The sequence below is a fragment of the Halostella pelagica genome, assembly GCF_004762015.1.
Classification (GTDB): domain Archaea; phylum Halobacteriota; class Halobacteria; order Halobacteriales; family Natronoarchaeaceae; genus Halostella; species Halostella pelagica.
Genome location: NZ_SJES01000004.1, coordinates 106,929 through 332,876 on the forward strand (window position 1 = coordinate 106,929; position 225,948 = coordinate 332,876).

At 62.9% G+C, this 225,948-nt stretch carries 219 protein-coding genes, 3 tRNA genes and 1 pseudogene (2 of these 223 running past the window's edge); 128 read left to right on the forward strand and 95 right to left on the reverse strand.

The window, feature by feature from the left end:
* From EYW42_RS11310 to EYW42_RS11335, 6 genes are all read right to left on the reverse strand, one after another.
* A protein-coding gene (locus EYW42_RS11310; protein ID WP_135535403.1) for a hypothetical protein crosses the window boundary here: on the reverse strand, window positions 1-120 show its beginning. 786 nt of this gene lie to the left of the window's left edge; 120 of the gene's 906 nt are visible here — the first part of the coding sequence; its start codon is at window positions 118-120; its stop codon lies off the left edge, out of view.
* A gap of 218 nt (window positions 121-338) precedes the next feature.
* On the reverse strand, window positions 339-734 hold the full coding sequence (locus tag EYW42_RS11315) for a hypothetical protein (RefSeq protein ID WP_135535404.1): 396 nt from the start codon (window positions 732-734) through the stop codon (window positions 339-341).
* 41 nt (window positions 735-775) lie between these two features.
* Window positions 776-1,504: a DUF7552 domain-containing protein gene (locus EYW42_RS11320; RefSeq protein ID WP_135535405.1), complete on the reverse strand. Its 729-nt coding sequence runs from the start codon at window positions 1,502-1,504 to the stop codon at window positions 776-778.
* Window positions 1,505-1,567: 63 nt separating this feature from the next.
* Window positions 1,568-4,033, reverse strand: a complete 2,466-nt coding sequence (locus tag EYW42_RS11325; RefSeq protein ID WP_135535406.1) for a DUF1664 domain-containing protein — start codon at window positions 4,031-4,033, stop codon at window positions 1,568-1,570.
* Between the two features lie 196 nt (window positions 4,034-4,229).
* Window positions 4,230-5,063: an MBL fold metallo-hydrolase gene (locus EYW42_RS11330; protein WP_135535407.1), complete on the reverse strand. Its 834-nt coding sequence runs from the start codon at window positions 5,061-5,063 to the stop codon at window positions 4,230-4,232.
* 91 nt (window positions 5,064-5,154) lie between these two features.
* A complete protein-coding gene (locus EYW42_RS11335) occupies window positions 5,155-5,748 on the reverse strand; it encodes a sulfite oxidase-like oxidoreductase (RefSeq protein WP_135535408.1) in 594 nt (197 codons plus the stop codon).
* 258 nt (window positions 5,749-6,006) lie between these two features.
* Between EYW42_RS11335 and EYW42_RS11340 the strand changes: the two genes are divergently transcribed.
* The 3 genes from EYW42_RS11340 to EYW42_RS11350 all read left to right on the forward strand — a co-directional run bounded on the left by EYW42_RS11340 (window position 6,007) and on the right by EYW42_RS11350 (window position 7,177).
* Complete coding sequence (locus EYW42_RS11340; protein WP_135535409.1) at window positions 6,007-6,309, forward strand: hypothetical protein; 303 nt, start codon at window positions 6,007-6,009, stop codon at window positions 6,307-6,309.
* Between the two features lie 188 nt (window positions 6,310-6,497).
* Window positions 6,498-6,713, forward strand: a complete 216-nt coding sequence (locus EYW42_RS11345; protein ID WP_135535410.1) for a ribbon-helix-helix domain-containing protein — start codon at window positions 6,498-6,500, stop codon at window positions 6,711-6,713.
* A 164-nt stretch (window positions 6,714-6,877) separates the two neighbouring features.
* Window positions 6,878-7,177, forward strand: a complete 300-nt coding sequence (locus EYW42_RS11350; protein WP_135535411.1) for a hypothetical protein — start codon at window positions 6,878-6,880, stop codon at window positions 7,175-7,177.
* A gap of 19 nt (window positions 7,178-7,196) precedes the next feature.
* Here the strand turns inward: EYW42_RS11350 and EYW42_RS19845 are convergent, their stop codons facing one another.
* Window positions 7,197-7,364 (reverse strand): DUF7550 family protein, encoded by a 168-nt coding sequence (locus tag EYW42_RS19845; protein WP_168192949.1) that lies wholly within the window; start codon window positions 7,362-7,364, stop codon window positions 7,197-7,199.
* Between the two features lie 145 nt (window positions 7,365-7,509).
* On the opposite strand from EYW42_RS19845, the gene hisF reads away from it, so the two are divergent.
* Both hisF and EYW42_RS11360 read left to right on the forward strand, forming a co-directional pair.
* Entirely contained in the window at window positions 7,510-8,322 is an 813-nt protein-coding gene (gene hisF, locus EYW42_RS11355) for an imidazole glycerol phosphate synthase subunit HisF (RefSeq protein ID WP_135535412.1), read from the forward strand.
* An 84-nt stretch (window positions 8,323-8,406) separates the two neighbouring features.
* Window positions 8,407-9,240: a hypothetical protein gene (locus EYW42_RS11360; RefSeq protein ID WP_135535413.1), complete on the forward strand. Its 834-nt coding sequence runs from the start codon at window positions 8,407-8,409 to the stop codon at window positions 9,238-9,240.
* Between the two features lie 15 nt (window positions 9,241-9,255).
* Here the strand turns inward: EYW42_RS11360 and EYW42_RS11365 are convergent, their stop codons facing one another.
* Window positions 9,256-9,540 carry a DNA-directed RNA polymerase subunit L gene (locus EYW42_RS11365; RefSeq protein ID WP_135535414.1) on the reverse strand — a complete coding sequence of 95 codons (285 nt, stop codon included), beginning with the start codon at window positions 9,538-9,540 and terminating at the stop codon, window positions 9,256-9,258.
* 114 nt (window positions 9,541-9,654) lie between these two features.
* Here EYW42_RS11365 and EYW42_RS11370 point away from each other — a divergent pair, with 114 nt between their 5' ends.
* On the forward strand, window positions 9,655-11,283 hold the full coding sequence (locus tag EYW42_RS11370) for a rhomboid family intramembrane serine protease (protein WP_135535415.1): 1,629 nt from the start codon (window positions 9,655-9,657) through the stop codon (window positions 11,281-11,283).
* Here the strand turns inward: EYW42_RS11370 and EYW42_RS11375 are convergent.
* Window positions 11,280-11,900, reverse strand: coding sequence for an METTL5 family protein (locus tag EYW42_RS11375; RefSeq protein WP_135535416.1), 621 nt, complete (start codon window positions 11,898-11,900; stop codon window positions 11,280-11,282). The two genes, EYW42_RS11370 and EYW42_RS11375, sit on opposite strands and share 4 nt — an antisense overlap.
* Window positions 11,901-12,299 carry a hypothetical protein gene (locus tag EYW42_RS11380; RefSeq protein WP_135535417.1) on the reverse strand — a complete coding sequence of 133 codons (399 nt, stop codon included), beginning with the start codon at window positions 12,297-12,299 and terminating at the stop codon, window positions 11,901-11,903.
* Between the two features lie 171 nt (window positions 12,300-12,470).
* Between EYW42_RS11380 and EYW42_RS11385 the strand changes: the two genes are divergently transcribed.
* Complete coding sequence (locus tag EYW42_RS11385) at window positions 12,471-12,647, forward strand: zf-TFIIB domain-containing protein (protein ID WP_135535418.1); 177 nt, start codon at window positions 12,471-12,473, stop codon at window positions 12,645-12,647.
* Window positions 12,648-12,683: 36 nt separating this feature from the next.
* Here the strand turns inward: EYW42_RS11385 and EYW42_RS11390 are convergent, their stop codons facing one another.
* Complete coding sequence (locus EYW42_RS11390) at window positions 12,684-13,712, reverse strand: hypothetical protein (RefSeq protein ID WP_135535419.1); 1,029 nt, start codon at window positions 13,710-13,712, stop codon at window positions 12,684-12,686.
* 84 nt (window positions 13,713-13,796) lie between these two features.
* Window positions 13,797-14,696, reverse strand: a complete 900-nt coding sequence (locus EYW42_RS11395) for a DUF7139 domain-containing protein (protein ID WP_135535420.1) — start codon at window positions 14,694-14,696, stop codon at window positions 13,797-13,799.
* Window positions 14,697-15,134: 438 nt separating this feature from the next.
* Between EYW42_RS11395 and EYW42_RS11400 the strand changes: the two genes are divergently transcribed.
* Window positions 15,135-15,476 carry a hypothetical protein gene (locus EYW42_RS11400; protein WP_135535421.1) on the forward strand — a complete coding sequence of 114 codons (342 nt, stop codon included), beginning with the start codon at window positions 15,135-15,137 and terminating at the stop codon, window positions 15,474-15,476.
* Window positions 15,477-15,507: 31 nt separating this feature from the next.
* Here EYW42_RS11400 and dph2 read toward each other — a convergent pair whose 3' ends face one another.
* The 3 genes from dph2 to EYW42_RS11415 all read right to left on the reverse strand — a co-directional run bounded on the left by dph2 (window position 15,508) and on the right by EYW42_RS11415 (window position 18,364).
* Window positions 15,508-16,545 (reverse strand): diphthamide biosynthesis enzyme Dph2, encoded by a 1,038-nt coding sequence (gene dph2, locus EYW42_RS11405; protein ID WP_135535422.1) that lies wholly within the window; start codon window positions 16,543-16,545, stop codon window positions 15,508-15,510.
* A gap of 45 nt (window positions 16,546-16,590) precedes the next feature.
* The gene (locus EYW42_RS11410) at window positions 16,591-17,190 is read right to left on the reverse strand and encodes a hypothetical protein (protein WP_135535423.1); all 600 of its coding nucleotides are present in this window, start codon (window positions 17,188-17,190) and stop codon (window positions 16,591-16,593) included.
* A gap of 190 nt (window positions 17,191-17,380) precedes the next feature.
* Window positions 17,381-18,364, reverse strand: a complete 984-nt coding sequence (locus EYW42_RS11415) for a DMT family transporter (protein ID WP_237561313.1) — start codon at window positions 18,362-18,364, stop codon at window positions 17,381-17,383.
* A 297-nt stretch (window positions 18,365-18,661) separates the two neighbouring features.
* Between EYW42_RS11415 and EYW42_RS11420 the strand changes: the two genes are divergently transcribed.
* The 3 genes from EYW42_RS11420 (at window position 18,662) to menD (ending at window position 22,274) form a co-directional block, all read left to right on the forward strand.
* The gene (locus EYW42_RS11420) at window positions 18,662-19,054 is read left to right on the forward strand and encodes a YlbF family regulator (RefSeq protein ID WP_135535424.1); all 393 of its coding nucleotides are present in this window, start codon (window positions 18,662-18,664) and stop codon (window positions 19,052-19,054) included.
* Between the two features lie 75 nt (window positions 19,055-19,129).
* Window positions 19,130-20,524, forward strand: coding sequence for an isochorismate synthase (locus tag EYW42_RS11425; protein ID WP_135535425.1), 1,395 nt, complete (start codon window positions 19,130-19,132; stop codon window positions 20,522-20,524).
* A 1-nt stretch (window position 20,525) separates the two neighbouring features.
* Window positions 20,526-22,274 carry a 2-succinyl-5-enolpyruvyl-6-hydroxy-3-cyclohexene-1-carboxylic-acid synthase gene (gene menD / locus EYW42_RS11430; protein ID WP_135535426.1) on the forward strand — a complete coding sequence of 583 codons (1,749 nt, stop codon included), beginning with the start codon at window positions 20,526-20,528 and terminating at the stop codon, window positions 22,272-22,274.
* Window positions 22,275-22,372: 98 nt separating this feature from the next.
* Here menD and EYW42_RS11435 read toward each other — a convergent pair whose 3' ends face one another.
* Window positions 22,373-23,242, reverse strand: coding sequence for a J domain-containing protein (locus tag EYW42_RS11435; protein WP_135535427.1), 870 nt, complete (start codon window positions 23,240-23,242; stop codon window positions 22,373-22,375).
* A 100-nt stretch (window positions 23,243-23,342) separates the two neighbouring features.
* Here EYW42_RS11435 and EYW42_RS11440 point away from each other — a divergent pair, with 100 nt between their 5' ends.
* The 7 genes from EYW42_RS11440 to EYW42_RS11470 all read left to right on the forward strand — a co-directional run bounded on the left by EYW42_RS11440 (window position 23,343) and on the right by EYW42_RS11470 (window position 29,924).
* Window positions 23,343-24,230 (forward strand): 1,4-dihydroxy-2-naphthoyl-CoA synthase, encoded by an 888-nt coding sequence (locus EYW42_RS11440; RefSeq protein WP_135535428.1) that lies wholly within the window; start codon window positions 23,343-23,345, stop codon window positions 24,228-24,230.
* Window positions 24,231-24,535: 305 nt separating this feature from the next.
* Window positions 24,536-25,483, forward strand: a complete 948-nt coding sequence (locus EYW42_RS11445) for a 1,4-dihydroxy-2-naphthoate polyprenyltransferase (protein ID WP_135535429.1) — start codon at window positions 24,536-24,538, stop codon at window positions 25,481-25,483.
* Complete coding sequence (gene menC / locus EYW42_RS11450) at window positions 25,483-26,514, forward strand: o-succinylbenzoate synthase (protein WP_135535430.1); 1,032 nt, start codon at window positions 25,483-25,485, stop codon at window positions 26,512-26,514. The genes EYW42_RS11445 and menC overlap by 1 nt, the downstream gene beginning before the upstream one ends.
* A complete protein-coding gene (gene menE, locus EYW42_RS11455; protein ID WP_135535431.1) occupies window positions 26,502-28,076 on the forward strand; it encodes an o-succinylbenzoate--CoA ligase in 1,575 nt (524 codons plus the stop codon). The genes menC and menE overlap by 13 nt, the downstream gene beginning before the upstream one ends.
* A 39-nt stretch (window positions 28,077-28,115) precedes the next feature.
* Window positions 28,116-28,718, forward strand: a complete 603-nt coding sequence (locus EYW42_RS11460) for a DJ-1/PfpI family protein (protein WP_135535432.1) — start codon at window positions 28,116-28,118, stop codon at window positions 28,716-28,718.
* Between the two features lie 41 nt (window positions 28,719-28,759).
* Window positions 28,760-29,506: an NRDE family protein gene (locus EYW42_RS11465; RefSeq protein ID WP_135535433.1), complete on the forward strand. Its 747-nt coding sequence runs from the start codon at window positions 28,760-28,762 to the stop codon at window positions 29,504-29,506.
* Between the two features lie 67 nt (window positions 29,507-29,573).
* A complete protein-coding gene (locus tag EYW42_RS11470; RefSeq protein WP_135535434.1) occupies window positions 29,574-29,924 on the forward strand; it encodes a helix-turn-helix transcriptional regulator in 351 nt (116 codons plus the stop codon).
* A 191-nt stretch (window positions 29,925-30,115) separates the two neighbouring features.
* Here the strand turns inward: EYW42_RS11470 and EYW42_RS11475 are convergent, their stop codons facing one another.
* Complete coding sequence (locus EYW42_RS11475; RefSeq protein WP_237561314.1) at window positions 30,116-30,808, reverse strand: hypothetical protein; 693 nt, start codon at window positions 30,806-30,808, stop codon at window positions 30,116-30,118.
* A 159-nt stretch (window positions 30,809-30,967) separates the two neighbouring features.
* Here EYW42_RS11475 and EYW42_RS11480 point away from each other — a divergent pair, with 159 nt between their 5' ends.
* The 3 genes from EYW42_RS11480 to EYW42_RS11485 all read left to right on the forward strand — a co-directional run bounded on the left by EYW42_RS11480 (window position 30,968) and on the right by EYW42_RS11485 (window position 31,899).
* Window positions 30,968-31,378 (forward strand): helix-turn-helix domain-containing protein, encoded by a 411-nt coding sequence (locus EYW42_RS11480; protein ID WP_135535435.1) that lies wholly within the window; start codon window positions 30,968-30,970, stop codon window positions 31,376-31,378.
* Between the two features lie 88 nt (window positions 31,379-31,466).
* Entirely contained in the window at window positions 31,467-31,622 is a 156-nt protein-coding gene (locus tag EYW42_RS19850; protein WP_168192948.1) for a hypothetical protein, read from the forward strand.
* A gap of 97 nt (window positions 31,623-31,719) precedes the next feature.
* Window positions 31,720-31,899 carry a hypothetical protein gene (locus EYW42_RS11485; RefSeq protein ID WP_135535436.1) on the forward strand — a complete coding sequence of 60 codons (180 nt, stop codon included), beginning with the start codon at window positions 31,720-31,722 and terminating at the stop codon, window positions 31,897-31,899.
* Between the two features lie 18 nt (window positions 31,900-31,917).
* Here the strand turns inward: EYW42_RS11485 and EYW42_RS11490 are convergent, their stop codons facing one another.
* The 3 genes from EYW42_RS11490 to gatC form a co-directional block, all read right to left on the reverse strand.
* Entirely contained in the window at window positions 31,918-33,756 is a 1,839-nt protein-coding gene (locus EYW42_RS11490; protein WP_135535437.1) for a formate/nitrite transporter family protein, read from the reverse strand.
* 98 nt (window positions 33,757-33,854) lie between these two features.
* Window positions 33,855-35,126 (reverse strand): Asp-tRNA(Asn)/Glu-tRNA(Gln) amidotransferase subunit GatA, encoded by a 1,272-nt coding sequence (gene gatA, locus EYW42_RS11495; protein ID WP_135535438.1) that lies wholly within the window; start codon window positions 35,124-35,126, stop codon window positions 33,855-33,857.
* A complete protein-coding gene (gene gatC, locus EYW42_RS11500; RefSeq protein ID WP_135535439.1) occupies window positions 35,123-35,401 on the reverse strand; it encodes an Asp-tRNA(Asn)/Glu-tRNA(Gln) amidotransferase subunit GatC in 279 nt (92 codons plus the stop codon). Before gatC ends, gatA begins: the two co-directional genes overlap by 4 nt.
* Window positions 35,402-35,539: 138 nt before the next feature.
* Here gatC and EYW42_RS11505 point away from each other — a divergent pair, with 138 nt between their 5' ends.
* Window positions 35,540-36,013, forward strand: a complete 474-nt coding sequence (locus EYW42_RS11505; RefSeq protein WP_135535440.1) for an NUDIX hydrolase — start codon at window positions 35,540-35,542, stop codon at window positions 36,011-36,013.
* A gap of 12 nt (window positions 36,014-36,025) precedes the next feature.
* Here the strand turns inward: EYW42_RS11505 and EYW42_RS11510 are convergent, their stop codons facing one another.
* From EYW42_RS11510 to EYW42_RS11520, 3 genes are all read right to left on the reverse strand, one after another.
* Window positions 36,026-37,465, reverse strand: coding sequence for a hypothetical protein (locus tag EYW42_RS11510; protein ID WP_135535441.1), 1,440 nt, complete (start codon window positions 37,463-37,465; stop codon window positions 36,026-36,028).
* A 95-nt stretch (window positions 37,466-37,560) separates the two neighbouring features.
* Window positions 37,561-38,646, reverse strand: coding sequence for an asparagine synthase C-terminal domain-containing protein (locus tag EYW42_RS11515; protein ID WP_135535442.1), 1,086 nt, complete (start codon window positions 38,644-38,646; stop codon window positions 37,561-37,563).
* A complete protein-coding gene (locus EYW42_RS11520; protein ID WP_135535443.1) occupies window positions 38,643-39,329 on the reverse strand; it encodes a PHP domain-containing protein in 687 nt (228 codons plus the stop codon). The genes EYW42_RS11515 and EYW42_RS11520 overlap by 4 nt, the downstream gene beginning before the upstream one ends.
* A 130-nt stretch (window positions 39,330-39,459) precedes the next feature.
* Between EYW42_RS11520 and purL the strand changes: the two genes are divergently transcribed.
* On the forward strand, window positions 39,460-41,655 hold the full coding sequence (gene purL, locus EYW42_RS11525; RefSeq protein ID WP_135535444.1) for a phosphoribosylformylglycinamidine synthase subunit PurL: 2,196 nt from the start codon (window positions 39,460-39,462) through the stop codon (window positions 41,653-41,655).
* Between the two features lie 483 nt (window positions 41,656-42,138).
* Window positions 42,139-42,720 carry a response regulator transcription factor gene (locus EYW42_RS11530; RefSeq protein ID WP_135535445.1) on the forward strand — a complete coding sequence of 194 codons (582 nt, stop codon included), beginning with the start codon at window positions 42,139-42,141 and terminating at the stop codon, window positions 42,718-42,720.
* Between the two features lie 23 nt (window positions 42,721-42,743).
* On the opposite strand, the gene EYW42_RS11535 is transcribed toward EYW42_RS11530, so the two are convergent.
* The 3 genes from EYW42_RS11535 to EYW42_RS11545 all read right to left on the reverse strand — a co-directional run bounded on the left by EYW42_RS11535 (window position 42,744) and on the right by EYW42_RS11545 (window position 46,610).
* Window positions 42,744-44,621, reverse strand: a complete 1,878-nt coding sequence (locus tag EYW42_RS11535; protein WP_135535446.1) for a PAS domain-containing protein — start codon at window positions 44,619-44,621, stop codon at window positions 42,744-42,746.
* A gap of 126 nt (window positions 44,622-44,747) precedes the next feature.
* Window positions 44,748-45,329, reverse strand: coding sequence for a hypothetical protein (locus tag EYW42_RS11540; protein ID WP_135535447.1), 582 nt, complete (start codon window positions 45,327-45,329; stop codon window positions 44,748-44,750).
* Between the two features lie 3 nt (window positions 45,330-45,332).
* A complete protein-coding gene (locus EYW42_RS11545) occupies window positions 45,333-46,610 on the reverse strand; it encodes an NRAMP family divalent metal transporter (RefSeq protein ID WP_237561323.1) in 1,278 nt (425 codons plus the stop codon).
* Between the two features lie 144 nt (window positions 46,611-46,754).
* On the opposite strand from EYW42_RS11545, the gene EYW42_RS11550 reads away from it, so the two are divergent.
* Window positions 46,755-47,540 (forward strand): phytanoyl-CoA dioxygenase family protein, encoded by a 786-nt coding sequence (locus tag EYW42_RS11550; protein WP_135535449.1) that lies wholly within the window; start codon window positions 46,755-46,757, stop codon window positions 47,538-47,540.
* An 82-nt stretch (window positions 47,541-47,622) separates the two neighbouring features.
* On the opposite strand, the gene EYW42_RS11555 is transcribed toward EYW42_RS11550, so the two are convergent.
* The 4 genes from EYW42_RS11555 to EYW42_RS11570 form a co-directional block, all read right to left on the reverse strand.
* The gene (locus EYW42_RS11555; RefSeq protein WP_135535450.1) at window positions 47,623-47,826 is read right to left on the reverse strand and encodes a YMGG-like glycine zipper-containing protein; all 204 of its coding nucleotides are present in this window, start codon (window positions 47,824-47,826) and stop codon (window positions 47,623-47,625) included.
* Window positions 47,827-48,012: 186 nt separating this feature from the next.
* Window positions 48,013-48,723: a DUF2270 domain-containing protein gene (locus EYW42_RS11560; protein WP_135535451.1), complete on the reverse strand. Its 711-nt coding sequence runs from the start codon at window positions 48,721-48,723 to the stop codon at window positions 48,013-48,015.
* 274 nt (window positions 48,724-48,997) lie between these two features.
* Window positions 48,998-50,134 carry a pyridoxal phosphate-dependent aminotransferase gene (locus EYW42_RS11565; RefSeq protein ID WP_135535452.1) on the reverse strand — a complete coding sequence of 379 codons (1,137 nt, stop codon included), beginning with the start codon at window positions 50,132-50,134 and terminating at the stop codon, window positions 48,998-49,000.
* Complete coding sequence (locus EYW42_RS11570) at window positions 50,131-50,619, reverse strand: Lrp/AsnC family transcriptional regulator (protein ID WP_135535453.1); 489 nt, start codon at window positions 50,617-50,619, stop codon at window positions 50,131-50,133. The genes EYW42_RS11565 and EYW42_RS11570 overlap by 4 nt, the downstream gene beginning before the upstream one ends.
* A gap of 133 nt (window positions 50,620-50,752) precedes the next feature.
* Here EYW42_RS11570 and EYW42_RS11575 point away from each other — a divergent pair, with 133 nt between their 5' ends.
* The 3 genes from EYW42_RS11575 to EYW42_RS11585 all read left to right on the forward strand — a co-directional run bounded on the left by EYW42_RS11575 (window position 50,753) and on the right by EYW42_RS11585 (window position 53,045).
* A complete protein-coding gene (locus EYW42_RS11575; RefSeq protein ID WP_135535454.1) occupies window positions 50,753-51,169 on the forward strand; it encodes an EamA family transporter in 417 nt (138 codons plus the stop codon).
* 175 nt (window positions 51,170-51,344) lie between these two features.
* Window positions 51,345-52,346, forward strand: a complete 1,002-nt coding sequence (locus EYW42_RS11580; RefSeq protein WP_135535455.1) for a hypothetical protein — start codon at window positions 51,345-51,347, stop codon at window positions 52,344-52,346.
* 135 nt (window positions 52,347-52,481) lie between these two features.
* A complete protein-coding gene (locus tag EYW42_RS11585; protein ID WP_135535456.1) occupies window positions 52,482-53,045 on the forward strand; it encodes a thioredoxin family protein in 564 nt (187 codons plus the stop codon).
* Window positions 53,046-53,162: 117 nt separating this feature from the next.
* On the opposite strand, the gene EYW42_RS11590 is transcribed toward EYW42_RS11585, so the two are convergent.
* From EYW42_RS11590 to EYW42_RS11605, 4 genes are all read right to left on the reverse strand, one after another.
* Window positions 53,163-54,254, reverse strand: a complete 1,092-nt coding sequence (locus EYW42_RS11590) for an NADH:flavin oxidoreductase/NADH oxidase (protein WP_135535457.1) — start codon at window positions 54,252-54,254, stop codon at window positions 53,163-53,165.
* A gap of 131 nt (window positions 54,255-54,385) precedes the next feature.
* Window positions 54,386-55,765 (reverse strand): bifunctional metallophosphatase/5'-nucleotidase, encoded by a 1,380-nt coding sequence (locus EYW42_RS11595; protein WP_135535458.1) that lies wholly within the window; start codon window positions 55,763-55,765, stop codon window positions 54,386-54,388.
* A gap of 72 nt (window positions 55,766-55,837) precedes the next feature.
* The gene (locus EYW42_RS11600; protein WP_135535459.1) at window positions 55,838-57,400 is read right to left on the reverse strand and encodes a uracil-xanthine permease family protein; all 1,563 of its coding nucleotides are present in this window, start codon (window positions 57,398-57,400) and stop codon (window positions 55,838-55,840) included.
* 86 nt (window positions 57,401-57,486) lie between these two features.
* Complete coding sequence (locus EYW42_RS11605) at window positions 57,487-58,074, reverse strand: DJ-1/PfpI family protein (RefSeq protein ID WP_135535460.1); 588 nt, start codon at window positions 58,072-58,074, stop codon at window positions 57,487-57,489.
* A gap of 681 nt (window positions 58,075-58,755) precedes the next feature.
* Between EYW42_RS11605 and EYW42_RS11610 the strand changes: the two genes are divergently transcribed.
* The 8 genes from EYW42_RS11610 (at window position 58,756) to EYW42_RS11645 (ending at window position 68,562) form a co-directional block, all read left to right on the forward strand.
* Complete coding sequence (locus EYW42_RS11610) at window positions 58,756-59,256, forward strand: hypothetical protein (protein WP_135535461.1); 501 nt, start codon at window positions 58,756-58,758, stop codon at window positions 59,254-59,256.
* Entirely contained in the window at window positions 59,243-60,958 is a 1,716-nt protein-coding gene (locus EYW42_RS11615; protein WP_135535462.1) for an AAA family ATPase, read from the forward strand. The genes EYW42_RS11610 and EYW42_RS11615 overlap by 14 nt, the downstream gene beginning before the upstream one ends.
* The gene (locus tag EYW42_RS11620; protein ID WP_135535463.1) at window positions 60,955-61,419 is read left to right on the forward strand and encodes a hypothetical protein; all 465 of its coding nucleotides are present in this window, start codon (window positions 60,955-60,957) and stop codon (window positions 61,417-61,419) included. The genes EYW42_RS11615 and EYW42_RS11620 overlap by 4 nt, the downstream gene beginning before the upstream one ends.
* Window positions 61,420-61,499: 80 nt before the next feature.
* Window positions 61,500-62,615 carry an SMODS domain-containing nucleotidyltransferase gene (locus EYW42_RS11625; protein WP_135535464.1) on the forward strand — a complete coding sequence of 372 codons (1,116 nt, stop codon included), beginning with the start codon at window positions 61,500-61,502 and terminating at the stop codon, window positions 62,613-62,615.
* Window positions 62,615-64,930, forward strand: a complete 2,316-nt coding sequence (locus EYW42_RS11630; RefSeq protein ID WP_135535465.1) for a ThiF family adenylyltransferase — start codon at window positions 62,615-62,617, stop codon at window positions 64,928-64,930. Before EYW42_RS11625 ends, EYW42_RS11630 begins: the two co-directional genes overlap by 1 nt.
* Window positions 64,930-66,129, forward strand: a complete 1,200-nt coding sequence (locus EYW42_RS11635) for an SAVED domain-containing protein (protein ID WP_135535466.1) — start codon at window positions 64,930-64,932, stop codon at window positions 66,127-66,129. The genes EYW42_RS11630 and EYW42_RS11635 overlap by 1 nt, the downstream gene beginning before the upstream one ends.
* Before the next feature lie 217 nt (window positions 66,130-66,346).
* The gene (locus tag EYW42_RS11640) at window positions 66,347-67,351 is read left to right on the forward strand and encodes a Cdc6/Cdc18 family protein (RefSeq protein WP_135535467.1); all 1,005 of its coding nucleotides are present in this window, start codon (window positions 66,347-66,349) and stop codon (window positions 67,349-67,351) included.
* Between the two features lie 86 nt (window positions 67,352-67,437).
* Window positions 67,438-68,562, forward strand: coding sequence for a CRISPR-associated protein Cas4 (locus EYW42_RS11645; protein ID WP_135535622.1), 1,125 nt, complete (start codon window positions 67,438-67,440; stop codon window positions 68,560-68,562).
* A 24-nt stretch (window positions 68,563-68,586) separates the two neighbouring features.
* Here EYW42_RS11645 and EYW42_RS11650 read toward each other — a convergent pair whose 3' ends face one another.
* Complete coding sequence (locus EYW42_RS11650; protein ID WP_135535468.1) at window positions 68,587-69,195, reverse strand: hypothetical protein; 609 nt, start codon at window positions 69,193-69,195, stop codon at window positions 68,587-68,589.
* A 322-nt stretch (window positions 69,196-69,517) separates the two neighbouring features.
* On the opposite strand from EYW42_RS11650, the gene EYW42_RS20120 reads away from it, so the two are divergent.
* Window positions 69,518-70,702 carry a hypothetical protein gene (locus EYW42_RS20120; RefSeq protein ID WP_237561315.1) on the forward strand — a complete coding sequence of 395 codons (1,185 nt, stop codon included), beginning with the start codon at window positions 69,518-69,520 and terminating at the stop codon, window positions 70,700-70,702.
* Complete coding sequence (locus EYW42_RS20125) at window positions 70,687-71,316, forward strand: transposase (protein WP_237561316.1); 630 nt, start codon at window positions 70,687-70,689, stop codon at window positions 71,314-71,316. The genes EYW42_RS20120 and EYW42_RS20125 overlap by 16 nt, the downstream gene beginning before the upstream one ends.
* Before the next feature lie 358 nt (window positions 71,317-71,674).
* Here EYW42_RS20125 and EYW42_RS11660 read toward each other — a convergent pair whose 3' ends face one another.
* Together EYW42_RS11660 and msrA are read right to left on the reverse strand one after the other, a co-directional pair.
* Window positions 71,675-72,295: a peptide-methionine (S)-S-oxide reductase MsrA gene (locus tag EYW42_RS11660; protein ID WP_135535469.1), complete on the reverse strand. Its 621-nt coding sequence runs from the start codon at window positions 72,293-72,295 to the stop codon at window positions 71,675-71,677.
* Window positions 72,296-72,299: 4 nt separating this feature from the next.
* Complete coding sequence (gene msrA, locus EYW42_RS11665) at window positions 72,300-72,842, reverse strand: peptide-methionine (S)-S-oxide reductase MsrA (RefSeq protein WP_135535470.1); 543 nt, start codon at window positions 72,840-72,842, stop codon at window positions 72,300-72,302.
* Between the two features lie 135 nt (window positions 72,843-72,977).
* Here msrA and EYW42_RS11670 point away from each other — a divergent pair, with 135 nt between their 5' ends.
* Together EYW42_RS11670 and EYW42_RS11675 are read left to right on the forward strand one after the other, a co-directional pair.
* Entirely contained in the window at window positions 72,978-73,931 is a 954-nt protein-coding gene (locus EYW42_RS11670) for a mechanosensitive ion channel family protein (RefSeq protein WP_135535471.1), read from the forward strand.
* A 109-nt stretch (window positions 73,932-74,040) separates the two neighbouring features.
* Complete coding sequence (locus EYW42_RS11675; protein ID WP_135535472.1) at window positions 74,041-74,706, forward strand: O-methyltransferase; 666 nt, start codon at window positions 74,041-74,043, stop codon at window positions 74,704-74,706.
* Between the two features lie 157 nt (window positions 74,707-74,863).
* Here the strand turns inward: EYW42_RS11675 and EYW42_RS11680 are convergent, their stop codons facing one another.
* The 3 genes from EYW42_RS11680 to EYW42_RS11690 form a co-directional block, all read right to left on the reverse strand.
* A complete protein-coding gene (locus EYW42_RS11680; RefSeq protein WP_135535473.1) occupies window positions 74,864-77,131 on the reverse strand; it encodes a methyl-accepting chemotaxis protein in 2,268 nt (755 codons plus the stop codon).
* 179 nt (window positions 77,132-77,310) lie between these two features.
* Complete coding sequence (locus tag EYW42_RS11685) at window positions 77,311-78,402, reverse strand: aminopeptidase (protein ID WP_135535474.1); 1,092 nt, start codon at window positions 78,400-78,402, stop codon at window positions 77,311-77,313.
* 356 nt (window positions 78,403-78,758) lie between these two features.
* Complete coding sequence (locus EYW42_RS11690) at window positions 78,759-78,950, reverse strand: DUF5786 family protein (RefSeq protein WP_135535475.1); 192 nt, start codon at window positions 78,948-78,950, stop codon at window positions 78,759-78,761.
* Between the two features lie 180 nt (window positions 78,951-79,130).
* On the opposite strand from EYW42_RS11690, the gene EYW42_RS11695 reads away from it, so the two are divergent.
* Window positions 79,131-80,324 carry an acyl-CoA dehydrogenase family protein gene (locus tag EYW42_RS11695; RefSeq protein WP_135535476.1) on the forward strand — a complete coding sequence of 398 codons (1,194 nt, stop codon included), beginning with the start codon at window positions 79,131-79,133 and terminating at the stop codon, window positions 80,322-80,324.
* 159 nt (window positions 80,325-80,483) lie between these two features.
* Window positions 80,484-82,511: a PAS domain S-box protein gene (locus EYW42_RS11700; RefSeq protein ID WP_135535477.1), complete on the forward strand. Its 2,028-nt coding sequence runs from the start codon at window positions 80,484-80,486 to the stop codon at window positions 82,509-82,511.
* Between the two features lie 56 nt (window positions 82,512-82,567).
* Here EYW42_RS11700 and EYW42_RS11705 read toward each other — a convergent pair whose 3' ends face one another.
* From EYW42_RS11705 to EYW42_RS11730, 6 genes and pseudogenes are all read right to left on the reverse strand, one after another.
* Complete coding sequence (locus EYW42_RS11705; protein ID WP_135535478.1) at window positions 82,568-83,140, reverse strand: HalX domain-containing protein; 573 nt, start codon at window positions 83,138-83,140, stop codon at window positions 82,568-82,570.
* Window positions 83,141-83,370: 230 nt separating this feature from the next.
* Window positions 83,371-83,886: a hypothetical protein gene (locus EYW42_RS11710; RefSeq protein WP_135535479.1), complete on the reverse strand. Its 516-nt coding sequence runs from the start codon at window positions 83,884-83,886 to the stop codon at window positions 83,371-83,373.
* 57 nt (window positions 83,887-83,943) lie between these two features.
* On the reverse strand, window positions 83,944-84,678 hold the full coding sequence (locus EYW42_RS11715) for a DICT sensory domain-containing protein (protein WP_135535480.1): 735 nt from the start codon (window positions 84,676-84,678) through the stop codon (window positions 83,944-83,946).
* Between the two features lie 100 nt (window positions 84,679-84,778).
* Entirely contained in the window at window positions 84,779-85,495 is a 717-nt protein-coding gene (locus tag EYW42_RS11720) for a hypothetical protein (protein WP_135535623.1), read from the reverse strand.
* Window positions 85,496-85,589: 94 nt separating this feature from the next.
* Window positions 85,590-86,024 (reverse strand): annotated as a pseudogene (locus EYW42_RS20130) (EamA family transporter); the annotation flags it as partial.
* Window positions 86,025-86,177: 153 nt separating this feature from the next.
* Window positions 86,178-88,145 (reverse strand): 3-hydroxyacyl-CoA dehydrogenase/enoyl-CoA hydratase family protein, encoded by a 1,968-nt coding sequence (locus tag EYW42_RS11730; RefSeq protein WP_135535481.1) that lies wholly within the window; start codon window positions 88,143-88,145, stop codon window positions 86,178-86,180.
* Window positions 88,146-88,260: 115 nt separating this feature from the next.
* Here EYW42_RS11730 and EYW42_RS11735 point away from each other — a divergent pair, with 115 nt between their 5' ends.
* Window positions 88,261-89,415, forward strand: coding sequence for an acyl-CoA dehydrogenase family protein (locus EYW42_RS11735; RefSeq protein WP_135535482.1), 1,155 nt, complete (start codon window positions 88,261-88,263; stop codon window positions 89,413-89,415).
* 265 nt (window positions 89,416-89,680) lie between these two features.
* Window positions 89,681-90,283, forward strand: a complete 603-nt coding sequence (locus EYW42_RS11740) for a DNA-3-methyladenine glycosylase family protein (protein WP_135535483.1) — start codon at window positions 89,681-89,683, stop codon at window positions 90,281-90,283.
* A gap of 51 nt (window positions 90,284-90,334) precedes the next feature.
* Here EYW42_RS11740 and EYW42_RS11745 read toward each other — a convergent pair whose 3' ends face one another.
* The 4 genes from EYW42_RS11745 to EYW42_RS11760 form a co-directional block, all read right to left on the reverse strand.
* Window positions 90,335-90,898, reverse strand: coding sequence for a DUF7344 domain-containing protein (locus tag EYW42_RS11745; protein ID WP_135535484.1), 564 nt, complete (start codon window positions 90,896-90,898; stop codon window positions 90,335-90,337).
* 246 nt (window positions 90,899-91,144) lie between these two features.
* Entirely contained in the window at window positions 91,145-93,769 is a 2,625-nt protein-coding gene (locus EYW42_RS11750; protein ID WP_135535485.1) for a hypothetical protein, read from the reverse strand.
* Between the two features lie 257 nt (window positions 93,770-94,026).
* A complete protein-coding gene (locus EYW42_RS11755; protein ID WP_161972944.1) occupies window positions 94,027-97,569 on the reverse strand; it encodes an FG-GAP repeat protein in 3,543 nt (1,180 codons plus the stop codon).
* Window positions 97,570-97,977: 408 nt separating this feature from the next.
* Window positions 97,978-99,303 (reverse strand): RimK family alpha-L-glutamate ligase, encoded by a 1,326-nt coding sequence (locus EYW42_RS11760; RefSeq protein WP_135535487.1) that lies wholly within the window; start codon window positions 99,301-99,303, stop codon window positions 97,978-97,980.
* Window positions 99,304-99,455: 152 nt separating this feature from the next.
* On the opposite strand from EYW42_RS11760, the gene EYW42_RS11765 reads away from it, so the two are divergent.
* The 7 genes from EYW42_RS11765 (at window position 99,456) to EYW42_RS11795 (ending at window position 104,679) form a co-directional block, all read left to right on the forward strand.
* Complete coding sequence (locus EYW42_RS11765) at window positions 99,456-100,469, forward strand: succinylglutamate desuccinylase/aspartoacylase family protein (RefSeq protein WP_135535488.1); 1,014 nt, start codon at window positions 99,456-99,458, stop codon at window positions 100,467-100,469.
* A 113-nt stretch (window positions 100,470-100,582) separates the two neighbouring features.
* On the forward strand, window positions 100,583-100,978 hold the full coding sequence (gene sdhC, locus EYW42_RS11770; RefSeq protein ID WP_135535489.1) for a succinate dehydrogenase, cytochrome b556 subunit: 396 nt from the start codon (window positions 100,583-100,585) through the stop codon (window positions 100,976-100,978).
* Window positions 100,978-101,340, forward strand: coding sequence for a succinate dehydrogenase hydrophobic membrane anchor subunit (locus EYW42_RS11775; protein ID WP_135535490.1), 363 nt, complete (start codon window positions 100,978-100,980; stop codon window positions 101,338-101,340). Before sdhC ends, EYW42_RS11775 begins: the two co-directional genes overlap by 1 nt.
* A 1-nt stretch (window position 101,341) precedes the next feature.
* On the forward strand, window positions 101,342-102,217 hold the full coding sequence (locus EYW42_RS11780) for a succinate dehydrogenase/fumarate reductase iron-sulfur subunit (RefSeq protein ID WP_135535491.1): 876 nt from the start codon (window positions 101,342-101,344) through the stop codon (window positions 102,215-102,217).
* A gap of 37 nt (window positions 102,218-102,254) precedes the next feature.
* Window positions 102,255-104,090 carry an FAD-binding protein gene (locus tag EYW42_RS11785; RefSeq protein ID WP_135535492.1) on the forward strand — a complete coding sequence of 612 codons (1,836 nt, stop codon included), beginning with the start codon at window positions 102,255-102,257 and terminating at the stop codon, window positions 104,088-104,090.
* Between the two features lie 50 nt (window positions 104,091-104,140).
* Window positions 104,141-104,239: transfer RNA gene (locus tag EYW42_RS11790), tRNA-OTHER, on the forward strand.
* 293 nt (window positions 104,240-104,532) lie between these two features.
* Window positions 104,533-104,679, forward strand: a complete 147-nt coding sequence (locus tag EYW42_RS11795; protein WP_237561317.1) for a MarR family transcriptional regulator — start codon at window positions 104,533-104,535, stop codon at window positions 104,677-104,679.
* Window positions 104,680-105,232: 553 nt separating this feature from the next.
* Here EYW42_RS11795 and EYW42_RS11800 read toward each other — a convergent pair.
* From EYW42_RS11800 to EYW42_RS11810, 3 genes are read right to left on the reverse strand one after another with little or no spacing between them, the layout of a single operon-like run.
* Window positions 105,233-105,685, reverse strand: a complete 453-nt coding sequence (locus tag EYW42_RS11800) for an MFS transporter (RefSeq protein ID WP_259371291.1) — start codon at window positions 105,683-105,685, stop codon at window positions 105,233-105,235.
* 49 nt (window positions 105,686-105,734) lie between these two features.
* Window positions 105,735-106,571 (reverse strand): HD domain-containing protein, encoded by an 837-nt coding sequence (locus EYW42_RS11805; RefSeq protein ID WP_135535494.1) that lies wholly within the window; start codon window positions 106,569-106,571, stop codon window positions 105,735-105,737.
* A gap of 58 nt (window positions 106,572-106,629) precedes the next feature.
* Window positions 106,630-107,106, reverse strand: a complete 477-nt coding sequence (locus EYW42_RS11810) for a redoxin domain-containing protein (RefSeq protein ID WP_135535495.1) — start codon at window positions 107,104-107,106, stop codon at window positions 106,630-106,632.
* 120 nt (window positions 107,107-107,226) lie between these two features.
* Between EYW42_RS11810 and EYW42_RS11815 the strand changes: the two genes are divergently transcribed.
* The 9 genes from EYW42_RS11815 (at window position 107,227) to EYW42_RS11855 (ending at window position 117,211) form a co-directional block, all read left to right on the forward strand.
* Complete coding sequence (locus EYW42_RS11815) at window positions 107,227-107,550, forward strand: twin-arginine translocase TatA/TatE family subunit (protein WP_135535496.1); 324 nt, start codon at window positions 107,227-107,229, stop codon at window positions 107,548-107,550.
* Window positions 107,551-107,569: 19 nt separating this feature from the next.
* A tRNA-Arg gene (locus EYW42_RS11820) sits at window positions 107,570-107,643 on the forward strand.
* Between the two features lie 496 nt (window positions 107,644-108,139).
* Window positions 108,140-111,844, forward strand: a complete 3,705-nt coding sequence (locus tag EYW42_RS20550; RefSeq protein WP_135535497.1) for an ATPase, T2SS/T4P/T4SS family — start codon at window positions 108,140-108,142, stop codon at window positions 111,842-111,844.
* Entirely contained in the window at window positions 111,841-113,883 is a 2,043-nt protein-coding gene (locus EYW42_RS11830; RefSeq protein ID WP_135535498.1) for a type II secretion system F family protein, read from the forward strand. Before EYW42_RS20550 ends, EYW42_RS11830 begins: the two co-directional genes overlap by 4 nt.
* Window positions 113,880-114,353 carry a DUF7287 family protein gene (locus EYW42_RS11835; protein ID WP_135535499.1) on the forward strand — a complete coding sequence of 158 codons (474 nt, stop codon included), beginning with the start codon at window positions 113,880-113,882 and terminating at the stop codon, window positions 114,351-114,353. The genes EYW42_RS11830 and EYW42_RS11835 overlap by 4 nt, the downstream gene beginning before the upstream one ends.
* A gap of 2 nt (window positions 114,354-114,355) precedes the next feature.
* Entirely contained in the window at window positions 114,356-114,970 is a 615-nt protein-coding gene (locus EYW42_RS11840) for a DUF7288 family protein (RefSeq protein WP_135535500.1), read from the forward strand.
* Entirely contained in the window at window positions 114,964-115,944 is a 981-nt protein-coding gene (locus EYW42_RS11845; RefSeq protein WP_449271872.1) for a DUF7261 family protein, read from the forward strand. Before EYW42_RS11840 ends, EYW42_RS11845 begins: the two co-directional genes overlap by 7 nt.
* Window positions 115,941-116,459 (forward strand): DUF7266 family protein, encoded by a 519-nt coding sequence (locus tag EYW42_RS11850; RefSeq protein ID WP_135535502.1) that lies wholly within the window; start codon window positions 115,941-115,943, stop codon window positions 116,457-116,459. Before EYW42_RS11845 ends, EYW42_RS11850 begins: the two co-directional genes overlap by 4 nt.
* Window positions 116,456-117,211 carry a DUF7289 family protein gene (locus tag EYW42_RS11855; RefSeq protein WP_135535503.1) on the forward strand — a complete coding sequence of 252 codons (756 nt, stop codon included), beginning with the start codon at window positions 116,456-116,458 and terminating at the stop codon, window positions 117,209-117,211. The genes EYW42_RS11850 and EYW42_RS11855 overlap by 4 nt, the downstream gene beginning before the upstream one ends.
* Window positions 117,212-117,345: 134 nt before the next feature.
* Here EYW42_RS11855 and EYW42_RS11860 read toward each other — a convergent pair whose 3' ends face one another.
* The 4 genes from EYW42_RS11860 to EYW42_RS11875 are packed head-to-tail and all read right to left on the reverse strand — an operon-like array spanning window position 117,346 to window position 119,905.
* The gene (locus EYW42_RS11860; RefSeq protein ID WP_135535504.1) at window positions 117,346-117,990 is read right to left on the reverse strand and encodes a 30S ribosomal protein S3ae; all 645 of its coding nucleotides are present in this window, start codon (window positions 117,988-117,990) and stop codon (window positions 117,346-117,348) included.
* Window positions 117,987-118,268, reverse strand: a complete 282-nt coding sequence (locus tag EYW42_RS11865) for a KEOPS complex subunit Pcc1 (RefSeq protein WP_135535505.1) — start codon at window positions 118,266-118,268, stop codon at window positions 117,987-117,989. The genes EYW42_RS11860 and EYW42_RS11865 overlap by 4 nt, the downstream gene beginning before the upstream one ends.
* Window positions 118,265-119,440, reverse strand: coding sequence for an exonuclease RecJ (locus EYW42_RS11870; RefSeq protein ID WP_135535506.1), 1,176 nt, complete (start codon window positions 119,438-119,440; stop codon window positions 118,265-118,267). The genes EYW42_RS11865 and EYW42_RS11870 overlap by 4 nt, the downstream gene beginning before the upstream one ends.
* A complete protein-coding gene (locus EYW42_RS11875; RefSeq protein ID WP_135535507.1) occupies window positions 119,441-119,905 on the reverse strand; it encodes a 30S ribosomal protein S15 in 465 nt (154 codons plus the stop codon).
* A gap of 264 nt (window positions 119,906-120,169) precedes the next feature.
* On the opposite strand from EYW42_RS11875, the gene EYW42_RS11880 reads away from it, so the two are divergent.
* Window positions 120,170-120,241, forward strand: a tRNA-Ala gene (locus tag EYW42_RS11880).
* A 264-nt stretch (window positions 120,242-120,505) separates the two neighbouring features.
* Here EYW42_RS11880 and EYW42_RS11885 read toward each other — a convergent pair.
* Both EYW42_RS11885 and EYW42_RS11890 read right to left on the reverse strand, forming a co-directional pair.
* Window positions 120,506-121,051 carry a hypothetical protein gene (locus EYW42_RS11885; RefSeq protein ID WP_135535508.1) on the reverse strand — a complete coding sequence of 182 codons (546 nt, stop codon included), beginning with the start codon at window positions 121,049-121,051 and terminating at the stop codon, window positions 120,506-120,508.
* A complete protein-coding gene (locus EYW42_RS11890; RefSeq protein WP_135535509.1) occupies window positions 121,048-121,236 on the reverse strand; it encodes a hypothetical protein in 189 nt (62 codons plus the stop codon). The genes EYW42_RS11885 and EYW42_RS11890 overlap by 4 nt, the downstream gene beginning before the upstream one ends.
* A 653-nt stretch (window positions 121,237-121,889) precedes the next feature.
* Here EYW42_RS11890 and EYW42_RS11895 point away from each other — a divergent pair.
* The gene (locus EYW42_RS11895) at window positions 121,890-122,123 is read left to right on the forward strand and encodes a DUF7385 family protein (RefSeq protein ID WP_135535510.1); all 234 of its coding nucleotides are present in this window, start codon (window positions 121,890-121,892) and stop codon (window positions 122,121-122,123) included.
* A 211-nt stretch (window positions 122,124-122,334) separates the two neighbouring features.
* Here the strand turns inward: EYW42_RS11895 and EYW42_RS11900 are convergent, their stop codons facing one another.
* The 4 genes from EYW42_RS11900 to EYW42_RS11915 all read right to left on the reverse strand — a co-directional run bounded on the left by EYW42_RS11900 (window position 122,335) and on the right by EYW42_RS11915 (window position 125,689).
* A complete protein-coding gene (locus EYW42_RS11900; protein WP_135535511.1) occupies window positions 122,335-122,565 on the reverse strand; it encodes a SelT/SelW/SelH family protein in 231 nt (76 codons plus the stop codon).
* A gap of 80 nt (window positions 122,566-122,645) precedes the next feature.
* On the reverse strand, window positions 122,646-123,437 hold the full coding sequence (surE, locus tag EYW42_RS11905; protein WP_135535512.1) for a 5'/3'-nucleotidase SurE: 792 nt from the start codon (window positions 123,435-123,437) through the stop codon (window positions 122,646-122,648).
* A gap of 93 nt (window positions 123,438-123,530) precedes the next feature.
* A complete protein-coding gene (locus EYW42_RS11910; RefSeq protein ID WP_135535513.1) occupies window positions 123,531-124,937 on the reverse strand; it encodes a small ribosomal subunit Rsm22 family protein in 1,407 nt (468 codons plus the stop codon).
* Entirely contained in the window at window positions 124,934-125,689 is a 756-nt protein-coding gene (locus EYW42_RS11915; RefSeq protein ID WP_135535514.1) for a prephenate dehydrogenase/arogenate dehydrogenase family protein, read from the reverse strand. Before EYW42_RS11915 ends, EYW42_RS11910 begins: the two co-directional genes overlap by 4 nt.
* Window positions 125,690-125,786: 97 nt before the next feature.
* Here EYW42_RS11915 and EYW42_RS11920 point away from each other — a divergent pair, with 97 nt between their 5' ends.
* Window positions 125,787-126,587 carry a DUF7537 family lipoprotein gene (locus EYW42_RS11920; protein WP_135535515.1) on the forward strand — a complete coding sequence of 267 codons (801 nt, stop codon included), beginning with the start codon at window positions 125,787-125,789 and terminating at the stop codon, window positions 126,585-126,587.
* A gap of 25 nt (window positions 126,588-126,612) precedes the next feature.
* Here the strand turns inward: EYW42_RS11920 and EYW42_RS11925 are convergent, their stop codons facing one another.
* Window positions 126,613-127,788: a M24 family metallopeptidase gene (locus EYW42_RS11925; RefSeq protein ID WP_135535516.1), complete on the reverse strand. Its 1,176-nt coding sequence runs from the start codon at window positions 127,786-127,788 to the stop codon at window positions 126,613-126,615.
* 145 nt (window positions 127,789-127,933) lie between these two features.
* Between EYW42_RS11925 and aroA the strand changes: the two genes are divergently transcribed.
* The 3 genes from aroA to aroC all read left to right on the forward strand — a co-directional run bounded on the left by aroA (window position 127,934) and on the right by aroC (window position 131,786).
* Window positions 127,934-129,223, forward strand: a complete 1,290-nt coding sequence (gene aroA / locus EYW42_RS11930; RefSeq protein ID WP_135535517.1) for a 3-phosphoshikimate 1-carboxyvinyltransferase — start codon at window positions 127,934-127,936, stop codon at window positions 129,221-129,223.
* A 74-nt stretch (window positions 129,224-129,297) separates the two neighbouring features.
* Window positions 129,298-130,545 (forward strand): alkaline phosphatase family protein, encoded by a 1,248-nt coding sequence (locus EYW42_RS11935; protein ID WP_135535518.1) that lies wholly within the window; start codon window positions 129,298-129,300, stop codon window positions 130,543-130,545.
* An 86-nt stretch (window positions 130,546-130,631) separates the two neighbouring features.
* Window positions 130,632-131,786 carry a chorismate synthase gene (gene aroC, locus EYW42_RS11940; RefSeq protein WP_135535519.1) on the forward strand — a complete coding sequence of 385 codons (1,155 nt, stop codon included), beginning with the start codon at window positions 130,632-130,634 and terminating at the stop codon, window positions 131,784-131,786.
* A gap of 3 nt (window positions 131,787-131,789) precedes the next feature.
* Here the strand turns inward: aroC and EYW42_RS11945 are convergent, their stop codons facing one another.
* Entirely contained in the window at window positions 131,790-132,674 is an 885-nt protein-coding gene (locus EYW42_RS11945) for a hypothetical protein (protein WP_135535520.1), read from the reverse strand.
* A 59-nt stretch (window positions 132,675-132,733) separates the two neighbouring features.
* Window positions 132,734-136,147: a PKD domain-containing protein gene (locus tag EYW42_RS11950; RefSeq protein ID WP_135535521.1), complete on the reverse strand. Its 3,414-nt coding sequence runs from the start codon at window positions 136,145-136,147 to the stop codon at window positions 132,734-132,736.
* Window positions 136,148-136,331: 184 nt separating this feature from the next.
* Between EYW42_RS11950 and EYW42_RS11955 the strand changes: the two genes are divergently transcribed.
* The 7 genes from EYW42_RS11955 to EYW42_RS11985 all read left to right on the forward strand — a co-directional run bounded on the left by EYW42_RS11955 (window position 136,332) and on the right by EYW42_RS11985 (window position 142,877).
* Window positions 136,332-138,227: a 2-oxoacid:acceptor oxidoreductase subunit alpha gene (locus EYW42_RS11955; protein WP_135535522.1), complete on the forward strand. Its 1,896-nt coding sequence runs from the start codon at window positions 136,332-136,334 to the stop codon at window positions 138,225-138,227.
* Between the two features lie 2 nt (window positions 138,228-138,229).
* Entirely contained in the window at window positions 138,230-139,165 is a 936-nt protein-coding gene (locus EYW42_RS11960) for a thiamine pyrophosphate-dependent enzyme (protein ID WP_135535523.1), read from the forward strand.
* Window positions 139,166-139,326: 161 nt separating this feature from the next.
* Complete coding sequence (lrpA1, locus tag EYW42_RS11965) at window positions 139,327-139,755, forward strand: HTH-type transcriptional regulator LrpA1 (RefSeq protein ID WP_135535524.1); 429 nt, start codon at window positions 139,327-139,329, stop codon at window positions 139,753-139,755.
* Window positions 139,756-139,901: 146 nt separating this feature from the next.
* Window positions 139,902-140,384, forward strand: a complete 483-nt coding sequence (locus tag EYW42_RS11970) for an SRPBCC family protein (RefSeq protein WP_135535525.1) — start codon at window positions 139,902-139,904, stop codon at window positions 140,382-140,384.
* 3 nt (window positions 140,385-140,387) lie between these two features.
* Window positions 140,388-141,227, forward strand: coding sequence for a hypothetical protein (locus tag EYW42_RS11975; RefSeq protein WP_135535526.1), 840 nt, complete (start codon window positions 140,388-140,390; stop codon window positions 141,225-141,227).
* A 47-nt stretch (window positions 141,228-141,274) separates the two neighbouring features.
* On the forward strand, window positions 141,275-141,820 hold the full coding sequence (locus tag EYW42_RS11980) for an NAD(P)/FAD-dependent oxidoreductase (RefSeq protein ID WP_135535527.1): 546 nt from the start codon (window positions 141,275-141,277) through the stop codon (window positions 141,818-141,820).
* 157 nt (window positions 141,821-141,977) lie between these two features.
* Window positions 141,978-142,877, forward strand: coding sequence for a DMT family transporter (locus EYW42_RS11985; protein ID WP_135535528.1), 900 nt, complete (start codon window positions 141,978-141,980; stop codon window positions 142,875-142,877).
* A gap of 15 nt (window positions 142,878-142,892) precedes the next feature.
* Here EYW42_RS11985 and queC read toward each other — a convergent pair whose 3' ends face one another.
* The 5 genes from queC to EYW42_RS12010 all read right to left on the reverse strand — a co-directional run bounded on the left by queC (window position 142,893) and on the right by EYW42_RS12010 (window position 145,772).
* Window positions 142,893-143,633 (reverse strand): 7-cyano-7-deazaguanine synthase QueC, encoded by a 741-nt coding sequence (gene queC, locus EYW42_RS11990; RefSeq protein ID WP_135535529.1) that lies wholly within the window; start codon window positions 143,631-143,633, stop codon window positions 142,893-142,895.
* A gap of 25 nt (window positions 143,634-143,658) precedes the next feature.
* A complete protein-coding gene (locus EYW42_RS11995; protein WP_135535530.1) occupies window positions 143,659-144,423 on the reverse strand; it encodes a 7-carboxy-7-deazaguanine synthase QueE in 765 nt (254 codons plus the stop codon).
* 1 nt (window position 144,424) lies between these two features.
* Window positions 144,425-144,880 (reverse strand): 6-pyruvoyl trahydropterin synthase family protein, encoded by a 456-nt coding sequence (locus EYW42_RS12000; protein WP_135535531.1) that lies wholly within the window; start codon window positions 144,878-144,880, stop codon window positions 144,425-144,427.
* A gap of 34 nt (window positions 144,881-144,914) precedes the next feature.
* Window positions 144,915-145,274: a winged helix-turn-helix domain-containing protein gene (locus EYW42_RS12005; protein WP_135535532.1), complete on the reverse strand. Its 360-nt coding sequence runs from the start codon at window positions 145,272-145,274 to the stop codon at window positions 144,915-144,917.
* 66 nt (window positions 145,275-145,340) lie between these two features.
* Window positions 145,341-145,772: a chemotaxis protein CheW gene (locus tag EYW42_RS12010; RefSeq protein ID WP_135535533.1), complete on the reverse strand. Its 432-nt coding sequence runs from the start codon at window positions 145,770-145,772 to the stop codon at window positions 145,341-145,343.
* A gap of 117 nt (window positions 145,773-145,889) precedes the next feature.
* Between EYW42_RS12010 and EYW42_RS12015 the strand changes: the two genes are divergently transcribed.
* The 8 genes from EYW42_RS12015 (at window position 145,890) to EYW42_RS12050 (ending at window position 154,696) form a co-directional block, all read left to right on the forward strand.
* Entirely contained in the window at window positions 145,890-146,462 is a 573-nt protein-coding gene (locus tag EYW42_RS12015) for a chemotaxis protein CheW (protein ID WP_135535534.1), read from the forward strand.
* 143 nt (window positions 146,463-146,605) lie between these two features.
* On the forward strand, window positions 146,606-146,968 hold the full coding sequence (gene cheY, locus EYW42_RS12020) for a chemotaxis protein CheY (RefSeq protein ID WP_121816088.1): 363 nt from the start codon (window positions 146,606-146,608) through the stop codon (window positions 146,966-146,968).
* Complete coding sequence (gene cheB, locus EYW42_RS12025; RefSeq protein WP_135535535.1) at window positions 146,965-148,263, forward strand: chemotaxis-specific protein-glutamate methyltransferase CheB; 1,299 nt, start codon at window positions 146,965-146,967, stop codon at window positions 148,261-148,263. The genes cheY and cheB overlap by 4 nt, the downstream gene beginning before the upstream one ends.
* A complete protein-coding gene (locus EYW42_RS12030; protein ID WP_135535536.1) occupies window positions 148,256-151,471 on the forward strand; it encodes an Hpt domain-containing protein in 3,216 nt (1,071 codons plus the stop codon). The genes cheB and EYW42_RS12030 overlap by 8 nt, the downstream gene beginning before the upstream one ends.
* A gap of 22 nt (window positions 151,472-151,493) precedes the next feature.
* A complete protein-coding gene (locus EYW42_RS12035) occupies window positions 151,494-152,096 on the forward strand; it encodes a chemotaxis protein CheC (RefSeq protein ID WP_135535537.1) in 603 nt (200 codons plus the stop codon).
* 34 nt (window positions 152,097-152,130) lie between these two features.
* Window positions 152,131-153,378, forward strand: a complete 1,248-nt coding sequence (locus tag EYW42_RS12040; RefSeq protein WP_135535538.1) for a chemotaxis protein CheC — start codon at window positions 152,131-152,133, stop codon at window positions 153,376-153,378.
* Window positions 153,375-153,896: a chemotaxis protein CheD gene (locus tag EYW42_RS12045; protein WP_135535539.1), complete on the forward strand. Its 522-nt coding sequence runs from the start codon at window positions 153,375-153,377 to the stop codon at window positions 153,894-153,896. Before EYW42_RS12040 ends, EYW42_RS12045 begins: the two co-directional genes overlap by 4 nt.
* Complete coding sequence (locus EYW42_RS12050; RefSeq protein ID WP_135535540.1) at window positions 153,893-154,696, forward strand: CheR family methyltransferase; 804 nt, start codon at window positions 153,893-153,895, stop codon at window positions 154,694-154,696. The genes EYW42_RS12045 and EYW42_RS12050 overlap by 4 nt, the downstream gene beginning before the upstream one ends.
* On the opposite strand, the gene EYW42_RS12055 is transcribed toward EYW42_RS12050, so the two are convergent.
* Complete coding sequence (locus EYW42_RS12055) at window positions 154,693-157,815, reverse strand: methyl-accepting chemotaxis protein (protein ID WP_202613885.1); 3,123 nt, start codon at window positions 157,813-157,815, stop codon at window positions 154,693-154,695. The genes EYW42_RS12050 and EYW42_RS12055 overlap by 4 nt on opposite strands.
* A 221-nt stretch (window positions 157,816-158,036) precedes the next feature.
* Between EYW42_RS12055 and EYW42_RS12060 the strand changes: the two genes are divergently transcribed.
* From EYW42_RS12060 to EYW42_RS12075, 5 genes are all read left to right on the forward strand, one after another.
* Window positions 158,037-158,411 carry a DUF7344 domain-containing protein gene (locus EYW42_RS12060; RefSeq protein ID WP_135535541.1) on the forward strand — a complete coding sequence of 125 codons (375 nt, stop codon included), beginning with the start codon at window positions 158,037-158,039 and terminating at the stop codon, window positions 158,409-158,411.
* Between the two features lie 105 nt (window positions 158,412-158,516).
* Entirely contained in the window at window positions 158,517-158,642 is a 126-nt protein-coding gene (locus EYW42_RS20345) for a zinc ribbon domain-containing protein (RefSeq protein WP_259371292.1), read from the forward strand.
* A gap of 11 nt (window positions 158,643-158,653) precedes the next feature.
* Complete coding sequence (locus EYW42_RS12065; RefSeq protein ID WP_135535542.1) at window positions 158,654-159,826, forward strand: hypothetical protein; 1,173 nt, start codon at window positions 158,654-158,656, stop codon at window positions 159,824-159,826.
* A 300-nt stretch (window positions 159,827-160,126) separates the two neighbouring features.
* Window positions 160,127-161,119 carry a glutathione S-transferase family protein gene (locus EYW42_RS12070; RefSeq protein WP_135535543.1) on the forward strand — a complete coding sequence of 331 codons (993 nt, stop codon included), beginning with the start codon at window positions 160,127-160,129 and terminating at the stop codon, window positions 161,117-161,119.
* Window positions 161,120-161,214: 95 nt separating this feature from the next.
* Entirely contained in the window at window positions 161,215-164,097 is a 2,883-nt protein-coding gene (locus EYW42_RS12075; protein ID WP_135535544.1) for a vWA domain-containing protein, read from the forward strand.
* An 85-nt stretch (window positions 164,098-164,182) separates the two neighbouring features.
* On the opposite strand, the gene EYW42_RS12080 is transcribed toward EYW42_RS12075, so the two are convergent.
* A complete protein-coding gene (locus tag EYW42_RS12080) occupies window positions 164,183-164,614 on the reverse strand; it encodes a plastocyanin/azurin family copper-binding protein (RefSeq protein ID WP_135535545.1) in 432 nt (143 codons plus the stop codon).
* A 112-nt stretch (window positions 164,615-164,726) separates the two neighbouring features.
* Between EYW42_RS12080 and EYW42_RS12085 the strand changes: the two genes are divergently transcribed.
* From EYW42_RS12085 to EYW42_RS12095, 3 genes are all read left to right on the forward strand, one after another.
* Complete coding sequence (locus tag EYW42_RS12085) at window positions 164,727-165,440, forward strand: protein sorting system archaetidylserine synthase (RefSeq protein ID WP_135535546.1); 714 nt, start codon at window positions 164,727-164,729, stop codon at window positions 165,438-165,440.
* An 89-nt stretch (window positions 165,441-165,529) separates the two neighbouring features.
* Window positions 165,530-166,828, forward strand: a complete 1,299-nt coding sequence (locus EYW42_RS12090; protein ID WP_135535547.1) for a HEAT repeat domain-containing protein — start codon at window positions 165,530-165,532, stop codon at window positions 166,826-166,828.
* A gap of 51 nt (window positions 166,829-166,879) precedes the next feature.
* A complete protein-coding gene (locus tag EYW42_RS12095; protein WP_237561318.1) occupies window positions 166,880-168,565 on the forward strand; it encodes a phospholipase D-like domain-containing protein in 1,686 nt (561 codons plus the stop codon).
* A gap of 111 nt (window positions 168,566-168,676) precedes the next feature.
* Here EYW42_RS12095 and EYW42_RS12100 read toward each other — a convergent pair whose 3' ends face one another.
* Window positions 168,677-170,569: a DHH family phosphoesterase gene (locus EYW42_RS12100; RefSeq protein ID WP_135535548.1), complete on the reverse strand. Its 1,893-nt coding sequence runs from the start codon at window positions 170,567-170,569 to the stop codon at window positions 168,677-168,679.
* Between the two features lie 111 nt (window positions 170,570-170,680).
* On the opposite strand from EYW42_RS12100, the gene EYW42_RS12105 reads away from it, so the two are divergent.
* The 5 genes from EYW42_RS12105 to EYW42_RS12125 all read left to right on the forward strand — a co-directional run bounded on the left by EYW42_RS12105 (window position 170,681) and on the right by EYW42_RS12125 (window position 174,848).
* Complete coding sequence (locus tag EYW42_RS12105; protein WP_135535549.1) at window positions 170,681-171,199, forward strand: Mov34/MPN/PAD-1 family protein; 519 nt, start codon at window positions 170,681-170,683, stop codon at window positions 171,197-171,199.
* A 2-nt stretch (window positions 171,200-171,201) separates the two neighbouring features.
* Window positions 171,202-171,630, forward strand: a complete 429-nt coding sequence (locus EYW42_RS12110) for an adenylyltransferase/cytidyltransferase family protein (protein ID WP_135535550.1) — start codon at window positions 171,202-171,204, stop codon at window positions 171,628-171,630.
* Between the two features lie 90 nt (window positions 171,631-171,720).
* On the forward strand, window positions 171,721-172,452 hold the full coding sequence (locus tag EYW42_RS12115) for a hypothetical protein (RefSeq protein ID WP_135535551.1): 732 nt from the start codon (window positions 171,721-171,723) through the stop codon (window positions 172,450-172,452).
* 57 nt (window positions 172,453-172,509) lie between these two features.
* Window positions 172,510-173,214: a 5-formyltetrahydrofolate cyclo-ligase gene (locus EYW42_RS12120; protein ID WP_135535552.1), complete on the forward strand. Its 705-nt coding sequence runs from the start codon at window positions 172,510-172,512 to the stop codon at window positions 173,212-173,214.
* Between the two features lie 47 nt (window positions 173,215-173,261).
* Entirely contained in the window at window positions 173,262-174,848 is a 1,587-nt protein-coding gene (locus tag EYW42_RS12125) for a PQQ-dependent sugar dehydrogenase (RefSeq protein ID WP_135535553.1), read from the forward strand.
* A 6-nt stretch (window positions 174,849-174,854) separates the two neighbouring features.
* On the opposite strand, the gene EYW42_RS12130 is transcribed toward EYW42_RS12125, so the two are convergent.
* Window positions 174,855-176,006 carry a pyridoxal phosphate-dependent aminotransferase gene (locus EYW42_RS12130; RefSeq protein ID WP_135535554.1) on the reverse strand — a complete coding sequence of 384 codons (1,152 nt, stop codon included), beginning with the start codon at window positions 176,004-176,006 and terminating at the stop codon, window positions 174,855-174,857.
* Window positions 176,003-176,410 (reverse strand): 6,7-dimethyl-8-ribityllumazine synthase, encoded by a 408-nt coding sequence (gene ribH, locus EYW42_RS12135; protein ID WP_135535555.1) that lies wholly within the window; start codon window positions 176,408-176,410, stop codon window positions 176,003-176,005. The genes EYW42_RS12130 and ribH overlap by 4 nt, the downstream gene beginning before the upstream one ends.
* Window positions 176,411-176,638: 228 nt before the next feature.
* Here ribH and EYW42_RS12140 point away from each other — a divergent pair, with 228 nt between their 5' ends.
* The 3 genes from EYW42_RS12140 to purE all read left to right on the forward strand — a co-directional run bounded on the left by EYW42_RS12140 (window position 176,639) and on the right by purE (window position 180,522).
* Window positions 176,639-178,561, forward strand: a complete 1,923-nt coding sequence (locus tag EYW42_RS12140) for a flippase activity-associated protein Agl23 (RefSeq protein WP_135535556.1) — start codon at window positions 176,639-176,641, stop codon at window positions 178,559-178,561.
* Between the two features lie 65 nt (window positions 178,562-178,626).
* On the forward strand, window positions 178,627-179,850 hold the full coding sequence (locus EYW42_RS12145; protein ID WP_135535557.1) for a 5-(carboxyamino)imidazole ribonucleotide synthase: 1,224 nt from the start codon (window positions 178,627-178,629) through the stop codon (window positions 179,848-179,850).
* Window positions 179,851-179,880: 30 nt separating this feature from the next.
* On the forward strand, window positions 179,881-180,522 hold the full coding sequence (purE, locus tag EYW42_RS12150) for a 5-(carboxyamino)imidazole ribonucleotide mutase (RefSeq protein WP_135535558.1): 642 nt from the start codon (window positions 179,881-179,883) through the stop codon (window positions 180,520-180,522).
* Here purE and EYW42_RS12155 read toward each other — a convergent pair.
* Window positions 180,519-181,049, reverse strand: coding sequence for an SRPBCC family protein (locus tag EYW42_RS12155; protein ID WP_135535559.1), 531 nt, complete (start codon window positions 181,047-181,049; stop codon window positions 180,519-180,521). The genes purE and EYW42_RS12155 overlap by 4 nt on opposite strands.
* A gap of 195 nt (window positions 181,050-181,244) precedes the next feature.
* On the opposite strand from EYW42_RS12155, the gene EYW42_RS12160 reads away from it, so the two are divergent.
* The 13 genes from EYW42_RS12160 to EYW42_RS12220 all read left to right on the forward strand — a co-directional run bounded on the left by EYW42_RS12160 (window position 181,245) and on the right by EYW42_RS12220 (window position 194,293).
* Window positions 181,245-181,658 (forward strand): NADH-quinone oxidoreductase subunit A, encoded by a 414-nt coding sequence (locus EYW42_RS12160; protein ID WP_135535560.1) that lies wholly within the window; start codon window positions 181,245-181,247, stop codon window positions 181,656-181,658.
* Window positions 181,645-182,352: an NADH-quinone oxidoreductase subunit B gene (locus tag EYW42_RS12165; protein ID WP_135535561.1), complete on the forward strand. Its 708-nt coding sequence runs from the start codon at window positions 181,645-181,647 to the stop codon at window positions 182,350-182,352. The genes EYW42_RS12160 and EYW42_RS12165 overlap by 14 nt, the downstream gene beginning before the upstream one ends.
* Window positions 182,349-184,013 (forward strand): NADH-quinone oxidoreductase subunit D, encoded by a 1,665-nt coding sequence (locus EYW42_RS12170; RefSeq protein ID WP_135535562.1) that lies wholly within the window; start codon window positions 182,349-182,351, stop codon window positions 184,011-184,013. The genes EYW42_RS12165 and EYW42_RS12170 overlap by 4 nt, the downstream gene beginning before the upstream one ends.
* Window positions 184,013-185,080: a complex I subunit 1/NuoH family protein gene (locus tag EYW42_RS12175; protein WP_135535563.1), complete on the forward strand. Its 1,068-nt coding sequence runs from the start codon at window positions 184,013-184,015 to the stop codon at window positions 185,078-185,080. The genes EYW42_RS12170 and EYW42_RS12175 overlap by 1 nt, the downstream gene beginning before the upstream one ends.
* Window positions 185,077-185,538, forward strand: a complete 462-nt coding sequence (locus EYW42_RS12180; RefSeq protein WP_135535564.1) for a NuoI/complex I 23 kDa subunit family protein — start codon at window positions 185,077-185,079, stop codon at window positions 185,536-185,538. Before EYW42_RS12175 ends, EYW42_RS12180 begins: the two co-directional genes overlap by 4 nt.
* A gap of 256 nt (window positions 185,539-185,794) precedes the next feature.
* Window positions 185,795-186,064: an NADH-quinone oxidoreductase subunit J gene (locus tag EYW42_RS12185; protein WP_135535565.1), complete on the forward strand. Its 270-nt coding sequence runs from the start codon at window positions 185,795-185,797 to the stop codon at window positions 186,062-186,064.
* Window positions 186,061-186,432, forward strand: coding sequence for a hypothetical protein (locus tag EYW42_RS12190; protein ID WP_135535566.1), 372 nt, complete (start codon window positions 186,061-186,063; stop codon window positions 186,430-186,432). The genes EYW42_RS12185 and EYW42_RS12190 overlap by 4 nt, the downstream gene beginning before the upstream one ends.
* The gene (nuoK, locus tag EYW42_RS12195) at window positions 186,432-186,737 is read left to right on the forward strand and encodes an NADH-quinone oxidoreductase subunit NuoK (protein ID WP_135535567.1); all 306 of its coding nucleotides are present in this window, start codon (window positions 186,432-186,434) and stop codon (window positions 186,735-186,737) included. Before EYW42_RS12190 ends, nuoK begins: the two co-directional genes overlap by 1 nt.
* Window positions 186,738-186,741: 4 nt before the next feature.
* Entirely contained in the window at window positions 186,742-188,760 is a 2,019-nt protein-coding gene (gene nuoL, locus EYW42_RS12200) for an NADH-quinone oxidoreductase subunit L (protein WP_135535568.1), read from the forward strand.
* A complete protein-coding gene (locus EYW42_RS12205; protein ID WP_135535569.1) occupies window positions 188,757-190,295 on the forward strand; it encodes a complex I subunit 4 family protein in 1,539 nt (512 codons plus the stop codon). The genes nuoL and EYW42_RS12205 overlap by 4 nt, the downstream gene beginning before the upstream one ends.
* Window positions 190,295-191,833, forward strand: coding sequence for an NADH-quinone oxidoreductase subunit N (locus EYW42_RS12210; protein WP_135535570.1), 1,539 nt, complete (start codon window positions 190,295-190,297; stop codon window positions 191,831-191,833). Before EYW42_RS12205 ends, EYW42_RS12210 begins: the two co-directional genes overlap by 1 nt.
* 58 nt (window positions 191,834-191,891) lie before the next feature.
* A complete protein-coding gene (locus EYW42_RS12215) occupies window positions 191,892-193,397 on the forward strand; it encodes a DHH family phosphoesterase (RefSeq protein ID WP_135535571.1) in 1,506 nt (501 codons plus the stop codon).
* A 68-nt stretch (window positions 193,398-193,465) separates the two neighbouring features.
* Window positions 193,466-194,293 (forward strand): CBS domain-containing protein, encoded by an 828-nt coding sequence (locus EYW42_RS12220; RefSeq protein WP_135535572.1) that lies wholly within the window; start codon window positions 193,466-193,468, stop codon window positions 194,291-194,293.
* Here EYW42_RS12220 and EYW42_RS12225 read toward each other — a convergent pair.
* Window positions 194,248-194,556: a DUF7347 domain-containing protein gene (locus tag EYW42_RS12225; protein WP_135535573.1), complete on the reverse strand. Its 309-nt coding sequence runs from the start codon at window positions 194,554-194,556 to the stop codon at window positions 194,248-194,250. The two genes, EYW42_RS12220 and EYW42_RS12225, sit on opposite strands and share 46 nt — an antisense overlap.
* A gap of 150 nt (window positions 194,557-194,706) precedes the next feature.
* On the opposite strand from EYW42_RS12225, the gene EYW42_RS12230 reads away from it, so the two are divergent.
* The 4 genes from EYW42_RS12230 (at window position 194,707) to acs (ending at window position 200,493) form a co-directional block, all read left to right on the forward strand.
* Entirely contained in the window at window positions 194,707-195,729 is a 1,023-nt protein-coding gene (locus EYW42_RS12230) for an ABC transporter ATP-binding protein (RefSeq protein WP_135535626.1), read from the forward strand.
* On the forward strand, window positions 195,726-196,550 hold the full coding sequence (locus EYW42_RS12235) for an ABC transporter permease (RefSeq protein WP_135535574.1): 825 nt from the start codon (window positions 195,726-195,728) through the stop codon (window positions 196,548-196,550). The genes EYW42_RS12230 and EYW42_RS12235 overlap by 4 nt, the downstream gene beginning before the upstream one ends.
* A gap of 155 nt (window positions 196,551-196,705) precedes the next feature.
* Window positions 196,706-198,406 carry a methylmalonyl-CoA mutase family protein gene (locus EYW42_RS12240; RefSeq protein WP_135535575.1) on the forward strand — a complete coding sequence of 567 codons (1,701 nt, stop codon included), beginning with the start codon at window positions 196,706-196,708 and terminating at the stop codon, window positions 198,404-198,406.
* 95 nt (window positions 198,407-198,501) lie between these two features.
* Window positions 198,502-200,493 (forward strand): acetate--CoA ligase, encoded by a 1,992-nt coding sequence (gene acs, locus EYW42_RS12245; protein ID WP_135535576.1) that lies wholly within the window; start codon window positions 198,502-198,504, stop codon window positions 200,491-200,493.
* 61 nt (window positions 200,494-200,554) lie between these two features.
* On the opposite strand, the gene EYW42_RS12250 is transcribed toward acs, so the two are convergent.
* The 5 genes from EYW42_RS12250 to EYW42_RS12270 all read right to left on the reverse strand — a co-directional run bounded on the left by EYW42_RS12250 (window position 200,555) and on the right by EYW42_RS12270 (window position 204,091).
* Window positions 200,555-200,827 (reverse strand): DUF7520 family protein, encoded by a 273-nt coding sequence (locus tag EYW42_RS12250; protein WP_135535577.1) that lies wholly within the window; start codon window positions 200,825-200,827, stop codon window positions 200,555-200,557.
* Window positions 200,828-201,001: 174 nt separating this feature from the next.
* Window positions 201,002-201,199 carry a hypothetical protein gene (locus EYW42_RS12255; RefSeq protein ID WP_135535578.1) on the reverse strand — a complete coding sequence of 66 codons (198 nt, stop codon included), beginning with the start codon at window positions 201,197-201,199 and terminating at the stop codon, window positions 201,002-201,004.
* A gap of 149 nt (window positions 201,200-201,348) precedes the next feature.
* Entirely contained in the window at window positions 201,349-203,151 is a 1,803-nt protein-coding gene (locus tag EYW42_RS12260; RefSeq protein WP_135535579.1) for a cbb3-type cytochrome c oxidase subunit I, read from the reverse strand.
* Between the two features lie 193 nt (window positions 203,152-203,344).
* Window positions 203,345-203,599, reverse strand: coding sequence for a DUF6684 family protein (locus tag EYW42_RS12265; RefSeq protein ID WP_135535580.1), 255 nt, complete (start codon window positions 203,597-203,599; stop codon window positions 203,345-203,347).
* Between the two features lie 75 nt (window positions 203,600-203,674).
* Window positions 203,675-204,091: a DUF7541 family protein gene (locus EYW42_RS12270; RefSeq protein ID WP_135535581.1), complete on the reverse strand. Its 417-nt coding sequence runs from the start codon at window positions 204,089-204,091 to the stop codon at window positions 203,675-203,677.
* 97 nt (window positions 204,092-204,188) lie between these two features.
* On the opposite strand from EYW42_RS12270, the gene EYW42_RS12275 reads away from it, so the two are divergent.
* On the forward strand, window positions 204,189-205,355 hold the full coding sequence (locus tag EYW42_RS12275; RefSeq protein ID WP_135535582.1) for a thiolase C-terminal domain-containing protein: 1,167 nt from the start codon (window positions 204,189-204,191) through the stop codon (window positions 205,353-205,355).
* A gap of 55 nt (window positions 205,356-205,410) precedes the next feature.
* Window positions 205,411-205,821 carry a Zn-ribbon domain-containing OB-fold protein gene (locus tag EYW42_RS12280; protein ID WP_135535583.1) on the forward strand — a complete coding sequence of 137 codons (411 nt, stop codon included), beginning with the start codon at window positions 205,411-205,413 and terminating at the stop codon, window positions 205,819-205,821.
* 39 nt (window positions 205,822-205,860) lie between these two features.
* On the opposite strand, the gene EYW42_RS12285 is transcribed toward EYW42_RS12280, so the two are convergent.
* Genes EYW42_RS12285 through EYW42_RS12295 form a run of 3 tightly spaced genes read right to left on the reverse strand, consistent with a single transcriptional unit; the run spans window position 205,861 to window position 208,344 of the window.
* Window positions 205,861-206,799 (reverse strand): alpha/beta fold hydrolase, encoded by a 939-nt coding sequence (locus EYW42_RS12285; RefSeq protein ID WP_135535584.1) that lies wholly within the window; start codon window positions 206,797-206,799, stop codon window positions 205,861-205,863.
* A 40-nt stretch (window positions 206,800-206,839) separates the two neighbouring features.
* Window positions 206,840-207,931, reverse strand: coding sequence for a methylmalonyl Co-A mutase-associated GTPase MeaB (gene meaB / locus EYW42_RS12290; RefSeq protein WP_135535585.1), 1,092 nt, complete (start codon window positions 207,929-207,931; stop codon window positions 206,840-206,842).
* Entirely contained in the window at window positions 207,928-208,344 is a 417-nt protein-coding gene (locus tag EYW42_RS12295) for a cobalamin B12-binding domain-containing protein (RefSeq protein WP_135535586.1), read from the reverse strand. The genes meaB and EYW42_RS12295 overlap by 4 nt, the downstream gene beginning before the upstream one ends.
* 341 nt (window positions 208,345-208,685) lie before the next feature.
* Here EYW42_RS12295 and EYW42_RS12300 point away from each other — a divergent pair, with 341 nt between their 5' ends.
* The gene (locus EYW42_RS12300; RefSeq protein WP_135535587.1) at window positions 208,686-208,994 is read left to right on the forward strand and encodes a DUF7344 domain-containing protein; all 309 of its coding nucleotides are present in this window, start codon (window positions 208,686-208,688) and stop codon (window positions 208,992-208,994) included.
* On the opposite strand, the gene EYW42_RS12305 is transcribed toward EYW42_RS12300, so the two are convergent.
* The 6 genes from EYW42_RS12305 to EYW42_RS12330 form a co-directional block, all read right to left on the reverse strand.
* On the reverse strand, window positions 208,982-209,728 hold the full coding sequence (locus EYW42_RS12305) for an ABC transporter permease (protein WP_135535588.1): 747 nt from the start codon (window positions 209,726-209,728) through the stop codon (window positions 208,982-208,984). The two genes, EYW42_RS12300 and EYW42_RS12305, sit on opposite strands and share 13 nt — an antisense overlap.
* Complete coding sequence (locus tag EYW42_RS12310) at window positions 209,728-210,687, reverse strand: ABC transporter ATP-binding protein (RefSeq protein ID WP_135535589.1); 960 nt, start codon at window positions 210,685-210,687, stop codon at window positions 209,728-209,730. Before EYW42_RS12310 ends, EYW42_RS12305 begins: the two co-directional genes overlap by 1 nt.
* 67 nt (window positions 210,688-210,754) lie before the next feature.
* Window positions 210,755-210,991: a hypothetical protein gene (locus tag EYW42_RS19865; protein WP_135535590.1), complete on the reverse strand. Its 237-nt coding sequence runs from the start codon at window positions 210,989-210,991 to the stop codon at window positions 210,755-210,757.
* Window positions 210,992-211,156: 165 nt separating this feature from the next.
* Window positions 211,157-211,570: a hypothetical protein gene (locus tag EYW42_RS12320; protein ID WP_135535591.1), complete on the reverse strand. Its 414-nt coding sequence runs from the start codon at window positions 211,568-211,570 to the stop codon at window positions 211,157-211,159.
* A gap of 4 nt (window positions 211,571-211,574) precedes the next feature.
* The gene (locus EYW42_RS12325; protein WP_135535592.1) at window positions 211,575-212,252 is read right to left on the reverse strand and encodes a DUF7546 family protein; all 678 of its coding nucleotides are present in this window, start codon (window positions 212,250-212,252) and stop codon (window positions 211,575-211,577) included.
* Entirely contained in the window at window positions 212,249-213,706 is a 1,458-nt protein-coding gene (locus EYW42_RS12330; protein ID WP_259371293.1) for a heme o synthase, read from the reverse strand. The genes EYW42_RS12325 and EYW42_RS12330 overlap by 4 nt, the downstream gene beginning before the upstream one ends.
* 140 nt (window positions 213,707-213,846) lie before the next feature.
* Here EYW42_RS12330 and coxB point away from each other — a divergent pair, with 140 nt between their 5' ends.
* The 4 genes from coxB to EYW42_RS12350 all read left to right on the forward strand — a co-directional run bounded on the left by coxB (window position 213,847) and on the right by EYW42_RS12350 (window position 217,260).
* Window positions 213,847-214,593, forward strand: a complete 747-nt coding sequence (coxB, locus tag EYW42_RS12335) for a cytochrome c oxidase subunit II (RefSeq protein WP_135535594.1) — start codon at window positions 213,847-213,849, stop codon at window positions 214,591-214,593.
* Window positions 214,594-214,701: 108 nt separating this feature from the next.
* On the forward strand, window positions 214,702-215,550 hold the full coding sequence (locus EYW42_RS12340) for a cytochrome c oxidase subunit 3 (protein ID WP_135535595.1): 849 nt from the start codon (window positions 214,702-214,704) through the stop codon (window positions 215,548-215,550).
* A 16-nt stretch (window positions 215,551-215,566) separates the two neighbouring features.
* The gene (locus EYW42_RS12345; RefSeq protein ID WP_237561319.1) at window positions 215,567-216,949 is read left to right on the forward strand and encodes a hypothetical protein; all 1,383 of its coding nucleotides are present in this window, start codon (window positions 215,567-215,569) and stop codon (window positions 216,947-216,949) included.
* Window positions 216,946-217,260, forward strand: a complete 315-nt coding sequence (locus tag EYW42_RS12350) for a DUF7410 domain-containing protein (RefSeq protein ID WP_237561320.1) — start codon at window positions 216,946-216,948, stop codon at window positions 217,258-217,260. The genes EYW42_RS12345 and EYW42_RS12350 overlap by 4 nt, the downstream gene beginning before the upstream one ends.
* Window positions 217,261-217,444: 184 nt before the next feature.
* Here EYW42_RS12350 and EYW42_RS12355 read toward each other — a convergent pair whose 3' ends face one another.
* Complete coding sequence (locus EYW42_RS12355; RefSeq protein ID WP_135535596.1) at window positions 217,445-217,717, reverse strand: DUF7111 family protein; 273 nt, start codon at window positions 217,715-217,717, stop codon at window positions 217,445-217,447.
* 89 nt (window positions 217,718-217,806) lie between these two features.
* On the opposite strand from EYW42_RS12355, the gene EYW42_RS12360 reads away from it, so the two are divergent.
* Window positions 217,807-218,538, forward strand: a complete 732-nt coding sequence (locus EYW42_RS12360) for a DICT sensory domain-containing protein (RefSeq protein ID WP_135535597.1) — start codon at window positions 217,807-217,809, stop codon at window positions 218,536-218,538.
* Between the two features lie 44 nt (window positions 218,539-218,582).
* The gene (locus EYW42_RS12365) at window positions 218,583-218,855 is read left to right on the forward strand and encodes a PadR family transcriptional regulator (RefSeq protein ID WP_135535598.1); all 273 of its coding nucleotides are present in this window, start codon (window positions 218,583-218,585) and stop codon (window positions 218,853-218,855) included.
* Between the two features lie 57 nt (window positions 218,856-218,912).
* On the opposite strand, the gene EYW42_RS12370 is transcribed toward EYW42_RS12365, so the two are convergent.
* On the reverse strand, window positions 218,913-220,103 hold the full coding sequence (locus EYW42_RS12370; RefSeq protein WP_135535599.1) for an acyl-CoA dehydrogenase: 1,191 nt from the start codon (window positions 220,101-220,103) through the stop codon (window positions 218,913-218,915).
* 104 nt (window positions 220,104-220,207) lie between these two features.
* Between EYW42_RS12370 and EYW42_RS12375 the strand changes: the two genes are divergently transcribed.
* Window positions 220,208-221,263, forward strand: coding sequence for a phytoene/squalene synthase family protein (locus tag EYW42_RS12375; protein ID WP_135535600.1), 1,056 nt, complete (start codon window positions 220,208-220,210; stop codon window positions 221,261-221,263).
* Between the two features lie 19 nt (window positions 221,264-221,282).
* On the opposite strand, the gene EYW42_RS12380 is transcribed toward EYW42_RS12375, so the two are convergent.
* Entirely contained in the window at window positions 221,283-222,146 is an 864-nt protein-coding gene (locus tag EYW42_RS12380; RefSeq protein WP_135535601.1) for a 3-hydroxyacyl-CoA dehydrogenase family protein, read from the reverse strand.
* 353 nt (window positions 222,147-222,499) lie between these two features.
* Here EYW42_RS12380 and EYW42_RS12385 point away from each other — a divergent pair, with 353 nt between their 5' ends.
* From EYW42_RS12385 to EYW42_RS12400, 4 genes are all read left to right on the forward strand, one after another.
* Window positions 222,500-223,144, forward strand: a complete 645-nt coding sequence (locus EYW42_RS12385; RefSeq protein ID WP_135535602.1) for a DUF7409 domain-containing protein — start codon at window positions 222,500-222,502, stop codon at window positions 223,142-223,144.
* A gap of 145 nt (window positions 223,145-223,289) precedes the next feature.
* Entirely contained in the window at window positions 223,290-224,075 is a 786-nt protein-coding gene (locus tag EYW42_RS12390) for a class I fructose-bisphosphate aldolase (protein ID WP_135535603.1), read from the forward strand.
* Entirely contained in the window at window positions 224,072-224,929 is an 858-nt protein-coding gene (locus tag EYW42_RS12395; RefSeq protein WP_135535604.1) for a class 1 fructose-bisphosphatase, read from the forward strand. The genes EYW42_RS12390 and EYW42_RS12395 overlap by 4 nt, the downstream gene beginning before the upstream one ends.
* A gap of 136 nt (window positions 224,930-225,065) precedes the next feature.
* Window positions 225,066-225,948: the 5' portion of a Vms1/Ankzf1 family peptidyl-tRNA hydrolase gene (locus EYW42_RS12400; protein ID WP_135535605.1), read on the forward strand. It continues 188 nt past the right edge of the window; only the first 883 of its 1,071 coding nucleotides appear in the window; the start codon lies at window positions 225,066-225,068; the stop codon falls past the right edge of the window.

The following is a 225,948-nucleotide window of genomic DNA, read 5'->3' on the forward strand; positions in this document are numbered from 1 at the left end:
TAGCGTCGAGGCGATGGAATCGGCGAGTTCGGTGTCTCCGGTTCCGGCGGCGATTCGGTCGAGAACGGCCTCCAGCGGTCGTCCCTTTCGGGGGACGGCGACCCGTAACGTCTCAGTCATTGTCCGGTATCACGCTCCGTGTCTGTAAACCGGTTGCGCTTCACTCAACCGGCTAGTCACGCCGTGTCGGCGTCCACGTCGACGCTAACCATCCCCGTCGGCGGTTCGTCAGCCCCTGCAGTCACGGCAAGTCGCCACCCACCTTCAGTCATCGTTTGGGGATGGTCGTCCACGCTCGAAAGATCTTTTGGAAGGTCGCCGAACGCCACGGCGTCCCGTTATCGGTCGGCGCGGACGTAGTCGAGCCAACAGTTAGAGGAGGAAAGCGAGATCCCGCCGCCGTCGTAGACCGCGACGTAGATGGCCGGGTCCCAACAGAACTCGTTGGAGACGTCCCGCTCCAGACGAGTGCTCTCGTTTTCGATAGCGAGGTGATAATCACCGTTGCTCAACACGCCCGCCTCGGTCACGTCTTCGTTCGGCGGAAGGGTGAACTCTTCTGTATACTGCTCTGTACCGCCGTCTTTCCGTCGGATCGAAATGGAGATGGAGCGAGCAGATCCCGTGTTGTTCCGTATATGAATGTCCGTGGATTTAGTCGACGCTACGTACAGCCCGGTCGTGGCAAAGACGGTAGTCGGAACACCTATTTTTAGTAAATCTCTCCGGTTCATTGTACGCGTGTGAGCCTTGGGAAAGGGTTAAGAGTTACCCCTTATACGATATCGACGGTGAGATTAGAACTCAAGGGGAGTTCCACGCTGTCTCTGACGTAGATCGTTCTGCCCGGATCACAGGCCGTTCCCGATTCGTCGTAGTTCCAGTTGTACTGTGATTCCGCCCGTACTTCTTTCGTATCTTCGCTCGTGGACGGTTCCATATCGAACCACACGCCGCGATTGTCTTCCTGGCCGGTCGGGAACTGATTGAGATTCATTATCCACTCCGAGTACATGTGGTCGTTGTTCAGATCGTACGTGTTTCGGTCCAGATTAACCGACATGGACGGACCCATCGAAACCGAACCGAACGCGTATCCGATTCCGACGGAGAACGAATAATTATCGTCTTCACCCCGTGTGTCTGGCCGTTCGGACGTTATCTTTAATCCCGAATCCCGGCCCGACTTGTACCCTGAACCGGGAGCGACGTCGTGACAGAACGCGATGAGGTCGTCCGCTTCCGACCCCTCCGTGCCGACCCACTCGTCCTCGCAGACGATGAGGTCGCGGTAGGGGAGCGACGGGTCGTACCGCCGTAACGCGGTCCGGTATTCGGATGCGATACGGGCCGCCTCGGCCGCAGTGTTCCGGTTGTCGAACCGGGCGTCGGCGACGGGTACCGGCCGCTCTCCCGTCCGCGCACAGACGATGTAGAACGGACCGCCGTCTGAGCGAAGGGCGTCAATGTGATCCCGGATCTCGTAGAGAGTGTCCCCGACCATACGCACCGCTTTGAATTCAAATCGTGATGACAGAAAACAAAAGGCTGTCGATCCTAACTCCGCTCAGCCCGAAAACATCTCGCCGAGTTGGTCGCGCCAGGTCTGTATCTCGTCGACGGACTCCCTGACTTCCGCCAGTTCGTCTTCGAGCGAGCGCAGGTCGTCGTCCAGGGCAGCAACGTCGTCGTCGATGGCGGACACGTCGTCGTCGAGTTGATTTACTTCGCCCTCGACGACCTGCACGTTGTCCGCGACGCCGTTGACTGCCGTCTCGACCGCATCGACCTGTTCGCCGGTTTCGTCGACGCGCGTATCGACGGACTCGATGTCGTCGGCCAGTTCGGTTCTGGTCTCCTCGACCGTCTGCTCGACGTCACCGACGGAGTCGCCGACCGCATCGATTTCTTCCGTCAGGTCGGCTCGAACCGACTCGACCTGCGACTCGACGTCGTCCCGGACGCTGTGTAGACGTTCGTCCACGTCGCTGACGGTGTCGTCAACCGCGTCGATCCTGTCGGTCACATCTCCGATAGTCGCGTCGAGGTCGTCGATCTCGTCCGCGTTGGCGTCGGCGTGTCCGGCGATGTCGTCGAGCTCCGCGTGCATGGATTCGAGCTCGTCTTGGAAGCTGTTGATAATCTCCTGTCCAGAGCCTTCCTCGGCGATGAACTCCTCCAGCGCGTCCGTGTAGGCCGCGAGGTCGTCGACCTGCTTCCGAAGGTGGTCGATGCGCGCCGCCTCCGCGCCGGACAGTTGAACCTCGAGTTCCTCGCGGAGGACCTCCTTGTCCGCTTCGTCGACCCGCCCCTCGCGGAGCTCTGTCGCCAGCGCCGCTGCGACGCCGCCTTCGACGGCCGCTGTTCCCGTCGACGCTGCGCTCTCCGAGGTGGTAGAATCACCCGTCGCCGTCTCGGAGTCGGCGTCTTCGGCCGCGGCTGCCGGTTCCTCTGTGGCGTCGTCGGCTGTGAGCGCGTCAGTCTCGTCGCCGATGTCGGGACTCTCGGCGGTCTCGTTGCCGGTGTCGGCCTCGTCAGTTATTTCCTCGTCGTCGGACGCATCTTCGTCCTCGACCGTCTCCGTGTCGACACCGTCGTCCGTCACCTCGTCGTCGGACGCATCTTCGTCCTCGACCGTCTCCGTGTCGACACCGTCGTCCGTCACCTCTTCGTCGGCGATGGGTTCCTCGTCGTCGGCGAGTACGTCGTCGGTGTCCTCGGCTTCGGCGACGTCGCTCTCGTCCGCGGCATCGGCGTCTTCGACGGGTTCCGCGTCGTCCGCATCAGCTTCTACCGCGGGCTCCGCCCCGCCGGCCTCCGCGGTGGCGCTCTCATCCTCGTCTGTCGTCTCTGCCTCGGCTCCGTCTGCACTGACAGCATCGGCGTCAGATCCGTCGGCCTCCGCGACGGATTCAGCAGTTTCGGTAACAGGGTCGTCGGTTTCGACAGCAGGTTCGTCTGTCTCGGCGGCGGACGAATCAATCTCGGCGTCGGGTTCGTCTTCGTCGATAGCGTCGATCTCCGCATCGCCGTCCGCGTCATCTACGGACGCTTCTTCCGTCTCAACGCCGGTGTTGGCGTCCGCGTCTGTCTCCGCCGGGGTCGATTCAAGGGTTAGCTCGATTTCCTCCTCGGAGCCCTCGTCCGTGTCGGCTTCCGCTTCGTCCGCGTCGGCTTCGACACCGTCGCGGTCGTCAGGTTCCGGATCGGCCGCGTCAGGTTCGGATTCGATCGACCCTGTTTCAGCGTCAGTGTCATCCGCGCCACCGAGATCCAGTTCGATCTCGGGTGCGTTGTCCGACTCCGTCTCGGGACTTTCGTTCTCGTCGGGGATGGACGTCTCGTCCCCGAAGCCGAGGTCGATATCGGGTTCGTCCTCGGTGTCGTCGGACGACCCGTCCGTATCTTCGCTCACGTCGGGATCGGTGTCGACGCTTCCGAGGTCAAGATCCAGTCCGCCGGACTCATCGTCCGCGTCGACGCCGGGATCGTCGGAATCGTCGGAGTCCGCGGTCGACTCGTCCTCGTCATCGTCGTCGCTCAGTCCGGGGACGCCCTCGCTCTCGCCCGCGATCATGTTCTTGACCGCCTGATTGCTCGTCTCGTCCGTGATCTCGTCTATCTCGGAGCCGTCGTTGCCCGTCGAGCTATCGTTTGCTTCGCCTGCGGGAACCACGTCTGAGAGGGTCGGTTCGGTCAGAAACGGGGTCGCCTCGTCCGCGCTGTCGATTCGGATCCCGTAGACCGTCGTGATCTCCTCGTCGGGTTCGAGCGTTCGCTCGAACTCGACGCGTTGGTCCTGATACGCCGTCCAGTTCTCGTCCTCGTACTCCGGATGAAACCCCACCTTGTCCATCGGAAACTCCTCGGGGATGTCTTCGGAGAGACAGATACTCACGGGTGTCTCTCGCTCCGATGTGATCGCAAACCGAATCGCGGGGACCGGAAACTCGTCCGCTTCGAACGCTTTCCGCACGGTAACGCCGTCGGCGGTGATCGATATTTCTTCGTCCGGGTCGACCTGGCTACTCATATCGCTCCTTACCGGTAGCACAACCATAAAAGGAACGGGCGCTCCGTGTCTTGCGTTTTCCACCGAAACCAGGCACGAATCCGTGAATACCTGTGTACCGACACTACTGCCCCAACGGTGTACGTACGTGCAGCGATACCTCGCCTTCCGGGAAAAAGGGAAAATCTCCGTGCGTGCCGTCTTATGAACGTCCTTATCAGAGGTCGACGCGGTCGCCGATCTCGACTATCTCCAGTTCGCGGGGGTACTCGAAACTCCGCGAGTGATCGTGTAACACTTTCGGGTCCGCGGTCAACCCCTTCCACATGTCCCAGTGACTGGGAAGGAACCGGTCGAACTGGAGGGCGGCGGCGGCCTCTATCGCCTGGTTCTCGTCGTTGTACCACTTCGTTCGGCTCGGCTCGCCCGTCTCCTTGTCCGGGATATTTCCGACGGATCCGAACGCGAGGATCCCGAGGTCGATGTCGTACTCGTCGCCGATCCTGGCGAACTCGTCGGTCGGTTTCGTGTCGCCGCCGTGGAACACGGTGCCGCTGTCGTGTTCGAACACGTAGCTGACCGGGTGTGTCGCGTCCGGATCGTTTGCGACCTCGACGTGGACGGTGAACTCGCCAACCGCGAAACTGTCACCTTCGGCGACCTCGTTGAACTGGTCGTCCGAGACCCCGTAGGTTTCCGGCCACTCCTCGTCCTCGAGCGCGACATCGAGGCTGTCGTCCGGTCCGTGGAGCGTCGCGCCCGTGTTTTCCAGAATCGGTGCCTGGCTGGGACCGTGAACGTGGTCCGTGTGTTCGTGCGTCACCAACAGAGCGTCCGCCTCGTCTACGTCCTCGGGGTCGAACGGGACCGGTACCATCCGCACCGTCCGCGGCGGGTCGCCGGTGCCGACGTAGGGGTCGACGTAGATGGTCGTCCCGTCCGCCCCTTTCAGAACGAACCCGTTACAGCCGAGATACCAGACGGCGACGCTCTCCGGATCCGCATCTTCCACCGCGCGCGGAAGCCAATCTCCCCAGTCGCTCTCTGTCATGAGTTCCCGTCCGATCAGAACCCGCGTAAGTGTTACGAACCCGTCCGTCTAGACCGCCGCGACGAGGATGTGAGCGCTGCTGCCGGGAGTATTAGCTGTACCGTTCCTCGTTCCACGGGTCTGCCGTCCGGGAGTAGCCGCGTTTCTCCCAGTACCCTCGCTCCGGTTCCGTGAGGAACTCGATGCCGGTCACCCACTTCGAGCCCTTGTAGGCGTATTTCTGGGGCGTGACGACGCGGAGCGGTCCCCCGTGGTCCGGCGGCAGGTCGTCGCCGTTGTACCCCCAGGCCAACAGCACTTCGTCGGTCATGCAGTCTTCCAGCGGTAGGTCGGTCGTGTAGTCGTCCATTCCGTAGAACATGACGTGGACGGCGTCCTCCCGGACGCCGGCACGGTCGGCCAGTTCGGGAAACGGAACGCCGGTGAACTCGCAGTCGAACTTGCTCCACCCGGTGACACAGTGGAAGTCCTGGCGTTGCGTTTCGCCCGGCAGATCCCGGAACTCGTCCCAGGTGAAGGAGAGTTCGTCCTCGACAGCGCCGGTAACCGTGAGTTCCCACGATTCGGGATCGAACTCCGGCGTGCCGCTCTTCGAGAGGACGGGAAACGCCTCCGTCTTTCGTTGCCCCGGCGGGAGTCGGTCCTCACCGAACTCCTCGTACAGGTCCGTAACGTCTCTCACCATGTTGCACAGCAATAGTGCGACAGTCGTATGACTGTCGACTCGCGGAGTCGGGTCGCCGGTCGCTCCGTCAGCGGGCCTGTCGCTGTGTTCGGGCGTCGGCTCGTCGGGAGCGATACTGGTAACGGGTGGTTACGCGTTTCTCGTCCCGTTCTTCCACGCGTAACGGTAGCGAACGGTCATCTCGCGATCCATAACGATGCAATAAACCTCGACATGTGCTGAATAACAAAGTGCTGACTGGGCCAAGCAGCAAAAGCAATGCTACAACAGGAAACGAAACAACAGGAGCGAATGGAAGATGTCGCAGAAGGTACGCAAAAGACGGGCATGAGTCCCCTCTCCTGGGCCGCGGTAGGCTCCATCGCGTTGTCGTGGTACTACTACTTCGGGAAGGGGAACAAGGAGATGGGACTGTTCGTCGGCCTGTGGCCGCCTACGTTCCTCGCGCTCGGCAGTTACTTCAAGATAAACGAGATCCACGACGACGTCAAGGCGCTCAGCAATCCTGGTAGCACTCTCCGCGATACGGTCCAGGAGATGATGCAGAACCGGAACCGGTAGACCGCCGAGAGGTCGGGTCGCACGTCACCTCACAGCCCGTATTTTTGAAACCAAGACATTAATTCCTCCACTGCGAACTTCGGTTTCCCATACCCGAACTAAATAGCCCATATATGGGAATAATTTTATCGTTCAGGCGCAACTCCCCGTCAGAGTTATATACCCCTCCGACGAAGACACAATACCCGATGCCGAAAGTAGAGATCACTATCCCTGAACACCTCGAAATGCAGATCGCCCAGATGGTCGAACAGGGCGAGTTTGTCAATCGTGAGGAAGCAGTGGAGGAGTTGCTGTCGACTGGGCTGAAAGCCTACAAGACAAGCGGACCGATGGACGACGACGAGGACCATGGACTCGAAGACGACGGCATGATGGGCCACGAAGACGAGTACGTCTTCTAGCTCCTTTCCTCTCTCCGTTCTTCTGGACCGGCGCGACGGTCGCCAGTAGCGCGGCAGTCGCGGACGACTGTTAGCTACGCGTCTATCAAAACCGCCCGCCGTTACTCGAGACGACTGTCAGCTTTTACAGCCTCAAGAACTAGTCACACGCGTGGCGATCGACAGTGAGACGTTCGAAACCGAAGAGCGAATACTCCATCGAACGCAAGATCCTGAACCACCTCCGGGAGAACCCACGGAAGGCGTACAACGTCCGAGAGATCACCGTCGAAGTGATGGATGTCGGTCTGCCGGAGCAAACCGTCGACCGGCCGACGGACGTACAGACGTTCATCTCGGGGTTCGTCGATCTGGCTCCCGTCAGTGTGATCCTCGACAGACTCGTCGACGACGGTCGTCTGGAGCGATGGCTCATCGACGTAGGTCAGGCGTACCGGAGCTACTACCGTACTAACACACGTTGAGGTCGAAAGCCAAACCCTGTTAGAGCGCGAGCGGGATCGCGAACGCTACCGCGAGTCCGACGGCAAGCACGGCGAAACCGATACCGACTTGCTGCATCGAGTAGGGGCTCTGCGGAGCCGTCTCGCGTCCCGGTTCGACGTCTGGTGCGTCCGTGTCCTGGTGGCCGTGTTCGTCTTCGCCGGTCATGGACGAACGTTTCGTCGGCCTGAACTTAAAAAGCCCGGAGCGCCGGAGCGACGCCCTGGTCCTGTCCGCGTGAGTCGCACGAACTCACTGGCACTGTGTGTGTCGAAACGGTCAAACGCCCCGCGCGCGAACGTTCCCGTAGTAGATGTTAACGAAGCGGATCATCCCCTGCATCGACGTGGACCTGGACGAGGACGGGAACGCGGCGGTGTACACGGGGGTCAACTTCGAGAACCTGCAGTACACCGGCGACCCCGTCGAGATGGCAAAGTTGTACAACGAGGCGGGGGCTGACGAGTTCGTCTTCCTCGACATCACCGCGTCCGCCGACGGGCGCGAAACGATGCTCGGCGTCGTCGAGGACGTCGCGGACGAGGTGTTCATCCCACTGACTGTCGGCGGCGGCATCCGAACGCGCGAAGACATCAAGGAGACGCTGCGCGCAGGGGCGGACAAGGTGTCGATAAACACCGGCGCGCTGGAGCGGCCCGAACTGATAACCGAAGGGGCGGAGGCGTTCGGAAGCCAGTGCATCGTCATCAGCGTCGACTCCAAGCGCCGCTTCGACGAGCAGGGCGAACACTACGCGCAGGTCGACGGCGAGTCCTGCTGGTTCGAATGCACAGTCAAAGGCGGCCGCGAGGGTACCGGCGTGGACGTGGTCGAGTGGGCGAAGGAAGCGGAGAACCGAGGCGCTGGCGAACTGTTCGTCAACTCTATCGACGCCGACGGTACCGAGGAGGGGTACGACATCCCGCTGACGAAAGGAGTCTGCGACGCCGTTTCGACGCCTGTCATCGCCTCCTCCGGATGCGGCGGTCCCGAGGACGCCTACGAAGTGTTCTCGGAAGCCGGCGCCGACGCCGCGCTGGCCGCCTCTATCTTCCACTTCGACGAATACTCGATACGCGAGGTAAAGGAGTACCTCGACGAGCAGGACGTCCCGGTGCGTCTCTGACGGGGACGCCCCACTGGAAGCCGTCCAGTCGTCTGCTATCAGTGTCGGTGGGTTTTAATTTCTCTGGACGAAGACACATACCGAATGGAGTGGCGATGCGAGTGGTGCGGGAAACCTCACGAGGAGAACGACCCGCCGTGCGACGAGTGCGGTCACGGGAAGTTCGAGGAGGCCGTGGTCCAGGTCGATACGGGATCGGTCGACACCGGCACCACCTACGTCTGGGTCTGCGAGGAGTGCGGACGGAACCATCCAAAGAACTCGCCGCCGTGCAGTCGGTGCGGGCACATGCACCTGGAGAAGCGGGAACAGGCGTTCGACGACTCCGAACTCGAGTCCGCGAGCTACTTCGACATCGGCAAGGAGTACATCGCCGCGAGCGTCGCGCTGGTCGCCATCGTCGCACTGGTCGCAACCGGGATCATCCCCATCCCGGGGCTAGGCGGGGACGACCTCGACGACGTACCGGGCGAGGCGGAGATGGCGGACGGACACAACCTGAGTGACGCCGAATCGGCGATCGCCGTCCGCATCAACGAGCGTCGTGCCGAGGAAGGCGTCCCGGATCTACGCGACGATAGCGACCTCGACGCCGTCGCCGAGCGGTACAACAAACTCCTGGTCGAAGCGCGGTACGGCGACGGGGAGAGGGAGTCGCTGCAAGACAGCTACGACGAGGTGGGGTACGAGTGCGCTCGCACGCCCGCGAAAGAAGTCGGCGTAGTTCCGTCCCGAGACGACGAGCGACCGCTGGCGGCCTACGACAACGAGAGCGAGTTCGCGACAGTGGTCGTCTGGGAGTTCACGAGCGGAAACAGCCGCAATGAAGAGTTTTTCGCCGCGGACCGCGATGCGGTCGGCGTCGACGTTCACGTCGCCCCCGACGGGAGCGTCTTCGTGACGATGACGGCCTGTTGACCTCTTTACAAGCGCTTAGACAGCGGCCTCGAACGCGTCGCTGAACCCGTCGGTCTTCTCGGTGACGCGTTCGGTCGCGGCTTCCAGCGCGTCGAGTGGCTGGGTACTGGACTCCGTCTTGACGGTGAGGATCGGCTCGGTCTGTCCGCCTGACTGCTCGGGGTTCACGTCGTAGGTCGCCGCGGAGACGCCGTCGGTCTCAAGCAGCGCGCCCTTGAGAACGTTCATGAACGTGTGGTCCTCGCCACCGATTTCGATGGAGAGTTCGTCCTCTGTGTTGTCGATGACGCGTAGTTCCATGAACACATGTACCGCCGAGCGCCGTTTGTAGTTTACGAACCCGCGACGGTTCGGCGCTGAGCGTATCGAGCGGGAGCATGAAGGAATATATCGGAGGGGGCCCTGCAACCGGGTATGTCGCTCCCGTATGCGGTCGGCGTCGTCGGTGCGCTGCTGGTGTCGCTGGGGGTCGCCTGGTACACGGACTCGTTCAGCGGAGAGTTCAGACACCAGTTGCGAACCCGACTCCTGCTCGGAGTCCCGTGGGGGACGCTCGTCGTTAGCGCAGTCGTCGTCGGCGTCTATCTCTTCGTACAGGGCGGTCTCGTCCACTGGAACGATCCGGTGACGCTCCCGTACAGGGCGTGGTCGTATCTCTATCCGGTCGGGATGCTGACCGCCGCGTTCTCCCACGGCGGCCCGGGGCACCTGATCGGCAACCTCACGGGAACGCTCGTCCTCGCGCCGATCGTCGAGTACGCCTGGGGGCATTTCCCGGACCGGCGGGAGGGCCAGCCGTTCACCTCCTTGCGGACGAACCCGTACGTCCGCGCGTTCGGTATCTTCCCCGCGGTCGTTCTCGGTATCGGCCTGCTGACGAGTCTGTTCGCGCTCGGCCCGATCATCGGCTTCTCGGGCGTCGTCTTCGCGTTCGCCGGGTTTGCGCTGGTCCATTACCCCTTCACGACGCTAATCGCGGCGCTCGGCGTACAGTCGGTGTTCAGCCGGACGTACAGAGCGGTTCTCGACCCGGTCGTCACGGCGGGGATTTCCGGTAGCGGGCCGTCCCCGCCATGGTGGGCTGAGATCGCGATCCAGGGCCACGCGCTCGGGTTTCTCCTGGGCATCCTCGTCGGGATCGCAGTGGCTCGGGGACGGGACCGCGGGCCGAACGCACTTCGCGTCTGGATAGCGGTCATCGCGTTCGCCGTGGTTCAGGGGATGTGGGCCGTCTACTGGTTCCGGGGTAACGGGGAGTTCGTCCTCTATCAGGGGGTCGGCCTCGCTCTCGTCGCCGCGTTAGCTATGCTCGTGACCGTCGCCGTCACGGCCTCTGAACGGCCGCTCACCGGGAGCATCTCGCGGCGGAAGGCCGCGACGGTGGTGTTGATCGTCGCGCTGTCGGCCATCGCCGGACCCGCGATTCCGACGAACTCCCTGACCGTCGCGGACGACGGTTCCCCACCGGTCGAGAACGCCGTCACCGTCGAGGGGTATACCGTCACCTACGCCGAGAACGTCCGCAACCGAATGATTCCGGCCGTCGACGTATCGCTGTTCGGCGAGGACACCGCCGTCCGGACGAGCGGGGTGATCGTCGTCAACCGGGACAGGTCCATCTGGACACAGGCCGTGTCGAAGAACCGACTCGCGTACAGCGGGTCAGCCACGGTCCGGGTCGGAGGAGTCGGATGGGAGTCGACCGTCGAGGTCGACCGTAACGGGTGGTCGGTCGACGGCGGCGGAGCGGCGTATCAGGTCTGGTTGCGGCCCGAAGACGGCGAGTCGCGGCACGTGTTCAACTCCTCGGCGTCGACAGCCGACCCCCAGATCCGCGGCAAAAACGTCACCGTCGTTCCCCGACCTAGCGGTGAGTTCGCTCTCCGTATCACGTCCGACGGCGAGACGGTGGCGGAACGACCGCTCCCGGAATCGGGCGAGTCGATGACGGTCGACGACCTGCGTATCGTCCGGACCGGGGAGACGCTGTACGCGGTAGCGGACGGGACCCGCGTCCGCATCGCGGAGAGAGAGAACGGTTAGGCCCAGTCGATCCGGAACAGTTCGGCGTCTATCGACGCCCGGTCCCGGTCGTGGAAGTCGAACTGGCGGTCGATGTCCAGTTCAGCCCGGAATGCGTCCGTCACCTCGCCGCCGTTGTCCGCGGCGAACGACTCGACGAACTCCTTGCTTCCCTCGTTGTGCAGCGAGTAAGACACCGCGGCGATGTCGGCCGCTGTTTCGAGGAACGCCCGGTCGGCGTGTTCGTTCCCGCGCTGAGCGCCGAACGGCGGGTTCATCACGACCGTCGCATCGTCTACGGCGAGTGGCGGCCGCGTGGCGTCGCCCTGGGCCCACTCGATGTCGGCCGAGGCGGCGACGCGGCGCTCGTTGGTGCGGGCCGTACGGAGCGGGCCCCAATCGAGGTCGACCCCGACGACGCGTTCGGGACTCCGGAGTGCGGCCCCGAGCGCGAGCATACCGGTCCCCGTTCCGAGATCGACGACGGTCCGACCGTCGATATCGCCGCGCAGGTCGGCGACGTGGACCAGGTATGCGGCGAGTCCCGGGGGCGTAGGGTACTGTTCGAGGCTCGCATCGGGGTCGTCGAACCCTGCGACGACGCCGAGCTGTCGCGCCAGGGCGCTCCGCGTGCTCATCTATTCGAGTGTTATCGGCGCGTCCAGTTCCACGGTGACGCCGTCCCGGCGTGCGCGTTCGGCACAGGCTTTCAGGGCTGGACGGACCTTCTGGTCGTTGGCCACCTCATCCACTGAGATAGTGACTCGGGCAGCGCCGAGGAACGATGCGGCGCGAACGTACCCACGGATCCGGTCTATCTCTTCCTGGGTAGCGAGCGAGCAGTCAGCGTCGAAACACCCCGTAACAGTCAGCTCGGCCGGCTGAAACCCCTCTTCCGCGAACTCGTGTTTCAGGTCGCGGAGGTATTCGGGAGCGGTCGAATCGAGCGCATCCGCGTTCAGGTGGACGGGCGTTACATCGGTCTGCTGACAGCGATCGATAGCGCGTTCGATATCTGGGCTCGGCGTGGTACTCATACTATCTCACCATTTCCTTTGCTCATACAAAAACCTTATTGAATGTCTGGCAGTAATTATAATTGCCAGTACGGTCACAACAGCACCACACAGTGGAAGTTCTAAATTATAGCGTGTGAAACCTAACAAAAAACAAGGGGTTATTAGTGACCCACCATCACATATGTCGATATGAACTGTCCACGGTGTGAGACAACGCTCGAGACGTACACGCTCGGGGACCGGGACGCGGACGTATGCGAGCGGTGCGGATACGTCGGCGTCTCCGTCGAACACGAGAGCGAACGGGTGGAGATGGAGTCCTGGTCGGAAGCTATCCGGCGATTCCACGACCAGAACGCCGAGTGACGGCCGCTGGTCCGCGCGAAAAGAATTACTGAGCCGTTACTCGTCAGCGGCTGACGCTTCTGCTTCCGCCTCGCCGGCGTCGGGGTTCTCCTCGTCGGAGCGGGCGGCGACCAGGCCACCGCGGGCGACGCTGTACAGCGGTTCGGTGGCGTGGCTCACGCCGCTGATCGAGAAGGGGATGTTCGCGTCTTCGAGGTGGCTGCGGAACAGTTCCTCGAAGCCGTCCGGGCTGGACGTTCCACCGGTGACGACGACGGGAACGTCGAGCCCTTCCTCGACGTCCTCCTCGTCGACTTCCTTGACGATGTTTTCGATGACGTAGTCGAGGAGGTTCTCGTAGTAGATGGAGAGCGCTCCCTCGACGCCGCCGACGTCCGTCGTGAAGTCGAGTTCGAAGCCGTCCTCCTTGATGGAGGTGACCTTGTCGACGGGCGTGCCCGTCGCCTGGGCGGCCTGTTCGTCGACCCAGTCGCCACCGCGTGCGACGGAGAACTTCATCACCGGAACGGCGTAGTACGCGAGACAGACGTTGGTCATCCCCGCACCGAAGGAGATACCGAGGCCGGTGAAGTTGTTATCAGCGAGTTCGGAGTAGATGACGGACATCCCCTCGTTGATCGGTTCGGCGTCGTATCCCATGTCGTCGAGGAAGGACTCGATCGTCTTCTGGTGATACAGCGTCGAGAGGTCGGAGTCCATCGGGTCGGCGGGGGTCGAGAAGTACAGTTTCTCGTTGGGGCGGTCCGGTTCGCCGACGACCTGCTCGATGATGAGTTTCATCATCGGGATCGCGGACTGCTCGTCGCTCGAGAGGATCCCGTGTTTCATCGGGCGACGTGTCTCCCGATTGAAAATATTTGCAAAGTTAAGTGCGTCGTCGCCTACGACGTACACTTTATCGTCTTTTCTAATGTGGAGGACTTCGCTTCGAGAGAGCATCTGCTCCGCCATATCGGAGTAATCGATCTCTACGAAGGAGTTACGCTGTTGCACGAACACCGTGTCGTTCCCATCCTGCTGTGCCGACAAGATGTTCATCGTGCCGACGTCTAGGCCTTTGGCCATGCGTGACACAAGTCCACCCACTGATAATAAAACTATGTGAAAAGTATTCAGAATTATTACTAATGCAATAATTACGGACTAGTTTCAGCGAACGCCGAGCTTACTGCGAAGCCAACTGAGGAAGCCGTCCCCCGATGGACTGCGGGCGTCGTCGCTCGCCTCCTCCTTGCGTTTCTGCTCGCGGAGTTCCGTGAGTTTCGCAGTCTGGTCGTCGACGGTCGATTCCGAGGTCGCGGTCTTTTTCTCGCCGCCTTTCATCTGTTTCAGGCCCTGAACCTGCGAATCAACGCCCGACGAGCGCGTCGATTCAGCCTCGACGTCGAATCCGGACGCGTCGATATCCGTATCGCTGTTGAACGATATCTTCCGCCCCTCCTGCTTCTCGACGCCGCCCCACGAGAGGTCGACGTCCTCCATCGCCTGTTCTATGTCCTGTTCGATCTCCTCGTCGGAGTAGCTCTCGTCCGGGTCGTCCGCTTCGACGGGGTCGATGTCGGAGGGGTTCGGCCGCACCTGCGCCAGTTGGTGGGCGACAAGCGCTGCGCCGGTCGCGCCGACGACGACGGTCAGGCCCGTCGCGTAGACAGTGACGACCTGCATCGTCAGGTCCGCGCCGTACCCGTTCCAGTCGTCGGGGTACGCGACGTTGAACCAGATGACTGCGGCGAGGTTGATCACTCCGCCCGCTGCAGCGGCGTAGCGCGCCTTCTTCTCCACCGGCAACAGGGTGACGATGCCGATCATCGCCATCGGTAACGAAAGCATTCCCAGGGTGTACGCCGGGCCGATACGGGCGAAGTATGAGGCGGTCCGCGGTTCTGCGAGGCTCCCCCAGAAGAAGAGCGCGAGCGCGAGTACGCCCATCGTGATCCCCGCGAAGAACAGTCCAAACCCGAGATACACGTCGATACGTGCGTCTGGTTCTCCGAAGTACTGCTCGTACCACTCGAAGAGTCGGTTTTCGTATTCGTCACTTTCGGTCATTAACGAGGCCTTACTGAGGCCACTACTATGATTCTTTGCCCCGATACCCCTCGTCCCCTTGCGGGTCCCGCTGCGCCCGTTCTCTGTCCGCAGAGAGTGTGGGTTCCGCCGGTTTTCTTCGCCTGCAGTGGCACGACAGCAAATGGTACCGAAACCGCGAACTGTCTGATGCTCGGAACGTATTTGCGTTCGCGTTCGAATCTCCGCGTAACCGGACCTCGCCGAGTACATCCGAGAGTACCTCGACGCATCCGAGAACGTTCGTCGTGGCGACCCTCTCGAATTCGACACTGACGAGTTTCCGGACAGCGACGGAAACTACCGCTACGGCTTCGACAACTCGTACTGCCTGGTGTTCGAGAACAATGTGTGAGCGGACGGCGAAGGCGCTCCGGGACGGTCCAGACATTGAAATAGAACTCCGCGGTAGGATCCAGCGTGGCCGAGTTCGAAGAGATCTGGCCCGACCTCGTGAACCACGCGAGAACGGCCGAGTTCGTGCGCCCCTTCGACCGCGGAAAGCGGCGCGAACTCGACTACGATGCCGAACGGGAGGCCGTCGTCTTCGAGAACGGCCGGACCGACCTGATCTTCCGGAAGAACTGGCGGCGCGCGTGGGAGGAACTCCGGCGGAACGGGGTGCTGTCGGTAGCGAAGTTCAGCGGGGCCGCGGGTACCGCCCGCGCAGAACTCGCGCTACCGTTTCTCGCGGACGCTCTCGACCTGCCGGCCGACCGCGACAGCCGGCGGATACAGCTATCCGAGAGATACGAAAGATAGAGAAAAGCGACGCGGAACTACGAGTCGTCGCTCACCAGGTGCCGTGGAACGTGTCGAACGATAGCTCGTCAAGCGGTTTGTTGCCGACCGCTATCTCGTACTCGCCGGGCGTCAGCATCGGCTTGTGGAACTGCGGACCGTCGTCGGTCGTGATACGCGGGCATCCCGTGTTGACGAAGGCGTCCATGTCGAAGTTGCGCAGTCTGTCGGGCGTCACCTCGTCCATCGTGATGAGGTAGGCGTTCTCGTTGTCGTCGAGGATGTCCTGAGCCTGCTCCCAGCGGCCCTGTCCGATCTTCGTGCAGTAGATGACGCCCCACTTTTCGGCGTCCATCGCGCGGTGGACCGCGCCGTAGCGCTGTTTCATGAACTTCTCCGTGTCCGCGACGGTGACGACGTTGTTGACCGGGTCACCGATGACGACTTTCTTGTCGGGATGCTCCATCGCCAGGCCGAGGGGGTGGAATTTGCCACCGCCGACGTAGAGGATCTGGTCGGCGTCGACCTGCGCAGAGGCGTAGTTACAGCCGAGAACCTGGCCCTCGTGGGTGAGACGGTCGTCGCCGCGCCGGGTGTGGACCTCGTAGCCGCGTTCCTCCAGCCACTCCTTCATGTCCTCGAACTGGTTCATGTGCTGGGCCGTGGTGACGAGGCCGACCTCGTCCTCGGGTAGTTCTTCGAGCGCGTCCTCCATGATTGGGAACACGTCGACGTTAGAGAACAGCGGAACGTAGATCACCTTGTCCGTGTTCTTCATCGGGCTGTGGCCGAAGTGGACGAACACGTCGGTCCGTTTCATCAGGAAGGTGTCGAGGTCGCAGGCTCCGTAGCAGGGCTGGCCCGACAGCATGACGGTGACGTCGTCGCCGACGAGTTCGCGGATGTCGTCTGCGACCCGCGGACCGCGGCGCTTCAGTCCCTCGGGGAACTGAAGCCCGACTTTCTTCGCGCCTTTCTCTTCGACTTGCTCGACGATGCGGTCGAGTTCGTAGTCCCACTCCCGGTCGTGTTTGAGCGACATCCCGGTGTTTCGGAGGTCTCCCTCGGAAAACTCAGACTCCTGGCTCATTGAACCGTCTTAGCCACCGAGGCCGTTTAACGGCGACGCTTCGTGTTATGCCGAACTGCCCCCGCCGTTACCGGTTCGCTCGGCCTCGAAACCCTCGAACTCCGTGCGGCGGAAGGCGGCCCGGTAATCCGCCGCATCGAACTCGGCCAGGTGTTCGGTCGCGGCGTTCTGGGCGACCGTCCAGGCGGCTCTGGCGGGTTCGACCGCGCCGGCGGTGCCGGGAACGGACGACGAGACGATCTCGTTCACGGCGGCCCGCGTCGCCGCGACTTCTGGAAGCGCTTCGAGCGCGTCGGCGTACGCCAGGCGACGGTCGAACCGTTCGAGCGTCTTCAGCACCCGAGCGGGAGAGAGCGGTTCTACGAGGACAGCATCGACGGGCAAAGAGTGTGCTGTGGGCGACGACGGTGGGTCGCGGACGACCGCCGCGATCCGACAGTCGTCGTCGACGGATGAGGTGAGAGCGTCGAGCGATGTCGACGGCGGGCGATGGTCGACGATAGCGGCGTCCGGGTCGGCGTCGCGCGGGACCGCCGCGGGGCCAGTCGTCGTCGACACTCGATACTCGTCTCGCAACCACTCCCGGACCCGTTCGACGAGCGGATGGGGACCTGCAAGAAAGACGGAGTCCACTTCGCGGGGCATGACGTATCCTCGGCGTCCTTCGCCTATGAACCCGAGTGATCGTTTAAACGGTTCAAACGCTACATTCGGCGAAAAATACGCACAGAGACAGCGGAAAACACCCGAAGTACGACGAACGATCAGCGCACGGCGGACGAGCAGGACTCGATTGACGATTAACGCACGTCGTCTGCGATTAGGGGTGCGGGAACTACTCCGCGTCTTTCAGGTAGGCGTTTCCGTCGACGACCACGGTTCCGGTCCCGCCGGAGGAACGGTGAGGCGTCGAGTCGGACTTGGAGACGATGCGGCGGATAGACCCGCGTTTCATGACCGCGAACCCGCAGACGATCACGCCGAACCCGGCGATTGTCGCCGCATTGATCGTCTCTCCGAGGGCGAACCAGCCGACGACGGCGGCGATGGCGGGCGTCACGTAGTTGACGAGGCTCGTCTCGTTAGGGCCGAGTCGCTCCAGCAGGTCGAAGTAGATCATCAGTCCGCCCGCGCCGGCGACGACTGCGAGATACAACAGCCCGGCGACGACCGTCGGCGTCCACGTGGCATCGGCGAAGGACTCGCCCGACAGCGCGCTGATCCCGTGTAGTATTCCCGCGCCGATACCCATCATCCAGGCCTGCGTCGGAACGGCGGGCAGTGCGACGGTGAACCGACGGGTCAGCACGGACCCGAGCGCGAAACTGACGGCCGCGAGGAACAGGATCCCGACGCCGACGAGCTGTCCGTTCAGCGTGGACGGGGACGGCTGAGCGACGATGGCGACGCCCAGCAGGCCCAGCAGTACACCGACGAACCCGGTTCGCGACAGTTTCTCGCCGGGCAGTAACAGGTACGCGAAAAGCGGCGTCACGACCGGCGTCAGGCTCAACACGATGGCGGCGATCGCGCTCGTCACGTACTGCTGTCCGATGAACAGCAGAGCGAAGTGCAGTCCGATGACTAAGGTCCCGCCGACGCTGACGAGTTTCCACTCGCTGGCCGTTCGCGGTATCCATCGGTCGGCACTGTAGGCCGCGTAGGCGAGCACGACGAGCGCGGCGATGTCGTACCGCATCGCCGCGAAAAGCACCGGCGGCAGCGATGCCAGACCGACTTCGATCGCAACGAACGACGAGCCCCAGACGACGGCGAGGGCGATAAACGCCCCAACATTTCTGAATTCGTATATATTCATTGTACATCCCTCCAGCAGTAGATGCCGAGGATATCACTACTTATTGCCCCTGAAACATCAATATTCTCGAAGCATCGTTACCATACCACACAGTAACACAGTGGTGTTTTCCTCACTGGAACGGAATATTTCTCGTGATCGTCCGTGGGGTTCCGAAGATGCTCCGGCAGATACCGTCAGTCCCGAGAGATAGCGGCCGTCAATCGGGAGGTTCTCTCGGGAGGTTCTCCATTGTCGCGCCCGCAGGAAACGACTGACACCGGCAAACCTAACACTGTCCGAACCTGATCTCGCGGTATGAGCATCGAGATAGACGCGGGTGAAGACGAGGTTGACGTCGAAGAACTCGGCCGCGAACTCGGTGAAACCATCGCCGAGATGCCCGAGTACCGGGCGTTCGAGGAAGCCAAGAAAGCGGTCGAGCGATCCGACGAGGCGCAGGCGAAAATAGAGGAGTTCGAGCAGATCCGGCAGGACTTCATGCTCGCTCGCCAGACCGGCGACGCGACTCAGGAGGACCTCCGGGAGGTCCAGGAGGCCCAGCAGGAACTCCACAGTGTCCCGGTCATGTCCGAGTATCTGGACACGCAGAACGAACTCGACGCCCGTCTCGAAGCGGTCAACGAGGCCATCTCGGAACCGCTTTCGGTCGATTTCGGCGAAGAGGCCGGCGGTTGCTGTCAGGACTAGCGAACGGCATTCGCTTGGTGAGGAGTCTCCCACGAAAAGACAGGCTGAAGGGATCAGGATTCACAGGTTCACGGTATGGAGATCCTGCGCAGTGGGGCGTGGGCGGACGCGCCCGGCGAGCCGTCGCTTCTGACGCGGAGTCGAGAGATCCCCGACGTCTCGTTTCGGGCGATACTCGACGCGTTCGACGGCCCCCGAGCAGTGTGGACCGCCCCGGATGAGCCGGCGGTCGTGGGTTGTGGGGCCGTGGCGGCGATCACAGTCGACGGCGGCGAGGAGAACCGGTTCGACGCGGTCCGCGACGGCGCGGACGACCTGTTCGCCGCGTTCGACACTGGGGCCCCGACTTCGGCGGCCCGTCCCCGCCTGTTCGGCGGGTTCGCGTTCCACGACGATCACGACCCGGCACCGCCGTGGGAGGGCTTTCCCTCCGGTTACTTCTTTCTCCCGCGCGTACAGGTCGCACGGACCGACGAGAACGTCCAGTTGACGGTCAACGCGGTCGCTCCCGAGGGCACGGACGCAGTTGAAGACGACATCGACGCCGTCGCTGAGACGATACGGGAACTACCGGCGCAGGGGCCGGTCAGGGACCCGCCGGGCGTCACGGACCGGCGGGCGACGACATCACGGGGTGCGTGGCGCGACCAGATCGGCTCGGCCCTGGAGCGTATCGGACGCGGCGGCCTGACGAAGGTCGTCCTCGCGCAGGCCCTCGAAGTCACTCTGGCGGACGAACTGTCCGTGCCGGACGCTCTCGCACGCCTGCGGTCGACGTATCCGGACTGCTATCGGTTCATGATCGACTGTACGGGACGCGACGACGCGACCGACGAAACGCGGTCTGACACCGTCGGCCGGTCCGGCCCTACGCTCTTCGGTGCGACGCCCGAACGGCTCGTCTCGCTCAGCGGGCGACAGATCCGGACGGAGGGCCTCGCCGGGTCGACCGGCCGCGGCGATACGCCCGAGGAAGACGAGTGGCTCGCTCAGGAACTCCTAGAGAGCGAGAAGGACATCCACGAACACGACCTCGTCGTCGACGCCGTCAGAGACCAGTTAGCGCCCTTCGCCGACTCGGTTCGGACCGGCCAGCGAACCGTTCGAAAGCTCGACACCGTCCAGCACCTCCAGACGCCGATAGCTGCCGAACTGACCGACGTCGAGCACGTCCTCGGTCTCGTCGAAGCGTTGCATCCGACGCCCGCAGTCGGCGGGTTGCCGCCGGACCTCGCCTGGCGGACGATCCGCGAGACGGAGACGTTCGACAGGGGGTGGTACGCCGCGCCAGTCGGCTGGTTCGACGCCGCGGGGAACGGCACCTTCGCCGTCGCCATCCGCTCCGCCGTCGCCGACGGGACGAACGCCACGCTGTTTGCCGGCGCGGGCATCGTGGCGGACAGCGACCCGGACCGCGAGTGGGACGAGGTACAGCTGAAATACAGACCGATGCTCGACACCCTTGAATAAGATGGACACCGCGGAACACAACGAGGCCTGGGCGGACACAATGGTCGGCGAACTCGCCGCAGGCGGCGTGAACGCGGCGTGTATCGCTCCCGGTAGTCGGTCGACGCCGCTGACGATGGCGTTCGCACGGAACGAAGACGTTCGGGTGTACTCGCACCTGGACGAGCGCTCCGCCGCGTTCTTCGCGCTGGGGCGGGCGAAGCGAACCGGAACCGTGACCCCGCTGGTCTGTACGTCGGGGACGGCCGCGGCGAACTTCCATCCCGCCGTCATTGAGGCGAGCCAGGCGCGGATTCCGCTGGTGTTGCTCACCGCCGACCGACCGCCGGAACTGCGCGAGAGCGGCGCGAACCAGACTATCGACCAGGAGAAGCTGTACGGTGACGCGGTTCGGTGGTATCAGGACCTCCCCGAACCGCGCGCCGAGGGGCGGACGCTTCGCTCTGTCCGGACCACCGCTGCGCGGGCGCTCGCGGCGGCGACCGGCACGCCGTCCGGACCGGTCCACCTCAACGTCCCCTTCAGCAAACGTCTGGAACCCCCCGAGGGAACCGACCACGTCGAGCGGCGGACGAGCGCGCCGGAACACCCGCACGTCCGGACGACGGCGGGAACGCCCGCTCTCGACGACGACGGCCTTCGAAATATCGCCCGCACCGTCGAGCGCGCCGACCGCGGACTCGTGGTCGCGGGCCCGGCAGACGACGCGACGCCCGATCCGACTGTCGTCGCCGAGTTCGCTGACGAGTTCGGTTTCCCGGTCCTCGCCGACCCGCTGTCGGGAGTTCGGTACGGACCGCACGTCGCCGACGCGCCCGTCGTCGGCGGATACGACGGCTTCGTCGACGAGCGAGTGACCGGGTCGTGGCCGGACCCCGACCTCGTGGTCCGGTTCGGCGCGTCGCCGACGTCGAAGCCGCTCCGGAAGTATCTCGCCCGCGCCGACTGCCCCCAGTTCCTGATCGACCCAGCCGGCGAGTGGCGCGAGGCGGAGTTCACCGCGACGGATCTGATCGTCGCCGACCCGGAACCGACGCTCTCCCGTCTCGTCGACGCCGCGGCCGCCGGCCACTCGGCCGGCGGCTCCGAGTGGCGCGAGCGCTTCGCCGACGCCGAGCGACGGTACTGGGACCGTATCGCCGACGAACGCGGCGAACAGCCGTTCGAAGGCGACGTGCTGGCGACGGTCGTCGAAGACGCGCCCGACCCAGCCACCGTGTTCGTCTCGAACAGCATGCCAGTTCGGGATCTGGACCGCTTCGGCCGCCCGCGAACGGCCGACCTCACCGTGCTCGCGAACCGCGGGGCGAGCGGTATCGACGGGATCACGAGCACCGCACTCGGCGCAGGCAGTGCCGCTGACGACCCCCTCGTCCTCGTCACAGGCGACATCGCGTACTACCACGACATGAACGGTCTGCTCGCGGTCGGGCGCTGTGGGGTCGACGCCACTATCGTCGTGATCGACAACGACGGCGGCGGTATCTTCCACAAACTCCCGGTCGAGGAGTTCGACCCGCCCTTTACCGAGCAGTTCAAGACGCCTCACGGCCTCGACTTCGAGCCCTCGGCCGACCTCTACGGCCTCGAGTTCTCGCGCGTCAGCGACCGGGACGCCTTCCGAGACGCGTACAACGCCTCCCTCGACAGCGACGGGACACAGGTGATCGCCGTGGAGTTCGACGCCGAGGAGAGCCACCGGAACCGCGACGCGCTCCGCGACGCCGTCGTCGAGAGCCTGTCACGCTGACGGTCGCGTACTGATACTGTCGGACGGACCGTCGTGAGAGATTCGACACCGCTGTGTGGCGTGATTCTCCATGGGCTTTCGTCCGACGGTAAGACACCTCATCGCCGGAGCACCGTCGCCACCGCGAGCGAGTATCCGAACGGGATCCAGCACACGCCGAGCGCGAACAGCCCCGCGAGCGACAGAAAGTCGATAGGTAGCACCAGCAGGGCAAGCGGTGCGAGTACGCTCCAGACGCCGAACACGGTGGTTCCTATCGGCGGAACGGTGACCAGATATCCCGTGACGATAAGCGTACAGATGCCGACGACGAGTTTCACGATCAGCGGGAAGACGGGCGTCACCGACGAGAACACGAGAACGGGGTAGAGAAAGATCATCACGACGAGAAAGAGCACGCGCTCCTGCGTCAGCGGGACGCTGACGCGGTCCTCCGTGACAACGTTGTCGTCCCAGTCGTGGACGGCGTAGCCCTCGGACTCGCCACCGGTCCGCTCGCGGTAGAACTCCTGACGACGTTGGGACTGTGACCGTGTTTCGCCTCGTTCGGCCGTGCGTTCGTCCGCAGAACCCCCGTTCCGCGACGACTCGCCCCACTCGGAACCACGGCCCCACTCGTCGTCCTCGTTGGCCGTCGTTCGTCCCCGCGACCGGCCGTCCGTGTCGGTTCGGTCGGCAGAGTCAGATCGGCTACTCGTCGTCCACGGTGACTGCTCTGCGCCCGCCGCGTTCTGACCCTGAACGCGTCGGATGTACGCCTCGTGGCCGAGTCGGTCGTACTGCTCCCGTTCGCTCTCGTCGCCGAGCACTTCCTCCGCGCGAACGACCCGTTTGAACCGGTCCCCGGCGTCGGGATCGTCGCTCACGTCCGGGTGGGTCGCTTTCACCTGCTCCCGATACGCTGACTGGATCTCCTCGGGGGAAGCGTCGGGGGAAACACCGAGTACGTCGTAATACGTCTCTGCCATACGGGAACTTGGTAGACCGGTGTATCAGGTGAACTGACAAAAACCTCTCGACGGACGGACGGGAACCTATTTCTCTCTCCCGTCCGGAGTTCGAACACCGATGGTCTCGGAACTGTTCGACGAGGAGCGCTGGGAGCGAGTTGACGCCTTCGATTTCGAGGATATCACCTATCACCGGGCCGTCGACGCGGATGCCGTCCGCATCGCGTTCGACCGGCCCGAGGTTCGCAACGCCTTCCGTCCCGGAACGGTGGACGAACTGTACGACGCGCTGAAACATGCGAAACGCCAGACTGACGTGGGATGTGTCCTGCTGACCGGAAACGGCCCCTCGCCGAAGGACGGCGGGTGGGCGTTCTGTTCCGGCGGCGACCAGTCGATCCGCGGGGAGGACGGCTACCAGTACGAGGGTGACGAGAAGCGAGCGTCCGACACCGGACGCCTCCACATCCTCGAAGTCCAGCGGCTCATCCGTTTCATGCCGAAACCCGTCGTCGCCGTGGTCCCGGGGTGGGCGGTCGGCGGCGGCCACAGCCTCCACGTCATTTGCGACATGACGCTGGCGAGCGAGGACCACGCCGTCTTCAAACAGACCGACCCTGACGTGGCGAGTTTCGACGCCGGCTTCGGCTCGGCCTATCTCGCCAAGCAGGTCGGCCAGAAGAAGGCCCGAGAGGTGTTCTTCCTCGGGAAGAACTACGACGCCGAGGAAGCGGCCGAGATGGGGATGGTCAACGAGGCCGTCCCGCACGAGGACCTAGAAGCCACCGCGTTGGAGTGGGCCGAGACGATGGCGAGCAAGAGCCCCACCGCGATGCGCATGCTGAAGTTCGGATTCAACGCCACGGACGACGGCATGGTCGGCCAGCAGGTGTTCGCCGGCGAGGCCACTCGCCTCGGCTACATGACCGACGAAGCGAAGGAGGGCCGGGACGCCTTCAACGAGGGGCGGGACCCGGACTTCGACGACTACCCGTGGCACTACTAGGACGACCGTTTTCGCGGTCGGTACGCCGCTGGCGCACCACTCTCTGCGAACGGGGTGAAGGCCCGTTCGCACGGCCCGGCCGATAAACCGTTCACTACGTCCGCGGACGCAGTTTTCGGGAACACAGTAGTCGCTGGAACGGTTCACATGCTGATCGCATCGGTGTCGTGCGATCAGGAGTACCAATGACTTTCAGTGACTACTGTAGCGGCTTCGCCGCCGTTTGCTCGTTCCGTTCCACCGCAGCGATCCGATTCTCTCCGCCAACCGCAGTCCATATGGCGTCGCTGTCCTAAGGCCAGGCAATGACAGGAGTCGCCAACGCGGCCGACGTCTCCCGGACGAAGGCGTGGCTGATGGCCGCTCGGCCGCAGACGTTACCCGCGGCGGCGGCACCGGTGCTGGTCGGGACCGGGCTGGCCGTCCGAGAGGGGCTGTTTGCGCCGCTCCCCGCGCTGATGGCGTTCGTCGGCGCGGCGCTGATTCAGGTCGGGACGAACTTCGCGAACGACTACTACGACGCCGTAAAAGGTGCCGACACGGACGACCGCGAGGGGTTCACCCGCGTCACCCAGTCGGGGATCATCGCACCGGAGGAGGTAAAGCGGGCGACGGCTATCACCTTCTCTCTCGCGATCCTGACGGGGACGTATCTCGTCTACGTCGGCGGCCTCCCGATACTCGTGATCGGGCTGCTTTCCGTCGCGAGCGGCGTCGCGTACACCGGTGGCCCGTACCCGCTCGGCTACTACGGCCTCGGCGACCTCTTCGTGTTCCTCTTTTTCGGTATCGTCGCCGTGACCGGGACGTTCTACGTGCAGGCGGCGCAGGTGCTCGCCGATCCGCTCACCGTCGGAGTTCCGGCGGGAACGGTTTCCCTCACGGCGTTTCTCGCGAGCCTCCCAGTTGCGGGGGTTTCGACGAACATTCTCGTGGTGAACAACGTCAGAGACAGGGAAACGGACGCCGAAGCGGGCAAGACGACGCTGGCCGTCCTGCTCGGCTACCGCTGGAGTCGCGTCGAGTTCATCGCGTTGCTCGCGCTCGCCTACGCCGTCCCGGTGTGGTTCTGGCTGAACGATTTCGGGCCGACCGTCTTGCTGCCGCTACTGACGCTCCCCTACGCGGCCGTGGTCGCCCGGACGGTCTGCACCGAGCGCTCCGGCGAGGCGCTCAACCCGGCGCTGGAGCGGACCGGCAAGTTGCTCGCGGCGCATTCGGCGCTGTTCGCGCTCGGAATGGTGGTCACCTGATGCGTCTGGAACGCCGGGAGTTCACAGTACCGCTCACGCGACCGCTACGGACGGCACGCGGGGATATCACCGCCCGGGAAGGAGTCATCGTTCGACTCACAGACGGCAGGCGAACCGGCATCGGCGAGGCGACGCCGTTGCCGGGCTGGACCGAGTCCCTCGCGGAGTGCCACGAGGCGCTCGACCGAACGGAGCAAGCGCTTGCGGAGGGGCCTGGTGCCGCGTTGGCCGTCGCTGACAGTCCCGCCGCGAGACACGCGTTCTCGCTCGCGCTCGCGGATCTGCGCGCGTCCCGGGCGGGGATACCGCTCTACCGCTATCTCGGCGGCGACGCGCCGGTTATGCAGGTGCCGGTCAACGCGACGGTCGGGGACGCGCCCCCGGAGGAGACCGCCCGCCGAGCGGGCGACGCCGTCACCAACGGCTTCGAATGCGTGAAGGTCAAGGTCGGCGCTCGCCCGGTCGACGTGGACGCCGCCCGCATTCAGGCGGTCCGCGACGCGGTGGGTCCAGGCGCCGAACTCCGGGCCGACGCGAACGGTGCCTGGACGCGCGATGCGGCCGAACGGGCGTTCGCACAGTTCGAACACGCGGGCGTCTCGTTCGTCGAGCAACCGCTGCCGGCGGACGACCTGGCGGGCCACGCGGCGCTTCGTGGAGGGTCGGTCGGCGTCGCGGTCGACGAGACGCTCGCCGCCCACAGCGTCGAATCCGTTCTCGACGCCGGGGCGGCGGACGTCCTGATCCTCAAACCGATGGCACTCGGCGGGGTCGACCGCGCCCGCGATGCCGTCCTCAGCGCCCGGAGCGCGGGACTCACGCCGGTCGTCACGACGACGATAGACGCCGTCGTCGCTCGCACCGCGGCAGTCCATCTCGCGGCGTCGCTGCCGGCGGCACCGCCGTGCGGCCTCGCGACCGCAGACTGGATCGAGGCGGACCTCACTGCGGACCCAGCCCCCGTCAGCGACGGCGTGGCACACGTCCCGCAACTGCCCGGAAACGGAACAACGGGGGCATGGGCACTGTGACCTGGACCCTCCGTGACCCGGTCTCTCTCCAGACCGCCGGCGCGTCAGACGCCACCCGACGCGGCGAATCGTTCGAGCCCGCGCTCGCTCTGGCTCACGAGGGCGAACCGGCTGTCATCGTTCACGGGACCGGACAGACGTGGACGTACGCCGAACTGGATTCGGCGGTCGACGAAACCGCCGGCCGCCTCGCAGCGCTCGGCGTTCGCGAGGGCGACCACGTCGGCGTCCTCATGCACACGCGGATGGCGTTCGTCCGCCTCGTCCACGCGACGGCCAGGCTCGGCGCGACGCTCGTTCCGCTGAACGCGCGCCTGACGGCCGCGGAACTCGACTCGCAGGTCGACCGCGCGGACCTGATGCTGCTTGTCTGCGAAAGCGACACGGAGACGACGGCAGTCGACGCCGCCGGCGACGTGCCGGTCGCCTCCGTTGACCCGCCGGCTACTGGCCGGAGCGAGGCTGAGGTCGGCGCATTCGCCGACGCCGACCCCGTGGCGGTCACTCCCATCGAGCGCGCCCTCGACGACCGACAGTACGTCCTCTACACCTCGGGGACGACGGGACAACCGAAAGCCGTCTCCCTGACTGTCGGCAACATGCTGGCGAACGCGACGGCCTCAGCCTTCCGCCTCGGCGTCCTTCCACACGACCGTTGGTTCGACCCCCTACCGATGTACCACATGGGCGGTCTGGCCCCCGTCGTGCGCTCGGCGCTGTACGGAACTACGGTCGTCATCCAGCGCGAGTTCGACGCCCGCGAGACGGCGGACGCCCTGAACGAGCGGGACGCAACGGGCATCTCGCTCGTTCCGACGATGCTCCGGCGAATGCTGGACGCCCGCGAAACCCTGTCCGACTCGCTCCGGTTCGTTCTGCTCGGCGGCGCGCCCACGCCCGACGCGCTCATCGAGCGCTGCGGCGAGGCCGGTGTCCCGGTCTGTCCGACGTACGGGCTGACCGAAACCGCGTCCCAGCTAGCGACCGCTCGGCCCGACGAAGCGCTCGACCACCTCGGGACGGTCGGCCGCCCGCTCTCGATGACGGACGTGACCGTCGTCGGAGCGGACGGGGAGTCGCTACCGCCGCACGAATCGGGCGAACTCGTCGTTAGCGGGCCGACGGTGACGCCGGGATACTACGACGACCCGGACGAAACCGCCGACGCGTTCGGGGAGCACGGCCTCCACACCGGCGACATCGGCTACGTCGACGAGGCGGGTCGGCTGCAAGTTCTCAACCGCCGCGAGGACCGGATCGTCACTGGTGGCGAGAACGTCGACCCCAGCGAAGTGGCGAACGTGATCCGCGACCACCCCGACGTCCGCGACGTGGCCGTCGTCGGTCTCGACGACCCCGAGTGGGGCGAACGCGTCGCAGCGCTGGTCGCCCGAGAGCCCGCCGCGGACGGCCTATCACCGGACACCATCCGCGAACACTGCGCGGGGCGTCTGACCGGGTACAAACACCCGTGGACGGTTGGGTTCGCCGATGAACTACCGCGGACGGCGTCGGGAACCGTCGACCGCGAGGCCGTCCGCGAGCGCCTCCGGGACCGCTGACCCCGCTGTCGTTTTACGCGTCGCGGTCGTTGTACGAGCATGATCGACGTCTCGATCCTGCTGTTCGATGGCTTCGACGAACTCGACGCCGTCGCGCCGTACGAGGTGTTCACGACGGCTGACAAGATGGGCGGCCAGTTCGACGTCTCCTACGGTACCGGCGAAGTCGTCGACACGGTTACGGCGAGGCACGGCACACAGATAATCACCGACGGCGTCGTCGACGACCCGGACCTCCTCCTCGTCCCCGGTGGCGGCTGGAACTCGGACGGCGGCGTCAGGCGGGAGTTCGAGGACGGTGTCCTCCCGGACGTCATCGAGAGCCAGTATCGGGACGGGACGACGGTCGCCTCCGTCTGTACCGGCGCGCTGTTGCTCGCCAAAGCAGGCGTACTCGACGACTGTCCGGCGACGACTCATCACACGGCGACCGACGACCTGCGGGAGTTCACAACGCTACAGGAAGCCCGCGTTGTCGACACCGGCGACGTGATAACCGCCGGGGGGATCACGGCAGGGATCGACCTCTCGCTGTGGCTCGTCGAACGGTTCGCCGACCACGACCTCTCGGCGAACGTCGCTCTCGAACTCGAACACGACCGCAGCGACGACATCGTCGAGATCGACGTCAACCCCAGATAACCGAACGACGATTTAAGCGGCCTCAGCGCCTACGGTCTATCGTGTGTACGCTCACCCTCGCCTGGCGGGTCTTCGCGGACGCGCCGGTCGTCGTGGCCGCGAACCGCGACGAACTGGTCGGTCGTCCCTCGGAACCGCCGGCGGTCGTCGAATCGGACCCCCGGGTCGTCGCGCCGCGCGACGCCGAGGCCGGTGGGACGTGGATCGGCTACAACGAACACGGCCTGCTAGTCGCCGTCACGAACCGCTGGACCGACGCCGACCTCGCCGGGGACCGCTCCCGCGGATTGCTCGTCCGCGACGCTCTCAGACACGACTCCGCCGAGGACGCCGCCCGCTTCGTCGAGCGCGAGGTAGAGGACAACGAGTTCGACGGGTTCAATCTCGTCCTCGCCGACGATGCCGCGGCGTTGCTGTACGAGTGGGACGGCCATCTGGGGTTCTCGCGCCTCGAACCGGGCGTCCACGTCGTCGTCAACGTCGGTGCCGACGACGCCTTCGACGTTCCGGAGATTCGTCCCGACGCGGCTCGCGAGCAAGCCGCCAACGCCCGCGGTGTGCGGGCCGCGCTGACTCCGAAACCGGGCGAGACGGCGGAGGCGTGGCTTGACCGCGCCGCGGACGTACTGTCAGACCACGAGTACGGCGTCTGCGTTCATGGAGACAGGTTCGGGACCCGTTCCTCGTCGCTGATCCTCCTCGGCGAGGCGGGTGCCCGCTACTGGTTTGCTAACGGGCCGCCCTGCGAGACAAACTACGGCGAGGTCGACCTCGAAGCGCATCTTTAAACAGGTTGGCACACGTTGTGGTGATCACAATGCTAGCCGCGACCGTCAACGTCCGGAGGTGGTCCGCGTGAGCGTCTCCGCGAGGGAAGAGGACCTGACCGAGGAGGAACGCGCAGCGCTCGAACTCGTCCGCGAGACGGGCGGCATCCACCAGAGCGAGTTCTGGAAGGAACTCGATGTCTCATCCCGGAAGGGGAGTCGCATCGCCGATTCCCTCGAAGAGCAGGGCCTCGTCGACCGAGAGGAGACCGTCTACGACGGGCACAACACCTACCTCATCTCGCCCACGGCGCGCGACCTGGAGTTCTCGCTGCTGATGGCCGGCGACATGCTCTCTCCGTTCATCGGCGAGGAGGAGGTCGACGCCAACAGCGACGCCTTTTCGCAGTGGATCATGAACCTCGCGTACGAGGAGTAACAACGACTACCGTTTTTCGCCTCGGGTGCGCTCGCTCTGCTCACGCACCGCTCGGCCAACACATGTCGATCAAAACAGGCCGTTCGTTCGCTCCGTTCACTCGCGGATCTCCCGCTCGACGACGGCCTGCCCTTCCCCGGGTCGCGCGGCGCTCGCCGCCCCGCCTCGCGCCGCGCTCTCGGCCACGACGGTTATTCTATCTCCGCCACGCACTTCGCTAGGTCGTCCGTCGTCGTCCAGCGGTGAAGCCGTCCGGACTCATCCAGCATCTCGAATATCGGCGTCTGCATGCCACTGTACGGGCGTTCCGGGTCGGCGTCAGTGTCGAGATCGGTGGCGTCCAGACCGTCGTACTCGCGCTTGCAGACGTGCGTTTTCTCGAAGTACTCCTCGTCCGCGACGAACAGTCCCTGTTCGACGAGGAAGCCGCCGCCGTCGTGTTCCGCGACGCCGACGATGGTGTCGGCGTAGTCGGCGAGGATCCGGAACTTGAGGTAGGTGTTCGTCCACTCGCGCCGGACGTCGACCATGAGGAAGGCGTACGTGTCGCGCCGGCGGTTCAGTCGGTCCTTGACGAACTGGAGGCGTCGGATCTCAGGGTCGCCGTAGCTCCCGAGGACGAAGTAGGAACTGTCGTGGGTGAATATCGGCGTCAGTTCAGCGACGGCGTGTTTGAGCTGCTCGTACTCCTCTGGGGTGAGCGAGCGGTCGTGGCGGTGGTCCTCGGCGTCGGCGATGACCTGAGCCGGCGCGGGCGATTCGTCGGCGGAGTCGCCGGCGGACGACTGGTCGTCATCCGCCGATGATTCGGCTGGGTCAGGCGAACCGTGACCGTCGCGACCGCTGTCGTCGGGGGGACCGTTCGGCGGCTGGTCGTCTCGCATACGTCGGCGCGTCGAAGACCTGATAGATAAGCGCACGCCACACAGTGAAAGTGGAATGAAGCGGTAGCTACACCGGTTCCCACTACGGTAACCAGTTTGGTTACAACCAAACCGTATTTCACCACAATGGTTAAGGCCAATACGGAACAATACGTAGGTATGAGCCAACCCGACGCGGCTACCGGCGGGGTCGACCGGGAGCGCGAGCGCTTGCGCGTCGTCACGCAGGAGACCAGGTTCGCGCTCCTGCAGGACGTGCTGGGCCATCCCGAGCAACTGCCCACGCTGAAGGAACTCGATTACGTCAACCCGAGCAAGAGCGACTCCACCATCCGGGAGCATCTCGACGCACTCGTCGAAGTCGGCGTCGTCGAACGGGTCGAACTTCCGTCCGAGCGACGCAGTCGGGACCTCCCGCACGTCTTCTACGGAATCGCGGAGGACGGCCGGCAGTTCCTCAACCGCCACGGACTGCTCCGCGCGGAGGACTCTCTCAGAGAGGCGTACGACGCCGTGGAGAAGACCGACCAGATAGCGACGTACGAGTCCGCGCCGCGCCCCGATCGGTGAGCGGCGGGACGCAGTCTCACCGCGCGGTGCGCGCCGACCGCGTTCCAGCAGGGGTTTCGACTAAGGAAACCGACGGCGTATTGGGCGTATGGGGTACAACACGACGCTCGGCTGGTCCCTGCTCTCCTCGGGTATCGTCACGCTGATACTGAAGATCCTTCCCGGTGATTCGATGTGGTGGGGTTTCCTGTTGCTGGCACTGGGAATAGCGGTGCTGTATCTCAGAGACGACAGGCGATTGTAGCGTCCGGACGCTGAAACACCGGCTCATGCTTGCGGTTTTCCACACGATGGTAGCGGTAGCACGCGGCCCTTATACCGCTCAAGCCCCTCATTTCCGTATGGACAACAGGATCGACGAACACGGCAGTAGCGAAGAGGCAGGTGACAACGGCTCGCCACCGAAGACGCCCTTTGCCGCGATGACGGAGAAGGCCGTGGCGGCCGCGGTGACTTTCGCCGCGACCGGAGCCGTGGTAATCGCGGTGCGGAAGATTCGCCGGCGACGCCGCAGCGCCTGATTCTCTCCCGAACGCTCGTTACCGCCGACCGAACAGTCGCTCGACGATGCTCCGGTCGGTCGGTCGCTCGACGAGCATCACCGAGCAGTCGACTTCTTCGAGAACGTCGAAATGTAACGACCCGCGAACGAGACGGGAGAGCAGGCCGCGCTCCGTCGCGCCGATCAGCATCAGCGTGTGGTCCTCGGCTTCGCGGGCGATCGCCTCCTCGACGTTTCCGGAATCGTCGACCGTGAGGACGGCGTCGCTGAGACCGTGGTCCGCGGCCCAGTCCGCGAGGAACTTCTCGCCGGCCTCGCGCTCGTCGGGGCCGTTGACGGCGTGCATGAGCGTGATCGCGGACCCGTCGGCCGACCGGAGCGTCCGTGCGACATCGGCACTCAGGTCGGAGTTGGGGTCGTCCACCGTCGGAACGAGGATCCGAGACGTGTCGACGTCGGTGTCTCTGATGACGAGGAAATCACAGGGGAGGCGGTTCGTGAGTTCACTTAGCGGCCGCTCCGCGCGGGCGGCGTCCCACAGCCTGTCGTCGCCCCACCCCATCACGACGAGGTCGGCGCGGTCGCGCTCGGCGATGTGGAACACCTCCTCGAACGAGCGGTGCGAGACGACGGTCGAAGTCACGCAGTCGACGCCGTGGTCGCCGACCTGATCGTGGACACGTTCCATCAGAGCCTCGGACTCGGCGACTATCCGTTCGCTCTGTTGGCCGCTGAACCGAGACGTCCGCTGCGGTTTCTGGACGACGTGGACGGCGTGGACGACGGCGTCTTCCTTGTCTCCGGCGAGTTTGCAGGCGAGGTCTACAACGCCGGCTTCCGTCCGCGGGTTCGATATCGGCACCACGACGCGGTACGGCCCGTCGTCGGCCGGGGTCTCCTCGACGGTGTCGACCAGCGGGACGTACGACTTCCCGGCGAGGCCGCCGAACAGCCACTCGTTGACCGAGAGCTGCCGGTCCGCGCCGTGGAAGCGGGCGGAATCGATGCGCTCCTCGGTCGTCTGGAAGTAGTTGACGGCGGTCACGAGGACGACGCCGCCGAGCGTGTTACCGAGCAACACCGGCAGGACGAACTCCGTCAGGCCGACGAGAAGGGCCAGATCGCCGAGAAACACCAGATACGCCATCTCGGTGAACGAAACGACCGAGTGAAAGAGTCCGCCGAGCGGGATCGACAGGAAGGCGATGTACACCACGACGAGGCGCGAGATGGTGTCACGGGCGGCGTACTCCACCCAGACGACGCCGGCGACGATCAGGCCTGCGAAGGCGGCCTTCGAGAAGAGGGGCCACCATCCCGTCGCGATCCCTTTCTCGGCTATGTCCGCCGCCGCGGTCGCCGCCTCCGGCGAGAGCACGCCGCCGAAGGCGAGGGCGGCCGCGCCGAACGCGCCGCCGGTGAAGTTCCCGGCCAGCACGACGCCCCAGTTTCGCAACAGCGCCGGGATGCTCGCCAGCCGTTCGAGCGTCAGCGCCACCGGCGGCAGAGTCTGTTCGGTGTACAGCTGATAGCCGCCGATGATGATGTAGACGAACCCCAGCGGGTACAGCAAGGCGCTGAGGATGGGATGGCCGCCCGTCGAGGCCGTCAGCGAGACGAGAAGCAGGAAGGTGACGGTGATCGCGAACCCAGCGGCCAGACCGCTGAAGAACAGTTCGCGGTTGCCTGAAGTTATCTCCTCGTCCGCGGCGGCGACGATACGCTGAAACACCTCGTCGGACGAGAAGCGGTCCCGAACGACCCGTCCGGCGGCCGGAGCGCCGCTTCGCGACCGTTCGACGGCTTCCCGGACGCTCTCTTCGGGATCGGGGAGGTCCTCGTCGTGGAGACTCTCGTCGGGGTCAGACCCTGCCATTGGGAGAGAAACCCCGTAGAGGAACTAAACGTTTGGTTACCCCTGCCGGTCTCGGGGAAAGAGACGCACCGTCTCGGGGAAACGTGCACCGAAACCCGCTAGGCCAGGGCGCTTCCCGCTCGAATGATAGTCTCCTCGTCGAACGCCGACCCGACGAACTGGACGCCGACGGGGAGGCCGTCAGTCTCGCCCGCGGGGACGGAGATCGCGGGCAGGTCAGCGAGGTTGACCGGGACGGTGTTGGCGTCGGCGAGATACATCTGGAGCGGGTCGTCGAGGCTCTCACCGCGCTCGAACGGCGGCACAGGCATCGTCGGGCTCGCGAGCACGTCCGCCTCGGCGAGCGCCTCGTCGAAGTCCTGTTTCACCCAGGCGCGGGCGTCCTGCGCCTTCTTGTAGTACTTGTCGTGGTAGCCCGCGGAGAGCGCGTACGTGCCGAGCAGGACCCGGCGCTTGACTTCCTCGCCGAAGCCCTCCTTGCGGGTCTGTGCGAACTCCTCGTTCCAGTTGCCCTCGGCGTCGGCCCGGTGGCCGTAGCGGACGCCGTCGAACCGCGCGAGGTTCGAAGAGGCCTCGGACGTGGCGATGACGTAGTACGCCTCCACGGCGTGTTCGACGGACGGGAGTTCGACTTCGTGATACGTCGCGCCGCGGTCCTCCAGGTCGTCCATGGCGGACCAGAACGCCTCGACGACGCCCTCGTCGGCTCCGTCGACCAGGTTCGTCGGGACGCCGATGTCGAGGCCGTCGACGTCGCCGTCGGCCGCAGCGGCGTAGTCGCTGTCGGTTCCCTCGTCGCGGGTCGTCGCGTCCTGCGGGTCCTCTCCCGCGATGACGTCTAACAGCTCGGCGGCACCCTCGACGGTCGGCGCGAGCGGGCCGATCTGTTCGAGGCTGTTGGCGTAGGCGACGAGCCCGTACCGCGAGACGAGGCCGTAGGTCGGTTTGATGCCAACGACGCCGCAGAACGCGGCGGGGTTACGAACCGAGCCGCCGGTGTCGGAGCCGAGCGCGAGGTCCGCCTCACCGGCGGCGACGGCCGCCGCACTTCCACCGGAGGACCCGCCGGGGACGCGGCCCTCGGCGGCGGGGTTCTCGACCGGGCCGAAGGCGGACGTTTCGGTCGTCGAGCCCATGCCGAACTCGTCCATGTTTGCCTTGCCGACGATGGTCGCGCCGGCGTCTTTCAGCCGTTCGACGACGGTGGCGTCGTACGGCGGGACGTAGTCCGCGAGCATCTCCGAGCCGCAGGTCGTACGCACGCCCTCCGTCGAGATGTTGTCCTTGACCGCGACGGTCTTGTCGGCGAGCGGCCCGTCGCCGTCGCCCTCGATCGTTTCCTCGGAGATGAAGATCCCGTGATCGCTCATGAGACGTTCGGCCCCTTGAAGTAGCCGTCTTCGGTCTCTTCGGCGTTGGCGAGCGCCTCCTCCTGGCTCAGGCTCTCGCGGACCTCGTCGGGTCGCATGACGTTGACGAGGTCGGCGTCGCGTTCGACTTCGGGCACCTCGTCTAGCGTCTCGAAGTAGTCGAGGATGTCCGCGAACTGCTCCGTGAAGCGGTCGACGTCGTCGTCATCTACGTCCACCCGCGCCAGGTCCGCGACGTGGCGGACCTCGTCCGGGTCGACGGGCGTGTCGCTCATGCTCTCAGCCACTGCCTTCCGCGGAGTAAGCGTTTCGATACGCCCGGACCCGCGTGGGCGTCGCGTCTGTCCGTTCCGGTCGACTCCTCGTCGCCACAGAGCGACGGCTACAAGCCGTCCGCGCGGTTCGGCCACCGTATGGAGACGACTCGACATTTCACCGCGACCGTGTACGTCGTCGACGACGGCGCGACGTTGCTCCACGAACACGAGCGCCTCGGCAAGTGGCTCCCGCCGGGCGGCCACGTCGATAGGGACGAGGTGCCCCACGTTTCCGCGAAGCGAGAGGTCCGCGAGGAGACCGGGCTAGACGTGTCTCTCGTGGCCGACACCGACGACGTCGAGTCGGCGTCGGTCACGTCGCTCCCGAGGCCGCAGCATTTCATTCTCGCCGACGTCAACGTCCACGACGGCGAAGTCGGTCACCAGCACATCGACCACGTCTACTACGCCGAGGCCGACTCGCGGGATCTGTCACCGGCACCCGGTGAAGCGCCCGCCGACGCCTGGCGGTGGTTCACGGCCGCGGAGTTGGCGGAGAACGACGAAGGGATCGAGGCGGACGTGGTAGACGTGGGCCAGCGAGCGATCGAGACCGTCGACAGTCGGTAAGTGACGAGGGGGTCAGAAATAGCCGAGCAGAGTTCCCACGAGCACGATGACCCACAGTGCGATACCGCCGATGAGCATCTCGTTCCACCGGGATCGAGCCATCTCGACGCCCTGCCGGGCCGCCCCGCCGGCGATGAGGCCGAGCGCGAGGATGACGACGATCCGCTGGAGGACGACGTCGATCGGGAGCGTCGCGATTCCTAGGTACCCGTAGTCGAGCCAGATCCCGACTGAGAGCGACGCCGAGGCGAGCACCGCCGCATCGAACTGCCGGTCGATGCCGCTCGCGACCAGATACGTCGCGACCGGGATGCCGACGGCCATCACGGGGTACAGAAGCGCCATGATAGCGTACATCGAGAGTTCCGGCGCGTTGTATTCGAGATAGATGCCCCCGAACCGGACGCCGAGGAGGAGTGTGATGACGATCAGCGGCAGGAGCAGGTGCTGAACGGTCATCCGCTCGCGGATCTCACGTAACCGCTGAATTTCGGCCTCCTGCAGCGGCGACCGAGCGGCCCGTCCTATCCCCGCTCTGCCGAGGACAAACGGGAGCAGGAAGGCGAGTTCGATCACCGTTGCCCACCCGTCGGAGTCCGAGGGACCGCCGTTGTCGAGGTAGATCCGGTAGATACCGTCGTCCTCGACGAACGGTTGCCCCATGAACTCCTGCTCGACGTAGGACTGGGCCTGTTCGGAACTGTCGACCCGGTGGCGGAGCGTGAACCAGTCGAAGTGCTCCTTGTGGGCCTGCATGAACACCCACTCTTCGCTCTCGTTGGGGCTCTCGTACATCCGGATGTGAACGCGCGTGCCGAAGTAGTCGCCGTAGTCGAGTTGCATCGTTTCCGTTACCCAACTGCCGCTCTCGTTCGGACCGGGGTCGACGTACGCCCATCTCGTCGCGCCGGTCGTCCGCGCCCACGCAGTCGTGGGGTCGATCCGGTCGATGAACGATTCGTTCTCGGACCCGTTCTCCGCCCCGGCGTCGTCCGCCGAGTCGTTGGGAACGCCATCGGACCGGTTCCGCTCCGACTCGTTGACGAAGTTCCTGTTGATGTCTGACCTGTTTGCCGCGACGGACTCGTTGATCACGGTCCCGTTCTCCAGGGTTTCGTTTTCGCCGTCGAACAGCGTCTGTCCGCCGATGTCCTGCTCGTCTGGCGCAGTCTCGTTCCAGCGTGACGGCGTGTCCTCCTGCATCAACTGGGTGACCCGAGAGGCGTTCCCGTGGACGATGATGTTGACGGGGCTCCGCTGAGTGAACCGCGGATTCGCGTTGAGGTACGGATAGAACCCGCTTTCGCTGTCGTTCGGGTGGACGAGTTTCGGTTCGAGGTCGTGCTGGGGAGCCACATCCTCGGTCGTAAACGGCGCGAACAGCGACAGACCGCCGGTCGCAACCAGCGCTATGAGAACGAGGATAGCGGCGATCACGAGTGAACGACGCATCGGTACGGCCTAGCACGCCTGGAGATATAAACAGCAGATCCGTTTCGCGCTGGTACTCGTGGAACGAAGGCGGATCTCTCGCCGTACGAAGGCGGTTACCGGACCCGCGAAGCGACGTACTGTGAGACGTGGTCGTCCATCCGGCGCTTGAACCCGGCTTGCCGCGCGAGGCGGTCGAGTTCGCGGGCGACCAGGCTCCCGTACTGCACCGCCTTCTTCTCGCGGAAGGCGACGCTGTCGGGGACGAACTCGCGAGCGGCGAGGCGGAAGGCGCGCTTTCGCTCGCCGCGGTCGTCGACGAGCATGTCGCCGCCGAGTCCCAGGGCGATAGCCACCACGCGGTCGTCGAGTAGCGGCGCGATGGGCTCGACTCCCGCGCCGCGTAACGCCAGTACGTCCCGCTCTAGTTGGTCGGGGAGCGACCCGAGAACTTCACGGCGGGCGGCCCGAACTGTGTCGGCGTCGACGCGGGGGTCGTCCGGAGCGCGGGCGACTTTCGCGTACCCGCCGAACAGTTCGTCGGCCCCCTGTCCGACGGCCAGTCGCTCGTAGCCGTCCGCGGCCGCGCGCTCGGCGACGAGATACAGCGGGAGCGCGATCTGCACGTCCATCGCGTTCGTCCGCCCCGTCGCTCGGGCCACCTCGGGAACCGCGCGTTCGACGTCAGCGAGCGACAGTTCGACCACGCGGAGGTCGACGTCCATCGCTCGCGCCGCCTCCGGGGCCGCGGCGATGTCGTGGCTCTCGGGGAAACCGGTGACGTACAGCGGTCCGTCGATCTCGCTGGCGACGACGGCGCTGTCGACGCCGCCCGAGAACGCGACGGCGACGTTCGTCCCGTCGACCGCGGCCAGGCTCGAACCGATCGCGTCCCGCAGGTTCCGAACGGCGACGCGTTCATCGTCGACCGGGTCCGGGTCGGGGAGCGACCAGACGCGCCGGGCAGGGACAGCAGCGTCGTCCGCAGGCCGGCTATGTCCCGCCGGGAAGGTAGTCGGGTCGTCAAGTTCGTTTGGGGCCGCCGCCCACTCGTCGCCGTCGACGAACAGCGGGTAACGCCCGAGGACGTCCCGGACGAGCGTCCCGTCGACGGTGCCGGCGAACCCACGGGTTCCCGGAAGCGGATCTGTCTCGTCGATCGCACGCCGTATCGTCTCCGGGGATGCACCCTGGAGAATCATCGAAACAGCGAGAACAGACCGCTTTTCACCCGGCGCTTCGCCCCGCCGGCCGCCTGGCGGAAGCTAATGTGCCAGGGCGTGCGCTTTCCCTCGACGGTTGTCCGCCCCTCGCGGACGGCGTCGAGGATGGCGTCGAGGCTCCGCTCCTCAGCGCCGATTCGAGTGACCGCTTGTCCGACCATCTCGCTGATGTGGGCGTCGCTTCCGGCGGTCATCGGGAGCCCGCGCCCCTTGGCGAACCGCTCCGCCTGTCGGTTGGCGCGGCCGGTCAGCAGGCGCGAATTGTACACCTCGATCGCGTCCGCCCGGGCGAGCGCATCCTTCGAAACCTTCGCCAGCACGCCGTGGCGGGACTCCTGAAACGGGTGCGGGACGACGGCGATGCCGCCGAGGTCCCGGATTCGGTTTAGCGTCTCGTCGTACGTCAGCCCCGCCGGGACTCGCTCCTCAACGCCGAGGGCGAGTACATGCCCTGCGGCGCTGGAGACTTCCATACCGGGGATACCGACTAACCCGTACTCCTCGGCCTTCTCGGCGGCCGCCAGGCTCGCGTCTATCTCGTCGTGGTCCGTCACGGCGAGCGCGTCGAGACCCACTGCCTCCGCCTGCTGGAGGAGGAGTTCGACTGGGTCACGACCATCGTACGACAGCGACGAGTGGCAGTGGAGTTCGGCCGACAGCACAAGTCGCTATTCGTAGGAGGGTGGCAAAAACGCCCCGGTCTTCCCCCGAGTGCCAGTTCGACAGGTGTTTTTTATCCACGAACGTGCACATGGAAAGCCTCTTATTCGGCCTGTTTGAACAGGAGAGTGAATGAGTCTCGCCGATTCGGACCGCGAACTCGTCGTCGAGGAACTCGGACGCGACCCCACGCCGGCGGAGGAAGCGCTGTTCGAGAACCTCTGGAGCGAACACTGCGCGTACCGTTCGTCCCGTCCCCTGCTGTCGGCGTTCGACAGCGAGGGCGATCAGGTCGTAATCGGCCCCGGGGACGACGCCGCGGTCGTCTCGCTGGACGAAGACACGTACATCACGATGGGCATCGAGAGCCACAACCACCCGTCCTACGTCGACCCGTACGACGGCGCGGCGACGGGCGTGGGCGGCATCGTCCGCGACACGCTGTCGATGGGCGCGTACCCCATCGCGCTGGCCGACTCGCTGTACTTCGGCGGGTTGGTCGAACCGCGTTCGACTGCCAGTCCGACGGAGTCCGACGATATCGACCGCGAACATTCCCGATACCTGTTCGACGGCGTCGTCGAGGGGATCAGTGACTACGGGAACTCCATCGGCGTTCCGACCGTGGCGGGCAGCGTTGCCTTCCACGACGATTACGAGGGCAACCCGCTGGTCAATGTCGCCTGCGTCGGCCTGGTCGACGCAGAGCGCATGGTGACCGCGGAGGCCCAGGAACCGGGCAACAAACTCGTTCTCGTCGGAAACGGCACCGGCCGCGACGGCCTCGGCGGGGCCTCCTTCGCGAGCGAGGACCTCTCGGAGGACGCCGAGACGGAGGACCGCCCCGCGGTGCAGGTCGGCGACCCGTACACTGAGAAGTTGCTCATCGAGGCCAACGAGCAACTGATCGACGAGGGGCTGATCGAGTCCGCGCGGGACCTGGGCGCGGCCGGCCTCGGCGGTGCGTCCAGCGAACTCGTCGCCAAAGGCGGTCTCGGAGCCGAGATAGAACTCGAACGCGTCCACCAGCGCGAACCGAACATGAACGCTCTGGAGATACTGCTCGCCGAGTCCCAAGAGCGGATGTGCTACGAAGTCGCTCCGGAGAACGTCGACCGCGTCAGCGAGATAGCCGAGCGCTACGACCTCGGCTGTTCGGTCATCGGCGAGGTGACCGAGGGGAACTACACGTGTACGTTCGAGGGGAGCGAGACGGAGGGGCGCGAAACCGTCGTCGATGCCCCGGCGGAGTTCCTCGGCGACGGCGCACCGATGAACGACCTGCCGCACGAAGCGCCGAGCCAACCGAAACGCGACCTCCCGGACACCGACGCGGGCACGGCGTTTGACGCAGTCGTCGGAAGTCCGAACACGGCCTCCAAACGGTGGGTGTACCGCCAGTACGACCACGAGGTGGGAGTTAGAACGAGCGTGCCGCCGGGCGACGACGCCGCCGTGCTCGCGATCCGAGAAGCGGAGCAGGGGCTCGCTCTCTCCTCCGGCGCGGATCCGAACTGGACCGACGCCGCGCCGTACGACGGCGCTCGCGCCGTCGCACTGGAGAACGCGACAAACCTCGCTGCGAAAGGCGCGACGCCGCTGGCCGCAGTCGACTGCCTGAACGGTGGGAACCCCGAGAAACCCGACGTGTACGGCGGCTTCAAGGGTATCGTCGACGGTCTCGCGGACATGTGCTCGGCGCTCGACGTGCCCGTCGTCGGCGGGAACGTCTCACTGTACAACGACTCGTCAAGCGGACCCATCCCGCCGACGCCGACTCTGGCGATGACCGGGACGAAAGACGGGTACGACGCGCCGCCGCAGTCCGTCGAATCCGAGGGCGCGCTCTTGGTCGTTGGCGACCCGGCGCTCGCAGGCGAGGACGTGCCACTCGGCGGTTCCGAATATCTCGCGACATTCGGCGGGACGGACGAGTTCCCCGAACTACCGGAAACCCCCGGTGAGTTCGTCGAGACGCTGGCCGCGGTGGCCGACGACGACCGGACGCTCGCCGTCCACGACGTGAGCCACGGCGGCCTGGCCGTCGCACTGGCCGAGATGGTCGGAGAGAACGGTCTCGACGCCACGCTCCCCGACGCCGCCGACCCCGTTACCGCGCTGTTCCACGAGCGTCCGGGCCGCGTCGTCGTCCAGTCGACCGCCCCCGAGCGCGTCCGCGAGGCGTTCGACGGCGTCGCTTCCGTTCATCGGATCGGCGAAGGCCGGGACGACGACACGCTGTCGCTGACGGTCGACGACGTGACCCTGACGTACGACGCGGACGACATCGCCTCTTTGCGGTCTGTCATCGCCGAACAGATGGACTGATACTGTCGGCTGTAACTTCGTAAAGATAATCGGACCCTCGGGGTCCGATATTCTTCAAGGGATTACAGCCGACAGTACGACCTGTGGACCCGTTGTCGACGGCGTCCGGTTTTCTACCTGTCAACGGCATCCAGTTCGGACTCGACCGGCACCGGTTCTCGGTCCCCTGTCGAGTCGTCTCCGCGTCCCGCCGACACGGAAAGTGATAAGGTGGTATCAGGAGTATCCCTGACAGAATGGCCGAAGACGGTCGTGACGACGGACAACACTGGGGCCACGGAACCGCCTGGGGCAGCGGCCGTCGCCGACCGTCTCTTCGTCGCGGTGAACGACCGGCGGTGGCTCTCGTGACGAGCCCTCCCGACGAGAGAACAATACAGTTGCGAGCAGAGCCGTGTGATTTCCTCCGGGGGAGCCACCATATTCAAATAGCTCCGTCGACAGCGTTACCACGATGTGTCGTCTCACGGCAGGGGGCCCGGCGTGACTGGGTCTGAGGAGCCGGTCGTTCTCGTCGTCGAGGACGAGCCCGACCTAGCGAACCTCTACACGTCGTGGCTCCGTGACAACTGTACCGTCCGAACCGCGTACAACGGGAGCCAGGCGCTCGATGCCACGGACGAAGACGTAAACGCCGTTCTCCTCGACAGGCGGATGCCAGGTATCTCCGGCGACAGAGTGTTGACCGCCATCCGCGAGCGCGACCTCGACTGCCGCGTCGCGATGGTGACGGCCGTCGAACCCGACTTCGATATCGTCGAGATGGGGTTCGACGACTACGTCGTCAAGCCGGTCTCTCGGGACGACTTGCTCGAAACCGTAGACCAACTGTTACTGCGGTCGACCTACGACGAACAGATCCAGGAGTTCTTCGCGCTGGCGTCGAAGAAAGCCATCCTCGACTCGGAGAAGAGCGAGGCGGAGACCCGAGCGAGCGAGGAGTACGCCCGGTTAGAGGACAGGCTGGCGGTCCTTCGCGAGCAGATCGACGATACGATCGCCGAACTCTCCAGCCACGACGCGTACGAGCGGATCTGTAACGACATTTCCCACTCGCGACCGTAACCCGGGCCGACAGCCGATTTCGATCAGGCAGCGTCTGTTTCGAGTGTCGTGATATCCGATATCTCGAATCGGGGGGTACCGTCGTCCGTTCGAGCGACCGCGAACTTCCACCCGTGAGCGTGGGCGAACTCGCGCGCTATCGCGGGACCGACCGGATCCGCGTCAGGGTCGGTCAACGCGGAGGCGTCGTCGGGCGCTGTGGCGTCGACCCGCTCGACGTAGAAACCGCTCGGATACCCGCCGTCAGCGACCGACCGAGCCTCTGCTTCCGCCAACAGGCCGATCCGTCCCTCGGCTTTCGTCCCGTCTTCGGACCATCGGAACAGCGTCTCGAACAGTCGGACCAGACGGTCGCGGTCTGCCCGGAGCGATGCGTCCTCCGCGATGGTAAGCGACAGGTCGTCGACCGCGATACTGTCGTCTTCGACGACGTTCTCCCCGGCGGCCGCGGCCGCGTCAGACACGTCGACGAACGAGCGCGATCCGAGCGATGCATTCCCCGTCGAGAGTTCGGCAGCGTCGTCCACGAGGCGTTCGGCGACGGCGAGGTCGGACCGCAGTTGGTCTCGCACGCCGTCTGGGAGGTCCGCGTCCTCGAGCGTCGCCATCGCGTCCTCGATCCGGGTGTCGGCGCGATTTCCGAGAACGGTTTCGAGGACGGTCAACCGGTCCGTCTGCTGGCTGATCGCGGACTCCCGCTGGGAGAGCAGCCGTTCGTGTTCCGCCCGGTCGAGTTCGAGTTCAGTCGAGGCGGCCAGTATCTCGGCCAGTTCCCGGTCGCGTTCGTCGAAGGCGTCGACGGTCCGTGCGCCAGTCATCAGTATGCCGTGCGAACCGATCGGAACGATGAGTTCGCTCCGGATCGGGGTGTCCGGGTTGTACTTCCCGTCGACCTCTTTCAGGTCGGAGTACAGGGCCGAGTCGCCGCTGTGGAACACGTCCCAGATCAGGCCCTCGTTCTGCCTGAAGCGGGGGAGACCGTCGATCAGGTCGTGAGCGCCGGCCGTCGCCGCGACGGGGTCGAGGAAGTCGCGCTCCTCGTCGAGCAACCAGACGCCACTTATCGGGAGGCCGAGCAGTTCCGAAGCGGTGTGGACCGTTACGGCGCAGATCTCCTCCGGCGTCTCGGCCTTGTACAGGTGCCGCGTCACGTCGTGGAGCGACGTGACGACGCGTTCGTACTCGTGGCGCTCGGACACGTCTCGGATGACGCCCGTGACGCTGTCCGTGTTGGCTCCCGGGATGGGAACCATCCGGATCTCGCCGACCCGGGTTGCCCCGTCAGCCATCTCGAAGGTCACTTCGAGTCGCCGTTCGCGGGATTCACCGGAGTGAAGCGATTCGAGGGCGTCGTCGACGGCCTCGGCGCTGTCTTCGTCGATGGTCGCGATCCGGGGAAGCGACGACACGTTCTTGCCGACGAGTCGCTCTCGGGGGACGCCGAACGTCGCCTCGATGGCGCGGTTGACGTAGGTGATCTCGTTTTCGTCGTCGACCGTAATGACGCCGTCGTGGACGGCCTCGACGATGGCCGCGTGCTGATTGGCCTCGGACTCCTGGCGCTTTCGCTCCGTGATGTCGCGAAGGTACACCGACAGGCCGTCGTCAGACGGGTACGCGCGGACCTCGAACCACGTCTCCAGTGGGTTGTAGAACGTCTCGAACGCGACGGGGACCTGCTCGTCCATGGCGTGGTGGAACTGCGTGGGAAACGGCGTGTGTGCCGTTTCCGGAAACATGTCCCAGATGACCCGGCCGAGAAGCCCCTCGCCGTCGCGGTCGAGCATCCGCTCTGCCTGCTCGTTGACGTAGACGAACCGCCAGGTGGCGTTGAGCGCGAAAAACGCGTCCGTGATGCGGTCTAATATCCCGTGTTCGTCTACGGCGTCGCTGTCTGTCATCTCGAACCCTCCGATCCGAGCCGCGCCGGCCCGGCCGGCGCGGAGTCGCCCGTCATCAGTACAGTGAGCCTAGACGGCGATGACACTTACCTTTCGTGGCCGCCCGGCGGAGAAGCCACGGGACCGTCACGGCTCGCTCGACGGAGAGGTGTCCGACTCGTCCAGCCGGTACTCCCGGTCGGCCCACTGCCGAAACGCCGCGAGCGACGCCCGCTCCTGTCGGGAAACGGCGTCCGTCGCGCCCAGTTCGTCGCTGTCGAAGGCGTTGAGAACGGCTGTCGCGCCGTCGCAGTAGTCGGCGAGCAGTTGCGTGTCGCCGTCCGCGTGCTGGAACGGTATCGTGGCGTCGTTTACGAACACAGCGGTCGGGGCGGGCGGGGCCGCAGCCACGAGCTGTCGCGCACGGCGGGCGTTGTCGGCGGCGAGACGAAGCGACCCGTCCTCGTCAGTGGCGTCCGTCCGCGGGGCGTGCGCCGCCAGAACGCCGTACCACACCTCGTCTGGAACGTCGGTGAACTGCGTGAGGCGGCCGCCCAGAACCGTCCCGTCGCGTTCGACGACGGGAGCGAAATCGAACACGACGACGCCGTCGGGGCCGTTCGCGTCGAGCCACCGCTCTAGCGCTTGCACGGTCAGGCGCGTCTTCCCGACGTTCGAGGGTCCGGTGACGAGCGTCGTCCCCAAGAGGGGAACGGGGTGGCCGGTCACGGGTCAGGCCGCCCCTCGGGCGGTCACTGTCTCACGGACGAATCGACCGAGAAGCACCAGCGTCGCCCCGGTGAAGACGGCTGCGAACAGGAGCACGAACGCGGTTACCCCGTCGACGCCGGCCGCGTACTGCCCCCGGAGGAACGTGCCGGCGGTGACCGCCGTGACGCCGATGAGCACGAGTCCGCCGACGTTCGCCGCCGCGGAGTTCCGTACCGGGACGGCGTCGTCGTGGTTGAGCAGGTACAGCACCAGCGCGAGCGCGAACGGCGTTCCGACGAGGCCGAACGCGAGCACCAGCACTAGCAGCGGGAAGAACGCGCCCTGGAGGAACGCGCCGCCGGCGCTCGCGAGCGCGACGACGACGAGCAGTCCGCGGTACCGCGGGTCCGAAACGTCCGTGTCCCAGTCGAGTTTGTCGGCGACGAGGTACGGCGGGACGACGGTGTTGCTGCCGAGCGTCGACACCGCCGCTCCCCACAGGCCGAGCAGGAACAGCCACTTGGCGTTCGCCCCGACTGCGGGTTCGAGCGCCTTCGCCGCACCGATAGCGCCGATATCAGGCGAATCAAGAACGCTCGCAGCCACGAGGAAGATGGCGACGCTGTAGATACCGAAGGCGACGAGCATCGACCCGCCGACGTCGAACAGCGCGAGGTCGTAGTCGTCGCGGGTCCAGCCCCGGGACCGCATCGTGTACGACTGCATCGTCACGAGCGTGATGTGGACCGCGCCGCCGAGGATACCGGCGGCGAGCAACGCGCCGTCGACGCCGGCCGGGATCGTCGGCGTGAGGCCGCCAGCGGCCGCTGACAGGTCGATCGGGACCACGAACACGGAGCCGACGAACGCCAGGACGACGGCCGAGACGAGAACCTTCGCGCCGACCTCGGCGACGCGGTAGCCGCGCCCGGCGAGGCCGACCGCGAGAACGACCGCCCAGGCGACGCCCCAGACCCGCGCGTCCACACCGGTCACCGTCGCGCTGACGTCGGCGACGGTTTTCATTATCACTAACTGCGCTAGCCCCGATGCGAAGATGACGTCGACGACGAGGAGCCAGGCCCACGTCTCGCCGACGTGTTGCTCGACGACCGAGACGATGCCGTCCTCAGTGAGCAGGCCGAGACGCATCGCGAGATACTGAGACACCGTTCCGAGAACCGCCGAAAGCACGACGACCCAAAGCAGCGAGTAGCCGAAGGCCGACCCCGCGCCGAGGAGACTCGCCATGCTCGCCGGTCCCGCGGCGATAGCGCCCGCTAGCCACGTCGGCCCCATGTTCGATAGCTTCGATACGACTCCGCGGTCCGACGCTGTCGCGTCGTCGACCGCTGCGTTGCCCGTCTGTTCACTCATCGGTTTCTCCGTTCTTATGAGAACGTATAGGTATTTTCATACGGTTGTACCACAGGGTAATACGCAATGGCACTCACAGACGATGCGTTCGCGCAGTACCAGGAGAAGGGGTACGTTGTCGTCGAGGACGTCCTGAACGAGGACGAGCGCGCGACGGTCAAGTCGCGTCTCAGAGAGTACACGCACGGCGACCGGGAGCCGGAGGGCTTCGCCACCCAGACCGAACCCGCGGTCGAACGCGGCGATGTCGACATCGACGACCCCGGTAACGCGGTGCGGAAAATGGAGGGCCTCGGCATGGTCGAGGAGGACGGCGTCTTTCGGGACGTGGCACACCACGAGGGCATCGTCAGCGTCGCCCGAGAACTCCTCGGGCCGAACCTCAAACTCCTCCGGAGCGCGGCGATGCTGAAACCCCCGGAGATCGGTAGCGAAAAGAGCTTCCATCAGGACGCACCGTACTACCCGATCAGGCCGCTCGACCACTGCACCGTCTGGATCGCACTGGACGAGGCGACCCCCGAAAACGGGTGTATGAACGTCGTCCCCGGCGGTCACACGGACGGGTTACTCGACCACGAGACGCGCAAATACGACACAGACATCGTCGTTTCGGACGATACGTACGACACGGACGATGCCGTCGAAGTGCCGATGGAACCGGGGAGCGCGCTGTTCTCTCACTGTCTCGTGCCACACTACACCGCAGAGAATACGACGAGCGACTGGCGACGCGCGCTCATCATGTCGTACATGACCGCCCGGTCGCGGTTCACGCTATCTGCCGAAGAACGCCCCGACTACGTGGACTCGCATCACATCACGGGCGAGTCGTTCCCCGGGTGCGTCTGACCGCGACGCCGAGTGGACTATTCAGACGACAGAGTCCCCCGGGCGACCGCGAGGCCGCGGTACACGATACGCTCAGGTGTTACTACTCCTGGTCGACGGCCTCCTCGACGCGGGAGCGAGCGGAGACGCGTTTCTCGCCGACTATCGCGCCGGCTAACGCACCGATTCCGGCACCGGTGCTCGCGGCGTTGCGACTGATCAGGCCGCCGACTGCGGCCCCGATGCTTGCGCCGAGTGCGGCGTGACGAGAGCGACTCAATGCGCGCTTGAGACGGTAAGATACCATACACGTACGTCGTAGTACACACTCATTAAATTCAGGGTGTCACTCCAGTCGCCAGTACCGCTTTCGCTGAAACGGGTCTCGGAGACCGACGTTCGTGGCGCAGGACGCTCATACTGTCGGCTGTACTCCCGCGAAGACTATCGGACCCCGGAGCCGATCATCGTTTCGAAGGTACAGCCGACGGTATCACTCGTCGTCGGAACCCAGGTCGCCGCGGTCGACCTCACTGTCCGTCTCCGTCGACGCTTGCGCGTCGGGCCAGAAAGCGATAGCGAAGGCACAGACGTACCCGGCGATGACGCAGGTGAAGACGATCCAACCGGGCGTCCCGGACACGGATGCGGCCTCCACTATCGGTTCGCTCTCGCCGCTCAGTCGAACTAACCAGACGAGCAACAGGCCGATCAGCAGCGGAAGGTACACCCGGCGGAGACGGTGTGCGACCGCGTTCCGGAGCGGCATTTTCACCGCCGGACGCCTGTAGTCCTCGCTCAACTGTTTCCGCCAGTCCCGCTGTTCGATGCCTTCGGAGGGGTCGAGCGCGTTCGCGAAGAGGTTCTCCTGCATGGAGCGAACCCGGGACCGCCAGATGTCGTAGCGTCGGAACCGTCGGGACTCGATCAGCAGGAACACGACCCCGGTCGCCATCCCGACAAGAATGATAGTGTGCGCGACATCGCTGCTGGAAAACGCGTACGCGAGGATAGCCGAGATGATCGTCACCGCCCAGTTCGTCGTCGAATCCAGCCGTCCCCGCCAGTTGACCGCGCGATCCATCTCGCCCCGATAGAGATGCGCGACCACCGAACCGAGCCCCGTGCTCTGGTCGACCATCTCGCGACCGATCTCGCGCTCCTCCGGTGCTTCGGGGTCGAACTCTTCATGGTCGCGAGCCATTGCGCATAGAGATACGACGACACGGGAGAAACCTCTAGTGCCCTCTGTCGCCGAGAACGACCGCAGCACAGTTCGGTGTATGGAGAAACGCCCTCGTCACAGTGTCGACCGGCTGTTCGGGTTCGGTTCCATGTGTCCATTAGCGGCGTGCTCGAAGCAAGATCCGAAGCCGCTGGAGTCCAACGGCGTGAGAGACTGTGGACTGATCCCGGGAGGACGAACTCGCCCGCCGTTCCGGGGGTCTGCTCGCCGACGTACAGATGCCGTCGGTCGACTACAGAAACGCCTCGATCCGGTCCATCGCTTCCTTCAGGTCTGCCGTCCCGGTCGCGTAGGAGACGCGAAGGTGTCCCTCGCCACCCGACCCGAACACGTCGCCGGGGACGACGGCGACGCCCTGTTCCTGAAGCAACTCCTCGGCGAACGTCTCGGCGTCGCCGCCGGGAACCTCCGGGAAGACGTAGAACGCGCCCTTGGCCTCGAAGCAGTCCATTCCCATCTCCTCGAAGCGCGAGAGAACGAGGTTACGGCGACGGTCGTACGTCTGAACCATTTCCTCGACCTCGTCGTCACAGGATTCGAGCGCTTCTATCGCGGCGTGTTGAGCGGTCGTCGGCGCAGACAGCATCGAGTACTGGTGGATGCGGTTCATCGCCGCGATAGCCTCCGGCGGGGCGAGGGCGTATCCGAGGCGGAGTCCGGTCATGGCGTACGCCTTCGAGAAGCCGTTGAACACGATGGTCCGCTCGCGCATTCCCGGGAGCGTGGCGATGGAGGTGTGGTCGTGACCGTATGTCAGGTCAGCGTATATCTCGTCGGAGATGACCGTGAGGTCATGTTCTCGGGCGAACTCCGCAACGGGTTCGAGTTCGGACTCGGTCATCACTGCACCCGTGGGATTGTTCGGGTAGCAGGCGATGAGAACGTCCGCGTCCGCGGCACCGCTCGCCTCCAGACGCTCGTAGGTGAGTTTGAACTCGTCGGCCTCCCGGGTCGGCACCGGCAGTGGGTCTCCGTCAGCGAAGATGACGCCCGGCGCGTAGGAGATGTAGGACGGCTGAGGGACCGCGACGGTGTCGCCGGGGTCTACCAGCGCACGCATCGCGACGTCGACCCCCTCGCTGACGCCCGTCGTGACGAGTATCTCGTCGTCGGCGTCGTATTCGAGAGCGTACCGCTCTGCGACGTGGTCGCTGATCGCTTCTCGCAACTCGCGCATGCCGCGGTTTGCGGTGTACGACGTTTGGCCGCGCTCCAGGGACTGGATAGCCGCGTCTCGGGCGGCCCACGGTGCAGAGAAGTCCGGTTCGCCGACGCCGAGCGAAATGACGTCGTCCATCTCTTCAGCGAGTTCGAAGAACTTCCGTATCCCCGACGGAGGGACGCGTTCGACCCTATCGGACAGATTCATGGTGAGATAGACAACCGGTCGTCGCCGTGGTCGTCTTCGAACTCGATGCCGCGGTCCTTGTAGGTCTCCATGACGTAGTGGGTGACCGTCTGGGTGATCTCGGGGGCGCGTGCGACCTTCTCACTGATGAAGTTCGACACCTCCTGAAGCGAGTCGCCCTCCACTTCGAGGTGGAAGTCGTAATCACCGCTGACGAGTTGGAGCGTCTTCACTTCAGGGAATTTGGCGAGTCGCTCCGCGATGTCTTCGTAACTGGTCTCGCGGTCCAGCGTGACGTTGAGTTCTACCTCGGCGCGGATATGTTCCTCCTTGACGCGGTGCCAGTCCACGACGGCCTGATAGCCCCGGATGATACCCTCGTCTTCGAGGGTTTCGACAGTCGAGACGACCTCCGCCTCGGAGAGGTCGGTCATGCGCGCGAGGTCCTCGGTCGAGTAGCGCGCGTTTTCGAGCAAGAGGTCGAGCAGTTCGCGCTTGTCGGTCATGTGTACGAGAGTCGGTGGCGGCGACATAAGAGTTTCCAGTCCGTGCGAGGGGATGACGAAGCCGTGGGCAGGCGGAGACGTGACGCCGTTCGATTTCGAAACCCTATCCTCCGTTCGAGTGCCCGGATCCAGTATGAACTACGTCGGCTGGGCGGTGGTCGCTCTCCTCGCATACACGCTCGTCGCGCCACTGATGAAAGTCGCGACACAGTCCATTCCGAGTGAGGTGGCCGCGTTCGTCTCTAATCTCGTTCTCGTCGCCGTCGCTCTCGTCATCGCACTCCGCGGTAACCACCATATCACCGACTACGTCACGCATCCGAAATCCCCCTACATGTACGCGGCGGGAGCCTGTCTCGCCGTCGGTATCCTCGCCTACTATCGAGCCCTGTCGATGGGCCCGATCAGTATCGTGACGCCCGTCTTCGGTCTCTTTCTGGTCACGAGTTCAGTACTCGGAGTCGTCTTGCTGGACGAACCGTTCACAGCGCGCAAGTTAGTTGGTGTGGGCTTCGCGATACTCGCGGTGTATTTCACGACGGTCGAGTAACGCCGGCTTGTACGGGGAAACGGTGTACTACCTGGGCGACTTCGGCTGTGGTGGTTTCGCGCGCGGAACGACACAGGCCGTCTATACAGCCAGAAATACGGAGTTTACGGGTTCGAACGGATCGCAACGATTGGGCCTGTTTATTCCCGCCCCGGTTGCCGGTACAGTCGGTACGATGACAGACGACGACACCGAGCAACTGCAAGAAGCGCTAACGAACCCGGTCGAGGGAGCAGTCGAGATGCAACAGGAGACGATGTCGCAGGGGCAAAACGCGATGGAGCGCGGGCTCGATTTCCAGCGAAACGCCGCCCAGTTGCTGGTCGACGGGATGGAGATGGGGGCGTCGCTGCAACGCCAGACGCTCGATATGACGAGGTCGGCGATGCGGAACTACTTCGACAGCGCCAACTCGATAGCCTCGGCCGGTCAGACGATGAGCGAACAGGGTCGACAGGCGGCAAGAGAGATGGGCCAGCAGGCGGAACAGGGGATCCGACAGGCGACGCAGGCTCAGCAGCGATTCGCGTCACAGGGGGCGGAGTCGCTCCAGCAGGGGACACCAGCGACCCAGAGTCACCGACAACCGCAGCAGTCCCGGGCAACTGGACAGGAGTTCCCGCAGTCGACCGCCGGACAGCGGTTCTGGGCGGAGGCGAACCAGCAGTCGCAGCCTCAACAGCATACCCAGCAACAGTACCAGCCGACCCAACAGACGCAGGGAAGTCAGCAGTTCCAGCAACCACAGTACCAGACCCCACAGCAACAGCCCCAGACGCAGCACCGGCAACAGCCCCAGACACAGCACCGGCAACAGCCCCAGACACAGCACCGGCAACAGCCCCAGACGCAGCAACCCCAAACGCAGCAGCCCCAGACACAGCAACTCCAGCAGTCTCGACAACAACAGGATCCTCAGGTCCGACAGTCCGGAGGGAGTCAGAAACAGTACCCCATCGAGCGGGCCCAGCAAGGGACACAGCGACAGGAGCCGCGGACGGAAACCGCCTATCGGAACCCGATAGGGTACGAACCCTCCAGCCGTCAGGGAACGACGGGCGCACGCCAGGAAGCGGGTCAGGGGACGGAAACCCAGGAACGATCGGAGACGACGCCGAACGAGGGTCCACCGGCCTCCAGAGGGAACGCGGAGGACCAGTCGCGGTACGGCGAGTAACGATACGACCGTTGCGTGGCGAAGTGTAGCGGCACTCGTCGGTCCGCCACGGTCCGGGGGTTCCGACGTTCGGGCCGCTCCGTCGTTCTAGCTGGATCGATAACAGATAAGCCGGAGAACGCCTTTCGGTCGACCATGGTTCTACTTGAGTCGGACTCGGAACTCGAACCGGGCGACGAAGCGCCGGCGTTCGAACTGCCGGGCGTCGACGGCGAGACATACAGTCCGGATTCGTTCGACGGGTGCGAGGCGCTGCTGGTCGTGTTTACCTGTAACCACTGTCCGTACGCGCAGGCCAAGTTCGGTCTGCTGAACGAGTTAGCGGCCGAGTACGACGAGGTGGTGGTCGTCGGCATCAACTCGAACGACGCCGAGGAGTATCCCGAGGACTCGTTCGACGCGATGCGCGAGTTCGTCGACGACGGGCGGATCGACTACGACGCCTATCTCCGCGACGAGTCCCAGGAGGTCGCTAAAGCGTACGGTGCCGTCTGCACGCCGGATCCGTTCCTGTTCGAGCGAGAGGGTGGGTCGTTCCGCCTGACGTACCACGGCCGTCTGGACGACGCACTGAACCCCGACGACGAGCCGACGAGATTCCACGTCCGAGAGGCGATCGACGCCGTCCTCGCGGGCGACGACGTCGAGATAGAGTGGCAGCCGTCACAGGGCTGCTCGATCAAGTGGAAAGAGCAGTAGCGGAGACGGAACCGCGGTCAGACGACGGAGAGCGGAAGGGGCGCTGGTAGTTGGCCGTCCCAGAGGGCGCGTTGGTAGTGGGCCGGGGCCAGAACTGCTGTGGTACTGCACCAGGTCTCAGAACACGCGCTGGTACTGGACCGGGGGGTCGATACGGTCGCCCATCCCGAGTTCTCGTGCGGCGTTCAGCGCGAAGTACGGGTCGCGCAGATGTTCCCGCCCGACGATAGCGAGGTCGGCGCGGTCGTTGCGGATCAGCGCGTCGGCCTGCTGGCCGGTCGTGATGCCGCCGACCGCGCCGACGGCGGCGTCCGTTGCCTTCCGAACGCGTTCGGCGTACGGAACCTGATAGTTCGGCCCGCCGTCTGGCACCCGCTGGTCGGGGTGGAGACCGCCGGCGCTGACGTCTATCAGGTCAGCTCCTGCGTCGGCGAGGCGGCCGGAGAGGCGGACGGTATCTTCGACGGTCCACGAGTCCCGGTCCGGAAGCCAGTCCGTCGCCGAAACCCGGACGAACACCGGCTTATCGTCGGGCCAAACGTCGCGGACCGCCGCCGTCACCTCGCGCACGAGGCGGGTGCGGTTCTCGAAGCTCCCGCCGTACTCGTCGTCGCGGTCGTTGGCGACCGGCGAGAGGAACTCGTGGAGGAGATAGCCGTGTGCGGCGTGGACCTCCGCCACCTCGAACCCGGCGTCCAGCGCGCGCTCGGCCGACAGTTCGAACGCCGTCACCACGTCGCTGATATCGTCGCTGTCCATCCGCCGCGTCGCCGGCGGCTCGTCGCCACCGTAGGGGTAGTGGTCGGAGGGCGCGAGAGTCTCCCAGCCGCCCTCGTCCGGTTGCAGCGGAACGCTGCCGTCCGCGGGGCGGGTCTTGCTCCCCTTTCGGCCCGCGTGTGCGAGCTGGACGCCCGGGACGCGCCCCTGGTCGCGGATGAATTCGGTGACCGGGGCGAGCGCGTCGGCGTGGTCGTCGCTCCAGATGCCGAGGTCCTGCGGGGAGATTCGTCCGCGCGGCTCGACCGCGGTGGCTTCGGTCAGTACGAGACCGGCACCGCCGACGGCCCGGCTCCCGAGGTGGACTCGGTGCCATTCCGTCGCGAGCCCGTCCCCGGCCTCACATGAGTACTGGCACATCGGCGACACCGTCACGCGGTTCGGTATTTCCGTTCCGCGCAGCGTCAGCGGCGTGAACAGGTCGTCGCTCATCGTGGTGAATTACGGTCTCGGAGGGAAAGCCGACGGGGTGGGGGCCTGGTTTGCCGGGACTGCAACCAATGCGTCGAAAGTGTGACTGGGATCTCTCACGAGAGAGACGCCGCCGAGCGAACGAGAGCGCTTCAGCGATCCGAGCGACGACCCGAGAGCGTCGGACGGTCGATGCGGCCCTCGATGTCGGGATTGATCCCTTCCTCGCGGGCGTACTCGACGATAGCGTCGCGGGCGAGGCCGCACCGCCGGACGACATCTTCCTCATCGAACGCATCGCTGACGTGGTCGGTTTCGACCAGATAGTCGGCGACAGCGAGCGTGTACCGCCTGTCGGAGTCGAGGGGGTGGCCGCCGACGGTCGCGTCTGTCAGTTCGCCCTCATCGTCGTCCCAGACGATCCGCGCGCCGCTGACGTGACTGCAGTAGTGCAGGGGGAAATCGTCGTAGTGGTAGCCGATCGGGATCTCGTCGAGTGCGTCGCGGAGGCGCTCGCCCGATAGAGAGAGCACGGCCAGGTCGTCCTCGTAGGGGGTGAGATTCACCAGTTCCGCGACCGTCACGTCGCCGTCGAGCGGTCCGTCCGCTCTGAGCGCCCCGGCCGGGGAGATGGCGACGTCAGCGTCGGCACTCCACCGAAGGGCGTCGGCGACGAAGTTTCCGGCGCGGCTCTCGGCAGCGTTCACCGTCTCCTCGGTCAGTTCGACCGGCGTTTCGACGGTCGCGACGACCTCGTCGAGACCGTGTTCGGCCAGTCGGTCGCGGAGAGTCGCCGCCAGGTCGTCGTCCCGGTCGGTTCCGTCGACGCTGTGGATCGTGACGTCGGGTGTCGCGTTGAGCGTCACTTCCGAGAAGTGCGTTCCGGCGCGGCCGGGCCGCACCACGAAGGTGTCCGCGACGGTTTCGACGTGAACGTCGTGGACGTGGCCGCCCAACACGACATCCACGTCCGTCTCACGAGCGATGCGGTCGTCGCGTTTCCCGCAGTGGGAGGCGACGACGACGACGTCGACACCGCGGTCGCGAAGCGCGGCGGCCTCCTCGCGGACGGCGGGGACGGGGTCAGTGAAGTCGACGCCGTCTGCCGCCGGATTGATCCCGTCCGTTTCGGGGTGTGCGACGCCGACGACGCCGACGCGGTAGTCATCGGTTTCGACGAGCGTGCTCGGTGCCGTCGCGTCGGCAGCAAAGCGGTCGCCGTTCCGGACGGCGTTGGCACAGAGCCACCGCTGGGGGGCGGCGGCGGCGAGTTCCCGGGCGGTCTCGTGGCCGAAATCGAAGTCGTGATTGCCGAAGGTGTCGATGTGGGGGGACACGGCGCGGAAGAAGTCGAGAGCGGCCCGCCCCTGGGTCGCCAGCGAGAGCGCGCCGGGAGCGGTGTTATCACCGGTTCCAATGACCACCGAGTTCCCGTCCCGTAGCGAGTTGATGGCACCGACGAGCCGGGCGCACTGCTCCGGGTCGTCGATCGCCGTCTCCAGATCCGAATAGTGCAGCAGGCGAAGCGACATACCTTCCGAGAGGGGCAGGCGCAGTATCAGACTGTCGGCTTTCGTACAGTGGTCTCCCGACGGGTCCCGCTATCAGTCCGCCGGTTCCGAAGCCTCGCCCGTGTCGCGCCAGCGCTCCCACGCGGTCCGGAAGTCGCTCTCGTCTTCGGTGATCCGCTCCCAGGCGACGAGACCGCGTTCCTCGGGCGTGCCGGCGATGGTGTTGTCGAGGACCAGCGCGACGATGCCGCCGACGGCCATGCCGGTGCCGCCGATGACGAAGAGGGTGTCGGCGACGAGTCGCGACCCGAGGACTGGACCGAGCACGGAGACGCCGACGATCGGTTCGAACACCGACACGCTCGCCATCCCCTCGCGGAACGCCGCGGCGCTCTCGAACCCGCCCATGTACGCCGGTATCGCGAGTCCCGCAAACAGCGCGAATCCGACGACGAACGTGTTCCGCGACGACGAGAGGTCGACGTATTCGAGGTTCGAGACGCCGACCGCGACGATCTGCCCGAACATGGCGACGAACAGGCCGCCGACGATGGGGTCCGGGATCGTCGCGACGAGCTGGCCGAAGTAGCCGACGTAGCCGACGACGATCATCGCCACTGCGCCGATCTGGATCACGTACCGGGAGGCGACGCCCGTCAACCCGATCGCACCGATGTTCTCGGAGTAGGAGGTCGAGCCGCCGGTCCCCATGATCCCGGAGAAGACGTTCATCAACCCCTCCATGCCGATACCGTGGTTGATCCGCTTCTCGCTGGGTGCGCCGTGGCCCGCGATCCGGGCGACGGCGTGGTAGTCCCCGAAGCTCTCGACGATGGAGGCCAGGACGCCAGCGAACATGCCGATAGCGAGCGACAGCTGGAACTCAGGCATCCCCCACTGGAGCGGATAGATTGCGAGGACGGCGGGCGCATCGGCGACCTGCGCGAGGTCGACGTAGCCCGACGTTTCTGCGGTGTAAACGCCAGCGACGGAAAGGGTCGCCGCGATGAGCCAGGCCGTGACCATCCCCAGAAGGACGGGAAACAGGCGGAACGCGCGGTGAGAGGCGTTCAGATACTGCGAGAAGCCGACGATGAGGAGGACGGTCAGACCGAGTAACCACCAGTTCGTCGCGTCCGCGATCTGCGTGACGCCGAACAGCGAGAGGCCGATGAGCGCGATGGTCGGCGCGATGACGACCGGCGAGAGGTATCGCCGCAGTCGGCCGACGATGCCGAGATAGCCGATCACGACTTCGGCGAGCGCCGCCGTGATGATCGCCCCCTGTAACGCGAGGAGTTTCGCCTGCCAGGCCGCCCCACCGGTCGCGCTCACGACGCCGACGATAGCGATGGCCGGCGCGAGCATCGAGAACGGTGCGCCCTGAACAATGGGGTAGCGGTTGCCGAGCGTCGTCTGTGCCAGCGTGGCGATCCCCGAAACGACGAAGAACGTGCCGATGAACCGAACCGTCACGTCGTCGGGCATTCCCATCGCATCTGCGAGCAACAGCGGCACGGCGATGTTCGCCCCTACCATCGTCAGGTAATGCTGGACGCCGAGAAGCAGGGATTCACCGGCCGGTGGTTTATCGTCGATACCGTACTCGATGTCGTCGCCCGTCGCTGACGACGCCTGTGACTCTTCGTGTGCCATGTAGCTCGTTGTCGGAACCGACTCGGCGTTCGGTACTGAAAGGCGTACTGAAACCGGGAGCAGGTCGGCAGGAAAACAGGTCGACGTTAGTCGTCAGCCGCAACGGGTTCACCGTGGTCTATCTCGGTCCCGAGCACGTCGAGGAACTCCGCGAGCCACTCCGGGTGGTCCGGCCACGCCTGTCCCGTGACGAGGTTCCCGTCGCGCGTGACGCTGTCAGCCCACTCCCCGCCGGCTATCTCCACCTCGGACTGGAGCGCGGGATACGCCGTGCAGGTGCGGCCGTCCAGCACGTCCGCAGCCGCAAGGATCTGCAGGCCGTGACACAGCGCCGCGACGGGCTTTTCCTCCTCGAAGAAGTGCCGGGTCACGTCCAGTATCTCGTCGTAAGTCCGGAGGTACTCGGGCGCACGCCCGCCCGGGACGACGAGCGCGTCGTACTCGGCCGGGTCCACGTCGTCGAGCGCCGCGTTCAGTTCGAAGTCGTGCCCACGGGTTTCGAGATACGTCTGGTCGCCCCGGAAGTCGTGAACGGCGGTTTTCACGGTTTCGCCCTCCCCCCGCTCCGGACAGACCGCATCGACGTCGTGGCCGACCATTTCGAGCGCCTGAAACGGCACCATTATCTCGTAATCCTCTACGAAGTCGCCCGCGAGTAGCAGTATCTCGGACATGGTATGTGTTACTCCGTGCCAATCGGTAATAACGCCACGGAAAGGTAAGGGTTCAGATGTGACGCGTCTGGCCCGTTTCTGGCGCACTCGCCCCGTCCGCCGGAACTCCGTCGCTATCGGCGACCAGAGCCAGGGACAGGACCCCGGTAGCGTCGGCCCGATTCAGAGAGATGGTGCCGACACGCGGGGATTCGGGGGTAATCGCGAACAGAACGCATGTTCTGACCTATCGGAAGGGGCAGAACACTGTTCGAAACGCTACTTGAAAACCATATGTCGCTATACCAAATCGAGAGGAGTCCACAGAACAGAGGTCGGCAGTTTAGAGTTTGACAAATAACCAATTCGCCAACATGACTTTCAGTATATGAAGCCTGCGTACTCGGGGTCGTCTCAATGTGTCTCTTCGTCGGCAGTATCTTACCAGCCTTGTAGGGTTGAACCCTTGTTCTGTAGGCACAGTTTGTAGTTGATGCGGCGGTCGTCCATCTCCTTGCAGAAACTTTCCCGTACCCTCACCGGTAAATCGTTTGTCATTTTATTGCTGTGTTTCCCACAGTGGGACGGATCCGGTACTGGAACACTGCCGGATAAAGATACAGACTCAGACCACCACTCCATAATTTTATCAATTGTGTCTGACTACTGGATAGTTGGAATAGGATGGGTGTAGTATCGCAAGTGGCTAACGGCGGCTGGGGAGCTATTGCCGTCTACCTTTACAGCTATGCAGTGATACACTTTCAGAACCTCACCACGCCACGGGCAGGTATGGTAATCGCAGCAGCCCCCGCTCTGCTGCTTATGTTCCTAGTCTACCGGTTCAACCACAAGTTGAACGATTTCTGGGCAGGTGGCAAGCTCAAAGAGTCTACGGAAACGATTCAACGGATAACGGGCGAAAACGATAGTTATCACTCTGCATCACAGGCAGTTCAAACGACCGTCGATGAGTTTGATGAGAAAGCCTTTGGCCACCATGTCGGCATTCTATCCGGCCTCACACTAGCTGTACTCCTGCCCAGCTCAGCGTTCCTGACTTTTGGATATGTAGGGCTATTCAGCGGGTTATTTGGGGCGGTGCTGGCAGTCTGGGGACTCAGCGTGCAATCATTTAGAGAGTTGAACCGGCTTGCAAGTAACCTTTCAGTCCCATACGAAGAAAACTATGAAAATCAGTAGATTCGAAAGCGAACGGTTCGCCATCGACGAAAGCCCAACCATCAAAGAGCAATCGATCAGCGGTAAAGATCTCTTGCTATATGGCGGAAACCGGTCCGGGAAGACGCTCACCTTCAACGCCCTACTATACGGGTTATTCGGTCGGAGTGGCACATTCGGTGTTACACCTGGACAGAGTAGTACGGTCGAACTCTACTTCGATTCGGCAGACGCCATTATTCGAGATAGGAGCCACGAATACCAACACGAGGGAAACACCCTTGATGTGGAAGAGGGCGTAAGAGAGCATCTCGGGCTAGAGGAAAACATTGGACTCCAATTCGTTCCATCGAGCCCATCGAAGCAGCCACTTAGCAGACTCAGCGAAAACGAGTTGCTTGACCGAATCCGATCGGTACTCAGCAGTGAGAAACAGGAAGCAATTGAACGCCATCGGCGGGCGAAGTCTGAACTTGAGCATCTCAAAGAGATCAGGCGTCGCGGTGAAACCCAACCCGGGGTGAGAGAACTTAATGACCGTTTAGATGATCTTCCTGTCAAGGACACCCGAAACCGGATTAAAGAGATCAAGGAGCTGCTGGATCTTATCGAGAGTGGGCGAATACAGGAGATTAGCGACAGACTCCAACAGAAAGACGATGTAGCCGAGGAACTGAATCAGCTCTACGACCGCCGACGTGAGCTTAATCAGACGCTCAAAGAGAAGCGTAGAGAGCTTGGTGATGCATCTCGATACACGCAAAAAATCAACGACCTCATCATCGATGCCATCCAGGAATTCACCTGTCCTGTATGTGGGCGGTTAGTCGAGGAAGAGATCGCGCGTAACCGTCTCCCGGATCGGTGTCCACAGTGTGCCCGGCCACGGGATCTTTCTGACCTTCGAGACCGGCTGGAAGACAGAGTCTCGAAAGCAGACACACAGATTGAGACCCTAAAGGAAGAGATTGGTGATCTGGAAGAGGAATTGGCTGAGGTCAAGGCTGATATCGACGAGCTTCAGCAATCTGAGCCAGAGCTTTCCGATTTAAACGGCTTTGTAAGGACTGCTCTGGACCAAGCTGACTATGATATTGAGAAACTGCGCGAACGTACACACCGCGAGCTCCAGACGCACGAAGAACAGCTTGACGAACTGGAAGAAGAGAAAAGTATAGTTGAAGAGCAGTTAGCGGCCCGAAGACAGCTTCTGGACGAGTTTGAAGCGGCTATTCAAGTCGCTGATGAAAGGGTTGTCGAACTTGAAGAGCGCGCTTTCGATGAGGTTCGTGAGAAGTTCACTGACCGTATCTCGGAGGTGTATCAAGAGATAGCACCGGATCTAGGGACGGAAGTAGGGCTAACGCAAAGTGGAGAACTCGACTTTCCCGGCACGGGGTCTGAAGGAATCCGGTCGTATGAGCGGCTTAGCAGTGGCGAACGGAGGCTTGTCAACTTGGCCTTTGCAATCACCATGGCCGAGTTTGCCAGGGAAAACGAGGAAGTGCATGACTGGGAGGTACTGGTGCTTGACGAGCCACTCACCAATCTTGAATCCGATATCCAGGATGCTGTAGCCCGTTATCTTCGGAATACCGATATCCAGTGTATCATGACATCGCCTCTGGATCGTATTCAGTCTCACTTCCGTGATGACGAAGCGAAGATCGTTGGATTAGATAGAATTGAGACAGAGGACACGACGCTTGAGGAGTACCTATGAGCGATGAAGATCGCCAGATTCGGCTCTTACTATTGCATGAAGCGGGCGGTGAAATTGAGGGGCGTGGCAAGTACCACAAGTTGCTGGACCGGTATCGCAGGGGAGCCGAAGACACTGGAGTTGAGCACGTCGTTAAAGAGAGGGGGCCATACGATCCGGGATTATCCCGGTCGGTCCAGCGGTACCTAGACCTCGAATTAGTGGAAACCGACGAGGAGGGTGAATCACGTGATGTACGCGAAACACAGAAGGGCGAACGATATATGAGCGGGTACGAGCGAGTCCGGAGCCGATTGGATGAATCTTTCCGGAATACCGTCAAGCAGGCTAGGCAGGTGGTCGGGGAATACGGGGAGAAGAGTATGTCTCAGTTGGTCAAGGAGGAAGACGTTCAGGCTGATAAGGAACTTCCTTACGGGACGCGATTATCTGACGACGATTCTGCCGAGGAAGAGGTCTAACGGCTGAGTACCCTTGGTTGGTAATGACCACGTTCGGCTGTTGGGCAGAACTTATTATCGCTCCGTGTATGGGTTTTGACATGGCTGACCTCCCAACGCTGTTTACTGAATTTCTGTCGAACATCAGGCCGCAAGAGCACCATATTGAGGACTACAAAAGAGGTCACAAAGGGTTACGTGAGAAGCTGAAAGAGGATGAATCCGTCTCTGACATCTATGTTGCAGATTTCCTCCAAGGGAGTTACAAAAGATCAACTGCTGTCAAGCCACGGGGGGATGAGAAGTCTGACGTTGATATTGTCTTCGTAACGAACATCGAGAGGGGAACAAATCCCGGTGACGCATTAGATCAATGCGTGCCTTTTCTCCAGAATCACTACGACGATAACGAATGGGAGGAGAACGATAGGTCGTTCAAGATTGAGCGAGGCAACGTAGAGATAGACCTAGTGTTGACTGCTACTCCAACAGAGGGAGCTGAATCTGCGGTGAAAGCTATGGGAGCCTTCGAGGTGGAAGAAAACCTTGGAATCGAGAACAAATCAGTTCTCTCGGAGGCACTCGGGATGAACGGGAAAGATGGCGGTGATCAGTGGAAAGATGAACCGCTTCGTATCCCTGATCGTCGTCTTCAAAAGTGGGAGGAGACTCATCCACTGAAAACACTTGAGTTCACATCAAAAAAGAATGGCCGAACGGACGGTTATTACGTGAATGTGGTAAAAGCAATTAAGTGGTGGCGGCGAACCAAAACCCCTGACGTCGATGGTCCGTCCAGCTACCCGCTAGAACATCTCGTTGGTGAATGTTGCCCTGACACATCAGATTCCGTTGCTGAAGGTGTAACAAAAACCTTGGAAGGGATTCGGGATAATTATCGCAGCCACGCTGACCGGAACCAGTCACCTCAGCTGGCGGCCCACGGTCTCGCGCATGTGGATGTCTTTGATCGAATTGAAGGCGATGAGTTCGCTGAATTTCACTCGTCCGTGGTTGATGCTGCAGAAATAGCTAGGACTGCATATGATGAAGAAAACAAATCGAAGTCCCAGGATGGTTGGTCCAAACTATTTGGTGATGAGTTTCCCGCCTACGATGGGTCGGACTCGGACAGTGAGGGGGGGAAGGCGGTTTCATTTTCTTCCACCGAGAGTACCGAAGTTTCAGAACAAGAATTTGCGTGGAACACTAACTAATGCCCCCGGAAGATATCGAGGTAGCCATTGATTTTGTTAAGGATCTCAATAACGTAGTAATCCTTGATGAGCCTTACTTCCTAGACGACGATACCAAGTGGGTTTTAAAAATACAGCTTTGTCCTGACGACATCTGTTCTGACTCTTCAATTCCTGTGGAAACCAACTGGTTCGTTCATATTTCACCCTCGTATCCCGCTGGCGACATTACGATATATCCATCAGCCGAGAACGGCATCACCTCAACTTACGCCCATCAGCGACTAAACGTACGAGGAGATTCAAGCAATCCTTGGAGGCAGGGAAACATCTGTGTTGCAAGGTACGGGTTTTCGCTGGACCAGACCGGCGCGACAGGTGAACCAAACAGTGCAGAGAGGAGATTACCCTGGCATCTACAGAGGGCGCTTCAATGGATTAGTAAGGCTTCACACGGAGAGCTCCGAAATCCCGGTGAGCCATTTGAGGTGCCGGAATTTAATACGAAGACAGGTGATCGACCCCAAGTTGCGTTTGAAGAATCACAAGAATCCTTAGATGAGTGGCTGTGTTATGTCGGCCAATATGGCACTGTTGAGCTTCACGAGTTAGATTTATCCTCAAAAATTGTTGTGACGGGTAACTTTGAGGATGAGGATGAATGCCGGGTGACTGGCTCGGAATGGGGCGAATTCGTAGATGAACACAAGACGAACAGTCATACGGGAGCCTGGGTTTTCTTAGAAGACATTCCATTCCTTCCACCCTGGGAGCCACCGGAAACCTGGGAAGACCTTGCAGAAATCCTGAGTTCGTCTTCCATAGAGCCCTATGAGCTACTCGGCCAAATCAAGCCAGACCTTGAAGACGAATCGCTCAAGCTTCTTCTCGTTGGGTTTCCGATTCCAGAAACGGTTGATGGGGAACCGGTTGTCGTCCATTGGCAACCAATTAAAATCAAAGACTTCGAAGATCCGACGGACTATGGAGGACACCGACCTACTCAGCGAGGGAGAAAGTTTGCTGCGAAAATCGGAAATCGGGATACGGATATCCAATGGGTACAGTCGGAGAACTGGGCACATCAACAGCTATCACGCCGGGGAGCTTACCCAGATCAGTTCTGGGACAAACACGTTCTATTGATAGGTGCTGGCGCGTTGGGCAGTACAGTTGCTGAGAACTTAGTGAGATCCGGGTGCCGATATCTGACCATCGTTGACGGTGAATCGATCGAGATCGGCAACATGTCCCGCCATACTCTAACGCTTGAAAACAAAGACGAAGACAAGGCTTCTGCATTAGCTAAGCGGTTGAGAAACATATCCCCGCACGTCAAATCAGGAAGTATCGACAAAGACTTTCCACTTGATGATCCCCGGGTCGAGATGGTTGAGCGCGCAGATATCGTCATAGATTGTACTGCCTCTAGAACCGTTCGTCGAGCGCTCAGCGATCGTCAATGGAAAAATCCGGTACTGTTTTGCTCAGCATCGATGGGACGTCGTGGTAACCGTTTGTTCAACTTCACCGCGTTCTCCCATAGCTTCCCCTACGACGACTATCAAGAAGAGATGAGAATCTGGCGGCTAAAGGAGCAAATTGAATGGGATGACGAGAACGACGCTGTACCTGAACGAGTTGGTTGCTGGCACCCAGCATCGGTCATCCGAATGGACCGAGTTATGACTTGGGCTGGTACCGTCTCTCGACTTCTCAGTGAATCGCTACAGATTAGACAAGATAGATACGAATTCACGGTGTTAGAGACAAATAACGAAGATAGCCATCCTATTGTAACCAAAGCTGATAGTCCATTCTCAGATGTCAAAACATTCGAAGCCACGGAGTCCCCAGCTCAGGTGCACCTCCCACAAGAATGTTATAGTGCGATGAAGGCACGATCTCGCCGGACACATCCTTGCGAGACTGGTGGAATCATCGCCGGCACAGACATTGGGGATACTACAGCGTTAGTCGTTAATGCTAGAGATCCTCCAAGAGATTCTATTGAAAAACCTACAAGATTTCTCCGGGGAACTGAAGAAGTCAACGAGTGGTTGAAAAATGCACGAGATAGTATGGGGATCCACTATCTTGGCGAATGGCATTACCACCCTTCGGGAGAACCCTGCCCGTCAGGCAATGATATCGATTCTATGAGGTGTATTGCATCTGATGATGATTACGCATGCACAAACCCTCTGCTCTTTATTATCGGGGGAGATGAGTCAACAGGCTATACGATGAATGCATACATATTCTACCAAGACGGTGATTGGGAGGAATTAACGGCTTTTGATGGGTTTTCACCCATTAATGGAGGTGGAAAGTAATGACAGACCCACTGGGCAAGGTCTTTCTGAGTTACAAGCACCAGGACTCAGATTTGCCGGATTTGCTTGAGGAGACGCTGAAGAATCATGGGATTCCCCTCTGGCGAGATTTATCTCATCTTAGGGCCGCACCGATGCATCAGGAGTTGAAAAACGAAATACGGAAACCAGAGATTTCCGGAGCAGTCGTTCTGCTTAGTGAGAAGGTGGCGAACTCGGAAGCGATCCTTGAGATTGAGCTCCCTACTCTCCATGAACGTTGGAGAGAGGATGAAGCATTCTTTACTGTCATTGCTTTATATCCTAACCTCGGTTACACCGGTGCAAAAGAGGTGCTTGAACAGGCTGCTTCTTTGTATGATTTCTCCAATTGGCATATGGAATCATTGGATTCGTCTAGCGATGATTCTCGTAGAGAGGTCGTCAAGTCTGTTTTAAGAGAGCGATTAGACGCTATTAATGAATCAGAAGGTCCTGATGACCCGCTAGAGTGCAGCTTGGACACCTATGTTGAACCCTCTTACGAGTCCGGTTTAGCGCTAGAAATAGACTGGTCAAGCTATTTTGAACAGGGGTCACCCACTGAAAAGGAATGGAATGATTATCTGCTCCCAGTATTAGCGGACATCTTGAATCAGATAAAGCAGATTACTCCCCAACGGCGAGTTGTATTTCGTGGACAAGCTCACATACCAGCATCCTTCGCGCTTGGCTACTATACTCCGATAACCTCGTCAATACAGGCGGAATGGAAGACCACATATAGTCCAAACGACATCTGGTCGAACTATCAAGGTCAGCAAGAAAGCAGTTTAGATTATGAGCTAATGACGGAATCGGTGTCAAACACAGATTTAGCAGTACTGGTGAACATCACTGATCAAGTCCGGAATGAAGTCGCCAACACTAAACCCGATCTTCCTCCTTTCAATGGGGTACTTGAATTCACACCAGATGAAGGAACTGGGGTCCATCTTTCATCTGCAGAGGCAACTCATGCTGCGACTGTATTCCAGGAAGGAATTCGAGATGCAATTAACGAACTCCAGAATACCACGCAAATCCACTTATTTATGGCCGCTCCCACAGGACTCGCTTTCCTTTTAGGCCAACGTACAAACACCCTTCCACCGATTCAAACGTATATCCTCAACGAAAACGATCGGAAGTACGAGAAAGCAGGCAGATTAGAAATGTGAATTTCCCATTTCTAAATAGATGCCCGATATAGCATGAAACACAGTTCTCTGTATCGGCAAGACCGACACAGAATCCCTAACCCTAGGCCCTTTACGATATCTTTCAGGTACTAACTACACGATTCCTCATAGCTCAGGGTCGGGAAAGCGGAATTCGGAAATTCGGAAATGACACCCTTCCAATTATAATGCTGGCAGCCTGCGTCGACGCAACTCCATGATTACCGACGCACGGGTGCTGCAGCCAGAATTCATCCCCCGCGAGGTACAACATCGGGATGCTGAGGTCAATTACCTCTCTAGCGTCCTCGATCCCATCACGTACGGTGAACGAGCGGACCCGGCACTCCTGCACGGACCTTCCGGAGCTGGGAAAACCTGTATCGCACAGTTCCTTGTCGAACGTCTCCGCGAGGAAGTCGTTGACCTAGACTACCAGTACGTGAATTGCTGGGAAGACCATTCCCGGTTCAAAGCCCTCTACCGACTTCTAGATGGCATCGAACGCACCGTTGACGTCCACCGGCAGTCTACGCCTAAAGACGTCCTCCTCGAACGTCTCAGAGAACACGACGACACGCCGTACGTCGTCATTCTGGACGAAGTAGACCAACTGGAGGACAAGTCACTGCTGTACGACCTGTACCGTATCCCGCACCTCACGATGGTTCTCATCTCAAACGATGAGGACGATCTCTTCGTCTCCACAGATGACCGGCTCCGAAGCCGACTCACTGACTGTGAACGCATTCACTTCCGCCCCTACCACGAGTCCGAACTCGTTGCGATACTCAGCGACCGCATCCGCTGGGGACTCACCGACGATGTTATCGACACCTCTGGGCTGGAGTTGATTGCGGCGAATGCAGGCGGTGACGCGCGTGTCGCTATCGGGATTCTCCGTCGAGCTGCACGGACCGCGAGAGCAGCATCCATTGACGATATCACCGCAGAAATCATTGAGGATGAGACTCCGGAAGCGAAATCGGAAATCAAACAGCGAACCGTCGATCGGCTCACCCCACACCAAGAACTCCTCTACAACATTATCACCGAAAACGGAGAAATCACGCCGCAGGACCTCTACGACGCCTATTGTACGCGCTCTGATGATCCCAATACCAAGCGAATGGTGCGTAACTACCTCTCTAAGCTCGAACACTACAACCTCATCACCGCGGAAGGCAACACGAAAGCCCGAATCTACCAAGCACAAGCATAACACCCACTGTCCCGCCCGTTCGAAGGTACTGATTCGGAAACAACACGCGCCTCCCTATTGTCACAGGTCATCTCACTCTGTGTGTGATGAGCGATCCACCAAGAGACGCCCAGCCCAGTCCGACGCCATCGCCACCAGGTAGTGAGTCCGAGATCGAGGAAGCCCTACGCGACCGTGTTACGAACCGTGCGTTCAACGAATGGTACTCCGAACAACAGTTCCAATCCAACATCCTCGAAGGGAAGGCGTACTTCAACGGCCCATCGCCATCGAAAGACCCGGAGCAGCACACCCCGAGTAAACTGCTGCAGTGCCATCGAAAGGCCACCTATTCCCGGCAGAACGCCCCACGAGAAGGCACTCAGCCAGAGGGCCTGTTCTGGTTCGGTACCGAATTTGAAGAACAGGTCGTAGTCCCGTTCCTCCAGTCTATCACGACCCCAGATACGTACGTTACGAACTCAGTATGGACCGATACGGAACTCGTTCGTGACGGGACGTCACTCCGTGTGCGCGGGGCGACTGACCCTGCGATTGTCACGGCTGACGCCGACCCGCTGCTCGTCACCGAAATCAAGACCACCACATCACTCGACCATCTCTCCGCGCCGAAGCCACATCACCGCGCGCAGCTACACGCGTACCTGCATGCGCTAAACACCGAGCATGACCACGATGTGATGAGTGGCCTCATCGTGTACGGGTCGCGGGAGACACTGAATATCAAAGCGTTCAGCGTTGACTTCGATCCGGCCTTTTGGGATGACGTTGTGACATGGATGGATGACCAGACCGCCTACGAACAGGCAGGCGAGCTCCCACCGGCATCACCGGAGCGCGACTGGGAGTGTAACTACTGCTCGTTCAAACACCGCTGCGGCCAAGCCGACACACCGTACACTGACATCGGCGTGGACGGGCTGCTCCCCGTGTTTGACGGGTACGACCGAGAGAAACTGCAACAGTACCTCGACGGCCACGCGGACCGTGAGGCACGTCTCACTCCGACTCTTGCACATGTCTACCCAGGCCTGTCCCAGGAATACGACGTGTACGACTGGTCATGTGCCGCGTGCAATACGACCTACGCGTGGGATGAAGTCGAGACAGCCGACGACTCATCTGATCCACCGTATTGCCCCTGCTCTGCTGATGACGGCGATATTACTCCATTGAGCGGCCCAGAACCCCACCAACAACTCGGCAAGTGATTTTACGCGGAACCGGCGGTACTGCTAATCCTCTCGATTATCTTCATCCGGTGATTCACCCCACGTTTCAACCTTCCCTCGGTCATCATCCTCTTCAACAGAATCACCGCTTTTCTCGTCAGAATCTGACTTATTCGAGGAGGTATTCGCCCTCTTCGTGACGTCCAGCCCAAGTTCTGCACGAAGTTCCTCCCGTTCCTCCGCTTCTGTCGAAGAGTCTGACCGCATCCAGAAGTCAGACTGCCGGTACTCCTCATGCAGGCCTTCTTCACGGATGAGTCCTCTCACCTCAGGGAGGGCATCTTCAAGCTCTTGCTCACGGGCTAGGTAGGAATTGTAGACTCTGTCTAGACCTATGACTCTCAAGAGCGATTGGACGGATTTTCCCCGCTCGGTCAGTTGGTATGGTTGCGACCGTGGGTGATCATCAGCCGTGATAGTTTTTTCCTCGATCAGGCCGGCAGCGATGGCATCTGAGAGCCGGTCTCGAACTGTGTCCTCGGATGCACCAGTGCGGTCCCTCAATTCCTTCACAATGTTGCCGTCCTTCCGGTCAATACATGCGATGAGCCCGATCGCTTCTTTGTTATCGAAGACGTCTGGAACCGATTGGTCGCGGTCGTCGTTAGTCATGGTTTGGTGTTCGCTCCCCAAAGCGTACTTTCCGCTTTGGTGAACTCTCGCTATCCGGGGTTCCCGTGTAGCCGGATACCGGTATAGCAGGCGATTCTGCCGCACTGTTTATTAATAGTTTTCCGGAACTTCCGTAAAGCGTACTTTCTGCTTCGCGGGAAGTACGCCTTGGGTACTCCCTGATTTCCGGTGGTTCTCCAACAAATAAATCGGCACGCTGGCAGTTCTTATCGCCCTGCACCGGCGTTTCGGAAATAGCACGCGCGAGCATAACCTGGTTGCCAGCGACATCTCGCGTACCTCGAACCCAAGCGGACCAACCATGGCATCAGAATCCTCAACCCCGCCAAAGCAGGAGATCGCCGTCTCCATCAAGAAGCAGGTTGAGGCACTCGCAGATCTCCACGATAACATTACGCGGATCATCGCTAATCTCGAAATCAAATGCCACTGGTTCGAAGGGTACGAACACTCCGGTAAAGCAGACTTCAACCGGGAAGGGATGGTCAAAACCTTCCTCTACATGCACACCAAGGGGTTCAATGAGACCGAAACAGCCCGCCGAATGGCAGGCGCGGCGTTCATCTATGTCCGGTTCGACTTCGATCATCCACCAACGAAGCAAGTCATCAATTACAACAAGAGAAACCGATTCACGCTAGCTGAACGGGAGGTCTTGGAAAGCGCGGGTGCGTTGATTCACCACATCTGTGCGGAACACGACAACGTCCAGACCGACACCTCGGTCGAACCAGCACTCGAACCCGACGATATCGAAGGCACCGACATCGAGGAAGTACAGATCATGGACGCTGTTGAACGAGCGTCCGATCTCGGGTTCTCCGGTTTCACTGCCGACCGACCGAGTAACACCAAGTACGCGTTAGAGTGCTATCTCGAACGGCAAGGGTATCTGAACATGGCGAACGCCGGTGCAACCACGCCGCGGCGTCGATTCGCCCGACTGAGCGACCGAGATGAAGTGCCGCATGGGTCCTCGCACAACCGGACGATCAAGAAAATTGCAGACCCGGACTCCCAACTCACGTTCGACGAGTTCGTAGACGGCGGTCGAATCCCGGACTGGGAACGCATCCGCGATGAAACGCTCGACGCGTTCCACACCGGTGTGGAGCGTATACTGGACGAGATCCAGTCGGACAAGCACGGGGAAACTGGAATTCGAGAACCGGTCAACGCGGCGTTGGACATTGTGACGTGGAACTTCTGGCCGTCACCGTTCAAGAAGCGGGTAGACGCGGCCCCTGGTGAACAGCCAGTCACGTACGAGACCAGCTCCGGGAGCACCCGGACGAAGTATCTCAAAGATGACTACCCGGTGATGGCGTCCGGGTTCAAAGAGAGCCACGAACGCGGGTACAAGTTCGCCACGCTCACCATCGTGGCTGAGAACACGCCGATCGTTCTGGCGATTGAACCCGTCCGTGACGCCCGCGCGTGGGAAGACAGCGAGGATGTAGGTCGAACATCGTGGATCGGCTCTTAGAACAGGCTCAACAGCACGTGGACATTAACAAAGTGTTCGCTGATCGGGAGTTCGATGCGCAGGGCGTCCGGCACGTGATCGATCAGCGCGACCTGTACTACGTCATCGGGAAGCGAAAGCAGTCCGCTGAGGATAAGGAGAACGTCGAAGAGGTGGAGGAAGACCCGGCGATTGATGTGCGGGTCGAGTATGCATCGCTCACCGTTGATGGGGACACCCACGACCTGAGCATCATGTACGTCCCGAAGGACGCCGCTATTGAGAACGAAGAAGACGACGCCGATGATGACGAGGATGAGTACGCGATCTTCACGACTAACTACAGGGTTGAGCCTGACCGTGCGAATGGGCTCGCTGAACAGTATCGTGATAGGTGGACGATTGAGAACCAATACAAGTCCATCCAAGAACACTTCCTGCCAACGTCAGCGTCGAAGGATTACCGTGTTCGGTTCCTGTACTTCACGATCGGCGTGTTGATGCACAACGTGTGGCGGTTAACGAACTTCCTGCTCCGCGATGAAGTGGATGTGGACTTAGGAGAGAAACCGCCGTTGCGTGCTGGGGAGATCGTCGAGCTGGTCGCGTTCTGCCTGTTCGACCCTGGCGGCTGACGCGGACCTCATTCTCGGTGTTTGCGTGAACTGGTCAGCGGCGGCGTTCTCATTTTCACCGTGATTTTCCGGTTTGGAAACAGTGTAATTCCGAATTCGCACGGTACGATCTCGCCGATCATCAGAACTGGACTCGACTAGGTTCTTTCAGCTCCGGGAAGCGTCGGCAACAGCGGTTTTCACTTGACAAACGCGCCAAACAGTCAACCTCTGACAGAACAGCCACTGGCCGTCACGGCGAGAGGGTTGGTAGGCCCGGTGTTCGTGGCGTAGGAGGACCACTGGAATGGTCTCGACCACATAGCGGAACGTGAAACGAGAAAGACGGAACGAACGGTGATGCCGTTCCGGACTCAGGCTACTGCCGCGGGTCGTACGACAACGCGTCCTCGAACGCCGCCACGTCGTTTCCCGCAGTGTGGGCGTTTACTTTCGCGGCCGCCGGCGACTCGCGTATCTCGTCGTCGTCGTATCCGGCCTCCTCGAACGGGGAGAACAAACTGGGCGTACTGCTCAGGTGGAACTTCTGATGGTAGTCCTCCGCGAGGTGGAAGCCACTGAGACGTTCGACCCGGGTATCGACCGCGTCCTCCGGCCAGTCGCTCTCGCGCAGGTGCGTCTCGACCGCGTCTCGCTCCGCGTCCGACCCGTAAAACACGACGTTCTGATACTGACGCTTGCGAGGCTGGCTCCGCGGGTCGTGGTTTTCGAACGCGATCGCGACGAGGTCCGAGTAGTCGAGTTCGGTCGAGTCGTAGTCGACTTGCACCGCTTCGGAGTGGTCGCCAAGGGCGTGGTACGTCGGATCCGCCTTCGTCCCGCCGGCGTAGCCGACTCGCGTTCGGACGACGCCGTCTACCGCGCCGAACGTCGCGTCGGGTCCCCAGAAACACCCCAGAGCGAACGTCGCCGTCTCCGTCTCGTTCGCGGTCGGCGCGCGCTCGTCGTACTCGGTGATACGTGACGGGTACAGGCTCATCGAGTTACGGTTCGGCCTCTACCTTGTCGCCGAACTTCTCTCGGACTTTCTTCACCTTCGGTTCGGCGTAGTAGCCGCAGTAGCGGTCGTTCGGGTTCTTGTCGTAGTAGTCCTGGTGTTTCTCCTCGGCCTCGTAGAACGTGTCGAGCGCTTCGACTTCGGTGACGATATCGTCGTCGTACGCGCCTTCCTCCTCGAGTTCCACGAGGAACCGCTCCACCTGCTCTCGCTGTTCGTCGTCGTGGGCGAGAACGATAGAGCGGTACTGCGTCCCTACGTCCGGACCCTGCTTGTTCAGTTGCGTCGGGTCGTGGATGGTGAAAAACACCTCCAGGAGGTCCGGATACGTGATGTCGTCGGTGTCGTACTCGACCTGTACGACCTCCGCGTGACCGGTATCGCCGCTGCACACCTGACGGTAGGTCGGGTCCGCAACGTCGCCGCCGGCGTACCCCGACGTGACCGATTCGACGCCGTCGAGTTCCTTGAACGCGGCCTCGACGCACCAGAAGCAACCGCCGCCGAACGTTGCGCGCTTTGTCGTCATACGCGTCAGTAGGGGGTCCCGAGACATTCTTCTGTCGGTCGTGGACTGGTAACGGTCTGTCCGCCGAGGTGTCCCGGCTCGAACCGTCGGCAGGCGGGCGGAACGGTTTTGTGTCGTCCGGGTCATTCCGAAGCAGTGACCCGTCGCCTCGGATACCTGTCTCTCGGAGCGGCTCTCGTCGTCGCTATCCTGAGCGTCGCCGCCCGGACCGCCGCGGTGGAATGGCCGGGGGTCGTCGGCATTCCGACGACTCTCGTCGTCGTGAAACTGCTGACCGCCGCGGCCGTCGCCCTCGGCGCCCACGGTCTGTATCTCGTCGTCGTCGACACCGTCGAACGTCGGTCCCGGAGCAAGCGCCGCCTACACGACCTTCGGAACGTCCTCCGATTAGCGTTCGGTGCAGCGGCGCTGGTCGGCGTGTTCGGCGCGCTGACGGAGCAGTGGCTCGGTGTGCTGTTCTCGCTCGGGGTCGTCGGCTTCGCGGTGACGTTCGCGCTTCAGCAGCCGTTGTTCTCGCTGCTCGGCTGGGTGTACATCCTCGTGAAGCGCCCCTATCAGGTGGGGGACCGCGTGCGCATCGAGAGCGCAAAGGGCGACGTCATCGACGTGGACTTCCTCGTCACGACGCTGTGGGAGATAAACGGCGAACTCGTCTCCTCGAACCAGCCGTCGGGACGCATCGTCACGGTACCGAACAGCGTCGTTCTCTCCTCGGAGGTGTTCAACTACTCCTGGGACGAGTTTCCCTTCGTCTGGAACGAGATATCGATCCAGGTGGCCTACGAGACCGACCTCGCGTTCGCTCGGAGCGAGATGGTCGACGTTGCCGACGAACTCCTCGGCGACGAGATGCGGCGGAACGTCGAACGGTACCGCGAGGTACTCGCCGAGACGGCCGTCGAGATGGAGGTTCAGGACCGACCGACCGTCAACGTCGTTCAGGGGGAATCGTGGGTCGAACTCCGCTTACGATATCTGACCCATCCGCGCCGCGGCCAGCGCGTGAAAAACGAACTGTACGAGCGCATTCTCGAACGGTTTAACGACCATCCCGACCGGGTTGCGTTCCCGGTCAGCCGGAACCGCTGACGGTGGTGCCGCGGTGAGCGAACCGAAACGACGTAATTCGCTGTCCCGGCCCCGATTCGCGGAATGCCGAGAACCCAACGGTTACGGAGATGACCGTGCACTGTAGGTCATGGACATTCTCTCCGAGAAGGCGGCTCGGTTCGTCCGCGCCGCCGCGCCCGAACCCGACGAAGTACAGGCGGAGATGGCCGCGTACGCCGAGGAACACGGGTTTCCTACTGTGGGTCACGAGGTCGGTGCGACACTGCGTCTCCTCGCGCGGATGGCCGACGCCCGCAGGGTGTTCGAGTTCGGTTCCGGCTACGGCTACTCCGCGTACTGGTTCGCCGAGGCGCTCCCCGAGGACGGGGAGGTAGTCCTCACCGAACACGACGAGGACGAACTCGATATGGCGCGGGAGAACATGTCCCGGGGCGGGTTCGACGACCTGGCGAAATACGAAGGCGGCGACGCGCTCGACGCGATAGAACGCTACGACGGCCCCTTCGACGTGGTGCTGATCGACCACCAGAAACACCGCTACCGAGAGGCGTTCGAGGCAGTCCGAGCAAAAGTCCCGCCCGGCGGGGTGATCGTCGCCGACAACGCGATGAAAGCCGGCATCATCCAGACGGAGAAACTGCTCGCGCTCCTCGAAGGCGACGACCCCGACGACGTGAACGAAAACACGCGAGGGATCGCGGAGTACCTCCATCGAGTCCGACGGGACGACGATTTCGAAACGGTCGTGCTTCCGCTGGGCGAGGGGATAGCCGTGAGTTATCGGACCGCCTGACGCCGTCAGAAACCTGTTTCAGCTATAGTAGTCACTGAAACGATTTACACGTTGATCGCATTGCCGTCGTGCGATCAGGTGTGTATTGATTTTCAGTGACTACTATACTTCGTGGATCTCTCCGCGACTCGTTCAACGAGTACGCCCGTCGGTACGACTACCGCGATGCCGATAACTCGGGCGTGGCCTGCACGTCGTCCGGGTCGACCTCGGTGTCGAACCGGTCGAGCGCCGTCCGGAGCCGGTCCGCCTGCGAAGCGAGGTCCGACGCGTTGTTCGCAACTTCCCCGAGCGTCGACGTCTGTTCCTCGGCCGCCGCGGCGACCGTCTCCGCCTCCGCGCTCGTCGATTCGCTGACCGCGGCGGCGTCCCCGACCATCGAAACGACCTCCTCGGTCGATGCCGCCTGCTGGTTCGTCACTGTCCGGATCTCCTGAACGCCCCGGTTCGTTTCCTCGGCGTAGTCCGCGATAGACGAGAGGGCGTCCGTCACGTCTCGTACCGTCTCGGCGCTGTCCGCGACGGCCTCGCTCGCCTCACGAACTTCCGTCGCCGTGTCTTCCGTCTGGTCGCGGACCGTCTCGATACGGTCCTCTATCTCCGTCGCTGCCGCCTTCGTGTCGTCGGCGAGCGACCGGACTTCTTCCGCGACGACGTTGAACTCCTCGCCGTCACCGTGTTCGTTACGGGCCGCCTCGACGCTCGCGTTCAGCGCGACCAGGTCCGTCTGCTCGGCCAGTTCGGCGATCAGTTCGACCACGTCCTCTATCTCCTCTATCTCCTCTCGGAGTTCGTCCATGGCGGCCACGGCGTTCCGGGAGGTGCGAGTGACCGCATCGATCTCCTCGATAGCGTTCTCGGCGTCCCCCCGGCCTTCGCGCCCGGTCACCGCTGTCTCCGACGCGACCGTCGCGACGTCGTCCGCGGACGCAGCCACCTGCTGAACGGAGGCGGCGAGGTCGTCCATCTCGGCGGAGACGGAGCGGAACTGCTCGTTCTGCCGGTCCGCGCCCTCCGAGATCGATTGGATGGAGTCGGCCACCTGCTCCGAGGCGCGCTGTACGTCGTCCGCGCTCGCAGTCACCTGTTCGCTCGACGCTGCCACCGCGTCCGCGAACTCTTTCGCGTGGGCGACAGTCGTCTCTAACTGGTTCAGCATCTGGTTGTACTCGTGTGCGATCGCGGCCATCGCCTCGCTTTCCTCGTCCGGCGTCATCCGGCGTGAGAGGTCGCCCTCCGCGCAGGCACGCATCACGCCGCCGTACTCGTCCGCGGTCGATTCGAGGTGATCGGCGAACGCATCGGATTCCCGGCGGCGGCGGTCCGCCTCTTCGCGCGCGTCCTCCGCCTCACGGATCTGTTCGCGCAGCGAATCGCGCATACTGTCGAACGACCCGTACAGTCGCCCGAACTCGTCGGTCCTGTCCGTTTCCACGCTTGCGTCCAGATTTCCGCGTTCGAGTTCGGTCGCCGTCTCTGAAAGCCCCCGGACGGCGGCGACCGTGTTGCGGCCGACCGTTAGTCCGATAGCGAGCGCGCCGCCGGCGGCGAGAAGTACCATCGCCAGAACGCCCCGCGAAACGACGGTCTGGAGCGCGTACGCCTCCGAGGTGGGCGTCCGTGCGGAGAGAGTCCAGCCGTTCTGTCCGACTGCCGCGTACCCGACGGCCTGTTCGGTTCCGGTCCGGTCAGTCCCCGTCACGAACCCGCTAGAGGCGGTCTCACCGCTCGGGTCGATGTCCGACTGGGTGAGCAACAGCGACGAGTTCCGTGCCATCATGACGACCCCTGACTCGTTCGTCACGACGGGATCACTGCCGCCCCTGCTCTGGAGCATCGACCGCGAAAACCGTTCGACGTCGACCACGGTGACGATGACGCGTTTGCCGTCCGCAGGTACCGAGGCGACGAACAGGAACACCGGCGATGCCTCGTCGCTCGGGCGGAACGCCTGCGACTGGGAGACGCCGGAACTCCTCGACGCTACTGCCCGTACGCGGTCCCGGACCGCCGGACGCAATCGTCCGTCGGCTTCGACCGCGCCGGTTCCCGTCCCTTCGAGAACGCCCCCCGTCGTCACGTTGACGTGATAGGACCCCTGTACGTTCCTGTCACTTTCGACCGTGCTAGCGAGCCGCGTCGATATCTCGTCGTCGTCGTCCGTCCGAAACGCACGGGAGTTCGCCTGGGCGGACTGCTGGACGCGCGTCTTGCGAAGCCACTGTCCGACTTGGTTCGCTTCGACGCTCGCAACCGTCTCTAGTCGTTGCTCGGTGTCGTCTTCGAGAACGGTGCCGGTGTGTGCGTAGACGACGCCGCCCGCGACCCCGATGACGATAATCACGGCGGCGAGCGCGATACCGAACTTCGCCGCGTAGCTGTTCCGAATACGGGACGGGACGAGTCGTCTGAGCCCTCCGGTCATCGTTTGCAGCCGGGCGTTCCATGATATGTTGATTTTATAATATTTATACGTGCGACGCAGTACCGCTCGGGAGGGAACTATTTGGCACTGTTTGTCACAATGGACCGATCTCGGATAGACGAACGCCTCAGCGTCCGTTTTTTGTCTCGCTCGCAAAAACTGGATCTGATGTCGCTACCTCACCCCTCGAACCCGTCTTCGAACCTGAACGTCCCGTCACGCTGGATAACCTCGCCGTCGATTTCGATGTAGGAGTCCTCGCTCATATCGACGATCATGTCCTCGTGGACGACGCTCTGGTTCCGCTCGCGATCCTCCGGAACGTTCTCCTCGTAGGCCCGGCCGATCGCCATGTGGACGGTGTCGCCCATCTTCTCGTCGAACAGCATGTTGTAGGTGAACCGGTCGATGTCGCGGTTCATCCCGATGCCGAGTTCACCGATGCGACGAGCGCCCTCGTCCGTTTCCAGCAGGGTAGTCAGGAGGTCCTCGTTCTTGCCGGCGCTGTGTTCGACTACCTCACCCCCCTCGAACGTGAGGCGGACATCGTCGACTTCGCGGCCCTGTACCATCACGGGCATATCGAAGAGGACTGTCCCCTCGACGCTGTCGGGAACCGGCGCGGTGAACACCTCTCCCGCCGGCATGTTCACGTCGCCCCAGTCGTTCTCGGCGATCATCCCGTCGACGTTCATCGAGATATCCGTCTCGTCGCCGCTGACGATCCGGACCTCACTGGCCGGGTCGAGGATCTCGACGAGTTGTTCCTGGTGTTCGCGCTGGGCGTCCCAGTCCTTGTTGACGGCGCTCCAGACGAAGTCCTCGTACGCCTCGGTGCTCATCTCGGCGTCCTGCGCGTTCGCCGGTGCGGGGTACTGGGTCGCGACCCAGCGGTTCTCCATGAACTTCTCCATGACCGCTTCGTTCGCTTTGCGACGAGCGGCGTTCTTCCCGGGGTCGACGTCGCTTTTCTCGAACGTGTTCGTCGCCCCGCGCACGCCGATGAACGCGTCCGCGGCCTCCGACATCGCCATACCGACCGCCGACTCCTGAAAGTCGTCCTCGTCGGCGGCGCGCATGTACGCCCTCGTCGCCCGGGAAGTGACGCCCCGTCCGGACGGGATAGCGCCGCGTTCCCCTATTTTCTCGTACAGTGCAACAGTGAGGTCGTCAGCCACGGACGGTGCCGAGACGACCACTTCGTCTCCTTCCGAGATATCGACGCAGGTATCGACCAGTACCTCTGCGTGTTCCCGAACGCGTGGGTCCATATCGCACGGTACGGAGAAATTCGTGATATTTGTTTCGAATCGAAACCCACTCTGGGAGACGTGCTGCGGCCGACAGAGGTTCCGAAACGACGGTCGCGAACGCGGGACTGTCAAGCAGTCACCTCCGAGGAGTTCCGGATTCGACGGTTCGTCGTCGCCCGTCAACTCTGTCCGTCGGACCGAGGTTTGTGCGCTCCTCGACGATTCGAGTTGAAGGAAGAAAACGTCCCGTAACGGCCCCGAGTACACCGGACACGACCCCGTTCCCGTCTCCGGCCGATGCGAACTGTCCGCGGATCACTTTCCGGGTGGCCGGGCCAGACCGCCCGATATCCGCACGGCTACGACAGCGTTCGCTACTCCTCCGCGTCTTCTTCTTCGTTTTCCTTGATGGTCTGGAGCTGGTCGATCAGTTCCTCGCTGTCCGCGTCCTCGATAGACACTTCCCCCTGATGGTCGTGTTCGTGTACGTTGACGCTCTCGCCCTCGTCGTCCTCGTCGACTGTCTGTTCTTGTTGTTCGGACTCGTCGTAGCTACCAAAACCCATATCTGATCGTAGGAGCGGCGAACAGTAAAGTCCCCCGACTCAGATCACCGATTGGACGGATCGCCGCAGAAGTGCTGACCGTTCACCCGAGGATGGCGGGAACTTACAACGCAGAAACAATTTCTACAACCGCGTTAGCCGTTTACGTGGTTATATGCCCGAGCAGTCCCTGTATCGTTCATGGAACTGCTCGACGAGAGTATCGTCCCGGAACACGCCCGGGACGTGAAACTGGACGCACGAGAGTTCGCAGACGCACATATCAGGCCGAACGCGGAGGAGTACTTCAGTAGTGGCGAGTACCCGTGGGAGATACTCGAAGCGGGACAGGAGGCCGGACTCGTCGCCCAGGACATCGGCGAGGAGTACGGCGGGCGAGGGCTGAGTCTGATCGAGATCCTCGCGGTCGCGGAGGAGTTCTTCCGCGCCGACGCCGGCATCGCGCTGACGCTGCAACTGGCGAGTTTCGGCGCGGAGATCGTCGAGGAGTACGGGAGCGAGGAGCAAAAAGAGGAGTACCTCCGTCCTGTCGCCGAGTGCGAACAGATCACGGGGCTGGCCGTCTCCGAACCGGAAACCGGAAGCGACCTCGCAGGGATGACGACCCGCGCGGACAAACGCGGGGCGGAAGCCACGGAAGGGAGCGGTGCAGCCGCGGAGAAAGACGGGGACGAGTACGTCCTGAACGGCGAGAAGTACTGGATAGGAAACGCGGTCGAGGCGGACTGGCTGACGGTCTATGCCCGGACCGGCGATGACGAGGAGAACCGCTACGGGAACCACTCGCTGTTTATCGTCCCGACGGACGCCGAGGGCTACCACGCCGAGCACATCCCGGAGAAGATGGGGATGCGCGCCTCGAAGCAGGGCCACGTCGTCTTCGACGACTGCCGGATCCCCGAGGAGAACCTGATCGGTCACGAGGGGACCGGGTTCATGATACTCGCCGAGTTCTTCAATCACGGTCGCGTCGTCGTCGCGGGACACGGGCTCGGTCTCGCGGCGGCCGCGATCGAGGAGGCCTGGGAGTTCACCCACGGACGGGAGGCGTTCGGTCGGGACGTGAGCGACTTTCAGGCCGTCCAGCACGGCCTCGCGGAGATGCGGATGGACTTCGAATCGTCCCGGGCACTGACCTACCGCGCCGCCGAGAAGGTCACTGAAGGGGACGACGCCGGGCTGTGGGCGGCCATGGCGAAGACGACGGCTACGGAGACGGCGGTCGACTGCGCCGAACAAGGGATGCAGTTCCACGGCGGCCGCTCGGTTCTGTCCGACCGGCGGATCGCACGCGTCTATCGAGACGTTCGCATACCAGTCATCTACGAGGGGGCCAACGAGATACAGCGAAACCTCGTGTACAACCAGTCGTAAGCCGACACTCCCCGCGCTCGGTCCGGCTATTGTCACCGGGTTGGCGGACAACAAACGTTATTACACCGTGTTGGCTAACACCTGTGAAAGCAGGTATTGTCACGCTTCATAGGTCTCGGCCGCTTAGTTGCGTGACGTGGCAGCCACAACTTATCAGAAATGAACGAATCGAGTCAGGTTCTCTGTGTCTGCGATAACGCGTCGCTCCGAGAGCAACTCGCAGCGCCGCTCGAACGGGCGTACCCACAAGTAGCAGTTCACACAGCGGCCGGATTCGATGCGGCGATCGATTACATCGAACGAGGCAACGTCGACTGCGTCGTGAGCGACCACGAAACGCTCGCCCGTTCCCCGGCGATCATGCAGGCGATCCGTGAACGGCACCCGGACCTGACGCTACTGACTGTTTCGGAGTACGACGCCGACGCGGGATCCGGCACGGCCATCGCGGAGGTCGTCGATTTCGTCGACGAGATGAACGACCCCGGGTCGGACGAGGCGTTCGCCGGGCGGGTCGCTACCTCCGTCGCCCGGGACCCATCCGACGCTGCGCCGCCGGGAGGACCTCGACCGGAAGATATCGTTCGGGACGTTAAACAGGGACTCGTCGACGCGTCATCGCCGATGGAGATCCAGCAGGCGGTCTGCGACCAGTTGACGCTCGGCGGGCGGTACACGTTCGCCTGGATCGGCGAGTACGACACGGGAGAACAGCAGGTTGTTCCCTGGGTAACGGGGTCAGCGGTCGACGACTGGCCAGTGTCCGAGACGTTCAGTGTCGGCACGGGAACGCCGGAGACCCTCGTCGAACGCGTCCTGCGTAAACGCCGAACCGAAGTGGTCCAGGACCTCTCGGCGTACTCTGGAACGGTCCCGTGGAAGAAAGCGGCCGTCGACCGTGGCTGCACCGCGACCGCCCTCGCACCGCTTGCGATCGAGGACGAACTGTACGGCGTACTCGGTGTGTACACCGACGCCCGGGACGGGTTCGACGATATGGAGCGCTCCGCGTTCGAGGAGATGGCGGAGGACGTCTCGAACGTCCTCCACGCCATGGCGCTCCAGGGTCGAATCGAGCAACAGGACCGGGCGCTCCGCCGATACGAGCGACTCGTCGAAACCGTCGGCGACGGGATGTACGCCCTGGACGACGAGGGCCATTTCATGACCGTCAACAACGGGTTGCTCGAAATGACCGGCTACTCGCGGGAGGGGTTGCTCGGCGAACACATCTCCATCGTCATGGACGACGAGGCCGTCGAAGTTGGCCGTTCGGAGATCCGCGCACTGCTTGCCGCCGACGATGACAACGCGTCAGTGGAGATGGACCTGTACACGAAAGACGGCCGCGTGATCCCCTGCGAGAACCAGATCGCCTTACTCGAAGACGAGGGCGAGTTCCACGGGACCGTCGGCGTCGTGCGGGACATCACCGAACGGAAACGGCGGGAACGAGAACTCGAGCGCCAGAACGAACGTCTGGAAGCGTTCGCCGAGATCGTCAGCCACGACCTCCGGAATCCGCTGTCGGTCGCGCAGGGGTATCTCGACCTCGCCGTCGAGACGGACGAGACGGACCAGTTGGACCACGTCGTCGGCGCTCTCGACCGGATGGAAGACATCATCGGCGACGTGCTCGCGTTAGCACGTCACGGCCAGACTGTCACGGAAACCGAACCGACCGACCTGACCGCGACGGTCGAGGAAGCGTGGGGGAACGTCAGCACGGACGGGGCGTCGCTGTCCGTGGACGACCTCGGAACTGCGGCCGCTGACCGGTCGCGGGTGCTACGCATGCTCGAAAACCTGTTTCGGAACGCCGTCGAACACGGCTCTCCGAAAACCGGTCCGTCCTCCGATGGAGACGAGGATCACGACGAGGCGGCCCTCAGGGTGCGAGCAGGCTTGCTTATGGGTGATAGACAGACCGAACAGGCCGCTGGATCACCGGACGGCACACAGCCCGTCGGCTTCTTCATCGCCGACGACGGGACGGGCATCCCCGAAAACATCCGGGAGAACGCGTTCGAGTCCTCGTTTACGACATCTGAGGACGGTCTCGGCCTCGGACTGTGGGTCGTCCGCGAGGTCGCGAGCGCTCACGGATGGACTGTGACAGCGCGAGAGAGCGAGAGTGGTGGCGCGCGGTTCGAGTTCTCGGGCGTCGAGTTCCCCGAGTCGGAGTAGACCGCGAACGGTCACACGGACCGCCGCACGCGGTCGGTTAAGAGATGACCCGACAGCTATCCGTCCGGAAGGTCCTCGAACGCCCCCACGAAATCGTCGTGGTTCGAGAGGCCGGACATGGTGTCGTCGACCTGGGAGTCGAGTTCGTCGACCCGGTCACAGAGTTCCTGATACTCCTCGTTTTCCGCAAGGTCCCGTTCGGACTTTTCGGACTCCAGCAGGGCCTTCTTCGAGGTGAGAGAGTAGTACTCCTGGATCTCTTCAGCGTAGGTCGAACGGGTCAACATCTTCTCCGCGATGGCGACGAGGTCGTCTTTCGAGACGGGTTTGACGAGGTAGTCGTCGAACCCCATCTCGATGATATCGAAGTCAGGATCCACGGCGGTCACCATGATGACGCGACAGTCGTAGCCCCGATCCCTGATCTCTTCGAGTACTTCGTCGCCCGAAAGGCCGGGCATACGCCTGTCGAGGAAAACGAGTTCGACAGAGTCCGTCAGCAGGTCGAGCGCGGATTCGCCGTCGTTGGCTGTATCGACGGTCCACTCGCTGCGAAGCCACGTTGCAAACAGGTCGGCAAGGCGCGATTCGTCGTCTACGACGAGTACTTCGAGAGAGTCATCGGACATGGTTGAGTCGGACCCCGAATCGATTTCTCGGGCGTATTTCGGTTAGTCCCGAGTCAGTTTCTCGGTTAGTAGTTCAAATGGAATAGGGGTTGATAAATGTCGCGGCCATCGTCGCGAGTATCACCGGAATATCATAACTCTGCCTCCGTCCCCTCTTCGGATACCGGGACCGATTCGGTTCCGATACTTTCGGACGTTGACGGGCGAAAGACGGTCAGCCGAGCGGCCGCTCATTCTCCCGTGACGAAACGTCGGATATCGTCGACGGCATCGCCGTGGTCCCAGTACGCATCGTCCGGGACCGCATCGAACCAGCCCATCTCCAACTCGTCCCACGGACCGAAACTCGGGTCGCCAGCGATGGGGGACCCCTGGACCGTCCGCGCGCGCAGGATAACATCGTAGCTCGTCGTTTCCCTGGTCTCGTCGCCGTTCAAACAGTGAGTCGTCTGCCCGACTCGCTCCACCCGGTCGATGTCGACATCGACACCGGTCAGTTCCTGGCCGACGTGTCGACCGGCGTCTACCCAGTCTTCGTCCGTACCGACCGGTCCGTACGGCAGCCTCCACCCGTGCGGGCTGTTCATCAGCAGTACTTCGGCCGCCTCGTTCGTGATGCCGACCGCGACCATACCCTGGATAGACGCGAAGTACTCGAACCCGTCTCGTTCGTCGACACTCCGCTCCTCGCGGAACGCAACGTCCGCCCGCTCGCGGAGAGAACCGGGATCTGAAAGCGAATCCATTACGCTCGACAAACAGGTGTCTGTCTTTATACCTTCTGCGAGAAACGACGTGCGACGCTACGACGAACCGCCGCCGTACCGCGTCGTCAGGTTGTCCAGAATACGGTCGACGACGGCCGGGTCGTACGTCCAGAAGCCGTAGAACGCCCCTTCTTCGCGTTCCTCGGCCAAGAGCGCACACTTCTGTTCGTCCTCGCCCGCGCCGTCGAAGACGACGAACCAGGACCGTTCGATCTCTTCAGTCTCCTCCAGATAGACGGTGACACCCGGCAACGTCGGCGGCCTGCGGTCGGGCGTCGCGTAAGCGTGAACGTCAAGCGGACGTTCGGCGAGGTCGCGGTAGACGTTAGCCGTGCCGTCGAGGGTAGAGACGTTCTGGAATCCGGCGTGGAGACACCCGGCGCCGACGCGCCAGGCGCGGTCCTCTATCTCCCGGGAGGCTGCGAGCATCTGCTCGGGAGAGTACGACGCGAAGGTCGTTTCCTCCAGAAACCGCAACACGTCGGCGTGCGCGGCGTCGTCGATTCCGAGCCCTCCGTCCCCGGGATGCGTCTCGTCCGTCAGGTCGCGTAACACGTCGGTCGATGTCGACGTGAGATGGGCGTCGCCCTGGCTCAGCACTGCGATCCCCTCCGGTCGGCCCGACTCTGTCGTCTCGGAGCGGACCTCGACGTTCTGGGTGTCGAAGTACTCCTCGAGGTCGCGATAGAGGGTATCGTCGGGTCCGGGGTTGAAGACGGTCAGCGTCTTCCGGCGGTTCTCAACGTCCGTGATTACGTCCCCCAGGCTCATTCGATCGTCGGGTGATTTCGAGGCCAGCGAGAAGTAATTGGCGGCGTTGTCAGGCCGGTAAAAGCATCGCGCAACGCAGGTCCAGTTCTCCTTCCGCCGCTCAGAACCCGCCCCACCGAAGGTACACCATCGCCGCGACGACGGCCAACTGGAACGCTCCCTGGACGCCGCTCAGTTTCGCGTTGCGCATCCCGATACGACTGATCACGTCCGGGTCGGGGTCGTTCGATATCATCTCGCGATAGAGGCGGACTTCCCCGGGAAGCAACACGCCGAACCCGAGAACGCTGAGGACGGTCACGATGGCGAGTGAGACGACGATGACGGGCCGTGTCCACGCGAAGTCAGGCATCGTCGTGGCGAGAGATGCGGCGCTGACAACGGCGGCGACACCGAACGCCGCCAGCCACCGCCAGTCGCGGAACGCGTCGAACTGCCAGCCGATCAGGAGAAGTGCGGGGAGGAGACTCGCGGCGGTAAAGAGCGCGAGCCAGGGGTCGGCGTGCGGGAAGTACCCGAGTTCCCCCGCGAGCGTGATACCGCCGACGATGGTCACGAGAGCGAGCGACGGCATCAGGAACGTCATCTTCGGCGTGAACCGCTCGAAGACGTTCGCCCGTTCCTCGACGGCAAGCCCCCCGAGCACCGGGCCGAGGACGAGCGCCATGAACAGGTCGATACCCGTCCAGAGAACGCCCGCCATCACGTGTGCGTAGGTGTGCAGTTGGACTGATGCGAACAGCACTGTGTACGCGAATACTCCGACGGGGACCGCGACTGCGCCGACTGCGAACGCCGGGTTCGCGCGTGCGCCCATTCCCTGAATCGTACCTCGAATCGTCGCTGTCATATCAACTGGAGTGGCCATCGATCACAAAAATAGTGTTGGAATAGCAACACGAATTCTGGAGTCACCGTCGGGCCGTCGTCACCGCGTAGATACCGACGGACATGACCGTACCGCCGACGAGATAGCCCGCACCGAGCGCTTCCCCGAGGACGGCCGCACCCAGCACCGCGCCGACGGCGGGTTGCGCGAAGAAGAACACGGCGACAGTCCCCGCGTCCGCGAACTCCAGTCCCTTGTACCAGAGATACTACGCCGCGGCGGTACTGAGAAGGCCGAGATAGAGGACCGCTCCGACCACGTCGACGGAGAGCGGTATCCCTCTCATGGACGCGTCCGTCAGCGCCACTTCGACGGGGACGAGAACTGCGACGACGGGCACCGAAAACAGCGTCGAGTACGTCGCCGTCTCCAGCGCGGAGTACGTCCGGACGAGGCGCTTGCCGCCGACTGTGTACGCCGCCCAGCCGAGACCTGCGACCAGCAACAGTGCGACGCCCCAGAATCGCTCGTCGGTCACGGCCGTCACTCCGCGGTAATAGGTGAAAAAGTGGAGAAAGCGGCGTATCCTAACGGCTTCGTCTACTTCTCTTCGAAGTTCGGTTCAGCGTCTGCGACGACGAACCGCGACTCCGTCACGCGTTCGCTTCGCTCACTTGCCCTCGAAGTTCGGTTCGTCGTCGCCCATAAACGCGGTGATACCCTCTATCACGTCGTCGGTGGACGCCAGCTGACCGAACGCTTGATTCTCGTACTCCAGACCGGCCGTCGTGTCGTCCCGGCCGGCAAGCATGGCGCGTTTGGTGTACCGGTGAGCGATGGGCGGGCCGGCGGCCAGATCCGCGGCGAGATCGTAGGCGTGCTCGTCCAGTTCGTCGTTTGCAACGACCTCGTTGACGAAGCCGTAGTCGGCCAACGTCTCGGGGTCGTAGCGGTCCGCGGTGAAGATGATCTCCTTTGCGCGGCCCTCGCCGACGATCTTCGGCAGGCGTTGCGTTCCGCCCCAGCCGGGGATCAGCCCCAGGTCGTGTTCGGGCTGACCCAGTTCCGAGCGCTCGCTGGCGACGCGCAGGTCCGCACAGGCCGCCAGCTCCATGCCGCCGCCGAGGCAGTAGCCGTCGATACCGGCGACGACCGGCATATCGCACGACTCTAGCTTTCCGAACGTCTGCTGTCCAGTGCGGGACAGTTCCGTCACTTCGAGGGGGCTCGCGCCGCTTGCCATGCTCTGGACGTCAGCGCCCGCGGAGAAGGCCTTGTCGCCCGCCCCGCTGAGCAGGATAGAGCGCACCTCGTCGTCGGCTTCGAGTTCGTCGATAGCCGCCGAGAGGTCGTCGAGCAAGTCGTCGCTGATGGTGTTCATCCGGTGCGGCCGGTCGAGGGTCAGGCGGGCGACCATGTCGTCGGTCTTCTCGATGGAAACCGTCTCGAAATCGAGCGCGTCGCCGCCTTCGTCGCTGCCGCGGAACCCGCCGGATTCGGCGGCTTCGCGGAGGTACTCCGCCGGTTCGTACCGCGCCGCCCCGGTTTCGTCGTGGGCAGTTTCGAGCGTCTCCAGCAGTTCGTCGAGACCGACCTGGTCGGCCATCTTCGCCGGGCCCTCGGGGAAGCCGGCACCGAGCATCACGGCTTCGTCTATCGCGTCCGGGTCGGCGACGTCGTCGCCGACGAGGTGGGCGACCTCGTTCGCCATGACGGCCTGCAGACGGCGCTCTATCGACTCGTTTCCGGCACCCGTCGGGATGTCGGCACCGCCGTTCTCGTAGTCGTAGAATCCTTTGCCGGTCTTCTTGCCGAGTTCCTCGTTCTCGACTTTCTCCTCCAGTAGCGGGCAGGGCTCGTAGGCGTCGCCGAGCACCTCGTGCATGTAGTCGAGAACGTGATAGCTCACGTCGTTTCCGACCTGGTCGCCGAGTTCGAACGAGCCCATCGGCAGACCCATATCGTACTTCGTGGTGCTGTCGACTTCCTCGATGGTCGCTTCATTCTCGTGGACCAGCCAGCAGGCCTCGTTCATCAGCGGGACGAGGATGCGGTTGACGATGAAGCCCGGGCTGTCCTTGCGGACGCGGACGGGCGTCTTACCGAAGTCCTCAGCCAGCGCTTCGGTGAGTTCGAGCGTCCCGTCGTCGGTGTGAGCGCCGGAGATGACCTCGACGAGTTGCATCCGGACAGGCGGGTTGAAAAAGTGCATACCGCAGAACCGTTCCGCTCGGTCGGTGACCTCGGAGAGGTCAGTGATAGAGAGACTCGACGTGTTCGTGGCGAACACAGCGCGGTCGGGCGCGTGTTCCTCGACCTCGTTGTAGACGTCTTGCTTTATCTCCATCTTTTCGGGGACGGCCTCGATAACGAAATCGACATCGCCGACGGCCTCCTCCACGTCGACCAGCGGCGTCACGCGGTCTAACGCGGCCTCCGCCTCGTCCTCCCCGATCTGTTCGTTCTCGGCGAGTTTGTTCAGGCTCCACTCTATCTGCTCGTAGCCGTCCTGTACGAACTCCTCTTTGATGTCCCGCAGGTTCACGTCGTAGCCGGCCAGCGCGGCTACTTCGGCTATCCCGTGGCCCATGTTTCCAGCACCAAGAACTGCGATAGTGTTGATATCGTCCATCTCCATGAGCGTACACTCACCTGCAATCGGTTTCAACGTTTCCCTCACCAGCACTATAAACACTGTTTGAGTTTACATCGGGTTACAAAGGTCTTTATTATTGTGCATGGAAGTCTATGACATGGACTTCGAACTGACCGACGAACAGCGGGCTATCCGCGACGAAGTACGACGGTTCGCCGAAAACGAGGTGGCTGCGGTCGCCACGGAACACGACGAAGCGGAGAAATTCCCGCATGAGGTCGTCAAGAAGGCGGCGGAGATGGGATTGACCGGTGCGAACATTCCGATCGAGTACGGCGGCGCGGGCTACTCGCCGCTGGAGACGGCACTCATCATCGAGGAACTGTTCGCAGTCGACCCGGGTATCGGCCTTTCGATCACGAGCGCTTCGTTCGGCGCGGACGCGATCAAAGAGTTCGGAACGGACGACCAGAAAGAGCGGTTCCTCGAACCCGTCGCGACGGGCGAGTCGATCATGGGTGCCGCGATCAGCGAACCCGACGTCGGGAGCGACGTTTCGTCGGTCTCGACGAGCGCCGAGAAAGACGGCGACGAGTGGGTGATCAACGGCAACAAGATGTGGATCACGAACGGGAGCGTCGGCGATTACTTCGTCGTCCTCTGTCAGACCGACCCCGAGGCCGACGACCGGTACTCCGGGTTCTCCCAGATCGTGGTCGAATCCGACCGCGACGGGTTCGAGGCGGACAAGATCACCGGGAAACTCGGCATTCGGGCCAGCGACACCGCCGAATTGATCTTCGACGACGTGCGCGTGCCCGAGGAGAATCTCGTGGGAACTCGCGGTGCGGGGTTCCTCCAGTTGATGCAGTTCTTCGACGAGACGCGCACCATGGTCGCCGCCCAGGGCGTCGGCATCGCCAAGGGTGCCTGCGAGCGCGCCCTTGACTACGCCGAGGAGCGCGAACAGTTCGACCGACCGATCTCGGAGTTCCAGGCGATCCAGCACAAACTCGCCGACATGCACACCCGGACCGAGGCGGCCCGCCTCCTCACGTACAAGTCCGCCTGGAGCATCGACAATGCGGACGACCAACTTACCGCCTTGGCCTCGATGGCCAAGGAGTTCGCCTCGCGCGTCGCGGTCGACGTGGCCGACGAAGCCGTCCAGATCCACGGCGGGGCCGGCTACGTGAACGACTTCGACGTCGAACGCCTCTACCGCGACGCGAAGATCACCCAGATCTACGAGGGCACGACGGAGATACAGAAAAACATCATCGCGCGAGAACTGCTCGGCAAAGGCTACTAAACTACCGTTTGCCGCCGTTCGAAAGGACAGTTCACGCTCTTTCGGAACCCGCAATAGCATCGCTCCTGCGGACTCGGGCGACGTATCGTGTCTTCCGATGGACCGCTCGGTTCGTCGCGTCTCCTCACCGCTTCCTGCCCGGAACGCATATTTCCGTTCGATAGCTACGGGACGACATGACCGAGATCCACGGGAGCGATGACCGGACGGCCGACGCGCCCATCCCGAACGGTTCGTATGACAACGACACACCAGAGCCCGAACGATGACGATAGACGACGAAGTGAGAGAGAGACTCCGGAACGACCCCGTAATGGCGGAACTGCTCGACGAACACGACCCGTATTCCGAACGGGACTGGGAGGAGTTCGAGCGACTCGTCGTCGCCATCATCAACCAACAACTCTCTACGGCCAGTGCCACCGCTGTCCGGGAACGGGTTTTTGACCTCCTCGAGTACGAGATCACTCCCGAAACGGTGTTGAACGCGGACGTAGACGCGCTCCGTGATGCCGGACTCAGCGGCACGAAAGTAGAGTACATCAGAAACACCGCCGTGGCGTTCGAGGAACACGACTACTCTCGGGACACCATGCGAGAGTACTCTGACGAGGAGGTGGTCGAACGACTCACGGAGATCACGGGTATCGGAGCGTGGACTGCGCGAATGTACCTGCTGTTCGTATTAGAACGAGGAGACGTGCTTCCGCTCGGCGATCTAGCCGTTCGGCGGGGGATCGAACAACTGTACGGAGACGGTAGCGGAGAGATGTCGCGAGCCGAGATGCGCGAGATAGCGGAGCGATGGCGTCCCTATCGGAGCCACGCAGTCCGATACATCTGGGCCGAGTACGAGGCCGAGAAGTGATTTTTCACCCGGTGAGCAACCCACGTGCCAGTGCGTTCGTAGGCTACTTCGTCACCTGTCGATCTCGACGACGTAATCCGGACCTTTGTTTTCGAACGCCCGTTTCCAGGATCGGTAATCGTAGAACTGCAAGAGGGCCAAGATCAGGAAGACGGTGATGATGATAGAGCCCCAGGTGAAAACTGCGAGCGGGGACACTACCTTCAACCCGCCCAGTAGTAGAATGACCGCGTTGAGAATACCCAGCGCGAAAAACAGCTTAGAGAAAGACCGACAGTCGTGATCGTGCGTTGCGACTTTGAGGGAGATCTGCTCCCCCACCTCAGTGAGCGAAAGCGTTCGGTTCTCTCGGTTATACGAGAGAATACCTAACTCTACCAGCCTGGGTAGATGTCGTTGATAGAGGGAACTATACACGGATTTCCGATGTGAGGTCTTGCTTTCGGGGACTTCACCGTTGTTCTCCCAGGCTGTTATCTTGTCGACTACGTCGTCCAGCGACGCACTCCCGTCGTTATTTTTGACGTAGAAAAGCGTGTATCTACGGCGAGAGTTCCTCAGTTCCTTTTTCACACGATCCATTGAAACCTCCATATCCTCCAGTTCGGCACCCATAATTGCTAACGTAAAAGACCAGTGGGTTATAAGAGAGGTATCGTTGTGTGAGTTTCAGAAGAGAATGGGATGGTTTCGGTCCTGTTCGGCGATGTAACCGGATATTTTATTCTTATTCCCACTCACGGAAACAAAGAATCGCTGTGCCGGGGGACTCCGGAATAATCGCCTCTAGCCCGGATAATTCATTTCAAACAGCTAGTATCCGGTTGCTTCCGAAAAATAGAGGACGAGGAACTGTTCCCGCTAATCCTGAGTCTGGCTGGTACTGACCGAAGACGACTGCTCCTGTTCCTGCTCGTTGTCGTCTCCGCTGGTCTGTTGGTTCTGGTCCTGATCTATCTGCGCGTTGCTCGACTGGCTCTGGTCCTCGTCACCGTCGGCGTCCTGTTCTTGCTCCTGGTCTATCTCGGCGGTCTGTTCGGCAGTCTGCTCGTTGTTGTCTCCGTTCTGAACGACCTGATCCTGATCCTGGTTCGTTTCGGCGGTTTGTTCGGACTCCTGGTTGTTCAGCGCGCCGTCAGCCTCCTGATCGGAGTTCTGGTCGATGTCGCTGGTCTGGTCGGCGGTCTGGTCGTTGTCGTCCCCGTTCACGACGTTCTGGTCCTGGTTGGCGTCCTGTCCGGCGGTCTGGTCGCTCTCCTGGTTGTTCAGTACGCCGTCGCTGTCTTGGTTGCTGTTCTGGTTGGAGTCCAAATCGCTATCAGCGTCCTGGTCGTTGCCGTCGCCGTCGGAGACTCCTTGGTTCTGTCCGGTGGTCTGGGTGCTGTCTTGGTCGTTGTCCTGGTTGTTCAGTACGCCGTCGCTGTCTTGTTCGCTATTCTGATCCGCTTTCTGAGTGGCGTCGTTGCTCTGACTGTTATCGTCGCCGTCGGAGACGCCTTGACTCTGGCCGCTGCTCTGATCGACGCTCTGGTCGTTCTCCTGGTTGTTCAACACACCGTCGGTGTCCTGGTCGCTGTTTTGATTACCGTGCTGGTCGACTTCGTTGCTCTGGCTGTTGTCGTCGCCGTCAGCGACACCTTGACCCTGGTCGTTGTACTGCTCGCTGTCTTGATCGCTTTCCTGATTGTTCAGTGCGCCGTCGGTGTCCTGGTCGTTGGTCTGGTCGTTGGTCTGTTTGGCGTCGTTGCTCTGACTGTTGTCGTCGCCGTCTGCGACACCTTGACCCTGATTACTGTTCTGACCGTTATTCTGGTGGTTCTCCTGGTTGTTCAGTCCGCCGCTGCTTTCTTGGTCGCTGTTCTGGTCGTTGTGCTGTTTGGCGTCGTTGCTCTGGCTGTTGTCGTCGCCGTCAGCGACACCTTGACCCTGGCTGTTGCTCTGGTCGTTGTCCTGTTTGCTTTCCTGATCGTCTAGCACACTGTCGCTGTCTTGTTCGTTGTTCTGGTCGTTGTGCTGTTTGGCGTCGTTGCTCTGGCTGTTGTCGTCGCCGTTCGTGACTCCTTGACCCTGGCCGCTGCCCTGGTTGCTGTGCTGTTTGCTGTGCTGATCGTTAGCGACTCCTCCGCTGTCCTGGTCGCTGCCCTGCTCTGAGTCCTGATCGGCGTCGTTGCTCTGGCTGTTATCGTCGCCGTTCGTGACTCCTTGACCCTGGCCGCTACCCTGGTTGCTGTCCTGGTAGCTGTCCTGCTCGTTGTTGACGCCGGCAGTGTCTTGTTCGATGTCCTGGTTAGCTTCCTGATCATTCGCAGCGTCCTGGTCGTTGTCGTCACCGTCGGTCACTCCCTGACCCTGACCGCTTGCCTGGCCGGCGGTTTGGTCGCTGTCCTGCAGGTTGGAATCGCCGCCAGCCTGCTGGTCGCTTCCCTGGTCGATGTTTTGCTCGCTATCAGCGTCCTGGTCGTTGTCGTCGCCGTTATCGACGTTCTGAGCCTGGCTGCCGCTCTGTGCACCGGTCTGGCCGGACGACTGCTCGTTGTCGTCGCCGAAGAGGACCAGCTGTGCCTGCTGTTGCTCGATGTCGTTGTCGTTCTGTTCGGCGGTCTGGTCGTTGCCGTCGCCGTCAGCGTTCTGGGACTGGCTGAGCGACTGGCTCGCGCTCTGGCCGGCACTCTGGTCGTTGTCGTCGCCGAAGACGACTAACTGGACCTGCTGTTGGTCGACATCATTGTTGTTCTGTTCGGCGGTCTGGTCGTTGCCGTCGCCGCTTGCGCTCTGTGACTGGCCGAAGATCTGTTCAGCGTCCTGCGTAGCGTCCTGGTCGTTGTTGTTGCCGAAGATGACCAGCTGGACCTGCTGTTGGTTGATCCCGTTGTTGTTCTGCTCGGCGGTCTGGTCGTTGTCGTCGCCGCTTGCGCTCTGGTCCTGCTGGAGGACCTGAACGCCGCTTTGACCGGCACCCTGATCGTTGTTATTGCCGCCGATCGCTAGCTGGACCTGGAACTGACCAACCTCGTTGTTGTTCTGCTCGGCGCTCTGGTCGTTGTCGTCACCGGCCGCTGCCTGAGATTGCTCTAGAGCCTGAGCAGCCCCCTGATCAGATAGCTGTTCATTGCCCGTACCGAGGACGACGTACTGGACCTGATCTTCCGAAACGCTACCGCTTTGACTGGCGCTCTGGTCGTTATCGTCGCCGCTCGCGCCCTGGTCCTGCGTGTAGAAGACGAGAGCGCCCTGACCGCTGATCTGCTCGTTATCGTCGCCCTGGATGACCCACTGTTCCTGGCTCTGTTGGTAGTAGAGCGTTTGCGATTCCTCCTGACAGTTGTCGTCTCCGCTAGAACCCTGGGTTTGCATCAGGTCGCCGTCGACGTTGGCAGATTGTTGTTGGTCGTTATCGACGCCCTGAGCGTTCTGTTCCGCCGTCTGCGACCCGTCGACGATCTGTACTTTGTCTTGACAGTCGTCCTGTGCACTGTTCGCAGCCACGACGCCCGTGCCCGATAGCAACATCCCCGCTCCAACTAGAACGGCGAATAGGGCTGCTACGAGACGATATGCTGGTATTCTCTCTCTCATATTTGATCAGTTGGTGGTAGACTCCACCGAGAACAACGTTCAGAGAATCACACTTTGTTATGAGTTTTAAATATACGTACAACAATCGTTACTAAGAAAACCAATAGGCGTTACCTGGGTTAGTAACGGTCGTCACCGCGAATTAAGCGGTCGTTTTGGACGGGGCTCTATGCCGGGACCTCCTTCACCCGCTTCGTCACGGTTAGTACGTCCGTGGACCCGAGACTGCTCGGGTTAACGGCGGTGCTAGGGGTCGTTTCGTTACCGTCGCCCGAAGCGTTGTGTGTCCTCTCGTCCGACGGAGTATCGAGAGATTCGGACGTGTTCGGCGAGTCCCCTGTGCCGTCCTCCGCTGGGGTACGGTCGTCTGACTGATTCTTCGGTTCAGTCGTCGTCTCTACGTATTCATCTGCTTCCGCCACGTTTTCGCTACTCGTTTCGGTTTCGGCAGAACCGTTGTCCGGTTCCGAACCGCTCGCCACTGGCTGTTCAGTTTCCACGCTCTCGTTTCCGACGGTCGAGTCCGCCGATCCGTTCTCGTTATCGGACGGGTCGGAATCAGTTGTCCCGCTCTCGGTTCCGTTCTCGTTATCGGCCGGGGCGGAATCGGTTGACCCATTCTCGCCCCCTTCGCCGGACGTAGTTGACTCGTTTTCCGTCGGTTCAGCAGTATCAGTCCGGTCCGTCTCGGCCGTCGTATTCGTCGCGTTCCCAGCCGATTCAGTCCTGTCTGTCATCTCGGTCTGGTTCTGCTCCGCGTCCTGGTCGACAGCGACTGACTCGTCCTGTCCCTGCTCGCTGTCGTTACCTGTCTGTGTCTGGTTCTGCGTCTGACCGACGTCGACCGTTCCGTTTTGTGACTGCGAACTATCGTTTACCGTCTGGTTCTGCTGCTGTGACTGTTCGGCTGAGACGTTCTGGGTCTGGTTCTGGGTCTGTTCGCCCTCGGTTCCGTTCTGCTGTTCGCGCTGAGTTCCGTTCACTGACTGTTCCTGGCGCTGCCGCTGGTCGTCGCTCTGAGCCTGTTCCTGCTCCTGGGAAACACCGATGGACTGATTTTGGCCCTGTCGCGTCGTCTCGTTCGTCGCGTTCTGACGCTGTTGTTGTCGCTGTTCCGTCTCTATCTCTTCGGTCTGCGATTGGTTTTGCGCGCGCTCGGTCTGGACCTGTTGCTGTTCCTGACTCGCGTTCGCCGACTGCTGTTGGGTCTGGGACTGACCGCCTTCCTCCTGTACTTGCTCTTGGCCCTGGTAAACGACGCTCACTCGCTGGTACTGCTGTTGTCGTTGCTCGACGCCGGTCCCCTGATTCTGGGACTGGTTCTGGTCGACCTGGACCGACTGGGACTGCTGTTGTCGATGCGCGCCGTCCGCGGCGGGCTGGATCTGTGCGCCGAAGAACGTCACTTCGAACACCTGAATCTGCGTCTGGTTCTGACTGCTTCCCGTCTGGTTCTGGGCCTGCTGTTGCGTTCCCGTCGACGTCTGGATCTGGGTCTGTTCACCGTTCTCGCCGGAGCCCTGTTGCTGGCTCTGGCTGGCGAACGTGATCAGTAAAAACTGCCGCTGCGCCTGGCGGTTATCGACACCGTCACCCTGTCGTTGACACTGCTGTTGCTCGACGTTGACGCTTTGTACGTTCGCCTGAACGCTTCCGTTCTCGCTGATCTGCTGTCCGTCCTGCGCGAGCGAGACGGACTGGTCCTGTGTCTGGTGCTGGTCGCCACCGCTTTGGCTCTGGCACTGCGTCTGCGTAACGGTGACCGCTTGTCCCTGCGTCTGTCCGCGGTCAGAGGCACCCTCGTCTCCGTCACCAGGTGTTTCACCACCGTCTCCTGGAGAGTCATCTCCGTTTCCAGGAGAATCGTCACCGTCACCGGGCGTCTCGTCACCGTCGCCTGGGGTTTCACCTCCGCCGTCACCGGGCGTCCCATCGCCGTCTCCTGGAGTCTCATCACCGTCACCGGACGTCCCATCGCCGTCACCGGGCGACCCATCGCCATCACCGGACGTTTCATCCTCGCTGTCGTCGGTCTCGTCGTCAGAGCGGCTATCGTCCGTCGGCAGGGAGTCGTCATCGACCTGGCCGTCACCGTGGGAGTCCTGCTCCCCAGCGGAGTCTCCCGAGCCGGTTCCGCCGTCCTGCGTCCCGCGTCTCCCGTCGCGGGACGTCTCGGACGCGTCCGTATCGGTAGATTCGCCGGCGTCCGTCTGCTGTCGGTCCGCGTCACGCGTCTCCGTGTCACAGCCGCCCTCGAAGAGTACGGCCGCCTGTCTCGGGGAGTCGGCTATCCCGGGGGACCCGACAACTACGTCGTCGGCGCTATCGCCCGACACGTTCCCGACCGCCAGGCCCGTCCCGGTCATGTTCGCGTTCTCCCCGCCGGCGATCTTCGCGATTTCGAACCCGCCCGCGTACGACCGCCCGTACAGGAGGTACGCGACACCAGACGACCCGTCGGCTACTTCGTGGTTCGGAGCGCCGACCAGTACATCGGCTAACCCGTCACAGTCGACGTCGCCGCCGCCGGCGACTGACTGTCCGAGGCGGTCGCCTCGGACCTCCCCGTGGATCGTCGCAGCCGCTACCTCTGCGAGCGGTGTCTCTCCGTCTCCCACGTCGCCACCGTGGACGACGTAGGCGGCACCGGCGTCGTCCCCGCGCCGGTCGTGACCCGGCGCACCGACGAGGATATCAGAGCTACCGTCCCCGTCGACGTCCCCGGCGTCCGTGACTGCCGTCCCCGCCTCCGCTCTCGGTTGCGGACCTTCGAGTGTGGCGGTGGCGTCCGCGAGCGAGCGTTCGCCCGAAACCGTTGCTTCGACGACGTGGACGGCACCTGCCTCCGATCCGCCGCCGTCGTGCCCGGGAGCACCGACCAGTATGCCCTCGGAACCGTTATCGCCGCTGTCGGTAGCCCAGGCAACCGCTTCACCGGATCGGTCGCCCGACGACTCCCCGACTAACCTCGAATCGGCGTTCTCGGCCGCCAGCGTACCGTTGATCGTGTTCCGCGCGACGATGACCGCTGCCCCGCGCCGATTCCGGTCATCGCCCGGAGCCCCGACCGCGATGCTCGATACGGCGGGGTCGTCGACAGAACGAACGTCGATGGAGGTCCCTAACCGGTCGTGGGAATCGCCGACGATCTTCGTCTCGTTCGGTCCGAGGGCGTACCGCCCGTTCGGTGAATCGCTGGCGTCGATCACGTACGCTGCGCCCGCTTCCGCTCCGCGCGTTTCGTCGCCGGGCGCTCCGATCACGATATCCGCTTGTCCGTTTCCGTTCACGTCGCCACTGTCGACGGCTCTGCCGACCTCACTCCCCGGTTCGGTACCGACGAAAACCGCGTCAGCATCTTCGAGAGTAACGTTCGAGGCCTCGACCGGTCCGTAGAAGAGATACACCGCCCCTCCGTCCTGCCGAGTCGGTGCCCCGACCAGTAGATCTGCGACACCGTCACCGTCGACATCGCCAGCCGTCGATACGGACCAGCCCGCTCGGTCGTCCGATTCCGACGACATGAACTCGGTGTCCGCCGAAGAGCCGTTCACCAACCCCTTCGGGGGTGAGTTGTCAGCGGCAGTAGCACCGGCCCGGTCAGCTTCAGTCGCAGTCGAGTAATCATCCGTTTCGTTCATCCCCGCTGCCGCTCCGACGCCCGCCGCGGTCGCACTGACAACGACGGCTGCGACCACGAGGAGTGTCAAGAGAGAACGACATCTCTCTTGCCACTTCTCTCCTGCAGAGGAACTTACCCTCCAATATCGTGTCATACCACTCGTCAGAACACGTAGCGGGATATTGTAATTCAGCAGTGAAACCGGACGTAACGTGCGTTACCACCGCTTCTGGCTTTTATTCCCGTTTTACCGCCCTGATACCAGCGTCCGCAAGACTACTGACCTCCGGTAACAGCGTATTACCGGGCCTTGCCCGCTCTCTCGGAGACAGAGCAGAGAACTGACTTCTCAGAAACTCGCCGTAGACGGTGAACCGATAACGGTACTGAAATCATAACGGTCACCGCTCGGACCTGTACGGATCATCGGTCGGAACGTCGGGAGGTCGATGGATATTCACCGGAGTGAAAGTAGGGCGATTGCCCAGAGACCCGCTTATTCCTCGTCAGCGTCGATCCGCCGTCGAACGTCGACCTGGTAGTTCTCGAGGATGTCCCGTCCGAGGATCATCTCGTAGGACATGTGGCTTCGGTCTTCGATGCTCGCCGTGACCGTGTGGCGCTGGCCGCCGATGCCGACGACGATGTCGACGACGGGTCGCGTTCGGCCCTTCTTCGAACTGCTCGACCGGACCTTCGTGAGGCTCTTGATCGGTCCGGCTCCGATCTCGGCGGCCAGTCGCGTGTCGATGCTCGTCCGGGTCGCGCCGGTGTCGGATTTGGCGATGACGGACTCCGACCCGCTGGTGCCGCTGACGACGACCTCCTCGGTGTACCCGACGACCAGCGTCTCGTCGTCGTCTCTCAGGATCGGTTGCGGCTTGCAGTCGGGGACGGAATCGTCGAGCACGTGCGAGAGTTCCTCGACGCGCTCATCGTCGACCGTCCCACCCGCCTCCTCGATAGCGAGGCGGGCGATGTAGGGCGCGGGGCTCGTTCCGGTCGCTTCGAACATTCCTTTGAACCCGGCGGTCGGATTGACTTCGAGGACGTACCACCCTTGCTCGCCCTCGACGAGGTCGACGCCCGCGTAGTCTAGCCCGACGACGTCGGTACTCGCCAACGCGATGTCGACGACTTCCTGCGGGAGTTCCTCTGAGGCGTTCTCGACGTCGCCGCCGAGCGCGACGTTGGTTCGCCAGTCGTTTTCCGGCGCGTAGCGGTTCATCGCTCCGATGACTTCCTCGCCGACGACGTACACGCGGAGGTCCCTGTGGCGTTCTCCCGACCGCTCGATGAGGCTCTGGAGGAACGCCTGTCGGTTGCCGACGCGGGGGTTCACCTCTTCGTCGGGCCCGATCTTCCAGGTGCCGCCGCCGTGGGTTCCGATGGCCGTCTTGTACACTGCCTCGTCGCCGAACTTGAACCGGTCGCGGTTGAGCCGCGCGTTGTTAAGCGCGAGCAACGCGTCGGGGACCTGGATGCCCGCGTCCGCGAGCGCCGACGCCGCAGCGAACTTGTGCATCGCGGTCAGCACGGCCTGGGGTTCGTTGAGCATCGGAACCAGATGGGCGAACGTGGTCGCCAGACCCATCTCCTCCGACGGCTGTTCGGTGTTCGAGAGCAACAGTCGGTTCGCGACCAGATCGATGTCGGGTTCGATGCTGACCCGCCCGTCCTCTATTTCGACGGCGGTGTTTTCCTCTCTCATCCACTCCGGGCGATGACCCAGTTCCTCGACGGCGTTGAGTATCGCTTTCGTTTCCTTGCTGTTGTGTAGGCTGAGAACCCCTATCGTCACGGTCCTCCCGCTCGAAGACATAGTTACTGTTCACTGCCGATACCAAAAACCGTTGCCCGTCGACGAACGGGACAGTTCGTCCGGAACTCGGTGGGAGTTCGCGCATCGAACGGCGACACCCCTCAGCAGCGTGACGTGGCAGGTTTTTACGTGCCGGATTCGGAGGCAAACGCATGAGCGACAGCGAGGCCGAAACGTTCACCTACAATGGCGGGAGCGTCGCTCCCGGAGAAGCGGCGAACATCCGGTACGGCGTCAGCGAGACGTATCTCGGCGACCCCGTACGGATCCCCGTCACTATCGTCAACGGTGAGCGTCCCGGTCCGACGGTGTTTCTCAGCGCGGCGATCCACGGTGACGAACTCAACGGCATCGAGGTCGTTCGCGAGGTGGCCAACGAGTGGGACCACACCGAACTCCGAGGGACCGTCGTCTGTCTCCCGGTGTTGAACGTCCCCGGGTTCCTGGCTCAGCAGCGGTATCTCCCGATCTACGACCGCGACCTGAACCGGGCGTTTCCCGGCTCCGCAAACAGCACGAGTTCGAAGCGGATCGCACACCGGATCTTTCGGAACTTCATCGAGCCCTGCGACTACGGTCTCGACTTTCACACGTCGACGCGCGGGCGGACGAACATGCTTCACGTCCGGGCCGATACGGGCGACGACCGCGTCGACCGACTCGCGCGCGCATTCGGGTCGAACGTGATAATCTCAAGCGAAGGCCCGGACGGCGCGCTCAGGAAGGAAGCGACGGAACGCGGCGTTCCCACGATCACGATCGAGATGGGCAAGGCCCACGAGTTCCAGCGGGACTTCATCGACCGGGCTCTGGACGGCGTCAAAAGCGTCTTCTCCGAGTTCGGCCTGCGAACGACGAGCGCCGTCAAGTGGCCGGGCTGGCGAACGGTCGTCGACGGCTCCTCCGATAAAACGTGGCTCCGGGCGGACTCCGGGGGGATAGTCGAGATGCATTTCTCCCGAGGGTCGTTCGTCCGGGAAGGCGAGACGATCTGCACTATCACGAACCCGTTCGAGACGACAGCGAACGAGGTGACTGCCCCGTTTACCGGCCTGCTGGTCGGTATCCTCCAGAACCCGCTCGTGTTCCCAGGGAACCCTATCTGTCACCTCGTCGAACTGGATGCGGGGACCCGTCGCGTGATCGAACGCGAACAGCGACCGTAGGAGCGTGGGACGGATCCCCGAACGAGTTCGGTCATGATTTCAGGGCTGGACTACCCGTAACGCCGAAAGGTAGTAACTTCTATACCGCCGCGGTCCAAGCCTCACGCTAGAGCATGAGTCAGTCTTATAATCGAGGTAGCGTCGAGGACTTCGGTCGTTGGCGGGAGTTCTCGGCCGGAATGTGGGCCTGGATATTCCACAAGTTCACCGGGTGGGTACTCATCGGCTACCTGTTCACACACATTGCGGTGTTGAGTAGCGCGACGCAGGGAGCCGAGGCGTACACCACGACGCTTCAGGGGCTGGAAAGTCTGTTCATCGTCCGGCTCATGGAGATCGGGCTGCTTGCCGTCGCTGTCTTCCACATCCTGAACGGGATCCGCCTGCTGATGGTCGACCTCAACGTCGGACTAGAGGCCCAGGACAAGAGCTTCTACGCTTCGATGGTTCTTACCGGTATTATCGTCGTGGCGAGCGTTCCGACCTTCCTCTCGGAGGTGGGCATCTGATGGCCGAACGCTACTCCTCGTTCGAACCTGCGAGCACGCGCTGGCTCCTCCAGCGCGTCACGGCGGCCTTTCTCGTGGTCGTACTCGCGTTCCACTTCTTCCTACTCCACTTCGTCCACCACGCGTACGAGATCGAGTTCGCAGGCACGCAAGCACGAATGGAGAATATCGGATACTTCATCACGATGGTCGCTTTCCTCGTGACGGGGACGTTCCACGGCGTCAACGGAGTGTACAACGCACTTATCAATCAAGGACTGGACGGGTCGCAGAAGACGGTCGTCAAGTGGGTGCTGGTCGTCGCCAGCCTCGCGCTGGTCGCACAGGGCGTCAGAGTCGCCATAGTCATGGCAGGATTCTAATATGAGTACGCAAGTTCCAGAAACCGAGACGGAAGCCGAAGCGGAGACCGAGGGCAAACCGCATCAAGAGCGCCGGCTAGCGGAGAAAGAAGAGCGGCGCGAGGCCGCCGACCGCGAACGCGTGGCCCGCGAGGAGATAGAGGCCGCCGACGACTCGGTCCACCTGAAAGTGTTCCGCTACGATCCCGAAGTCGAAGGCAAGCAGGAACCACGGTTCGACGACTTCCACGTCCCCTTCAAGAAGGGGATGACGGTGCTCGACGCGCTGATGTACGCGCGCGACCACTACGACTCCTCGCTCACCTTCCGACACTCCTGCCGGCAGGCGATCTGCGGGAGCGACGCGATGTTCGTCAACGGCTCCCAGCGCCTCTGTTGCAAGACTCAGATGGTCGACCTGGAGGAACCGGTTCGCGTCGAACCGCTCCCCCATCAGGAGGTCGTGAAGGACCTGGTCGTGGACATGCAACACTTCTACGACCAGATGGAGTCCGTGGAGCCGTACTTCCAGACGAACGAGACACCGGACGGCGAACTGGAGGAGCAACGCCAGAGCCGGGAGAACCGCGAAAAGATCAAGATGTCGACGCGGTGTATCTGGTGCGGGGCTTGCATGTCCTCGTGTAACATCGCCGCCGGGGACAACCAGTATCTCGGTCCCGCGGCCATCAACAAGGCCTACCAGTTCTACATGGACGAACGGGAGGGCGAAGACATGCAGGAACACCGGATGCGCATCCTCGAACAGGAACACGGCGTCTGGCGCTGTCAGACCCAGTTCTCCTGTACCGAGGTGTGCCCGAAGGATATTCCGCTGACGGAACACATTCAGGAGCTCAAACGCGAAGCGGTCAAGAGCAACCTGAAGTTCTGGTGAACGACGCGACAAGCAACACCGACATTACACACAAACTATGCACGAACACGACGTGATCGTGGTCGGGGGCGGCGGTGCGGGTCTCCGCGCAGCGATCGCAGCGAGCGAGGAAGGAGCGGACACAGCCATCGTCTCGAAACTACATCCGGTCCGGAGCCACACCGGCGCGGCGGAGGGCGGCATCAACGCCGCACTGCGCGAGGGTGACTCCTGGCAGGACCACGCGTACGACACGATGAAGGGGTCTGACTTCCTCGGCGACGCGCCGGCGATAGAAACGCTGGTGAAAGACGCACCGGAGGAGGTCATCAACCTCGAACACTGGGGCATGCCGTTCTCCCGCGAGGACGACGGCCGCGTCTCCCAGCGACCGTTCGGCGGCCTCTCTTTCCCACGGACGACGTACGCCGGCGCTGAAACCGGCCATCACCTGCTCCACACGATGTATCAGCAGGCGATGAAACACGGCATTCAGGTGTACGACGAGTGGCACGTCTCCGAACTGGCGGTGACGGACCACGAGGACCCCTCGGACCGCAGATGCCACGGCGTCGTCGCGTACGACGTCAAAACCGGCACCGTCGAGGGATTCAAGGCCAACCGCGGCGTCATCCTGGCGACCGGCGGTCCGGGCCAAGTGTACGAACACACGACGAACGCCGTCTCGAACACCGGCGACGGCTACGCGATGGCCTATCGGGCCGGCGTTCCGCTGGAGGACATGGAGTTCGTCCAGTTCCACCCGACGACGCTTCCATCCACGGGCGTCCTCATCAGCGAGGGCGTCCGCGGCGAGGGCGGGATCCTCTACAACGAGAAGGGGGAGCGGTTCATGTTCGAACACGGCTACGCGAACAACGAGGGCGAACTCGCCTCCCGCGACGTCGTCGCCCGCGCGGAGCTTACCGAGGTCAACCAGGGCCGTGGAGTTGAAGACGAGTACGTCCACCTCGACATGCGTCACCTCGGCGAGGAGCGCATCCTCGACCGTCTGGAGAACATTCTCCACCTCGCGGAGGACTTCGAGGGTGTCGACGGCCTCGTCGAACCGATGCCGGTCAAGCCCGGTCAGCACTACGAGATGGGCGGCATTGAAACGGACGAGAACGGCGAAACCTGCATCGAGGGCCTGTACGCGGCCGGCGAGTGTGCCTGCGTCTCCGTTCACGGCTCGAACCGCCTCGGCGGCAACGCCCTGCCGGAACTCATCGTGTTCGGCAAGCGCGCCGGTCATCACGCCGCTGGAAAGGACATGAAGGAGGCCGAAATTACGACGGGCTACACGGACGAGTGCGAACCCGGCGAGGTCGACTCCCCGGTCGAACCCGGGGCCGTCGACACGAAAAGCGGTGACGTGGCCGCGGACGGTAGCGGAGAGTTGACCGATCCGCAGGCAGTGGTCGAACGGACCGTCGAACACGAACGCGACCGGGTCCAGACGTTCCTCGACAAGGACGAAGGCGTCCAGCACGCCGCGATCCGCGAGGACCTGCAGGATTCGATGACGGCGAACGTCAACGTGTTCCGCAACGAAGAGGGTCTGAAGACGGCGCTCGAAGACATCCGAGAGGCTCGCGAGCGCTACCAGGACGTGTACGTGGACGACCCCTCGCGGACGTTCAACACCGACCTCCTCCACACCATGGAGACGCGAAACCTCATCGACCTCGCGGAGGCCATCACCCTCGGCGCGCTCGCCCGCGAGGAGTTCCGCGGCGCGCACTGGCGTCAGGAGTACCAGGAGCGCCGCGACGACGAGTGGCTGAAACATACGCTGCTTCGCTGGAACGACGGGACCCCCGAACTGTTCTACAAGCCCGTCATCCTCGAAGGCGAGAACAAGACGTACGAGCCGACGGTCCGGAGTTACTGACCCCGGTTCATCGGTATTCCTTAGTCGCCCCGGCGAGTACTGATACGTAGGGAAGGGTGGCTCAGTGGTAGAGCGCGCCGCGTCGACGGATCCTGCCCGTGGACGTGGATTTTCAAAGGCTTCGCGTGGTTCAAATCCCGCCCCTTCCACTTTACACCGTTTCCCGCGAGACGTTTCATCGTCGAGCGACTGCTCGGTGGGAAGGTGCACTCGGGATTTGAATGAAACGAGTCGTAGGCGTGATCCTGAAAACCGGTAGTCGAACGCTCTACACACGGATACCGAGCGATACCATCAGCCATTCGGAATTGTTCGACGATCGTCGTAGAGGGGTTTTATTATCGTCGAACTGATCGTGTCAGTTACAATGGTTATGCGAACGCAGGACGAACACGATTCGTTGCCGGAAGAGTTGGAGTCACCGCGCGCGAAACTAGTGTATATGTATATCTCGGTACGCGGCGAGGTGACAGTCGAGGCGTTACAGGACGCGCTGGACATCGATAAGATAACGCTGTTTAGCATCCTGAAGACCCTCGACAAGCGCGGCCTCGTTCGAAGGAGTTCGGACGCGTACAGGCCAGCGTAGCGGGCCTATCAGTCGGTACTGAGGTTCAATGCACACTCAGTCACACGACAGTGATGCGATCAGCTGTGAGCCGTTTCAGAAACGACCATAGTTCGGACCGGTGACAGAACATCCCGTCAGATCACAACATGTTTATCGGCTACATTCACAGCCAAACGTACGGGTGCCGTCGCAGCCGGTGTTTGAGGCTGTTGCGTTCCCCACCCCATTTCTGTGCCGTAGCGGGCGGCATACCCGTACCGCGGTCGCCTTTCGGCCCGCGGTTTTGATCGGTTTGAGCCGGACAGTGGACTTCGGTTACAGTCGCGCTTGCAGATCCTCACACACTCGCTCGCACGACTGCGTGCGACCGGACGTGTAAACAGTTGTAAGCGCTACTATAGCTGTGTCAGTTAGTCGGCGACGCCGCCGCCGAGCCAACGGCCGGTACGCGTTGGTAGAGGGCGGCGAAGATAGCAGCGGAGACCAGAATAAAGCCCGCGGCAGTCCAGAAAGCGACGAACACTGACGTCGCATCCCAGAGCGCGCCGACGGCAACCGGTCCGGACTCCTGTCAGATCTTCCAGCCGATCGAGCGCAGCGACATGCTCCCGGCGACGGCGTCGAACTGCTCGCCCTCTTCGACGAACAGCGTCATGCGCGCGGGACGCCGGGGGCTGTCCGCGACCCCTTGGACCGTGCGCATGACGATGACGTGCTCGACGCGCCCGACCAGCGAGAACCCGACGAAGACGCCGACGTTCAGAACGAGTCCGGCGACGAGATACCGCTTCTCGTCTCCGATGTCTATCAGGCGGCCCAGCGGTAACACGATACCCAGTTGAGCGAGGGCGAAGCCCGTGCCGAACATCCCCTCTACGGTGTCGCTCGTCTGGAATAGGCCGGCGTACAGCGCCAGCGCGATGAAGATGGTCGAATACGTCTGACTCCGGGCGAACGCGGTACTGGCCAGTGCGATGAACTCGCGGCTGTGGAACAGATGACGAACCCCGCCGCTCCCCGGCACAGTTACGAATCGAAACAGTGAGCGAACGCGTGTAAGTCCTTACAACCGCTCAGAGTTCGATCCGCTCGACTAACTGGTCCGTCTCCTCGTTTATGTTTACCGCGACGATGCGCACGTCGTCTTCCAGGCCTGACCCGCGGAGTTTCGCCTTGAGTAAGTTGTCGACCTGATAGACGCCGGCAGCGTTTGTCATCTCTATCTCGACGAGGACGGGACGGTCATCGCCGGGGCGCAGCGAGACGTTGCGGATGGCCCGACTGGAGATAGTGTTGATGCCGCGCCCGCCCATCTCGTACGGCATGCGCGACCGGCCGCGTTCCATGTCGAGGGCGTCGGCCACGCGGATGACACCCGCCTCCGTCGTCAGCGGGTCCTCCGACGTGTGGTGACAGAGGATGGCGTGGAGAACCTCGCCTTTCATCCGCACTGCGTCTGCGACATCGTAGAACTCCGGGAGGATCCGGTCGAGGATGTCCGCGGCGAGCGGTATCGAGTAGTAGGCGTGACTGTCGCGATGGACGACGTGACCGATGTCGTGAATCGTCGCCGCGAGCGCGACGATGATGCTCTCGTCGGCTTCGTCGAGTCCCTGGTCAGCCGCGCCGTTGAACTCGACGCCGGCCTCCTTCAGAAGGTCGTACAGACACAGCGCCCGATTGCGGACGATGCTGATGTGTTTCGCGCCGTGGTCGTTGTACCCCTTGCGTTTTACCGGATTGACGTTCTGCGCTTCGAGGTAGGTCTGGACTTCCTCGTCGTCGTCGAGAAACGCCAGTACCTCGTTGAGCCGGTCGTCCGGGAACGCGTGGTCGGCCTCGGGTGCATACGTTCGGCCGTTGCCGTCGCTAAGTGAGTCGTCGGTGTCGGCGCTTGGTGAATCGGCCATGCCCGGGGTTTCGTCGCCGAGGTGAAAAAGGGCACCGGGCCGCCGGGAAAACGGGACGTTACGCGGTGTCGTCGACAGCGGCCGCGATCTCGTCGTACTCCGGTTCCACGCCGGGGTCGTCACTCACCCACTCGTAGGTTATCTCGCCGTCCGCTCCGACGACGAACACCGCACGCTTCGCGACGCCGTGGACGCCCAGGTCGGCGAAGTCCATCCGCACGTCGTAGGCGTCGATGATCTCCTTGTCGATGTCGCTAATGAGGCCGAACGACAGGTCGTTCTGGTCGCGGAACTCGTTTAGCGCGAACGGTGAGTCGACACTGATCCCGTAGACATCGGCACCGATGTCATCGAACTTCGATAGCCGGTCGTCGAACGTACACATCTCGGTGGTGCAGACGCTCGTGAACGCCCCAGGGAAAAACGCGAGTACGACCGGGCCGTCGGCTAGTTCGTCGGCGAGTGTGAACTCATCTATGTCGCCGTTTGCAAGCGGTGCAGTGAAATCCGGAGCGTCGCCGTTAGCTTCGGCCATATCGTCTGCGCGTAGTCACGGCGGAAAGAAGACAATTGCGTTTTCCTGACCTATCAGCCCGCTATTGGGGGTTCCCGAGCAAAAAGACTATAATTGCTTCCCGGTTAATCTGAGGTAGAGATGGCACTTGAAACCGCACCGGCGTTCGTCGGGGGACTTCCCGGCGGAACCGAACTCGTCGTTATCCTCCTGATCGCCGTGCTCCTTTTCGGGGCGAACAAGATCCCGAAACTGGCACGGTCGACCGGGGAGGCGATGGGCGAGTTCCAGAAGGGACGAGAGGAAGTCGAACAGGAACTCGAAGAGATGCGCGAAGGCCCCGATTCTGACGGCTCGACCGCAACCGACGCCGACCTGGCGGAGCCCGAAGACGACTTCGTCGACACCGACCCCGTTACCAGCGAAGACACGGAGACGAACACCGAGAGCGACTCCGCGCAGTAACGCGCTTTCTTCTTATTGCGGACGTGTGGCCTAGTGGATCAGGGCGGGAGGTTCCTAACCTCCAGAGCGTGGGTTCGAATCCCGCCACGTCCGTCATGCGACGAACGGACGTGAGGAGCAGAGGGACCCGGAGTTCGAATCCTGTCAGTCGCAGCCTGCGCAGTTCGCGAAGCGAACGAGCAGGACCGTCTGACTCCGGTTCGAATCCCGCCACGTCCGTCATGCGACGAACGGACGTGAGGAGCAGGGAGCTGTAAACCGCAGACAGAACGTGACCATGGGCACGGATAAACGGTGAACACTCCCGTTTTCCCCGGTCAGAATGATCGTTCAGAGACAATTCGGTCCAGTCCGAACCCAGCGGAGACGTGTAATAGCACCGTCCCGAGCGGAATTGAGATCTCATCTCCGTGTTAGTGGGTGAAATTACTCTCGAAAGTAAAATTCCTCTTACGAATACATTCCCAGATAATGATAATCTATGGAGTGATCTCTAGAAAACCCAATTCAAAGCGGGTAGTGCGCCGAAGTTATCAACACTGATACTCTATAAAAGGTTTTTTGACTAGTCAGCCAGTGGGAGTAGCCAATGGCTATTGACGACGCCGACCAGTCGGACTCCAAACAGTTAGAGGGGGAGGTGGACGAGTCGGCAGCCGAGCCTGAGGGCAATACTGATCAGGGGGGTGACGGCCCAGATCCCACGGACGGGGGATCAGGGACCGCCAACCAGGGCCCGACGGTCTCGGTGGGGGAGTACACGTGGGCAGAGTTCATGGAGGAGTTCGGGTACGAAGACGAGGTCAACCGGGTGTACCCGTCGAGTGCGACGAGCGGGAGTGGGGGGTCGCTCGGACTCGGAAGTTCCGAAGACGTGGGGCCACCCTCCGGCGATGACTGGAACGGCGTCGAGTTCGCACCCGAGGAGTATCTCGGTTTCCACCCGGACGACCTCACCGGTCGAATCACGGAAGACGCGGCACCTCCGGCGAAATATCTCTGGGAGGCTTTCAAGGAGGACGTATTCTCGACCCCGGTCGTCAAAGACGAGTACGGCTGGGAGCATTTCAAGTGGGAGTACTACTACGAGGACGAAGGCGACCTCCCGCTCGACAGCGAGGGTGAGACGGTTCCGTTCGAGCCGGAGAGTCACCTCGGCTTCGACCCCGAAGACACAGAGGGCCTACTGAGTCAGGGCCAGGCGTTCGCGGACGAACTTCACGACGTCATCGAGGAGCGCACGGTCAACGTCCGACACGAGAAGGAAGACGAGTTCTTCAGTACGCAGGAGGGGCACACGACCGTCGTCAATCGGTACGACCTGGAGAAGGCCGTCCCGCAGGAGAAAAAGACGCACTTCCGCGAGGAGGACCGGTACTGGGTCAACAAACCGTACGCCTTCGTCATCCTGTTTCACTCCGAGAAAGAAAACGAGAAGAAATACTACGCGATCGAGCCCAACCTAAACGAGATAGAAAAGGACTTACAGGAGTTTCTCACCGGCAAGCTACGAACAGCGATCAAGTACACCGACGAGGACATTACCATCGAAGGCGGTGAAGACGAGCGGAAAGACGTTATCGAACGCGAGACGAAACGCCTGCTCAAACGGTACGATATCTTCCAGCAACCGACCGGTGGCGGCGGCGACGGCTCGATCATCAACCAGATAAAGGGTCTGTTCGGAGAGCCCGACGAGGTCGCCATAGAGGAGGAAGACGGCGGACTGGACGGTATTTCGCTCCGGCCGGAGCCGGCGATCCTGGCGGACGATCCGGACCACTTGAACGAGTACCAGGTCGAGAAGCTTCTGTACCTGCTGAAGCGGGACTTCATCGGGTACGAGCGGATCGACCCGATCAAACACGACATCAACGTCGAGGACATCTCCTGTAACGGGTACAACTCGCCGGTGTTCGTCTATCACACCGACCACGAGCAGATCATCTCGAACATCTACCACGCCGAGGAGGAACTCGACGACTTCGTCGTCAAACTCGCGCAGCGCTCCGGCAAGGGTATCAGCAAGCGCCGACCGCAGGTCGACGCGACGCTACCGGACGGCTCGCGGTCGCAGTTGACTCTCGGACCCGAGGTGTCCGACCACGGGACGAACTACACTATCCGACAGTTCAAAGACGTCCCGTTCACGCCGATAGACCTCATCAACTGGAACACGTTCTCGCTCGACGAGATGGCCTTCCTCTGGCTCAGCATCGAGAACCACAAGTCGCTCATCTTCGCCGGAGGTACGGCGTCCGGGAAGACGACGAGCCTGAACGCCATCTCGCTGTTCATTCCGAGTAGCGCCAAGATCGTCTCCATCGAGGACACCCGCGAGGTCGAACTCCCCCAGCGTAACTGGATCGCGAGCGTCACGCGACCGTCGTTCTCCGACGACAGTCAGGGCGACGTCGACGAGTTCGACCTGCTGGAGGCCGCACTGCGCCAGCGACCCGACTACATCGTCATGGGCGAGATCCGCGGTGAAGAGGGTCGGACGCTGTTCCAGGTCATGTCAACGGGGCACACGACCTACACGACGTTCCACGCCGACTCCGTCGGTGAGGTTCTCAAGCGGTTCACGACGGACCCGATCAACGTCTCGAAGACCATGTTCACGGCGCTGGACCTGGTTTCGATCCAGACGCAGACGCGGGTGCAGGGCAACAAGGTTCGCCGGAACAAGTCCCTAACCGAGATCAACCACTACGACGCGGAGAACGACGAAATCAACGTTCAGGACGTCTACCAGTGGCAGGCCGAGACAGACGAATTCCTCAAGATGGGGGATTCGAACACGCTCGAAGAGATCCAGTTCGACCGTGGGTGGAACAGGGACCGACTCGAAGAGGAACTGTTCGAGCGCCGCGTCATCCTGGCGTATCTCATCAAGAACGGACTGAACGAGTACACGAAAGTCGCGGCGACGGTTCAGGCCTACATCAACGACCCCGAAACGATCCTGACGTTGATCGCGAACGACCAACTGGAAGACAGTCTCGAAGACCTGCGCGAAATGGAGTCCGTCCTGATCGATGTCGACCCGGAAAAGGAGGCGCTGGTCCCGCGGCCGGACGCCGGCGAGGAGATTTACAACGAGGCAACGGACATCCTCGAACGCGCCGAAGAGCGCGTGTTCGAACAGTACCGCGGCAAGGTGCCGAGCGGTCTCGGGAGCGCACTTTCCAGCGTCTCCGGAGAGGAAGAACCGACTATCACGCCGGAGGAAACCGACAGCGACGACTTCGACTTCGGCGGCGGCGGTCTGGACGACTCCGTCTCAGAGGATGAACTCGGACTCGGCGACGACGACGACTTCACCTTCGGCAGTACGGCCGAGGGCGACGAAGCGGTCGCCGAGGACGGACCGGGATGGCTCAGCGACGACGAGGACGAGTTCGGTGGAACGGAGTCCGACGGCGAGACGGGGGTCCCCGAAACCGCAGAGGGAGACGCCGGAGACGGGACTGATACGCCGGAACTCGACGAAGCGGAAGAAACGGCCGCCCTCGCCGCTTCCGGGGCCGAGGCGGACGCCGCGGAAACGGACGACTCGCCGCCGGATGAGACGGAGGCCGGTTCCGTCGAAGAGACGGCTACCGCCTCCTCTGCGGACGGGACTCGCGAGGACGGGGCGGACGATACCGACGAGGCCGTCTTCAGCGACCCGACCGGTGGAGACGCCGCTGTCGAAACCGCGGACGTCGGGGCTGAAACGAACACCGAGGCGACGGAGACAGACGACGTCCCGGTCGAGAGCGACGACGCGGTGTTTAGCTCCGGACCGGAAGATGACCCCGCTTCAGACGGCACGGTGTTCGGAGAACCGAACGCCGACGAGGCCGAGGGGACAAAGACGCCCGACCCGACCGAGGGGACAGATGACCCCGGTAACGGGACAGTAGACGACGAACCGACAGAGGAAGCCGGTTCGGCCGCTGTCGACGACGCCGAGGACGAAGCCGAGGATGAAGTGTTCTCGGGTGACAGTTCCTTCTTCGGGGACGAAGACAGTTCGGACGAAAGCGGGAGCGACGAGTCCATCTTCTCCGACAGCGGCAGTAGCGAGTCCCCGTTCGGTGACAGCGAGGACGCGGACGGCGACACTGATGGGGAGGACGCGATCTTCGAAGACGACGGGGAGTCGATCTTCGGGGAAACCGACGGCGATTCGATCTTCAGCGAATCCGACGAAAACGCCGGCGACGAAGCGGAAACGGACACCGGATCGGTCTTCGACGACGGAGACGGATCGATCTTCAGTGACAGTGACGACGAGGACGAACAATGAGCCTGGATACACGGTCAGGGCCCGAGAGTAGTGGGATCGGGTCTAGCGACGACCCGCTCGGCGATATGTTCTACCCGCTGTTCGACATGCTGTTCGACGAGAATAGTGACTTCGTCAACGGAGTCGAAACCAAACTCGCACAGGCCCGGATGTCGGACCCCGTCGAGATGTACCTCTCCCGGGCGATGGGTATCGGCGTTCTCTCAGGTGGATTTCTCTGGTTGATCGGCACCCTTCTCGGCTACGTCCTGTTCGTTACCGGCGTCGTCGAGGTGGGTCTGATCCTCGGCGCGCAGATCCCCAACCAAACGCTACTCGAGTTCATTCAGGCGGTGAAGATTCCGGCGCTCGTGCTGACGACGGGGCTGGTGCTCGGAACTATCGGATTCGGGATGGGATTCGGCGCGTTGGTCGCGGTTCCGTACTCGCGGGCGTCGAGTCGCGAACGCGAGATCAACATGTTACTCCCGGACGCCGTGTCGTTCATGTACGCCCTGTCCGTCGGAGGGCTGAACCAGTTAGAGATCCTGGAAGCGATGGCACAGGCAGAGGACACGTACGGGGAGGTCGCCTACGAGTTCAGGAACATCGTCCAGGAGACAGAGTACTTCGATACGGACTACCGGAGCGCACTGCGGACGCAGGCGATGGAAACGCCGAGTGACGAGTTGAGTCAGTTCCTGACGGACATGCTCTCGATCGTAAACAGCGGCGGAGACATGGAGTCGTTCCTCGACGACAAAAAGGACAAGCACATGCGGACTGCCAAGCAGGAGCAGGAACTGACTCTGGAAACGCTCGAACTGTTCGGCGAGATGTATATGACGCTTTCTCTGTTCCCGCTGCTTCTCCTCATCATCATCGTCATCATGGGGATGATGGGACAGGCGAGAGAGACGATGCTGTACGGGACGGTGTACGGCCTCATCCCTATCCTCGGTGTCGGGTTCCTCGTGATGGTTTCGACCGTGAAACAGGACGAGGTCGGGGACGGCTACCTCAACCCAGCCAACAGCAGCGACCGCCTGAAAAACGCCTCCAACGAGAGCATCCTCGACCTTGGCCTCATCGAGTCGTTCACGGGCGAGCACAGCGTCTTCGACCGCATCAAAAGCCGTGAGGGGACGTTCGAGACGAAGAAGGTTCTGAAACGACCGCACATCTTCTTTCGGGACAATCCACTGTTGACGCTGGCACTGACAGTGCCCGCGGCGCTCGTCATACTCGTCACTGCTATCGCCTCCGGGTCCGCGCCGACATCTATCGACGGGTTCGTCGAGCAACCGGTGTGGGGCACATTCATCTACGTGTACATGCCGACTTACCTCTGTCTCACGCCGCTTGCTATCTTCCGGGAGTGGAACATCCGGTCCCGGAACGCCATCGTCTCGGACATCTCCGATAACCTGCGGAAACTGGCGAGTGCGAACGCGACGGGCCTGACGCTGCTGGAGTCGTTCGAAACCGTCGCCAACACCACGTCCGGCAAACTGGCTCACGAGTTCGACCAGATCCACGCCAAGGTCAACTACGGAATGAACCTCCGGGAAGCCCTCGTCGAGTTCAACAACAACTACCACTTGCCGCGACTCGCTCGGACCGTCAAACTCATCACCAAATCACAGGAGGCGTCCAGCCAGATTACGGACGTGCTAAGCACCGCAGCACAGGCGAGCGAGAACCAGGACGACATCGAACGCGAGCGCAAGTCCCGGACGCGGATGCAGATGGTCATCATCATCATGACGTACCTGACCCTGCTCGCAGTCATGGCCATTCTGAAGACGCAGTTCCTCGACGTGATGTCCGGCCTGAGTGGCCAGGCGAGCGGCGGCGGAGGGGGAGGCACGTCGCAGGGGCTCAGCAGCGGCGTCGACACCCAGATGCTATCGCTACTGTTCTTCCATGCGGTGACTATGCAGGCGATCCTCTCGGGGATGATCAGCGGATACATGCGAGAGGCAGACCTGATGGGAGGTCTCAAGTTCGTCATCATCCTGCAGACGATAGCGCTCGCAGTGTGGACGGTGGTCGGATGATCGGCGACGACCGCGGACAGACGAACCAGGACTTCGCAGTCGGTGTGAGTATCTTCCTGCTGACGACCGCGTTCGTGTTCGCGTTCATTCCGAGCATCTTCACGCCGTTTAACTCAGAGGTGGAAGACAGCCAGGTGACACAGGCCGACAGAGTCGCATCGGCGTTTCTCGACAACTACTCCGTCGCCGACAAACCGGGGACGCTAGATGTCGACCGGGCTGAGGAGTTCTTCGGCAACGGTGGTGATGGCGACGAACTCCGGGACCGCTATGACCTGCCAGTCACGTCGCAGGTCAACGTCACGGTCCGGACGCCGAACGGGTCAGTGACGCATCAGAGCGGCGGTGTCACCTTGGCTCGCGGCGACGATTACAGCGGCCAACCGGCAGCGAGTACCAGTCGAGTGGTGACGTTCGACGACGGGAGCGTTTGTGACCCGTCCTGTCGACTCGTCGTGAGGGTGTGGTAATCATGCGTGACGACAGAGGGCAGGCGTTCACGCTCGAAGGGTTCATCGGGTCGATGCTTATCCTGACGGCAGTACTGTTCGCACTCCAGTCGGTCATCATCACGCCGACGACGGCGGGGACGGTCGACCGCGACGTGCAGGCCCAGCACCAGTCGGAGGCGAACGACATCCTCCAGCAGGCGAAAAACAACGAATCACTGAAATACCTCGTACTGAATCTCAACCCCTCCCGGGGGAACGAAGTGTACAACGGGACCTCGCGCTCCGATATCGGATACGGTGCAAGCCCCCCACCGACTGAGTTCGGGCAGACGCTGAACGCGACGTTCAATCAGCGAGGGAAAGTGTACAACATCATCGTCGAGTACCGCGACGTAGAGACGTCGGTCAACAGCACTAACGTCACAGTCCGGTCGAAAAACATGGTGTACCGTGGCGTCCCCTCGGACACCGCCGTCGTCGCGACGGAAACGGTGACGGTGTACGACGATGACCCCATGCCGAACTCTGCTCGAACCGTCGCTGAAGCGGCGGAGGCGGGCGAATTCCCAGTCAGCGACACCGCACCGAACAGTCCCGTGTTCACCGTCGTGGAGGTGTATCTCATCGTATGGTGAGGAAGCTACAGGACTGCGATAGTACCCGCGACCGAGCCCAGTTGATACTCGTCGGAAGCATCGCCCTCGCGTTCATCATCATTGGCCTGGTGGTGGTGTTCAACACGGTGCTTTTCACGGACAACCTCGCCGCCCAGGGCTCTGTCGGAGAGATCGAAAACGCACAGGAGTTCCAGCAGCAGGTCGAACGTGACATGCCCGAACTGGTCCGTCACGTAGAGAACGGGACGGACAGTAACCCGGCTTTCAGCGGGAATGTCGACGGGAACGTATCGACGACGTACAACCGGCTACTCGCGGAGACGTACGCCGACGGAAGTCCGACGTACGTTAACGTGACGTTCAACGAGTCGAGTAGTACGTTCGGGACGCGGGTGGTGCAGAACAACGACACCAACTTTAACAGTTCAGGAGACACATCCAATATCGACTGGGAACCGGTTCAACCAGGGGATCCACGATACATCGGTCAGTTCGAGACGAATATCACGACTGGAGAACTCCTAGATGTGTCTGGATCGGATAATTTCACAATTGTACTACGGAGCGAGTCGGCATCGGAACCTCCGGTACACATACAACTATCAGACGACACCGGGACTTTCGTCCTCAACCAGACTCGTGGAAGCGGTATCACGCAGAACGTCTGTACGATCACCGACAGCCATGTCCGACTGAACATCACCAATGGTTCCGCACCAAACCACTCGTCCTGTTCGTTCAATTCGACGAACGTTCTCAGCGGTCCATACTCGATGGAATTCCAGAACGTGGACAATGTTCAGGGTAATTACTCGTTCGTAGTCAACGGAACGGTGGACTCCCACCCAGGGATCGTGTGGGACCGTGACGGTCCTGCCACGCCGTACGCAAACCATGTCCTCCTCGAGGCTGGCGTCGACCTCTACTACCAGTCCCGCACGGTAACCTACGTGAGCAACCAGACCATCACGGTCAGAGAGGTTCCGCAATGACCGGTCCGCGTCGGTTCGGGCCGGACGACCGTGCCGTCTCTATCGCCGTCACACACGTCCTCACTATCGGTATCACGACGATACTCCTGACGGGGCTGCTCATCGGTGCCGGCGGAGTCCTCGATAGTGAGCGAGAACAGGCTGCCAGAAGCGAACTGAAGACGATCGGCGACCGACTCAGCGCGGAGATGGAGAGCATCGACCGGACGGCGACGCCCGACGCGGACGAGCGTATCGAACTCGAAACCGAACACCCGTCGAGGGTGAGTGGCGCGGGATACACCGTCCGGCTCAAACCTAAGAGCCCAGGATCTGCCTGTGACGTAAACCGCCTGGATAACGCGTCCGCCTGCCTCGTTATGTCGACCGCCGAGCTAAACGAGGACGTAGTCGTTCCGGTCAACGTCGACGGAGATACCGTCGATCCAGGTGCAGTCAACGGCGGCGACGTTCGAATCGTGTACGAAAACGAACCTGGGAACGATCCCACGATAACCATAGAGAGTGCCACATGAGAGAGTCAGACCGCGCCGTCAGCGACATGATAGCCTTCGTCATCGTCTTCTCGCTCATCATCACGAGCGTCGGGATCACATACACGTACGGCTATTCGACGCTCACCGATTATCAGGAGGACGAACAGAAACGTAACGCAGAACGCGCGTTCGTGGCCCTCTCCAACAACATCGGCGACATGGAAGGGAGACACATCGAGGGACGGTCCGGTGAACTCCGCCTCGCGGGCGGTACGATTTCGGTCGAGAAAGACACAGAAATAACGGTGGAAGCGCCGTCCTGGAGCATGCCGACACGGACGGCGGGAGCGCTGACGTACGAGTTCGAAGATACCCGTATCGAGTACGAGAACGGCGCTGTCTTCCGCCGGGACGGAGACAACCGACGAGTGATGCTCTCGGAACCGGAGTACCAGTGTACGGACTCGCACGCGACGGTTTCGGTCCTCACGCTAGACGCACCGAACAGCGCCGGACTCAGTTCCGACGGAACCGTCCAAGTGATCGGGAAGCTCGAAAACCGATATCTTCACTACCCGCAAAACAGGACCGGCACGAACTCCACGTCGGTCGACAACGTCAGAGTTACCGTGGACTCGAGCAGCACGGAGGCCTGGGAGGAGTACTTCAACGAGAACGGCTGGGACGTGAGCGCGTCCGGAAGTAGTATCACAGCTAAATGTGAACCGAGCAGCGGCCAGATCGACCTCTACGTCCGGGAAACGCGGATAGACATCACATTCATCAATTGAGGTCCGGACACACTGCTCGGGAGGGTTCGCGTCGTCGGCACAGAACGAGCCGCTCGAAAAAACTGCGTCAGTCGTCTACCGCTTCGTCGTCACCGGACCGCTTCGTGTGCCGGTTGTCTCTCCGTCCGACGGTATCAGGAGTCGGACGTAGCGACGTCAGATTCGTCGACGTCGACGGCAGTCTCTTCCTCTGCAGCGACTTCTTCGGGACGCGCTTCGAGCGTAGCCTTCTGAATCTCGACGCGGCGCAGCGGGTAGATCGTCTTCGCCTCGCCGTAGATCGCGCTGGAGAGACGGCCTTCGACGATGCTGTCGATCAGCTGTTCGAAGGTGCGCTCGTCAGCGGCCTCGTTGACGAGGTCGATCATCGTTCGGCGGATAGCCTTCTCCTGACTGGCGTCCGCTTTCTTCGTGGTGAACGCGACCGGCTGAACCTGCACTCGGTAATCGTCGGTCGTCAGTACCGTGACGTTGACCTCGATCTTCGAGGCACCGCGGCGGACCAGACTGCGCAGGTAATCGCGGGTGAGTTCGTGTTTGATGAACTCGGTGTACGCCGCGTCACTGCCGACGTCCGTGATCTTGAACGTCAGCTTGGTGTTGTTCTCGCCGGCGTCCGACGTGAGGTCACCCAGCGTCGTTTCGATCGTTCTGCCCTGTACTTTCTCGGGTTCGTCAGCGGGGGTGTCACCGAGTTCCTCCCGGTCGAACTGCTCCGGGGCGTGGACGGTGTACCACCGCTTCTCCTGTTTCTGCTTGGAAACTGATCGTTCGCTCATGATTGTGTGTTGGTGAAGTCGTTTGCGTGTCGTACTACCTTGGTTGCGACGTCTACGTTGACGACGTAATCGTCGACCGTCGACTGGAGGCCGCCGGTCGTCTCGCGTTCGATCCGCGTGACGACCGTCTCGCGCTCGCCGGAGTCGTCGGTTTCCGACTGATTGCTGTCCGAACTCCGCTCGACGGTCGTGGTCATCTCCGACGTGTTGTCGGGAGCCACTGCCGCCGCGACGAGGGCGGCCTGGTCGAGTTCGGTTCGGATCTCCGCGCGCTTCATAGTGCCTCCCTGAACGCCGCGATGAACTCCTTGGTATCGGGACCGGATGTCCCGTCCTCGTCCGGGTCGAACTGTGCGTAGCCGCGGCGGCCGGTGCCGCTGGACCTGCCACCGACGGTTGCGGCGGCCGCACGGACCGCCTCGCCTATCCCGCAGTCGGTCGTCGCCGCGGCCGCTGCCTCGCCATCGCCGACGACGAGCGCCACGGGCTCCGGCGACCGGAAATCCCGCAGCATTCGCGCAGTCGTCGCTACCGGTGCGGCGTCGTGTCGCGCGACGAACAGGCCGTCGTACCGGCCGGTCGTCCCCTCGCGGAGCGCGCGGTGGGCGCGTTCGCTCGCGTCCCGCCACGCATCGAGCGCGGCGTCGCGCGCTTCGTGACCGAGCGCGAGCGCCACGGCGGTTCCGGGGGCGGTCTCGGCGGTCACTTCGAGCACGTCGGCGTAGCCGCCGACAGTGGCAAACGGCGCGTCGACCGTTGCGTAGGCTCGGAGCGCGCGTTCGACCGCTTCGGCGGCGCGCCGAGGCGTGTGCTCGCCGCCGGTCGCCGATATCGCGACGAGCGACGCGACCGCGCGGCGGGCGTCGCCGTCCATCTCGGCCGGCAGGTCGAGCTCCGCGAGCGCGGCCCCGGTCGTCGTGGGGTCGCCCGAGAAGTCCGCGTGCAGTAGCGTCGAGTGGGCGAGACCGTCCACGAGGTCTTCCGTCGGGACGGCGACGCCCGGGCGTCGGGCGACGAGACCCTGGTCCGTCGCGCTCGCGAGAACACGTTCGCTCTCGCCGGCACCGGGAGTCGTCCCGGTAGCGGCAACGCCGGACAGCGCGAGTACCGGGTCGGACGACGCGCCAAGTCCGCTGGCCACGTCGACGGCGGTAACGCTCGCCGGGCGGTCCGAACCGGATATCGCGAGTCCGTCGTCGTCGTTACCGACCGAAAGCACGACGGCCTCGTCCGCGTGGTCGTCTGCGAACTGCTCCGCGCGCCGTTCGCGCGCCGCGTCCGTCCGGGTAACGCTCACCTGGAACGGACAGTCGAGCGCGCGGGCGACGACGCCGCTCGCGGCGACGCTGTCGCCGTCGGCGGCCGTAAGGATCCGGACGAACGGCGCTTCGCGGAGCCTCGCGGCGAGATCGTCCGGCGCGGCGGTTGCGGTTCGACCCGTGGTGGACATCTATTCGAGGAGTTCCTGTGCGTTCTCGTACGAGTACGTGAAGTCCTCGTCGAGTTTGTCGCCGCGGTAGTAGTCGGCGAGACGGCGAACCTTCGACTCGGTGTTTTGCAGCGCGCGCTTGTTCTGGTGGTCCTGCGCGTTCTCCTCCATGTGCTCGCGCAGACGAAGCGCGCGCTCCATGAGGTTCCGCAGGTCCTCGGGCAGGTCGGGGGTGGCGTCGTTCTCCTCTAAGATCTCCGTGACCTTCTTGTCGGTCGCCAGTTTGACGTCCGGGATCGGCGTGCCTTTCACGCCCTCGTCACGGAGCTTGAGACCGATCTGACTCGGGTCGTGCCCCTGTTCTGCTAGTTCGACGACGCGCTCTTCGATCGCTTCGGCGTCGACGTCGCTCCACTCCGGCGGTTCGTCAGCCGTCGGCTTGTCCGAACCGGACGAGCCGCGGCGTCGGGTGTGCATTCGTGCCATAGTTTGAGGATAGGAACCGCACAGACCGCTGTAGTATCAGCGCGTAAACGCCTGCACTACCGCAATCCCGAGTCGCGCGAGCGCAAACATGCGCAAGGAGCCGCGCGACAAGTCAGATTTGCGGTCGTGCTGTTCCCACCGGTCTTTCCGGGGACGCGGACTAAAGGGTTTCTACTCGATACTGGGTCCTGCGACGGTCTGCCGTAGGGCGGCCGATCCGACGGTTTTATCAATACGTCCCACGCTACGATAGGTTACGCTCGAGGGCTCGTAGATCAGCGGTAGATCATCCCCCTGGCACGGGGAAGGCCGCGGGTTCAAATCCCGCCGAGTCCACTAATTTTGCGGCGAACAACGCGACCAGCACCGCGTAGCGTGTGCTGGCCGCCTGTGAGCCGCACATTCGTAACGTGAGGCGGGATTCGAAATAGACCAGACGCAGCGCCGAGTGAAACGAGGCGACCGTCTGGGCGTGGTTCAAATCCCGCCGAGTCCACTTCTTCATTCACTTCGTTCGTTCAGTCGTCGACTCGGCGACCTTCGCAATCCCGGAGGGATTTCTCAGTCCCGCCGAGCCCACTAGTTTTTCGGCGAACGCCGCTACCCGTCGTCGATAGCGTCGGCGGCCGCCGTAGCCGTCTCCTGTGCCGTTTCGAAGTTCTCGGCGACGACGGCCTCTATCTCGTTTTCGATCCGGTCTTCGTCCCACTCGATGACGATGTCGCGGAACTCGACGAACTCCGCGACACCGTAGCGCGTGCGAGCGTAGGCGGTCGCTAGCTCTCGGTCGTCGCCCTCGATACCTCGGTCGCGGAGGCGGTCGGCCCACCGCTCGGCGAGGATATCCGGGTCTGCACCGATGAACTTGGCCGCTTCTTCGCTGTTCTCGACCGGTGCAAGCCGTTCGACGTACCAGGTTGGGAATTCGCCGGAGATGACCGCCAGCGATAGTTCGCGGAGCATATCTCGGCGGTCCTCTGGAGAGGGTAACTCACTGACCCCGTCCACACCGTCAGTGACAGCAGCGAGGTCCTGGACGGCTTCGACCGTCTCGGACTCTATCTCGGTGAAGATGGAGAGAACTCTATCGAACTGGTCGGACTGGACGAACTGACGCGCCATCTGCTGTTCGAGCGGATCCGTCACGGTTCGGTCTCCATCGCGTTGCTCGCGACATCGCCGTCGAACGCGGTGAGGTTCATCGCAACTGTCCTCGTTCCGTCGATACTGCTCCGTACGGCGGTCATCTCTTCGCCGTCGCGCTCGACGGTTCGGCGGTCGAGAGCAGTGTCGCGGTCGAACTGGCGGGTCGTCGTCGCGTACTGGTCCATCACGGTTCACAGTCGGATACGCCCTCCCCGTATTCCAGTGTGGCGGCTATCGATTCCGTCCTGACGGGCTACCCCGAGGGTGGCTGTAGAATGCAGTGCTTGGCGGTCGGCTGTCTGCGATAATACGAGTGGGTGTACGGATAGGGGCGGGAGAGGATACAAACGATCGGCCAGTATAAAGCGGAGTAAACCAGACGTTTGTTTTGGAATCAATTCATTGTTGGAAATATATTGTATACTGGTGGAAATACTAATAAGTGCTAAGAAAACACTATGTGGTGCCGTGTAGAGCGGTCTATACGCAACGGAGGTGACGAACGAGGTTCGAACTGCGATCCGTCGAACGACCAGTCGAGTCGGATACTGCTGCTCAGGTCGAAACTGCCCCGCAGGCCCGGAACCCGTTCACGTTCGGTCGAAACTGCAGTCACTGCTGCCGGGGCATCGGTGAAGCGGGCTGAGCGATGCGCTGCGATACGTTTACCAGCGGAAGCGGCGCTACCTCCCCCATCTTCATCGCACCCGACCGTTTCAGAGTTTTGTGCTTCTGTCCGCATTGGATCGCTTCGGTGTCACCAGCGCTCCGACGACCGGTCTGTGCGACTGTCAAAGGTGTAGAATTATGATGGACGGGTTCGAACGTCGCACCGACGATGGACGAATCCGAATTCGACGAGATGGTGTCGTCGCTGACGCCTCACGAGTCCGCGGACGGCGTCACGACGTACCGGAACACGGTCAGCATCACCTGTCCCGCCTGCGACGAACCGTTCGACGACCTAGTCATCTGCGAGGACGAACTGAACAGCCTGGAACTCAGCATGTTGCTCGACATCTGCGTGACGACCCACGAGGACGACGTGTTGCTGTTCACGCACAAACACTGAGTCGCATTCGGCCGGAAACGCGGTCGACAGCGACGCAAGTAACGATCTGCCTCGGATCAGTTCACGGTCGGGAGGGGGACGAAACAGTGTCGCAGTCCGGGCAGTCGCGACGGAGTCGGTTGCGGTGTCTGTGCACGCTTGGAGACGAGACCGTCTCCGTCCTATCTCCGTCCGGAATTCACGCGGATTTGGCATGCGAACGGCAGGGCACTCAGATCCGCTCTCTGACCGACCGAACGATACCGTCGACATCGAACTCGTCTTCCGCTTTGTCAAACACGACATCGCCGTCGACGTCGACGCGAAACACGCCGTGGTCGCCGGTCCGGAGCGTTACGGCCTCCAGATCGTTTCCGAGTGACGACAGCAACGCGTGCTGGACGTCTTCCGCGCGGTCGAGGAACCCACAGGGGACGCAGTACTCTATCTCTACGTGTGACATGTGCGTGCGTACGGACTAGAGTGTCTAAAGTTACGGGTCGACTTCCTGTCCGACCGCGTCGACGGAGCGGGTTCGACACCTCACGCGTTCCCGGGATACTCCGCGACGAGCGAGTTGAGTCGCTCGTGGTGTTCGACGGTATGTGGCGCGGTGAGCGGCGACACGCTGACGCGGCCCTCGGCGACGGCCCGACGGTCCGTCCCCTCGGGATCCGGGATCTCTCCGTCCGCCATCCTGTCCCAGATACGGTCGTGAAGCGTGACGATGTCGCCGTCCTGGGTGGCGTCCATGTCGTACACGTGTGACGGCGAGGTGATCTCCATCGGTGCCGGCGATTCCTCTGGCATCGGGACGTTCACGTTCAGGTAGTCCGCGGTGTCGAACAGGCCGTTGTCGAGCGCCCCGTCTGCGAGATACTGGGACGCTCGAACCGCCTCCTGGTAATCGTCGGGGGTAGCGTCGAAGTCTGCGTAGGCGATATCGCCGACGGGGACGTACAGCGACACCGCGATGGCGGGCACGCCGAAAAACGCCGCTTCGACGGCGGCGCTGACGGTGCCCGAGCGACCCAGAACGTACGCGCCGAGGTTCGCGCCAGTGTTACAACCAGAAACGACGAGGTCCGGATAGGGGCCGAGCGCCTGGAGACCGGCGACGACGCAGTCGGCCGGCGTCCCCTCGACGGCGTACCCGAGTTCGTGTTCGTTCACTGTGACGTCCTGAGACATCGCGCGCCCGACCGCGCTCTGGTCGTCAGCGGGGGCGACCCCGGTGACGTTACCGATCTCGGAGAGGCCGTCGTACAGCGCGCGAAAGCCCGGACTCTCGATACCGTCGTCGTTCGTCAGAAGGATTTCGGGCCGCTCGTTCATGGTATTCGCATGGGATGCTGTAGCGAAAAGCCCACCGCTTGCCGATGCGTGCCACGTCTTTCGGCGTGCCGCGAGAGCGGCCCCGACGCGACGTTACGCGGGGACGCGGTCGACGACGGTTTCCTCGTCGACGACCAGGTTGTACGCTTCCTCGTCGTCGTTCCAGAGGGCGAGAACGCCCTCGAACGCGAGCAGGTCGCCGTAGTCCGCGCCGAGAAGGTCGGCGTTCAGCGACGTCTCGCGAGTCACGACGGCGTACTGGTCGGTGCGTTCGCTACCGTCGCTCACCTTGAACAGCGGGTTCGACTCACCCTCGCTCAGGTCGTGGCTCAACTTGAGTGCCACCAGGTCGATGCGGTCGGGGACGTGCTCGTCCATCTCGGCCATCTTCGCCCAGCGGTTCGGGTCGGCCGTGAAGTCGATCCGACGCTCGCCGTCGGTCCGCAGGATCGCGTAGGAGTACTGGACGTCGACGTTGACGAACTCGCCCGGGGAGTGGTCGGGGTCGGTGGCGGCGTCGTCGAGGCGGCGCTGGAACGGCGGGACGTCGAGGTCCGGCCTGACCGTGAACGACCACCCGGTGTCGGACGGCTCTTCGGACGGCCAGAGCCGACCCGTCGGCGAGAACACCGTCGCCACGTCGGTGAGCGAGCGCTCTACCTGGCGCAGTCCGATGCTCGTGTTCCGGTCGGCCGGCGCAAGGGCGACGAACGACCCGTCGTCGGCGAGCGAGTCGAGATACCGCCGCGCGGTCGCTTCGGGTTCGTCGAGTTCGTTGAGGACGTTTGCGAAGAGGACGAGGTCGTACTCGCTCTCGGGGGAGAACGCCTCCGCCCGCTCGCGGTGGACCGTCGCGTGGAAGTTCCGTCCCGTCTCCGCAAGCATGCGCTCTAACACGTCGGCCGAGGCGCTGGGTTCGAGGGCGTGGTACTCCACCAGCGCGTCGTCGGGGAGGAAATCGCACAGTCCGAGCGCCGGGCCGCCGACGCCCGCACCGACGTCGAGAACGCGAAGCGACCGCGGGAGCAGGCCCTCATCCGCCAGTTCCGCGAGCACGTACTGGAAAACGGCGTAGTAGTCCGGCAGATGATACACCGCGTAGCCGAGCGCCGCCGTCTCGTCGTACTCGACGGGGTTTTGACGGTAGTAGGCGTCTTTCAGGCGCCGGATCGTTTCCCTGAGTTCGTCGCCGCTCTCGCCGTCGGGCCAGCCCGGACCGAACTGTTCGACCAGCAAGTCTTCGAGCGCGCGGGCGTACGCATCCGGAAACTCAGTCACGCCGCGGAACGTCGGTTGGAGCGGCTCCTCGTCGACGGGAACGAACGTCCCGTCTTCGCGCTCTATCAGGCCGAGGTCGACCGCTTCCTCGCGAAGGACGCGGGCGACGACCGCCGGATGTGGTTGGCTTTCGACGTACTCGCAGATCTCCTCCGGGTCGACGGGTCTGACGTTGCGGAGGTACTTCGCGTTCGACCGGATCGCCTCTCGCTGATCCGTCACTGGTCGTCCACCCCGTTGGACGACCGTCGCTCGCTCGCCTCTCGGTACAGTGCTTCGGTTTCCGGTAGGTCCGCGTCGGCGAGGCGTCTCGCAGCGTCGGCCACCGCGTCCGCGCCGTCGAACCGCTCCTGTATCTCGGCGTACACTCGCGGGTCGTCCCCCGTCACCTGGTCGACGAGGCGGTCGAGGCCATCGTACACAGGCGTCCGGAGACCGTCCGGAACGTCGTCCGTCGCCAGCGCGAATGCGAGGACAGCAGCGTGCGTCCCGGCCTGAACGGTCTCCATTGCATCGTCGTGTTCCTCGGGCGTCGTTTCGACCAGTTCGTTGCCGGCGGCCGCGATGTCGTCCAGTATCGCGGCTATTACGGGACCGTCGACGTCGAGGACGACTGCGACGTTCCCGGGTGCGTTCCCCGGGGCGAACAGGGGGTGAAGGCTCGCCCGCTCAACGTTGGGGGCGTTCTTTTCCATGGCCGCGACGGGGTCGGACATGACGCCCGTCACGTCAAGTATCGCCCGTTCCGCCCTCTCGGCGTGGTCAGCGATAGCTGCCTCGGCCGCCGAGATAGGGACCGCGATACAGACGGCGTCGAACGTTTCGTCGGCGTCCAGCGGAACTGTGCGGCCGCCGAGATCGTCCGCTGCTTCGACGGCCGTCTCGGGGTCGGCGTCGGTAAAGGCCACCGCGGCGTTGACTGCTCCGGCGAACCAGCGCCCCATCGCGCCGGCTCCAACGACCAGGATCTCCATTGGAGAGTGATTCTCCTGCACGTTCCTAAAGGAGTTCGATCAGGGGATTCTCGGGACTCTCGTCAGTTTTATCCGTCCGTGCTTGGTTCGGATACGTGTGAATAAACGCATACTCGGAATACTGGCAGTTGTTGTCCTCGTCAGTACGGCAGGCTGTGCGGGGGTTCTCGGTTCCGACGACGACGACGGCGACGACGAAACGAACCAGAAGACGGTGGGCCTCGACGACGTCACGTATCCTGACGGGGCGGCGGAAGACGGGTTCAACAACGCGACAGCGGTGGCAGACACGCATCGGTCGGCGCTCTCGAACGCGTCTTATGCGCTGGAGCTAAGTCAGGAGTCCGCCGAGGGCAATCAGTCCCAGCAGTACGACTACACTGTCCGGAGTAACAACGAGAGCAAGAGGATGGTCGGCTCGACCACCTCCGTTCAGGAGATGGAGGGTTCGAACGACCCCTTCGAGATCCGGAGCGTCCTGTACGAAAACGACACTCACCAGCACAGGAACGTGACGAGAAACGGTGGGTCTCCACAGGTGTCCGTTCGGGAGTCACGAACTCCCTTCGCGGCGTCACACGAGTCCCAGACGAACGCTAATCTGGTTCAGAACCTGATCGCGGCCGGTAACTACTCGGCGACTGAAGCAGTCCAGCGTAACGGCACCACGCTTGTGCGGTACGAGATGAACGAGTTCAACGGGACTGCAGGAAGCGATCTGAACGTCTCGAACGCCGAGGGCTACATCCTCGTTAGCGAGACCGGCGTCGTCTACGAGGCACAGGTGTCCATCGAGGGCACCAGCGGAGGGACGGAACTCTCCTCCGCCATCGAGTTCGAGGTGACGCAGGTCGGTGACGTGACGGTCGAACGGCCGTCGTGGGTCGACGACGCCTGATAGGCTTTTACGACTGCCCTGTCGCTCACTCGATTTCTAACTGTTCTGCGTACTGCGTGAGGTTTTCGTAGCCGTCCTGGGTGACGACCACGAGGTCTTCGAGCCGAACGCCACCGACCTCGGGGTCGTATAGCCCGGGCTCGATCGTGATGACGTGACCTGGTTCGAGTTCCTCTCCCCGTGGACTGACGTGGGGGAGTTCGTGGACGTCCAGTCCGACGCCGTGGCCGGTGCCGTGAATGAATCCCGTCTCCGCCGCCTCGTCGCTACGCAACGTCGGATAGCCGGCCTCCTCGTACACGTCACACACGGCGTCGTGGACCGATTCCCCGGTCACCCCGGGTTCGATAGCGTCGAAGGCGGCCCGTTTCGCCTTCTGGGTCACGTCATAGTACTCGCGTACGGCGTCGGACGCCTCTCCCTTGACGAACGTCCGGGTCATGTCAGCGTGGTAGTTCGTCGTCTTGTCCCGGGGGAAGATGTCGATGACGATACTTTCGCCCGCGGCGAGCGGTCCGCTCCCGCGGTCGTGCGGGTCGGCGGCCGAAGACCCGCAAGCGACGATCGTTTCGTCCAGCGCGCATCCGTTCCGGAGCAACGTCACCTCTATCTCCTCCGTGACCCGTTCGCTCGTCAACGTCTCGCCTTCGTAGACGAGGGTTCCGTCCTCGATATCTGCCGCCGCGATCAGCGACTCCGCGGCGTCCATCGCCGCCTCGTTCGCCCGTTGTGCCGCGCGAACGTGGTCGATCTCCTCGTCGGTTTTGACCGAACGGATCTCCGTTATCACGTCGTCCGTCTCCGGCAGGACTTCGACGCCCAGGTCCCGAAGGGTGTCGGCGAGGGCGACGGGGAAATCCCCCGGCACGGCAATGGAGTCCACGTCGTAGTCGTCGAGAAACGCCTTGAACGTGCGGCAGTTCCCCTCGTGGGAGCCGTACTCTTCTACTTTCGCCCGTCCGTCGTAGTCGGCGGGCCGACTGACCGTGTCCGCACGGCTCTCCGATTTCGCTCGCCCGTACTCCAACCCGGAGACGAGCAGGTGGATCCCGTCGGGAGTGTACAGCGACGTAAACGGGTCGGGTGCGCCGAACTCGGCGAGATACAACTGGTCGGAGTCAGTGTCGTCGGCGTGTATCATGTATCCGTCGGCGTCGACGTTCGAGAGGTGGGCGTCCAGTTGGGAGAAGTCTGGCTCCATGGGGTTTGCTCCGTCGGGTGCCACCAAAATACGTGCGGATCTACGCCGACAGTGGCCACGGAATGCCCACGTCGGGCATCTGCGGCCCGGACGGAACACGACGGGTTCCGGTAGTCTGATTGCGGTGCAACGACAGGAGTCAGGCATGAACGTCACCGTCTCGAAGTCGACGGTCAGGGGCAACGCGCGCGCTCCGCCGTCGAAGAGTTACACGCACCGCGCTATCCTCGCCGCGGGGTACGCGGACGGCGCAGTGGTCACCGACCCGCTTCGGAGCGCCGACACCCGCGCGACGATGCGCGCCGTAGAGGCGTTCGGCGGCACGGTCGAAAACACCGACGAAGGGCTGGCGGTCACCGGGTTCGGCGGCCGACCGTTCGTCCCCGACGACGTCATCGACTGCGCGAACAGCGGTACGACGATGCGTCTCGTCACCGCCGCGGCCGCCCTCGGAGACGGACTTAGCGTCCTCACCGGCGACGGCTCGCTCCGGTCGCGCCCGCAAGGGGCGCTTCTCGACGCCGTCGAGCAACTCGGCGGTCGCGCCGAGAGTACCCGGTCGAACGGGCAAGCGCCGCTCGTCATCGGCGGGGCCGTCTCGGGTGGCGACGTCTCGATCCCCGGCGACGTATCGTCGCAGTACATCACCGCACTGCTAATGGCCGGTGCGGTCACGGACGGCGGGGTCGACGTGGAACTGGAGACGGAGCTCAAGTCCGCGCCGTACGTCGATATCACGCTCGAAGTTCTCGACGACTTCGGTGTCGATGCCCGGAAGACAGATGACGGATTCAGCGTCGACGGTGGACAGTCCTACGCGGCGGAATCCGGCGAGTACCACGTTCCCGGCGATTTCTCGTCGATGTCGTATCTCCTCGCCGCCGGGGCGGTCGCCGCCGACGAACTCCGTGTCGAAGGCGCCTACCCCAGTGCACAGGGCGACAGCGCCGTCGTCGACATCCTCGAAGACATGGGCGCGACGATCGACTGGGACCGCGATGCCGGCGTCATCACCGTCGAGGAGTCCCCGCTCGTCGGAACGACAGTCGACGTGGGCGATACGCCCGACCTACTGCCGACGGTGGCCGCCGTCGGTGCCGCCGCGGACGGCGTCACCGAGATCGTCAACTGCGAACACGTCCGCTACAAGGAGACCGACCGCGTCAGCGCGATGGCCGAGGAACTGGAGAAGATGGGCGCGGACGTGAGCGAAGAGGCGGACACGCTCACTATCTACGGCGGCGACTCCACACTCACCGGTGCCCGCGTCGACGGCCGGGCCGACCACCGCGTCGTCATGTCGCTGGCCGTCGCCGGCCTCGTCGCTGACGGTGAGACGACCATCGAAGGCGGCGAACACGTCGACGTTTCCTTCCCCGACTTCTTCGACGTGCTGTACGACCTCGGGGCTGACGTACACCGCGAGAAGGAGTGAGAAACGTTCGCTAATAGCACACACACACACACACGCCCGGTAACTTTTTGCTCAGTCCACCGGAGATGTCAGCCATGATCCGCGAGTCCGTCGAACGCCGCCTGCGCGACGACCACGGGGACGACGGCTACGTTTTTCCGGCCTACGAGGACTACTGCTTCGCCAACGTTCCTCACACGGTCACCTCGCTGCTCGGCGCGGACACCGGACGAACGCTCCCCGACGACGTTTTCGAGGGCGTCGACACTGACGGCATCGACACCGTTATCCTCGTCCTGATCGACGGGTTCGGCCTCGAACAGTGGAAACGAGACCACGGGAACCACGAGTTCCTCAGTCGCGTTACCGAACGCGGCACCGTGACGCCGCTGACGTCGATCTACCCCTCAGAGACCGCCGCCGCCATCACCACCTTTCACACCGGCGTTCTCCCGGCGCAACACGGAGTCATCGGATGGAACGTGTACGAACCGACCGTCGACGCGGAGTTCGAGGCGTTACCGTTTCGGACGAAAGACGGCGAAGCGCCCGCGGGACTGACTCGCGAGGACGTGTTCGATGCCGAAGCACTCTATCCTGCACTCGGCGAACGCGGCGTCGAATCGCACCACGTCGACCCGCTCGACAAAGCCTACGCCGGAACGATACCACACACGTACGAGTACGGGGACGCTGCTGACACGGAATCGACGCTCCGGGACGCCGTCGACGCCGCGGAACCGCCGTCGTACGTGTTCGCCTACTTCCCGCACGTCGACCACGCGTCCCACGGATCCGGGACCGAATCCGACGAGTACCAAGAGGCGCTGTCGGCCGTCGACGAAACGGTCGCGAACGCGCTCGACGGAGTCGCCGACGCGGCGGCAGAGGACACACTGGTCGTGGTCACCGCGGACCACGGCCACGTCGACACCGACCCCGAGCGAAACGTCGAACTGTCCGGGGTCGACGGTCTGACTGAGAGCCTCCGCCAGCGCGCCGATGGCACGCCGATCCGGTTCTGCGGAAGCCCACGAAACGTCCATCTGCAACTCCGGCCGGACCGCGTCGAACCGCTCCGCGAACGCCTGCTTGACGTACTCGACGCTCGCGTCTTCCGCCGAGAGGAAGTCCTCGACAGCGACCTGTTCGGCGACGTCGACCCGTCCGAGACGTTCCGCAGACGACTGGGCGATATCGTGCTCACCCACCGGAACCTCGGCACCTGGTTCGGCGACGCTGAACCCGAAGAACTCGATCTGGTCGGAATGCACGGCGGCCTGCATCCCCACGAGATGATCGTTCCGTTCGCCGCCGCTCGGCTGTCGGACGTGCGGGAGTAACTCGACAGTGTTCTCGACGGCCCCTGCTACGCCGCTTCTTGCGCGTACTACAACATCTAAATGCCAGGCGGCCCCACGGATGCGTAATGAACGGCAACAGCTTCGGTCACCTCTTTCAGGTGACCACTTTCGGCGAGAGCCACGGCGAGGCGATGGGCGTGACGGTCAGCGGCTGTCCCGCCGGTATCGAACTCTCCGAGGAGGACATTCAGGCTGACTTGGACCGACGCAAACCCGGCCAGTCGATGATCTCGACGAGCCGCGGTGAACCCGACGACGTCTCGATCAAAAGCGGCGTACAGGACGGCTACACTACGGGCACCCCGATCGGGATGATCATCCAGAACAAGGACGCCCGCTCCGGTAAGTACGAACCGTTTATCACCGCGCCGCGGCCAAGCCACGGCGACTTCACCTACTCCGCCAAGTTCGGCACCCGAAACTGGGGCGGTGGCGGTCGCTCCTCGGCCCGCGAGACGGTCAACTGGGTCGCGGCGGGTGCCATTGCGAAGAAACTCCTCGCACAGGAAGGGGTCGAACTCAAAGCCCACGTCAATCAGATCGGCGACGTCGAAGCGCCCGAACTATCCTTCGAACAGATCAAAGCACACTCCGAGGAGAACGATGTCCGCTGTGCCCACCCCGAGACAGCCGTGGAGATGCAGGAACTGATCGAGCAATATCAGGAAGAAGGAGACTCCATCGGTGGCAGCATCTACTTCGAGGCCCGCGGCGTCCCGCGCGGCCTCGGTGCACCGCGGTTCGACTCCGTCGAGTCACGACTCGGTCAGGCGATGATGTCCGTGCCCGCGACGACTGCCTTCGAGTTCGGCCTCGGCAAAGACGCGCGTGAGTACACCGGGTACGAGCGCAACGACCACTGGGAATTTAATGACGACGGTGACCCCGTCCCGGCCGAGAACGACCACGGCGGCCTACAGGGTGGTATCACCAGTGGCGAACCCATCTACGGCGAGGTGACCCTGCACGCGCCGACGTCTATCCCGAAGTCACAGCAGACCGTCGACTGGGAGACCGGCGAGGAGAAAGAGGAGAAAGTCATCGGCCGCCACGACCCCGTCCTCCCGCCGCGGGGCGTCCCCGTGGTGGAGGCGATGCTCGCGCTGACACTCGTCGATTTCATGCTTCTCGGTGGCCGGATCAATCCCGACAGGGCGGACGGACAGGTCGGAGAGTACGATACTGAGTATCACCCGAGCAGTCCGGAGAACGAAGAGTAGACGTTACCGTCGATACCACCAGACAGCCAACACGAATACGAGCACGCCGACGCCCGTGATGACGTGTTCCATCGGAGTTGGCTCTGATTCGTTCGCGTCTTCAACTACCGCTTCCATCGATTCGTTTTCGTACACGTATCCGGGTTTCTTCCCGTACGGATCCCGTGCCGGTTCGTACGTCCGGTTCATGACCTGCGTATCGCCGTCAGCTTCCCCTACGAATTCACGTTGATCGAAGCCATGGTCCGTATCTGAGAGATTGTTGTCGTAGAGTCGAACCTCCCCCGCGACCATCGCTCCCTGCGGTTCCTCGATCGGCACCTGAACAGTTGTCTCGCCACCCGGCGGCGCAGTAGCGTCTGCCCGCCTGTTGTGGTCTGTTTCGAGGGTGTGAACCATCAGTTTCGTTCCGTATAGTTGTTCGGCGGGGTTCTCTACGGTTACCCTGACGACAGATGTCTCTCGTCCGTACGGCGTTCCATTTGCTACTTCTACACTCGTGATGCGTGGAGCAGGGACTTCTGAAGTATTCGAGGGGTCGATATCACGGGTGAAGTTGAACTCGATAGTTTCCTCGCCCGTTGGATAGAACCTGACTGTGTGCTCATCCCGTTGCACATCTATATTTCTCGTAATGTTGAATGAGTCACTCCAGGTTTCGTTGGCGGAGAGGTTGAGCGATTCATATGTATTCATATATCCGTCTACCTTGATTTTAAACCCTTCATTTCTATATCCATCCTTGGGGTTTGAGCTATATATGTGTAATTTGTTGCGTTCACTATCAAACCGAACAGTATACTCAACGCCAAACTCGGAGGTGACATTCTTCGTCTCATTTTCACTTTCGCTTTCTGAGTCACTGGTACTATCGGCGACAACTGTCATACTCAAAAGTAGAACAGTCACTACGACTAACAGTCCGACGGTGAGTTTACGATATCGACTCATCCATCACACCCCGATTCGTTTCCTCTCGGGAGACATGGATCCGCAACCCCTTCGATAGTCTGTAGGCCTTCTTTGATCGTGTCTTTGGTAACGAGACCGTCATCGGTGTACGTCTTCGTGAATTCGCGGATTTTCGTCCGTCTCTCTTCGTCACCGTTTATCTGTGGTGAAACCATCACGACGTCGCCGGTAACTCTCGCACTCGTTTCGACCACGCGGTTCGGATCATCGTAGTCTCCAACGGTGATCTTACGCGATGGTCCGGGCCGACTTAGGACCCATTTAGTCGCCTGTTGTTCCCCTGCAACGCGGAGAGAATTGTCAGACGGGGCGATCTCCTCCACTATAAAGCGGTTTGTCGTAGTGTCGTGGACTTGCCACTCGAACTCCGCATCTTGTGTCTGGACCTGCCGTGTGGCGACATACTCGAAAGTCGTTACTGGTTTTTCCTCTTGATATTGGTATTCGTACTGTGTTTCGTATTCTGCCGGTGAGACCCGCTTACTTCGAGTTACACCGGTCGAACGATGAGACGGACTTCGTGGGTAGACACTCCAATAAGATCGGGTGACCGTCTCGGTGTGTGTCTCTTCTCTGGTTACTGTTCTCGTTACTTCCCTAGTCCCTCCTCCGATCGTAGGAACCGTGATCGTCTGCTCCTCGGTTATGGTTCTGGTTCGGGTGGTTTCATCTTGATACTCGAATTTATGTTCGTTCTGGTACGAAGGTGGTTCTACTTGTACACGCCGTGTATTGCCCGTGAACTCTCCGTTCCCATATCTGCTGCTGCGCCATTCCGTTTCTGTTACTACCTGTGTTTCCTGTTGTGTTTCTGTACCAGCTTTTTTCCACCCGTCGTTCTGTTCGACAAACCGATCTCGTATCATTTGATGCTGGAAGGTTTCTCTCTCCAGATCGTATTCCGGTTCCTGGACTTGCACTCGTTTCTCGATTATGTATTCCGTCCCTCTCTGGGAGGAACGATCGAGGCGATACTCACCCTCTAACAATTCATCCCGGCGGTCACGAGAATACACAGTTCGTTCTATCCTACTGGGGACGTTGACGGCGTAAGAGATATCCTGTATCCGCATATTGGCACGCTGGGACTGACCAGAAACGAATATCTGGCTGGTAGTAGTGAGACGGACCGTTTTCTCCGTTGTATCTGGGTTTACAGGGTTGTAAAACGACACTGTTGGGGTCGGACGATCCTCGGAAAATACAGACGCATCGACCTCGACGATGGCTGCGTACTGTTCTCCAGACGAATTGTCCGGATCCGTTTTTGCCTCCTGTTCGCCGGTCATATTCCTAGCTAGATGAATTACGTGGGCGCCGTTTGTAGCAGATACTCCTACCTGATGGTCTTCGTGAAACCTCGTTTTCGTGAAGTGAAACCGATCAGAATAAACGGTAAACCTGATCGTATCGGTCGAGTTGTATGGGCCCGACGTGTCCTCCTCGACCCGTTGTATATCAGGTGTATAATGATATAAGAATCCACCTTCCAATTTGTTTTGCAGGCCGAACCCGTCTTCGATAGTCAAATTAGCGAACTTGAACGAGTCGAACTTCCCGATGCCTGTTTCGTTCAACGGAACCGCTTCTTGCCCCCATGTGAACTCGATCTCACTTCCATCAGGATCGAATGATTCTCTGGCGTCAACGACCATCCCATGGTCACTAATGTGGGGAAATCGTCCCCCATGAGTAATGTCGAGTCGGATTTCAGGTTTGCTAGGTGTGATTTTAAAGACATTGGTTTCAGTGTTGGTTATTTGTTCAGTGCTATTACGGGTTATTAACATGGCAAAAGAAACCTCATACAAGCCAGGGGTTTCACCTACCCAATACGAATGAAACACTAAGGCATCGGACTGTGAATCATAGTCGCGATGACGGTGATATTCTCTGGAATCAAGTTCGGACGAACTATCATTCTGAGGTGAGTATTCAATATCGACTTCACCTGGACTCAATCCATCTAAATCGACCTCAATGACGTGGTGGGCCGCATATCGATCTGCAGAGATCTGTTCGTGATACGAGTCGACGGGGCTGTTTACGAACTCCGCACGTACTATCTCCGGTTCTGCCTGCTGAGAACCGGTAGTAGAGACATCAACTCGTTGCCCCCTTGAATCGATCGCAGTTGCAGTGACGTTCCGCTGAGACCCAATCGATCCCTCATCGTCACTGAACCCAAAACTCTTCTCGTAAACTCTAGGGGGGCTGAGAGTGTCTCGATTGTCCCATTCTCTGACGGTCGTTCCGTTTACATCAATGACCATCTGTTGAAGGTTACCGTTCGCATCGCTTGCGTCGACGACACCCGAGAGGGTGCTATCGTTGTTGACCTGTCGAAACGATACGTCCGGGCGTGCATCCACGTACACATCTGTCGTGCCATCCGAGAAGGTTGCACGAGTTTTCGTGCCATCTTCGTATGTGACGACAGCAGAGAGTGTGTGGCTACCCGGCGTCCAAGAGATGTCCGTGTTGGTACTAGAACCGTTGGCTTTGCCGTCACGGACCCACCGAACGTGGTCGATCCGGGAGGAAGGACGATTAGTATCAACTGCGTATTCGCTCCGGAACGGCCGATTTCCCGTGAGAAGTTGGTCGCCGCGCAGAACGGGATCAGCCGAGGGCTGTGTAGTGGTATTAGATTCATCCGCTTCTTCGGGATCATCCTGCGGAGGTGTTTCCTCCGGATCATCTCGTGGGGGCGTTGGTGTCTCCTCAGGATCATCCTGTGGAGGGTTTGGAGTTGGCCGGGAGACAGTTGTCGTTATATTCGCTCCGGATTGCTTGCCTTCCGTGTCCCTCACGATGGCGGTGACAGTGTGTTCCCCCGATGATGTGAAGGATCGGGTTAGAGACACCGTATCACGGTCAGATGAAACTGACTGAGTGTCGACTGGACGCCCGTCGATCTGCCAGAGAACTTTCTCTAGTGGCGCGCCACCTCGCCGAACGTCTGCGGTGTACGTCAGCGGTGAATCAACGTTTCCCGTTGTCGGCCCTGTGACCGCGATCGAAGGACTATCTCCGGCAGACACATTCACGTAAAGCGTATCAGTACTGTTTGCGCCATCGTCGTCAGTCACTGAGAGATAGACGGTGTAGTTGCCAACCGTCGTCGGCGAGAATTCAGTCCGACCACAGGATGAACATCCGGGTGAAATTTCAGTGCCATCTGGATCAATTATCCGCCATTCATAGTCGACTATTTCACCATCAGGGTCCCGAGAGCCGGTACCGTCCAAAAGAACCGTTGAACCGAGGGAGACATCCTGGTCAAGCCCGGCATCGACGAGTGGCGGATCGTTACCAGCAGACATTCCGTGAGCGGGTGCAGTCAAGAGAAGCGAAACCATGAGCAGGGCCAGTGCAGTTTCTTTCATTCGGCGTACCGTTATTTTCGGGGAGTATTATGGTATAAATATTTGGAATTTAGAACTCTATCCGCGAAGAATTAAACCGTTGTTCTTCACAATAGTTCCTTGTTAATGTATAGCAAAGCCTTTAGTCCGGGTGTAGCCAAGAAAGTAACTAGTCGTGGCCCACGCGGGCCCGGGACCTACAACTATGACTGACAACGAACTCATCTGGCGCGTCGCAGGAGGTTCCGGTGACGGAATCGACTCGACGAGTCAGAACTTTGCGAAGGCCCTGATGCGAGCGGGGCTACACGTATTCACGCATCGCCACTACCCCTCGCGTATCCGCGGCGGCCACACGTACGTGGAGATCCGTGCCGCCGAGCACGAGGTGAAATCACGCGGAGACGGGTACAACTTCCTGCTGGCTCTGGGCGACTCGTTCGCTCGAAATCCGAAGGAGAACGCGTACTACGGAAACGAGGAGACGAAGCCGCTGTCGGAGAACCTCGACGAACTCCGCGAGGGTGGCATCATCGTCTACGATTCGGGACTGCTTGACGCCGAGGACATCCCGAACTTCGAGGAGCGCGCCGAGGAGAACAACTGGCACGTGTTCGACCTCGACCTGCGCGGACTGGCCAAGGAACACGGCCGCGAGGTTATGCGGAACACGGCCGGTGTCGGTGCCACCGCCGCGTTGCTCGATATGGACCTCGAACACATCGAGGACCTGATGGAGGACGCGATGGGCGGCGACATCCTGGAGGCGAACCTCACCATCCTTCAGGAGTCCTACGAAACGGTCAAAGACGAATACGACTTCGAACACGACCTGCGCGTGCCTACCGGCGACCACGACGAGGAACAGGTACTGCTGTCGGGGTCGAACTCCATCGCCTACGGTGCGCTGGACGAGGGATGCCGGTTTATCGCCGGTTACCCCATGACGCCGTGGACAGACGTGTTCACTATCATGTCCCAGAACCTGCCGAAGTTCGGCGGCATCTCAGAGCAGGTCGAGGACGAGATCGCGGCGGCAGCGCTCGCGGTCGGCGCAAGCCACGCCGGCGTCAAGTCGATGTCCGGATCGTCGGGTGGCGGCTTCGCGCTGATGAGCGAACCGCTCGGCCTGGCCGAGATGACCGAGACGCCGGTCGTCCTCGTCGAAGCGATGCGGGCTGGCCCGTCGACAGGGATGCCGACCAAGCCGGAACAGGGTGACCTCGAACACGTCCTGTACTCCAGCCAGGGCGACTCGAACCGCGTCGTCTTCGCGCCGGGCACCGTCGGCGAGGCGTACGACCAGACGCGGATGGCGTTCAAGATGGCGTACGACTACCAGATCCCGTCTATCGTCATCTTCGACCAGAAGCTCTCCGGCGAGAACACGAATCTTCCGGCGAGTTTCTTCGACCGGGAGCCCAACGCGGACCCGGGGAGCGTACTGACCGAAGAGGAGATCGCGGAAGCTGCTCACGACGAGTCGGGCAAGTTCCACCGCTTCCTTCACGAGACCGAAAACGGCGTCAGCCCGCGGTCCCTGCCGGGACAGAAGGGCGGGCGCTACCTCGCGACGGGGAACGAGCACAATCAGTCCGGACACATCAGCGAAGACCCGGAAAACCGCGTCTACCAGATGGACAGGCGGATGCAGAAGCTCGATTCCATCCGTGAGGAGCTAAACGAGGAGTACGAAACCCAGCAGACGTATTACGGCCCGGAAGACGCCGAATACGGGCTCATCACGTGGGGGAGCCAGCAGGGTGCTGTCGAGGAAGCAGTCGACCGACTGAACGATGCGGGCCACTCCGTCAGATCTATCGGCGTCAGTGACATGATGCCGTTCCCCGAACAGGAGATGACGGAGTTCTTAGAGAGCGTCGAGGAGGCGCTGGTCGTCGAGATGAACGCGACGGCACAGTTCCGCGGACTGACTCAGAAAGAACTGGGACTGTACGGCGACAAGATGACCAGCCTCCTCAAGTACAACGGAAACCCGTTCGAACCGGGCGAAGTCGTCAAGGGCTTCGAGGCCCAGATCGACGACAGTACCGAAAACCTGGCGACTGGTACCCGGATCGAACCTGCGGCAGGTGACTAATCATGAGCGCATTCAACGCAATCGGTGAGGAACGCGACATCGAACGAGACGAATTCACGCCCGGTATCGAACCGCAGCCGACCTGGTGTCCGGGATGCGGCGACTTCGGCGTCCTCAAGGCGTTGAAGCAAGCCCTTCCGGAAGTCGGCCGAACGCCGGAAGAAGTACTGACGGTGACGGGGATCGGCTGTTCCGGCAAGCTGAACAGCTACCTGGAAACGTACGGTTTCCACACGATCCACGGCCGTTCGCTCCCGGTCGCTCGCGCGGCCAAACTCGCGAATCCCGGCGTCGAAGTCATCGCCGCCGGCGGTGACGGTGACGGCTACGGTATCGGCGGGAACCACTTCGTCCACACCGCCCGGGAGAACCACGACATGACCTACATCGTGTTCAATAACGAGATATTCGGGCTGACGAAGGGCCAGACGTCGCCCACCAGTCCGAAGGGTCACAAGTCGAAGACCCAGCCTTCGGGCAGCGCCAAGACGCCGATCCGGCCGCTGTCCCAGAGCCTGACGTCCGGGGCATCCTACATCGCTCGGACGGCCGCAGTCAACCCGAACCAGGCCAAGGAGATCATCATGGAGGCCATCGAACACGATGGCTTCGCGCATATCGACTTCCTGACCCAGTGTCCGACCTGGAACAAGGACGCGAAGCAGTACGTCCCGTACATCGACATTCAGGAGAACGACGAGTACGACTTCGACATCCACGACCGTCGCGAAGCCTCCGAGATGATGTACGAGGCGGAGGACGCCCTCTACGAGGGAGAGGTTCTCACCGGCCGCTTCTACGTCGACGACGAGCGTCCCTCCTATCAGGAGGAGAAGCGGGCCATAGGCGAGATGCCCGAGGAACCGCTGGCGGAGCGGTACTTCGACGACGACTACGAGTGGGAGCGGAGCGCGGACCTGATCGACCGCCACAAGTGATCGGCCGGCCACTGACCGAAAGCTGACTCACCCCCGACGCGATTTTTCCACATCTGGCCCGTCTAGTGTCCGTTTCCACCGTCAACGTGCGCGAACCGGTTCGGTCACTGACTGTTTACGTGTTCAAAAGATATTTTTCCGTCGGAGCAAAATATATCCTTATGAGTACGCAGTCCACGGAAGACCGTATTCTCTCTGTGCTGGAGGAAGACGCGCAAGCCTCCTACGCGGAGATAGCAAACCGGGCCGACGTATCGAAACCGACGGTCCGAAAGTACATCGACAAACTCGAATCCGAGGGCGTTATCGTCGGCTACTCCGCCGACATCGACCCGAAGAAGTTGTCGAGTCAGAGCATCGCGATGGTCGGCATCGACGTCGAGAGCGAGCGGTACGTCGAAGCGACCCAGAACCTGAAGGGACTGCCGGCGGTCGAGGCGCTGTTTACCTCCAGCGGCGACCACATGCTTATGGCCGAAGTCCGCGCCGCTGACGGGGACGAACTCGGCGAGATCATCAGCGAATCTATCCTCGATATCGATGGCGTGACCGCCGCTCACCCGTCGTTTCTGCAAGAACGCCTCAAGTAACGAACGCTCTCTTTCGGCGAGACGCCGCGACGTGCTCGCGGAGAGCGCGAACGTTCCTATGGCCGTGTAAAACGCGCTACTCGATCTGACGAACGGTAGTTCCGCGGACCCCCGGGTGTTATACTCGCGTCGACCCAATATGGTGCATGGCCGTTTATCAGCGCGAAACCCGGGTCGGCGCGCCGCTTTCGGAGGTGTGGGACTTTCACTCGAACGTCTCGGGCCTCCAGGCGCTCACCCCGGATTTCCTGAACCTTCGCGTGGACTCAGTCACTGGTCCGGACGGGGAGTTCGACCCCGACGTGCTGGAGGTCGGCGCGGCGATCTCCCTGTCGATGCAACCGTTCGGCGTCGGTCCCCGGCAATCGTGGACCTCGGTTATCGTCGAACGCGAGTACGGTGACGGAACGGCGGTGTTCCGGGACACCATGGAGGACGGTCCCTTCGACCACTGGGTACACACTCACCGGTTTTTCGCGGACGGGGGCGAAACGATAGTTAGCGATAACGTGGAGTATCGACTGCCCGGCGGCAGCCTCGGGAATGCGGCAAGTCCCGTTGCTATCGTCGGGTTCGAACCGATGTTTCGGTTCCGACACCGGAAAACGAAGGAGCAGTTCGAAGGATAGGCAATGACCGAACGGAAGCAACACGGAGGCGGATCTGAAACGCGCCGACGGACGATGCTCGCTGCCCTCGGGACGGCCGTGGCGGCAGGACCGTTCGCCCAGGCAGCAGGAGCGACGACTGATGCGGCCGAACAGGCGCTCACACTGCACCTGCACGTCCACGAGGACTGTACGAGCGAGGACATCGAGTGCGCGTCAAGGGCGGCGACACTCCTGTCTCGGCAGTTCAACGAGCGATTCGACGAGTTCTCGCTATCGTGGACGATAACGGCCGAGTCGGACTGGTCGACCGACCGGACTCATCTGGAGTCCGAGTGGGAGGGTATCCCCGAAGGCGATACTGACGGGCCGGGGATCCACGCGTTCCTGCTGCGCGGTTCCTGGCAGTTTGATAACGGCTACGGCCACCGGATCGACCGGGTGACTGCCGACGCTGACGGGGCGACCGTGGCGAACGTCGGTGCTGCGCGGTTCTGGGACGGGAACCGCGTCGCCGCGAACCTGATCATCCACGAGGTGCTCCACGCACTCGGTGCCGACCACGCCGATGGCGAAGTGACCTACGTCTCTCGCGACCGGGGAGAGGCGGGCGTTTACACGAACGTCTCTCCGATGTCGACCGCCTACGTTCGGTACGTCGGCGAGGAGTGCGACGGTCCCTTCCGAGACTCCTGTTCGGACACGGCCTGGCCGGGGTCGGGGACCGTTCCCGACACCTTCTCGAACGGGACGGACAACTTCGCGCAAGCCACCGCGGTGAGAACTCACACGACCGTCGTCGCCGACGCCGCCTGGGACAGCGTCGGATCGCAATTAGCGGAACTGGAAAACGATCTGTCGTAGCGAAACCCGAGGAAAGCATTATCGACGTGAGCGTTGACGGATCCGATATGGTCGACGTAGCAGTTATCGGCGGAGGACCGGCAGGATTGAGCGCTGCGCTTTTCACGGCGAAAAACGGCCTCGCCACCGTCGTGTTCGACACTGACGAGACGTGGATGCACAAGGCCCACCTGTACAACTATCTTGGTATCGAGGAGATAGGGGGATCGGAGTTCATGGAGGTCGCTCGGGGTCAGGTCGACGATTTCGAGGCGGACCGACAGCAGGCCGAGGTGACGGCCGTCGAAGAGACGGAAGCGGGGTTCTCGCTTCGAACGGAGGACGGGGAGTACAACGCGGACTACGTCGTCATCGCGGCGGGCGACTCGGTGGAACTGGCCGAAGGACTCGGCTGCGGCGTAAACGACGACGGGACGGTCGTCACCGACAACGACAACGAGACGACTATCGACGACGCCTACGCGGCGGGGCGTATGATACGCGGCCAGAAGATGGAGGCCGTCATCTCGGCCGGCGACGGTGCGGTGGCGGCGGTCGATATTCTCAGCAAGGAAGCAGGCGAACCGTTCCACGATTTCGACACGCCGTCGTGAGGTAACGGTTCGCGGCCGAGGGTTCACACTGTCGGACGGGAGCGTTTCAACCACCTCTTGGAAACGCCCTTGCGAGGGCCTTCGATGACGCCCGTCAGTCAGTGTCAGTTATCCGAGACCGTAACGACCAAGCGGTGAGGAGGGAACATTCGGGTAGATGGGAGGGATCAGCAGTCGCGTCTCGCCGCTGGGTGCGATTATCGTCGCCGTGCTCGCCGTCAGCACGAGCGCAATCTTCGTCCGCTGGAGCGTCGCACCGAGCGGGATCAAAGCGTTCTACCGCGTCCTCTTCACGACGGCTCTCGTGGCACCGGTCGCCGCCGTCCGGAACCCCGGTGACTTTCGGCGGTTTTCGGGCAGAGACGCCGCCGCCGCTGTGGTTGCGGGCGTCGCGCTCGCCGTCCACTTCGCGGCGTGGTTCGAGAGCCTGAATCACACGAGCGTCGCGGCGTCTGTGACGCTCGTCCAACTGCAACCACTGTTCGTCGCCGTCGGAGCGTATCTCCTTCTCGACGAGCGTGTGACTCACCGCACCGTCGCAGGCATCGTGATAGCTGTCGTCGGCATGGCCGTCATGACGCTCGGCGACGCCGGATCGCCCGCGACGACGGGTCGATTGGTTCTCGGTAACGCGCTTGCTGTCCTCGGCGGAGTGATGGCAGCGGGCTACGTCCTCGCGGGCCGGTCGATCCGTCAGCGCGTTCGGCTCTTCCCCTACGTCACCGTCGTCTATGCGGCCTGCGCCGTCGTTCTGCTCGGCTTCGTCGTCGCGAACGGGTACCCCCTGTTCGATTACCCGCCCCGGGAGTGGGCGCTCTTTCTCGGCATGGCTATCGGCCCGGGCGTGTTCGGCCACACGGTGATAAACTGGGCGCTCGAACACGTCGAATCGAGCGTCGTCAGCGTCTCTCTGCTCGGTGAACCCGTCGGGAGTACGCTGCTCGCGCTGGTGTTGCTCGCGGAGGTCCCCTCTGCCACGACGGTCGTCGCCGGTGCCGTTGTCCTCGGCGGTATCTACGTGACGACGACCGCGAGGGATGGCAAACCCACGTCGTAGTGGTCGGAGAGTGGTCTACGAACGCGGAGGCCCGTCGGCGTAGTCCGGCCGTTCGGCGTACTCGATAGGGTCGCGGACGCCGACACGCTGGAACGCCTGCAGGCGGTACGCGCAGGCGTCGCAGGTGCCGCAGGCGGGTTCGTTATCGCGGTAGCAACTCCAGGTGTACGCGTAGGGAACGTCGAGCGAGATGCCGCGTTCGGCGATGTCTGTCTTTGACCATTCGACGAACGGCGCGACGAGGTCGATGCTCGTCTCGGATTTCGTCCCCACGTCGACCACGCTCTGGAAGGCGTCGAAGAACTCGGGCCGACAGTCGGGGTAGCCCGAGAAGTCCTCGCTGTGCGCGCCGATGAAGACGGCGTCGCAGTCGTTCGCCTCCGCGTAGGAGACGGCCATCGACAGCAGGTTGGCGTTGCGGAACGGGACGTACGACGACGGAACCTCGTCGTCTCCGAGGTCCGCGTCGGCGACGGCCATCTCCTCGTCGGTGAGACTCGACGCGCCGATCTGCGAGAGGTGGCCCGTCTCGACGTGGAGAAAGTCCGCGGCGTCGGTCGTCTCCGCCAGTTTACGCGCACACTCTAGCTCCCTGTCTTCCGTCTGCTGTCCGTATGAGGTGTGCAGGAGGTAGAGGTCGTATCCGCGCTCCAGCGCTACGTACGCGGCGGTGGCGCTATCCATGCCGCCGGAGGCGAGGACGACGGCGCGTTTGTCGGTCGATTCGTCGGTCGTGGTCGGTGAGTTGTCGGTCATGTTTGGGGAAGCGAGCAAACGGTCGTTACGTTTCCGGCGCGTCGTTCCAGAGGTCGACGTGAAGCCGCGGAGTGTAGCGGTAGCCGTGGTCCATAGCGAGTTCGGCGACGCGCTCGCGAGTCTCGTTCAGGCGCTTCCGCGTCGCGCCTTCCGGCATGAGGAGCACGTCGTCGTCCCGGACGGGAGCGTCAGCGACCTCCCGTATCCGGGCGACCAGGTCGTTCACCTCCGGCATGTCCGACGCTTCGGTGACGACGAACTTCAACTGGAAGTCGTAGGTTTCCACGAGGTCCGCGAGCGCATCCGTATCGATCCGCCGGTCTTCGTGTCGTTCGGCCCACTCGCCCTCGCCCTTCGGGTCCCGGTCGGCCGTGGGCGTGCTGTTTTGCAGTTTCGGACTGATGCTTGCCAGGTCGATCGGGGCGTCGCGGTAGATCGTTCCGTTCGTCTCCACGGTGACGTGGTAGCCGGCGTCGTCGAGTCGTTCAAGCAGGCGGACGGACGCCTCGTGCATCATCGGTTCGCCGCCGGTGAGAACGACGTGGTCCGCGTCGCCGTGCGAGCGCACGTCGTCGAGGACCCCGTCTACGTCCATCGCGGCGTGGGTCGGTTCCCAGGAGGTGTGATAGGAGTCGCAGTACCAGCACCTGAGGTTACAGCCGCTGGTCCGGATGAACACCGTGGGGACACCGGCGAGTTTCCCCTCGCCCTGGAGCGAGTAGAACAGTTCGTTGACCGGGAGGTCCCCCGCGGCGTCGGAATCAGATCCGGGGTCGCTGCTTACGGGCACGTCAGAAGCCTCCGCCGCAGAGTTCCGCCGTTTCGCGGACTCGCACCGAAACCTCGTTTACGTTGTCGGGCAAGCGGTCGACGAGGCGTCGTTCGAGAACGAGGCTCATCACCTCGGCGGTCGGCGGGTGGTCGAGAACGACCACGCCGTCGTCGTCACCCGACGATGCGAACGCTTCGACGAGCGGATCGCCCTCCTCGACCAGAAACCGATGGTCCCACTCTGATATTACCTCGGTAATATCCCCTTTGTCGACGACCCACCCCTCGGCGGTCACCTCCCCGACGACGCGAACGGTGACCTCGTAGTTGTGGCCGTGGGGCCGGCTACATTTGCCGTCGTGGTGGAGAATCCGGTGTCCAGTACTGATCCTGATCGGCCGATCACGCCCGACGTACAGGACGCGTTCGCCCGCGTCGAGGTCGCGGGCCGGGGGCTCGTCGGTCGGCTGAGTCATACCCAGAGTTTATTCAGAGAATACTTAGGACTTCCTACTCCCTGTCGATCTGGTCCTGAATGTGGTTTTTCGCCTCCGACCGTTCCTCGCGAGTGATCGTCGGAGCATCGGGCGTGAGGTCGATCGAGAGTTCGTCGAGTGTCCGACGATAGACGTTCGTTCGACGGCCCTCCTCGGATAGTTTCCGACCCTCGCATTCGAGCAGGCCGGCGTCGACGAGTTCCTCGATGCGTCGGTAACATGTCGCGATAGGGACGTCCAACTCGTCGCTTAGTTTCTGAGCGGAGGTCGGTGATTGGGTGGCGTGGAGGATCTCGACGCTGTATTTGCTCCCTAGCGCGGAGAGAAGAACGTGCGAGTCCGTTTCGTCGGTTCCGAGTTTCGTAGCGGCCATCCTTTCGGGAAAGTATTAAATTATCATAGTTGAATCTTCCGGCCGCGAGATAGGTTACGAAGACCGTCAGATCCCGTTGATCGCGTCGGCATCGACCCACACTGTTTCCCCGTGGTCAGTTTGGACGGTCCCCTCGACGTGCGCCATCGGACCGGACGCCGACAGGACGGTGTCGTCGTCGACGGAGACAGCGTTCCGTACCTCGTCGACGAGCCAGGCGTCGACGTCACCGCCGGACCGGGAGTTAAAGACAACGACGTGTTCGGCGTTGTCGATCTCCCCGGTGTGTCTGACGGCCGCGGTGACGCCGAACAGATGTTTCAGGTCGATCACGCGGAGCGTCTCACTACGGACGGCCATTCGGCCGGCCAGAAACTCCGGGTCGGAATCGACCGACTGTAAGGAACCACATTCGACGACGTTCGTCACCCGCTTTAGTTCCACGCAGTAGCGGTCGTCGCCGAGTTCGAAGAGAAGCATTTGGCGGTCCTCGCTCATACGACTCCCGTCGTTTGGGCGGTACGTGAACTTTCTCTTCTGTCGATCGGTTCGTGGAACTGTCCGGACGGGTCGAGGTCAACGTTTTTGTATCTGTCCGCGAATACGTTACACTCAATGTCTACCGATCTCCCGGAAGAACTACTCGGCGTCGACGACATCGGGTTGGAGGAAGAGAACACGGAGCGGGACGGCGACGGGGGAGACGAAGAGCAAGAAGAGCACGAACGCGTTCTCGTTTTCAGCCTCGGCGAACAGCGATACGGGCTCGATGTCGGCGACGTTCGAAACATCGTCGAAGTGGGAGAACGGACCCGCGTCCCCCGTTCCGGGGAGGCGGTCGACGGTATCATGGACATGCGCGGCGACATCACGGCCGTCATCGACCCGCGAAAGCTTCTGCCCGTCTCGGAACCGGTCGAGAGCGAAGCGAACCAGCGGATCGTGGTGTTCGACCGGTCGGCTGACAAACAGAGCGCGAGCGTCCGCATCGACACCGTTGAGGGCGTCGAGTCGTTCCCCGTCAGTCAGATCCGCCGGGACGACGCCGAGTTCGGAATGCCTGCTGGTGACCTCGTCAAGGCAGTCGTCGAGATACCGGACGACAACGACGGGAGCGAGGACGACCCGGCCACAGTCGAGCGGATCTCTATTCTCAACCCCGACCGCCTCCTCGACAACGCGAATTGAGCGCGACAGTGCCGGATACGTTCTCCCTGTTCTTGCCGCGTTACTTCGGGCGTCCCGGCCGTTGCGGGCATTATCAGTCCCGATAATGGGGCGACAGCATTTATGGTTCCACTGGGATAAGCGATTTCTGGTGTATCAACTGAATGTCGACTGGGGTACTCATCGTGGACGACTCTCATTTTATGCGGAATCTACTCAGACAGATACTAGAAGACGATTACCACATCGTCGGAGAGGCGTCCAACGGTGCCGAAGCGGTGAAACTGTACAAAGAACAGAATCCGGACATCGTCATGATGGACATCGTGATGCCGAAATGTAACGGGATCAAGGCGACGGCCGCCATCAAGAAACTCGATCCCGATTCGCGCGTCATCATGTGTACTAGCGTCGGCCAGCGCGAGAAGATGAAACTCGCCGTGAAGGCGGGCGCAGACGGGTACGTAACGAAGCCGTTCGAGGAGCCGAGCGTCAGAAAGGCTCTCAAAGACGTCGTCCCGGCATGACCAGCGTCCTCGTTGTCGATGACTCGCAGTTCATGCGGACTGTGATCGGCAACATCCTGTCGAAACACGGCTACGAGGTCCACCGAGCAGCGGACGGCGAGACTGCCGTAGACGCCGTCGAGGAACACGACCCCGACCTCGTCACGATGGACGTCGAGATGCCGGGGATGGACGGCATCGAGGCCGTAGATTGCATTATGTCGTCGAACCCGACGCGTATCCTGATGCTGTCTGCACACACTGATGACGGCGCTGACGCGACGTTCGAAGCGCTGTCGAAAGGTGCCGTCGACTTCATGGCGAAAGCCGGCGACGGAACGAAGACGGACATCGCCGAACTGGAGGAGCGCCTGATCGAAGCGCTCGACGCCGTCGAGCGCGCCGACATCTCCTCCGTGATCGCCCAGCGGCTATCGTCTCGGACGGCCGCGATGTCCGGTCGGGAGACGACGAACGACGACGCAACGACCGCCGAAGCAGCGACTGCGGACGCGGTCTCTGCTGAGGCGGCGGCCGCCGAGACGGCTTCCACCGGCACGGCGTCGACGGGTTCGACCGAGCGGAAAGCGCCGACGGATACGACGACCGAAACCGCGGCCACCGGCCCGACGACAACCGATTCGGCGGGCGGACCCACCATCTCGACGACAGAACCGGCCAACGCCGACCGGGTCACTACCAGTGGCGATCGTATCGCGCCAGAGTACCCCACGATCGTCGTCGGGGCGTCGACGGGCGGCCCGAAAATCGTCGAACGGATACTCTACGAACTCCCGGCGGACCTGAAGGCGCGGGTGCTCGTCGTCCAGCACATGCCGGCGAGTTTCACCGACCGTCTCGCCGCTCGACTGGACCCGCTTTCCGCGTACGACGTCCGGGAGGCGACCCACGGGACCCGCGTCGGACCCGGCGAGGCGGTCATCGCTAAGGGCGAATACCACATGCGCGTGGCCGAGGAGGACGGTGACGAACTGCGGCTTCGGTTGACGCGAAGCGACCGCCGCCACGGTGTCCGTCCCGCTATCGACGTGACGATGGAGTCGGCGGCCAACGCCGTCACGACCCCGCTCGTCGGCGTCGCCCTGACCGGCATGGGAAGCGACGGTGCCGCCGGCATCGAGGCGATACAGCAGGCGGGTGGGAAGACGATCGCTCAGGACGAAGCGTCGAGTCCGGTGTTCGGCATCCCGCAGCAGGCCATCAAAACAGGATGCGTCGACAGTGTCCTCGGGGCGGACGACATCTCACAGGGCATTGTCGACGCCGCTACCGCGGAGAGTGATACCGATGGATGAGTACGTCCGAGACTTCGTTCAGGAAAGCGAAGAGAACATCACGGCACTGAACAACGCGCTGTTGCGCCTCGAGAACGATCCCGACGACGAGGCGGCGATGGAGGAGATATTCCGAACCGCCCACACACTCAAGGGCAACAGCGGCGCAATGGGTTTCACCGACGCGAGCAACCTCGCGCACGCGTTGGAGGACCTCCTCGAAACAGTCCGGAGCGGAGGCGAACCGGTCACGCCGGCCCTGATGGACCAGGTGTTCGACGGGGTCGACCTCCTCGAAGAGATGGTCGACGAGGTGCGCCGCCACGGCGAACCGCAGACCGACCCGTCGGCCGTCATCGACGAACTCCGCGCCGAGGCGGACGGCGCTACCGCCGGGATAACGGCTCCCACCGAGTCCACGGTCGAGGACCTGTTGTCGGCGGTGAACACGCCCGCAGACAGCGCCCACGACGTTTACCATGTGCGCCTCGACATCGCCGAGGACGGCGGGGACAGCAACGGCGTGCGCGTCGTCGAAGCGCTCCGGGACGCGTTCGACCTGCTCGGGACCGACCCGCCGGAGCCAGACATCGAGGGCGGCGACTACGGCGGCGTCTTCGACGCCGCGTTCGCGAGCCCCGTCGGCGAGACAGCGATTAGCGCGGCGCTCGAACCCGTCGACGCCGTCGACGACGCGATCATCACGGGCGCGACGGAGGTCGCCGCCTCGGCCGCAGCGGCGGACGAGTCGGATGCGGCCGCCGCGGTCGATGCGGATGCGGACGACGAACCCGCGGACGACGAGGCGGCGGACGATATGTCCGTCGACGAACTGCTGGAGGACGACGAAGTCGACCAGTTCGACGACCTAGACGACATGGTCGACGAGGTAGACGACATGGAGGGGTTAGACGACCTCGGCGAAGCCGGGTCGTTCGCCGACATCGACGCCGATCCAGAGATATCGTCGGGCGCGGACGACAGCGCCGACGACTCGCTCGTCGACGACACCGAGACGACGGTCGAAGCCGCCGACGCCGACGAGGCCGAGTCGTCCCCTGAAGCGGACGACGAGGTCGAAGACGCGTCGAGTACGTTCGCCGAACTGCAGGAGGAAGTCGACCCGGTCGGCTTCGACGAACTGCAGGACGAACTCGACGAACTGGAGTTCGACGAACTGGACGAAGACGACGAAGTGGGCTTCGACGAACTGATCGGGGAGGAGGCGGACGACGACGACTTCGAACCGTTCGACGGCGACGAAGACATCTCCGACGGCATCGAGGATGGCCTCGCCGGCAACGTCGACGTGGAGGGCGACCTGTTAGACGACGACGCGACCTCCGAGGCGGGGGACGCGTTCGGCGACGTTGCGTTCGGTGAGGAGGACGCGACTGACGACGTGACCGCAAGCGGCGGTACTGACGACTCCACCGCTGATGGCGTGACCGCAAGCGACGATGCGGAGGCGAGCGGTGACGACAGCGGCCTGAGCGCGGACGCCGCCGGGACGAGTTCCGGCGAACCCTCGCTGGGCGACCTCGGCCTCGGCGACGGGGAAGAGAGCGGGGACGGAGACGGACACGCCGACGAGACGGACCCCGACGACGCCCTCGGGGATATCGACTTCGGCGGAGCGGCCGAGAGCGACGACGGGACTGGGGACGCGGACGCCGGGTCGAGTTCCGGCGAATCCGCGCTCTCAGACGCCCTCGAAGAGACGGAGACGACGACCACCGCGACCACGACTGATGACGCCGCGGACGCGTCGGTCCCCGAGGACGACTCGGCGAGCCACGACGACGACAGCGCGGCGGGCGACGCCGTCGACACCGGCGGATTCGGCGACGTGGACATCGACGACTCCGGATCCGTAGTCGACACGGGATCGGTCGCGGACGAACAGTTCGAAGGGTTCGATTCCCCCGAAACCGACGCCGACGCGAGCGGTGCGGCCGACTCCGGCGTCGCCGAGGCGTCGACCGCGGCTGGCGACGAGAACGCGAAAGGCGGGTCGAGCGCCGGTGGCGACGAACGGGACGACAGTTCGCGCGCCGCGATCGACCAGAGCGGGTCGTCGTCCGGCACTGACGACGTGCAGTCCGTCCGGGTCGACGTCGAGGACATCGACAACCTGATGAACCTCGTCGAAGGGATGGTCACGAGTCGCGTCCGCCTCCGCCGGGCGATCGAACGCGGCGAGTCGCTCGCGGTGCTCGACGACGAACTCGACGAACTGGAAGACATCACCGGCGAACTGCAGGATACGGTGATGGACATCCGACTCGTTCCGCTTTCCAGCGTGACGAACAGGCTGCCGCGCGTCGTCCGGGACATCTCCCGCGAGCAGGACAAGCAGGTCGAGTTCGAAACGACCGGCGGCGACGTGGAGATAGACCGGAGCATCCTCAACGACATCGGCGACCCGCTCGTCCACCTGGTTCGCAACGCGGTCGACCACGGCATCGAACCCCCGGAAGAGCGGGAAACCGCCGGGAAGGACCCGGAGGGATCGATAGAGCTTCGGGCGCGACGCGAACGCGACGAAGTCGTCATCGAGATAGAGGACGACGGGCGTGGGCTCGACGTCGACCGGATCCGCCGGTCGGCCGCCGAGGAAGGCGTTGCGGACGAACAGGAACTCGCCGAGATGGACGACGACGAGGTGTACGACCTCATCTTCCACTCCGGGTTCTCAACGACCGAGACGGTCACGGACGTTAGCGGTCGCGGCGTCGGCATGGACGTCGTCGCTACCACTGTCTCCGACCTGGACGGCAGCGTCGACGTCGAGAGCGACCCCGGCGAGGGGACGACAGTCCGACTTCGTCTGCCGGTCACCGTCGCCATCGCCGACGTTCTGTTCGTCCAGTCCGGCGAGGAGGAGTACGGGATCCCGATCAAAAACGTCCAGGAGATCGGTCCCGTCGGCGAGATAGAGACGGTCGACGGCGAAGAGATCGTCCGCCGGGACGAGACAGAGTACCCGTTGCTCCGCCTAAGCGAGGCGCTCGACACCCCGAGCAGCCGTCGGAACAACGACGGGATGATAGTTCGCATCCGCGACGAGATCAGGCCCGTCGCGATCAAATGCGACCAGGTCCGCGGCCAGCAGGAAGTCGTGGTGAAGCCCTACGAGGGCGTTCTGGGCGGTATTCCGGGGTTGAGCGGTGCGACAGTGCTCGGAGAAGGAGACGTTGTGAACATCCTGGACGTGGAGTCACTATGATAGAACACCAACGGAGGCAACTATGAGTCTGAAGGTCGATATCCGAAAGCTGAGTTTCATCAACGAAATGGCCAAAGTCGGCACGAACGGCGTCGCCGACAACATGAGCAAACTCACGGGCGAGGACGCCCAGATGGAGGTGACGAAGACGAACTTCATCGACATCGAGGACATCAAAGCGCAACTCGACGACGGGAAGCGCGTCGGCGTCCGCGTCCGCCTCATGGAACCGCCCCACGGGCACATTCTCATCCTCTTTCCTGAGGCGAGCGCCAAGAAGATCACGGCGCTCATGCTCTCTGACATGGTCGACGACCTGTCCTCGGTTTCAGGGGAGATGGCCCGAAGCGCCGTCGAAGAACTCGGTAACATGATGGCGAGCGGGTTCATCGACGGGTGGGCCGACGTACTCGGCCGAACGATAGACATCGCCACGCCGCAACTCGTCTACGCGCCGGCGGGCGAAGTCGTCGAACGGACGGCGGGACTCGGGGGAGAGGACCTCGCACTGTTTTTCGACTCGCAGATGAACGTCCCAAGCTACGAGATCGAGGCCGAGATCTACGCGTTCCCCGACTTGGAGGAGTTCGTAGAGATGGTGAATGCGTTAGAGGCAACCGCATGAGCGACGGAAGAGATAACGCTACGAGGGAATTCAGATGAAATTAGATGTCAATGCGCTGGGTACGTTCTACCGTATGGCTCGCGAAGGCGCGGGCCTGGCCGCCGGTCGTCTCACGAGTATGACCGGGGTCCAGACTCGCGTCGGCGTGACGAAACTCAACTTCATGCGCGGCTCCGAGATCCGCGCCGAGATCGACGACGGCTCCGAGAAAGTCGGCGTCAGAGTCGAACTGAGCGCCGGTCTGGAGGGACACTCGATCATCATCTTCGACCGCGACGCCGCCCTTCAGGTCGTTCAGACGCTGGTCAAGGAGGCCGCGTCGGAAGAGTTCGACGAGATGGACCAGAGCGCTGTCACGGAGGTCGGTCAGATCATGACCAACGGGTTCATCGACGGGTGGGCCGACGTTCTCGGAACGGTGATCGACGTCTCCACGCCCGATTTCATCGAGGGCGAGACGGCCGAGCCGTTCTTCGGCGACCTCGAAACCGCCCCCAGCGACGAGGACCTCGCGCTCCTGTTCCGAAGCCAGATCGAGGCGGTGGGCAGAGAGATCGGATACAAACATTACCTGCTTCCAGAACACGACTCGATGTCGGAGATCCTAGAGCGCCAGCGCGTCGACGGCAGCGACGGCATCGAGTACGACAAACTGGTCGGATTCGACAAACTCGCCCAACAGGGGGCGACGGAAGTCGCGAGCGCGGTGACGACGCTGACCGGCATCGAGACGGTAGTCGAGATCCGTCGACTCAACTTTGTCTCGTTGGAGACGATCCCCGAGGAGATAGCGAACGAGAAGAAGGTCGGCGTCGCGTTCTCCTTCGACGGAACGCCGAGCGGCTATCTCCTGTTCCTGTTCGACGAGGCGTCGGCGCGGGAGATAGTCGAGGCGACAGTGCCGTCGCCGCCCGACAACGAGTTCGGAGAGATGGGAACGAGCGCCATCAAAGAACTGGGCAATATCATGGCCAGCGGCTTCCTCGACGGGTGGGCGAACGTGCTCGACACGACCATCGACCACTCGCCGCCGGAGTTCATCCACGACATGGGCGCGGCGGTCATCGACCCCGTCGTGATCGACCTCGGCGAGAACCAGGAGTACGCGTTCGTCTTCGACACCCAGATCCAGGCCGCGGACCGGGCGTTCGACTGCGACATTTACGCCATTCCGAACGAAGACGACCTGGAGCGCGCGCTGAACGATCTCGACGTGGACCGCGTCGAGGACGCGAAGACGACCGCGGAGTTCCCGGTCGACGAGGTCGAATCAGATACATGAAAACGTACGGCAGCGAACCGGGAGCGCCGACTCCGGACCCGATTCAGGTCGGCATCTCCGAGTTCTACATCACCGCGGAAGACGTGACGCTGAAGTCGTACGGACTGGGGTCGTGTCTGGCCGTCGCCTTGTACGACGCCGACTCCGGAGTCGCCGGACTCGCCCACGTGATGCTTCCGGACGGCGACTCGAACGAGGACAGCGACGGCAATCCGGGAAAGTTCGCGGACACTGCTATTCGGGCGATGCTTCGACAGATGGTCGAAGCGGGGGCGACGTACACGTCCGTCGAAGCGAAGATCGCCGGGGGGAGCGACATGTTCGAGTTCGAGAGCTTCGGGGAGGCCGTCGGCAAACGCAACGTCGACGCGGCCCGCGAGGAACTCGACAAACTCGGCGTCCCGATCGTCGCGGAGGAAGTCGGCGGACAGCGCGGACGCACCGTCGAGTTCGACGCAAGTAACGGGACGCTATCGATCAACTCCTCGGAGGACGAGAGCGGAGTGACAGAACTGTGAGCACCGACGAGTCGTTCACGCGACTCGCCGGGTTCATCGAAGACGAGATGGACTTCGCGACGAGTCACTACAACGATAGCTACCTCCAACGTCGCCTCGCATCCCGGATGCGACGGACGGGGTCCGACGATTACGACGAGTATCTCGAGGTCCTGCGAACGGACACCGACGAACGGGAAGCCCTGTTGGACGCCCTGAGCATCAACGTCACCGGGTTCTTTCGGAACGAGGACGTCTGGGAGGGCATCCGTTCCGTTCTCCGCGAACTGTCGGAGGAAAAAGAGCAGATACACGCCTGGAGCGCCGCCTGTGCGGACGGACGCGAACCGTACTCGCTGGCGATGCTGGCCCACGACGACCCTCGGACCGACGAGGAAAAACTGAACGTCCTCGCTACGGACATCAACGACAAGGCGCTTCGCTCCGCCCGAGCAGGCGTCTACGAGACGACACGGACTATCGACATTCAAGAGCAACTGAACTTTCTGTCGAACTATCACCGCTTCGTCGAGCAGCAGGACTCCACGTTCTCGGTCCGGGACCAGATCCAACGACACGTTACATTCGAACATCACGACCTGATCAACGACCAGCCAAAGGCCGGGTTCGACCTGGTTATCTGTCGGAACCTCTTTATCTACATCGACAGCGAGTACAAGCAACCGATCCTCGAGACGCTCACCGAATCGATTCGGCCCGGTGGCTATCTGGTCATCGGTAAAGCAGAAACGATCCCGCCGAATCTAAAAGGCGCGTTCGAAGTTCTCGACGGCCGATTGCGGATATACCGGCGCGACTAATCCTCCGGTTCGTCCTGCACGAACGAGAACATGTCGTCGTTCTCGTCTTCATCACTCTCCGCAGCGTCGTCTACGGACTCGTCGTCGGTGTCCGCCTCGGTATCGTCCGTTTCAGGGTCGACCGCCCCATCGTCTTCGACCGATTCGTCCTCCACTCCGGAGTCAGTCGTCTCGAACTCCAGGCCGAGAGCGTCGTCGTCGTCCGCTTGCGAACTGGTGTCATCACTGTCGTCGGCCCCCCCGGCGTTCGCCAGCGGGTCCGACGTATCGTCGGTGTCGTCGGCAAGCGGGTCCGGCGTATCGTCAGTGTCGTCGGCAAGCGGGTCCGGCGTGCCGTTGCTGTCGTCAGCGAGCGGATCCTGGCTCTCCTGATCGTCAGGTGAGGGAGCGGCCACCGCGTCCGCCGCGGTGTCGCTCTCCCCGTCCGAGGACGTGACGAGAGGGTCGTCGGACTCGTCGTCGAAGTCCGTGGCCGCGTCAGACCCGGCGGTCTGCGAATCGGAGCCCTCATCGCCGAGTGCGATATCCGCGCTCTCGTCGGTGTGACCGTTCGATTCGGTGCGTTCCGCCGTCTCGTTCTCGCCAGCCAACGCGTCCGGTTCGTCGGATTCGCCTGCCGAGAACTCGACGGCACCCTGCCCGGTGTCGGTCTGCGGCGTCGACTGTGCGACGACCTCGTCCTCCGTGTCACCGTCGGAGTCAGCGGATTCGGCGTCAGGGGTGTCCTCGGATTCCGGCGTCGGTTCCGAGCTTCTGGCGGCCGCTTCGGCCGCCGCAGTGATGTCGGACACGTCTGCCGAGTCGTCCGGCCGGTCGTCGTCCGGTTCGAACGAGTCCATGCTGGCGTCGGCATCGGTATCGAAGCGGTCCAACGCTTCGCTCAGGCGGCTTGCCTGTTCCGCCAAGTCGCTTGCGCTTCGGGACACTTCGGTCAGTGCGGTGGTCTGTTCCTCCGCGGCGGCGGCGACGTTCTCCGCCTCGCTCGTCGTGTCCTCGCTGATCGTCGCGGCCTCGTCGACCATCGCGACGACCTGCTGGGTGGAGGCAGCCTGCTGCTCCGTGGCGGCACTGATCTCCTGAACGCCGGTGTTGGTCTCCTGTGCGTATCCGGCGATCTCTTCGAGCGCGTCCACCGCGTTCTCGACAGAGTCGGTGTGTTGGGCCACCTGACTGCTCGTCCGCTGGACCTCCTCCGCGGTCCGTTCGGTCTGGTCCTGGATCTGCTCTAGGCGTTCCTCGATCTCCTCTGCGGCGTCTTTCGTGTCTTCCGCCAGTTCCTTGACCTCGCTCGCGACGACAGAGAAACCCTCACCGGATTCGCCGGACCGGGCGGCCTCGATGTTGGCGTTCAGCGCGAGCATGTTGGTCTGTTCGGCGATCTCCGTAATGAAGTCGATCAGTTCGTCGATCTGCTCCATCTCGGCTTCGAGCTGTTCGATCTCGTCGACGGCCTGTTCGGACTCGTCTTCGATCTGGCGCATCCCCTCGATGGCCTCCTCGGCAGCCTGGCGACCCTGGCGGCCGGTTTCGGCGGTCCGCTCCGCGATGTCGGCGACCTCGTTCGAGGACGAAGCGATCTCTTCGACCGTCGTCGAGAGGCCGGACATCTCCTGTGACACGGACTGCAGGGAGTCGTTTTGCTGTTCCGCGCCGTCCGAAATCTCCTGGATGGATTCAGTCACCTGCTCGGACGCGGAGCGAACTTCCTCGGAACTCGCTGTGACCTCCTCGCTGGAGGTTGCGACCTCGTTCGCGAAGTTCTTGACCTGCTCGGTGGTCTCTTCGATCTCGTCGACCATCTCGTTGAACTCCTCGGCGATGTCCGTCATCGCGTCGCTCTCGCTTTCCGGGTCGAGCCGTGCGGTGAGGTTCCCGTCCGCACACTCCTGCATGATCTCGCTGTACTGGTCGGCTTTGAGCTCCAGATGCCGGTTCATCTGCTCGGCCTGCGAGCGGGCCTGCTCGGCCTCCTCGCGGGCGGCCTGCGCCTCTTGAATCTGTTCGCGAAGCGCGTTACGCATGCTTCCGAACCCTTCGTACAGCCGACCGATGTTGTCGATCCGAGCGGTCTCGAACTCGACGTTGAGGTTCCCTTGCTCCATCTGCTCCGTCTTGGAGGTCAGGCGGTCTACCGCCGACGACGTGCTACGACCGACCACGGCCCCGACGAGTCCGATCAGGAGAACCCCGCCGAGCGTCGCCAGTATCCCCCATTGGGAGATGTCGCCGACGATACCGTACGCGTTGTCGGTCGACTCGTGAGTGAGAACGACCCAATCGGTTCCCTCGACGCTCGCGTACCCCACGACGTATTTTTCGGAGCCCATCTCGTAGTAGCTGTCACTGAGACCTTCGGTGGGCTCGTCGATGACAGTCACCTGTCCTTTCGGTGCGGCACTGGTGACGAGAGAGTTGTTCGCCGAGTACGTGGCGCCGTACTGGTCGCCCTCTTTGGTTATCGGGACGTCGTCGAAGAGGATGCGGTTGTCACGGTCGGCGACGATAGTCACGACTTCGTCGTTCCCTTCGCTCTGGAACCGAGTCGAGAACTGGTCGGCGCTGAACGTGTAGGCTATCGCGTTACTGCTGCTTTCGGGGACTGCCTGTATGTACGTAATATACGCGCTGCCGTCCTTACTGTAGATGTCTGAGACGTACACCTCCATCCCCATGCTGGCGTTTACGTCCTCCGTCCACGGCTCGTCGAGCGAATCAATTCCGACTCCCTGGCGGTCGCTGTTGGAACTCGCGACGATCTCGTCGTCGACCATATTGACGTAATCGATGCTTCGGGCTTCACTCCCGAGCGTCCCCTGACGTCTGTTGAGCTCGGAGTCAATCTCGCTCGTGTTGCCGCCCGTCACCGTCGCGGAGGATGCGGCTGATTCGGTCAGGAGTTTGTTTCGCTGGTTCCAGTTTTCGATGTTGTTCGCTTCTTGTTGGGCGAGATCCGCGTAGTCATTGTTCACGTCCTCGGTCACCTGGTTCTCTATCTGTGCGGTACCGACGTACCCGATCGTACCGACAGACAGGCCGAGAATGAGCAGAACGATTCCGAACTTGAGTGCGTATCTTCGCCTTATAAACTTCGGAACTAGTGATCGCAGGCCGCCTATCATATGGTCGATACCATCGCTAGTACCACATAAATCCTCACCGGCTATTATCACGACTGATATCCCGTTGCGTAGTCGTTCTTTCGGGGAAATCGCGCCCGAAACGACTGTACGAGCGACCTGGGTGCTACTCGTGTACGGCCGGAGAAAAGCGACCAACCTGGCGCGTACAGGTTATTTGATACGTGTTACCGTATTTACCCTCTGGGACGGATCGTTCGAACATGTCCCTCGACACGTCCGACGCGGACGAACCGACGAACAGTCCGGACCGCCCGCTACCGGAGTCAGTCGTCGACGAGGTGCTCGAGTCACCGCGACGGCGTATGCTTCTAACGCACGTTCTGGCGGCCGAGGATCCGGTTCCGGTCGTCGATATCGCCCGACAGATCGCCTTGCGGGAAGGCAATGATGGCTCGGAGAACGCGGACGCGGGCGATCCGGAAGCGATCAAGGGGACGATCTACGACGACCACCTTCCGAAACTAACGGCTCTTCGGGTCGTGGAGTTCGACTCGTTGCTGGCCGCCGTCTCGCCCGCGGAGAACGCACTACAGGTCGGTGACCGACTGGACGCCCAGAACGAGGACAGTCCGTAGTACTCGGTAGTAACGACTTCTCGGTGGCGGCGACGGGCGTCCCGTCCAGCCGACAGGTGGTCTGACCGGTAACGTTTTGTCACCCCTCTGTCCATCTACGAGCGAATGACGTTCGTCAACGGATCAGACTGCCCCGACTGCGGTACCGTCGTGGAGACTGAAAACGGAACGAAGTACGAGTGCCCGGACTGCGGCAGACAGTTCGACCACGCCGACCTCTTTTACCCCTAAGTACAACTGCGATGACTGACAACGAGGAGTCGATGACCGGTACGGACATGCGGGAGTACGTCGAACGCGCCCACACCGCAGTCACGGAATCGGACGACCTTTCGCTGCGGAACACCGAACTCCGCCTCGTCCAGCCCTTTCTCGAAGCGCTCGGATGGGACGTTCGCCTTCCGGAAGTCGAAGCGGACGTGAATGTTCCGGACCGCGACCCGGTAGACTACGTACTTCAAGTCGATGACCGGCCCGCCGTCTTCGTAGACGTTGTTCCCTGTGAGGATTCGCTCCGCGAAGCGGATATTGACCGTCTGGAGGTCGGAATGACCGCCGGCGGTGTCGACTGGGGAATCCTCACTAACGGGCGGTCGTTCGTCTTCCTCGCCAGAAACGGTGACGACGTAGAGCGGTTGGAGTGTCGACTCGACCGACTTCCCTCGTACGAAGACGCCGTTTCGATGTACACGAAGGCGGCAGTCGAATCCCGCCGGCCGGCTGCGGACCGACGCATAGCTGCCGAACGTATCGCCAAACGGAGAGAAGCCGTGGCAGAGTCTCTTACCGAAACTCTGGTCGCGGCTGCCGACGGTGCGGCGACGGACGAGATCGCTGCCATCGTCGACGGGTTCGTCGACGACCTGCTCGTCGCTCTCGGACCGGACGACGCGGCCGTGAACGACGGCGGCGCGGCGAGGCCCTCGAAAGCGACGGCAGGTAACTCGGCGGACTCGACTGACGGCGACCCTGCCGCGACGGGGCGAAAAGACGCATCGCCGGGCAACGATGGCCGGGCGGGTAGCTCCCCGGGTGACGGCAGGTCCGCCTCGTCCGCGACGACGGAAGGCGGTGAGTACGTCGTCCGAGTTTTCGACGGGCGGACATCGGTCGGCGCTGTCGGTACCGAAGGCCCCGTCGGAGCGATGGCGAACGCGATAGAACTCCTGTTGGACCGATACGCTCTGGACTCTCGGCTCACCTTACCGTGGCGTCCGGACGCCAGCGACGAGAAGGGTCGAGCGGTGCTCGCTCGCACTCCCGTTCATCCGAACGGAACGGAGATGCGGTCGCATCGACGTCTCTCGAACGGCTACTGTCTACTCGCGACGCTCGATGCATCCTCGGCAAAAGCGGTAGTTCGCGAACTAGCGGGACAGTCCGGCCTTCGTGTAATGTTTCAGGGTGATTGGTAGAACGGGACTGTACGCCCACTCACCTGACACCCAACTGGCGATCAAGCCCCGGAGGATCCCCGTCGTGCCGACACGAAGACGGTCGTTCGAACGTCGGAAGTCGCCCACCGACGCTATCACCGCTTCGACTGCCATCGTCTTTCACCCCTCAGCGAAATGGAGTTTCAGCGCCACCGATTTATTATTTACTATTCACAGTCGGATAATTTACGCGAGGATGCTGTTATTTTACCGTTAATCACGCGGTTTCCCGGTTCCGGAGGCACTGAACATTTCACTGTCGGACGCTGATCGTCAGCCATGAACATGCTCGTGGACGGCGAGTGGCGGACCGACGCCTACGAATCGACGAACGAGGAGGGTGAGTTCGAACGTCAGGAGACCTCGTTTCGAGACTGGGTCCGGGACGCGCCGGGCGCGAAATTCACCCCGGAAGAGGGCCGATACCATCTGTACGTTTCTCTCGCGTGCCCGTGGGCGCATCGTACGCTCGTAACCCGGGCGTTGAAGGGATTAGACCACGCTATCTCCGTGGACGTCGTCGACCCGTATCGCCAGAACGACGGCTGGGAGTTCTCGCCGGAGAAAGAGGACTGTACGTCGGATACGATACACGGGTCGGATTACCTGCGTGAGGTGTACACTGCGGCAGACCCCGAGTTCACGGGTCGAGTGACCGTTCCCGTTCTCTGGGACCGTAAGCGAGAGACTATCGTCAACAACGAGTCCGAAGAGATAATGCGGATGTTCGACCTGGCATTCGACGATATTGCCGCCAACGACGTGGACCTGTACCCAGAGGGGTATCAGGACGACATCGACCGGATCATCAACGAGATATACGAACCGATCAACAACGGGGTGTACCGCGCCGGGTTCGCTGACACGCAGGAGGCGTACGAACGTGCAGTCGGGGAACTGTTCGACGCGTTGGACCACTGGGACGAGATGCTGGCGGATCGGCGATATCTCGCTGGGGACCGTCTCACCGAGGCCGACATCGCGATGTTTACGACACTGATCCGGTTCGACGCCGTGTATCACACCCATTTCAAATGTAACGTCAGGCAGATCGCCGATTACGACGATCTCTGGAGCTATCTGCGTGAACTGTACCAACTCCCTGGAGTAGCGGAGACAGTGAACCTGAAGCAGATCAAAACGCATTATTACCGCAGTCACACTGACCTAAACCCGAAGCAGATCGTTCCCGCGGGTCCCGATATCGACTTCACCGTGGACCACGACCGGGACCGTCTTCCCGGTGGTCCGCCCGCCGCTCTCGACCGGTAGGCGATTCTTTCTCCAACTGATCTATTGTTTTCCCTCGTTTATATTAGGCAAATTTATTATGTTGGAGATATTTGAAGTTCAAAAGGTACGTAGCTATGGACCGACATCTACCATCATCGGAGGACGAACGAGGTGCGTCTAACACACTCGGACTCGTCATACTGTTTGGAATGGTTCTCGTGGGGGCCACGCTTATTTTCCTCATCGGCGGAATGGCCACCGAACAGATAGAACAGGAAAACGAGGTCCAGTCCGCGGAGATGTCGATGCAGGAAGTTCGGTCAGACATCGCTTCGCTGTCATCCCGCGGAGAAGGGTCGACTGAACTGCGTATGAACGCTGACGACGAGGTCTCGATCGTCGCCGACGGCGAGATGACGTTCACTATCCACGGGTGGACAGAAACCGGTACGTACAGGGACGACTGTACGACGAATCTGGCGCTCAACTCGTTCGAGTACGAAAACGACAACGGGGAACGCGTCGCGTATCAGGGTGGCGGCGTCTGGAAGCAAACGAACGGCGGGAGCACGATGGTGTCGCCGCCGTCGATCTCGTACCGATCAGAGCGTATCGACGGCGATACGTATCGAACGTTCGACTTCAGCGTCGCCAACCTCACAGGTCGAATCGACAACTCGGGCGAAACCACCGCGGCGGTGAACAAGACGTGGACGCGCGAGAGACAAGAAACGATAACGAACGAAATGTTCTGCCGCGACGATGGCAACGGGAACGTAACCCGCGTTCGGAGCCTCCAGATCACGGTCGAGAACAGCACCTACTACGACGCGTGGGGGCGATACTTCGAGACCAAGATGGGCGATTCCGGCAACGTCACCGTCTACGATGGCAACCAGACGGTGGTAGTCCGCGACCTGCCACTCGGCAAGGGCGGTCCGATCGGAGTTCCCGGCCACGACGACCTGCTGGTCGCAGTGAACAACACTGCAGGCGCGGATACGAGTCACAAACTAACGTTTGGCGTCAAGGAATCGGACGGGATCACCGGGGACACACTGGAAGGTATCAAGATCAAGTACGAGGACGGCGAGACTGATCTGGCCGACCTCAAGGGCAAGGGCCCCGGTGTGCGTGGACACATCAACCAAAACCGGTCCAAGATCTATCGCGCCGACGGCGGCACCGTAGACCTGAAGAACCACATCGATAGCTACAGCGTGGACACGAGTGACAACACGATCGAGTTCCAATTCGACGATAGCGTCCAGATCAACGCTAACGACACGATCGCCCTCGAATTCGGCAGCCAGAACCGCAACGGCAAAGACGGGAAGGTAACGAACCCCGGCAGTGCCGGCAACTACAACGCGACGGTGAAACTGAACGACGACGACGACAGCAAACGAACGGGATACCTGAGAATCGGCGACGATGACGGCGTCCCGGAGTACGCCGACGAGTGTCCGAACGTCGACGGCGAGGGCCGGAACGGTTGCGGCGTCATCTCCGAGGACGAGGACGAAAACGCGCTCCGACTGAACAGTTCGTCCGGGACGATCGAACTCCTCGGGACGGAGATCGCCGAGGAGCGGACAATCAATAAGACCGTGGCGGAACGCAAACCGCTTGACGTAATGTTCGTGCTGGACCGGTCCGGGTCGATGGGCCAGCATAATTGCCAGTGGGTACGTGACGAGAGGAACAGGGACAAGGTGGATTGGGCGGCCGTCGACGGCAACTACTACACCGTGCCGGACGAGGTCGCCGTGTGGGACCAGTATGAACGTCAGTGGAAGACATCCGGCCAACAACTGTATATCGAAGGTAATCGTCGACTGACTGTCGCCGACTATGAGTGCGACCCTGGAATGGACCCCGACGGCAAGCGGGTCGAGGCGACGCGGAGCTTCGTCGGCGCGCTCAACGCCTCCGCCGGCGACAAGGCCGGTGCGGTCGAGTTCAACAGCGACCTCCACCACCGCCACGACCTCACGGCGGACTTCGACGCCCTCAACGGCAGCATCACCGACACGGCTAACGGGGGAACCAACATCAGCACGGGACTCTACGGTGCACTGGACGAACTCGAAGAGGGGGGCAACGACGAACAGGTCGTCGTCCTCCTGAGCGACGGGGAGAACAACGTCAACGGCTACAGCCAGTCGCAACTCGACGAGATGACTCGCGACGCCGCGGAGCGCGCGGCCGCGAACAACGTCACCGTCTACACCATCGGTCTGGGAGAGGGCGCTGACGAAGATCTCCTCGGCGATGTCGCCAACGAGACCGGTGGGGAGTACCACTACGTTGATGGCGCCGAGGACCTGGAGGACATCTTCGAGCAGATCGCCGGGGACGAAACTCGCGATCGGACCCGTGCAGTCGAACACAAGACGGTAGAGACGGAAGTCCAGATCGGTGGCAAGACGTACTCGCTCGACCCGTCCGCGGCCGACGGTCCCGTCGATCCCGACGGGCCCGGAGGTGCCATCAATGATCCGACGCGGAGCGGGTCCGTCAAGTTCAGAGTCGACAACCTTTCTATCGGCTCTCTGCTGTCGTTCTCGGCTCGGTCGGTCGACTGTACCAACGGGACGGACACTGGACTCGAATCGGACCACAACGGCGACACGTACGCACACACGACGTGTAACGGTACGAGCGGGACGATAGACGACGTCGACAACAGTTCGAAGTCTGACCACCAGATATACACTGACGGCGAAGATCTGCCGACCCTGTCGACCGCATGGTGGCAACCCGACATCGAGAGCATTCTCGACGACGACCACCACAGCGGCGGCGAGTTCGACCTCGGCGACGACCAGGCGATCATCGTGATGGAACTCGACAATCCGAACGCCAGCCACACCGACTACACGGTGTTCCTGTACGATGCCGACGCGGGCGACCGAAGCAACGGCGGTTCGAACAGCAACGCGAATCCGGACGACGACAATCAGTACGTGATCGACATCTCGCCGATTCAGGTCGATGTCGGCGACGACGGCTAACCAGTCGGTTCCGGTCGGCGTTCGTTTCGAAGAAATACGGGTCCGGTAGCGGTTCAGTTCCCGAGTCGCGTCCGGACCGGACGAATCACTCCGTCACGACGATAGTACCGACCATTCCCCCGGCCTCGTGGGGGAGACAGACGTAGTCGTACTCCCCCACAACTTCGAACGTCTGTTCGTAGGAGTCGCCCGTGGTTAGAACTCCCTCGTTCCTCTCTCTCCACCCCTCCCGTGCGGCATCTTCCGAGTCGAAGCCGCCGGAGGCGAAGTACGCCGCGTCCTCGGGGATCTGGCTGCCGTAGGCGGTGACGGTGTGGCCCTTCGAACTCGTGTTCTTCCAGGTTACTGTCTCGCCGACAGTAACTTCGTACTGCTGCGGGTCGAACGCCGAGGAGGTCATGCCGATATCGCAGTCGCCGTCGCAGGACGCGCCGGCGGAGCCGAGCGACGCGAGACATCCGGAGAGGGCCGTTGCGCCTCCGCCCGCCAGGCCAGCGAGGTACGTGCGGCGGTTCATACTCTCGTGTCGGGTCGGCGACGACATATGCTCGCCGGTTCGGCACGACCGACCGGAGCGCCTGCGGGGTAGAACATAAAAGCGTAAGGGAGCGGTACGCAACTCCGACAGTATGCAACCGCGGTTCGTCGGGCGACTCGGTCCTGCCGACGCCGTCACTGTGTTCAATGCAGTCGTCGGCTTCGTCGCCGTCATCGTCGCGCCCGTGAACGCTCGGGTTGCGGCGAGGCTCGTCTTGCTCTCGGCTATCGCCGACGGTTTAGACGGCGTCGTTGCCCGCTGGGCCGGCGGGTCGGCGGCCGGGGAGTATCTCGATTCGCTCGCGGATGTCGCCTCCTTTGCCGTCGCGCCTGCCGCAGTCGTCGTCGCTGCCGTCCGGACGGAGTGGGCGTTCTCGCTCGTCGATCCCACGGCGGAGACGGTACTCGCAGTCGGACTCCCCGCCCTGTTCGTCGCCATGGCCGTGACGCGCCTGGGGATGTACACGGCGTACGACACGGCCGTGGCGTCGACGGAGGGTGCCCCCAGTACGCTCGCGGCGACGATCCTCGCGTCGGCCGTGCTCGCGGGCATCGCACAACCACAGGTGTTGCTCGCCGGAACGGCAGTGTTCGTCTACCTCATGGTGTCGACGGTCCGTTACCCCGACCTCCTCGCCCGGGACGCCCTCCTGATGGGCGTCGTCCACTCGCTGGCCGTCCTCTTTCCCGAGTTTCTCGGCCGGACGTTCCCGTACGCCTTGCTAACGCTCGGAATCGCGTATCTCGCGCTCAGTCCGTGGTTCTACTGGCGCGACGTGGAGTCGGCCGAGAACGGAAACGCTTAGGGGGCGTACAGACACAGTTGCAGGTATATGAACACGAGTGCGCCGTCGGCAGTCGCCGCGCGCCGAAGGGACGCGCTGGAGGTGTCGGCATGAGCGGTGAAGAGGACGAGAGCGAAGCGACGCCGGACGAAGAACCGGCAGAAGAAGAGACGGCGGACGACGGACCCGCCGACGAAGAGACGCTCCCCGACACAGAGGTCACGGTCGAGTCACTCCGCGAGCGACTCGACGCGATCGAGGCGCAACTCGACGAGGCCGAGACGGAGGACGACCTGGACGACGTCGAGGCCGAGATCGAATCGCTCGAATCTGACCTCGAATCGGCCGACCTTCCCGAACCCGACGACGAGGACGAGGAAGCGCCCGCCGAGGAGATAGAAAGCGAGAAAGAGGACCTCGAGTCGGAGCTAGAGGAAGCACGCGGCCCCTACGCCGAAGACGTGGTCGCGGACATCGAGTCGGCCGAAACGACCGTCGCCGAAACCGAGTGGACCGACCGTGGCGAGAGCGAAGCCGCGGAGGCCGTCGAATCGTTCGTCGAGAGCGTCGACGACATCCTCGACGAGTCCGTCACCCTCGCGGGCGAATCGATCGAGGATTTGACCGCCGCTCTCCAAGACGCCGGGACAGCCGTCGAGACGGCCGATCTCGACCCCGACGCAGACGCAGAAACCATCGCGGCACTGCTCGACGCGACCGACGAACTCCAGAGCGATCTGGACGAGGCCGAGGAGTGGGACGACCTCTCCGTCCGCGAACAGCTACAGGCCCAGGGGTACTACGACGTGCTCGACCACCGCAAGGACTACCCGCCCGAATGGGGCGCGCTGAAGGTGTGGACCAAACGCGGCCGCGCCGACATGGTCCTCCTTGCGCTCGATAGTTTCGAGTCCGACTTCATGGAGGACCACTGCCTCGACGCGCTGAAGCGCCTCGGCCCCGAGGAGGCCGTTGATCCGATGCTCCAGCGCGCGAACAAGCGCGACAAGGACGCTATCGAGGTCCTCGGAAAGATCGGTAGCGAAGAACCCGTCGATACGCTCGTCGAGTACGTCGGTGACGAAGGAAACCCGGGCCTCCGGAAAGTGACGATGAAAGCGCTTGGCGAGATCGGCAGCGATGACGCGACGCAGGCGGTCGCGAACGCCCTCGACGCCGACAGCGAGGAAGTCCGAAGCCACGCCGCCCGCGCGCTCGGTCTCCTCGGCGACACCCGCGCTATCGACCCCCTCGCCGACGTGCTCGACGACGACGAGTCGAACACGGTCCGCGCGAGCGCCGCCTGGGCGCTCAACCAGATCGGCACCGAACGGGCGCTCGAAGTGCTTGGCGACTACGCCGACGACCGGGCCTACCGCGTCCAGAACGAAGCCGAGAAGGCAGTCTGACGGAACTCTCCTCTCCACAGGTTTATCACTGAAGGGGCGGCCAACGCCGCCGTGCTCTCGCGTACGGTGGCCGTCCTCGTGCTGGTCGCGCTTGCAGTTCCCGCAAGCGGCGGCGCTGTCCCGGCGGCGACCGCTTCCGTTCGCGCGTCTGATACTGACGGCTGTACCTTCGGAACGATACTCGGACCTCCGGTGGTCCGCGATGCTTCAAGGGATTACAGCCGGCAGGGTGAGGACCCCCGGATCGTCGCCGTCTATCCCGATCCCGTCGCCGAGGGCGACCGCGGCGAATTCGTCGAAGTCGGTTTTCCCGAGCCGGCGAACCTCGCGGGGTGGTCGATCACCGACGGCGAGACGGCGGTTCCCCTCCCGAACCGCACTGTCGAGGGACGAGTGGCCCTCACCCCCGACCCCGCGGCGGCACGCAACCTCACCGACCGTCGGGTTCTGGCGCTGGGGGACCGCCTCGAACTCGCAAACGGCGGGGAGTCGGTCGAACTCCGACGCGGGAATACGACGGTCGACGCGGTAACCTACGACCGCTCGAAAGAGGGTGAACGCTGGACGGCCGACGGGTGGGTTCCGCTGGGCGCGAGCGACCACTCACCCGCGGTTACCGCCGAGGTCGGCGTCGAGGTGTTCGCGTTGCCAGACTCGCCGGACGTTCCCGTCCGAGCGCTCTCGGGTGCCGACGACAGGATACTGCTCGCCGGATACACGCTGTCCTCGGAACGCGCGGTCCGCGAACTCGAACGGTCGGCCGCGCGCGGCGTCGATGTCCACGTCCTCGTGGACGACAGCCCAGTCGGCGGGACGAGCGAGCGACAGGTCGACGCGCTGAACCGCCTCGCGGAGAGCAACGCGACCGTGCGGGTCGCCGGCGGTGAGCGCGAGCGGTACCGGTTTCACCACCCGAAATACGCCGTCGTCGACGACCGGGCGCTGGTGCTCACCGAGAACTGGAAGCCCTCGGGTACCGGCGGCGGGTCGAACAGAGGGTGGGGCGCGTTGGTCCGGGACGCCGCCGTCGCCGAAGACCTCGCCGCCGTGTTCCGCGGGGACTGGGAGGCCGGCGACACTGTTGCCTGGGAAACACACCGCAAAGACGTCGATCCGGTCGACGGGAACGCCTCTCGGGAGACCTACCCCGAGCGGTTCGCACCGCAAAACGTCTCCGTGGAGCGCGTCCGCCTACTAACCGCGCCGGACAACGCCGAAGCGGGCATCGTCGGAGAGATCCGCGACGCCGAGGAGTCGGTCCTGGTCGAGCAGGTGACGCTCGGCGGCCGGGAGACGCCGCCCGTGCGGGCGACCGTCGACGCCGCGCGCCGCGGCGTCCGCGTGCGGGTCCTGCTATCCGGTGCGTGGTATGCCCGAGAGGAAAACCGGAAGCGCGTCCGTTGGCTGAACGCGCTCGGCGAGCGCGAGGGGTTGGATCTGGAGGCTCGCGTCGCGGACCCACGCTCGCGGTACGAGAAGATCCACGCGAAAGGCGTCGTGATAGACGAGCGGCGGGTCGTCTTGGGGAGCGTCAACTGGAACAACAACTCGCTCCGGGAGAACCGCGAGGTCGCCCTCGTCCTCGTAGGCGACGAGGTGGGACACTACTACGCCCGCCTGTTCCGTGCGGACTGGCGCGGCGGGGCGGCGCGAGTGCCCGCTGGGGTCGCAGCGGCGCTCGCTCTGGTGACGCTTTCGGCCGCGGCGTACGGACGGAGAGAGATCGAGTTCGAGTAGCGGTCAGCCTGTCTGCTGTAAGCACGTGAGGATAGTGAAAAATTGCTCGATTCACCGGTCGCAAACAGCGCGGTACGTTATGTGCGTATCTACACAATTACAGCCGCAGTCTCAGTCCCGCTGGACCGTACTCGACAGTTCCTCGTCGATGTCCGCGGCGGCCATCTTCTCGACGAGGGAGTCGAGGACCTCCTCGCGGCGGCCCTGGACGAACTTGATCGAACCGACGACGAGGTGACCCCCGCCGCTGACGCCGCCGCCGACGATACCCTCGTCGAGTTCCGAGACCATCGTCGGAATGTCGAGGCGGACGCCGTCGGACCGGAGGACGGCGAAGTCCGGTCCGTAGCCGATGGTGATGACAGGGTCACCGGTCTCCTCGACCTTGCGGTCGTGTATCTCGCCGGTCGTCTTGCCCGGCGCGGGGTAGGTGAATCGGTGCGCGTAGTTCTCCACGTCGATGCGGTAGAGGTGTGCGCCGTTGTCGAGCGCTTCGTGTTCGACGTGAGACATCGCGGCGTCGAGTTGCTCCTCGACGTCCTGTCGGGCGCGGTCGGCGAGGAAGTCGACGAGTTCGCGGTGGCGCTCCTCGTCGTCGCAGTCCACGTTGAGCACGTCGTTGATGAGGTGGCGACCGTCGTCGTAGCGGAGCCAGTGAGCCTCGTAGTCGAGCGCCTCGCTGATGTCGCGAAGCGTCTCCTCGTCGTACCCCTCCTCGCGGGCGAGGTCGACGTAGTCGCTCATCGCGTCGGCCTTCGAGCGGTCCGAAAGACCGGCGACCGCGGGGACGTGCCGGAGTTCGTCCTCGATGTCGGGGTAGATCATCCGGGCGAGTTCGACGCACATCATCCCCGTCGTAATGCGGTAGTCCTCGTCGTGGAGATACGGATTGACGTGGGCGTCGAGCAGGTCTCCGACCGCGTCGGGGTCAGGATGGTGGTGGTCGACGACGGCGATCGGGATGTCGTAGTGGGCGAGGTTCTCGTAGGCGGGAACGTCCTCGGCCGTGCTACCGTTGTCGAGCATCAGGAGAAGCGGGAGTTTCTGGCCGTGGCGGGCGCGGTCCTCCAGCGCGAAGTTGAGGTCGCGGGTGGCGTCCTCCATTTCGTAGAACGGGGCCTTGCTGGGCAGGCGCTTGAGGAGGTGCCGCGGCGCTTCTGGGTCCTCGTGGGTGTCCTCGATGAACTGCTCCAGCGCGTACTGGACGGGGACGCTGGCGCACATCCCGTCGCCGTCCGCGTGGTGCCGGACGCGGATGGGGCGACTCTCCAGCACCGTCTCGCGCAGGAGCCGAGCGACTTCGCGGAGGTCGTCGCGAAGCTTTTCGAACTCGGGCCAATCGGTGAGCGGGTCGACGTCGTGCGGTTCGGCGCGTTCCTCCATCGCCGCGCTGAGTCGCTCGCGAACCGACGTGGCGTCGTCGCCTTCGAGTTCCTCCAGCGAGTCGACCTCAACCTGGATTGCGTCCTCGCGGCGTTCGACACCGCCGCCAATTCGGACGACATCGTCCACGTCGACTTCGGGGTGGGCGCGGACGCCCGCCTCCTCGAACGCGGCACAGGAGACGATCCCGGTCTCGTCGCGGACGTGGAAGATGGTCGGCCCGCCGGTCTGTTTGACCTGGACGACTTCGCCCTCCAGGGTAACCGTCTCGCCGACGCGCTCGTCGAGGTCGCCCGCGTCCGCTATCTCGTACTCGTGTTCGACCGGGGTAGTGTCGTATTCGTCGACGTCGACTGTTTCGAATGCGACGTCACCGTTCTCGCGGACCTGACCGAGTTCGACGACGAGTTCGTCGCCGACGGCGTACGTGCCCGAGAGATTCGACTCGTGGACCAGACCGGAGACGTTGTCCGAGAGGTCGACGAAGAGGCCGTAATCCACGACACCGTTTACCGTCGCGAGATACGCTTTCCCCTCCTCAATATCCTCTATTGTGCAGTCCGCTGTGAGATCGTAGACAGTAGCGTCGCCGGCGCTCCCGCCGGTATCGTCTGTAGTCATCTTGTTTGCCGTTTCGGCGGGCCCGGGTTTAACGCTTGTTAAGACGCACGGCATCCCCGTGGCCGGCCCGCATCCGGAACGTTTAGCATCCGGAATCCCCGAGTCAGGGACATGGGCCTGTTCGGGTCGTTGTTCCGGTCGGGCGAGATTCTGGGGATCGCCGAGGAGACGCTGGAGTTCGTCCTCGAATCCTCGGAGGACTCACACCCGGACGAGTACATGGGATTTCTCCGCGGCACCGACGCCAGGGAACTGGGGCTGAACCGGGACGGAACCGTCATCACGGACGTCATCGTGATCCCGGGCACGGAATCGAACAGCGTCAGCGCGACCGTCAAGACGAGCATGAAACCGAACGACGTCAAATCGATCGGGTCAGTCCACTCGCACCCCAACGGCGTTTTGCGCCCGAGCGATGCTGACCTTCGGACGTTCGGCTCTGGCGACGTTCACATCATCATCGGCGCGCCGTACGGCCGGACTGACTGGCAAGCCTTCGACCGGAACGGCGACCCGCGAGACCTGGAGGTCGTCGACGTCAGGGTTCCCGACGCCGAGGACTTCTTCGATTTTACCCAGATGGACATCGACGACGAACTGCGCCGCGACGACGAACGCCGACGACGATAAATATGACAACAGTTATCGCACAGGGGACGTTCGACGTACTACACCCCGGTCACGTTCACTACCTGCAGGAGGCGGCGGAACTGGGCGACGAACTACAGGTGATCGTCGCCCGACGTGAGAACGTGACGCACAAGGCGAAACCGATTCTGCCGGACCGCCAGCGCCGGGACATGGTCGACGCTCTCGAAGTCGTCGACAGCGCCCGTCTAGGCCATCGCGAGGACATCTTCGTCCCCATCGAAGAGATAGCTCCCGACTACATCGTGCTCGGCCATGACCAGCACCACGACGAGGCGGCTATCGAGGACGAACTGCGACGGCGGGGGATCGACTGCGAGGTCAAGCGCGCGTCTGCGCGGGAGCCACGGTTCGAGGGCGAACTCCTCTCGACGGGTCGGATAATCGAGCGGATCCTGAACGAACGCGGGTGACGGCGGCGCAGTCGCGTGGTGGACGCGGGACTTCGATGTCCCGACGAGTTGGGATACTACTTAGTGCCTAGCGAGCTCAGCCTCGGCCGGATGACACGACGCGACGACCTCGACCGGTTCTACGATATCCTCGACCGAGTCGAGGCGGCGGTCGGTGGAGCGCGGAAACTGAAGGACTGTCACGGCCGTATGGACTGGCCCGACCGCGGCGTCTACTTCTTCTTCGAACCGGGCGAGCGCCGAGAAGCGGGGGACCAGCGGCGGTTGACCCGCGTCGGGACCCACGCTGTCTCTGCCGGAAGCGGGACGACGCTGTGGGACCGGCTGAAACAGCATTACGGGACGGGCGCTCGCAGTAGCGGCCATCCCCACGGCGGGAACCACCGCGGGTCGGTGTACCGCAAGCGCGTCGGCGAAGCGATCATCGAGCGGTACGGTCTCCGCGAGGACTACCCCTCGTGGGACGCGCGCTGGGCCGGTATCGAACGGGACCGCGACGCGGTCCGCGACGAGGAGTACGTTCTCGAACGCCGAGTTAGCGCGTACATCCGCGAACAGCCGTTTCTCTGGGTCGACCTGGACGACGAACCGGGACCGGACAGCGACCGCGCGTTCGTCGAACGCAACGCGATAGCGCTCGTCAGCAACGTCGGAACGGAGACGATAGATCCCCGCAACGACCGGTGGCTCGGGCGGGACAGCCGAAGCCACGCGATCCGTACGTCCGGCCTGTGGAACGTGAACCACGTCGAGGAGACGTACGACCCCGCGTTTCTCGACGTACTCGCCGACGCCGCGGAGCGGACAGCGCCGCCGGAGTGACAGACGACCCGTCACCGTGACGACAGAGATACGGGGCCGCCCTCTGAACGTCTCTGTATGGACAAGCAGGAACTCCGCGAGCGGACGTGGGACGGACTCGAGGAGAGCGGGGACGCGCGCTTTCCGTTTCCGCCCCACGGCCGCATCCCGAACTTCGCCGGCGCTGACGAGGCGGCAGCGCGCCTGGCTGAACTGGACGTGTGGCAGGCCGCCGACGCCGTCAAGGCCAATCCCGACTCTCCCCAGCGCCCCGTCCGCCGGCGCGCCCTCGAGGCGGGCAAGACGGTGTACATGGCGGTCCCACGCCTGCGCGACGAGAAGTGTTTCCTCGAACTCGACCCCGACTGCATCGACGACTACGACACGGCGACGACGATTTCGGGCTCGTCGGAACTCGGCGTGCAGGTCGGGCCGGACGAGATGGAGTGTATCGACTTCATCGTGAGCGGGAGCGTCGTCGTCGACGACCGCGGCGCGCGCATCGGGAAAGGCGAGGGGTACAGCGACCTGGAGTTCGCCCTCCTCCGAGAGGTGGGACTTGTCGACGCGTCGACGGCCGTCGCCACCACCGTCCACGAGATTCAGGTCGCTGACGGTCCCCTGCCGACCTCGGCGCACGACGTACCGATGGACTACGTCGTGACGCCGGAGCGAACGGTCGAAACGACCGGCGAGAACGTCCGGCCTGCGGGGATCGACTGGGAGACGCTCGACGAGGAGAAGATAGCCGAGATACCGGTTCTTCGGGAGCGCAGACCGTAACTCGCACTGCGGCTAAAGCACAACTGCCTGGCCGTCGAAGCGCAGGTATGGCTCCGAGACCGACCCGTCGGTCCCTCCTCCGCGGCCTCGCGTTCGCAGGCGCTGGCGGGCCGCTGGCCGGATGTAGCTCCCTCCCGGACTTCGGAAGCCCGCAGGAAAACGGCCCGATACCCGAGGGACCGACCGTCGCGCTCGAACCGGTCGCAGAGGGCCTGACAGCGCCCGTCGGCTTCGCCGTCGCGGACGAGGACCGCGACCGTCGCTTCGTCGCGGACCAGATCGGTCTGGTTCGCGTACACGGCCCGAACGGGCTCCGCGAAAAACCGTTTCTGGACCTGCGCGACGAGATAACCGGCTTCGGCGAGCAGGGGCTGTTGGGACTGGCGTTTCATCCAAACTTCGCCGAGAACGGCCGCCTGTTCGTCAGGTACAGCGCGCCACTGCGGGAGGGGACACCTGAGGAGTACAGCCACACGTTCGTCCTCTCGGAGTTCCGGGCCGACGAGAACCGCAAAGCGGCCGACTCGGAGAGCGAGCGGACGGTGCTAGAGATCCCGCAACCGCAACGCAACCACAACGCCGGCGCAGTGGCGTTCGGGTCCGACGGGTTCCTCTACGTCGCGACGGGGGACGGCGGCGGTGCGAACGACGTCGGGACGGGACACGTCGACGACTGGTACGACGAGAACGCCGGCGGCAACGGCCAGGACGTGACGGAGACCCTGCTGGGCGGGATACTGCGGATCGATGTCGACAGCGAGGCGCTACGCGTCTCGGGAGTCGGCGGCGACGACGCCGACGCTGCCGGCGAGGACGACGCCCCGTACGCGATTCCCGACGACAACCCCCTCGTCGGCGAGGACGGACTGGACGAATATTTCGCGTGGGGGCTTCGTAACCCGTGGCGGTTCTCGTTCGACGGCGACGGCCGCCTGTTCGTCGCGGACGCCGGCCAGGAACTGTTCGAGGAGGTGAACCTCGTCGAGCGAGGCGGCAACTACGGCTGGAACGTCCGGGAGGGAAGCCGGTGTTTCAGCCCCGACAGTCCCGGCGATCCGCCCGAGGACTGCCCGGACGAGACGCCCGAGGCGGTCCGCGGCGGCGATACGCTGGTCGACCCGATAATCGATTACCCACATCAAGCGGCGGGCGAGCGGATCGGCAGTTCCGTCGTGGGCGGACACGTCGCCGAGACTGACCACGTTCCCGACCTGGAGGGGACGTACGTGTTCGGCGATTTCAGCGCCTCGTTCGGCGAGCCTTCGGGGTCGCTGTTCGCCGCGACGCCGCCGGACGACGGCGGGCAGTGGTCGATGAAGCGACTGGTACCGGCGGACGGGCCGCTGGAACGGTTCGTCCTCTCGTTCGGCCGCGACCGCGACGGTCGCCTCTACGTCCTGACGACCCGGCAACTCGCGCCGGACGGCGAGAGCGGCGTGGTGTACCGGATCGACTCGGCAGAGGGTGACGGGGCGTCGTCGGACGGTGGAGAAACGACAGGGGACGAGGAGACCGAGGCGGGAGACGCCGATGAGGGTTCCGCGTCCGGCGGACAGTCGGGCTTCGACCCGATGGGGGCGGTCGCGGGACTGCTCGCCGGAGTGGGGTGGGTTCGAGGTAGGAAAAAGCGCTAAAGGGCGTTAGAGGTAGCCTTCCTCGGCGAGACGGTCGACGGCTTCTCGGAGGCGCTCCTTGCTTGCCGCATAGGAGATGCGAGCGTAGCCTGGCGTCCCGAATGCGCTCCCCGGAACGGTGGCGACGTGGGCGTCCTCGATGGCGTCCTCGCACCACGCGATGTCGTCGTCATCGACGGGCAGCATCATGTAGAACGCGCCGTCGGGGACGGCGACGTCGACGCCGTGGTCGGCGAGGAGGTCGACGAGCATGTCGCGGCGCTCCTCGAACGCCTCGGCCATTTCGGCGATCGCCTCGTCCGTGTTCCGGATGGCCTCGACGCCGGCGTGCTGGACGAAGTTGACGGCGCAGGAGACCGAGTGAGAGTGGAGCTTTCCGGCCTGGTCGATAAGCTCCTCGGGCGCGGCGACGTAGCCCAGCCGCCACCCGGTCATCGAGTAGGCCTTGGAGAAGCCGTTGACAGTGACCGTGCGCTCGGCCATGCCGTCGAGCGTCCCCAGGCTGGTCGGCTCCGGGCCGTAGGTGATCTCGCGGTAGATCTCGTCGGAGATCACGGTGATGTCGTGTTCGACGGCCAGGTCGCGGACCCCCTCCATCGCCTCGTCGGAGTACACCGCACCGTGGGGGTTGCCCGGCGAGTTCACGACGAGCAGTTCCGTCTCGTCGGAGACGGTCGCTTCGAGGTCGTCCAGTGCGGGCTCTAACTGGAAGTCGTGGGCGGCGGTGTCGACGCGGGAGACGCTGCCGTTCGAGAGCTTCACCATCGCCTCGTAGGACACCCACGCCGGGTCCAGCAGAACGACCTCGTCCCCATCGTCGATAAGGGCCTGGAACGTCTCGAACAGCGCCTGCTTCCCGCCGGGCGTGACGATGACGTTCTCGCGCTCGTAGTGGAGGCCGCAGTCCTCTTGGAGGTATTCCGCAATGGCGTCGCGGAGTGCGGGAATGCCGTTCGATGTCGTGTATCCGGTGTGGCCCGCGTCCATCGCGTCCTTGCCGGCCTGTACGATGTTTTCCGGTGTGTCGAAGTCCGGTTCTCCGACGCTCAGGTCCACGACGTCGACGCCTTCGGCCTCAAGCTTGGAGGCCTTGTTGCTGATGGCGAGCGTCGCGCTCGGTTCGACTCGTTCGACGCGGTCTGCGAAATCCATGCTCATGGTTGTAGCTCCTCGGCGAGTTGAACGGCGCTCTCGACCGCTTTCGCGCCGTTGTCGGTACGCGCTCGGGCCTCCTCCGGCGTCATTCCTGGGCCGGAGATGCCGAGAGCGACGGGCGTGTCGCGGTCGAGGCTCACGTCCGTGAGTCGCCCGTACGACGCCTCGGCGATCTTCTGGTCGTGGTCGGTGTCTCCGGTGATGATCGCGCCGACGACGGCGACCCCGTCCACGTCGTCCCGGCGGGCCAGTCGGTCCGCGGCGAGCGGCGTATCGTACGCGCCGGGGACGTGAATCGTCTCCGCGATCTCCGCGTCCTTCTCGGCAGCGGCCTCGCGGGCTGACGCTTCCATCTTCTCGGTGACCGGAGCGTTGAACTCCGCGACCACCAGTCCGAGCGTTACCATACTCGTCGGATGTAGCACCGCGGATAAAAGCACTGCCGTTCGTGGCGAGACTGGCGACGGTCATCGTCAGCCGTACAGTTTCGCTGTCGTCGGAACGGCGATGACAACTCCGTACGCGCACGGGGGATTCGAAGTATTCTCCGTCGTACTGTTCCAGCTTCGAACGAACGCGTCCCTAGCGGACCGGAAGATAAAGAGTTTCAACCCAGGGCTACGCTGGGAGGATCGATGGCAGACGATCGCTTCCTCGGCGGCCGCTCCCTCAGCGGCGACCGGACGGTTCTAGCAGTCGTCGGCTTCGCGGTTCTCGCGCTGGCCGTCCGGCTCTTCGCGCTGGGCTCACGCGTCGCACACTGGGACGAGGGGCGACTCGGGTACGCGATACTACGGTACGGCGACACGGGGACGTGGACGTACGACCCGTCGCTCCACGGCCCGTTTCTGTTTCACGTCAACGAGTTCCTCTTCGGCCTGCTCGGGCCGACTGATCTCACCGCGCGCCTTATCGTTGCGCTGGTCGGCGGGCTGCTCCCGCTCGCGGCGCTGCTGTTCCGGGCACGACTCGACGGCGTCGAGACCGTCGCGTTCGGGTTCTTTCTCGCGCTGAACCCGGTCCTGCTGTACTACTCGCGGTTCATGCGAAACGACGTTCTCGTCGCGGCGTTCATGCTGTTCGCGCTAGGGTTTTTCGTCCGCGCGTACGACGCGAAGTCCCCGTGGCACCTCTACGCCGGCGCTGGCGCGCTCGCGCTCGGCCTGACGACGAAGGAGAACGCGTTGCTGTATCTCCTCGCGTGGGCGGGCAGCGGCCTGTTACTGCTGGACCACCACCTGTTACGAGCCACCGAACCCGCAGACACCGCGGACGACGGGTCCCGAGACGCGCCGTCGGCCGACGGCGGAACGGGTGACGGGCCGGCCGACGGCGGCGACGCGGAGACCGCATCGACGGACGGCGGCGAGACGGCGGAGTCCGCTACGGACCCGCAGGGGACGGAGACAGCGACGGCCCAAGATGGCCCGTCGGACCGCCAGACGACGGATCCGGTGTCGAAGGTCAGGGAGTACGTGGCGACGTACGCCGCCGACGTTCGCTACTGGGGCGGCCACATCGCACTGGCGTTCGTCGAGGTGGTCGTTCTGCTGGTCCTGTTCTACGCGCCTCGGGGGGCCGAGGCCGGCGAACCCGGACTCGGAACCGTCTTCGACGACCCGGCGCAGTTGCCGGCGCTCGTCGACGTTGCGCTGGCCGGGACGTGGGACCGGATCGGATTCTGGATCAGCGGCGTCCAGCTTAGCCACCCCTACACGTCCTGGCTGATCTACTACGGCGAAACGCTGCTGGTCGCCGCCGCGCCAGTGACGGCGTTCGCTCTCGTCGGCTTTCTCGCCGACCGCTACGCCGAAGACGGCCCCAGAGACCTCGTCGCACTGGGCGCATACTGGGCCGGCGCGAGCCTGATATTCTACCCTATCGTCAGCGCGACGAAAGCCCCGTGGACACTGGTCCACGTCGTCGTCCCGCTAGCGATTCCGGCCGCGGTCGGTCTGGCCGCGGCCGTCCGCTATGGTGCGGAGGCCGTCGCAGACGACGACCCGGTGAGCACCGGACTGACCGCTCTCCTGCTCGTCACCGTCATCGTCGCGGCCGCCGGCTCCGGCGTCTACTTCGGCGTTCTCGCTCCCCAGTCCGCGGACAACCCGATGGTACAGTACGGACAGCCGGCCGGCGAGATGCGGCCGGCGCTCGACGACGCCGGCGTTGCCATCGAAGCCAACGAGGGCCAGGACGTGCTGTACTACGGCGAATTCTTCCACGTGGACAACGAGAGCCGAGCCGCCCGCTTACCGGTCGAAAACGCCACCGACGAGAACGGAATCCAGACCGAGGACAACTCCGGCTGGTATCACCGCCTGCCGCTCCCCTGGTATTTCGAAGCGCACGGCGCGGAGACGGCGAGCGTCGACAACGAGTCCGCGTTGGCCCGGACGATCGAGAACGAGTCGCCGCCGGTCGTGGTCGCCCGGGCCGAAGACGCGGATCTGGTCGAGGCATACGCCGACGGGTACGAGGCGCGGACGTACGAGCTCACGTCACCGGGGACCGAGATAGTGATCTACGTCGATCCCGAGGCCGGCGAGTCTTCGTAAGAGCGCCTCACAGCGATCCGATGTAACAACCCTTATGCGCCGGCGACCGGAACGCTCGCCCAACGATGAACCCGCCGCTTTCGACGCCAGGTCCGACGCTCGGCGTAGTCGGCGGCGGCCAGTTGGGCCGAATGATGGCCGAGGCCGCCGCGCCGCTGGGCGTCGAACTCGTCGTTCTCGATCCGACACCGAACTGTCCCGCATCGCCAGTCGTCCGCGAACAGATCGTCGGCGAATTCGACGACCCGGACGCGGTGCGTGAACTGGCCGACCGCGCCGACTTCCTCACCTTCGAGATCGAACTCGCGGACCCCGACCTCCTGGAGGAGGTCAGCGAGACCGCAGGCGTTCCCGTCCATCCCTCACCCGACACGCTCCGGACGATTCAGGACAAACTCGTCCAGAAGCGCGAACTGGCTGAGGCCGGGATCCCGGTGCCGGCGTTCCGCCGCGCCGACGACGCCGACGACCTGCGAGACGCGCTGGATGAACTCGGCGCGCCTGCCATGGTGAAGGCCCGGACCGGCGGATACGACGGTCGCGGCAACGCGCCGGTCGAGAGCCCGGACGAGGCCGAGGCCGTCCTCGACGCCGTCGGGGCAGACGAGGGCGGCGCGATGGTCGAGGAACTCGTCGATTTCGAGCGCGAGGTGTCCGTCATCGGCGTCAAGGGCGACGACGAGGTCGCGACGTTCCCCGTGGGCGAGAACGTCCACGAGGCGGAGATCCTCCGCGAGACGGTCGTCCCGGCGCGGACGAGCGACGCGGTGCGCGAGCGTGCCGAAGCGGTGGCCCGCGACGTGCTGGAGTTTCTCGACGGCTGCGGCGTGTACGGGATCGAACTGTTCGAGACGAGCGAAGGCGACATCCAGGTTAACGAGATCGCCCCGCGGCCGCACAACTCCGGGCACTGGACAATCGAAGGGGCGTCGACCTCGCAGTTCGAGCAACACGTCCGCGCCGTCACCGGGCGGCCGCTCGGCGCGACCGACCTTCGGTCGACGACGGCGATGGCGAATATCCTCGGGGACGTTCGCGAATCGAAAGATTCGCGAGCACATCAGAATCCTTCGGATTCTGAGGACGTCGACGAGCGCCGGACCGCCGAACTCCACGGCGTCGACGACGCCCTCGCGACGCCCGGAATCGGCTTCCACTGGTACGGCAAGCAGGAGGTGTACCCCCTCCGGAAGATGGGCCACGTGACGGCCTTCGGGGACGGCAGCGACCCCGACGAACTGCTTCGCAAAGCCCGCGACGCTCGCGACGAACTCTCGTTCGACACCTGACCGCGACCGGACTGAGGACTCGACGAAACTATGACACAGGCAGACTCCGTTTCAGAACTGATCGCATCGCTGGAAGCCGAGGCCGAACGGGACCGCGATCCCACGGACACGCCCGACGTGGGCATCGTGATGGGGAGCGACTCGGACCTCGACGTGATGATGGGCACCGACGACGACGCCGGCGCGTACGACGCGCTGACGGAACTCGGCTTCGAGGAGGTGACCGACTACGACGACCCGCCGGAGGCCCGGTTCACGTTCGAGACGTACGTCGTCTCCGCCCACCGGACGCCCGAACTGATGTACGCCTACGCCGAGACGGCCGCCGAGCGCGGCGTCGACGTGATCATCGCCGGCGCGGGCGGGAAATCGGCCGACCTCCCGAACATGACCGCCTCCATCGCGTATCCCGTCCCCGTCATCGGCGTCCCAGTCCAGGAGAAATCCGTCGACTCGGTCATCGGCATGCCGACCGGCGCGCCGCTGGTCGCGGTGGACGCCGGCAAGTCGTTCAACGCGGCGCTGTCGGCGGCGCAGATGCTCGCCCGCGAGTACGACGAACTCCGCGAGCGACTCGTCGAGTACCACGACGGCCTCCAGCAGTCCGTGGGCGAGGTGTCCCGCGACCTCCACGAACTCGGCACGCCCGGCTTTCGCGAGCGGGACCGCTAAACCGCTCCCGCCCCCGAAACCGCCCCGTCTGCCGGCTCTTCTCCCGCTTCGTCCGCCGAGTCGCGTTCCGATCCGTCGCTCGACGCTTCCTCCGGTTTCCCGTCCCGTTCCTCGACGCGGAGCTTCAACGCCGCGTTCATCGCCTCGAACCCGCGGCGGACGCTCTCCTCGTCCAGTAGCAGCGGGACGAGCAGACCGCCGAACGTCTCGCGCTGGACGAACCGCGTCCGGCCGTCGTCCGGGGACAACACGAACTCGTGTCGACCGTCGAAGAGGTTTGGAACCAGCAGCGAGCCCTTCCAAGCGAACTGTTCGGGTTGGTCCAGTGCCAGCGCGCGCGGATGGAACGTCATCCCCCGCGATCCCGGCGGTTCGACGCGGACTTTGAATCGCTTCCCCGGACGCGGTTCGCCTTCGACTCGCGTGATGAACGGGTTCCACGCCGGGTACGACCGGAAGTCGGTCAGGACGGCCCAAACCGACTCCGGCGGCGCGTCGATGGTCGTTTCGGCCTCTATCGTTCTCATGGGCGAACTGACGGTCGCCAGGGTGATAGTACCCTGTCAGCGTCGCGCTGTGGCGTGATACGCGTCTCCCCGAGACGCCGATCGGCGGCGTAGACGCTGCGACGGGCGCGGACGGGCGCGAACGGACGCAAAACCACAAGAATCAACCCTTATATGGGTGCGTTTCTAACCTCAGGACGTTACGGAGAATACGGTATGAACCAGTGGATAGCAGTCGGCGCGCTAGGTCTGGTGGGGCTCCTCATTCCGCTCGGAATGATGGCGGTGTCGAGTCTCCTCCGGCCGACCGTGCCGGAAGACAGTAAACGCGCCACCTACGAGAGCGGCGAGATTCCGACGGGGACGACACACGTTCGATTCAACATACAGTACTACATGGTCGCACTGTTGTTCCTCGTCTTCGACATAGAGACCGTCCTCATCTTCCCGTGGACGGTCATGTATCGGAACGCACTCGAGAACGGGGCCAGTCTGATGCAGGTTCTTGCCCCGATGCTCGCGTTCATCGGTATCCTCGTCGTCGCACTCGCGTGGGCCTGGCGCAATGGCGCAGTCGAGTGGGCTCGAAGCCCCGAGCAAGCACGGAATATCACCAATGAGCAGCGATAACCCGCGGGAGTCGATCGTCGACAGTACAGCCGCACAGACAAATACGCAAGAGGCTCGGATGGGCGAGGGCGTCGACGACCGCTTCAACTCGAAGCTTCGGGAGGCGTTCGGCGCGTCGCCGTTCATCCTGACGAAGTTCGACAAGTTCATGAACTGGGTGCGGGGGTCGTCGATGTTCATGCTCCAGTTCGGCATCGCCTGCTGTAGCCTGGAGATGATGCACACGTATGCGGTGAAACACGACCTGGACCGCTTCGGCTCCGGCGTGCCGCGCGCCTCGCCGCGACAGGCGGACGTGATGATCGTTCCGGGAACCATCGTCTCGAAGTTCTCTCCCCGGATGAAGCGCGTCTACGACCAGATGCCCGAACCGAAGTTCGTCGTCGGCATGGGCTCGTGTACCATCTCCGGCGGTCCGTTTCAGGAGGGGTACAACGTCGTCAAGGGGGCCGAGGAGGTCATCCCGGTCGACATTCACGTCCCCGGCTGTCCGCCGCGACCCGAGGCGCTGGTCTACGGCGTCGTCAAGCTTCAAGAGCGCATCGCAAACGGCGAGTCCGCACCCGTGACGGTCAAGCCCTACGAACTCGAGCAGTTCGGCGACCTCGAACAGGACGAGATCGTCGACGAACTCGCAAAGGAGATCGACGAGGAAACGCTCGTCATGCGTTACAACTGGGCTGATTCGCCATGAGCACGCAGAAGGAAACCCCCGACAAACCGGTCGTCGAGGGCGTCGACTACGATGCACTAGAGGACCTGCTCGGCGAGACAGTGATAGACCGCGAATCCCACCTCAACGCAGAGGGGTTCGTCGTCCGACCCGACGAGGTCCAGGACGCGCTCTTTACGCTCCGCGACGAGGCGGGGTTTGACCACCTCTCCTGTCTCACCGCTCAGGAGTACGAGGACCGCTACGAGTCCATCTACCACCTGAAGAAGTACGACGACCCGACCGAGGAGGTCAGCGTCGTCGTCCCGACATCGAAAGAAGAGCCAGTCAGCCAGACGGCCGAACCCGTCTACCGCACGGCTGACTGGCACGAGCGCGAGGCGTACGACCTGATCGGGATCGACTACGACGGTCACCCGGACCTTCGTCGGATCCTCCTGCCCGAGACTTGGCAGGGACACCCGCTCGGGAAGGATTACGACCAGGACAAGCCGCAACTCGTCTCCTTCGACGAGCACGCCAACCCGCTACAGGAAGACCACGCGGACGCCGAGTCCGACACGATGTTCGTCAACATCGGGCCGCACCATCCGGCGACACACGGCGTGCTCCACCTCGAAACGACGCTGGACGGCGAGACGGTGGCCGACGTCGACCCCGACGTCGGGTATCTCCACCGGTGCGAGGAGCAGATGGCCCAGCAGGGGACCTACCGCCACCAGATCATGCCGTACCCCGACCGCTGGGACTACTCCTCGGCCGGCCTGCTCAACGAGTGGGCTTACGCGCGCGCCGCGGAGGATCTGGCTGACCTCGACGTGCCGGAGTACGCACAGGTCATCCGGACCATGGGAGCGGAACTCTGTCGCATCGCGGGTCACATGCTCGCGGTCGGGACGTTCGCGCTGGACGTGTACGGCGACTTCACCGCGATCTTCATGTACGCCATGCGCGACCGGGAGAAGGTACAGACCATCCTGGAGGACCTGACCGGCCAGCGCATGATGTTCAACTACTTCCGACTCGGCGGGGTCGCCTGGGACCTGCCCGAGCCACGGGACGAGTTCTTCGAGAAGACGCGGGACTTCCTCGACGACCTGCCGGAGGCGCTGGAGGAGTACCACGACCTGATGACCGGCAACGAGATATTCCAGTCGCGCTGTCTCGACACCGGCATCCTCGAACCCGAGGCCGCCAAGTCCCTCGGCGCGACCGGTCCGGTCGCACGCGGGTCCGGCATCGACTACGACCTGCGCCGGGACGACCCGTACGGCTACTACGATGAACTCGACTGGGACGTCGTCACCGAGGACGGTTGCGACAACTACTCGCGCGTCCTCGTCCGACTGCAGGAAGTCGAGCAGTCCGCGAAGATCATCCAGCAGTGTATCGACCTGCTGGAGGACTGGCCCGAAGAGGACCGCGACATCCAGAGCAACGTCCCGCGAACGCTCAAACCCGACCCGGACACGGAGATCTACCGAGCAGTCGAGGGAGCGAAGGGTGAACTCGGCATCTACATCCGGAGCGACGGGACGGACAAACCGGCCCGGTTCAAGATCCGGAGCCCGTGTTTCCACAACCTCTCGACCCTGCCGGAGATGGCAAACGGCGAGTTCCTCGCCGACATGATCGCGTCGCTCGGTAGCCTCGACATCATCCTCGGGGAGGTGGACCGCTAATGATCGCCCAGCAGAAGACGCTGCTGCCCGACCGAGTCAGTGGCCTGCTGGGCCTCGGTCAGTACGGCGTCGCCGGCGACCTCGTCGCCGCCTTTCTCGCGGCCTTCCTCGTCGGTAACCTGATGCTGGCGATGACCGGCGTCGCCGGCCCGTGGGCGAAACGGAAGATCACGGCCGCGTTCACGGACCGGATCGCCGTCGACCGCATCGGACCGTTCGGCCTGTTCATCATCGTGGCCGACGCCGTCCGCCTGCTGTCGAAGGAACTGATCATCCCCAAGAACGCCGACCGCCCGGCGTTCGACCTCGCGCCGATCGTCGTCGCGTCGTCGGCGCTGCTCGGATTCGCGGTCATTCCGATGGGGACCGGCATCCACCTCGCCGACCCCGAGGTCGGCCTCGCCTACGTGTTCGCCGTCGCTGGGATCGCGAGCATCGGTCTGGCGATGGGCGGGTACGCCTCGGCGAACAAGTACTCGCTGCTGGGCGGCCTCCGCGCCATCGCACAGAACATCGCGTACGAGATCCCACTGGTCATCACCGGGGCGTCCGTGGTCATCTTCACCGGGACGCTGCAGATGAGCGAGATCGTCGCACAGCAGGCCGATCCGCTCGTGACCGTCGCCGGGATCACGATCCCGTCGTGGTTTGCGTTCGTCAACCCGTTCGCGTTCGTGCTGTTCGTCGTCGCGAACCTCGCGGAAGTCGGCCGGAACCCGTTCGACACGCCCGAGGCTCCGACGGAGATCGTCGCCGGATACCAGACGGAGTACTCCTCCGTCTACTTCGTCCTGTTTTACCTGGGCGAGTTCCTGCACATCTTCCTCGGCGGAGCCATCATCGCGACGGTGTTCCTCGGCGGTCCCGCCGGCCCCGGTCCGGCGGCGCTCGGTATCGTCTGGTTCACCATCAAGATCTGGGCCGTCTTCCTGCTGACCCAGTGGTTCCGCTCGGCCATCCCGCGCGTCCGGATCGATCAGCTTATTCAGATCGGTTGGAAAGGAATGCTCGTACTGAGCTTCGCGAACCTGGTGCTCACGGCCATCATCGTGGGGGTGATAGTATGATCGGACTTCTCAAATCCATGGCGACGACGATGAAACACGCACTCGACGGCAACACGTTCACCGTCGAGTATCCGGAAACCGCGCCCGAAGTAAGCCCGCGGTTCCGCGGCGTCCACAAGTTCAGCCAGGAGCGATGCATCTGGTGTCGACAGTGCGAGAACGTCTGTCCGAACGATACGATCCAGATCGTCACTGACGACCAGCGCAACGGCGAGCAGTACAACCTCCACATCGGTCAGTGCATCTACTGCCGGTTGTGCGAGGAGGTCTGTCCCGTCGACGCCATCCTGCTCACGCAGAACTTCGAGTTCACGGGCGACACCAAAGACGACCTCGTGTACAACAAGGAACAGCTGAAAAACGTTCCGTGGTACAAGGACATCGACCCGCTCGAATCCCGCGAACCGGACCGCGGTGCCTGGATCGGGGAAGGCGAAGGCGAACTGGATTACCAGTAATCGCGGTGAGCATACGGTGTGCGCCGCGAGGCGAAACCATTTCACCGGACGCGAACGATCCTTTTCGTTGCTCTCGGTCGATATCACGTTAACACGCCCAGTGACGACGACAGCGGCCGGAACGTGAGTGTCATGTTACTCGGTAACACCACACACGAATTCGGGCGAGAGATCCCGAGCGCCCCAGCTATCAGGTCCCCTGACCTCGCAACAGTCTCGAAATCTTGAAAGGGCATCCGGAGAGAGAGTATAAGCAATGGCACTACACGAGACCATCGCGTTCGCGCTGTTCGCCGCTATCACGGTGGGGAGCAGTATCGGCGTCGTGCTGATGCGGGACGTGTGGCACTCCGCACTACTGCTCGGCGTCGCGCTGTTAAGCGTCGCGGTGCACTACGTGATGCTGCAAGCGGAGTTCATTGCGGCGATGCAGGTCCTCGTCTACGTGGGCGGGGTCCTCATCCTCATCACGTTCGCCGTGATGCTCACACGCGAACCGGGTCCACAGGAGGTGACCGAGACATGAGCAACAAATCGGATATACGACTCGGGAAGCATCTCCTGCCCGGCCTCGGGGCAGTCGCACTGTTTGCCGTCTTCGCGATGACGTTCCTGAACTCGTCGTTCGGCGAGGCGCAGGGCTTCCCGGGCGGCCAATCGATCACCGAGAACCTCGGGCTGGCCATGTTCGACCTGGCGTCGCTCCAGACCATCGAGGCGGAGGGCTTTCTCGTCGCGTTTCTCGTCGTCGCGATAGCACTCGACGCCGCGCTGGAGGGGTCGATCATGCTCGCAAAGCGCGAGGAGGAAGGGGAAGTCGTCAACCCGCTTCGGTCCGAGGCGGACGACGAGACGACGGCCGCTGACGGCGGCCGTCCGGGGGGTGACGACTGATGGCACCGCCGGTCGAGTACTACCTGTTCCTGTCGGCCGCGGTGTTTTGCATCGGCCTGTTCGGGATTCTCACCCGCCGGAACGCGCTGATGTTCCTGATGTCCGTCGAACTCATGTTGAACGCGGCGAATATCAACTTCATCGCGTTCTCGTTTCACCACGGCAACCTCACGGGGCAGGTGTTTAGCCTGTTCACGATGGCGCTCGCCGCCGCGGAGGTCGCCGTCGGTATCGGCATCATCCTCGTCCTTTACCGCAACTTCCAGGATATGGACGTAACCAAACCAGCAACGATGAGGTGGTAACTACATGTTCGAATATGCGCCGGCTATCGCGTTGCTTCCGTTCGTATCGTTTCTGGTCGCGCTCTCCGTGGGCAACTACATGCCCAAGAAGGGAGCGTTCGCAGGTATCGTCGCGATGGGAGGGTCGCTGCTCCTCTCGGTGTGGGCGTTCCTCCGGGTCAGCGGCGGTGAGGTGTACAACGCACCTGACCTCTACACCTGGGTCGCCGCCGAGGAGATAACCCTCCAGTTCGGCATCCTCATCGACCCGCTGTCGGCGATGATGCTGATCATCGTCAGTCTCGTTTCGCTCCTCGTGCACGTGTTCAGTCTCGGGTACATGAACGACGAGGGCGAAACCGGGCTGCCGCGCTACTACGCCGAGCTCGGCCTCTTCTCGTTCAGCATGCTCGCCTTCGTGTACGCCAGCAATCTGCTGATGGCGTTCATGTTCTTCGAACTGGTCGGTCTCTGTTCGTATCTCCTCATCGGGTTCTGGTTCCGCACGGAGAGTGCGGCGAGCGCGGCGAAGAAGGCATTTCTGGTCACTCGGTTCGGTGACTACTTCTTCCTCATCGGCGTGGTCGGCATCATTGCCACGTTCGGTACGGCCCAGTTCGCGGGCGAGGGGTCGTTCCCGGTTCTGGCCGAACACGCACTCGTCGGGGGCGAGGGCTCGATCGATACGTTCCTCGGCCTCGGCGAGCAGGCATGGGTCACCGTTCTCGGCCTGCTGGTACTAGGCGGCGTCATCGGCAAGTCCGCCCAGTTCCCGCTTCACACCTGGCTGCCCGACGCAATGGAGGGTCCGACGACCGTCTCAGCGCTCATCCACGCGGCGACGATGGTGGCGGCCGGCGTCTACCTGGTCGCCCGGATGTTCGGGTTCTACGCGCTGTCACCGACGGCACTCGGAATCATCGCCTTCGTCGGCGGATTCACCGCGCTGTTCGCGGCGACGATGGGTGTCGTGAAAGACGACATCAAGCGCGTACTCGCGTACTCGACCATCTCGCAGTACGGGTATATGATGCTCGGCCTGGGGGCCGGCGGCTTCGTCGCCGGCTCCTTCCACCTGATGAACCACGCCTTCTTCAAGGCGCTGCTGTTCCTCGGGTCGGGGTCGGTCATCATCCTGATGCACCACGAACAGGACATGTGGAAGATGGGCGGTCTGAAGGACAAGGCCCCCGTCACCTACTACACGTTCCTCGCAGGGTCGCTCGCGCTCGCGGGCATCATCCCGTTCTCCGGCTTCTGGAGCAAGGACGAAATACTGTTCGAGGCGCTGCACTACGGCCTCGGCAACCAGCCGTTACTGCTCGGCGCGTACGCGATGGGACTAATCGCCGTGTTCTTCACGGGATTCTACACGTTCCGGATGGTGTTCCTGACGTTCCACGGCGAACCGCGCTCGGACGACGCGCGTGACCCGCACCCGGTCGGCTGGTCGGTCAAGATCCCGCTGGTCGTCCTCGGCCTGCTGGCGACGTTCATCGGCTTCGTCAACATGGTGCCGGTGGCGGAGCTACTCAACGCTGACATCGAGTTCCTCCACCAGTGGCTCGACGGGCCCGAGGAGACCATTACCTCGGTCCACCACTACGAGGAACTGCTCCACAACGAGAACGCGGCACATTACGTCGCGTCCGACATCGGTCCGTACCTTCCGGGGGCGCTCTCGCTGGCGCTGGCGCTCGCCGGTGCCGGCCTCGCGCACAAGTTGTACAACGTGCCCGATCCGGAGCCCCACACTGAAAAGCTCGGCAGCATCCGCACGCTGTTGAAACACAACTACTACCAGGACGAGTATCAGGTCTGGCTCGCCGAGGGCGTGACGCAGCCGATCGCTCGCGCCGCGAACAAGTTCGACCAGACGGTGGTCGACGGCGCGGTCAACGGCATCAGCAGTGTCAGTCTCGGCTCTGGGCAGCGTGTCAAGCGCATTCAGACCGGCATCGTCACGAACTACGCGGCGTTGCTGACGCTCGGACTCGTGGCGTTACTCGTCGTTGTCGGCCTCTACGGAGGGTGGTTCGTATGATCATAGAGACACTCATGGCAGTCACGTTCGTCGGCTCGTTGGTCGCCTTTATCGCACCCGACCGCTACGCCGGCGAACTCGCGTTCGGAATCAGTGCGCTTCCGCTCGTCGGGAGCCTCGTGTTGTACAGTCGATTCGACGGAAGCGGGAACGCCCTGATGGACGGGGGCCAACTCGCCTTCGAGAACTCCGCCGAGTGGATATCCCTCGGTGCGTACTCGCTCAACTGGCACGTCGGCCTCGACGGGATCAGCCTCCCGCTGATCGTGTTGACGACGGTGCTGACGACGCTCGCCATCGTCTCGGCGTGGACGCCCATCGACGAGCGACAGTCCCAGTTCTACGGGCTGGTGCTTTTCATGGAGGCGGGCCTCCTCGGCGTGTTCAGCGCGCTCGATTTCTTCGTCTGGTTCGTCTTCTGGGAGGCCGTCCTCGTGCCGCTGTACCTGCTCATCGGCGTCTGGGGCGGTCCGCGCCGGAAGTACGCGGCGATCAAGGTGTTCGTCTACACCAACGTGGCCAGCCTCGCGATGTTCATCGGCTTCGTCGCGCTGGTGTTTAACCTCCCTGTCGACACGTTCGACCTGCCAACGGTCGCACAGTCGCTCAACGCGGGCGAACTCCAGTCGCCGAGTTGGACGAGCGCGAGCGCGCTGAAAACCGGCGCGTTCATCGCGATGTTCGCCGGGTTCGCCGTGAAGGTTCCCGTCGTCCCGTTCCACACCTGGCTTCCGGACGCTCACGTCGAAGCGCCGACCCCGGTATCCGTGTTGCTGGCGGGCGTCCTCCTGAAGATGGGGACGTACGCCCTGCTGCGGTTCAACTTCACGATGATGTCCGACGTCGCCACCGCGAACGCGGAGATAATCGCCATCTTCGCCGTGGTGAGCGTCATCTACGGGGCCCTGCTCGCACTGGCTCAACAGGACCTGAAACGCATCGTCGCGTACTCCTCCGTCTCGTCGATGGGGTACGTCCTTCTGGGTCTCGTCGCGTACACGACGTTCGGCGTCGGCGGCGCGACGTTCCAGATGCTCTCGCACGGTCTCATCTCGGGACTGATGTTCATGGCCGTCGGCGTCATCTACAACACGACGCACACCCGGATGGTCACGGACATGTCCGGGCTGGCCGACCGGATGCCGATCACCGTCGGCATCCTCATCGGCGGCGCGTTCGGCTACATGGGCCTGCCGCTGATGTCCGGGTTCGCCGCCGAGTTCTTCGTGTTCCTCGGCGCGTTCCGCTCGGGAACGATATCGGGCGCACCGGTGTTTACCGGGGTGGCGATGTTCGGCATCGTCATCGTCGCCGGCTATCTGCTGTTCGCGATGCAGCGCACGCTGTTCGGGCCGTTCAGGCTCGACACTGACTACGAGGTGGGCCGCGCGCCGCTACACGACGTCGCGCCGCTTTTCGCCCTCCTGTTGTTAGTCATCGCGCTCGGCGTCGCGCCGGAGCTGTTCTTCGACATGATCCGTGACGCCGTCAACCATATCCCGGCCGTCGAGGCCGGCGTTGGAGGTGGTCACTAATGGCTCTATTCGAACTACCGGAGTGGGCCGCGCTCGCGCCGACGTTCGTCCTCGCCGCGACGTCGTTGGCCCTGCTCGTCATCGATAGTATCGACCCCGATTCGACGAACCGCCCGATGCTGGCCGGAACTGCGACGACGGGCGCGTTGCTCGCACTCGCGGTCACGGGCTGGTATCTCGTCGCCGGCGTCGGTGACCCGAACGGCCGCGGTATCGTCTCGCTGTTCGGAACGGCGCAGGTCGACGGAACGGTGTTCGGCGGCCAACTCGTCGTCGACCAGATGAGCCTGCTGTTCACGTTCATCTTCGCGAGCGTGACGGCGATGGTGACCGTCGCGAGCTATGACTACCTGCGCGGCCACAGCTATCAGGCCGAGTACTACTCGCTCGTCATGCTGGCCGCGACGGGGATGTCGCTGATGGCCAGCGCAGCGAGTCTGGCGACCGTATTCGTCAGCTTCGAACTGCTGTCGCTCTCGTCGTACGCGCTCGTCGCGTTCCTGAAGAAAAACCGCGGCAGCGTCGAGGCGGGCCTGAAATACTTCCTCATCGGTGCGCTGTCGTCGGCGGTGTTCGTCTACGGTATCAGTCTGGTGTACGCCGTCACCGGGTCGCTCCAGTTGGCTGCCGTCGCACAGGCGGCCGCCGGGACCGAACTCGTCGGCGTTCTCGGACTGGGCGTCATACTGGTACTCGGCGGTATCGCGTTCAAGACCGCCGTCGTGCCGTTCCACTTCTGGGCACCGGAGGCGTACGAGGGGGCTCCCGCGCCGATCAGCGCGTTCCTCTCGTCCGCGTCGAAGGCGGCCGGGTTCGTCGTCGCGTTCCGCGTGTTCACCCTCGCGTTCCCGTTCGAGACGTTCCTCGACCTCGGCGTCGACTGGGTGCTTGCAGTCCAGATCCTCGCGGTCGTCACGATGACCCTGGGTAACTTCGCGGCGGCGACCCAGACCGAAGTCAAGCGCATGCTCGCGTACTCCTCGGTCGGACACGCCGGCTACGCGCTCATCGGTCTCGCCGCAATCACTGGCTCGAACAGCGAGATCGTACTCGGTGCCGGAATGATGCATCTGGTCGTCTACGGCTTCATGAACACCGGCGCGTTCCTCTTCGTCGCGCTGGTCGAGTACTGGGACGTCGGCCGGACGTTCGAGGACTACAACGGCCTGGCGACCCGCGCGCCGGTCGCGTCGCTCGCGATGACGGTGTTCATGTTCAGCCTCGCCGGCCTGCCGCCGTTCGGCGGGTTCGCGAGCAAGTACATCCTGTTCATGGGCGCGGTCAACGCCGGCTTCTGGTGGCTCGCCGCCGTCGGTGCGGTCAACAGCGCGCTGTCGCTGTACTACTACTCGCGGGTCGTCAAGGCCCTCTGGTTCGAGGACCCGAGCGACGACGTGGGGAAGGTCGGCATCGCGAACCAGCCCGTTGGACTGTACGCGGCGATCCTGTTCGCGGCCGTCGCGACCGTCGCGTTGCTGCCCGCGTTCGGCCCCGTCTCCGACACCGCCGTCAGCGCAGCGTCGTCGCTGCTGCCCTGACGAACTCGCTGTTAGCTCGGAACGGCACGTTTTACCGACCGGAGTCGTGAGTGAGCGTATGGTCTCTCGACTGGTGCTGGGGTGTGGAGCGGTTGGCCAGCGTCTGGTCGAGAAGGTAGCGCTCCGCGAGGGGGACCTCGACGTCATCTGTGGCGACAGCGACCGCGTCGAGACCCTTCGCAACGAGAGCGTCCGCGCACAGGGAGCCGATCCGACAGACCCCGCGGTGGTCGAGGAAATAGCGTCGGCCCCGGACGTCGTACTTATCGCCGGCGACGACCCTGAGCACAACGTACGGATGGCCCAACTGGCCGAGGTGGCGTTCCCCGACGCGTTCCGGATGGCGTACGCCGGCGTCGACGCGACCGACGCTCAGCGAGCGAAGATATCGGAGGCCGTAGACTCGCTCGTCGACCCGGGTGGAGTGATGGCCGAGTACGTGGCCAACCTGGTCGCCAGCGAGGCGGGGACGCAGTCCCGACGACTCCGCCGGACGCTCCGGCGGGTCGGTGGTCGACTCGCGATCGTCACGCACGACAACCCGGACCCGGACGCCATCGCCAGCGCCGTTGCGCTATCTCGGCTGGCCGCGTCGATCGGAGTCGAGTCGACGCTGTGTTACTACGGAGAGATCAGCCATCAGGAAAACAGGGCGCTCGTGAACCTCCTCGACCTCGACCTCCGTCAACTTGCGCCGGACGAAGGGGTGAGCGAGTTCGACGGGGTGGCGCTCGTCGACCATTCTCGACCGGGAGTGAACGACCAGTTGCCCGAAGACACCGAAGTAGACGTAGTCATCGACCACCACCCGCCGCGAGCACCGGTCGAGGCGAAGTTCGTCGACCTCCGGAGCGACGTGGGCGCGACGAGCACCCTTCTCACCGGCTATCTGAACCAGTTCGGGTTAGAGTTGGATACGACGGTTGCGACGGCGCTTTTATACGGGATCCGGGTCGATACGGCAGATTTCAGCCGAGAGGTGTCAGCGGCTGACTTTCAAGCGGCGGCGACGCTGTTGCCCCACGCCGACGCAGGCATTCTCGAACGCGTCGAAATGCCGTCGATCAGCCAGGACACGTTCAACACTATCGCGCAGGCGATCCGACATCAGGTGATAGAGGACGACGTCCTCTGCTCGTACGTCGGTGACGCCGTGGAACGGGACGCGCTCGCGCAGGCGGCTGACAAACTGCTAGAGATGGAAGGGATCAACGCCACAGTCGTGTACGGGTTATCGGACGGCGTCGTCTATCTCTCGGCGCGGTCGCGGGGCACGGACCTCGACCTCGGCGAAACGCTCCGGTCGGCCTACGACCAGATAGGCAGCGCGGGCGGCCACGCCGACATGGCGGGAGCGCAGATACCGCTCGGTGTAATCGGAGAGGTGGAGGACGACGAACGTCTCGAAGACGTGATCAGAAACGTCGTCACTGACCGCTTCTTCGACGCAGTGCGCGAACGCCGCGTCGACAGGGGGAGTCCGTTCAGCGCGGAAAGCGGACAGTTCGAGTTCCCCTTCGTGTCCGCCGACTCCGAAGAAGAGATGGGGGATCACGACGTATGAGACGGACCGTCAGCCGGTCGAACCACGAGGACGGGAGGTTTTTGCCCGGCGAAGACGACGGATCCTTCATGAGCGATGCTGACGAGGGAAACCCGCGGGTCCGCGAGTACATGACCCACAACGTGGCCACGGTGTCACCGGACGACACGGTCGGGTCGGTGGCGGAACGCATCGACGAAAGCGAGGAACACAACGGGTTCCCCGTCACTGACCGCCGACGCGTAGAGGGGTTCATCAGCGCCCGCGACCTGCTGCTCGCCGACGACGACGAACCGATCTTCAAGGTGATGACGAACGACCTCATCGTTGCCCACCCTGAGATGAAGGTGACCGACGCCGCACGGGTCATCCTCCGGTCAGGCATCCAGAAGCTCCCGGTCGTCGACGACGCGGGCAATCTGGTCGGGATCATCAGCAACGCCGATGTCATTCGGAGCCAGATAGAGCGCGCGACTCCGGAGAAGGTGGGAAAGCTTCGGCGGACTCTGGAGAGCATTCACGACATCGACCTCCGCGAGGAGCGACGGGAGGTCGAACTCGACGACCTCACTCCGACACAGGGTCGCGTGTACGCCGACGAACTGGAAGGTCGGCGCTACGAACTCGAACGGGGGCTGGCGGAACCGCTGGTCGTCATCGACAGCGAGAGAGCGGCGTCGAACGACGACAGATCAGCGGAGAAGAAGCTTCTACTCGCCGACGGACATCACCGAGTACTCGCCGCCGACAGCCTCGAAATCGACGAGATGGACGCTTACGTCATCGTCGTCGACGAGGACGTGGAACTCGGGATGGAACGCACTGCCGACGAGGAGGGGTTAGAGCATCTAGAAGACGTCGAAGTCGTCGACTACGCCCGGCATCCGCTCGTCGAGACGACCGAGCGGTTACAGTAGCCGGGAAGCCCCGGATCAACTCCGCTCGGGCGGACACCGGCACTGTAGTGTGTCTCTCGCCCCGAACGTCCGAACAGTACACCGAGATGGTAGTTGGACTTCCCTGCATCGCCGATGCCTCCGGCTTGCACCTCCGAGAACGTCATTCTCGCCGGGATCCAGTTCGTCCGTCGTTTCTCGGTTACCGTCTGGACGATCGCGAGTCGTGTTTCGTTGCCGAGTGTCTCGAACGCGTCCGTCGGTGGCACTCTGTCATCCGACATTTCGAACCACTGCCAGCCCACCAGACAAATCCGTGAGCGAACGTGTTATATTTATTACCGAAGCGCCGTTCTGGAAAGGACTAACCCCGTCTCCCGATAAGGACGTAACGAATGCCGCCGAAAGCACGACCGGATACGAACACCGAGCAGATGACGGATGCTGACACAGACCCGACGATGGAGTCGGACACGGCAACGAGACTGACCGGTAGCGGGACCCCGGCTGTGGCCGTCGAAGGCCTGCGAAAGGCCTACGGCGACGGTGAGGACGCCGTTACCGCAGTCGACGACGTAAGCTTCTCAGTCGAACCGGGCACGGTTGTCGGCTTACTCGGCCCGAACGGAGCGGGGAAGACAACGACGATCAAGTCGCTGCTAGGGCTGATCGTTCCCACGGAAGGGTCGGCCCGCATCTGCGGCGTCGACGTCCACGACCGTCCGGCGGAGGCGTACCGCCACGTCGGCGCGATGCTCGAAGGGGCTCGAAACGTCTACTGGCGGTTGACCGTTCGGGAGAACCTGTGGTTTTACGCCGCGCTCGCCGGGCGTCGGCCGTCGGCGGTGCGCGAGCGTCACGACGAACTCCTGGAGCAGTTCGCCCTTACGGAGAAAGCCGACACGGCAGTACGCGAACTCTCTCGCGGCATGAAACAGAAGGTGTCGCTGGCGTGTACCCTCGCCCGGGACGGCGACGTGGTCTTTCTCGACGAACCGACGCTGGGACTGGACGTGGAGAGTTCACTCGAACTTCGGTCGGAGCTACGCACGCTGGCCGACGACGAGGGGATGACCGTGTTGCTGTCGAGTCACGATATGGACGTCATCGAGGCCGTCTGCGACCGCGTGATCATCATGAGCGAGGGGAGTATCGTCGCCGACGACACCGTCGAGGACCTGCTCGACCTCTTTCGAACGCAGGCCTACGAGATGCAGGTGTCGGGGACGCTGTCCGACGAGACGCGGACGCGACTCGAACGGGAGTTCGACGCCGACGGCTTCGACCGCCGCGGCGACCGGGAGCGGTTCGTCGCCGCAGTCACGGGCGACGAGTTCTACGCGTTGACGGACGCGCTTCGGGAGTCCGGCCACACGGTCGCGTCCGTCGACGCCGTCGACCCGGACTTAGAAGAGGTGTTCCTCCGGATAACCGAAAACGGGGGTGACGAGACGTGACGGAGACGGACGCCGCAGAGAGTGTCGACGTCGCCGGGCTGCCGACGCTGCTTGGCGCGGTGCTGTACAAGCGCGCGCTGTTGCTGGCGCGGTACCCGATCAACACTCTGGCCACGATAGTGACCGTCTACCTGTTTTTCGCGGTGATATTCTTCGGCGGCAAGGCCGCCGCCGAGAACGTGGGCGGGGGCGCTGGCGCGCTGGGCGGGACGTTCGACGGCCTCGTCGTCGGGTGGTTTCTCTGGACGATGTCGCTGGCAGCCTACTTCAGCCTGGGCCAGAGCATCACCAGCGAGTCACAGTGGGGGACGCTCGAACAACTGTTCATGTCGCCGTACGGGTTCGGCACCGTGATGGGTGCGAGCGTCGTGGCGTTCCTGCTGGAGAGTCTGCTGTGGGGTGCTATCATCCTCCCGCTGATGCTCCTGACGACCAACCGCGACCTGGCAGTGAACGTCCTCACCGTCGGCGGTATCAGCGTGTTCGCGCTGCTTTCGGTGATCGGTCTCGGATTCGTCTACGCGGGCGCTGCGATCCTGTACAAACGCGTCCAGAACATCTCGCAACTGATGCAGTTCGTCCTCATCGGTCTCATCTCGGCTCCGCTGGCGGAGACCCAGGCGCTCCGCGCGCTTCCGCTCGTTCAGGGGAGCGCGATGCTCCAGCGCGCCATGCAAGACGGGGACAAACTGTGGGAGTTCCCGGCCGCCGACATTGCGATACTCGTCGGGACGGGCGTGGGCTATCTCGCCGTGGGGTATTTCGTCTTCGACCGCGCCCAACGACTCGCGCGGCGCAGAGGCGTGATGGGCCACTACTGACACCAGCGGCCGTACTCTCTTGGAGCATATTGGACCTCCCGGGGCCGGGTTATTTTCCCGGTGTTCCAGTCGACAGTATAAGCGCCCCGCGACGGTATTTTCTCCCCCCTGGACGACCCACATCATTAATGACTGGGCCAGCAATATTTACGAGCATGTACGACGATGACGACCTCGCGTCGATCCGCGAGGCCAGGGAGGAATGGGAGTCCGACACACTCGACCCGGTACTGGACCGTTTCGGCGAGCGAAAGGACCGCTTCGCTACCGTGTCAAACCTGGACGTGGACCGCCTCTACACGCCCGAAGACGTCGCCGACACCGATTACGAAGAGGACCTCGGCTTCCCCGGCGAACCGCCCTTTACCCGCGGCGTCTACCCGACGATGTACCGCGGGCGGACGTGGACGATGCGGCAGTTCGCCGGGTTCGGCACCGCCGAGGAGACAAACGAGCGCTTCCACTACCTCACCGACGAGGGCCAGACCGGCCTTTCGACGGCCTTCGACATGCCGACGCTGATGGGCAAGGACTCGGACGACCCCCTCTCCGACGGCGAGGTCGGCAAGGAGGGCGTCGCCGTCGACACCCTCCGGGACATGGAGATCCTGTTCGACGGGATCGACCTCGGCGAAGTCTCCACGTCGTTCACCATCAACCCCAGCGCGCCCGTCATCTACGCGATGTACGTCGCGCTGGCGGACAAACAGGGCATTCCCCGCGAAGCGGTTCGCGGAACCCTCCAGAACGATATGCTGAAGGAGTTCATCGCACAGAAGGAATGGGTCGTCCCCCCGGAACCGAGTCTCGACGTCGTGACTGACACTATCGAGTTCGCCGTCGAAGAGACGCCGAAGTTCAAGCCGATCTCCATCTCGGGCTATCACATCCGCGAGGCCGGGTCGACCGCGATTCAGGAACTCGCCTTCACTCTCGCAGACGGGTTCGCCTACGTCGAGGACTGCCTCGACCGCGGCCTCGGCATCGACGAGTTCGCCCCTCAGCTCTCCTTTTTCTTCAACTCCCACAACGCCATCTTCGAGGAGGTTGCGAAGTTCCGCGCCGCCCGGCGGATCTACGCCACCGTCATGGAGGAGTGGTACGACGCCGAACGAACGGAGTCGAAGCAGTTGAAGTTCCACACGCAGACCGCCGGGCAGTCGCTGACGGCCCAACAGCCGCTGAACAACGTCGTCCGCGTCACCATTCAGGCGCTTGCGGGCGTTCTCGGCGGCACCCAGAGCCTTCACACGAACAGTTTCGACGAGGCGCTCGCCCTGCCCTCTGAAAAGGCGGTGCGAGTCGCGCTTCGCACCCAGCAGATCATCGCCGAGGAGAGCGGCGCGGCCGACATCGTCGACCCGCTCGGCGGTAGTTTCGCCGTCGAGAGCCTGACCGACGAAACCGAGGAGAAGACGATGGCCTACCTCGAAGAGATAAAGGAGATGGGCGACGGGTCGATGCGCGACGGCGTGCTCGCCGGCATCGAGAGCGGGTACTTCCACCGCGAGATCCAGGACGCATCCTACGAGTATCAGGAGCGCGTCGAGGCAGGCGACGAGACCGTCGTCGGCGTGAACGAGTATTCGATCGAGGAGGACACCCGTCCGGAGATCCTCAAAGTCGACGAGACGGTTCAGAAGCGCCAGCGCGACCGGCTGAACGAGGTCAAAGACGAACGCGACGACGAGGCGGTCGAGACCGCGCTGGCAGCGATCGACGACGCTATCGAGGGCGACGACAACGTGATGCCGCCGATCATCGAGGCCGTGAAGGCCTACGCTACGATGGGCGAGATCATGCGCGTCTTCGAGCGCCAGTACGGCTCTTATCAGGAGACGGCCAGCATCGCATAAGCCGGGCAGCCACACGCGATTCTCGGTACCCTCCCGCGGTTTCGATTACTGTTTTGGGAACATTTATCACCGGTTCTGTACGACGTACAAACGTCATGTCAGACGATACCACGGATAGTAACGGCGAGGTGGAACTGGAGGCTCGACTCGCCGAACAGGAGGAGTTCGAACCACCGGAATCGTTCGTCGAGCAGGCGAACGTCAGCGACGAGTCTATCTACGAGGAGTTCGAGGAGGACTGGCCGGACTGCTGGGAACGGGCCGCGGACCTGCTGGACTGGGACGAGGAGTACGACACCGTGCTAGACGACTCCGACGCCCCCTTCTACGAGTGGTTCAGCGACGGCACGCTGAACGCGTCGTACAACTGCATCGACCGCCACGTGGAAGCCGGTCGAAAGAATCAGGCGGCGATAAGGTGGGAAGGCGAACTCGGAGAGACGCGGACGTACACGTATCAGGACCTCTACCGCGAGGTCAACGAGTTCGCCGCGGCGCTGCGCGACCTCGGCGTCGAGGAGGACGACGTGGTGACGCTGTACATGCCGATGGTTCCGGAGTTACCTATCGCCATGCTCGCGTGCGCCCGCATCGGCGCTCCGCACAGCGTCGTGTTCGCCGGATTTTCGGCGGACGCGCTTGCGACCCGGATGAACAGCGCCGACTCCGAATTCCTGATCACCTGTGACGGCTACTATCGTCGCGGCGACGCGCTGAACCACAAGCAGAAGGCGGACGAAGGCCTTCGAGACGTCGACCACGAGGTCCAGACGGTCATCGTCGACCGACTCGGCGACGAGCTGACGCACTTCCTCGGTGACGACGCGTACGACTACGACGACCTTGTCGACGCACAGCAGGGCGAACGCGTCGACCCGGTCGAACGGGATGCGGAGGATATGCTGTTTCTCATGTACACCTCCGGGACCACCGGAGAGCCCAAAGGCGTCAAACACACGACCGGCGGCTACCTCTCGTACGTCGCCTGGACGAGCCACGCGGTACTTGACGTGAAACCCGAGGACACGTACTGGTGCGCTGCAGACATCGGGTGGATCACGGGCCACTCCTACATCGTCTACGGGCCGCTCGCGCTCGGGACGACGACGACGATGTACGAGGGGACGCCGGACTACCCGGACAAGGACCGACTCTGGGAACTCGTCGAGAAGTACGCCGTCGACACTCTTTACACGGCACCGACGGCGATCCGCGCGTTCATGAAATGGGGTGAGAAGTACCCAGAACGGCACGACCTCTCCAGTCTCCGACTGCTCGGGACGGTCGGTGAACCGATCAATCCGCGGGCGTGGAAGTGGTACTACAAACATATCGGTAGCGAGAACTGCCCCGTCGTGGACACGTGGTGGCAGACCGAAACCGGCGGCATGATGATCACCACGCTCCCCGGGGTCAACACCATGAAACCCGGCTCAGCCGGGCCGCCGCTGCCCGGTGTCGACGCCCGCGTAGTCGACGCCGAGGGCGACGAAGTCGAGGCGGGTGAAGCCGGCTATCTCACGGTGAACCGACCGTGGCCGGGGATGCTCCGCACGCTCTACCGGAACGACGACAGATTCGTCCAGGAGTACTGGACTGAGTACTCCGACGAGGATTCGGGCGAGTGGGTGTACTTCCCAGAGGACGGCGCAAAAATCGACGACGACGACTACATCACGGTGCTCGGCCGCGTCGACGACGTGCTCAACGTCTCGGGCCACCGTCTCGGCACGATGGAGATCGAATCGGCCATCGTGGGCGTTCCCGGCGTCGCCGAAGCGGCGGTCGTCGGCGGCGACCACGAGGTGAAAGGTGAAGCCGTCTACGCATACGTCATCACCGAAGACGGGTACGAGGAAAGCGAGGAGTTGCGTCAGAAGATAGTCGAGGGAGTCGAGGACGCCATCGGCCCGATCGCTCGGCCCGAGGAGGTCATCTTCACCCCGGAACTGCCGAAAACGCGGTCGGGGAAGATCATGCGGCGGCTGCTCGAAGATATCGCCAACGAGAACGACCTCGGCGACACCTCCACGCTTCGGAACCCCGGTGTCGTCGACGACATCCAGGCGAAAGTCCAGAGCGACTGAACACGCGCCGATGTCGGGCGCCGGAGGACCGAAACGGATTCATCCCGTCCCCTGAACACCGTCAGGCGTTCGGGTACTTCTTCGAGACGGCCGCCATCAGGAGCAATAGTACTCCGAGCAAGAGGCCGACGTTGACGGCCCCATACACCGCGAAGTTAAGCGGCGTTATCTCGAAGACGAACGGGCCGAACCCGGCCATTTCGGGGGCGTTTTCCTTGCCGGGAAGCACCAGGCCGACCAGCGCGCCGAACAGGGCGGCCAACGCGACGATGGTAGCGTAGATCACCAGTACCGCTCGGCGACCGCTGATGGCTCGGCTGGAAAGCGTCGACATGGCTGTGGCTAGGGCCGGTAACGGTTAGGCTTTTGCGCTCTCCGTCCGAACGATCGGTATGAGCGAGAAGGAACTCCTCGGGATCGTCCTCGGCAGTATCGCCGTACTGATGTTCGTGATGGGTATCGTGCTGGTACTCGGATAGCGCGGCAAAGCGACGGTCTGGCGTCGGCCTCACCGACCGTAGCTGAGATACGAGAACGCAAGGAAAGCAAGCGCCGCTCCACCGAAGAACCCTATCAACCCCCCGACCGGGGGCTTGATAGAAGACAGAAGCGTAGCGAGAAGGGCCCCGAATAACGCGCTCCCGATTACGAAGAAGAAGCCGGTCTGCCACTGTTCGACCAACTCCACGGCGTTCTTCTCGGTCATACACTATTTTAGAATATTCTCGTTGTTAAATGCACCCATCACTATCTAGAATATTCCTGATAGCCCTTCCACCACTACGCCTGAACGAGTGATACGATCTCACAAGAAAGGCCGGAGACAGCCGAGAAAACGACGAGAAACCGTCGAAGCTAGCTCTCGTCGCTTTCTGTCGGCTCACCGCCGTCCGCGAGCGGTTCTTCTTCCGCGCCGCCGTCGGTTGCGATGGTTGTGTCGAGTTTCCGCTCGAACCAGGCCCATTCGCGGCTTTTCATGTTGGTTTCGGCGAGGTTCCAGGGGTCGCCGTCCTCGACTTTCGGGCCATCGATCCAGGAACTGACCATGTTCCAGACCCAGATGATCTGGCCGATCAGTAGCAGGAACGCGCCGAGTGTTGCCGCCTGATGCATGGCAGTGATGACTTCGACCGGACCGACGGTGAGGCCGTCGTAGGTCGCGTACCGGCGCGTGAAGCCCGCGTAGCCCAGGATGATCATGGCGAAGAACGTCAGGTTGGTCCCGATCATCGAGAGCCAGAAGTGCCACTTCGCAAGCGTGCGCTGGTACATCCGTCCGGTGTACATCGGGTACCAGTAGTAGATGCCGGCGAACCCGGCGAAGGCGATAGCACCCATGACGACGTAGTGGAAGTGACCGACGACGTAGTAGGTGTCGTGAAGCACGAGGTCGACCGGGATAGCCGCGAGGAACACGCCGGTGACGCCGCCGATTATGAAGTTCGAGATGAAGCCGATACAGAACAGCATCGGCGTGTTCAGGCGTAGAGACCCGTTCCACAGCGTCGTGATCCAGTTGAACGTCTTGACTGCACTCGGTATCGCGATAGCCAGCGATACGGCCATGAAGCTAGCCCGAAGACGAGGGTCGATGCCCGTGGTGAACATGTGGTGGGCCCAGACGCCGAACGAGAGGACGCCGATGGCAAGCGTCGAGTAGACGACGAACTTGAACCCGAACAGTTTCCGTCCCGAGAACTTCGGCAGGACGTAGCTCACGATACCCATCGGCGGGAGGACGAGGATGTACACTTCGGGGTGACCGAAGAACCAGAACAGGTGCTGCCAGAGGATCGTCCCACCGCCCTCCGCGGCGAAAAACACCGTACTGAAGTTCCGGTCGAGTAGGAGCATGATGATGGCGCTGCCCAGAAGCGGGAACGCGAAGAGGATAAGCCCCGACTGGGTGAGGACCGTCCACGAGAAGATGTCGAGGTTGCTCCAGCCCACGTCCTCGCCGCGCTCACTGAAGATAGTCGCGATGAAGTTGATCGCACCCATCGTCGCGGAGACGCCGGTGAGATGCAGTCCGAGCAACATCAGGTCGACCGATGGGTTCGTCTGTTCGACCGATAGCGGTGGGTACATCGTCCAGGAAGTCGCCGCGCCCGTAGTCATCGCCTCGGTGAACGGCGCGACGAAAAAGCCCGCCCAGATGAGGATCGCGCCCGGAGGAAGTAGCCAGAACGCGATGGCGTTGATCCGGGGGAACGCCATGTCGTCGGCATCGATCAAAAGCGGAATGAAGTAGTTCGAGAACGCTGCGAGGATCGGCGTCCCGAACAGGAACAGCATCGTGATGCCGTGGCTCGTCAGTAGAGCGTTGTACACCTGGGTGTTGTTGAGCAGAGAGAGACTCGCAGTCGCGAGTTCTGCTCGCATCAGGACGGCGGCGAGACCGCCCCAGACGAACGCGATAAGCGCGTACGTCCCGTATAGAATTCCGATGTCTTTGTGGTCAACCGTCGTCAGCCAGCGGATTATCCCGGCCGGCTTCTCCTCGTGTACGTGTGCAGATTCGTCGCCGATAGCACCTCCAGCACCGCCTGCTAATGGGGTGTACGAGCGCCAGTCTTCGAGGCGCGTGAGCCACACTGCGACCCCGACGAGCAAGGCGCCCATCAGCACGGTTAGCGCTATCTGCCCTTCTATTGCCATGGGCAAATCTCAGGTTTGCAGGCTAAAGAAAGGGACGGTTCCGGCGGGCTGTTTGTCACGTACCATCAATACTCTCTCCCCGAACATGTCCGCAAAGATCGTGCTACCGGTAAACGATTAGGTACCGAACGGATGTGATTCGCCGGCAAAAAGGTCCCTGCTGTGGTACACGACCGACCGTCAGAACCCCGCGTTACTCGGCTTCGTCGGCGACTTCCTCCCGGGCCTTCTCGTCTTCCGCGATGAGCTTTCCGGAGTAGTAGGTCAGCGCAGTGAGCGCGACGAACATCGTACTGATAAGGCCGAACTGCAGGACCGAGTACGTCGAGTCCCAGCCGTACGGATTGAAAAGCGCGAAGGCCCCGACGAAAAACAGGAGGATCCCGAGAGGGATCACGTTGACGGTCAGGTCTAGGAGCGTCTCCCGGTCGAAGACGGTTGGTGACATGTATCCGCGGTTTCGGGTCCGTTCACAAATAGGTTGTCGGTTTCGGATGGGGCCGAACTGGATCGGCTCGGACGATCAGACCGAGTGACCAGCGTTAGCCGTCGTCCAGTACTTCCCGACGAGGGCACCGACCAGTGCGATGACTCCGGCAAACGCTATCGACAGGCCGCGGAGACCGATGCTTCCGCTCGTTCGCAGGCTCTCGGAGACGCTGTTCACCGCGAACGCGCCGCCGCTGTAGGCAAACAACGCGAGACCGATGGCGACCAGTGCGAGGGCGAACCCGGAGAGAAGCGGCCAGGGGCTTTCGACGTATCCGGCCTCTCGAACGATGCCGACGATGCTCCCGGTGAGCAGGAGCAAGCCGCCGACGGCCAACGGCGCGAGCGGCCAGATAATACCCACCTCGGCAATCGCCAGACCGAACGCGATGAGCATCGGCCAGGGGCTTGACATCCGATACTGGTCGCTCAGTCCTGGCTGCTCTTCCATGCCCGTCCATACGGGGTGACCGTATAGAAACCCCACGGAAACTCCTCGCTTTGTGCAAGACGGATCCCTTTAATCTCTGCGCAGCGTATCGTATGTTATGACCGAGGTACGAGTGGCCGGCGTAGGGTTGACCGAGTTCGGGGAGGAACCGAGTCGGACGGGTCGCGACCTCTTCGGCGCAGCCAGCACCGAAGCGTTCGCCGACGCGGACGTGCCGCGGGCGGACATCGAATCGGTCCGATACGGGAACTTCATGGGAGAACTCTCCGAACGCCAGGGTCACCAGGGGCCGCTGATGGCCGAAGCGGCGGGAGTGCGGGCACCGTCGACGCGCTACGAGAGTGCCTGTGCCTCCAGCGGTGCCGCACTCCGTTCCGCCGTCAAGGACATCCGGAACAATGAGGAGGACGTTATCCTCGTAGGCGGTGCGGAGCGGATGACCAATCTCGGCACGGCCGGCGCGACGGAGGCGCTCGCCATCGCCGCGGACGAACTGTGGGAGGTCCGCTCGGGGATGACGTTCCCCGGAGCGTACGCCCTCATGGCGAAAGCGTACTTCGACGAGTACGGAGGGGACCGGACGGACCTGGCTCACGTCGCCGTGAAAAACCACGACCACGCGATGGGTAACGAACACGCGCAGTATCAGCGTCGGATCGACGTCTCCGACGTGTTAGAGGCACCGCCCGTTTCCGAGCCGCTCGGCCTCTACGACTCCTGTCCGATCAGCGACGGCGCGAGCGCGCTGGTGCTGGTCAGCGACGAGTACGCTGAGGAAAACGGCGTCGACGCGCCCGTCGCCATCACCGGGACGGGACAGGGTGGCGACGACATGGCGTTGCAGGACCGCAAGTATCTGGCGCGCACGCCGGCGTCCAACCGCGCCGCCGAGGAGGCGTACGCCGACGCGGGGATCGGCCCCGACGACGTCGATTTCGCGGAGGTCCACGACTGCTTCACCATCGCGGAAGTGCTCGCACTGGAGTCGCTCGGTTTCTACGAGGTGGGCGAGGGAATCGGTGCGGCCCGCCGCGGGGAGACGACCGCCGAAGGCGACGTTCCGGTTAACCTCTCGGGCGGCCTAAAGGCGAAGGGTCACCCCGTCGGCGCGACGGGAACGTCACAGGTGGCAGAGATCACCGAACTGCTACGGGGCGACCACGTCAACAGTGACGCCGTGGCCGACGCCGAGGTCGGACTGGCTCACAACGCGGGCGGCACGGTCGCGAGTTGCCTGGTTCACGTGATGGAGGTGGTCGCATGAGCGAACGAAGTGACCGAATGCGAGTACGCCGGAGCGCGACTCCGGAGGTGGTCGCATGAGCGACGAATCGTCGCACTCGGCCGGAACCGGGGTTCGCGACGATGGCTACGACGACCTGCTGGACGCGGTCGAGAACGGATCGGGATACTATCTGGAGTGTGCGAACGGTCACGGCTCCGTTCCGCCGCGGCGGGTCTGTCCCGACTGCGGCACCGACGACCTGACGGAGACGCCGTTGCCCGAGTCCGGCGAGATCGAAACGTACACCGTCACACACGTTGCGACGCCGTCGTTCAGCGAGGACACGCCGTACGTCACTGCCATCGCTCGGTTCGGAGCTGTACGTGTCACGGGACAGATCCGAAACATAGACCCGGACAACGTAGAAGAAGGCCTTCCAGTCGAACTGACGACCGCCCGGTCGGAGGCGGGGACGGAGCGGTTCCTCGGCTTCCGCCCGCGGTAGTCACAGGCACGGTTTTTTCGCCGGTTCGGAGTCGACGCTTCACTCGGGGTTCGCCAGCGGTAGCTCCGCCTCGACGGCGTCGAGGAACTGGTCCGGATGCTCGGCATGGGGTAGCAGACGGGCGTAGTCGATGACGACGAGGCGCGCGTCTGCATCTTCGGCGAGGTCCCGACCATCCGCGAGCGGCGTTATCTCGGCCTCTCGGCCCCAGACGAGCGTCACGGGGATATCGAGTTCAGCCAGTTCCGCACCGAGGTCCATCTCCGGGTCGAGGAAACCACTTATGAACGACGCCGGCGCATAGCGTGCGCCCGGCTGATGGGCGCTTTGCCACTGGTATTCGACCTCTTCCTCCGGGATCTTCGCTTCGTCGTAGTAGCCGTGGTCCGCGCTGAAGTAGCGGATCGAACGTTCGCTGGCGATGCCGTTGAACGCAGTGGTGCCGATCCCCGGCAGTCGGAGTAGCGACCGGAGCCACACCTTCCGGCCGGGCATCGACTCCGCGGTCGGACAGATCAACACGAGCCGCGAGATGTCGGTTTCGGCCGCGGCCCGGACGGCGTACGCGGCGGTCAACGACGAGGCGACACAGACCGCATCCTCGGTTACGTCCCCGGCGAAGTCGGTTAGGAACGATTCGTAAAGTGAGGCCGAGTACAGCAGTGGCGGCCGACTCGACAGGCCGAACCCGGGAAGGTCGGGCGCGATAACGTGATAGTTCTCGGCGAACCGCTCGAACACCGCTTCGAACTCCCTGCTCGTCCCCGCCGCGTTGACGCCGTGAAGCAGTAGCAGGTCGGGGTCCTCGGGGTCGCCACCCTCGGTGTAGGCGATGTCCATTCCGCGCCAGCGATACGTTCCCTGATCGCCCGCGAGCGGTGGGTCGAGCGGGTCAGCGCGTCGCGTAAGCGCCTCGTTCACGAGAGCCGTCACGCCGAGACCGCCCGCAGCGGCGGCGGCGAGGTTCCGGAGTTTCATACACTGACATACTTCGGCCAGCGACTTAAGCGGGGTCGTCCTACCGGTCCGACAGACATTCTTCGATAGGCTCGACCACCTCGTCCGCGATAGCGTACGGGTCCGTCTCGCCCGCGTGGACGGCTTCGACCAGCGCCTCGATCCCACCGTGACGGTCGAGTTCGCGTTCCAGCAGACCGCTCGCGTCCTCGCGAAGCAACAGCCGTATCTCCTCCGCAGTCCGTGTGCGGGCTTTCTCGTCGAGGCGACCGCTTGCCTCCATGTACTCGCGATGGGCGGCGAACGTGTCGATCAGTTCGTCGATCCCGGTTCCGTCAGTGGCGACCGTCTCGACGATGCTAGGTGTCCAGTTCCCCGCCTCACCGTCAGCGGCCGCCGCTTCGCTAACTGCGCTCGCGGTTCCCGCGTCGGTACCGCCCGAGGCGTCGGCATCGCCCAGAGCGTGGTGGTCCGGGCCGTGATGGCCGCCGGAGACGCCGGTGTCGCCGCGTAACTGGATCATCTCTTTCAGTTCCTGTACCGTTCGGTCGGCCCCCGGAAGATCCGACTTGTTGACCACGAACACGTCGCCGATTTCGAGAATTCCCGCTTTTAGGGTCTGGACTTCGTCGCCGCTGTCCGGCGGGACGAGGACGGCGACGGTGTCCGCCGTCCGGACGATATCTATCTCGTTTTGCCCCGCGCCGACCGTCTCGACGATGATCTTGTCCTTTCCGAACGCGTCGAGCGCCTTGACCGCGTCCGCCGTCGCCGTCGAGATACCGCCGAGGTTGCCGCGCGCGCTCATCGACCGGAAAAACACCTCCATGTCGCCCACGTTCGACGCCATCCGGATGCGGTCGCCGAGCACTGCGCCCCCGGTGTACGGCGACGACGGGTCGACGGCGATGACGCCGACCGTCTCGCCGCGGTCGCGGTACGTGTTCGTGAGTTTGTCGACGAGCGTTGATTTGCCCGCGCCGGGGCTGCCGGTGATCCCGATCACCTCCGCGTTCCCCGTGTGTTCGTACAGCGCCGACACCAGGTCGCGGTAGCCAGGTTCGCGGTTCTCTATCGTCGTGATCGTCCTGGCGAGCGCTCGCTGTTTCCCGCCGAGGAGTTCGTCGACGAGGGTTTCGACGTCCACGGTCATCGTTCCGGCACGTTCTCGCGGACGAACTCGATGGTCTCTTCCATCTTGGTTCCGGGACCGAACACCTCCGCGACCCCCATCTGTTTGAGGTCCTCTTTGTCCTCGTCGGGGATCACGCCGCCGACGAGAACGAGCGTGTCATCGAACGCGTCGTACTCCTTCAGGCCGTCGATGACCTTGGGGATAAGCGTGTTGTGCGCGCCCGAGAGGATGGAGATGCCGATAACGTCGACGTCTTCCTGGACGGCCGCCTGGACTATCTCGTCGGGTGCCTTGTGGAGCCCCGAGTAGATGACTTCGAACCCGGCGTCGCGGAACGCCCGCGCGATGACGTGGGCACCTCGGTCGTGGCCGTCCAGACCGACTTTGGCGACGAGACATCGAATTGACCGCTGCGTCTGGTCGACGCTCATGACCGGTGGTTCGACGCCCGACAGTTTGATTCTAACGGAAGTTTCTGAGAAATGTTCCCCGATATCGGGCGTTGCTCGAACGGTCGAACGCGGGAATCGAGATGATCTGTTACTTCAAACGTCCGTTTCGGCGAAGAAAGTCAATTATCTAACTACTAACCGAACGTGGACAACGGCTAACGTTATCAGCGGGAGGTTGCAGATAGTAGTATGGCTTTGAACGGTGCGGAGAAGACTTCGGCATTCGGACGCTGGGGCCGTCCCGTAAGTCGTTCACCGGCAGGGGGGTTCTAACCGTGTTAGAAACCCCTATGACAGTAAGAAACGCACTGCACACGAGCGTGAGAGATATCCCGGGCGAACGGACGATGGACGAGCTATTCGACGTGCTGTCACACCGCTACCGCCGGCACGCTCTCGTTGCGCTCCGGAACCGCGATGGGCCGACCGCACTCGCGGATTTGGCAGTCGACGTAGCCGAACGGGAGATGGACGAACCGTCGGACGACGGTCTGAAGGAACTCGCCCGCGAGATAGAGATCTCGCTCTATCACGTCCACGTCCCCAAACTCGCAGACGCGGAGTTCGTGGAGTTCGACCGCGACAGAAACACTGTCCGCATCCACGACGGGACGACTCAGTCCGTCTGAGGTATCGCGTACGCCCCGACGGCGAAACTGGCGATAGCGAGCGCAGCCAGGATAGCCAGGTCGACGGCCGGCGAACGGCCGTAGTACGTCGCCGCTCGAACTCCCCGGGAGAAGTACGTCAACGGCAGAAGATCGACGAGCGGCAACACGTACTCCGGGAGCAGGTCGGGCGTGACGAACGTCTCCGCGAGAAACAGCATCGGCAAGGCGATCGAGTTGCTCGCGGCGATGACGCCGTCCTGCGAGTCCGCGATCCGACCGAGCGCCGCCCCGATACCGCAAAACAGCGTCACGCCGAACACGAGCAACGGGACGAGCCAGAGCGAGAACCCGAACTGAGCGTCCGTGATGAGTAGTATGAGCGCCAGCAACAGAACGCTGGCGACGCCGATGATACCCACGTTGACGAGCGTGTGCGCCGCCAGCCACTCTGCGCGCGAGAGCGGCGTGGTCGCGAGTTTCTCGAACCGGTTCCCCTCGCGGTGTCGCGCGACCGTGCTTCCCACCCGGGAAAGCGGCGTGAAAAGCACCACGACAGCGAGGTACCCCGGAACGTAGTAGCCAGCGGGCTCCGTGAACAGGCCGGTTCCCGTGGGATCCGTCCGCACCAACGCTCCGAAGATGACGATGAGGATCACCGGGAAGAAGAAGGTGAAAAAGACTGCAGTCCGCCGCCGGACGAACGAACGCCACGCCGCACCGGCCTCGGCGTTGATGCGCGTCGCGGTTCCCATCAGCGTTCACCTCCGGCGACTGCGGCCGCTGGCGCGCGGGCGTCTCGGCCGTCAGTCAATTCGAGATACACGTCCTCCAAATCGGGTTCAGTCCAGGTTAGCTCGGAGTAGGCGACGCCGGCCGACTCCAGAGCGCCGACGATGTCGCCGATGTCGTCGGGTTCGACGCCGAAAACGACGAGTTCGTCGTCGTCGGTCCGCGCGGCGTAGTCGAGTTCGGAGAGCACGCCCGCCGCAGTGTCTGCAGCAGTCGCGTCACTTCCGTCAGTACCGGCATCGGTCTCGACGACGAGGCGGCGCTCGCCGCCGTGGTCGCGGACGAGAGCCGACGGACTGCCGACCGCCTCCAGTCGACCGTCCGCGAGGAACCCAACCCTGTCCGCGACGCGTTCGGCCTCGGCCATGTCGTGCGTCGTGAGAAACACCGTCGCGCCGCCGTCGGCGAGGTCGTTGATCCGCTCCTGAACGGTTCGCCGTCCCGCGGGATCGATACCGGTGGTCGGTTCGTCGAGAAAGAGAACGTCGGGGTCGTTAACCAGCGTCGCGCCGAGACAGGTCCGGCGCTGCTGTCCGCCGCTCAGGTTCTCGTACCGGGTCTCCGCCGCGGCCGCCACGCCGACCGTCGACAGCACGTCGTCGGGGTCGCGCGACCGGTCGTAGAGGCCCGCGTAGTACGTGACGAGTTCCCGGGCGGTGAGTCGCGCCGGGGGCGCGAAGGACTGGGGGAGTACGCCGAGTCGGGACTCGTCGACCGCCGCCGGGCTCTCGCCGAACACGGTGACGTTGCCCGCAGTCGGCGCGGTCGTTCCGGTCAGCGCCCTGACCAGCGTTGTCTTCCCCGCACCGTTGGGACCGACGAGAGCGAACACTTCGCCCTCCGCGACGGAGAGCGAAACGCCGTCGAGTGCGACGGTTTCGTCGTAACGTTTCTCGACGTTCTCGGCGACGAGCGCGTCCATACGAGGAGACAGTCCGGTCCCGGAGGTAAGCCGTTCGATCTTCAGCGGTTCCGGACCTCACGCCCCGTCAGCGGGAGCCGGTCCAGCCACACTCGACGCAGCTGTGGAGTCCCTGCACGTTGACGGTCGCGGCGGAACAGTCCGGGCAGGCCGTCGCGTTCGGCCCGTCTGCCCTCTCGGTGTCCTCTCTCCGTCCGTCGGTTCCGGACTGGTCCGGACCGGACCTGCGGAACCGCTGGTGAACGCCGCCGTCCCCCCGATTCTGGTTCGTACAGGGCCACAGTGTTTCGTCGTTTCTTTCCATCGTACACACTCGTTCAACCTCCTATGGTAAATACATAGCCGTGGTTGAGTGTAATTATACTACGCGGGGAGAAGATAGTCACAGGATTCAACGGAGAACTGCACCAACCGCTGCGTGCCTGACACGTTGTCGCCCTCTTTCCCGTACTGACGGGTACCTCGCGCGTCACGCGAACCCGGCGTCCCGAACGAGATCGGCGACGACGTGAGCGTACACGACGACCGCGGTGAACGCGGCGACAGGAACGGAAACGAGTGCCAGTGCGGCCGTCAACACACCGCCGATCACTGCGTGGCTAAGCAGTCGCTCTAACCGCATCTGGCTGCCTGGGACCCCCTCGAACACCTCGTCTTGCTCCGTGAAGGCGAAAATTGGGTCAGTCAGGCAGGCGCAGAGATGCGACCAATCGCCGGCGTGTCGGCGGGCGACGACGAAGTGGTCGAGGTCGATGAACACCGAGACGAAAACGCCGTACGCGAACAGTCCGATCAGAACGGGTGTCGGGAACGATTCCCGTAGAACGGCGACGGAGAGGCCCGAAACGACGCTCCCGACGGCGAAGTGTTCGCGCGAGTACATCGCTCTATCGAGCGAAGGGCCGCCAGTACAATAACGCGACCGTGACGAGAAACACCACGGTCGAGAGCGTGTAAGACCAGTTCATCACCGAGAGCGCGACCGCCGAGGAACTCCCGAGCAGTCCGGTCGCGAGCGACGCCAGAACGGGCCACGTACAGCTAACACAGGAGAGCAGACCGAGCGCGCCGGAGACGGCGGAGCCGGTAGCGTCCAGAACGGTCGCGTACACGAGATACGACAGTGCGAGATACCCGATGACGCGGTACGGCAGGAGCGCAACGCGAACCAGGTCGCCGACGTAGGTCACCGCTGGACCCCATCCGGGGATGAGCCAGGCGATACGCGGCCCCGATTCGGGGAGGGGAACGTCGATAAAGAGGTCCCCGACAGACACCAGCCCACCAGCGACGGCGATGAGTGCGAAGTATCCGACCGCGATTCCGAGCGCGGTCCTGCGCTGGCGCCGCGGTGCGTCGGGCGGGTCCGTCCGAAGGAGCGCCCAGACGCCGACGTTGATCCAGACGAACGCGAGAAAGATGTTGAACAACCCATTCAGGGTCGTCCGCCAGAACCCCGGGTAAAACAGGATCACCAGTAGCTCGGTGTTCAGCACCAGCGCGCCGTACACCACGGTGTCCCGCTCGGGCGGCGACGGCCGGAACGAGGTCGCGCTACGGCTCATACTGCGATGGAGTCGACGACGACGGCCAGTAAGAGCGCGCCGAGGTAGGCGTTCGACGCGTGAAACGCGCGCAGCGCGGCCGTTTCGGTCCGGTCACGGTGTAGACGGATCACGGCCCAGAGGAAGACGCCGCCGAGCGCGACGCTCGTCAACGCGTACAGCAGACCGAGTTCGCTGACGGCCGAAAGCACCGTTGCGCTGACGAGCGTCGCGGCGAGGTAGTAGACGACGTGTTTTCTGGTCTTGGCCTCACCGCGGACGACCGGCATCATCGGGAACCCGCCGCGGGCGTAGTCGTCCTTGTACGCCAGCGCGAGGTTGTAGAAGTGCGCGGGAGTCCAGAGGAAGATGACGCCCGCAAGCGCCAGCCCCGGAACGCCAACAGACCCGGTCACCGCGGCCCAGCCGATGACCGCCGGAAGCGCGCCGGCCGCGCCGCCGATGACCGTGTTCTGGACGGTGTTGGGTTTGAGCACCACCGTGTAGATGACGCTGTAAAACAGGATCGCCGACAGTCCGAGGGCGGCCGCGAGCACGTTCAACTGCAGGAACGCGACCAGCGACAGGGCGGTCAGCGAGACGCCGAACGCCACCGCGTTCCGGACCGAGACGATGTCTGTCGCTATCGGTCTGTCCGAGGTGCGGTTCATTCGGCGGTCGACATCGCGCTCCAGAACGTGATTGAACGTCCCGCTCGCACCGATGGCGAGGACGCCGCCGAGAAGCGTCAGCACTACCGTCCTGACGGTGAGTCCCGGCCCGGCGGCGAGTGCCATCCCGGCGGCGGCGACGAGACAGAGCAGCCACATGAGCCGGGGCTTCATCAGGCTGACGTAGGCACCTGCGTACGTTTTTGCACGCGCGAGCGGCGCGTCAGGTAACGTCGGGTTCTCGGGCGCGACTTCGGTGGCGTCTGCCTCCTCAACTACACCGACCGGCTCCCGGTCGGCGGGGGTCGCGGTCTGGACTTCCAGAAGCCACGCGACTGCGAGGGTAAGACAAGCGAACAGTCCGGTTCCGAGCAACAGGTGAACTCCGGACAGAGCGGCGGTCGGACCGCTCACTGCGGCGATAGCGCCGAGTCCGACCTGAATCGGATAGCCGAGCATGGCAGCGGTGAGCGCCGCTCGTACGCGTCGGGGCGGATCACCGAGCCAGGCGAATATTCCGGTGGCGAGAACCAGTCCCGCGACAACGAGCGCGGCGACGCGGTGACCCCAGGCGACGGCGAGGTCAGGGTTTCGAACGTCGACGAGCCACTGGCCGTTACAGGCGGGCCAGGTAGAGCAGGCGGCGGCCGCGTCCGTGATAGCTGTCGTCGCGCCGACGATGATGAGCAGGTAGACGCCCATCGCCGTCGCTGCGACGAGTCCCGTGAATCGTTCGTCAGTGCGGACGGGACGAGGGTATGCGTCGCCGTCTCTCTCAGTGCGGTCCCTGTTCGAATTGTCCACGTCGGATCCTCTCTGTTTGAGTGTTCGTTTCCGTCCACTTAGGCCCGCCGTTTTCTCCATCCGGAGACGCCGTCGCGACTCCTCTGTCTGCCGGAAATTCAGCAGGTATTTAACCGAGAATTCCTAACTTCCAGCGTGTTATGAAGAGAACGCGGATTACCGCCGTGACGCTTTTCGGGGTAGCGTTGCTGGCGCTGGCCGCCCAACCGGCAGCGGCCGCGGAGTCCACGACGGACCGCCTCATCAGCAATCTCAACCAGGAACTGCTGTTCGTCGCGGTCCCGATCACGCTGCTGGTCGAGGGCATCCTCATCTACACGGTAGTTCGGTTCAAGGACAACGACGATCCCAAACCGACCCGGGAGAATCGCCGACTCGAAATAACGTGGACGATAGCAACCGCGATCATCCTGCTGTTCGTCGGCGTCGGCGCGTACAACGTGATGGGAGCGGACGACGTCATCACGCCGACCGAGGTCGATCCGGGGCCGGAGGACGAACAGATCAACGTCACCGCCCAGAAGTACTACTGGACCTTCGAGTACGAGAAACACAACGTGACCGTCGACTCCAACCAAGGGCAGTTAGTCCTCCCGGCTAACCAGACGGTGTACCTCGAGATCGGGACCGTAGACTGGTTACACGCGTTTCACGTCCCCGACCTCGGCCTGAAACAGGACGCGGTTCCGGGCCAACAACACGTCCTACAGACTGAAGCGACCAATCCCGGAAACACCTACCAGGGGTACTGTGCCGAGTACTGCGGGCAGGGACACTCGCAGATGATGTTCGAAGTGAGAGTCGTCAGTCAGGAGGAGTTCGAGGCGTGGATCCAGGAGCAACAGGAAGACTCAGACACCGAAGCGGCGAACCAGACCGCGTACTGACCGTTCTTTTCTCCGCCTCGATCCGTTTCCGAACAGCGTCGCCGACGTTCGAGCAGTCGCCGACGCAGTTGGATGGATTTTTGGTAGTCCAAACGAAACCAGCCAAGTATGACCGTAGCGGACGACACGGCGGATGACCATCACGGGCACCACCTGCCGGCGGTGGAGGATTGGCCCCAGGGGTTCGGCGAGGCGAGTTGGTGGCCGTTTATCACCGCACTGGGCGGCGCTGGGTTCTACGTCGCCGCAGGACTGTACCTGCTCGGCGGCGACTCTGGACTCGTCGGGTCGAGCGTCGGCCCGTACGCGTTCGTCGCGAGCACATTCGTGTTCCTCCTCGGCCTGTACGGCTGGGTGTACCACGCCTTCGTCAAGGCGTTCTGGGAACGCGGTGCGGACCATCAGAGCGAGAGCAAACTCCGCTGGGGGATGATCGCGTTCCTCGGCTCCGAGATAGCGACGTTCGGCGCTGGATTCGTCTACTACTTCTTCATCCGAGTAGGCGAGTGGCCGCCGGGCGAGGTGCCGGGACTGACCGGCCTCGTCCTCGCTAACACCATCATTCTGGTTATTAGCAGCGTCACTATCCACTACGCGCACGTCGCGCTCCGGAAGAACAACCGTCGCCGGTTCCTCCTCTTGCTCGGCCTGACGCTCCTGCTCGGCCTGATATTCATCGGCGGGCAGGTGTACGAGTACTACGAGTTCATCGTCCACGAGGGACACACGCTGACCGAGAGCATCTACTGGAACGGGTTCTACGGGCTGACGGGACTACACGGTCTCCACGTCTCGCTCGGCGCGGTGATGCTCGCGGTCGTGTTCGCCCGCGGCCTGAACGGACAGTACTCCGCGGAGCGCCACGTTTCGGTGAGTACTGTCTCGATGTACTGGCACTTTGTCGACGTCGTCTGGATCTTCCTCGTCGTCGTCCTGTACGCCGGCGCGTCGGCCTGACCGCGCTCGTTCCATCATGGAACGCCACGTACGTCGGCAGTTTTGTGGCCTCGTGGCGGCAGTGCTGGTCGCGGTGGCGTTGCTCTCGGGCCGGGCCTTCGCCCACGGTGGCGCGCTTCGGTCCTCGGGAGAGTCACTCGCCGTACCGACGTGGCTGTTTCTCGCAACGGGCGGCGGCGTCGTCGGAGCGTCGTTCCTGCTCGCCAGCCTGGTCACCGACCGGACTCTCGTCCGGCGGATCGACGAGTACGGGTCGACGCTCGCTCTCTCGCGAGCGCGAGTGGTCGACGTGTTCGGGTCCATTGTCGGCGTGGCCGGACTCGCGGCGGTCCTCTGGTTCGGGGTTCGAGGCCCGACTGACCCGTTTCGAAACCTCGCGGTTCTCGTCGTCTGGGTCGGCTGGTGGGCCGGATACGTCATGTCCGTGTATCTCGTCGGCAACACGTGGCCGACGCTGAACCCGTTTCGGACGCTCGTCGAACTCCTTCCCTCACTCGAACTGGCCTATCCGGAGCGCCTGGGGTCGTGGCCGAGCGTCGCCGGCCTGATCGCGCTGATCTGGGTCGAAGTAGTGAGTCCACTCGCCGACGACCCGCAGTTGCTCGCACAGGTAGTCGCGGCCTACACTGCGGTCACTGTGGTCGGCGGCGCGGCGTTCGGCCCGGAGCGCTGGTTCTCGACCGTCGATCCGGTTTCACGCGTCTTCAGCTACTACGGCCGCGTCGCACCGGTGGAACGCATCGACGACGGCCTGTCGCTCCGCCTGCCGGGCATGGCGCTGACGGACTCGCGCGGCGTCGACAGTATCTCCGAGGTCGCATTCATCGTCGCGCTGCTGTGGGTGACGACGTACGACGGCCTCGTGACGGTGCCGGCCTGGGCCGACGCGACGAGGGGGGCCGTCGGCGCGGGCCTTCCGGTTCAGGCGGTGTACGTCGGAAGCCTGCTCGGCGGGTTCGTCCTGTTTTTCGGTGCGTACGTCCTCGCCTCGTACGCGTCGTGGCGACTGGCTGAGACGTACCTCCGGCCCGCGAGACTCGCACGGAACTTCGCGCCGCCGCTGCTGGCTATCGCCGCGGGCTATCATCTCGCGCACTTCCTGGGCTACTTCCTCTCGCTGCTCCCGCCGCTGACCGCCGCCCTCTCGGACCCGTTCTCCCCGCCATCGAACCCCCTGACGTACGTGATGCCGTCGTGGTTCGGCGGCCTCGAACTCACGTTCGTACTGGTCGGCCACCTCGTCGCTATCTGGGTCGCACACGCCGCAGCGTACGACGTCTTCCCGGGTCGCTTGCAGGCCATCCGGAGCCAGTACCCGTTCATCCTCGTCATGGTGATATACACGATGGTGAGCCTCTGGATAGTTTCGGAACCGAGCGTCACTCCCCCATACCTATGACGACTGACAACCACACGGACGACGGCCCCGCCAGCGCAACCGACGGATCGCCCAGTACGAACGTCGACGCGTCGGCGGACGAGACGACGTACGACTGCAACTACTGTGGCCGACCGTTCGCCCGCGAGCAGTACCGCACGCTCCACGTCGGCCTCGACCACCACGACGAGTGCACTGACGCCGAGATAGAGGCGTTTCAGGACGCGTACAGCGAGGAGGGCGAGGAGATACGGCTGTTCCGACTGAAGGCTATCGGCGGCCTCGTATTGCTTTATTTCGGGTTCCTGTTCACGTACTCGATCGTCACCTGAGCGGCCGGGAGCGCGGCGCGAGGCGGTCTACCGAACGTCGCGCGAGGACGGGGGAGGGCAGGCCGGTAACCAAGAAAGAGTTACCCCGAGCGAGTGAGCGGGGCGAACGAGCGAGTGGCCTTTTTTGGCCGTGCTTTTTCGCGCGAGTGGTGCGCTTCGCGCACGCGCACGGAAAAAGCACGCTCTACATACCCATATCGTCGGCGGGTTCGGGCACGGGGAGTTCGTTCGGGGACGCTCCTAGCAGTTCCGCGGCGTGGTCGAGCGCCATGTCGAACCCGTAGTACCGTTCGAGTTCGTCGCCGTCGGCGGCGGGTCGTACTTTCAGCATGGCGTACCCCTCGACGTTCTGTGCGACGGCCGCCGTACGCCCGTCGCGTTCGAACTCCAGGACCCGTTCTGTATCGGTCTCGTAGTAGCGGGCGGTGACATCGTTCTCGGTCGCCGTCTCGGTCATACCGCCGCTTTGGCGTCCAGACAATCTAACCTGTCGGTTCTGCCGGATGGTGAACACATTTATCTGTTTACTGATGTAACACCCAATATATGAGTTTCACTGCGTTCATCGACCGGGTAGACGGTCGAAAGCGGACACTGTCCCTGTACAACGTCGACGTTCCGAAGGAACGTATCGACGGGATCGAAGCGTTCTTTCGTCCGCAACAGGTGCAACTGCGCCGGTCCAGCACGGACGACGGTTGTCCGCGTAATTTCGCAGTGTTACACGAGAACGGGGAGTTCATTGCCGCCAGCGGAATCGAAGAACTGGCAGTCGCGCTCGATTTCGAGAAGGGGATATACGGGAGCGAGACGGTCGCCGACGTGGAGTACACCGAGATACTGCGCCACGTCGACAACACGACGTTCTCGGGATACGACAAACGGCGGATGATAATCGCTTCGAGAGAGATAGAGATGCAGGCGTGGAACGCGGGGCGCGGCCAGTTACACGTCGGATTCCAGCGACTGCCCCTCCTCTCGTCACAGGATCAGGTGTATTCGAAGCTCGCGGACAGTGCGGTCGGTGTGCACGTGTACGGTCGTCCCGACGGCGTCGCCCCTGAATGGCAGGGGCTTTCGGTGTATCCATCGGACGCTGACGAGATAGCCGATTCGTGGTTCGTGGTTTTCGACGGCGACGGTGACGACGAGCGAAAGTGCGCGTTCCTAGGAACGGAGGTTCGGGACGACGAGTACACGGGATTCTGGACCTACGATGCGGCGATCGTAGACGAACTGCTTCGGTACATCACGACCACCTACGGCGGCGAGGCCTGATTCGGAAACGCAAGCCATGACTCCGCCTATGCCTTGCCTTCCGTATGAGCAAGTGGCTCCAGAGCGGTATGCGGCGGGACCTCTGTGCGTTGCTGTACGGCGGGGAACTGCGCGGGCAGGAACTGAAAGCGGCGCTCGAAGCCCATTACGACGACCGGGTCGACCCCGACCGGTTCTACGGCGCGATGCAGAAGCTTGTCAGGGCGGGCTACGCGGAGAAGCATACGGACGGTCTCCACGACGTGTACGCGCTCACGGACGCGGGAGAGCGAGCGGTCGCGGCCCACGCGGAGTGGCTCGACGGGCAGGTCGACTGAACACCGGGTGGATAACCGGAGAGCTTGACTGTACGCCGGGTGGGCGAACTGGTCCGGTCAGTCCAGTAGCTGGTCGCCGATAGTGTTGCGCAGGACTTCGCTCGTCCCCTCGTAGATCTCGTTGAGCTTGGCGTCCCGGTAGAACCGTTCGGCGGGGAAATCCTTGGTGTAGCCGTAGCCGCCGTGGATCTGGATGCCTTCGTTCGCGACTTCGCGGCTGATCTCGCTTGCGTACAGTTTGGCCTGTGCGGCCTCTTTGACGAAGTTCTCGCCGCGGATCTTCTTGTCCGCCGCGCGGTGCATCAGCATCTTCGCGGCCTGGAGCTTGGTGTCCATGTCCGCGAGTTTGTGTTTGATCGACTGGAACTCGGCGATTGGCTGGTCGAACTGCTCGCGCTGCTGGCCGTACTCCAGTGCCTCGTCCAGGGCGGCGCGGGCGATACCGACGCCGCGGGCCGCGATGGTTATCCGCCCGCCGTTCAGCGTTTTGAGTGCGTGGACGAACCCTTCGCCCTCCTCTCCGAGGCGGCGGTCAGCGGGGATGCGCATGTCGTCGAAGCGCAGTTCGGCAGTGGGGCAGCCCTTGTCGCCGAGTTTCTCCTCAGTCCCTTCAACGATGAAGCCGTCGTCCTCCTCGGGGCGGACGATGAACGAGGAGATACCCTTGTTGCCGGCGTCGGGGTCCGTCTTGGCGAACAGGGTGACAGTGTCGGCGACGGAGCCGTTCGATATCCAGAGCTTGCCGCCGTTGATGACGTACTCGTCGCCTTCCCTCTCCGCCGTCGTCTCGTCTCCGTCCGAGTGAGACGTCGCCGTGGTTCGCTCGGCGGTAGTCTCCATCGCGGGCACGTCGCTCCCGGCACTGGCCTCCGAGAGCGCGAACGCGCCGATGTCGTCGCCGGCGGCCAGCGGCGTCAGGTATTTCTCCTTCTGGCGCTCGTCGCCGAACTCGTACACCATGTTGCCGGCGAGGCTGATGTGTGCGGCGACGACAGTCCCGAGACCGCCGCTCCCGCGGCTTATCTGTTCCAGCCCGATGGCGTAGGAGTGGTAGTCGAGGCCTGCGCCGCCGTACTCCTCGGGGAACGGCATCCCCATGAGTCCCAGGTCGGCCATCTCGTCGACCAGGTCGGCGGGGAACTCGTCCTCGTGGTCTATCTCCCGGGCACGGGGGACGACCTCTTCGTCCACGAACTCGGTGACCATGTCGCGGATCTGCGCCTGCTCCGCAGAGAGAGTGAAGTCCATGCACGTATCTTTGATGGACGATGCTTTAGTTTTCCCGGCATCGGTGTGACGACCGCGTCTCCCGGATGCTTTTACTCCGTGGGTTCCTATGGCTATCGAGTGGAATGCATTCGGGCCGAAGCACGCGGACGGCCGCCGAGAACCTCGACTGGTGTCATGACGCCGTTCAAGGTGTATCGCGGACGTTCGCGATAACGATAGATGCGCTAAAAGAGCCGATGTCGTCGCGAATTTGTGTCGGATATCTAATGTGTCGGATCGCAGACACTGTAGAGGACGCCGGCCACGTGCCGGCCCAGAAGAAAGCCGACCTGCTTCGCCAGTACGACCGCGTGCTCTCGCCGGACGACCAGACGACCGTCGAGGAGTTCAGTGAGACGGTCGAACCGTGGATCCCGGACGAGCGAACCGCCGACTGGGACGTGGTCGCGGCGACACCACGAGTGACCAGTACGTTCTCCGCGCTCCCCGACCAGGCCCAGTCAGCGCTCCGCGGGCCGGTTCGCGAACTCGTCTCCGGGATGGCGATGTTCGTCGAGCGATACGCGGACGTCGGCGGGTTGCGGATCGAGACTATCGACGAACTGGAGGAGTACTGCTGGTACGCGGCGGGGACAGTCGGCGACCTGATAACGAATCTCCTCGCCGAAGACGCCGCCCCGAAAGAGGCAGAAACGCTGGAGGAAAACGCACGGTCGTTCGCGCTGTTGCTCCAGTTGGTAAACGTCGCGAAAGACGTCTCCGCGGATTACGACGAGGAGGACAACGTGTACCTCCCCGCGACGTGGTTACGCGAGGAGGGCCTGACCGCGGAGGAGGTCGCCCAGCCCGAACGAGCGGCGGACGTCGCGCGGGTCGTCGAACGCGTCACCGACCACGCCGCAGGATATCTCGATGACGCGCAGGCGTATCTCGAAGCGCTCCCGGAGACGGACGGCAACACTCTCGCCGCGTGGGCCATCCCGTATCTGCTCGCGGTAGCGACGATCCGCGAACTCCGCGAACGCCCGGCCGACGTCGTGACCGAAGGGACCGTCAAAGTCCCCCGTGCGGAGGTCACAACGCTCGTCGCCCGATTCGGTCAAGGTGTCGACAGAGAAGAGCTCTCGGGCCTCCGAGCCGACATGACGGAGCGCCCATTACACCAGTCGAACTCGTAACGTCCCGTGTCGGCGATGGTTAGTCGTACTCGTAGAACCCCCGTCCGGACTTCTTCCCGAGGTCGCCGGCGTCGACTTTTCGTTTCAGCAAGTAGGCGGGTTTGTAGCGATCGCCCAGTTCCGAGTGGAGCGTCTCCGTCGCGTCGAGACAAACGTCCAATCCGATGTGGTCGGCCAGTTCGAGCGGACCCATCGGGACGTTAGTGCCGAGTTTCATTCCGTTGTCGATGTCCTCCTTGGTGGCCACGCCCTCGTCGAACGCGCGGATGCCTTCGTTGATCCACGGCATCAGGATCCGGTTGGACACGAATCCCGGCTTGTCGTCGGACTCCCACGTCGTCTTGTCCAGGGACTCGGAGAACTCGTGGGCCAGATCGGCAGTCTCGGAACTCGTCTTCTCGCCGGTGACGATTTCGACCCCCTCCATCACCGGAACGGGGTTCATGAAGTGGATACCGACGACCCGGTCGGGCCGGTCCGTCGCGCTCGCTATCGAGGTGATAGAGAGCGTCGAGGTGTTGGTCGCGAGACAAACGTCGTCGTCGGTCACCCGGTCAAGATCCGCGAACACGTCCTGTTTCACGTCGATGTTCTCCACGACCGCCTCGATTACGAGGTCACAGGTTTCCAGGTGGGACAGCTCGGTCGTGCCGGTGATCCGGTCGCGGATCGTCTCCGCGTCGTCCTCGGTGATTGTCTCCTTCCGAACGAACCGAGCGAGGCTATCGTCTATCGTTTCGAACCCCTGGTCGACTAGGTCTTGCTCGATGTCTCGCAACACGACATCGTAGCCGTTCGTCGCGGCGACCTGCGCGATACCGCTTCCCATCGTTCCCGCGCCGATGACGCCGACGCGTTCTATCGAGTCGAGTCCGCGTACCATACTGGCAATCCTTGCGAATCCCACCTAAGTGTGCCGCCTTTCGGCGGCCGCTGGCCGCTGCTCCCGGACGAATTGACTTCCACTTGACAGCACTGACCCGAATGGGTACCGTCTGTATGGGTTCAGACAGGGCCGTTCGGGGATCGTGCTGCGAGGAAATCACGTTGGTAGCGTCGTTCCGGAGAGAGAACACGTTCGTAGTGTTGTGCACTGAGTCGGATCGCGAATACGCCGGACTGCACCGACTCGAACCCGGCTCGGTACTCGCGTCAGACGTTTGTCCCAGAGATGACCGATCAGTAACAACTTTCAAGGGGGATTGGTGACAGGTATCTGAAAATCAGTGAGTTTACGTGAGTAAAAACGACGACTCGGCCGGCGAGGCCGACACGGATGACCTGACCGACCTGCAGTTCGTGGGCGAGTCGACGGCGTCGACGTTACGCGAACTGGGCGTGAACGCCGCAGACGTCAGAGCGAAGACGGTGTCGTACCGGCAGCTGGTCGACGCGGGGGTCAACCCCGGCGTGGCGACCAAGATACGCCGGGAACATTCGTTGCACTGGAACTTGGACGGGCAGGGCGAAGACCTCGGCAACCGTTCGAACACGGTCCGCGGCCTACAGGACGCGGAGCGCGACTGGGTCGCCGAGAGCCAGGGCGACTGGCAGACGACGAACTCGGACGAGTCGCCGACACAGTCGGGGGACTGGACGCCGTCCGACGGCGGGACGGACGCGGCCGCCGACGCGGAGGCCGACGGCAGTGGTGCGGCCGAAGCGGCGGAGTCCGCGTGGCGCGAGCGGAGCAGGCCCGACCCGGTGACCGACCTCGACTGCGTCGGCGAGGGCGACGCGGAGATGCTGGCCGACGCCGGCGTATCGTCGGTCCGCCGCCTGGCTACGGCTGACCCGGAGAGCATTGCGGACTTCCTCCAGATAGACGAGGTGCGCGTCGCGGAGTGGTGCGCTGCTGCGGGGAATCGACTCGCGAACTGATTTACTATCCCAGTAGTAATAGTTGGCAGTTCGGAGTAGCCCGTTTGAACGGCTATACAGTCAAGATACGCTCTCCTTGTGCCGTTATCCGGTCCTCGTTCCCCTCCATCAAGTATATATGTATGTTCATGGAATTCCGAACCAGATGATCCCGCTGACCGACTCAGATATCACTCGGGACGGAAACGTACTTATTCTGGCGATGGACCACGGACTGGAGCACGGACCGACCGATTTCGAGGCGGTTCCGGAAACGCTCGATCCGGAGACTGTCTTCGACATCGCGACCCACGACGCGGTGACGTCGATGGCCGTCCAGAAAGGCGTCGCTGAGACGTACTATCCGTCGTACGAGGACGACGTGTCGCTGCTGGCGAAACTCAACGGGACGAGCAATCTCTGGATGGGCGAACCGTACTCGCCGAAGAACTGGACCGTCGAGAACGCCCTCGAACTCGGGGCCGACGCGGTCGGATACACAGTGTACTCGGGGTCGAACCACGAACCCGAGATGTACGAGGACTTCCGCGACGTGCAGGAGGCCGCCCACGACCACGACACGCCGGTGGTCATGTGGTCCTACCCCCGCGGACAGGGGCTGAAAAACGACACCAAGGACAAAGTGATCGCCTACGGGTCCCGCATCGCGCTGGAACTCGGTGCCGACATCGCGAAGGTGAAATACCCCGGTAGCAAGGACGGAATGGAGTGGGCCGTCGACGCCGCTGGCGACGTGAAAGTCGTCATGAGCGGCGGGTCGAAGGTTTCCGACTACGAGTTCCTGCAGAGCGTCGAAGCGGTCATGGACGCGGGCGGTTCGGGCCTCGCTGTCGGCCGAAACGTCTGGCAACGAGAGGACCCCGAGGCGATCCTCGATGCCCTGGAACAGGTCATCTACGAGGGGGCGACTGCCGACGCCGCACTAGAATGAGCACGCTACAGCGCGAAGCGGTCGCCGAAACGGTGTTCGACGCCGTCGCGGAGACGACGGCAGGGATCCGGGACGGCCTCCGAGGCCGACGTGAGAGCGTGGACTCGGAGAACGCAAGCGGCGAAGCCCAACTCGCGGCCGACGTGTGGGCCGACGACGTCCTTGCGGACCGCATCACCGACGTGGAGGGCGTCGGCCAGTTCGTCAGCGAGGAACGGGACGACGTGACGGACTGCGGACAGGGACTCTCCGTGGCGCTCGACCCGCTGGACGGCTCTTCGAACCTCGAATCGAACAACCTGATCGGGACCATCGTCGCCGTCTACGACGGGGACCTGCCGGCGAAAGGCAGAGATCTCGCCGCCGCGGCGTACGTCGTGTACGGCCCCATCACGACGATGGTTGCCGCCGTCGACGACAGCGTGACCGAGTACGAGATCGTCGACGGGGAGCGCCGCCCCATCGAAAGCGACGTGACACTCGGCGACGACCCGACCGTCTACGGGTTCGGCGGCCGCGTGCCCGACTGGACTCCGGAGTTCGAGAACTACGCCGAGGACATCGAGTCCGAACTCAAACTCCGCTACGGCGGTGCGCTGGTCGGCGATGTCAACCAGGTGATGGGGTATGGCGGCGTGTTCTGTTACCCCGCGCTCCAGTCGCGCTCGGAGGGGAAACTCCGCCTCCAGTTCGAGGGGAACCCGATCGCCTACATCGTCGAAGCCGCTGGCGGCCGGTCGTCGGACGGCGAGCAGTCGCTGCTCGACGTGGAACCGACGCGGATCCACCAGCGCGTGCCGGTCCACGTCGGTAACGCGAACCTGATCGACCGCCTCGAAGCGGAACTGGACTGATCGACCGCCACGAATCCGAACTCCTGATCGATCCGTCCGCAGTCGTTGTCCGATTTTCTCCCCGACAGACAGTCAGGTCACCCGCCGAACAGTTCCCGAGCGTTACACCGCTGGGTGGCGTACGAGTGGTACTCCGATGACGACCACTGACCACGAACTCCGCGAGCGCATCGAACGCGTGGAAACCGCCGAAAGCGGCGACACGGATCTGCTCACGCTCGCAGTTCCGCCGGACCGGTCACTCGGCGCGGTCCGCGAGGAGATAGAGGAGGACCACGCCGAGGCCGAATACCTAGACGCGGACCACGCTAGCCATGCGGACCGGGACGCTCTCGAACGCGCTCGGCGGGTCCTGCTGGAGTACGATGCGCTCCCGGAGAACGGTCTCGTCGTGTACGCCGGCGACGTCGGCGGCGAGACCGTCTCGCACGTCTTCGACGACCTCCCACACCCCGTTGCGGAGTGGACGTACGAGTTCGACGCCGACCCGCTTGACGGCGCGACGATGCCCGAATCGACCGACGGTCTGGTCGTCGTGGAACGCGGCGCTGCCGTCCTGGGCCGTCTCGTCGGCGACGACCTGACTGTCGAGGAGCGACTGGAGAGTCAGGTGATGGGCAAGACGCGAGCGGGCGGCCAGTCGGCGGCCCGGTTCGAACGGGAGCGGGAGCGACAGAAAGAGGCCTTTTTCGGCGAGGTGGCCGACGAGGCAAAGCGCGCGTTCCTCGGCGACGATCCGGTCGACCGCCTGCTAGTCGGCGGAACGACGGTAACGGCCGACGCGTTTCTGGAGGGCGACTACCTCGACTACCGACTCGAAGAGCGGATCGAGGGCGGCACGTTCCCGGTCGAGTACGCCTCGGAGCAGGGGCTTCGCCAACTCGTCGACCGGGCCGAAGAGGAACTGCTCGACCCCGAGCAGCGGGCCGCACGCGACGCCGTAGACGAGTTTTACACCGCACTGAAGGAGGACGGCGAGACGGTCGTGTACGGGCGCGACGTGACCGAGGAGGCCCTGG

What these genes read in the sequence shown, in the direction of transcription:
- EYW42_RS11315 (WP_135535404.1), bottom strand. Translation starts at nt 734, where the DNA reads ATGAACCGGAGAGATTTACTAAAAATAGGTGTTCCGACTACCGTCTTT.
- EYW42_RS11320 (WP_135535405.1), bottom strand. Translation starts at nt 1,504, where the DNA reads ATGGTCGGGGACACTCTCTACGAGATCCGGGATCACATTGACGCCCTT.
- EYW42_RS11325 (WP_135535406.1), bottom strand. Translation starts at nt 4,033, where the DNA reads ATGAGTAGCCAGGTCGACCCGGACGAAGAAATATCGATCACCGCCGAC.
- EYW42_RS11330 (WP_135535407.1), bottom strand. Translation starts at nt 5,063, where the DNA reads ATGACAGAGAGCGACTGGGGAGATTGGCTTCCGCGCGCGGTGGAAGAT.
- EYW42_RS11335 (WP_135535408.1), bottom strand. Translation starts at nt 5,748, where the DNA reads ATGGTGAGAGACGTTACGGACCTGTACGAGGAGTTCGGTGAGGACCGA.
- EYW42_RS11340 (WP_135535409.1), top strand. Translation starts at nt 6,007, where the DNA reads ATGCTACAACAGGAAACGAAACAACAGGAGCGAATGGAAGATGTCGCA.
- EYW42_RS11345 (WP_135535410.1), top strand. Translation starts at nt 6,498, where the DNA reads ATGCCGAAAGTAGAGATCACTATCCCTGAACACCTCGAAATGCAGATC.
- EYW42_RS19845 (WP_168192949.1), bottom strand. Translation starts at nt 7,364, where the DNA reads ATGACCGGCGAAGACGAACACGGCCACCAGGACACGGACGCACCAGAC.
- hisF (WP_135535412.1), top strand. Translation starts at nt 7,510, where the DNA reads ATGTTAACGAAGCGGATCATCCCCTGCATCGACGTGGACCTGGACGAG.
- EYW42_RS11360 (WP_135535413.1), top strand. Translation starts at nt 8,407, where the DNA reads ATGGAGTGGCGATGCGAGTGGTGCGGGAAACCTCACGAGGAGAACGAC.
- EYW42_RS11365 (WP_135535414.1), bottom strand. Translation starts at nt 9,540, where the DNA reads ATGGAACTACGCGTCATCGACAACACAGAGGACGAACTCTCCATCGAA.
- EYW42_RS11370 (WP_135535415.1), top strand. Translation starts at nt 9,655, where the DNA reads ATGTCGCTCCCGTATGCGGTCGGCGTCGTCGGTGCGCTGCTGGTGTCG.
- EYW42_RS11375 (WP_135535416.1), bottom strand. Translation starts at nt 11,900, where the DNA reads ATGAGCACGCGGAGCGCCCTGGCGCGACAGCTCGGCGTCGTCGCAGGG.
- EYW42_RS11380 (WP_135535417.1), bottom strand. Translation starts at nt 12,299, where the DNA reads ATGAGTACCACGCCGAGCCCAGATATCGAACGCGCTATCGATCGCTGT.
- EYW42_RS11385 (WP_135535418.1), top strand. Translation starts at nt 12,471, where the DNA reads ATGAACTGTCCACGGTGTGAGACAACGCTCGAGACGTACACGCTCGGG.
- EYW42_RS11390 (WP_135535419.1), bottom strand. Translation starts at nt 13,712, where the DNA reads ATGGCCAAAGGCCTAGACGTCGGCACGATGAACATCTTGTCGGCACAG.
- EYW42_RS11395 (WP_135535420.1), bottom strand. Translation starts at nt 14,696, where the DNA reads ATGACCGAAAGTGACGAATACGAAAACCGACTCTTCGAGTGGTACGAG.
- dph2 (WP_135535422.1), bottom strand. Translation starts at nt 16,545, where the DNA reads ATGAGCCAGGAGTCTGAGTTTTCCGAGGGAGACCTCCGAAACACCGGG.
- EYW42_RS11410 (WP_135535423.1), bottom strand. Translation starts at nt 17,190, where the DNA reads ATGCCCCGCGAAGTGGACTCCGTCTTTCTTGCAGGTCCCCATCCGCTC.
- EYW42_RS11415 (WP_237561313.1), bottom strand. Translation starts at nt 18,364, where the DNA reads ATGAATATATACGAATTCAGAAATGTTGGGGCGTTTATCGCCCTCGCC.
- EYW42_RS11420 (WP_135535424.1), top strand. Translation starts at nt 18,662, where the DNA reads ATGAGCATCGAGATAGACGCGGGTGAAGACGAGGTTGACGTCGAAGAA.
- EYW42_RS11425 (WP_135535425.1), top strand. Translation starts at nt 19,130, where the DNA reads ATGGAGATCCTGCGCAGTGGGGCGTGGGCGGACGCGCCCGGCGAGCCG.
- menD (WP_135535426.1), top strand. Translation starts at nt 20,526, where the DNA reads ATGGACACCGCGGAACACAACGAGGCCTGGGCGGACACAATGGTCGGC.
- EYW42_RS11435 (WP_135535427.1), bottom strand. Translation starts at nt 23,242, where the DNA reads ATGGCAGAGACGTATTACGACGTACTCGGTGTTTCCCCCGACGCTTCC.
- EYW42_RS11440 (WP_135535428.1), top strand. Translation starts at nt 23,343, where the DNA reads ATGGTCTCGGAACTGTTCGACGAGGAGCGCTGGGAGCGAGTTGACGCC.
- EYW42_RS11445 (WP_135535429.1), top strand. Translation starts at nt 24,536, where the DNA reads ATGACAGGAGTCGCCAACGCGGCCGACGTCTCCCGGACGAAGGCGTGG.
- menC (WP_135535430.1), top strand. Translation starts at nt 25,483, where the DNA reads ATGCGTCTGGAACGCCGGGAGTTCACAGTACCGCTCACGCGACCGCTA.
- menE (WP_135535431.1), top strand. Translation starts at nt 26,502, where the DNA reads ATGGGCACTGTGACCTGGACCCTCCGTGACCCGGTCTCTCTCCAGACC.
- EYW42_RS11460 (WP_135535432.1), top strand. Translation starts at nt 28,116, where the DNA reads ATGATCGACGTCTCGATCCTGCTGTTCGATGGCTTCGACGAACTCGAC.
- EYW42_RS11475 (WP_237561314.1), bottom strand. Translation starts at nt 30,808, where the DNA reads ATGCGAGACGACCAGCCGCCGAACGGTCCCCCCGACGACAGCGGTCGC.
- EYW42_RS11480 (WP_135535435.1), top strand. Translation starts at nt 30,968, where the DNA reads ATGAGCCAACCCGACGCGGCTACCGGCGGGGTCGACCGGGAGCGCGAG.
- EYW42_RS19850 (WP_168192948.1), top strand. Translation starts at nt 31,467, where the DNA reads ATGGGGTACAACACGACGCTCGGCTGGTCCCTGCTCTCCTCGGGTATC.
- EYW42_RS11485 (WP_135535436.1), top strand. Translation starts at nt 31,720, where the DNA reads ATGGACAACAGGATCGACGAACACGGCAGTAGCGAAGAGGCAGGTGAC.
- EYW42_RS11490 (WP_135535437.1), bottom strand. Translation starts at nt 33,756, where the DNA reads ATGGCAGGGTCTGACCCCGACGAGAGTCTCCACGACGAGGACCTCCCC.
- gatA (WP_135535438.1), bottom strand. Translation starts at nt 35,126, where the DNA reads ATGAGCGATCACGGGATCTTCATCTCCGAGGAAACGATCGAGGGCGAC.
- gatC (WP_135535439.1), bottom strand. Translation starts at nt 35,401, where the DNA reads ATGAGCGACACGCCCGTCGACCCGGACGAGGTCCGCCACGTCGCGGAC.
- EYW42_RS11505 (WP_135535440.1), top strand. Translation starts at nt 35,540, where the DNA reads ATGGAGACGACTCGACATTTCACCGCGACCGTGTACGTCGTCGACGAC.
- EYW42_RS11510 (WP_135535441.1), bottom strand. Translation starts at nt 37,465, where the DNA reads ATGCGTCGTTCACTCGTGATCGCCGCTATCCTCGTTCTCATAGCGCTG.
- EYW42_RS11515 (WP_135535442.1), bottom strand. Translation starts at nt 38,646, where the DNA reads ATGATTCTCCAGGGTGCATCCCCGGAGACGATACGGCGTGCGATCGAC.
- purL (WP_135535444.1), top strand. Translation starts at nt 39,460, where the DNA reads ATGAGTCTCGCCGATTCGGACCGCGAACTCGTCGTCGAGGAACTCGGA.
- EYW42_RS11535 (WP_135535446.1), bottom strand. Translation starts at nt 44,621, where the DNA reads ATGACAGACAGCGACGCCGTAGACGAACACGGGATATTAGACCGCATC.
- EYW42_RS11545 (WP_237561323.1), bottom strand. Translation starts at nt 46,610, where the DNA reads ATGGGGCCGACGTGGCTAGCGGGCGCTATCGCCGCGGGACCGGCGAGC.
- EYW42_RS11550 (WP_135535449.1), top strand. Translation starts at nt 46,755, where the DNA reads ATGGCACTCACAGACGATGCGTTCGCGCAGTACCAGGAGAAGGGGTAC.
- EYW42_RS11555 (WP_135535450.1), bottom strand. Translation starts at nt 47,826, where the DNA reads ATGGTATCTTACCGTCTCAAGCGCGCATTGAGTCGCTCTCGTCACGCC.
- EYW42_RS11560 (WP_135535451.1), bottom strand. Translation starts at nt 48,723, where the DNA reads ATGGCTCGCGACCATGAAGAGTTCGACCCCGAAGCACCGGAGGAGCGC.
- EYW42_RS11565 (WP_135535452.1), bottom strand. Translation starts at nt 50,134, where the DNA reads ATGAATCTGTCCGATAGGGTCGAACGCGTCCCTCCGTCGGGGATACGG.
- EYW42_RS11570 (WP_135535453.1), bottom strand. Translation starts at nt 50,619, where the DNA reads ATGACCGACAAGCGCGAACTGCTCGACCTCTTGCTCGAAAACGCGCGC.
- EYW42_RS11575 (WP_135535454.1), top strand. Translation starts at nt 50,753, where the DNA reads ATGAACTACGTCGGCTGGGCGGTGGTCGCTCTCCTCGCATACACGCTC.
- EYW42_RS11580 (WP_135535455.1), top strand. Translation starts at nt 51,345, where the DNA reads ATGACAGACGACGACACCGAGCAACTGCAAGAAGCGCTAACGAACCCG.
- EYW42_RS11585 (WP_135535456.1), top strand. Translation starts at nt 52,482, where the DNA reads ATGGTTCTACTTGAGTCGGACTCGGAACTCGAACCGGGCGACGAAGCG.
- EYW42_RS11590 (WP_135535457.1), bottom strand. Translation starts at nt 54,254, where the DNA reads ATGAGCGACGACCTGTTCACGCCGCTGACGCTGCGCGGAACGGAAATA.
- EYW42_RS11595 (WP_135535458.1), bottom strand. Translation starts at nt 55,765, where the DNA reads ATGTCGCTTCGCCTGCTGCACTATTCGGATCTGGAGACGGCGATCGAC.
- EYW42_RS11600 (WP_135535459.1), bottom strand. Translation starts at nt 57,400, where the DNA reads ATGGCACACGAAGAGTCACAGGCGTCGTCAGCGACGGGCGACGACATC.
- EYW42_RS11605 (WP_135535460.1), bottom strand. Translation starts at nt 58,074, where the DNA reads ATGTCCGAGATACTGCTACTCGCGGGCGACTTCGTAGAGGATTACGAG.
- EYW42_RS11615 (WP_135535462.1), top strand. Translation starts at nt 59,243, where the DNA reads ATGAAAATCAGTAGATTCGAAAGCGAACGGTTCGCCATCGACGAAAGC.
- EYW42_RS11620 (WP_135535463.1), top strand. Translation starts at nt 60,955, where the DNA reads ATGAGCGATGAAGATCGCCAGATTCGGCTCTTACTATTGCATGAAGCG.
- EYW42_RS11625 (WP_135535464.1), top strand. Translation starts at nt 61,500, where the DNA reads ATGGCTGACCTCCCAACGCTGTTTACTGAATTTCTGTCGAACATCAGG.
- EYW42_RS11630 (WP_135535465.1), top strand. Translation starts at nt 62,615, where the DNA reads ATGCCCCCGGAAGATATCGAGGTAGCCATTGATTTTGTTAAGGATCTC.
- EYW42_RS11635 (WP_135535466.1), top strand. Translation starts at nt 64,930, where the DNA reads ATGACAGACCCACTGGGCAAGGTCTTTCTGAGTTACAAGCACCAGGAC.
- EYW42_RS11640 (WP_135535467.1), top strand. Translation starts at nt 66,347, where the DNA reads ATGATTACCGACGCACGGGTGCTGCAGCCAGAATTCATCCCCCGCGAG.
- EYW42_RS11645 (WP_135535622.1), top strand. Translation starts at nt 67,438, where the DNA reads ATGAGCGATCCACCAAGAGACGCCCAGCCCAGTCCGACGCCATCGCCA.
- EYW42_RS11650 (WP_135535468.1), bottom strand. Translation starts at nt 69,195, where the DNA reads ATGACTAACGACGACCGCGACCAATCGGTTCCAGACGTCTTCGATAAC.
- EYW42_RS20120 (WP_237561315.1), top strand. Translation starts at nt 69,518, where the DNA reads ATGGCATCAGAATCCTCAACCCCGCCAAAGCAGGAGATCGCCGTCTCC.
- EYW42_RS11660 (WP_135535469.1), bottom strand. Translation starts at nt 72,295, where the DNA reads ATGAGCCTGTACCCGTCACGTATCACCGAGTACGACGAGCGCGCGCCG.
- msrA (WP_135535470.1), bottom strand. Translation starts at nt 72,842, where the DNA reads ATGACGACAAAGCGCGCAACGTTCGGCGGCGGTTGCTTCTGGTGCGTC.
- EYW42_RS11675 (WP_135535472.1), top strand. Translation starts at nt 74,041, where the DNA reads ATGGACATTCTCTCCGAGAAGGCGGCTCGGTTCGTCCGCGCCGCCGCG.
- EYW42_RS11680 (WP_135535473.1), bottom strand. Translation starts at nt 77,131, where the DNA reads ATGACCGGAGGGCTCAGACGACTCGTCCCGTCCCGTATTCGGAACAGC.
- EYW42_RS11685 (WP_135535474.1), bottom strand. Translation starts at nt 78,402, where the DNA reads ATGGACCCACGCGTTCGGGAACACGCAGAGGTACTGGTCGATACCTGC.
- EYW42_RS11690 (WP_135535475.1), bottom strand. Translation starts at nt 78,950, where the DNA reads ATGGGTTTTGGTAGCTACGACGAGTCCGAACAACAAGAACAGACAGTC.
- EYW42_RS11695 (WP_135535476.1), top strand. Translation starts at nt 79,131, where the DNA reads ATGGAACTGCTCGACGAGAGTATCGTCCCGGAACACGCCCGGGACGTG.
- EYW42_RS11700 (WP_135535477.1), top strand. Translation starts at nt 80,484, where the DNA reads ATGAACGAATCGAGTCAGGTTCTCTGTGTCTGCGATAACGCGTCGCTC.
- EYW42_RS11705 (WP_135535478.1), bottom strand. Translation starts at nt 83,140, where the DNA reads ATGTCCGATGACTCTCTCGAAGTACTCGTCGTAGACGACGAATCGCGC.
- EYW42_RS11710 (WP_135535479.1), bottom strand. Translation starts at nt 83,886, where the DNA reads ATGGATTCGCTTTCAGATCCCGGTTCTCTCCGCGAGCGGGCGGACGTT.
- EYW42_RS11715 (WP_135535480.1), bottom strand. Translation starts at nt 84,678, where the DNA reads ATGAGCCTGGGGGACGTAATCACGGACGTTGAGAACCGCCGGAAGACG.
- EYW42_RS11720 (WP_135535623.1), bottom strand. Translation starts at nt 85,495, where the DNA reads ATGGGCGCACGCGCGAACCCGGCGTTCGCAGTCGGCGCAGTCGCGGTC.
- EYW42_RS11730 (WP_135535481.1), bottom strand. Translation starts at nt 88,145, where the DNA reads ATGGAGATGGACGATATCAACACTATCGCAGTTCTTGGTGCTGGAAAC.
- EYW42_RS11735 (WP_135535482.1), top strand. Translation starts at nt 88,261, where the DNA reads ATGGACTTCGAACTGACCGACGAACAGCGGGCTATCCGCGACGAAGTA.
- EYW42_RS11740 (WP_135535483.1), top strand. Translation starts at nt 89,681, where the DNA reads ATGACGATAGACGACGAAGTGAGAGAGAGACTCCGGAACGACCCCGTA.
- EYW42_RS11745 (WP_135535484.1), bottom strand. Translation starts at nt 90,898, where the DNA reads ATGGGTGCCGAACTGGAGGATATGGAGGTTTCAATGGATCGTGTGAAA.
- EYW42_RS11760 (WP_135535487.1), bottom strand. Translation starts at nt 99,303, where the DNA reads ATGTCTTCGAGCGGGAGGACCGTGACGATAGGGGTTCTCAGCCTACAC.
- EYW42_RS11765 (WP_135535488.1), top strand. Translation starts at nt 99,456, where the DNA reads ATGAGCGACAGCGAGGCCGAAACGTTCACCTACAATGGCGGGAGCGTC.
- sdhC (WP_135535489.1), top strand. Translation starts at nt 100,583, where the DNA reads ATGAGTCAGTCTTATAATCGAGGTAGCGTCGAGGACTTCGGTCGTTGG.
- EYW42_RS11775 (WP_135535490.1), top strand. Translation starts at nt 100,978, where the DNA reads ATGGCCGAACGCTACTCCTCGTTCGAACCTGCGAGCACGCGCTGGCTC.
- EYW42_RS11780 (WP_135535491.1), top strand. Translation starts at nt 101,342, where the DNA reads ATGAGTACGCAAGTTCCAGAAACCGAGACGGAAGCCGAAGCGGAGACC.
- EYW42_RS11785 (WP_135535492.1), top strand. Translation starts at nt 102,255, where the DNA reads ATGCACGAACACGACGTGATCGTGGTCGGGGGCGGCGGTGCGGGTCTC.
- EYW42_RS11795 (WP_237561317.1), top strand. Translation starts at nt 104,533, where the DNA reads ATGTATATCTCGGTACGCGGCGAGGTGACAGTCGAGGCGTTACAGGAC.
- EYW42_RS11805 (WP_135535494.1), bottom strand. Translation starts at nt 106,571, where the DNA reads ATGGCCGATTCACCAAGCGCCGACACCGACGACTCACTTAGCGACGGC.
- EYW42_RS11810 (WP_135535495.1), bottom strand. Translation starts at nt 107,106, where the DNA reads ATGGCCGAAGCTAACGGCGACGCTCCGGATTTCACTGCACCGCTTGCA.
- EYW42_RS11815 (WP_135535496.1), top strand. Translation starts at nt 107,227, where the DNA reads ATGGCACTTGAAACCGCACCGGCGTTCGTCGGGGGACTTCCCGGCGGA.
- EYW42_RS20550 (WP_135535497.1), top strand. Translation starts at nt 108,140, where the DNA reads ATGGCTATTGACGACGCCGACCAGTCGGACTCCAAACAGTTAGAGGGG.
- EYW42_RS11830 (WP_135535498.1), top strand. Translation starts at nt 111,841, where the DNA reads ATGAGCCTGGATACACGGTCAGGGCCCGAGAGTAGTGGGATCGGGTCT.
- EYW42_RS11835 (WP_135535499.1), top strand. Translation starts at nt 113,880, where the DNA reads ATGATCGGCGACGACCGCGGACAGACGAACCAGGACTTCGCAGTCGGT.
- EYW42_RS11840 (WP_135535500.1), top strand. Translation starts at nt 114,356, where the DNA reads ATGCGTGACGACAGAGGGCAGGCGTTCACGCTCGAAGGGTTCATCGGG.
- EYW42_RS11845 (WP_449271872.1), top strand. Translation starts at nt 114,964, where the DNA reads ATGGTGAGGAAGCTACAGGACTGCGATAGTACCCGCGACCGAGCCCAG.
- EYW42_RS11850 (WP_135535502.1), top strand. Translation starts at nt 115,941, where the DNA reads ATGACCGGTCCGCGTCGGTTCGGGCCGGACGACCGTGCCGTCTCTATC.
- EYW42_RS11855 (WP_135535503.1), top strand. Translation starts at nt 116,456, where the DNA reads ATGAGAGAGTCAGACCGCGCCGTCAGCGACATGATAGCCTTCGTCATC.
- EYW42_RS11860 (WP_135535504.1), bottom strand. Translation starts at nt 117,990, where the DNA reads ATGAGCGAACGATCAGTTTCCAAGCAGAAACAGGAGAAGCGGTGGTAC.
- EYW42_RS11865 (WP_135535505.1), bottom strand. Translation starts at nt 118,268, where the DNA reads ATGAAGCGCGCGGAGATCCGAACCGAACTCGACCAGGCCGCCCTCGTC.
- EYW42_RS11870 (WP_135535506.1), bottom strand. Translation starts at nt 119,440, where the DNA reads ATGTCCACCACGGGTCGAACCGCAACCGCCGCGCCGGACGATCTCGCC.
- EYW42_RS11875 (WP_135535507.1), bottom strand. Translation starts at nt 119,905, where the DNA reads ATGGCACGAATGCACACCCGACGCCGCGGCTCGTCCGGTTCGGACAAG.
- EYW42_RS11890 (WP_135535509.1), bottom strand. Translation starts at nt 121,236, where the DNA reads ATGGACCAGTACGCGACGACGACCCGCCAGTTCGACCGCGACACTGCT.
- EYW42_RS11895 (WP_135535510.1), top strand. Translation starts at nt 121,890, where the DNA reads ATGGACGAATCCGAATTCGACGAGATGGTGTCGTCGCTGACGCCTCAC.
- EYW42_RS11900 (WP_135535511.1), bottom strand. Translation starts at nt 122,565, where the DNA reads ATGTCACACGTAGAGATAGAGTACTGCGTCCCCTGTGGGTTCCTCGAC.
- surE (WP_135535512.1), bottom strand. Translation starts at nt 123,437, where the DNA reads ATGAACGAGCGGCCCGAAATCCTTCTGACGAACGACGACGGTATCGAG.
- EYW42_RS11915 (WP_135535514.1), bottom strand. Translation starts at nt 125,689, where the DNA reads ATGGAGATCCTGGTCGTTGGAGCCGGCGCGATGGGGCGCTGGTTCGCC.
- EYW42_RS11925 (WP_135535516.1), bottom strand. Translation starts at nt 127,788, where the DNA reads ATGGAGCCAGACTTCTCCCAACTGGACGCCCACCTCTCGAACGTCGAC.
- aroA (WP_135535517.1), top strand. Translation starts at nt 127,934, where the DNA reads ATGAACGTCACCGTCTCGAAGTCGACGGTCAGGGGCAACGCGCGCGCT.
- EYW42_RS11935 (WP_135535518.1), top strand. Translation starts at nt 129,298, where the DNA reads ATGATCCGCGAGTCCGTCGAACGCCGCCTGCGCGACGACCACGGGGAC.
- aroC (WP_135535519.1), top strand. Translation starts at nt 130,632, where the DNA reads ATGAACGGCAACAGCTTCGGTCACCTCTTTCAGGTGACCACTTTCGGC.
- EYW42_RS11945 (WP_135535520.1), bottom strand. Translation starts at nt 132,674, where the DNA reads ATGACAGTTGTCGCCGATAGTACCAGTGACTCAGAAAGCGAAAGTGAA.
- EYW42_RS11950 (WP_135535521.1), bottom strand. Translation starts at nt 136,147, where the DNA reads ATGAAAGAAACTGCACTGGCCCTGCTCATGGTTTCGCTTCTCTTGACT.
- EYW42_RS11955 (WP_135535522.1), top strand. Translation starts at nt 136,332, where the DNA reads ATGACTGACAACGAACTCATCTGGCGCGTCGCAGGAGGTTCCGGTGAC.
- EYW42_RS11960 (WP_135535523.1), top strand. Translation starts at nt 138,230, where the DNA reads ATGAGCGCATTCAACGCAATCGGTGAGGAACGCGACATCGAACGAGAC.
- lrpA1 (WP_135535524.1), top strand. Translation starts at nt 139,327, where the DNA reads ATGAGTACGCAGTCCACGGAAGACCGTATTCTCTCTGTGCTGGAGGAA.
- EYW42_RS11970 (WP_135535525.1), top strand. Translation starts at nt 139,902, where the DNA reads ATGGCCGTTTATCAGCGCGAAACCCGGGTCGGCGCGCCGCTTTCGGAG.
- EYW42_RS11975 (WP_135535526.1), top strand. Translation starts at nt 140,388, where the DNA reads ATGACCGAACGGAAGCAACACGGAGGCGGATCTGAAACGCGCCGACGG.
- EYW42_RS11980 (WP_135535527.1), top strand. Translation starts at nt 141,275, where the DNA reads ATGGTCGACGTAGCAGTTATCGGCGGAGGACCGGCAGGATTGAGCGCT.
- EYW42_RS11985 (WP_135535528.1), top strand. Translation starts at nt 141,978, where the DNA reads ATGGGAGGGATCAGCAGTCGCGTCTCGCCGCTGGGTGCGATTATCGTC.
- queC (WP_135535529.1), bottom strand. Translation starts at nt 143,633, where the DNA reads ATGACCGACAACTCACCGACCACGACCGACGAATCGACCGACAAACGC.
- EYW42_RS12000 (WP_135535531.1), bottom strand. Translation starts at nt 144,880, where the DNA reads ATGACTCAGCCGACCGACGAGCCCCCGGCCCGCGACCTCGACGCGGGC.
- EYW42_RS12005 (WP_135535532.1), bottom strand. Translation starts at nt 145,274, where the DNA reads ATGGCCGCTACGAAACTCGGAACCGACGAAACGGACTCGCACGTTCTT.
- EYW42_RS12010 (WP_135535533.1), bottom strand. Translation starts at nt 145,772, where the DNA reads ATGAGCGAGGACCGCCAAATGCTTCTCTTCGAACTCGGCGACGACCGC.
- EYW42_RS12015 (WP_135535534.1), top strand. Translation starts at nt 145,890, where the DNA reads ATGTCTACCGATCTCCCGGAAGAACTACTCGGCGTCGACGACATCGGG.
- cheY (WP_121816088.1), top strand. Translation starts at nt 146,606, where the DNA reads ATGTCGACTGGGGTACTCATCGTGGACGACTCTCATTTTATGCGGAAT.
- cheB (WP_135535535.1), top strand. Translation starts at nt 146,965, where the DNA reads ATGACCAGCGTCCTCGTTGTCGATGACTCGCAGTTCATGCGGACTGTG.
- EYW42_RS12030 (WP_135535536.1), top strand. Translation starts at nt 148,256, where the DNA reads ATGGATGAGTACGTCCGAGACTTCGTTCAGGAAAGCGAAGAGAACATC.
- EYW42_RS12035 (WP_135535537.1), top strand. Translation starts at nt 151,494, where the DNA reads ATGAGTCTGAAGGTCGATATCCGAAAGCTGAGTTTCATCAACGAAATG.
- EYW42_RS12040 (WP_135535538.1), top strand. Translation starts at nt 152,131, where the DNA reads ATGAAATTAGATGTCAATGCGCTGGGTACGTTCTACCGTATGGCTCGC.
- EYW42_RS12045 (WP_135535539.1), top strand. Translation starts at nt 153,375, where the DNA reads ATGAAAACGTACGGCAGCGAACCGGGAGCGCCGACTCCGGACCCGATT.
- EYW42_RS12055 (WP_202613885.1), bottom strand. Translation starts at nt 157,815, where the DNA reads ATGATAGGCGGCCTGCGATCACTAGTTCCGAAGTTTATAAGGCGAAGA.
- EYW42_RS12060 (WP_135535541.1), top strand. Translation starts at nt 158,037, where the DNA reads ATGTCCCTCGACACGTCCGACGCGGACGAACCGACGAACAGTCCGGAC.
- EYW42_RS20345 (WP_259371292.1), top strand. Translation starts at nt 158,517, where the DNA reads ATGACGTTCGTCAACGGATCAGACTGCCCCGACTGCGGTACCGTCGTG.
- EYW42_RS12065 (WP_135535542.1), top strand. Translation starts at nt 158,654, where the DNA reads ATGACTGACAACGAGGAGTCGATGACCGGTACGGACATGCGGGAGTAC.
- EYW42_RS12070 (WP_135535543.1), top strand. Translation starts at nt 160,127, where the DNA reads ATGAACATGCTCGTGGACGGCGAGTGGCGGACCGACGCCTACGAATCG.
- EYW42_RS12075 (WP_135535544.1), top strand. Translation starts at nt 161,215, where the DNA reads ATGGACCGACATCTACCATCATCGGAGGACGAACGAGGTGCGTCTAAC.
- EYW42_RS12080 (WP_135535545.1), bottom strand. Translation starts at nt 164,614, where the DNA reads ATGAACCGCCGCACGTACCTCGCTGGCCTGGCGGGCGGAGGCGCAACG.
- EYW42_RS12085 (WP_135535546.1), top strand. Translation starts at nt 164,727, where the DNA reads ATGCAACCGCGGTTCGTCGGGCGACTCGGTCCTGCCGACGCCGTCACT.
- EYW42_RS12090 (WP_135535547.1), top strand. Translation starts at nt 165,530, where the DNA reads ATGAGCGGTGAAGAGGACGAGAGCGAAGCGACGCCGGACGAAGAACCG.
- EYW42_RS12100 (WP_135535548.1), bottom strand. Translation starts at nt 170,569, where the DNA reads ATGACTACAGACGATACCGGCGGGAGCGCCGGCGACGCTACTGTCTAC.
- EYW42_RS12105 (WP_135535549.1), top strand. Translation starts at nt 170,681, where the DNA reads ATGGGCCTGTTCGGGTCGTTGTTCCGGTCGGGCGAGATTCTGGGGATC.
- EYW42_RS12110 (WP_135535550.1), top strand. Translation starts at nt 171,202, where the DNA reads ATGACAACAGTTATCGCACAGGGGACGTTCGACGTACTACACCCCGGT.
- EYW42_RS12115 (WP_135535551.1), top strand. Translation starts at nt 171,721, where the DNA reads ATGACACGACGCGACGACCTCGACCGGTTCTACGATATCCTCGACCGA.
- EYW42_RS12120 (WP_135535552.1), top strand. Translation starts at nt 172,510, where the DNA reads ATGGACAAGCAGGAACTCCGCGAGCGGACGTGGGACGGACTCGAGGAG.
- EYW42_RS12125 (WP_135535553.1), top strand. Translation starts at nt 173,262, where the DNA reads ATGGCTCCGAGACCGACCCGTCGGTCCCTCCTCCGCGGCCTCGCGTTC.
- EYW42_RS12130 (WP_135535554.1), bottom strand. Translation starts at nt 176,006, where the DNA reads ATGAGCATGGATTTCGCAGACCGCGTCGAACGAGTCGAACCGAGCGCG.
- ribH (WP_135535555.1), bottom strand. Translation starts at nt 176,410, where the DNA reads ATGGTAACGCTCGGACTGGTGGTCGCGGAGTTCAACGCTCCGGTCACC.
- EYW42_RS12140 (WP_135535556.1), top strand. Translation starts at nt 176,639, where the DNA reads ATGGCAGACGATCGCTTCCTCGGCGGCCGCTCCCTCAGCGGCGACCGG.
- EYW42_RS12145 (WP_135535557.1), top strand. Translation starts at nt 178,627, where the DNA reads ATGAACCCGCCGCTTTCGACGCCAGGTCCGACGCTCGGCGTAGTCGGC.
- purE (WP_135535558.1), top strand. Translation starts at nt 179,881, where the DNA reads ATGACACAGGCAGACTCCGTTTCAGAACTGATCGCATCGCTGGAAGCC.
- EYW42_RS12155 (WP_135535559.1), bottom strand. Translation starts at nt 181,049, where the DNA reads ATGAGAACGATAGAGGCCGAAACGACCATCGACGCGCCGCCGGAGTCG.
- EYW42_RS12160 (WP_135535560.1), top strand. Translation starts at nt 181,245, where the DNA reads ATGAACCAGTGGATAGCAGTCGGCGCGCTAGGTCTGGTGGGGCTCCTC.
- EYW42_RS12165 (WP_135535561.1), top strand. Translation starts at nt 181,645, where the DNA reads ATGAGCAGCGATAACCCGCGGGAGTCGATCGTCGACAGTACAGCCGCA.
- EYW42_RS12170 (WP_135535562.1), top strand. Translation starts at nt 182,349, where the DNA reads ATGAGCACGCAGAAGGAAACCCCCGACAAACCGGTCGTCGAGGGCGTC.
- EYW42_RS12175 (WP_135535563.1), top strand. Translation starts at nt 184,013, where the DNA reads ATGATCGCCCAGCAGAAGACGCTGCTGCCCGACCGAGTCAGTGGCCTG.
- EYW42_RS12180 (WP_135535564.1), top strand. Translation starts at nt 185,077, where the DNA reads ATGATCGGACTTCTCAAATCCATGGCGACGACGATGAAACACGCACTC.
- EYW42_RS12185 (WP_135535565.1), top strand. Translation starts at nt 185,795, where the DNA reads ATGGCACTACACGAGACCATCGCGTTCGCGCTGTTCGCCGCTATCACG.
- EYW42_RS12190 (WP_135535566.1), top strand. Translation starts at nt 186,061, where the DNA reads ATGAGCAACAAATCGGATATACGACTCGGGAAGCATCTCCTGCCCGGC.
- nuoK (WP_135535567.1), top strand. Translation starts at nt 186,432, where the DNA reads ATGGCACCGCCGGTCGAGTACTACCTGTTCCTGTCGGCCGCGGTGTTT.
- nuoL (WP_135535568.1), top strand. Translation starts at nt 186,742, where the DNA reads ATGTTCGAATATGCGCCGGCTATCGCGTTGCTTCCGTTCGTATCGTTT.
- EYW42_RS12205 (WP_135535569.1), top strand. Translation starts at nt 188,757, where the DNA reads ATGATCATAGAGACACTCATGGCAGTCACGTTCGTCGGCTCGTTGGTC.
- EYW42_RS12210 (WP_135535570.1), top strand. Translation starts at nt 190,295, where the DNA reads ATGGCTCTATTCGAACTACCGGAGTGGGCCGCGCTCGCGCCGACGTTC.
- EYW42_RS12215 (WP_135535571.1), top strand. Translation starts at nt 191,892, where the DNA reads ATGGTCTCTCGACTGGTGCTGGGGTGTGGAGCGGTTGGCCAGCGTCTG.
- EYW42_RS12220 (WP_135535572.1), top strand. Translation starts at nt 193,466, where the DNA reads ATGAGCGATGCTGACGAGGGAAACCCGCGGGTCCGCGAGTACATGACC.
- EYW42_RS12225 (WP_135535573.1), bottom strand. Translation starts at nt 194,556, where the DNA reads ATGTCGGATGACAGAGTGCCACCGACGGACGCGTTCGAGACACTCGGC.
- EYW42_RS12230 (WP_135535626.1), top strand. Translation starts at nt 194,707, where the DNA reads ATGACGGATGCTGACACAGACCCGACGATGGAGTCGGACACGGCAACG.
- EYW42_RS12240 (WP_135535575.1), top strand. Translation starts at nt 196,706, where the DNA reads ATGTACGACGATGACGACCTCGCGTCGATCCGCGAGGCCAGGGAGGAA.
- acs (WP_135535576.1), top strand. Translation starts at nt 198,502, where the DNA reads ATGTCAGACGATACCACGGATAGTAACGGCGAGGTGGAACTGGAGGCT.
- EYW42_RS12250 (WP_135535577.1), bottom strand. Translation starts at nt 200,827, where the DNA reads ATGTCGACGCTTTCCAGCCGAGCCATCAGCGGTCGCCGAGCGGTACTG.
- EYW42_RS12255 (WP_135535578.1), bottom strand. Translation starts at nt 201,199, where the DNA reads ATGACCGAGAAGAACGCCGTGGAGTTGGTCGAACAGTGGCAGACCGGC.
- EYW42_RS12260 (WP_135535579.1), bottom strand. Translation starts at nt 203,151, where the DNA reads ATGGCAATAGAAGGGCAGATAGCGCTAACCGTGCTGATGGGCGCCTTG.
- EYW42_RS12265 (WP_135535580.1), bottom strand. Translation starts at nt 203,599, where the DNA reads ATGTCACCAACCGTCTTCGACCGGGAGACGCTCCTAGACCTGACCGTC.
- EYW42_RS12270 (WP_135535581.1), bottom strand. Translation starts at nt 204,091, where the DNA reads ATGGAAGAGCAGCCAGGACTGAGCGACCAGTATCGGATGTCAAGCCCC.
- EYW42_RS12275 (WP_135535582.1), top strand. Translation starts at nt 204,189, where the DNA reads ATGACCGAGGTACGAGTGGCCGGCGTAGGGTTGACCGAGTTCGGGGAG.
- EYW42_RS12280 (WP_135535583.1), top strand. Translation starts at nt 205,411, where the DNA reads ATGAGCGACGAATCGTCGCACTCGGCCGGAACCGGGGTTCGCGACGAT.
- EYW42_RS12285 (WP_135535584.1), bottom strand. Translation starts at nt 206,799, where the DNA reads ATGAAACTCCGGAACCTCGCCGCCGCCGCTGCGGGCGGTCTCGGCGTG.
- meaB (WP_135535585.1), bottom strand. Translation starts at nt 207,931, where the DNA reads ATGACCGTGGACGTCGAAACCCTCGTCGACGAACTCCTCGGCGGGAAA.
- EYW42_RS12295 (WP_135535586.1), bottom strand. Translation starts at nt 208,344, where the DNA reads ATGAGCGTCGACCAGACGCAGCGGTCAATTCGATGTCTCGTCGCCAAA.
- EYW42_RS12305 (WP_135535588.1), bottom strand. Translation starts at nt 209,728, where the DNA reads ATGGGAACCGCGACGCGCATCAACGCCGAGGCCGGTGCGGCGTGGCGT.
- EYW42_RS12310 (WP_135535589.1), bottom strand. Translation starts at nt 210,687, where the DNA reads ATGGACGCGCTCGTCGCCGAGAACGTCGAGAAACGTTACGACGAAACC.
- EYW42_RS19865 (WP_135535590.1), bottom strand. Translation starts at nt 210,991, where the DNA reads ATGGAAAGAAACGACGAAACACTGTGGCCCTGTACGAACCAGAATCGG.
- EYW42_RS12320 (WP_135535591.1), bottom strand. Translation starts at nt 211,570, where the DNA reads ATGTACTCGCGCGAACACTTCGCCGTCGGGAGCGTCGTTTCGGGCCTC.
- EYW42_RS12325 (WP_135535592.1), bottom strand. Translation starts at nt 212,252, where the DNA reads ATGAGCCGTAGCGCGACCTCGTTCCGGCCGTCGCCGCCCGAGCGGGAC.
- coxB (WP_135535594.1), top strand. Translation starts at nt 213,847, where the DNA reads ATGAAGAGAACGCGGATTACCGCCGTGACGCTTTTCGGGGTAGCGTTG.
- EYW42_RS12340 (WP_135535595.1), top strand. Translation starts at nt 214,702, where the DNA reads ATGACCGTAGCGGACGACACGGCGGATGACCATCACGGGCACCACCTG.
- EYW42_RS12345 (WP_237561319.1), top strand. Translation starts at nt 215,567, where the DNA reads ATGGAACGCCACGTACGTCGGCAGTTTTGTGGCCTCGTGGCGGCAGTG.
- EYW42_RS12350 (WP_237561320.1), top strand. Translation starts at nt 216,946, where the DNA reads ATGACGACTGACAACCACACGGACGACGGCCCCGCCAGCGCAACCGAC.
- EYW42_RS12355 (WP_135535596.1), bottom strand. Translation starts at nt 217,717, where the DNA reads ATGACCGAGACGGCGACCGAGAACGATGTCACCGCCCGCTACTACGAG.
- EYW42_RS12360 (WP_135535597.1), top strand. Translation starts at nt 217,807, where the DNA reads ATGAGTTTCACTGCGTTCATCGACCGGGTAGACGGTCGAAAGCGGACA.
- EYW42_RS12365 (WP_135535598.1), top strand. Translation starts at nt 218,583, where the DNA reads ATGAGCAAGTGGCTCCAGAGCGGTATGCGGCGGGACCTCTGTGCGTTG.
- EYW42_RS12370 (WP_135535599.1), bottom strand. Translation starts at nt 220,103, where the DNA reads ATGGACTTCACTCTCTCTGCGGAGCAGGCGCAGATCCGCGACATGGTC.
- EYW42_RS12375 (WP_135535600.1), top strand. Translation starts at nt 220,208, where the DNA reads ATGCATTCGGGCCGAAGCACGCGGACGGCCGCCGAGAACCTCGACTGG.
- EYW42_RS12380 (WP_135535601.1), bottom strand. Translation starts at nt 222,146, where the DNA reads ATGGTACGCGGACTCGACTCGATAGAACGCGTCGGCGTCATCGGCGCG.
- EYW42_RS12390 (WP_135535603.1), top strand. Translation starts at nt 223,290, where the DNA reads ATGATCCCGCTGACCGACTCAGATATCACTCGGGACGGAAACGTACTT.
- EYW42_RS12395 (WP_135535604.1), top strand. Translation starts at nt 224,072, where the DNA reads ATGAGCACGCTACAGCGCGAAGCGGTCGCCGAAACGGTGTTCGACGCC.